This is a genomic window from Pseudomonas sp. HN8-3 (genome assembly GCF_020790195.1).
Classification (GTDB): Bacteria; Pseudomonadota; Gammaproteobacteria; order Pseudomonadales; family Pseudomonadaceae; genus Aquipseudomonas; species Aquipseudomonas synxantha_A.
Genome location: NZ_CP086206.1, coordinates 2,281,594 through 2,512,279 on the forward strand (window position 1 = coordinate 2,281,594; position 230,686 = coordinate 2,512,279).

At 62.1% G+C, this 230,686-nt stretch carries 169 protein-coding genes and 1 pseudogene (2 of these 170 running past the window's edge); 75 read left to right on the forward strand and 95 right to left on the reverse strand.

Annotated elements, in window-relative coordinates; translation table 11 throughout:
- Positions 1–120: the beginning of an efflux RND transporter periplasmic adaptor subunit gene (locus LJX92_RS10250; protein WP_228309699.1), read on the reverse strand. Its footprint begins 996 nt before the window's first position; the window shows 120 of its 1,116 coding nt (coding positions 1–120); its start codon is at positions 118–120; the stop codon falls past the left edge of the window.
- Positions 121–182: 62 nt separating this feature from the next.
- Positions 183–1,400 (reverse strand): MFS transporter, encoded by a 1,218-nt coding sequence (locus LJX92_RS10255; RefSeq protein WP_228309700.1) that lies wholly within the window; start codon positions 1,398–1,400, stop codon positions 183–185.
- A gap of 264 nt (positions 1,401–1,664) precedes the next feature.
- Here LJX92_RS10255 and LJX92_RS10260 point away from each other — a divergent pair, with 264 nt between their 5' ends.
- Positions 1,665–2,774 carry a P1 family peptidase gene (locus LJX92_RS10260; RefSeq protein ID WP_032876639.1) on the forward strand — a complete coding sequence of 370 codons (1,110 nt, stop codon included), beginning with the start codon at positions 1,665–1,667 and terminating at the stop codon, positions 2,772–2,774.
- On the opposite strand, the gene LJX92_RS10265 is transcribed toward LJX92_RS10260, so the two are convergent.
- Positions 2,765–3,565, reverse strand: coding sequence for a helix-turn-helix transcriptional regulator (locus LJX92_RS10265; RefSeq protein WP_032876637.1), 801 nt, complete (start codon positions 3,563–3,565; stop codon positions 2,765–2,767). The genes LJX92_RS10260 and LJX92_RS10265 overlap by 10 nt on opposite strands.
- A 103-nt stretch (positions 3,566–3,668) precedes the next feature.
- On the opposite strand from LJX92_RS10265, the gene LJX92_RS10270 reads away from it, so the two are divergent.
- On the forward strand, positions 3,669–4,484 hold the full coding sequence (locus LJX92_RS10270) for a carbon-nitrogen hydrolase family protein (RefSeq protein WP_228309701.1): 816 nt from the start codon (positions 3,669–3,671) through the stop codon (positions 4,482–4,484).
- A gap of 63 nt (positions 4,485–4,547) precedes the next feature.
- Positions 4,548–5,648: a polyamine ABC transporter substrate-binding protein gene (locus tag LJX92_RS10275; protein WP_228309702.1), complete on the forward strand. Its 1,101-nt coding sequence runs from the start codon at positions 4,548–4,550 to the stop codon at positions 5,646–5,648.
- Here the strand turns inward: LJX92_RS10275 and LJX92_RS10280 are convergent.
- Positions 5,632–6,654 (reverse strand): alpha/beta hydrolase, encoded by a 1,023-nt coding sequence (locus LJX92_RS10280; RefSeq protein ID WP_032876631.1) that lies wholly within the window; start codon positions 6,652–6,654, stop codon positions 5,632–5,634. The two genes, LJX92_RS10275 and LJX92_RS10280, sit on opposite strands and share 17 nt — an antisense overlap.
- 229 nt (positions 6,655–6,883) lie before the next feature.
- Between LJX92_RS10280 and LJX92_RS10285 the strand changes: the two genes are divergently transcribed.
- Positions 6,884–9,067: a PAS domain S-box protein gene (locus LJX92_RS10285; protein ID WP_228309703.1), complete on the forward strand. Its 2,184-nt coding sequence runs from the start codon at positions 6,884–6,886 to the stop codon at positions 9,065–9,067.
- A complete protein-coding gene (locus LJX92_RS10290; RefSeq protein WP_103735325.1) occupies positions 9,064–9,426 on the forward strand; it encodes a response regulator in 363 nt (120 codons plus the stop codon). The genes LJX92_RS10285 and LJX92_RS10290 overlap by 4 nt, the downstream gene beginning before the upstream one ends.
- Here the strand turns inward: LJX92_RS10290 and LJX92_RS10295 are convergent.
- A complete protein-coding gene (locus LJX92_RS10295) occupies positions 9,423–10,211 on the reverse strand; it encodes an AraC family transcriptional regulator (protein ID WP_228309704.1) in 789 nt (262 codons plus the stop codon). The genes LJX92_RS10290 and LJX92_RS10295 overlap by 4 nt on opposite strands.
- A 146-nt stretch (positions 10,212–10,357) precedes the next feature.
- Here LJX92_RS10295 and LJX92_RS10300 point away from each other — a divergent pair, with 146 nt between their 5' ends.
- The 7 genes and pseudogenes from LJX92_RS10300 (at position 10,358) to LJX92_RS10330 (ending at position 17,386) form a co-directional block, all read left to right on the forward strand.
- Entirely contained in the window at positions 10,358–10,546 is a 189-nt protein-coding gene (locus LJX92_RS10300) for a DUF1656 domain-containing protein (protein WP_032876622.1), read from the forward strand.
- Between the two features lie 12 nt (positions 10,547–10,558).
- Positions 10,559–11,467 carry an HlyD family secretion protein gene (locus tag LJX92_RS10305; protein ID WP_032876619.1) on the forward strand — a complete coding sequence of 303 codons (909 nt, stop codon included), beginning with the start codon at positions 10,559–10,561 and terminating at the stop codon, positions 11,465–11,467.
- Complete coding sequence (locus LJX92_RS10310) at positions 11,467–13,422, forward strand: FUSC family protein (RefSeq protein ID WP_228309900.1); 1,956 nt, start codon at positions 11,467–11,469, stop codon at positions 13,420–13,422. Before LJX92_RS10305 ends, LJX92_RS10310 begins: the two co-directional genes overlap by 1 nt.
- A 61-nt stretch (positions 13,423–13,483) precedes the next feature.
- On the forward strand, positions 13,484–14,389 hold the full coding sequence (gene gcvA / locus LJX92_RS10315; RefSeq protein WP_032876613.1) for a transcriptional regulator GcvA: 906 nt from the start codon (positions 13,484–13,486) through the stop codon (positions 14,387–14,389).
- Between the two features lie 75 nt (positions 14,390–14,464).
- Positions 14,465–15,292 carry a DMT family transporter gene (locus tag LJX92_RS10320; RefSeq protein WP_032876610.1) on the forward strand — a complete coding sequence of 276 codons (828 nt, stop codon included), beginning with the start codon at positions 14,465–14,467 and terminating at the stop codon, positions 15,290–15,292.
- 29 nt (positions 15,293–15,321) lie between these two features.
- Positions 15,322–15,530 (forward strand): annotated as a pseudogene (locus tag LJX92_RS10325) (SDR family NAD(P)-dependent oxidoreductase); the annotation flags it as partial.
- Positions 15,531–15,877: 347 nt separating this feature from the next.
- Positions 15,878–17,386: a sensor domain-containing diguanylate cyclase gene (locus tag LJX92_RS10330; protein WP_228309705.1), complete on the forward strand. Its 1,509-nt coding sequence runs from the start codon at positions 15,878–15,880 to the stop codon at positions 17,384–17,386.
- Positions 17,387–17,401: 15 nt separating this feature from the next.
- Here the strand turns inward: LJX92_RS10330 and LJX92_RS10335 are convergent, their stop codons facing one another.
- The 3 genes from LJX92_RS10335 to LJX92_RS10345 form a co-directional block, all read right to left on the reverse strand.
- Complete coding sequence (locus LJX92_RS10335) at positions 17,402–17,551, reverse strand: hypothetical protein (RefSeq protein ID WP_177464527.1); 150 nt, start codon at positions 17,549–17,551, stop codon at positions 17,402–17,404.
- 177 nt (positions 17,552–17,728) lie between these two features.
- Entirely contained in the window at positions 17,729–18,178 is a 450-nt protein-coding gene (locus LJX92_RS10340) for an N-acetyltransferase (protein ID WP_103735320.1), read from the reverse strand.
- Positions 18,175–18,624: a helix-turn-helix domain-containing protein gene (locus LJX92_RS10345; protein ID WP_034119103.1), complete on the reverse strand. Its 450-nt coding sequence runs from the start codon at positions 18,622–18,624 to the stop codon at positions 18,175–18,177. The genes LJX92_RS10340 and LJX92_RS10345 overlap by 4 nt, the downstream gene beginning before the upstream one ends.
- 81 nt (positions 18,625–18,705) lie before the next feature.
- Here LJX92_RS10345 and LJX92_RS10350 point away from each other — a divergent pair, with 81 nt between their 5' ends.
- Positions 18,706–19,200, forward strand: a complete 495-nt coding sequence (locus LJX92_RS10350) for a DUF2938 domain-containing protein (RefSeq protein WP_228309706.1) — start codon at positions 18,706–18,708, stop codon at positions 19,198–19,200.
- A 6-nt stretch (positions 19,201–19,206) separates the two neighbouring features.
- On the opposite strand, the gene LJX92_RS10355 is transcribed toward LJX92_RS10350, so the two are convergent.
- The gene (locus tag LJX92_RS10355; protein ID WP_032876592.1) at positions 19,207–19,659 is read right to left on the reverse strand and encodes a GNAT family N-acetyltransferase; all 453 of its coding nucleotides are present in this window, start codon (positions 19,657–19,659) and stop codon (positions 19,207–19,209) included.
- Positions 19,660–19,964: 305 nt separating this feature from the next.
- Between LJX92_RS10355 and LJX92_RS10360 the strand changes: the two genes are divergently transcribed.
- On the forward strand, positions 19,965–20,822 hold the full coding sequence (locus LJX92_RS10360; RefSeq protein ID WP_032876588.1) for an SDR family oxidoreductase: 858 nt from the start codon (positions 19,965–19,967) through the stop codon (positions 20,820–20,822).
- A 678-nt stretch (positions 20,823–21,500) separates the two neighbouring features.
- Here the strand turns inward: LJX92_RS10360 and LJX92_RS10365 are convergent.
- The 6 genes from LJX92_RS10365 to LJX92_RS10390 all read right to left on the reverse strand — a co-directional run bounded on the left by LJX92_RS10365 (position 21,501) and on the right by LJX92_RS10390 (position 24,028).
- On the reverse strand, positions 21,501–21,740 hold the full coding sequence (locus LJX92_RS10365; protein ID WP_005787380.1) for a hypothetical protein: 240 nt from the start codon (positions 21,738–21,740) through the stop codon (positions 21,501–21,503).
- Positions 21,737–21,994 carry a DUF6555 family protein gene (locus LJX92_RS10370; protein WP_005787382.1) on the reverse strand — a complete coding sequence of 86 codons (258 nt, stop codon included), beginning with the start codon at positions 21,992–21,994 and terminating at the stop codon, positions 21,737–21,739. The genes LJX92_RS10365 and LJX92_RS10370 overlap by 4 nt, the downstream gene beginning before the upstream one ends.
- Before the next feature lie 99 nt (positions 21,995–22,093).
- The gene (locus LJX92_RS10375) at positions 22,094–22,375 is read right to left on the reverse strand and encodes a hypothetical protein (RefSeq protein ID WP_228309707.1); all 282 of its coding nucleotides are present in this window, start codon (positions 22,373–22,375) and stop codon (positions 22,094–22,096) included.
- Between the two features lie 98 nt (positions 22,376–22,473).
- Positions 22,474–23,238, reverse strand: coding sequence for an OBAP family protein (locus LJX92_RS10380; protein ID WP_228309708.1), 765 nt, complete (start codon positions 23,236–23,238; stop codon positions 22,474–22,476).
- Between the two features lie 232 nt (positions 23,239–23,470).
- Positions 23,471–23,749: a hypothetical protein gene (locus LJX92_RS10385; protein WP_032876579.1), complete on the reverse strand. Its 279-nt coding sequence runs from the start codon at positions 23,747–23,749 to the stop codon at positions 23,471–23,473.
- Positions 23,750–23,773: 24 nt separating this feature from the next.
- A complete protein-coding gene (locus LJX92_RS10390) occupies positions 23,774–24,028 on the reverse strand; it encodes a hypothetical protein (RefSeq protein ID WP_005787385.1) in 255 nt (84 codons plus the stop codon).
- 184 nt (positions 24,029–24,212) lie between these two features.
- Between LJX92_RS10390 and LJX92_RS10395 the strand changes: the two genes are divergently transcribed.
- Positions 24,213–24,362 (forward strand): hypothetical protein, encoded by a 150-nt coding sequence (locus LJX92_RS10395; protein ID WP_005787387.1) that lies wholly within the window; start codon positions 24,213–24,215, stop codon positions 24,360–24,362.
- A 118-nt stretch (positions 24,363–24,480) separates the two neighbouring features.
- Here LJX92_RS10395 and LJX92_RS10400 read toward each other — a convergent pair whose 3' ends face one another.
- From LJX92_RS10400 to LJX92_RS10415, 4 genes are all read right to left on the reverse strand, one after another.
- Positions 24,481–25,821 carry a c-type cytochrome gene (locus LJX92_RS10400; protein WP_228309709.1) on the reverse strand — a complete coding sequence of 447 codons (1,341 nt, stop codon included), beginning with the start codon at positions 25,819–25,821 and terminating at the stop codon, positions 24,481–24,483.
- A 16-nt stretch (positions 25,822–25,837) separates the two neighbouring features.
- Positions 25,838–28,072, reverse strand: a complete 2,235-nt coding sequence (locus LJX92_RS10405) for a xanthine dehydrogenase family protein molybdopterin-binding subunit (RefSeq protein WP_228309710.1) — start codon at positions 28,070–28,072, stop codon at positions 25,838–25,840.
- The gene (locus LJX92_RS10410; protein ID WP_032876571.1) at positions 28,072–28,530 is read right to left on the reverse strand and encodes a (2Fe-2S)-binding protein; all 459 of its coding nucleotides are present in this window, start codon (positions 28,528–28,530) and stop codon (positions 28,072–28,074) included. The genes LJX92_RS10405 and LJX92_RS10410 overlap by 1 nt, the downstream gene beginning before the upstream one ends.
- Positions 28,531–28,719: 189 nt before the next feature.
- Complete coding sequence (locus tag LJX92_RS10415; protein ID WP_228309711.1) at positions 28,720–29,661, reverse strand: LysR family transcriptional regulator; 942 nt, start codon at positions 29,659–29,661, stop codon at positions 28,720–28,722.
- A 109-nt stretch (positions 29,662–29,770) separates the two neighbouring features.
- Between LJX92_RS10415 and LJX92_RS10420 the strand changes: the two genes are divergently transcribed.
- Together LJX92_RS10420 and LJX92_RS10425 are read left to right on the forward strand one after the other, a co-directional pair.
- The gene (locus tag LJX92_RS10420; protein ID WP_032876565.1) at positions 29,771–31,270 is read left to right on the forward strand and encodes a CoA-acylating methylmalonate-semialdehyde dehydrogenase; all 1,500 of its coding nucleotides are present in this window, start codon (positions 29,771–29,773) and stop codon (positions 31,268–31,270) included.
- A 245-nt stretch (positions 31,271–31,515) separates the two neighbouring features.
- Positions 31,516–32,292 carry an ABC transporter substrate-binding protein gene (locus tag LJX92_RS10425; RefSeq protein WP_032876562.1) on the forward strand — a complete coding sequence of 259 codons (777 nt, stop codon included), beginning with the start codon at positions 31,516–31,518 and terminating at the stop codon, positions 32,290–32,292.
- Between the two features lie 73 nt (positions 32,293–32,365).
- Here the strand turns inward: LJX92_RS10425 and LJX92_RS10430 are convergent, their stop codons facing one another.
- From LJX92_RS10430 to LJX92_RS10440, 3 genes are read right to left on the reverse strand one after another with little or no spacing between them, the layout of a single operon-like run.
- The gene (locus tag LJX92_RS10430; RefSeq protein WP_228309712.1) at positions 32,366–32,992 is read right to left on the reverse strand and encodes a helix-turn-helix transcriptional regulator; all 627 of its coding nucleotides are present in this window, start codon (positions 32,990–32,992) and stop codon (positions 32,366–32,368) included.
- The gene (locus tag LJX92_RS10435) at positions 32,992–34,125 is read right to left on the reverse strand and encodes an NAD(P)/FAD-dependent oxidoreductase (protein ID WP_223018780.1); all 1,134 of its coding nucleotides are present in this window, start codon (positions 34,123–34,125) and stop codon (positions 32,992–32,994) included. Before LJX92_RS10435 ends, LJX92_RS10430 begins: the two co-directional genes overlap by 1 nt.
- A gap of 13 nt (positions 34,126–34,138) precedes the next feature.
- Positions 34,139–35,086 carry an ornithine cyclodeaminase family protein gene (locus LJX92_RS10440; protein WP_228309713.1) on the reverse strand — a complete coding sequence of 316 codons (948 nt, stop codon included), beginning with the start codon at positions 35,084–35,086 and terminating at the stop codon, positions 34,139–34,141.
- A gap of 437 nt (positions 35,087–35,523) precedes the next feature.
- Between LJX92_RS10440 and LJX92_RS10445 the strand changes: the two genes are divergently transcribed.
- Positions 35,524–38,016 carry a hypothetical protein gene (locus LJX92_RS10445; protein WP_228309714.1) on the forward strand — a complete coding sequence of 831 codons (2,493 nt, stop codon included), beginning with the start codon at positions 35,524–35,526 and terminating at the stop codon, positions 38,014–38,016.
- A gap of 75 nt (positions 38,017–38,091) precedes the next feature.
- Here LJX92_RS10445 and LJX92_RS10450 read toward each other — a convergent pair whose 3' ends face one another.
- The 4 genes from LJX92_RS10450 to xylA form a co-directional block, all read right to left on the reverse strand.
- Complete coding sequence (locus tag LJX92_RS10450; RefSeq protein ID WP_032876554.1) at positions 38,092–39,228, reverse strand: sugar ABC transporter permease; 1,137 nt, start codon at positions 39,226–39,228, stop codon at positions 38,092–38,094.
- Entirely contained in the window at positions 39,229–40,785 is a 1,557-nt protein-coding gene (gene xylG, locus LJX92_RS10455) for a D-xylose ABC transporter ATP-binding protein (protein WP_228309715.1), read from the reverse strand.
- Positions 40,782–41,783, reverse strand: a complete 1,002-nt coding sequence (gene xylF, locus LJX92_RS10460; protein ID WP_223018777.1) for a D-xylose ABC transporter substrate-binding protein — start codon at positions 41,781–41,783, stop codon at positions 40,782–40,784. Before xylF ends, xylG begins: the two co-directional genes overlap by 4 nt.
- A gap of 88 nt (positions 41,784–41,871) precedes the next feature.
- Positions 41,872–43,188 carry a xylose isomerase gene (gene xylA, locus LJX92_RS10465; protein WP_228309716.1) on the reverse strand — a complete coding sequence of 439 codons (1,317 nt, stop codon included), beginning with the start codon at positions 43,186–43,188 and terminating at the stop codon, positions 41,872–41,874.
- A 140-nt stretch (positions 43,189–43,328) separates the two neighbouring features.
- On the opposite strand from xylA, the gene LJX92_RS10470 reads away from it, so the two are divergent.
- Positions 43,329–44,534: a XylR family transcriptional regulator gene (locus LJX92_RS10470; protein ID WP_081883272.1), complete on the forward strand. Its 1,206-nt coding sequence runs from the start codon at positions 43,329–43,331 to the stop codon at positions 44,532–44,534.
- Here the strand turns inward: LJX92_RS10470 and LJX92_RS10475 are convergent.
- From LJX92_RS10475 to LJX92_RS10540, 14 genes are read right to left on the reverse strand one after another with little or no spacing between them, the layout of a single operon-like run.
- Positions 44,422–45,849, reverse strand: coding sequence for an isochorismate synthase (locus LJX92_RS10475; protein WP_228309717.1), 1,428 nt, complete (start codon positions 45,847–45,849; stop codon positions 44,422–44,424). The genes LJX92_RS10470 and LJX92_RS10475 overlap by 113 nt on opposite strands.
- Positions 45,846–46,154, reverse strand: coding sequence for an isochorismate lyase (locus LJX92_RS10480; RefSeq protein WP_005787433.1), 309 nt, complete (start codon positions 46,152–46,154; stop codon positions 45,846–45,848). The genes LJX92_RS10475 and LJX92_RS10480 overlap by 4 nt, the downstream gene beginning before the upstream one ends.
- Positions 46,151–46,897: a thioesterase II family protein gene (locus tag LJX92_RS10485; RefSeq protein ID WP_032876541.1), complete on the reverse strand. Its 747-nt coding sequence runs from the start codon at positions 46,895–46,897 to the stop codon at positions 46,151–46,153. Before LJX92_RS10485 ends, LJX92_RS10480 begins: the two co-directional genes overlap by 4 nt.
- The gene (locus LJX92_RS10490; protein WP_032876538.1) at positions 46,894–48,492 is read right to left on the reverse strand and encodes a (2,3-dihydroxybenzoyl)adenylate synthase; all 1,599 of its coding nucleotides are present in this window, start codon (positions 48,490–48,492) and stop codon (positions 46,894–46,896) included. Before LJX92_RS10490 ends, LJX92_RS10485 begins: the two co-directional genes overlap by 4 nt.
- Positions 48,485–49,204 carry a VOC family protein gene (locus LJX92_RS10495; protein WP_032876535.1) on the reverse strand — a complete coding sequence of 240 codons (720 nt, stop codon included), beginning with the start codon at positions 49,202–49,204 and terminating at the stop codon, positions 48,485–48,487. The genes LJX92_RS10490 and LJX92_RS10495 overlap by 8 nt, the downstream gene beginning before the upstream one ends.
- Positions 49,201–50,340 (reverse strand): Gfo/Idh/MocA family oxidoreductase, encoded by a 1,140-nt coding sequence (locus tag LJX92_RS10500; protein ID WP_078821034.1) that lies wholly within the window; start codon positions 50,338–50,340, stop codon positions 49,201–49,203. The genes LJX92_RS10495 and LJX92_RS10500 overlap by 4 nt, the downstream gene beginning before the upstream one ends.
- Complete coding sequence (locus LJX92_RS10505) at positions 50,337–51,515, reverse strand: cytochrome P450 (protein ID WP_148854107.1); 1,179 nt, start codon at positions 51,513–51,515, stop codon at positions 50,337–50,339. The genes LJX92_RS10500 and LJX92_RS10505 overlap by 4 nt, the downstream gene beginning before the upstream one ends.
- Positions 51,512–53,188, reverse strand: a complete 1,677-nt coding sequence (locus LJX92_RS10510) for a class I SAM-dependent methyltransferase (protein ID WP_228309718.1) — start codon at positions 53,186–53,188, stop codon at positions 51,512–51,514. The genes LJX92_RS10505 and LJX92_RS10510 overlap by 4 nt, the downstream gene beginning before the upstream one ends.
- 2 nt (positions 53,189–53,190) lie before the next feature.
- Complete coding sequence (locus LJX92_RS10515) at positions 53,191–54,219, reverse strand: class I SAM-dependent methyltransferase (RefSeq protein WP_228309719.1); 1,029 nt, start codon at positions 54,217–54,219, stop codon at positions 53,191–53,193.
- Positions 54,216–55,319 carry a saccharopine dehydrogenase NADP-binding domain-containing protein gene (locus tag LJX92_RS10520; protein ID WP_228309720.1) on the reverse strand — a complete coding sequence of 368 codons (1,104 nt, stop codon included), beginning with the start codon at positions 55,317–55,319 and terminating at the stop codon, positions 54,216–54,218. The genes LJX92_RS10515 and LJX92_RS10520 overlap by 4 nt, the downstream gene beginning before the upstream one ends.
- Positions 55,313–57,058: an ABC transporter ATP-binding protein gene (locus LJX92_RS10525; RefSeq protein WP_228309721.1), complete on the reverse strand. Its 1,746-nt coding sequence runs from the start codon at positions 57,056–57,058 to the stop codon at positions 55,313–55,315. Before LJX92_RS10525 ends, LJX92_RS10520 begins: the two co-directional genes overlap by 7 nt.
- Entirely contained in the window at positions 57,055–58,794 is a 1,740-nt protein-coding gene (locus LJX92_RS10530; RefSeq protein ID WP_216091180.1) for an ABC transporter ATP-binding protein, read from the reverse strand. The genes LJX92_RS10525 and LJX92_RS10530 overlap by 4 nt, the downstream gene beginning before the upstream one ends.
- A complete protein-coding gene (locus LJX92_RS10535) occupies positions 58,791–64,244 on the reverse strand; it encodes a non-ribosomal peptide synthetase (RefSeq protein WP_228309722.1) in 5,454 nt (1,817 codons plus the stop codon). Before LJX92_RS10535 ends, LJX92_RS10530 begins: the two co-directional genes overlap by 4 nt.
- Before the next feature lie 38 nt (positions 64,245–64,282).
- A complete protein-coding gene (locus LJX92_RS10540; protein WP_228309723.1) occupies positions 64,283–70,693 on the reverse strand; it encodes a non-ribosomal peptide synthetase in 6,411 nt (2,136 codons plus the stop codon).
- Positions 70,694–70,993: 300 nt separating this feature from the next.
- Here LJX92_RS10540 and LJX92_RS10545 point away from each other — a divergent pair, with 300 nt between their 5' ends.
- From LJX92_RS10545 to LJX92_RS10555, 3 genes are read left to right on the forward strand one after another with little or no spacing between them, the layout of a single operon-like run.
- Positions 70,994–71,878 (forward strand): ABC transporter ATP-binding protein, encoded by an 885-nt coding sequence (locus LJX92_RS10545; RefSeq protein ID WP_032876507.1) that lies wholly within the window; start codon positions 70,994–70,996, stop codon positions 71,876–71,878.
- The gene (locus tag LJX92_RS10550; RefSeq protein WP_228309724.1) at positions 71,875–74,937 is read left to right on the forward strand and encodes a hypothetical protein; all 3,063 of its coding nucleotides are present in this window, start codon (positions 71,875–71,877) and stop codon (positions 74,935–74,937) included. Before LJX92_RS10545 ends, LJX92_RS10550 begins: the two co-directional genes overlap by 4 nt.
- A gap of 33 nt (positions 74,938–74,970) precedes the next feature.
- Positions 74,971–77,118 carry a TonB-dependent receptor gene (locus tag LJX92_RS10555; protein ID WP_228309725.1) on the forward strand — a complete coding sequence of 716 codons (2,148 nt, stop codon included), beginning with the start codon at positions 74,971–74,973 and terminating at the stop codon, positions 77,116–77,118.
- A gap of 611 nt (positions 77,119–77,729) precedes the next feature.
- On the opposite strand, the gene LJX92_RS10560 is transcribed toward LJX92_RS10555, so the two are convergent.
- Positions 77,730–79,778 carry a TonB-dependent receptor gene (locus LJX92_RS10560; protein WP_228309726.1) on the reverse strand — a complete coding sequence of 683 codons (2,049 nt, stop codon included), beginning with the start codon at positions 79,776–79,778 and terminating at the stop codon, positions 77,730–77,732.
- Between the two features lie 238 nt (positions 79,779–80,016).
- Here LJX92_RS10560 and LJX92_RS10565 point away from each other — a divergent pair, with 238 nt between their 5' ends.
- Positions 80,017–81,000, forward strand: a complete 984-nt coding sequence (locus LJX92_RS10565; protein ID WP_228309727.1) for a helix-turn-helix domain-containing protein — start codon at positions 80,017–80,019, stop codon at positions 80,998–81,000.
- Here LJX92_RS10565 and LJX92_RS10570 read toward each other — a convergent pair whose 3' ends face one another.
- The 3 genes from LJX92_RS10570 to LJX92_RS10580 form a co-directional block, all read right to left on the reverse strand.
- On the reverse strand, positions 81,001–82,245 hold the full coding sequence (locus tag LJX92_RS10570) for a carbohydrate porin (RefSeq protein ID WP_122733382.1): 1,245 nt from the start codon (positions 82,243–82,245) through the stop codon (positions 81,001–81,003).
- 54 nt (positions 82,246–82,299) lie between these two features.
- Complete coding sequence (locus LJX92_RS10575) at positions 82,300–84,708, reverse strand: glucose/quinate/shikimate family membrane-bound PQQ-dependent dehydrogenase (protein ID WP_228309728.1); 2,409 nt, start codon at positions 84,706–84,708, stop codon at positions 82,300–82,302.
- Between the two features lie 114 nt (positions 84,709–84,822).
- Entirely contained in the window at positions 84,823–85,698 is an 876-nt protein-coding gene (locus LJX92_RS10580; protein ID WP_005787467.1) for a bestrophin family protein, read from the reverse strand.
- Positions 85,699–86,029: 331 nt separating this feature from the next.
- Between LJX92_RS10580 and LJX92_RS10585 the strand changes: the two genes are divergently transcribed.
- Together LJX92_RS10585 and LJX92_RS10590 are read left to right on the forward strand one after the other, a co-directional pair.
- Positions 86,030–86,881 (forward strand): hypothetical protein, encoded by an 852-nt coding sequence (locus LJX92_RS10585; RefSeq protein WP_228309729.1) that lies wholly within the window; start codon positions 86,030–86,032, stop codon positions 86,879–86,881.
- Positions 86,882–86,883: 2 nt separating this feature from the next.
- Complete coding sequence (locus tag LJX92_RS10590) at positions 86,884–87,912, forward strand: GGDEF domain-containing protein (RefSeq protein WP_032876486.1); 1,029 nt, start codon at positions 86,884–86,886, stop codon at positions 87,910–87,912.
- 15 nt (positions 87,913–87,927) lie between these two features.
- Here LJX92_RS10590 and LJX92_RS10595 read toward each other — a convergent pair whose 3' ends face one another.
- Positions 87,928–88,227: an ArsR/SmtB family transcription factor gene (locus LJX92_RS10595; RefSeq protein ID WP_050549300.1), complete on the reverse strand. Its 300-nt coding sequence runs from the start codon at positions 88,225–88,227 to the stop codon at positions 87,928–87,930.
- A gap of 91 nt (positions 88,228–88,318) precedes the next feature.
- Here LJX92_RS10595 and LJX92_RS10600 point away from each other — a divergent pair, with 91 nt between their 5' ends.
- From LJX92_RS10600 to LJX92_RS10610, 3 genes are all read left to right on the forward strand, one after another.
- Positions 88,319–89,410, forward strand: coding sequence for an NADH:flavin oxidoreductase/NADH oxidase (locus tag LJX92_RS10600; RefSeq protein WP_032876480.1), 1,092 nt, complete (start codon positions 88,319–88,321; stop codon positions 89,408–89,410).
- 204 nt (positions 89,411–89,614) lie between these two features.
- The gene (locus tag LJX92_RS10605) at positions 89,615–91,750 is read left to right on the forward strand and encodes a TonB-dependent siderophore receptor (RefSeq protein WP_228309730.1); all 2,136 of its coding nucleotides are present in this window, start codon (positions 89,615–89,617) and stop codon (positions 91,748–91,750) included.
- 240 nt (positions 91,751–91,990) lie between these two features.
- A complete protein-coding gene (locus LJX92_RS10610; RefSeq protein WP_078821049.1) occupies positions 91,991–92,590 on the forward strand; it encodes a hypothetical protein in 600 nt (199 codons plus the stop codon).
- 16 nt (positions 92,591–92,606) lie between these two features.
- Here LJX92_RS10610 and LJX92_RS10615 read toward each other — a convergent pair whose 3' ends face one another.
- On the reverse strand, positions 92,607–93,329 hold the full coding sequence (locus LJX92_RS10615; protein ID WP_005787481.1) for a FadR/GntR family transcriptional regulator: 723 nt from the start codon (positions 93,327–93,329) through the stop codon (positions 92,607–92,609).
- A gap of 48 nt (positions 93,330–93,377) precedes the next feature.
- Positions 93,378–95,114 (reverse strand): IlvD/Edd family dehydratase, encoded by a 1,737-nt coding sequence (locus LJX92_RS10620; protein WP_005787482.1) that lies wholly within the window; start codon positions 95,112–95,114, stop codon positions 93,378–93,380.
- A gap of 191 nt (positions 95,115–95,305) precedes the next feature.
- Here LJX92_RS10620 and LJX92_RS10625 point away from each other — a divergent pair, with 191 nt between their 5' ends.
- The 13 genes from LJX92_RS10625 to LJX92_RS10685 all read left to right on the forward strand — a co-directional run bounded on the left by LJX92_RS10625 (position 95,306) and on the right by LJX92_RS10685 (position 111,253).
- The gene (locus tag LJX92_RS10625) at positions 95,306–96,628 is read left to right on the forward strand and encodes an MFS transporter (protein ID WP_078821050.1); all 1,323 of its coding nucleotides are present in this window, start codon (positions 95,306–95,308) and stop codon (positions 96,626–96,628) included.
- A 16-nt stretch (positions 96,629–96,644) separates the two neighbouring features.
- On the forward strand, positions 96,645–97,637 hold the full coding sequence (gene araD1, locus LJX92_RS10630; protein ID WP_228309731.1) for an AraD1 family protein: 993 nt from the start codon (positions 96,645–96,647) through the stop codon (positions 97,635–97,637).
- 10 nt (positions 97,638–97,647) lie between these two features.
- A complete protein-coding gene (locus LJX92_RS10635) occupies positions 97,648–99,228 on the forward strand; it encodes an aldehyde dehydrogenase (NADP(+)) (RefSeq protein ID WP_228309732.1) in 1,581 nt (526 codons plus the stop codon).
- A 16-nt stretch (positions 99,229–99,244) separates the two neighbouring features.
- A complete protein-coding gene (locus LJX92_RS10640) occupies positions 99,245–100,108 on the forward strand; it encodes an SMP-30/gluconolactonase/LRE family protein (protein ID WP_228309733.1) in 864 nt (287 codons plus the stop codon).
- Positions 100,109–100,145: 37 nt separating this feature from the next.
- Complete coding sequence (locus LJX92_RS10645) at positions 100,146–101,132, forward strand: substrate-binding domain-containing protein (protein ID WP_108240717.1); 987 nt, start codon at positions 100,146–100,148, stop codon at positions 101,130–101,132.
- A complete protein-coding gene (gene araG, locus LJX92_RS10650) occupies positions 101,129–102,631 on the forward strand; it encodes an L-arabinose ABC transporter ATP-binding protein AraG (RefSeq protein WP_228309734.1) in 1,503 nt (500 codons plus the stop codon). The genes LJX92_RS10645 and araG overlap by 4 nt, the downstream gene beginning before the upstream one ends.
- Before the next feature lie 9 nt (positions 102,632–102,640).
- A complete protein-coding gene (gene araH, locus LJX92_RS10655; RefSeq protein ID WP_005787495.1) occupies positions 102,641–103,609 on the forward strand; it encodes an L-arabinose ABC transporter permease AraH in 969 nt (322 codons plus the stop codon).
- Positions 103,610–104,283: 674 nt separating this feature from the next.
- Positions 104,284–105,204 carry a substrate-binding domain-containing protein gene (locus tag LJX92_RS10660; RefSeq protein WP_032876455.1) on the forward strand — a complete coding sequence of 307 codons (921 nt, stop codon included), beginning with the start codon at positions 104,284–104,286 and terminating at the stop codon, positions 105,202–105,204.
- Positions 105,205–105,266: 62 nt separating this feature from the next.
- Positions 105,267–106,775 (forward strand): sugar ABC transporter ATP-binding protein, encoded by a 1,509-nt coding sequence (locus LJX92_RS10665; protein WP_103735357.1) that lies wholly within the window; start codon positions 105,267–105,269, stop codon positions 106,773–106,775.
- Entirely contained in the window at positions 106,741–107,733 is a 993-nt protein-coding gene (locus LJX92_RS10670; RefSeq protein ID WP_078821149.1) for an ABC transporter permease, read from the forward strand. The genes LJX92_RS10665 and LJX92_RS10670 overlap by 35 nt, the downstream gene beginning before the upstream one ends.
- A gap of 27 nt (positions 107,734–107,760) precedes the next feature.
- Positions 107,761–108,852: an alcohol dehydrogenase catalytic domain-containing protein gene (locus LJX92_RS10675; RefSeq protein ID WP_032876446.1), complete on the forward strand. Its 1,092-nt coding sequence runs from the start codon at positions 107,761–107,763 to the stop codon at positions 108,850–108,852.
- Positions 108,853–108,856: 4 nt separating this feature from the next.
- Positions 108,857–110,389, forward strand: coding sequence for an FGGY-family carbohydrate kinase (locus LJX92_RS10680; protein ID WP_148854169.1), 1,533 nt, complete (start codon positions 108,857–108,859; stop codon positions 110,387–110,389).
- A gap of 138 nt (positions 110,390–110,527) precedes the next feature.
- On the forward strand, positions 110,528–111,253 hold the full coding sequence (locus LJX92_RS10685; RefSeq protein ID WP_228309735.1) for an SDR family oxidoreductase: 726 nt from the start codon (positions 110,528–110,530) through the stop codon (positions 111,251–111,253).
- Here the strand turns inward: LJX92_RS10685 and LJX92_RS10690 are convergent.
- The 14 genes from LJX92_RS10690 to LJX92_RS10755 all read right to left on the reverse strand — a co-directional run bounded on the left by LJX92_RS10690 (position 111,250) and on the right by LJX92_RS10755 (position 127,034).
- Positions 111,250–112,254: a LacI family DNA-binding transcriptional regulator gene (locus tag LJX92_RS10690; protein WP_032876438.1), complete on the reverse strand. Its 1,005-nt coding sequence runs from the start codon at positions 112,252–112,254 to the stop codon at positions 111,250–111,252. The genes LJX92_RS10685 and LJX92_RS10690 overlap by 4 nt on opposite strands.
- Positions 112,255–112,312: 58 nt before the next feature.
- Positions 112,313–113,176: a LysR family transcriptional regulator gene (locus LJX92_RS10695; RefSeq protein ID WP_005787511.1), complete on the reverse strand. Its 864-nt coding sequence runs from the start codon at positions 113,174–113,176 to the stop codon at positions 112,313–112,315.
- Positions 113,177–113,267: 91 nt separating this feature from the next.
- Entirely contained in the window at positions 113,268–114,671 is a 1,404-nt protein-coding gene (locus tag LJX92_RS10700) for an amidase (RefSeq protein WP_228309736.1), read from the reverse strand.
- The gene (locus tag LJX92_RS10705; RefSeq protein ID WP_223018648.1) at positions 114,668–115,936 is read right to left on the reverse strand and encodes a Zn-dependent hydrolase; all 1,269 of its coding nucleotides are present in this window, start codon (positions 115,934–115,936) and stop codon (positions 114,668–114,670) included. The genes LJX92_RS10700 and LJX92_RS10705 overlap by 4 nt, the downstream gene beginning before the upstream one ends.
- Positions 115,937–115,949: 13 nt before the next feature.
- Entirely contained in the window at positions 115,950–116,645 is a 696-nt protein-coding gene (locus LJX92_RS10710; protein ID WP_005787517.1) for an ABC transporter ATP-binding protein, read from the reverse strand.
- The gene (locus tag LJX92_RS10715; protein ID WP_148854173.1) at positions 116,645–117,394 is read right to left on the reverse strand and encodes an ABC transporter ATP-binding protein; all 750 of its coding nucleotides are present in this window, start codon (positions 117,392–117,394) and stop codon (positions 116,645–116,647) included. Before LJX92_RS10715 ends, LJX92_RS10710 begins: the two co-directional genes overlap by 1 nt.
- Entirely contained in the window at positions 117,391–118,401 is a 1,011-nt protein-coding gene (locus LJX92_RS10720) for a branched-chain amino acid ABC transporter permease (protein WP_148854174.1), read from the reverse strand. The genes LJX92_RS10715 and LJX92_RS10720 overlap by 4 nt, the downstream gene beginning before the upstream one ends.
- A gap of 1 nt (position 118,402) precedes the next feature.
- Positions 118,403–119,263, reverse strand: a complete 861-nt coding sequence (locus tag LJX92_RS10725; RefSeq protein ID WP_032876425.1) for a branched-chain amino acid ABC transporter permease — start codon at positions 119,261–119,263, stop codon at positions 118,403–118,405.
- A gap of 57 nt (positions 119,264–119,320) precedes the next feature.
- Positions 119,321–120,523 carry an ABC transporter substrate-binding protein gene (locus tag LJX92_RS10730; protein WP_148854175.1) on the reverse strand — a complete coding sequence of 401 codons (1,203 nt, stop codon included), beginning with the start codon at positions 120,521–120,523 and terminating at the stop codon, positions 119,321–119,323.
- 220 nt (positions 120,524–120,743) lie between these two features.
- Positions 120,744–121,511, reverse strand: coding sequence for a FadR/GntR family transcriptional regulator (locus LJX92_RS10735; protein ID WP_005787529.1), 768 nt, complete (start codon positions 121,509–121,511; stop codon positions 120,744–120,746).
- Positions 121,512–121,619: 108 nt separating this feature from the next.
- On the reverse strand, positions 121,620–122,375 hold the full coding sequence (locus LJX92_RS10740) for an alpha/beta hydrolase (protein WP_148854176.1): 756 nt from the start codon (positions 122,373–122,375) through the stop codon (positions 121,620–121,622).
- Positions 122,376–122,481: 106 nt separating this feature from the next.
- A complete protein-coding gene (locus LJX92_RS10745; protein WP_228309737.1) occupies positions 122,482–123,894 on the reverse strand; it encodes an efflux transporter outer membrane subunit in 1,413 nt (470 codons plus the stop codon).
- On the reverse strand, positions 123,887–125,860 hold the full coding sequence (locus LJX92_RS10750; protein ID WP_228309738.1) for a MacB family efflux pump subunit: 1,974 nt from the start codon (positions 125,858–125,860) through the stop codon (positions 123,887–123,889). The genes LJX92_RS10745 and LJX92_RS10750 overlap by 8 nt, the downstream gene beginning before the upstream one ends.
- Before the next feature lies 1 nt (position 125,861).
- The gene (locus LJX92_RS10755) at positions 125,862–127,034 is read right to left on the reverse strand and encodes an efflux RND transporter periplasmic adaptor subunit (RefSeq protein ID WP_032876409.1); all 1,173 of its coding nucleotides are present in this window, start codon (positions 127,032–127,034) and stop codon (positions 125,862–125,864) included.
- 256 nt (positions 127,035–127,290) lie between these two features.
- Between LJX92_RS10755 and LJX92_RS10760 the strand changes: the two genes are divergently transcribed.
- The 4 genes from LJX92_RS10760 to LJX92_RS10775 all read left to right on the forward strand — a co-directional run bounded on the left by LJX92_RS10760 (position 127,291) and on the right by LJX92_RS10775 (position 131,408).
- Positions 127,291–127,773, forward strand: a complete 483-nt coding sequence (locus LJX92_RS10760) for a sigma-70 family RNA polymerase sigma factor (protein ID WP_323134839.1) — start codon at positions 127,291–127,293, stop codon at positions 127,771–127,773.
- A 119-nt stretch (positions 127,774–127,892) separates the two neighbouring features.
- Positions 127,893–129,230: a lysine N(6)-hydroxylase/L-ornithine N(5)-oxygenase family protein gene (locus LJX92_RS10765; protein ID WP_032876406.1), complete on the forward strand. Its 1,338-nt coding sequence runs from the start codon at positions 127,893–127,895 to the stop codon at positions 129,228–129,230.
- 79 nt (positions 129,231–129,309) lie between these two features.
- Positions 129,310–130,530 (forward strand): putative DNA modification/repair radical SAM protein, encoded by a 1,221-nt coding sequence (locus LJX92_RS10770; protein ID WP_005787541.1) that lies wholly within the window; start codon positions 129,310–129,312, stop codon positions 130,528–130,530.
- On the forward strand, positions 130,527–131,408 hold the full coding sequence (locus LJX92_RS10775) for a TIGR03915 family putative DNA repair protein (protein ID WP_228309739.1): 882 nt from the start codon (positions 130,527–130,529) through the stop codon (positions 131,406–131,408). The genes LJX92_RS10770 and LJX92_RS10775 overlap by 4 nt, the downstream gene beginning before the upstream one ends.
- A gap of 66 nt (positions 131,409–131,474) precedes the next feature.
- On the opposite strand, the gene LJX92_RS10780 is transcribed toward LJX92_RS10775, so the two are convergent.
- From LJX92_RS10780 to LJX92_RS10815, 8 genes are all read right to left on the reverse strand, one after another.
- Entirely contained in the window at positions 131,475–131,972 is a 498-nt protein-coding gene (locus LJX92_RS10780; protein WP_005787545.1) for an Lrp/AsnC family transcriptional regulator, read from the reverse strand.
- Between the two features lie 4 nt (positions 131,973–131,976).
- Positions 131,977–132,807, reverse strand: coding sequence for an ABC transporter ATP-binding protein (locus tag LJX92_RS10785; RefSeq protein ID WP_032876400.1), 831 nt, complete (start codon positions 132,805–132,807; stop codon positions 131,977–131,979).
- Between the two features lie 3 nt (positions 132,808–132,810).
- The gene (locus LJX92_RS10790) at positions 132,811–133,524 is read right to left on the reverse strand and encodes an ABC transporter permease (RefSeq protein ID WP_228309740.1); all 714 of its coding nucleotides are present in this window, start codon (positions 133,522–133,524) and stop codon (positions 132,811–132,813) included.
- Positions 133,521–134,222 carry an ABC transporter permease gene (locus LJX92_RS10795; RefSeq protein WP_032876394.1) on the reverse strand — a complete coding sequence of 234 codons (702 nt, stop codon included), beginning with the start codon at positions 134,220–134,222 and terminating at the stop codon, positions 133,521–133,523. Before LJX92_RS10795 ends, LJX92_RS10790 begins: the two co-directional genes overlap by 4 nt.
- A 175-nt stretch (positions 134,223–134,397) precedes the next feature.
- Positions 134,398–135,177 carry an ABC transporter substrate-binding protein gene (locus tag LJX92_RS10800; RefSeq protein ID WP_005787553.1) on the reverse strand — a complete coding sequence of 260 codons (780 nt, stop codon included), beginning with the start codon at positions 135,175–135,177 and terminating at the stop codon, positions 134,398–134,400.
- Positions 135,178–135,403: 226 nt separating this feature from the next.
- Positions 135,404–136,450, reverse strand: coding sequence for an ornithine cyclodeaminase (locus LJX92_RS10805; protein WP_078821073.1), 1,047 nt, complete (start codon positions 136,448–136,450; stop codon positions 135,404–135,406).
- 11 nt (positions 136,451–136,461) lie between these two features.
- The gene (ctlX, locus tag LJX92_RS10810; protein WP_228309741.1) at positions 136,462–137,388 is read right to left on the reverse strand and encodes a citrulline utilization hydrolase CtlX; all 927 of its coding nucleotides are present in this window, start codon (positions 137,386–137,388) and stop codon (positions 136,462–136,464) included.
- 184 nt (positions 137,389–137,572) lie between these two features.
- Entirely contained in the window at positions 137,573–138,145 is a 573-nt protein-coding gene (locus LJX92_RS10815; RefSeq protein WP_005787559.1) for a LuxR C-terminal-related transcriptional regulator, read from the reverse strand.
- A gap of 130 nt (positions 138,146–138,275) precedes the next feature.
- On the opposite strand from LJX92_RS10815, the gene LJX92_RS10820 reads away from it, so the two are divergent.
- The 7 genes from LJX92_RS10820 (at position 138,276) to LJX92_RS10850 (ending at position 145,181) form a co-directional block, all read left to right on the forward strand.
- Positions 138,276–139,454 (forward strand): acetyl-CoA acetyltransferase, encoded by a 1,179-nt coding sequence (locus LJX92_RS10820; protein ID WP_228309742.1) that lies wholly within the window; start codon positions 138,276–138,278, stop codon positions 139,452–139,454.
- Positions 139,455–139,457: 3 nt separating this feature from the next.
- Entirely contained in the window at positions 139,458–140,987 is a 1,530-nt protein-coding gene (locus LJX92_RS10825) for a class I adenylate-forming enzyme family protein (protein ID WP_223018652.1), read from the forward strand.
- A gap of 33 nt (positions 140,988–141,020) precedes the next feature.
- A complete protein-coding gene (locus LJX92_RS10830) occupies positions 141,021–142,361 on the forward strand; it encodes an MFS transporter (protein ID WP_032876377.1) in 1,341 nt (446 codons plus the stop codon).
- Between the two features lie 173 nt (positions 142,362–142,534).
- Entirely contained in the window at positions 142,535–143,011 is a 477-nt protein-coding gene (locus LJX92_RS10835) for a YbjN domain-containing protein (protein ID WP_032876374.1), read from the forward strand.
- A gap of 87 nt (positions 143,012–143,098) precedes the next feature.
- The gene (locus LJX92_RS10840; RefSeq protein ID WP_148854184.1) at positions 143,099–143,653 is read left to right on the forward strand and encodes a histidine phosphatase family protein; all 555 of its coding nucleotides are present in this window, start codon (positions 143,099–143,101) and stop codon (positions 143,651–143,653) included.
- Between the two features lie 45 nt (positions 143,654–143,698).
- The gene (gene cobF, locus LJX92_RS10845) at positions 143,699–144,454 is read left to right on the forward strand and encodes a precorrin-6A synthase (deacetylating) (protein WP_005787570.1); all 756 of its coding nucleotides are present in this window, start codon (positions 143,699–143,701) and stop codon (positions 144,452–144,454) included.
- 10 nt (positions 144,455–144,464) lie between these two features.
- Positions 144,465–145,181 (forward strand): alpha/beta hydrolase, encoded by a 717-nt coding sequence (locus tag LJX92_RS10850; protein ID WP_228309743.1) that lies wholly within the window; start codon positions 144,465–144,467, stop codon positions 145,179–145,181.
- A 28-nt stretch (positions 145,182–145,209) separates the two neighbouring features.
- On the opposite strand, the gene LJX92_RS10855 is transcribed toward LJX92_RS10850, so the two are convergent.
- Together LJX92_RS10855 and LJX92_RS10860 are read right to left on the reverse strand one after the other, a co-directional pair.
- Positions 145,210–145,764, reverse strand: a complete 555-nt coding sequence (locus LJX92_RS10855) for a hypothetical protein (protein ID WP_216091206.1) — start codon at positions 145,762–145,764, stop codon at positions 145,210–145,212.
- A 72-nt stretch (positions 145,765–145,836) separates the two neighbouring features.
- A complete protein-coding gene (locus LJX92_RS10860; protein WP_005787577.1) occupies positions 145,837–147,645 on the reverse strand; it encodes a monovalent cation:proton antiporter-2 (CPA2) family protein in 1,809 nt (602 codons plus the stop codon).
- A 321-nt stretch (positions 147,646–147,966) separates the two neighbouring features.
- On the opposite strand from LJX92_RS10860, the gene LJX92_RS10865 reads away from it, so the two are divergent.
- From LJX92_RS10865 to LJX92_RS10875, 3 genes are all read left to right on the forward strand, one after another.
- Entirely contained in the window at positions 147,967–159,357 is an 11,391-nt protein-coding gene (locus tag LJX92_RS10865; RefSeq protein ID WP_228309744.1) for an autotransporter-associated beta strand repeat-containing protein, read from the forward strand.
- A gap of 260 nt (positions 159,358–159,617) precedes the next feature.
- Positions 159,618–161,171 (forward strand): DUF726 domain-containing protein, encoded by a 1,554-nt coding sequence (locus LJX92_RS10870; RefSeq protein ID WP_228309745.1) that lies wholly within the window; start codon positions 159,618–159,620, stop codon positions 161,169–161,171.
- Between the two features lie 41 nt (positions 161,172–161,212).
- Positions 161,213–162,532, forward strand: a complete 1,320-nt coding sequence (locus tag LJX92_RS10875; RefSeq protein WP_005787588.1) for an Nramp family divalent metal transporter — start codon at positions 161,213–161,215, stop codon at positions 162,530–162,532.
- On the opposite strand, the gene LJX92_RS10880 is transcribed toward LJX92_RS10875, so the two are convergent.
- Entirely contained in the window at positions 162,489–163,466 is a 978-nt protein-coding gene (locus LJX92_RS10880; protein ID WP_032876356.1) for a LysR family transcriptional regulator, read from the reverse strand. The two genes, LJX92_RS10875 and LJX92_RS10880, sit on opposite strands and share 44 nt — an antisense overlap.
- A gap of 117 nt (positions 163,467–163,583) precedes the next feature.
- On the opposite strand from LJX92_RS10880, the gene LJX92_RS10885 reads away from it, so the two are divergent.
- The 6 genes from LJX92_RS10885 to LJX92_RS10910 all read left to right on the forward strand — a co-directional run bounded on the left by LJX92_RS10885 (position 163,584) and on the right by LJX92_RS10910 (position 166,916).
- A complete protein-coding gene (locus LJX92_RS10885) occupies positions 163,584–164,072 on the forward strand; it encodes a DMT family transporter (protein ID WP_032876355.1) in 489 nt (162 codons plus the stop codon).
- 4 nt (positions 164,073–164,076) lie between these two features.
- Positions 164,077–164,532: a DMT family transporter gene (locus LJX92_RS10890; RefSeq protein WP_032876352.1), complete on the forward strand. Its 456-nt coding sequence runs from the start codon at positions 164,077–164,079 to the stop codon at positions 164,530–164,532.
- A gap of 89 nt (positions 164,533–164,621) precedes the next feature.
- Positions 164,622–164,792 (forward strand): metallothionein, encoded by a 171-nt coding sequence (locus tag LJX92_RS10895; RefSeq protein ID WP_032803483.1) that lies wholly within the window; start codon positions 164,622–164,624, stop codon positions 164,790–164,792.
- Positions 164,793–164,908: 116 nt separating this feature from the next.
- Positions 164,909–165,685, forward strand: a complete 777-nt coding sequence (locus LJX92_RS10900) for an AraC family transcriptional regulator (protein WP_078821087.1) — start codon at positions 164,909–164,911, stop codon at positions 165,683–165,685.
- A 69-nt stretch (positions 165,686–165,754) separates the two neighbouring features.
- Entirely contained in the window at positions 165,755–165,928 is a 174-nt protein-coding gene (locus LJX92_RS10905) for a DUF1427 family protein (protein ID WP_005787598.1), read from the forward strand.
- 28 nt (positions 165,929–165,956) lie between these two features.
- Positions 165,957–166,916, forward strand: a complete 960-nt coding sequence (locus tag LJX92_RS10910; RefSeq protein ID WP_032876348.1) for a quinone oxidoreductase family protein — start codon at positions 165,957–165,959, stop codon at positions 166,914–166,916.
- Positions 166,917–166,963: 47 nt separating this feature from the next.
- Here the strand turns inward: LJX92_RS10910 and LJX92_RS10915 are convergent, their stop codons facing one another.
- Positions 166,964–167,995, reverse strand: coding sequence for a purine-nucleoside phosphorylase (locus LJX92_RS10915; RefSeq protein WP_228309746.1), 1,032 nt, complete (start codon positions 167,993–167,995; stop codon positions 166,964–166,966).
- Between the two features lie 14 nt (positions 167,996–168,009).
- Positions 168,010–168,960: a nucleoside-specific channel-forming protein Tsx gene (locus tag LJX92_RS10920; RefSeq protein ID WP_005787604.1), complete on the reverse strand. Its 951-nt coding sequence runs from the start codon at positions 168,958–168,960 to the stop codon at positions 168,010–168,012.
- 208 nt (positions 168,961–169,168) lie between these two features.
- On the opposite strand from LJX92_RS10920, the gene LJX92_RS10925 reads away from it, so the two are divergent.
- On the forward strand, positions 169,169–169,969 hold the full coding sequence (locus tag LJX92_RS10925) for an aminoglycoside phosphotransferase family protein (RefSeq protein ID WP_005787606.1): 801 nt from the start codon (positions 169,169–169,171) through the stop codon (positions 169,967–169,969).
- Here the strand turns inward: LJX92_RS10925 and LJX92_RS10930 are convergent.
- Positions 169,963–170,910: a helix-turn-helix domain-containing protein gene (locus tag LJX92_RS10930; RefSeq protein ID WP_228309747.1), complete on the reverse strand. Its 948-nt coding sequence runs from the start codon at positions 170,908–170,910 to the stop codon at positions 169,963–169,965. The two genes, LJX92_RS10925 and LJX92_RS10930, sit on opposite strands and share 7 nt — an antisense overlap.
- Positions 170,911–171,152: 242 nt before the next feature.
- Between LJX92_RS10930 and LJX92_RS10935 the strand changes: the two genes are divergently transcribed.
- The gene (locus tag LJX92_RS10935; RefSeq protein ID WP_032876342.1) at positions 171,153–171,926 is read left to right on the forward strand and encodes an L-iditol 2-dehydrogenase; all 774 of its coding nucleotides are present in this window, start codon (positions 171,153–171,155) and stop codon (positions 171,924–171,926) included.
- Positions 171,927–172,052: 126 nt separating this feature from the next.
- Entirely contained in the window at positions 172,053–172,760 is a 708-nt protein-coding gene (locus LJX92_RS10940; protein WP_228309748.1) for a nicotinamidase, read from the forward strand.
- Here LJX92_RS10940 and LJX92_RS10945 read toward each other — a convergent pair.
- Genes LJX92_RS10945 through LJX92_RS10975 form a run of 7 tightly spaced genes read right to left on the reverse strand, consistent with a single transcriptional unit; the run spans position 172,705 to position 179,144 of the window.
- Complete coding sequence (locus LJX92_RS10945; RefSeq protein ID WP_032876340.1) at positions 172,705–173,736, reverse strand: ABC transporter substrate-binding protein; 1,032 nt, start codon at positions 173,734–173,736, stop codon at positions 172,705–172,707. The two genes, LJX92_RS10940 and LJX92_RS10945, sit on opposite strands and share 56 nt — an antisense overlap.
- A gap of 14 nt (positions 173,737–173,750) precedes the next feature.
- Positions 173,751–174,848 (reverse strand): NAD(P)/FAD-dependent oxidoreductase, encoded by a 1,098-nt coding sequence (locus LJX92_RS10950; RefSeq protein WP_078821092.1) that lies wholly within the window; start codon positions 174,846–174,848, stop codon positions 173,751–173,753.
- Complete coding sequence (locus tag LJX92_RS10955) at positions 174,845–176,188, reverse strand: NAD(P)/FAD-dependent oxidoreductase (RefSeq protein ID WP_103735383.1); 1,344 nt, start codon at positions 176,186–176,188, stop codon at positions 174,845–174,847. The genes LJX92_RS10950 and LJX92_RS10955 overlap by 4 nt, the downstream gene beginning before the upstream one ends.
- Positions 176,185–176,475, reverse strand: a complete 291-nt coding sequence (locus LJX92_RS10960) for a (2Fe-2S)-binding protein (protein ID WP_005787618.1) — start codon at positions 176,473–176,475, stop codon at positions 176,185–176,187. The genes LJX92_RS10955 and LJX92_RS10960 overlap by 4 nt, the downstream gene beginning before the upstream one ends.
- Positions 176,475–177,269 carry an ABC transporter permease gene (locus tag LJX92_RS10965; RefSeq protein ID WP_005787620.1) on the reverse strand — a complete coding sequence of 265 codons (795 nt, stop codon included), beginning with the start codon at positions 177,267–177,269 and terminating at the stop codon, positions 176,475–176,477. Before LJX92_RS10965 ends, LJX92_RS10960 begins: the two co-directional genes overlap by 1 nt.
- 4 nt (positions 177,270–177,273) lie before the next feature.
- Entirely contained in the window at positions 177,274–178,119 is an 846-nt protein-coding gene (locus tag LJX92_RS10970) for an ABC transporter permease (RefSeq protein ID WP_228309749.1), read from the reverse strand.
- Complete coding sequence (locus tag LJX92_RS10975; RefSeq protein WP_078821097.1) at positions 178,116–179,144, reverse strand: ABC transporter ATP-binding protein; 1,029 nt, start codon at positions 179,142–179,144, stop codon at positions 178,116–178,118. Before LJX92_RS10975 ends, LJX92_RS10970 begins: the two co-directional genes overlap by 4 nt.
- Before the next feature lie 225 nt (positions 179,145–179,369).
- On the opposite strand from LJX92_RS10975, the gene LJX92_RS10980 reads away from it, so the two are divergent.
- Together LJX92_RS10980 and LJX92_RS10985 are read left to right on the forward strand one after the other, a co-directional pair.
- Entirely contained in the window at positions 179,370–180,218 is an 849-nt protein-coding gene (locus LJX92_RS10980) for an IclR family transcriptional regulator (protein WP_032876330.1), read from the forward strand.
- Positions 180,219–180,302: 84 nt separating this feature from the next.
- A complete protein-coding gene (locus LJX92_RS10985; RefSeq protein WP_078821098.1) occupies positions 180,303–181,658 on the forward strand; it encodes an MATE family efflux transporter in 1,356 nt (451 codons plus the stop codon).
- Here LJX92_RS10985 and LJX92_RS10990 read toward each other — a convergent pair.
- Positions 181,642–182,229 (reverse strand): TetR/AcrR family transcriptional regulator, encoded by a 588-nt coding sequence (locus LJX92_RS10990; RefSeq protein ID WP_032876325.1) that lies wholly within the window; start codon positions 182,227–182,229, stop codon positions 181,642–181,644. The two genes, LJX92_RS10985 and LJX92_RS10990, sit on opposite strands and share 17 nt — an antisense overlap.
- 131 nt (positions 182,230–182,360) lie before the next feature.
- Here LJX92_RS10990 and LJX92_RS10995 point away from each other — a divergent pair, with 131 nt between their 5' ends.
- Complete coding sequence (locus tag LJX92_RS10995; RefSeq protein WP_228309750.1) at positions 182,361–183,533, forward strand: MFS transporter; 1,173 nt, start codon at positions 182,361–182,363, stop codon at positions 183,531–183,533.
- A 12-nt stretch (positions 183,534–183,545) separates the two neighbouring features.
- Here LJX92_RS10995 and LJX92_RS11000 read toward each other — a convergent pair whose 3' ends face one another.
- The 3 genes from LJX92_RS11000 to LJX92_RS11010 form a co-directional block, all read right to left on the reverse strand.
- On the reverse strand, positions 183,546–184,550 hold the full coding sequence (locus LJX92_RS11000) for a family 2 encapsulin nanocompartment cargo protein terpene cyclase (RefSeq protein ID WP_103735388.1): 1,005 nt from the start codon (positions 184,548–184,550) through the stop codon (positions 183,546–183,548).
- A gap of 227 nt (positions 184,551–184,777) precedes the next feature.
- Positions 184,778–185,137 (reverse strand): type II toxin-antitoxin system HicB family antitoxin, encoded by a 360-nt coding sequence (locus LJX92_RS11005; protein ID WP_103735389.1) that lies wholly within the window; start codon positions 185,135–185,137, stop codon positions 184,778–184,780.
- Positions 185,134–185,385 (reverse strand): type II toxin-antitoxin system HicA family toxin, encoded by a 252-nt coding sequence (locus LJX92_RS11010; protein ID WP_032876316.1) that lies wholly within the window; start codon positions 185,383–185,385, stop codon positions 185,134–185,136. Before LJX92_RS11010 ends, LJX92_RS11005 begins: the two co-directional genes overlap by 4 nt.
- Positions 185,386–185,595: 210 nt before the next feature.
- Here LJX92_RS11010 and LJX92_RS11015 point away from each other — a divergent pair, with 210 nt between their 5' ends.
- Positions 185,596–199,641 (forward strand): non-ribosomal peptide synthase/polyketide synthase, encoded by a 14,046-nt coding sequence (locus tag LJX92_RS11015; RefSeq protein ID WP_228309751.1) that lies wholly within the window; start codon positions 185,596–185,598, stop codon positions 199,639–199,641.
- A gap of 3 nt (positions 199,642–199,644) precedes the next feature.
- Entirely contained in the window at positions 199,645–211,494 is an 11,850-nt protein-coding gene (locus LJX92_RS11020) for a non-ribosomal peptide synthetase (RefSeq protein ID WP_228309752.1), read from the forward strand.
- Between the two features lie 175 nt (positions 211,495–211,669).
- Here the strand turns inward: LJX92_RS11020 and LJX92_RS11025 are convergent, their stop codons facing one another.
- Together LJX92_RS11025 and LJX92_RS11030 are read right to left on the reverse strand one after the other, a co-directional pair.
- Complete coding sequence (locus LJX92_RS11025; protein ID WP_148854202.1) at positions 211,670–214,117, reverse strand: TonB-dependent siderophore receptor; 2,448 nt, start codon at positions 214,115–214,117, stop codon at positions 211,670–211,672.
- 117 nt (positions 214,118–214,234) lie between these two features.
- Positions 214,235–215,887 (reverse strand): cyclic peptide export ABC transporter, encoded by a 1,653-nt coding sequence (locus LJX92_RS11030; RefSeq protein ID WP_228309753.1) that lies wholly within the window; start codon positions 215,885–215,887, stop codon positions 214,235–214,237.
- Between the two features lie 202 nt (positions 215,888–216,089).
- Between LJX92_RS11030 and LJX92_RS11035 the strand changes: the two genes are divergently transcribed.
- On the forward strand, positions 216,090–216,917 hold the full coding sequence (locus LJX92_RS11035) for a formyltransferase family protein (protein WP_005787640.1): 828 nt from the start codon (positions 216,090–216,092) through the stop codon (positions 216,915–216,917).
- A gap of 121 nt (positions 216,918–217,038) precedes the next feature.
- Here LJX92_RS11035 and LJX92_RS11040 read toward each other — a convergent pair whose 3' ends face one another.
- From LJX92_RS11040 to pvdM, 3 genes are read right to left on the reverse strand one after another with little or no spacing between them, the layout of a single operon-like run.
- Positions 217,039–217,911, reverse strand: coding sequence for a formylglycine-generating enzyme family protein (locus tag LJX92_RS11040; RefSeq protein WP_228309754.1), 873 nt, complete (start codon positions 217,909–217,911; stop codon positions 217,039–217,041).
- A 28-nt stretch (positions 217,912–217,939) separates the two neighbouring features.
- A complete protein-coding gene (locus LJX92_RS11045) occupies positions 217,940–219,208 on the reverse strand; it encodes an aminotransferase class V-fold PLP-dependent enzyme (RefSeq protein ID WP_228309755.1) in 1,269 nt (422 codons plus the stop codon).
- A gap of 18 nt (positions 219,209–219,226) precedes the next feature.
- The gene (gene pvdM / locus LJX92_RS11050) at positions 219,227–220,576 is read right to left on the reverse strand and encodes a pyoverdine-tailoring dipeptidase-like protein PvdM (protein ID WP_223018668.1); all 1,350 of its coding nucleotides are present in this window, start codon (positions 220,574–220,576) and stop codon (positions 219,227–219,229) included.
- A 142-nt stretch (positions 220,577–220,718) separates the two neighbouring features.
- Between pvdM and LJX92_RS11055 the strand changes: the two genes are divergently transcribed.
- Positions 220,719–222,347: a PvdJ/PvdD/PvdP-like protein gene (locus tag LJX92_RS11055; RefSeq protein ID WP_228309756.1), complete on the forward strand. Its 1,629-nt coding sequence runs from the start codon at positions 220,719–220,721 to the stop codon at positions 222,345–222,347.
- Between the two features lie 74 nt (positions 222,348–222,421).
- On the forward strand, positions 222,422–223,774 hold the full coding sequence (locus tag LJX92_RS11060; RefSeq protein ID WP_228309757.1) for a Fic family protein: 1,353 nt from the start codon (positions 222,422–222,424) through the stop codon (positions 223,772–223,774).
- 6 nt (positions 223,775–223,780) lie between these two features.
- Here the strand turns inward: LJX92_RS11060 and LJX92_RS11065 are convergent, their stop codons facing one another.
- The gene (locus LJX92_RS11065; protein ID WP_223018670.1) at positions 223,781–224,323 is read right to left on the reverse strand and encodes an acyl-CoA thioesterase; all 543 of its coding nucleotides are present in this window, start codon (positions 224,321–224,323) and stop codon (positions 223,781–223,783) included.
- Between the two features lie 109 nt (positions 224,324–224,432).
- On the opposite strand from LJX92_RS11065, the gene LJX92_RS11070 reads away from it, so the two are divergent.
- Positions 224,433–225,392, forward strand: a complete 960-nt coding sequence (locus tag LJX92_RS11070; protein WP_032876281.1) for a GlxA family transcriptional regulator — start codon at positions 224,433–224,435, stop codon at positions 225,390–225,392.
- Between the two features lie 128 nt (positions 225,393–225,520).
- Here the strand turns inward: LJX92_RS11070 and LJX92_RS11075 are convergent, their stop codons facing one another.
- Both LJX92_RS11075 and LJX92_RS11080 read right to left on the reverse strand, forming a co-directional pair.
- Positions 225,521–225,868, reverse strand: a complete 348-nt coding sequence (locus LJX92_RS11075; protein ID WP_228309758.1) for a hypothetical protein — start codon at positions 225,866–225,868, stop codon at positions 225,521–225,523.
- Between the two features lie 145 nt (positions 225,869–226,013).
- Positions 226,014–226,736, reverse strand: a complete 723-nt coding sequence (locus LJX92_RS11080; protein WP_005787654.1) for a pirin family protein — start codon at positions 226,734–226,736, stop codon at positions 226,014–226,016.
- A gap of 181 nt (positions 226,737–226,917) precedes the next feature.
- Here LJX92_RS11080 and LJX92_RS11085 point away from each other — a divergent pair, with 181 nt between their 5' ends.
- Positions 226,918–227,868, forward strand: coding sequence for a GlxA family transcriptional regulator (locus tag LJX92_RS11085; protein ID WP_228309759.1), 951 nt, complete (start codon positions 226,918–226,920; stop codon positions 227,866–227,868).
- Positions 227,869–227,963: 95 nt separating this feature from the next.
- Positions 227,964–229,469: a winged helix-turn-helix domain-containing protein gene (locus LJX92_RS11090; protein ID WP_228309760.1), complete on the forward strand. Its 1,506-nt coding sequence runs from the start codon at positions 227,964–227,966 to the stop codon at positions 229,467–229,469.
- Here the strand turns inward: LJX92_RS11090 and LJX92_RS11095 are convergent.
- Positions 229,416–230,686 carry the 3' portion of an ATP-binding protein gene (locus tag LJX92_RS11095; protein WP_228309761.1) on the reverse strand. 1,501 nt of this gene lie beyond the right edge of the window, so the window shows 1,271 of its 2,772 coding nt (coding positions 1,502–2,772); the start codon falls outside the window, past its right edge — the gene reads right to left on this strand; the stop codon is at positions 229,416–229,418. The two genes, LJX92_RS11090 and LJX92_RS11095, sit on opposite strands and share 54 nt — an antisense overlap.

Sequence of the window (230,686 nt, forward strand, 5' to 3'; positions counted from 1 at the left end):
AGCCGTTCCGGCCGTCGTTTGGGTAGGTTGCGCAGAGGTGGACTGCCGGTACAAGCCGACGGCGCCGCCAATGGCGAGCACCGCAGCAATCGTGACGCACACTTTAAGTTTTTTATGCATGATTCCGGTACTGACGTAAGGCAAAAAATTAAGAGCCCTGATGGCTCAACGGTGACGAGCGCTCAACTGGACTGTTGATGCGCATGAGGGAGTCGGACCCGTGCAGCGAGAATCGCCAGCACGGCACCGAGCCCCAGAAAAAAGACCAAGGCGGCGACCACGCTCGGGGCAAGCCCCATCGAATCCACCAGTAGCCCAAGCGGAATAGGCACAGCGTTGAACAGGTAGATGGTCATATAGAAATACGCCACCAACTTGGCGTGGCAGTTGGCGGGAGCCAGCTGATTGATCAGCCGCGCACTGCCGACAAAAATGGCCCCGTAGGCATAGCCGCCGATTACCAGGGCCAACGCGGCGAGCGTCAGCGAATGGACCGAGAAGGCCGTCAGCAGGAGCAGGAAGGCCGCACACTGGGCGAGCAGCCCAGAACGCAATGCACGCGCTGCATCCAGGCGTTTGCAATACAGCTGGCTGGCCCCGGCGATCAACAGGTACACCGCCATGCTGTAGCCAAACATGCCGCGGTCACTCAAGCCCAGTTGCTGTTCGGCAGCGCCGGGGCCAATCACGAAGACGCAGGCCGTGAACGACCAGCTGAAAAACACCGACCACGCGCACAAGTGGAAGGGCCGACCAATACCCCGCAGGCCTTCACGTAACGACGCTTGTGCAGTGTGAGCGGCGGTGTGGGCCTGGAGGGCGTGGCGGGGCCAGAGCGCCAGTACGCCGAGGGCGGCGACAGCGACCAGGGCCATGATCGACCAGAAGGGCAGGCTGGCCGGGTACAGGTTCAGTTGCAGTGCCACGCCGCTGAGCACTGGGCCGAAAGCCAACCCCAGGATCATTGCCAAGGTGGCCAGCGTCGCCGCCAACTTGCCGTTGTCGAGCGGACCGAACCGCACCAGCGTCACGTTCACCGCGGTGGTCATGATCCCTGCGCCAAGCCCCGAGATGGCGCGGGCCGCACATAGGGCCCACAACGAATCGCATTCGGCGCACAACCAGGCGCCGATCAGCACCAGTGCAATGGCTGGGAGCAGCAAAAAACGCTGGTCTTTGACATGGCCGGCGATGCGCGCCAGGGTCATCAAAGCCAGCAAAACACCGGCACCGTAGGCGCCGAATATAAACGTCAGGTCCACAGCGTTGATCTGCAGGTGTTCTTGGTAAAAAGGGTACAGCGGCGTGGGTGCGCTGCTGTTCATGAGCGCTGCGGTCAGTGACAGCGCGAGAAAAAACATCAAGCCTTTTGAGCCGTGTTTAGTGATATCGACGGACATGAGTCTCCCAGCCCAGCGCTCAGGGCTTTTGCCGAGTGAATGTTTGCAAGCGGGATGTGAATGCGGTTTAGAGGGCTTTGCCCATTGGCAAATGATACGGACCGGTGCGATTGGCACCATGCCCGAAACCCCAGGCTTCATTTGCCATCGTCCAAAGCGGGGCCGACCTAACTCATCGGGGGTAACAACTGTGGGTTATCGTCAACGGCTGGCCGACTACCTAGACTTGAGCCAATTCTTCACGGGCTTATCGAGAGTAAAAACATGCGCTTACGAGACCTGGGCATCACCATTGGCACGGGCACACCCGGGGCGTTCAACGCCATCACCGACGTGCCCGGCGTTCGCGTCGGCCATCACACCCTCAATGCCGAAAGCACCGACGGCTCGATGCATACCGGTGTGACCATCATCGAGCCGCGGCCGGTCGCAGCTCATCTGGCGCCGTGTTTCGCCGGCGTTCACGTGCTCAACGGCAACGGCGACGCCACCGGTCTGGAGTGGATTCGCGAAGCAGGCTTGCTGACCACACCCATTGCCTACACCAATACCCACAGCGTCGGCGTGGTACGTGATGCACTGGTGGCCGCCGAACGTGAAATGGGCAAGCAACACACCTATTGGTGCATGCCGGTGGTGCTGGAAACCTACGATGGCATTTTGAGCGATATCTGGGACCAGCACGTCACCGCCGAGCATGTGCACGCCGCATTGGCGGATGCACACAGCGGCCCGGTGCAGGAAGGCTGCGTGGGCGGCGGTAACGGGATGATCTGCCATGAATTCAAAGGTGGGATTGGTACGTCGTCTCGCGTGCTGAGCGCCGAAGAGGGCGGCTGGACCGTGGGCGCACTGGTGCAGGCCAACTACGGCGTACGCAGCGCCTTGCGCGTGGCGGGTTACCCGGTGGGCAGCGTATTGCAGGACACGCCTTCGCCTTATGACGGGCCGGTGAACGTCGGCGTGCCTGGCATGGGGTCTATCGTGATCACCATCGCCACCGACGCGCCCTTGCTGCCCCATCAATGCACACGCCTGGCACAGCGTGCGAGTATCGGTTTGGCGCGGGTCGGTGGCGGCACCGAAGACGACAGCGGCGACATCTTCATCGCGTTCTCTGTAGGCAATACCGGCTTGCCGGTTGCTAATCTCGGGCAACCCGGCCCGCCGACCACGGCCTTACAGATGGTCAATAACGACTACATCTCCGCGTTGTTTGTGGCCGCTGCGGACGCCGTCGAGGAAGCAATTCTCAATGCTCTGTTGGCCGCCAACGACCTGCAGGGCCGTGGCCGACAAGCACTGGCGCTCAAACCTGAACAATTGCTGGCGGCGATGACGAAGGTGGGTTGGACGGCTGCTGTTCACTCCTGAGCCTGAAGGAACAATAGGAACAGCTCGGACTGGGATTTGATCCCCAGCTTGTTGTACATGTGCTTGCGATGCACCTTGACCGTTTCGGCAGAGATCGCCAGCTTGCGGGCGATCTCTTTGTTCGAGCAGCCACTGAGCATCAACTGCGCTACCTCGGCTTCACGGCTCGACAACGCCGAGCTGATCTGCAGCGTCGGTGACAGCAGGCGCTCTTGCCAGTCCGTTGACGGCTCTGCTGACGGCGCGCTGTTCGAAGCCTGTTCAAACACGCAGCGCTGACGCATCAGGCCGGCCACCCAGGGCTGGATCAACCGCAGCAGTGCCAGTTGCTCCTGGCTGAAGCGGCAACGGCTGCCCAACGACAGGCTCAGAGTGCGCTGGGGATCGAGTTGCACATTGAGATGTATCTCATCGGCGACCACGTTCAGGCGGAAGTAGCGCTGGTAATAATCGGTCTGCTCAAAACACTCGGGGGCAACGTCGTCCAGTTGAAACAGCCCACTTCGCGGTGATTCGCGATTGGCCAGGTAAAACGGATCGAGCAGGTAAAGCCCCTTGAGGTAGTCCTGGAACAGCGAGTCGGTGCCGCCTTCCTCCGTAGGCGATTCAGCCAGTACCAGTGGCCTGCCAGGGTTGAAGATCAGTACCACCCAGCTGTCCACCGGCACATAGCGCCCGAGCAAACGCGTCATGGATACCCAGAAGTGCGGTTGGTCGAGGTTTTCGATCAGCCGCCCGACCGCGTCATGCCAGGCCACATCCTGCAAGGTCAGATTGGTTTGACTACCCATTGCGGGGTACCCCATTGAAGTGATTTTTTCCCATTGCGCTGCACCCCATACTCATTTGAAGGCCCGGGTAAATTCGGGTTTCCACTTTGCCCAAGGACCTGCCATGAACATCGAACTCTTGCAGTTAGCCGGCCGCGACGGTGATACCGCTTATAACCTGGGACGCACCTTGGAGACCATCGCCAACTGCAACGCGGATACCGACTTGCTGGTATTTCCGGAAACCCATTTGATGGGCTTCGTCGGTGGCGAACAACTGGCCAAGGTCGCCGAGCCTCTGGACGGCCCGACGCTGCAAACCGTGCAGCAGGCGGTGCGCCAACGCAATGTGTCGGTTGTGATTGGCTTGGTCGAACGTGATGCGGACGCCTATTACAACACCTCGGTATTGATCACACCCGAGGGTATTGCCCTGCGCTATCGCAAAACCCATCTGTGGCCCTCCGAGCGCGCCGACATCACGCCAGGCGATCGCTTCGTCACTACGCTGTGGAACGGCGTGCGTGTCGGCCTGCTGATCTGCTACGACATCGAGCTGCCGGAAACGGCGCGGGCGCTGGGGCAATTGGGTGCCGAATTGATCATCGTCACCAACGGCAACATGGACCCCTACGGCCCGGTGCATCGCACCGCGATCATGGCCAGGGCCCAGGAAAACCAGGTGTTCTGCGTGATGGTCAACCGCGCGGGGCAGGGCGATGACGGTCTGGTATTTGCTGGCGGCAGCACGGTGGTCGACCCGTTTGGTCGCGTGCCGTACGAAGCCGGGCGCGAAGAAACCCGTCATGCGTTCGGTCTGGACCTTGCTCAAATCAAGGCGGCTCGCAGGGATTATCACTACCTCAATGATCGTCGGTTGCTGCTGCAAGGCGAGGCTGTCGAGCATCCCAATGGCCGCCGTGAACTGCTTATTCGCTGACTGCGTTTGTACCCTCCATAACAATAATCAGCTGGTGCGCAGGTGCCGGCCCAGGAGTTCGTGATGATCGCTATTCGATGCATGCAATGGGGGCTGGCTGCCGTTATCAGCGGCGCAATGGCATGCGCTCAGGCGGCGGAGCCGAAGGTCAATATCTATAACTGGTATGACTTCATCGCGCCCACTACGCTGAAGGATTTCCAGGCGCAGACCGGCATTCAATCGGCCTACGACGTGTTCGACAACAGCGAGGTCATGCAAAGCAAACTTATGGCCGGGCGTAGCGGCTATGACGTGGTAGTCGCTACCGGCGACCTGTTGCCGAACCTGATCAAGGCCGGTGTACTCAAGGAACTGGATCGCTCGCAACTGACCAACCTGTCACATCTGGATCCGGATATCCTGGCCAAGGTCAGCAGCAACGACCCCGGTAATCGTTTTGCCGTGCCTTATCTGTGGGGCACCACCGGCATTGGTTACGACGTCGCCAAAGTCCACGCGCTCCTGGGTGACAACGCACCGGTAGATTCCTGGGACCTGATTTTCAAAGAAGAAAACCTCGCCAGGCTGGGCGAGTGCGGCGTGGCGATGCTGGATGCGCCCGCTGAAATCATCCCGATCGCCTTGCACTATCTGGGGTTGCCCTATAACAGCCAGAACCCGGAAGACTACCTCAAGGCCCAGGCCCTGCTGTTGAAACTGCGCCCGCACATTCGCTACTTCGACTCCTCGCGCTTTATCACCGATCTGGCCAATGGCGATATCTGCGCTGTCGTCGGCTGGGCGGGCGGCGTAATGGACGCTCGCAAAGCGGCCGATGCCGCCGGCAATGGTCGCCGGATCCAGTACAGCATCCCCAAGGAAGGCGCGCCGATCTGGGTGGAAAACCTGGTACTGCTCAACGATGCACCGAATCCCCAGCAGGGCCTGGCGTTCATCGACTACATGCTGCGCCCGCCGGTGATTGCCGCGTCGTCCAATTACCTCAGCTATGCCAATGCCAACAAGGACGCCAAAGGGCTGGTTGATGCGAAGGTGCGCGATAATCCTGGGGTTTATCCTTCCAAGGCAGTGCTGGATACGCTATTTGCGCTGGAGCCGCTGCCCTTGAAACTGGAGCGCGTGCGTACGCGGGTCTGGAGCAAGGTCAAGAGTGGGACCTGAGCTTGCGTAGCCAGGTGCTTATGGCTTCAACGAGTTCGACCTTGCATTCCACCGGCAACCAATGCCCGCCGGGTAGGCTCGCCACGGTGAGATCTACGCAGGCCGCTCGCATTGGATCGCCCAGATGATTACCTTTGATGGTGTTCATCTGATCGTAATCGCCGTTCACAAACAACACTGGCAATGACAAGAGGCCGCCATTGCACGCCCGGTGTGCATACTCAATGTTGGCATCGTCGTTTAAATACCACGCGCAGGGAGCGCGGAAACCATGCGCCTGGAAACTGCGCACCAATTGCGCGAAGTCTGCCTGCGGCCAGAGTGCAAGGTCTGGCTGGGTGAGGGGGGCCCGGTGCGCTTGGCCGAACCGCCCGCCCTTGCGGGTCACTTCGGCATTCGCTGCAATCTTGCCGATATTCGCCGGGTCGCCTCGGCGATAAATCGACGCCAGCGATGCGGCTTTATCCGCATCAAGGTCAGCGACAGCGCACGCAAAGTGTGTGTTGTAGTAGCGGTAATAATCCCATTGACCGTCCGGATACGTGTCCGCCGGGTAGATCGAGCGGTCAACCAGTGGGACGAGCGTTGGCAGCGCGTTAGTGGTGGGGAAGTACGGGACCGAAATCAATACAACACCGCAGCTGCGCTGAGGCTCATGAGCGACCAGTTCACCCGCCACGACGCTGCCCCAATCGTGGCCTACCCAAATGGCGGGCCTGCCACCGAGATGGTCGTGAAGCTCTGCCATGTCGGCCACGATGTTTTCAAGGGTGTACGCCTGCGTGGGCGCGGGTGCAGAAGAACGACCATAACCGCGCATGTCGGGTGCAACGCAGTGCCAGCCTTGTGCCGCGAATGCTTGGATCTGTGCGCGCCAGATCAGGCTGAGCTCCGGCCAACCGTGCAGGAACAGCATCAATGGCCCATCGGCCGGTCCCATCTCTACATAGTGCGTCGTATGGCGCGGTGTATTGAGAACACGCGAGGTCAGCTTGGAAGTGGACACAGTCTCTCCTCATGCTACGTCGGCTGATAAACTCGAAGCGGCAACACTATACTGAGCGGTAGGCTTCATGTTTCGTTCCCATTCGGCGCTTCCAGCGCCCGAGGCAAAGTCTTGCGTGTGAATGAAATTTATCCAAGGTGGAATGCTTTTTCAGTACATACACTCAGGGAAGAGCGAAAGGCGGCAATAGCAGTCGCGTTTTTCAATACAGGTGCATTGAGGATCAAGTATGTTGAATGTTGACCAGCCCCCCACAACCACACGCGAACCCAGTGAATACGAGAGCCTGGTCGCGATGGGGACTCACTTGCTCGATGTGATTCCGGGGGCAATTTACCTCTGTGACCGCGACGGGTGGCTCGTCAGGTTCAACAGCGAAGCGGTTAGTTTGTGGGGACGAACACCAGCCCTCGGTAAGCATGGCGACCGCTATTGCGGCTCATATCGACTTTATACGACAGACGGCGCTCCATTGGCGGTCGACGAATGTCCGATGGCGTCGACGCTCAACGCTGGCCTGTGTGCGCGTAACCAGGAAGTCTTGATCGAGCGCCCTGACGGATCTCGCTTCGTAGCGCTCATGAATATCCGCACGCTTAGCGATCGCCATGGACGAATCCAGGGCGCGATCAATTGCTTTCAGGACGTCTCGGCGCACCACGCAATAGCCGAGGAGCTGCGACGCAAAAGTTCCGACCTCGAAGACTTTTTCGAAAACAGCGCCGTGGGCCTGCATATTGTCAGCGGCGAAGGCATTATCCTGCGCGCCAATAAAGCCGAGTTATCGCTGCTGGGCTATTGCGCGGACGAATACATCGGCCGTCACATCACTGAATTTCATGTGGATGAACCGGTCATCGGCGACATCCTCCATAAACTCGGCAGCGGCGATTGCCTGAACAGTTACCCGGCGCGCCTGCGGGCCAAGGACGGCAGCATCAGGCACGTAGCGATTACCTCGAATGGGCGATTCGAAGACGGCAAGTTCTTCAACACACGTTGCTTCACGATTGACGTGACCCGCGTGCACGACGCCGAAACCGGGCGCCAGGAGAGCGATGACCGGCTGGCGGCGACCTACGAGGCGGCGACCATCGGCATTGCCGAGGCTGGCGAGGACGGTCGCCTGCTGCGGGTCAACGATGCCCTTTGCACCATGCTCGGGCGCCCTCGTGAGCAATTGCTGGCGATGACCTTCCTGGACTACACCCACCCAGACAGTGTCGAGCAGGACGCGGCGTTATACGCACGACAGGTGGCGGGTGAACTGGACAACTACGTGTTGCGCAAACGCGCGTTCAAGCTCGATGGCCAGGCGCTTTATCTGGATGTTCATAGCTCGTCGGTCAGGGCGCCGGATGGCCGATTCCGCTATGGTGTGCGGGTCATTCAGGACGTCACGCTGGCCCGAAAAATGGAAAACCGGGTGCGTGAAAGCGAACGGCACATGCGCGATCTGCTCGAGGCGCTGCCGGCAGCGGTCTACACCACCGACGCCGAAGGGCGTATCACTTTTTATAATCGTGCGGCCGTCGAGTTGTCGGGGCGCACGCCGCAACTGGGCGACCTGTGGTGTGTCACCTGGAAACTATTTAACACCGACGGCTCTTTTCTGCCTCACGACCAATGCCCGATGGCCGTGGCACTCAAGGAAAACCGCGCCATACGCGGCGTCGAGGCCGTCGCCGAGCGTCCGGATGGCACCCGCGTGTCTTTCACGCCGTATCCGACCCCGCTGCACGATGCCGATGGCAATCTGATCGGCGCGATCAACATGCTTGTGGATATCACCGAGCGAAAGCAGGCCGAAGACCGACAAAAGAACTTGATCGATGAACTCAATCATCGGGTCAAGAACACCCTGGCCACGGTCCAGTCCCTGGCGTCCCAGACCGCGCGTAACGCGCAGGATGCCAGGGACGGCTACACCCGGTTCGAAGCCCGATTGCTCGCCTTGTCGCGTGCCCATGACCTGCTGACGAAGCGGCATTGGGGCCTTACGCCGCTGGGAGTGCTGGCCCAGGAAGTGTTGGTGCCGGTGTTTGGCCATGATTCCGGTCGCGTGGTGATTGCCGGTGATGCCATCGAGGTCGACACCCGCGTCGCCCTGAACCTGACCATGACACTTAACGAACTGGCGATCAACGCCCTCAAATACGGAGCGATGTCCACCGACACCGGGACACTCTCGGTGAGCTGGAGCGTGCGACCCCAGCCCAGCGGCGCGCTGCTCACCGTGGACTGGCGCGAACAAGGCGGGCCTTCGGTCTCCACGCCGGAGCGCGAAGGCTTGGGTTCGCGGTTGATGAAGCGCTGTATCGAGCGTGATCTAGGCGGTTCGTTCGAACTTGACTTCGCCCCTGAGGGCGTTCACTGCCGCTTCTCGTTTATGCTCGCTGAGAACCAGACATGACCACGTTCCCAGGCACCAGAGTGCTCCTGGTTGAAGACGAGGGCACCATCGCCATGTTGATCGAGGAAATGCTCGAAGACCTGGAGTGCACCGTAGTCGCCTCCGTGGCCCAACTCGCCAAGGCGATACACGTGGCAGGGGTGGTGGATGTCAACTTGGCGATCCTCGACGTGAACCTGGCTGGAGAATACGTCTTCCCAGTGGCGCGGATTCTGCGCGCACGCCACATTCCGTTTTTGTTCAGTACGGGCTACGGCGGCAGTGGCCTGCCGGAAGAGTTCAGGGGCTGTCCGGTGTTGCATAAGCCATTTGCGGAAAAGGATCTGCGGTTGAAAATTGCGCTGACGCTGGAGTCTTAGGTAAGACCCACGGTGTTGCGCAGGTAACGGGCCGGTGAGGTGCCCAGGGTTTTACGAAACATCGTGATGAACGAGCTGACTGACTCATAGCCGAGCGCTTCAGCGGTTCTCTGCACTGATTGCCCTTCGGCCAGGCTTTGCAGGGCGACGATGATCTGCCATTGCTTGCGCCATTGTCCGAAGGTCAGGCCGGTTTCGGCTTTTACCAGGCGGGCCAGCGAGCGTTCGCTCATGGCCACGTGGCGTGCCCAGTTTGCCATGGTGGCGCGGTTGGCGGGATCCTGCGCCAGGGCCCGGGCGATGGTGCGCAGCGGGTTTGAGGCGGGTAGAGGCAGGTAGAGTTGTTCGGTGGGGGCCAGTTCAAGCGCTTCGAGCAGTACGCGGGCCAATCGAGCAGTGCGTGAATCGGCCGGGTAATCCTGAGCCTGGCCGCTCAGGTGCAGGATCAGCTCAAGGATCAATGGCGACAGCGCCAAGGTACAGCAGCGATCCGGCAGCGATGCAGCGCCGGGCTCCACGAACAGAAAACACACCTGCCCGTTGGCTGTCACGCGGTTGCTATGAGCGACGCCCCCCGGGATCCACACGCCGAACCCTGACGGCACCATCCACACGCCATCTTCCACCGTACACACAATGCCACCGCAACACGCCACCACCAGTTGCCCCTTGCGGTGCTTGTGTACGGCAGACTCGCTGTCGTTGCGCTGGGGTTCCAGCATCAGCGCTACGGCGGGCTGGGAAAGGGTGTCGTACTCAAACTGATCGACTTGGATCTGTGCCATGCAAGCTCATCCAGGGTTGTCCGGATTTGATTATATTTTGGCAGTGTACTCAATATCGGCAGTGGCAGTAATTCCCTAGCATCACCTACAAGCCTGCCTTCCTTGGGCGGGCGACTGCTAGAACCTTCCGAATCCCGGTGCTTGCCATGCTTAGCGAAATCTCGATTGCCAACCTCTACTTTCCGCCCTTGTTGATCTACCTGGGTGCGTCCCTCCTGGCCTACCGGCTGATCGAACGTCTGGCCGGTCGCTGGCTGGACCGAGCGTGGCACCCGGCGCTGGCGCGTTTTTTTGTCTCGCTCATCGTCGTGTCGACGATGGTCGTCCATTGCTGAGCGAGGCCGCGCATGTCTATCGTCAAACTGCTTAAAACTGCCGCCACCGTGGGGCTTGGCGTGCTGGCCCTGGTGTTTTGCCTGCAACTCTGGCGGGCATACGTGCTGGCGCCCTGGACGCGGGATGGGCGGGTGAGTGCACAGGTGATCCGCATTGCGCCCGAGGTGTCCGGCCAAATCGATCAGTTATGGGTCAGTGACAACCAATGGGTGGCAAAGGGTGCTTTGCTCTATCGGATTGATACGCGTGCTTATCGATTGACCCAGCAGCAGCGCGCAGCGCAATTCGCAGAAGCGCGGAGTGTGTTCGAGCAGCGCAGTGCGCAGTTCAAGCGGCGCGCGCAACTGGGCGGCGCCATCGCCCGGGAAGAGATCGACAACGCGGCGCGTGACTTGGCCGTGGCCCAAGCACGTTTGGACGCGGCACGCAGCCAGTTGGCCCAGGCCCAGCTCGACCTTGACCGCACGACTGTGCGTTCGCCAGTGGACGGCTACGTCACGCAACTGCGGTTGCAGCCCGGTGACTATGCGCAGGCGGGTGCTACCAACCTGTTCGTGGTCGACGCTCATAGTTTCTGGATCACGGGCTATTTTGAAGAGACCAAGCTGCCGGGTGTACTCATCGGCGCACCGGTGTCGATCAAGCTGATGGGCTTTGACCCGCTGCTGGAAGGCCACGTGGCAAGCCTGGGCAGAGGCATTGCCGACACCAATGAGTTGCGCAACGACAGCGGCTTGCCCCAGGTGAGCCCGACCTTCAGTTGGATTCGTCTGGCCCAGCGAGTGCCCGTGCGCATCGAGTTGGACAAGGTGCCGGACGGGGTAGAGTTGGCGGCGGGCATGACCGCCAGTGTCGAAGTGACGCAGCCGGGCGCCGCAGCGCGCTGGCGACTCACCCAATGGCTGCAGGCGTTCATGTGATGACTGGCCTGGCGACACGCTTTTTCGCGGCGATCCCTCGGCCCTGGACGTCCGCCACGCTTGCCTACGTGCTGCGCAGTATCCTGGCGGCAAGCCTGGCACTCTGGCTTGGTTTCCAACTGCATCTGGATTCGCCATTCTCGGGTGCGTCCACGGTGTTGTTGCTGGTGCAGCCCATCCAAGGGGCAGTGCGAGGCAAGGGTGTGTACCGGATGCTGGGCACCCTGGTCGGCATGGTCGCGGCCTTCGTGCTGATAGGGCTGTTCGCACAACAGATGCTGTTGTTCATACTGGGCGTCGGTATATGGCTGGGCCTGTGCGTCGGTGCAATGACGGTTTTGCGTCATTACCAGGCCACCGCGGCAGTGGTGGCGGGCTATACGGTGTGTTTGGCGCTGGGCCCTGCCATCGTCGCCCCGGAACAGGGCTTCGACCACATCATCACTCGTGGCACGGCGGTAGCGCTCGGCGTGCTCAGCTTGAGCCTGGTAGCGACGCTGTTCAGCGCCAAGACCATGGCGCATAAAGTTCGAAGCTCGCTGATCGACGCCTGTGCGCGCAGCGCCCGGCTGCTCGCGGCAAGCCTTGTGGGTGAAGAGCCTGCGCAGCTGGCGACGCAACGGCACCAGCTCGCGATCGATATCAGCAAGGTGGACGACCAGCTTGGGCTCGGCCGTGGCGAATCGTCGCTGATCCGCTCGCGGCAGCTGGCGATTCAGGCCGGCCTGGCGCATCTGCAGTCGGCTGTGCTCGACGTGCACCCGGACGACCCCGACCCCGCAATCGACCCCGCGTTGCGCGCCCGCATAAGCACAGGCTTGCAGCAACTGAGTGAATGCCTGGCGCAGGCTCGCTGCGACTTTCGCGCCGCGGCCGCGACACTGGAGCAACTGCGTCGCTGGGTGGATGATTGCGCCCACTCAAGCCCACACCTGCGGTTGCGCAGCGAACGCTTGGACGACCAATTGGCGGACTTGGGCGAGGCCCTGTTGAACTTCGCCAGCCTCGACCAGGCTCGCCGCGCGCCAGTACGCGCCGTGGGGTATCACCGCCATTACGCGGATGCGGCGCGAAACGGCATCCGGGCACTGCTCGCCATACTGAGTGCGGGTGCGATCTGGTATTTCAGCGGCTGGGATCAAGGGCCCACATTACTGGCGGTGCTGGGGCCGTACTGCACCCTGGTGGCGACGGCTGCCGCGCCAGCCCAAGGTATCAACGGTTTTATCCGCGGCACGCTCTACGCGATTGTGGCGGCGGCGCTGTGCAAATTCCTGTTGATGCCACAGATCAACGGCTTCCCTCTGTTGTTGCTGGTCATGGCGGGCTTCTGGTCATTCGGCATCCATGCCACGAGCCAGCCGCGCCATGCCCTGCAAGGGGTTGCCTACCTGATCGGCTTCAACACCCTGGTGAGCACCGGTATGACCGCCACCTACGATTTCGTCGGTTTCGCCAACCAGGCGCTGGCCTGGATCGTGGCGATGATTGTGTGCCTCCTGGCGTTTCAGATCCTGCCCAAAGATCCAGCCAGGCAGGTACGCGCATTGACACGTGCGCTGCACCGGCACACACGCCTGCTGCTACGCCAGGCAAATACAATCGATCATGCTCAATGGCAAGCGGAGCAACAACACCGGTTAGTTACGTTGAAGAGTTTGCTTGGCGCTGATCACCCGCACGCTGACCCGGCGGGCTACTTGTCGCTGCAACTGAGCAAGCAATTGAATCGGCTACAGCGCAAAGCCAGCGGTGTTGATCCGGCATCTCCCGTGGCCCGATGCGTGCAAAGCGGTGCGCGGCGGGTTGCACGATATGCCCATCATCCCGCGATCGGCGCCGCACAGGCGCGGCGCACATCCCGGTCGTTGAGCAGGCTTGGTGCGCCTCATCTGGCGAGCGGATATCAGCACTTGGCGCGGCTGCTGGAGCAATACGCGAACCTGGTGCTTTAGGGCTAACATGAGTCAATGCTCATGCTCAGCGCTTACTGCTAACTCGCCGGACACCCTATCTATGAGAGATCTGCCGCCCACCGCGACCTTGCGCGCCTTCGAAGCCGCCACTCGCCACCCGACCTTTACCGCGGCCGCGCAGGAGTTGCATGTTACTCAGAGCGCGGTCAGCCACCAGCTCAAACACCTGGAAGCGCTTTGGGGCCTGGCGTTGTTCGAGCGTGGCCAGTCGTTACGCCTGACCCCGGCGGGGGCTACCCTGGCGCCCATCGTGCGCGAATTCTTCATGAGCCTGGAGGCGACCCTGGCCGACCTGCGCGAGCAAAAGGGCAGGGTACGGCTCAAGGTCAGCACCACTTATTCCTTTGCCTTGAAATGGCTGCTGCCACGCTTGCCGAACCTCGCTCGCCAGCACCCCGAGCTGCTGGTTGCGCTGGACACCACGGACGACGTCATCCACTTTTCCGACGCCCAAGCGGATGTCGCGGTCCGGCTGGGCAAGGGGAATTACCCGGGCCTGTATTCGGAGTTTTTGTTCGGCGAGCAGGTGTTTCCCGTGGCCAGCCCCGAACTGTTGCGGCGCCTTGGCACCCCGGGCAGCCCCGCCCATTTATTGGACTTCCCGCTGCTGGCCCGCGATGGCGCCGAGCTGGCACCGAAATGGGAGGTCTGGTTTCAAGCGGTGGGGCTGGCTTTTACGCCGCTCAGGGAAAGCGTCAGGTTTGGCGACACCAACATGACCGTCGAGGCGGCCCTGCTCGGCCATGGCATCGCGTTGGTGCGCAGCGGGCATGTGGAGCAGGAAATCAGCGATGGCCGCCTGGTGCGCCTGTTCGATGTGCCGTTCCCGTCACCGCTTGCCTACTATTTTGTGTGCCCCAAGGGCATCGAAACCCAGCCGCATATCTTCAGCTTTCGTCAATGGCTGATGAGCGAGGCGCTGAAAGTACAACGGGCGGATCAATGAGGTATGAGTATCTGTTCATGCTGTGATGAGCAGACTTCGCTGTAAGCCGGGGCCTTGGCTTGCCTAAGATGGCGCATGCCTACTCATATCATCTTCCTGGTGCTGTTCGCCGCCCTGCTTCATGCCAGCTGGAACGCGCTATTGCGTGGTGGTGCCGACCGGCTATGGTCGATGACTGTCATGTGCATGGCCATTGCCTTCACCAGTCTCATCGCCGCTACGTTCATGGTGACGCCGGCGATTGAGAGCTGGGGCTATGGGGTGCTTTCGGCGTTGCTGCATGTCGGTTACAACCTGTTCCTGGTGCGCAGCTACCGGGTGGGCGACCTGGGGCAGATCTATCCGATTTCCCGGGGCTCGTCGCCGGCGCTGATCACCCTGGGGGCTGCGGTATTTGCCGGGGAACGCATTGCGCCCGTCGAGTTGCTGGGGATTGCACTGGTGTCAGGGGCGATTATTTCCCTGGCTTTCAGCGGGCGTCGGTTGTCGGTTCCCAGCCTGCCTTATGCGCTGGGAACGGGCTGTTTCATCGCGGCCTACAGCGTTGTCGACGGTATCGGCGCCAGGCTCTCCGGCGCGCCGCTGGCCTATACCGTATGGATGTGCGCGTTGTGGGGCGTGATGATGCCAGCGGTGTACATCGGCCTGCGCGATGCCCGCAGTTTATTAAGCCTGCGCCCCGGTACCTTGGCCGCGGTGGTCGGCGGGCTGGTGTCTTTGCTGGCCTATGCAATCGTGATCTACGCGATGAACGAAGCGCCGTTGGGCGCGGTATCGGCATTGCGCGAAACCAGCGTGTTGTTCGCGATGTTGATTGGCTACTTTTTTCTTGGCGAAACCCTTACCGCGCGCAGGGTCCTGGCGTGCGTGGTGATCGCCGGCGGCACCCTTATCATCGGCTGATACAGCCATCATCCAAGGAGGTATTTTCAATGGTTGACGTCTCGCAGGCACCGCTGATCCTGATCACCGGTGGCAGTCGCGGAGTGGGTGCCGCGACCGCCCGGCCATCGACCGCAGGTTCGGGCGCCTCGACGTACTGGTCAATAATACCGGCGTGCTGACGACTCAGTCGCGTCTGGAGGACCTGAGCCTGGAGCGCATGCAGCGCATCTTCGCGGTCAACGCCATCGGCCCGATGCCCGTGTGGTTAAAGGTGAGCACTGGTAGAACGGTGCCGGGCCCTGGAGGTTGCTTGCACTGGCCCTGAAGCATCGGTTGTTTCACTTGAGGCGAGTGTGGCAGAGGTTGAAGGCGCGATAGATGATCTTGAGCAGGCGCTGTTGAGTTTTCAGCAGGGTGGGGCGTGAGCCGTATGGTCTGGTTCAAGCCGAGGCGAGGCTGTTGGTGTAGGAAATTTCTGTGGGTGCTATTGCTGCAGTGCAAGCAGAGTGCTTGTATGCTTGCGCCCATAAACCGGTGGCCTCTGTAAGTGCCGACGTTCGAATGATGGCTGGACTGGAAACCGGACTTCCTTAAGGTGCTGACGTGAAGCGCGATACCCGCCTTGTGATGCTTTTGCTGTTGGTGATTGGTTGCTCCCTGACCTCGTTGACGATCTGGAAGGTTCTGTCTTCGCGTGAGCGCGCGCTGGCGGAAGTGGATGTGCATGGTTTGAACCTGACCCAGGCACTCAATACCTATACCGAAGGTATCGTCCGGCAAAGCGCGCTGTTGTTGCTGGGCCTGGTCGAGCGCCTCGAAACCGAAGGCAGTGGCCCGGCGCAAATCGAGCGTATCCATGCGTTGATCAACCGCCAGCAGCCGCTGATGCCGCAGCTCAGTGGCATCACGGTGTATGACCGTCAGGGCGGCTGGTTGATGTCCTCCAACCGGCGGATTCCAGAGGGGGCCAATAGCAGCGATCGCGCCTATTTCATTCATCATCGTGACGATCCGAGCCCCGAGCCGTTCATTGGCCCACCGGTTCAGAGCCGTGCCAATCAGGAATGGGTGGTTACCGTCAGCCGCCGATTCAATGATGCATCGGGCAATTTTGCCGGGGTGGTTGCGGTGACGCTGGGGGTGGAAAACTTTCTGCGCGTGTTCGGCAAGCTTGACGTTGGCCTGGAGGGTGCCATCGGCTTGTCCTACACCGACGGCACGTTGCTGGTGCGCTATCCCTTCCGTGAACAGGACATGGGGCGCAATTTTTCCAAGTCGCCTATCTATGCCAAGTATTTCGATCAGCCTTTTGGCACCACCGCGCATACCTCCAGCCTGGATGGTGTGGAGCGGTTGTATGCCTTTCGCAAAAGCGAAACGCTGCCGCTGATTACCACCGTCGCGCTGGGCAAGCATGAAGCCCTCGCGGCGTGGCGCATCGAGGCGGCACTGTCGGCAGTCGTGGTGGCGGGCTTGTTGGGGCTGACCGGGCTGATCGGCTGGTTCCTGATTCTGGATATTCGCCGGCGAACCGCGGCGGAAGAGGCGCTGCGCGTCGCCCAGCAACAGTTGCTCGATTCCAATCGTCAATTGGCGTTCCTGGCGATGAAGGACGCGTTGACCGGTTTGGCGAACCGCCGTTGTTTCGATGAAACACTGGCCCTGGAAGCACGCCGGGCGCAGCGTGAAGGTACGTCGCTGGCGTTGTTGATGATCGATATCGACCATTTCAAACGCTACAACGATGCCTTCGGTCACGTGGTCGGCGACACTTGCTTGCAGAGGGTCAGCAGGCTATTGGAACGATGCGCGCGACGACCGTCAGACCTGGTGGCGCGTTATGGCGGTGAGGAAATGGCGATCATCATGCCCGGCACCGACAGCCAAGGCGCGGCGGTGGTCGCGCAACGGATCCTTGAGTCGCTGCAGCACGAAAACATCACGCACCCAGGCAGCCCGTTCGGTTACGTCAGTGTGAGTATCGGCATTGCCGCGGGCACGGGTTTGCGTCTGGAACCGCCGCTCGGATTGATCGAGGCGGCTGATCAGGCGCTTTACTCGGCGAAGGCTGCGGGACGCAATGGATTTTCCCTGCACGCCACGGGGCATTGATTGTCTGCTCTAACCTCACATCCCCAGCGTCGGAATCATCACTTCACCACACTCCATGAGTTGGCCTGCCGTGACTTCCAACTGCGCAGTGGGCTTGGCCGCATAGCCAGCAATGAAGCCGGCGCTTAGCAGTAAAAGGCACAGGCAGGCTTTTCTCAGAATCATGCGCGTAGTTCTCAAATTAGGTCGCAAGGGAGATGCACAGATTGTGTATTCAAGAAAAGGTTCCTGAACAAGGCGTCACACCGTTAGCTGATCGCCAATAGGCAAGCGCCGAACACGCATGCCGGTGGCCGCCGCAAGGGCATTTCAACTCCTCGCCGATGCGCCGGGTTGGAGTCATCAGGGCAGTGGGTCAAATAATCCATCAGGCGCCCAGCCCATCACTGTTTCAAGGTGACCTGTGTGTTCGTCCCGTTGCTCTCTGAATACGGTAAAACCGTGCTTCTTGTAGAAGTGAAGGCTGGGAACATTCTGCGAATACACGCTCAGTTGAAGTGAGGTTCTGGCTGCCTGCGCGTCCTTGAGCAATTGTGTACCGATACCACTGCCCTGATGCTCAGGCGCGACAAACAGCGCCGCCAGGGTGTCTTCATATACGCAACTGAAGCCCAGCACTTTCCCGTCGGCTTCAAACACACGGGTCACGGCGCTGGGCAGGTAGACCTCGCGCATGGCGCCCAGTTGGTCATGCCAGAAGGCGGGGTCGATAAAGTGGTGGGCCAGGATGGACGCGTGCAGCCAAATATCCAGGACGGGTTCCAGGTCGGCAGGTTGAAAGTGGCGAATCATAGTGCCTCAGTGTTTGAGTGAGCAGGCCGAACCCTGGCGAGACCGGCGCTGCCGCGCTTGAAGGTTCCTGCTGCTGCGATGGTGAGTAGGCGGCGAAAAGTCGGGCATTGTGCGTGGTTGGGGGCAGGGCAGGCGGCCGCATGGCGCAAGCCCCGGCTCATCGCCTGCAGGTGTTTGACCGTGGCATCAATCTCGTCGGCCTTGGCCAGCAGTACCGCTCTATCCACATTGGCCTGGCCATTGGGTGACAGCATGGCGTGTATCTCGTCCAGCGACAGGCCACCCGCCTGCCCGAGGGCGATGACCGCCAACTGCTCAACGACCGCTGCTGCGAAATGACGGCGAGCACCGGGCGGGCTGGTCGATGTAATCAACCCCTTCTTTTCATAAAAACGCAGCGTATGGGCAGGAATGCCCGTGCGTTTGACGACCTCGGTGATATCCATTGGCAGACCATTGACTTGAAGTTGACTTCAACTTCTATGATGCCTGCGCAGGTCGAATGGGTCCATGACTAAGAGGTAGGTATGACAGCGTTGGAAGGGGTTGCACAGGTGGTGTTGTTGGGGGCAGGGGCTACCGTGGTGATGGATATGTGGATGCTGCTGATGAAGGTGCTTGGCTTTCCGACCCTGAATTTTGCGTTCGTTGGGCGTTGGGTCGGCCATGCGTGCCGGGGGCGATTTGCGCATTCAAGCATTGGGCAAGCGCTTCCCGTTCGAGGTGAAGTAGCCCTGGGTTGGATCGCGCATTACGTCACCGGAGTGGTGTTCGCGTGGGTGCTGGTGTGGATTGAAGGCGATGCCTGGTTGCTGGCGCCGACCTTTGTACCTGCACTGGCGTGGGGTGTTGTGACAGTGGCCGTTCCGCTGTTTGTGATACAGCCGGCCATGGGGGCCGGGTTTGCATCGTCCAGGACGCCGACGCCAGGCAAGAACCGACTGCGCAGCCTGATCAACCATGGCGTGTTTGGTGTGGGCCTTTACCTGGCGGCGTGGGTGATCGCCTGGGCCTGGGTCTGATGCAGATCAGCGCAGGAATTTGACGTACACGCACTCGGGGTCGTCTTCGTCGAGGTTCTCGATCTGCCCGCTGGGTATGAATCCGGCCTTTGTCATCAATGCCTGGGACGCGCGGTTGGAGGCGTTGGTGGAGGCGAACAACTTCGGCGTCTTGCAGGCCGCCTCGGCCGCCGCCAGCAGGCGCAGGGCCACACCCTGGCGCTGGTAGGTCGGTGATACCACCACAAGGGCAATAAAGCCGTGATCGAAAAAGTCGTGGGTGAGCACCAGGTACCCGGCGCACGTGTGGTCGCTGACTGCCACCAGGCATTGCTGGTTAACCACGGCATCGTGGATAAACACGCGGCGGTGGGCATGGGCAGCCGCGTAGGCGTCCAGTTCAACCAGGGCGTGTACGTCGTCGGGTTGGGCCTGGCGGATCAGCCACTCTGCGGCGGTGGGGGAGCGGTGTTCAGTCATGGGCGTTCTGGTTTTTTCTTCCACGTGGCGAGTGCCGGCTTCACGTTCATGTATGAGTCCCTAGCGCATAGGGATAGCACATTTTTATTACGCAACGGTAGGCGCGAGCTTGCTCGTGAAAAACTCTCAGGCGCCGTGTTCATTCAGAAAGTACACGTCAGCGTTGATGATTTTCGCGAACAAGCTCGCTCCTACAACAAAAAGGGAAATCTGTCGGCAACGGTTATCCGATTTTATGAAAATTGCTCTGAACTATCGCGCTCGGCACGCCCTCGCAACATTATCCATACACAGGAGGGAATCCGATGAACCACTACCCAACACCACCCTTCAATCCCCAGCAGCAGCCCGTTCCGGGCGACCAGCGCAAGATGGACCCGGTGCCGGATTGCGGTGAGCAAAGCTACAAAGGCTCGGGGCGCCTGGCCAACAAGATTGCGTTGATCACCGGCGCCGACAGCGGTATCGGGCGTGCGGTGGCGATTGCCTTTGCTCGCGAAGGCGCGGACGTCGCGGTGTCGTATCTGGACGAGCATGAGGACGCCAAGGAGACCGCTCGCTGGGTCGAAGCGGCAGGGCGCCAGTGCCTGTTGCTGCCCGGCGACCTGGGCGACGCGGCGCAGTGCACGGCGATCGTCAATGACACCGTCGAGAAATTCGGCCGTATCGATGTGCTGGTCAATAACGCTGCGTTCCAGATGACCTATAAATCCCTGGAAGATATTCCCGACGAGGATTGGGTGAAAACCTTCAACGTCAATATCACGGCGATGTTTCGCATCTGCAAGGCGGCGCTGCCGCATATGGCGCAAGGCAGTTCGATCATCAACACCTCGTCGGTCAATTCCGATATGCCCAACCCGACCCTGTTGCCCTATGCGGCCACCAAGGGTGCCATTGCCAACTTCACCGCCGGCCTGGCGCAGATGCTGGGCGAGCGTGGCATTCGGGTGAACAGCGTAGCGCCGGGGCCGATCTGGACGCCGTTGATCGTGTCGACCATGCCCGAGGAGTCGGTGAAGCATTTCGGTGGCAACACGCCACTGGGCCGCCCAGGCCAGCCGGTGGAAGTGGCGCCCATCTATGTGTTGCTGGCGTCGGATGAAGGCAGTTACATCTCTGGCGAGCGCTATGGCGTGACGGGGGGCAAGCCGATTCTTTGAACAGGCACATAACCCTGATTCAAGCAGCTCTAAAATGTGGGAGGGGGCTTGCCCCCGATAGCCATGGGTATCTACACAACTTCGTAGCAGCCACCAGTAACCACGATGCGAAGCGAGCCGCTCTTGATCTTGATCTGCTTTTGATCTTGATCTTAGGCGCCCCGTTAAACCACGCTGGCCGGAATTCGCCAGGGATTTGGGGGGTAAACCGGCAGGGATGCCGGTTTAGCCGCCCCGCGCCATGGATGGCGCGTGGCGGCGGCCCCCCAAATCCCTGGCGGATTACGGGCACACCGAGCCTAGGCGAGGTGCCGAGTGGTGGGGCAAGAGCGCTTTGGTTACTTTCGCGCTTTTCGAAAGTGACCCGCTGTAAAAGCGGAACCAATAGCAGCCGTGACTCAAATAACGGATATGTACTCGGTCAAAGTCCAGCATCCTGGTCGGCTCTTAGGCCGCCATCGGGGGCAAGCCCCCTCCCACAGGTCCGGCGTCACACCAAAGGTGTGTAGACACCCATGCCCCGATAGCGACAAACCAGTCCACGCTTTGTTGACTGACACGCCCCGGACGGGGCGTGTCTTTTTTGTAGGAGCAAGCTTGCTCGCGAAAGGCTCACAAGCGCCGCGTCCCTTCAGGTTTACGCATTATCGTTGACATTTTTCGCGAGCAAGCTCGCTCCTACGTTCTCATAGCCCGCCGTATACGCATCCACTCTCGATAAGCCGCAGTCCGCTGCGCATCCGCAAGCTTCTTCGCCTCGGTGAAGCGCGCCCAGGTTGTTGCATCGCCGCTGTAGTGTTCGATGATGTTATACGCCTGCGCATCCAGTCGATCCGCTTCGAAAAACATCTGGGTGTTCTGCGCAATCTCCTCATCCCACCTTTGACTGATTGTGTAATCCAGCACCTGACTGTTCATTGTGTGACACCCTCCGCCCACTGAATTTCTTCCGCCCCGCACCAGCGCACATCGGTAATGCCGTATTTTTCCGCCATCGGCTTGGACACGCGCTTGAGGTTGTTTTGACCGAACCTGGGGATGACCGCCACGCCGGCATCGCAACTGGCCCAGTGCCATGCTTCAGCATTGTTCATGCGTGCCGTACGCACGATAAAGGACCTCGGCTCGCCGTGAAGTTGATACTTGATGGTAAATAGCTCGTTGGTTTTCATGAGGCCTCCCTATGCTCATGAACTACAGATAATTGACGTCAAAAAAAATTCAAAGAACTTGTCGGGCAATTCGATGGGGGGCTGTCAGCGCTGCGGCAGTCAGTCATCCACGGTAAATTCTACCCACCCGGCTTTGTCAGCGGGCCGCTCTATCTCGGCGATTACACCGCCGACGGAGGTACCGTCTGGCAAGTTCACCATGACGAAATTGGGATGGCCGGGCCACTCCAGTGGAGTGTCAAAGTCCAGGCGAACCAGGGTTGGTTTACCACTACCTGTCAGATTTACGTCAACGTGTTCGTTGAGGCGTTCATCTGCTTGGGTTCCGAGGTGACGCGAAGCCGTGATGATGCTGGCGGGGCCTTGATAATCGAAAGACATGTTGCAATACCTCATGCAAAGGGCGGCGAATGCAGCCGTATTCTTGTGTGGCAAGCGCGGGTCAATGATTGTTCAATCCAGATGATCCGGCGGCGCCGTCAGTGCCGGTGAGGCGTTGCGGTAGGGTCGTCGATCTGGATGATCGTGCCGTGGCGCCAGGCATCCGCCCCGGGTGCAATGGCCGGTGGGGCTATATCGGCGCGAGAGCGCTTCTTCTCGGTGCTGTCGATACCCAGGCGTTGATCGCGCTCGGCGACCATCCTTGGATCAGCCTGGCCGTCAGCGGTAAACCCCATCATCAGTTGAGGCACACCCAATGGCAGGCGCTTGTGCAGGTCGGTATGCCAGGTGTGCCAGGTCTTGCCGTAGGTGTGCACCAGCTTTTCCATCAGCGCGTGCTCGGCCACCGCGGGAATGCCGGGTGCGACCAGCTGGCCGGACTTCACCTCATGCACATGGCTGTGCCACAAGGCTTTCTCCGGTGCCGGCAGGCTGTTGAACAACTGCTCGCTGATGATGTATTCCACGCCCATCAACTTGGCGTCCTTGCGGTTGCCGTCGTAAATCACGCACTGGATCACCTCCTCATTGAGGATGGAGCAGTAGTGGTGCGCTTCCATCTGCACGTCGGGGTGGCCGTTGTAGAAGTGAAAGCCGTCCAGGTAGGCATTGAGCGCGTCGATGGGCGGACGTGACTGCAGCAGGGCGGCACCGGTATCGAGTGCTCGCGTGCCTGGCGATTTGGCATCACCCGGCGCCACCACGTTTGAGGCTGAGTCGTTGCCCGCGCACGCTGTCAACGAGGCGACGCAAATTGCCAGGCACAGCGATGGCAGTGCAGGTTGCAGGCGGTGAATGTTCATCGGGGATTCCCTCCATGGGCAGTTGTCGAGAACATCTAGAAAGCCTGCCGAGGAGGGTGTTCAACCGGATAGGGGGGGCGCATGGTTTGCGACGATTTGTGGAACAAGCGTTCAGCGTACCGGGTCCTTTTTCACAAGCGTGCAGTTCGGCGCAAATGGCAGTCGCCACACCGGTTTACTGGTGCCTGACGGCAAGGACGGCATTCCGGCCGGGACCATCTGTAGCGAGTCCCTAGCCCTGGAGTTTGATGGTCACCAGCAGTTCATTGGCGTTGTTCTTGCCGGCATCAACGACAACGCCGTGATAGGTGCGGCCTTCGGTTTTGATCTGAACCGTATGGGCCTTCAATAGTTGTTCCGGCCACGGCGAGAGAATTTGCAGCGACACGCCCGCACCCGCTTCCATGACCTTCGCCATGCACTCGCAAGACAGGGGGTTCACGCCGAGCAGCGTGTCTTGAAGGTAGTCGATTTTGACGCGTTGCAAGGGGGTAGCAGCACCAGCGTGCATGGCAAGCCTCGTTGATTTTTGCGTTTACTCCACGGAGGAGAGGCGGGACGATTGTCGCGAAACTACCATGTCTTCCAGGATTTCCCGAACGAGCCGATTGATCCCTGGCTCGCCGTGATACTGGGCACGGTTGATGTTGGCGATGGTGAACTGGTTGGCATCGGGCGCGAGCACCGTCACCGACAGGCTGTTATCCGGATTGATCGTGCAGGAGACACGGCAGTTGCACAGCCGCCTCGCAAGCGCGCGCTGGATTTGCGCTTTGGTCAACGTGTCCATGGGGTCACCGGATAGCAGGCCTTAACGGATCAAGGGTAGCTCAAATTGGTCGTGCGTAAAGGCTAGCGAGTTGATGGCAAGCCACTCGTCAGTCGCTGAGGCTGCGCATTGAACATATGGGCGGTTGCGCCAGCCTGATACAGCATAGGCTGATGCATCACCCAAACATCGCTAGGGGAATCTCATGAAGAAGTTATATATGTGCCTGGGCTTGTGCAGTGTGTTCATGCTGCACGGTTGTTTTGACAGTTCCGATAACACCACCAAAGACAACACCAGCGGCAGCAAGTCTTCGGTGCAGATGCAGGAAGGCAAGGCGGACGAAAGCAAATAGAGGTCCCCGGGCCAAATGTGAGAGGGGGCCTGCTGCCGATATAGGTGTGTCAGTCTATGCAACTGTGACTGAACCACCGCAATCGGGAGCAAGTCCCCTCCCACGGTTCATACATCACTCAGCGCATATGCAGGATGATCGGGCTGCTGCTCGCCGGGTCAGTATGCCCGCGCAATTTGCTCACCGCTTTTGCATCGACCGCGCCACCGTTGTTGCCCCAGGTGCCACGCACGTAGCTCAGCACGTCGGCGATTTCCTGGTCGGACAGCTGCTCACGAAACGCCGGCATCCGGTAGGCGTCCGGCATCCCCGCCGCCACCACGCGCTGCGAGCCGTTGAGGGTGATGTTGATCGCCGAGGCGTTTTCCTTGGCCAGTGCCGACGTGGCGCCGGCCAGGGGCGGCATCCATTCGGGCTGGCCTTTGCCGTCGAGGCCGTGGCAGGAGGCGCAGCGGGTCGCATAAGTGTGGGCGCCGGGCGCATCCTGGTTTGCTGTCACCGCCTGATACTGCCAGGGGCTGCCATCACGCTGCGGGTCACCGGGCAGTGATTTGAGATAGCGGGCGATAGCGGCCAGGTCCTCGTCCTGCATGAACTGCGTGGAGTTGTTGAAGGCTTCGGTCATCGAGCCGTAGACCACGGCATGGGCATTGCGCCCCGTCTTGAGGAACTGCACGATCTGCGCTTCGCTCCAGCGGCCCAGCCCGGTGTTGGGGTCCTGGCGCAGGCTGGGTGCGTACCAGCCGTCAAGCAGCGCTCCAGCGAGGAACGGCGCGCCGGATTCGTCCAGGGCTTTCTCGTTGAAGGCCAGGCCACGCGGTGTGTGGCAACTGCCGCAGTGGCCTGGGCCCTGGACAATGTAGGCGCCACGGTTCCACAGCGCGTCCTGGTCGGGCTTGGCGGCGTAAGTGGCGGTGGGCGCAAACACGCCATTCCACAGGGCGATGGGCCAGCGCAGGTTGAGCGGCCAGGGAATATCGCTGGGGATATTCGGCTGGTTGGCCGGTTGCACGCCCTTCATGAAAAACGCATACAGCGCCTTCACATCGTCGTCGCTGAGCTTGACGTAAGACGGGTAGGGCATGGCCGGGTACAGCCGACGGCCGCCCGGTGCGACACCCTGGCGTACGGCGCGATCAAAGTCGGCCAGGCTATAGGCGCCGATGCCATGCTCGCGGTCGGGGGTGATGTTGGTGGCGTGGATCGCCCCCAGGGGCGTGGCCATTTCCAGGCCACCGGCGAAGGGCTGCTTGCCGGCCAGGCTGTGGCAAGCCACACAGTCACTCACCCGCGCGACGTATTCGCCGCGACTGACCAATGCAGGGTCGAAACTCGTGGCCTGTTGTTGTTCAAACGGCGAGGCGGGCTCGCGGGTGACGTACCAGGCCAGCAGGCCTGCGGCGACCAGGCAGGGCAGCGCCAGCCAGCCTGCGGTTCTTGCGAATCGGCGGTTGTTCATGGGCGTTCCCTGTGGGTTAACTGAAGGTGTGGCGGCTCAACGGCAAGCTGCGGATGCGCTGGCCGGTCAACTGTGCCACCGCATTGATCACCGCCGGTGCCACGGCGGGCAATGGCGGTTCACCGATGCCTCCCATCTTTTCGCCGCTCTCGACGATCTTCACGTGGACCTGCGCCATACGCGAGGGCGGCAGGATCGGATACAGGTCGTAGTTACGCGCCCGTGGCATACCGTCCACGTACACCGCTTCCTCCAGCAACGTTTGCGAGAGCCCCAGGGCTACCGCGCCGCTGACCTGGGCTTGAATGATCGCCGGGTTGACGATGCTGCCCGGGTCGATGGCCTCCCAGATATGGTGAACCTTGACCTGGCCGTTCTCGATCGACACTTCGGCGACTACCGCCGCGTGAGAGCCAAAGGGCGAAGCCATGGCCACCCCGCGTGCACGGCGCGTGCCGTCTTCGGCGGTGTAGGGGCCACGCTTCCAACCACCGGACAGCTCGCCCACCGCTTGCAGCAAGGTGGTCAGCCGCGGGTTGTCGCGCAGCAGGTGCAGGCGCAACTCATACGGGTCGTGGCCGCCCTTGTCCGCCAGCTCATCCAGGAATGATTCGTAGAAAAAATCGTTAAGGGAATTACCCACTGAACGCCAGTAGCCGAGCATGGGCGCGCCCTTGACGTAGATCTGCGCGATGCGCTTGTTGGGGATCGCATAACTCTTGCCCGACAGGCCTTCCAGGGCGGTGGGGTCGATCTGCTCGCCCTGTTTGCCACTGAGGGCTTCGGTAGGGCCTTCGGTGGCACTCACCGCTTCGATGGCCACCGGCAGGCCCTTGTCGTCCAGGGCGGCACGAAACTTCACCACGGCGAGCGGGCGCAACACATCGCGCAGGAACTCTTCTTCACGGCTCCAGATCAGCTTGATCGGGCGGCCGACGGCCTTGGCCAGCGCGATAGCCTGCGGGTACGGATTAGCCGAGTCATACAGGAAATGCCGACCAAAAAAGCCCCCCAGCAGCGGGGAGTGCAGGGTGATTTGCTCGGTGGCGAGGCCGGTGCGCTTGGCAATGTCGGCGCGGAACATATCCGGCGCCTGGTTGGGCAGCCACACCTCAAGCGTGCCGTCGGGGTTGAAGCGCGCCAAGGCAGAAGGCGGCTCCAGCTGGGCATGGTTGAGGTATTGGTTATGGTAGGTGGCTTCGAGCCGAGTCTTGGCGCCAGCCAGGGCGCCGGCGACATCGCCCTGGTTTTCGTCATCGCGGGCCGGGCCCTGCTGGGCGGCGAGGAAGTCGAGGTATTTGTCGCTGGAAAAATCCGCCGGCATCGCCCGTACGGTCGAGTCGGCAGAGGCTTCCTGCCATTCAACCTGGATGGCCTCCACCGCACGCTTGGCGTGCCACCAGCGTTCGGCCACCACCGCCACGGCGCCTGGCAAGGTATGAACCGAATGCACCCCCGGCATGACCTCGACCTGGGCCTGGTTGCGCAGGCTGCCCACGCTCATGCCCAGGCGCGGCGCGTGCTGGACGGCGGCGTGGAGCATGTTGTCGAGTTTAAGGTCGATGGTGTAAAGCGCCTTGCCGGTGGATTTGTCATAGGCATCCAGGCGTTTGACCGGCTTGCCGATCCAACGGAACTGGCTAGGGTCGCGCAGGGTGATGGTAGCGGGGTCGGGCACCGGCATATCGAGGGCACGACCGGCCAGTTCACCGTAGCCCACGGAGCGGCCGGAAGCGGCGTGTACCACGCGGCCAGGCTGGGTGGTCAGCTCGCTGAGCGGCACGCGCAGTTGCTCGGCGCCGGCCTGCATCAGCATGGCGCGGGCGAGGGCGCCGAGGCGGCGCATGGTCGGGTAGCTCATGCGCACCGACATGCTGCCGCCGGTGATGCGCAGGCCGTTTTCCATTACCACGTAGGCTTCACCCGGCGGGGCGGCTTCGACGATGAAGGTGGCGGGGTCGGCATCCAACTCTTCGCCGATGATCTGTGCCATGGCGGTGTGGGTGCCCTGGCCGCCTTCCATGAAGGGGCTGAGCAGGCGCACGCTACCGTCCGGGCGAATTTCCAGGAACGCCGGCACTTGGGTGCCGCGTTCAGCAGCGCCGGTGGCGGCCTGCACCCGCGACGAGCCCAGGGGCAAGCCAAAGCCGATGACCAGCGCACCTACGGCGGTACTGGCGAGAAAGCGCCGACGCGACAGGTTGATCGGCTCGTCCAATTTAACGCCGGGCAGGATCTCGGACATATTCATCAGGCGGTCTCCTTCCCGGCGGCCAGGCCATCCATGGCGGCATGGATGGCGTTGTAAGTGCCGCAGCGGCACAGGTTGACCATTGCCGCATCGATCTGCGCTTTCGACGGAGCGGGGGTGTGCTTGAGCAGCGCGGTGGCCGCCATCACTTGCCCGGACTGGCAGTAGCCGCACTGCGCCACCTGGTGCTCGACCCAGGCAGAGACCACGCGTTTGCCCACCTCGTCGGCCTCGATGGCTTCGATGGTGGTGATCTCGCGACCGACCACCCCGGCTACCGGCGTCACGCACGAGCGCACCACATTGCCGTCCACCAGCACCGAACAGGCGCCGCACTGGGCCAGGCCGCAGCCGTACTTGGTGCCGGTCAGGCCCAGGTTGTCGCGGATCACCCACAACAACGGCGTGTCTGCCTCGGCCTCGACTTGATAGGCCTTTTGGTTAATACGTAATTCCATGGCTGGCTCACCTGCTGATCATCGGTTGGTGCTGCAAAATTCTTATAGGAACGGTGCGACTGTACGTCGCCCATCGTCGAACTCTAGACCACCGCGCAACAGCTATCTATGCAATCGACTTCAAGTTCAGAGGATCAGGCAAGAATTCAACAGGATTGGGTCACTGTCCTCTGTAGGAGCGAGCCTTCATCAGCTGCCAGTGAATTGAAACCCGCCTGACAGTTTTTCCTTCAAATACCCCACCAGCACCGTCACGGACCTGGGCACATGGGGCGAGTAGGGCCGAATCAGATAAATTTCATCGGCAAACGCGCCCTTGAGCGTCCAGCCCTTCAACACCTGCACCAGCTTGCCGCTGGCCAGGGCGGCATGGGCGCTGAAGTCCGGCAGCAAGGCAACGCCCAAGTGATTGAGCGCCGCGTCGCGCAAGGCCTCGCTGTTGTTGGTTGAAAAGCTGCCGGCGATGGGCACGGTGATGCGCTCGATATTTTTGCTGCCGCGCTCGAAGGTCCAGGCCGGCTGGTCGCTGCCCCGTGGGTAGTAAAGGCAGTTGTGGGCGCCCAGGTCTGCCGGGGTTCGCGGTTCACCGTGGCGTTGCAGGTAGTCCCGGGTCGCCACCAGCACCGAGGTGGTATCGCACAGCTTCCACGCCACATGCGTCTCCGGCACCTGGAAACCGTGGCGCACCGCCAGGTCGTAGCCTTCGGCCGCCAGTGAGCTCAAGGCGTCGGACACGTCTAGCTGGATGCGCACTTGCGGGTACTGCTGCAAAAAACCGGAAAGGTGCGGCACCAGTTGTTGCCGGGCAAACGCCACGGGGGCGGTCAGGCGCACCAGGCCGCGAATTTCGCCGACGGAGTCGCGCACCGACGAGAAGCTGCGGGCAATCTGCGCATAGGCGCTGCGCACTTCGCGGGTCAAAGACAGCCCGGCTTCGGTCAATCGCACGCTGCGGGTGGTGCGGGTCACCAGGCGCGTACCGGTGGCTTTCTCCAGATCGGAGATGCGCTGGCTGACCGCCGATTTGCTCACCCCTAACCGTGCCGCGGCGGCGGTGTAGGTGCCTTGTTCTTCCAGCACCGACAGCCAGTGGATATGGGTCCACAGCCCTTCGATCTCAGCCTTTTCCATGAGTGTATTGTTCGCATAAAAGGACAATAAGTTCTGGATTCTGCTCTGGTTTGGAACAAATCGAAAGCCTATCGTGTGTCCCAACGCTACCCACCTGGGATCCATTGCCATGACCACGACCATCGAGCACTACATCAACGACCAGCGCGTGAGCCGCGATGATCGCTATCAGGACGTCTACAACCCGGCCACCGGTGACGTCACCGCGCGCGTGGCCCTGGCCAGCCGCCAGACCGTAGGCGAAGCCGTCGCTGCCGCCCAGGCTGCATTCGCCGGCTGGGCCGACACCCCGCCGATCCGCCGCGCCCGCGTGTTGTTTGAATACCTGCACCTGCTGCGTGAGCGCAAGGATGACTTGGCGCGCATCATTGTCGCCGAGCACGGCAAGGTCTTCACCGACGCCCAGGGCGAAGTCGACCGTGGCATCGACATTCTCGAATTTGCCTGCGGCATTCCCAACCTGCTCAAGGGCGAGCATTCCGACCAGGTCTCCCGTGGCATGGACAACTGGACCATGCGCCAGCCGCTGGGCGTGGTGGCCGGCGTGACGCCATTCAACTTCCCGGTGATGGTGCCGATGTGGATGTACCCGATCGCCATCGCGGCGGGCAACACCTTCATCCTCAAGCCAAGCCCCACCGACCCGAGCGCTTCGTTGTTCATGGCCGAGCTGCTGCGTGAAGCGGGCTTGCCCAAAGGCGTGTTCAACGTGGTGCAGGGCGACAAGGAATCGGTGGATGCGCTGATCGAACACCCGGACGTCAAGGCCGTGAGCTTTGTCGGTTCTACGCCGATTGCCCAGTACATCTATGAGAGCGGCGCCCGCAACGGCAAGCGCGTACAAGGCCTGGGCGGGGCGAAAAACCACATGGTGGTGATGCCCGACGCCGATATCGAGCGCACCGTCGATGCACTGATGGGCGCTGCCTACGGTAGCGCCGGCGAGCGCTGCATGGCCATTTCGGTGGCGGTGCTGGTGGGGGATGTGGGTGATAAGGTCATCGCCGCCTTGAGCGAGCGCGCCAAGACGCTGCGCATTACCGACGGCCGCGACTTGAAAGCCGAGATGGGCCCGATCGTTTCGCGGGCCGCCCTGGAGCGCATCAGCGGCTATATCGAGCAAGGCGTACAGGCTGGCGCGCAATTGCTACTCGACGGTCGTGACTACGTGCCAACCGAACCCGGCCTGGAAAACGGCTTCTGGCTTGGCGCCACGCTGTTCGACCACGTGACCCAAGACATGAGCATCTACCGCGAAGAAATCTTCGGCCCGGTGCTGGCCTGCGTGCGCGTCAACGATTTCGCCGAAGCGGTGAAGCTGGTCAACGACCACGAGTTTGGCAACGGCGTCAGCTGCTTCACCCGCGACGGCAACATCGCCCGCGAATTCGCCCGGCGCATTGAAGTGGGCATGGTTGGCATCAACGTGCCGATCCCTGTACCGATGGCCTGGCATGGTTTTGGCGGCTGGAAGAAGAGCCTGTTTGGCGACATGCATGCCTACGGCACTGAGGGGGTGCGTTTCTACACCAAGCAGAAGTCGATCATGCAGCGTTGGTCGGAGAGTATTGAACAGGGTGCGGAGTTTGCGATGCCGGTGTCGAAGTAAGGTCTCACGAGCACTGTAAGTCCAAGTGTGGGAGGGGGCTTGCTCCCGATAGCAGAGTGTCAGTCAGTCTCTATGTGACTGAAACACCGCTATCGGGAGCAAGCCCCCTCCCACATTTCGTACGCGTTTGTTCTGAATTGACGCGATGAGCATAAAAGTCCAGTATGGAATTATAAGTACAAAACAGCTGCTGTCCGTTTTTCTTCACTCTTGCCAAACCAACAACAACCCGCGAGAACCCGCTCATGAAGAAACGCCACCTTATTCCCGCCCTGGCCCTGAGTCTGTTCGCTGCCAGCCACCTGCTGGCCGCCGAGAAAACCCTGCGCATCGGCATCGAGGCCGCTTACCCACCGTTTGCGTCCAAGACCGGCGACGGCAAGATCGTCGGCTTCGACTACGACATCGGCAACGCCCTGTGCGCGCAAATGAAGGTCAAGTGCGTGTGGGTTGAAGGTGAGTTCGATGGTTTGATCCCGTCCCTCAAGGTCAAGAAAATCGACCTGGCGCTGTCGTCCATGACCATCAACGAGGACCGCAAGAAGTCGGTGGATTTCACCCACAAATACTACTTCACCTCCTCACGCCTGGTGATGAAGGACGGCGCAGTGGTGGATGACCAGTACGCCAGCCTCAAGGGCAAGAACGTCGGCGTACAGCGCGCCACCACCACCGACCGTTATGCCACCGAGGTGTTCGAACCCAAGGGCATCAACGTCAAGCGCTACAGCAATAACGAAGAGATCTACATGGACCTGGCCGCAGGGCGCCTGGACGCGATTTTTGCTGACACCATCCCCTTGAGTGACTTCCTCTCGATGCCACGCGGCCAGGGTTACGCGTTTGTGGGGCCGGAACTCAAGGATCCGAAATACGTGGGCGAGGGCGCGGGGATTGCGGTGCGCAAGGGCAATGGCGAGTTGGTCAGCGAATTGAATGCGGCCATCGACGGCATTCGTGCCAGTGGTGAATACCAGAAGATTTCACAGCAGTACTTCAAGGCTGATATCTACGGCGACTGATCCAGGGAAATACGCGGTCAATGTGGGAGCTGTCGAGTTCCCACAGGGGGGCGGCGCTGTCTTCAGAAAGGGCTCAACCCTTGAGTTCCTTCAAATGCTTGTAGACCGTCGCCCGCCCCATGCCCAGTACGTTGGCGACATAGTTGGACGCGCTCTTGCCCTTGAACGCGCCTTCGGCGTGTAACGCCAACACCAGTTCACGTTTGTGGTCGCGGGTCAGCAGGTTCAGGCTCAACTGACGCTCACGCAGCCAGCCATGCAGAAAGGTGTTGATGCGCTCCTGCCAATCATCGCGAAACAGCGCGTCTGGCTGGGCGATCAGCTTGCTCGGCGACAGGAACAGGTCCAGCGCGGCCTTGGCGTTTTCCAGCAGTGAGATATTCAGGTTGATGCACAGCACGGCCAGCCTGCGACCGTTGTGGTCGTGCAGCACGGTGCTCAGGCTGCGGATTTTCTGACCGTCCCAGTTAAGCTTCTCATAAGGCCCGATATTCACTTCACTGACGTCACCGTCGAGCATGTCCTCCAGCGACGAGTCGTCACCCAGGATGCGTTTGGACAGATTGTTGGCGATGTAATCGACGGTTTGCGTGCGCAGGTCATGCAGGACCACCTCCGCATGGGGAAAGAACAGCGTGGCGATCGCATCGGCAATCGCACGAAAGTTCTGCATGACGTTGTCGTGTTCAGCGGTGTTCATCAAAGGGGCTCCAGGCGGACGGGGGAGAGCATACCAGCGTCCAGCCCGAACTGTACGAGGTGCTCGGGCAGCGGCTCGCCGCGCACCAGTGCAGCGCTGGCCTGGCCCATGGCCGGTGAGGTCTGGATGCCATAACCGCCCTGTGCCGCCACCCAGAACAGCCCCGGTACCTGTGGGTCAAAACCGCTGAGCAAATCCCCATCGGCCACAAAACTGCGCAGGCCGGCCCAGGTGCGCGTCGGGCGGCGGATGGTCAGGGTGGTGGCTTCCTCGATCTGGTAGATGCCCATGGCGATATCCAGCTCTTCGGGTTGCACGTCCTGGGCCTGGACCGGGTCGGCGTTGGCCGGCGAGCCGAGGAACATGCCCGCGTCGGGCTTCATGTAGAAGGCTTCGTCAAGGGCCACCAGCATCGGCCAGTCATGGGCATCGACGCCGTCCGGGCCGGCGAAGATAAATGCGGAGCGACGTTTGGGTTGCAAACCGATGGAGGCCGCGCCTGCCAGGCCGCCGATATGGTCGGCCCAGGCGCCGGCAGCATTGATGATGACCGGCGCGGTGAAGGTCCCATCCTGGGTACGCACGTGCCACAGGCCGTCGATGTCGCGGCTCAAGCCCAGCACATGGCTGTCGGTGCGCACTTGGCCATTGTTGCGACGGATGCCGCGCAGGTAGCCCTGGTGCAGGGCGTCGGTATCGATGTCGCACGCCGTTGGGTCATAGATTGCGCCGTGGACTTTTTCCCGGCGCAGGATCGGCAAGCGTTTACAGGCCTCGTCGGCGCTCAAGCGTTCCACCTGTGCCACGGTGGCTTTGGCGCTCAGGTATTGACTATCGAGTTCGGCCGGGTCGCCGGTGAAATCGACGGTCATTTCGCCCCGCGGAGTGAGCAGTGGGTGTTCGCAGAAACCTGCTGGCGGCTGGTCGAAAAACGCCCGGCTGGCCAGGGTCAGCGCGCGCACTTGCGGGGTGCCGTATGCAGCGGTGTAGAGCGCCGCCGAGCGCCCCGTGGAGTGATAAGCCGGATGGTTTTCGCGCTCCAGCACCAGCACCTTGGCGTGCTGCGACAACCAGAAGCCGGTGGACGCGCCGGCAATGCCGCCGCCGATGATGATGAAGTCTGCGTGGTGCATGTGAATCTCCTGATTAGCGCTGGCGTTGGTACAGGGCATTGGCCAATGCAATATCTTCCAGGCCCAGGCCGATAGAGCGGAAAAACACATGGCGCTGAGGGTCCGGGCGCTGCGCCATATCGCTGAGCAGTTCGGGCAGGTCGCCGAGCACCGCACGTTTATCCCAGCCGTGCTGTTCGCTGGCAATCAGCATGTCGCCCGCCGCATCCGGGGTGGTCTGGCGATAATCGCAGTACACCTGCATCTGTTCGAGGCACACGGGAGGCACTTCGTGGGCACGCGGTGCGTTGGTGCTGATGGAGGTGATCAACGCGGGCTTGCTCAGGCGCATCGGGTCGATCACTGGGCCTGCCGATGAGGTGCAGAGCAGAATCACATCGGCATCTTGCAGCGCGGCATCGCAGCTGGCGGCGAGGCTCAGGCGCGGGTCCAGCGCGTTGAGTTGCGCGCGCGTTTCGGCGCTGGCACTGCCAAGGCTTGGGGAATACAGGCGGATGTGCTGCCAGTCACGCAGGTTTTGCACATAGCGCAGGTGTGCCTGGGCGACCTTGCCGCTGCCGATAATCGCCAGGCGCTGCGCCGACAGCGGCGCCAGCGCGTCGACTGCCAATGCGGTGGTGGCGGCCGTGCGTGCGGTGGTCAATTCAGCGGCATCGCACAACAGCAGCGGCTGGCCGCTGTGCATCGACATCAGCAGGGTCCACGCCGTCACCAGCGGGCCCTGTTCACGCACGATGTAGGGCGAGGTCTTGACGCCATACACGCCATCTTCTGCCAGCACTCCCAGGTAATTGATGAAATCTCCCGCGCCTTGGGGAAACTCCACCCACTGCTGCGCCGGCTGCACCGCCTGCCCGGCGGCGAGCTCGCGAAACAGCTTGCGCAGGATAGCGGGCACGTCGATTTGAGCCAGCAAGGTACGGGCCTGGGCCTGGTCGATGATGAGGGGGGGATTGGACATGGACGCCTCTGAATAAACTTATTTGTCCATTATGGACTTTTAGTTTGCGTTCGCAATAACCCATGGAAAAAATCAGATCAATGTGGGAGGGGCGGTGCGACGATTCGACTTGCCCCCGATGGCGGCGGGTCAGTCACAGATGTGCTTCTGACACTCCCTCATCGGGAGCAAGCCCCCTCCCACAGTTTTAACCATGGCGCGCCCAAAGGCGCCACTAACCAATGTGCAATATCGACAGTGAGCAATAGCGAAAACGGCATGTAACACGTGCCACGCTTATTGGAGGAACCTATTCGCTTGGAGGTGCGACTCATCTGACGGCTGATGTAGTTACGAGGGGCGCGCGATCTGTGTACGCAAACTCCACCAGCGCAGCCTGCCCCCTATGATGCAGTCAGGTGGGGTAATCGCAATTGTCTGAAAAAGGTACCTCATCAATGTTCTTGGATGATTTTTCTTCACTGAGCCCCGATTGCTATTTGCCCGGTGATCCCTCGTATTCAGAGATCACGGGCGCACTGGATTTCCCCAGCAACAATACAGCTGACCCTCTCAGCGAAACATCGAGCATTCTGGCCCGACCTCTGTCCCAAGAGGCGCTTTACACTACGATCATCCATGGACCTTTCACGAGCTCTTTGCGCAATACCCTGGAAGAACAGCTGCAGTGTATCGATGCGTATGCCCTCCGGGTTACCGCGCTGATCGATAGCATAGAACGGGGGAACGAAGGTGAGCGCAATATCCGGTTCCAACAGACTCGTCAGTTCCTGGAACCTGCAGGTTACTTTAGCGCCGGATTGTTGGCCGCTGGGTACGACCCCCATGAAAAAATCAGCGTGACATTCAACACTTACGTAGGGAAATGGACGCCGGAGGTAAAAACCAACACGGACACACGCACCTACTTTGCTTGGGAAATAGCAGCTGGCGCGCTAAAGCACGACCGGACATCGGAAGGTGGCCTGGTCAATTTCCGAACAACCCACATCGAGCCACAAGACCGCAGCAGGATCAGTGATCTGGAGGCGTTGGGAGCGCGACTCCAGGGCCATTGGGAAGCTGAGGTAGCCAAGCCAATGAGCGATGAGTCAGGGCCACTGGCCGAGCGCTCGGGCAAAGCGGATGTCTATGTGCTGCGCGGCACCTTGCAAAGCCTGTTAAACGATAAGACTGGCTTCGAAAAGTTAAGCGTTGAAACACAAGAGGCGATCCATCGAACGTTATATTGGAACGGCCAAGTCATTATTCCCAATCTCTATGGTTACCCATTGGCAGGCTATGCCTTTATTCCTGACTTGCCCTTTGATGGGAATGTCGAGCATCGACCCAATAAGGGGTTGATGATTGATTTGAAGAGCGGCAAGGCCAGTGAAATATCGGGCGATAGAGGGTTTTCCGAGTGGGCCAAAGAAAATCGCCATAGCATCGTCAGTCGATTCAATGCCAGCGACAGACAAGGCGGTAAAGACGCGCATTGGCCCAAAGCTGGCGAGGTACTTGATCATTACATTGCGGGCAATCTTGCTACCTATCCGGGGCGTCAAAACATAGTCAAAGACAAGGCTGTGCCGGTGTGGGAAACATTCAATTATACGAAGTCGCGAGGCAGTGATTATTTTTTGAAGCACGGTAGCCTCAGCTCCGGTATTGCCGCAGCGTACCAAGGGTTAAATGCCAATAATGCGGTGTGGAATGACCAGACACAGGTATTTGGCGCCTCGCAGCAACGATGGAAGGCAATAAAAGAAGTATGGGGCAGTACCTTTGGTTATGCGCCCGTCGTTGGCAATCTGGGCCAGATCGTTTTCGGAGTGCACGACTCCATTTATGGCATGACGGCTAATGATCGCGTGGCAGGCAATGCCGCAGCGGCCATTTCAGCTTTGCAGCTGGCGCACGAGCTGTCGCCAGTCGGGCCAGAGGCGCAGGAGCCGCCGCTCATACCGTTTAACGCCAGCGCCAATGATCGTTACCAATGGCACCCTGCAGTGCAGCCTAACGAAGTTGAACTGACGCGAATATCAAATGCTCCGGCCACTACGCCTTCCACCCCAGCGCCAACCTTTGCGGGAATGCGCGAGGTGGAGTTCAGGGGCAAGAAGTATTTTGTTGCTGACAAACCCGATGTGGCAGATGGTGAACATTACAAGTTGCGAGTACCCGACCCGCAAGCCCCCTCAAAATTGGCGTATAGCGGCATTGCCGCCAAGCCGGATGAGGCGGGAGTGTGGACAAGAATGGGCGTCCCGGGTGGCGGGCTGAAAGAATATTTTTCCCGTAAATACAGGCAGGCACGGGAAACGTTGGACGCCGTTGCTCAACAACATGCCGACATGGCGCTCCCCGTCAAGGAACACGAGGTCGAGCAGTTTACAAAGACGCTGGTTACACTTATGGGCGAGAGTAATGCGGGTGAGTTCGAATGGATTGAAACCTACACTCACGCGGATTCCGACTTTGTCAACGGGCCACTGAGAGCGGGTAAAACCACGCCTGAGCTTGAAGCGTTTCTCGGCGAGTTCAATCAATTGAACCCTTATGAAGGCAAAGCTTATCGCTCGGCTTTTGTAACGGATGAAGGCGCGAAAAGGCTTAAAGATGGTGTTGGGAAAGTGTTCCAGGACCCGGGGGTGCAATCTGCTTCGGCGACGGTGCGTAATTCTGCCGAATGGGAAGGATGGGCCAAAGGCGCGGCGAAGCAGCGAACCCATGCCACCCAGCAGGTGGTGTATGTATTTGATGAGTCAGTGCCGAAAATGAATATGTCGACGGACTTTTTGAAGGACCATGTTGCCATAGGTGCTGGAAAGGTTTTGCAGGAGCTGGCTTTCAAAGAGCAGGGCCAAAAGTTGTTTGTGTACCTCGCTTCGCCCTCCAAAATACCGAAGCATGTTTACAATCTATTTGATGGGAAGATCATTTACTGATTGCCTGAGCCCCTCAGTCGGCTGGATGGCGGCATGACTATGTGCGCCACGCCGCCGTTTTGAGGGACTGGCGAATCAGCGCCGTCCTGCCCGCGTACTCACATCCACCCACACCGCCACTACCAAAATGCTGCCCTTGACGATCATCTGCCAGTAACTGTCCACGTCGAGCATCGACATGCCGTTATCCAGGCTGGTAATCACCAATGCTCCGAGCAACGCGCCATACACCGTGCCCGAGCCACCGCGCATCGAGGTGCCGCCAATAAAACATGCGGCGATGGCGTCGAGTTCGCCCATGTTGCCCGCCGACGGTGACCCGGCGGCGAGGCGGGCGGTGTTGACCAGACCGGCGAGGGCGCACATCACGCCCATGATGCCGAAGATCCACAGTTTCACCGCTTGCACATTGATGCCCGACAGGCGCGTGGCTTCCATATTGCTGCCCACCGCATAGACGCGGCGGCCGAACACGGTCTGGCGAGTGACGTAGCTGAACACGCCGAGCAGCACCAGTAACAACAGCACCGGTACCGGAATGCCGTCGTAGCGGTTCAGCGTGGTGACAAACCCGGCGAGCACCGCACCGATCAGCACCACGCGCAATCCATCACGCACCGGCGAGTGCGCGGCCAAACCATGCAGCGCGCGGTTGCGCCGTTGTTTCCAGGTGAGGAATACCGTCAGGGCAAACAGCAACACCCCGAGCCCGATACCGACGGTGTGGGGCAAATACCCCTGGCCCACATACACCAGCGACGGCGACACCGGTGCAATGGTGGTGCCGCCGGTAATCCCCAGCAAAATCCCGCGAAACGCCAGCATCCCGCCCAGGCCGACGATAAACGAGGGGATGCGCAGATAGGCGGTCATGTAACCGTTGGCCAGGCCGATCATCAACCCGCACAGCGCCACCAGGCTGAGGTTGGCCAGCAGCGGTACGTGATAGACCACGTCCAGAATCGCCGCCAGCCCGCCCAACAGTCCGAGCAACGAACCTACCGACAAATCGATCTCGCCGCTGATAATCACCAGCACCATACCGCACGCCAATATGCCGGTGATCGACATCTGCCGCAGCAGGTTGGACAAGTTGCGCGGCGTGACGAAGCCGCCCTCGGTCTGCCAACTGAAAAACAGCCAGATGAACGCCACGGCGATCACCAGGGCGAGCATTTTGTAGCGGGTGAAAAGCTGTTTGACCTGATTCATCTACGCGGTCTTCCGATTATTAGGGTGTTGGCTGAGCGCAGCGGCGAGCACCTGTTCCTGGGTAAGCCCCTCGTTGATGAAGTCACCGCGCAGTTGGCCGTCGCCGATTACCAGCACGCGGTTGGATACGCCGAGCACTTCGGCCAGCTCCGAGGAAACCATGATGATCGACACACCTTCGGCCGCCAGCGCGCCCATCAGTTTGTAGATCTCATACTTGGCGCCCACATCCACCCCACGTGTGGGTTCGTCGAGGATCAGCACCTTGGGCTTGGCCATCAGCATTTTCGCGAGCACGGCCTTTTGCTGATTGCCGCCGGACAGGCTGGTGATCGGCAGCAACGGGCTGGCGGTCTTGAGGTGCATACGTGCGATTTGCTGGTCGATGCTGCCCAGTTCGGCCTCAGCGTCGATGCGGCTCAGGTGCGCATAGGTGTCGAGCACAGCCAGGGTGATGTTATGGCCGACGCCCAGGTCGGGAATGATGCCTTGGCGCTTGCGGTCTTCGGGCACCATGCACAACCCGGCGCGGATCGATTTGAGCGGTGTGCGCGTATCGACGATTTGGCCGTCCAGCCACACCTGCGCGCTGTAGCGTCCGGGGTAGGCGCCGAACAGTGCCGACACCAGTTCGGTGCGCCCGGCGCCCACGAGCCCTGCAATGCCGAGGATTTCGCCGCGCTTGAGCACAAACGAAATATCGTCGACGCGCTTGCGCTTGGGGTTGTCGACGTCGTAGCAGGTGACGTTGCGCGCTTCAAAAATCACCTCGCCCACTGCATGTGGCTCGGTGGGGTAGAGGTTGCTCATTTCGCGGCCGACCATCTGGGTGATGATCTGTGCAATGTCCATGTCCGCCATGGCGGTGGTCGCGATGTGCTTGCCGTCGCGGATCACTGCGATGGTGTCGCACACCGCCGCCACTTCATCGAGCTTGTGCGAGATATACACGCAGGCCACGCCCTTGGCCTTGAGGCCCTGGATGATGCCCAGCAGCACTTCGATTTCCGAGCGGGTCAGGGCTGAGGACGGCTCGTCAAGGATCAACAGGCGTGCTTGCTTGTTGAGGGCCTTGGCGATTTCCACCAGTTGCTGGTAGCCGCCGCCGTACTGCGACACTGGCAGCGCCACGTTTATGTCCGGCACCTGGAGTTCGCGCATCAAGGCTTCGGCCCGTTGCAGCATCGCCGGATAGTTCATGCGCCCGCCGGGCAGGGTCAGCTCGTGGCCCATGAAGATGTTTTCGGCCACCGACAGGTCGGGCACCAGGGTCAGTTCCTGGTGAATGATGACGATGCCGGCGGCCTCGGTTTCGCGAATGGACTGGGCCTTGAGCGGTTGCCCGTCCCAGAGGATTTCGCCCTCCCAGGTGCCGTAGGGGTAGACCGCCGACAGCACCTTCATCAAGGTGGATTTACCGGCACCGTTCTCACCGCACAGCCCGACGCACTCTCCCGGGCGTACCTTGATATCGATGCCATTGAGGGCGTTGATACCGCCAAAGCTTTTGACGATGCCGTTCATTTGCAGCAGATAGTCGGCGGCCATGGCGGTCATTGCCCGCCGATCTGCTCTTTGGTGTAGAACCCATCCTTCTCCAGTACGTCGATATTGGCTTTGGTCAGCGGCGTTGGGGTGAGCAGGATGGTGTCGACTTTCTTGCTGCCGTTGTCGTACTGCGAGCTGTAGGTCGGCTTTTCGCTGCGCGCCAGTTGCACCGAGAGCTTGGCGGCTTCGGTGGCGATCAGCTTGAGCGGCTTGTAGACGGTCATGGTCTGGGTGCCGTCGATCACACGCTTGATCGCCGCGAGGTCAGCGTCCTGGCCGGAGATCGGCACCTTGCCCGCCAGCTTCTGTGCGGCCAGGGCCTGGATCGCGCCGCCGGCGGTGGCGTCGTTGGAGGCAACGATGGCATCGATCTTGTTGTCATTACGGGTCAGGGCATTTTCGACAATGCTCAAGGCTTCGGTAGGGTTCCACTCCTTGACCCACTGCTGGCCGACAATCTTGATGTCGCCCTTGTCGATAGCCGGTTGCAGCACCTTCATCTGGCCTTCGCGCAGCACCTTGGCGTTGTTGTCCGTCGGTGCGCCGCCGAGCAGGAAGTAATTGCCCTTGGGCGCCGCTTGCAGCACGCCGTTGGCCTGCATCTCACCGACTTTTTCGTTATCAAACGAGATGTACGCGTCGATGTCTGCGTTGAGGATCAGGCGGTCGTAAGACACCACTTTGATCCCGGCCTTCTTGGCTTCGGCTACGGCGTTGGTCAGCACCGTGGCGTTGAACGGCACGATCACGATCACATCGACGCCACGGGAGATCAGGTTTTCGATTTGCGAGATTTGCTTTTGCTCGTTGGCATCAGCGGACTGCACGAAGACCTTGGCATCAAGTTTTTCCGCGGCGGCGACGAAGTAATCGCGGTCGCGGGACCAGCGCTCCAGGCGCAAGTCATCGATGGAAAACCCGATTTTCGGATGGGCCGGATCGGCCATCACCGGCAAGGCGAGCAGGGCCAGGGCAGTGGCGAGCAGGGTGCGTGTGAATGACTTCATGGTGGTGCGTCCTTTTATTGTTGTTGGAAAGACACTAGGTGAAGACTCTCATTGTGGCTAGGGAGCAAGCTCCCTCGCCACAGGACACTCAGGTGTAGATAAACCGATTCACAACCCCCTCAAGCATCTCCTGTCGACCACTCACGGCCTGCGGATTCAGTTCGTGGGCAAACGCATGTTCAGCCAATGATTCCAGGCTGAACTCACCTGCCAGCACCGCTTGGCCCAATGGCTGCTGCCACCCGGCGTAACGCTGGTCCCTGAATTGCTGCAACGTGTCGTTCTGCACCATCGCCGCCGCACGTTCCAGGGCCAGCGCCAGCACATCCATGGCTGCCACATGCCCGTGGAACAGGTCCACCTCGTCCAGGCTCTGGCGGCGCACCTTGGAATCGAAATTGTAGCCACCGTTCTTGAAGCCTCCCGCCTTGAGGATTTCATAGGTGGCCAGGGTCATTTCTTCGACGCTGTTGGGGAACTGGTCGGTGTCCCAGCCGTTCTGCGGGTCGCCGCGGTTGGCGTCGATGCTGCCGAAGATCCCGAGGGACACGGCCGTGGCAATTTCATGATGAAAACTGTGCCCGGCCAGCGTCGCGTGGTTGGCCTCGATGTTCACCTTGATTTCGTTCTCCAGGCCGTACTCATGCAGGAAGCCGAACACCGTAGCGCTGTCGTAATCGTACTGGTGCTTGGTAGGCTCCTGGGGTTTTGGCTCGATCAACAGGTCACCCGTAAAGCCGATCTTGTGCTTGTGCTCCACCACCATGCGCATAAACCGGCCGAGCTGCTCACGCTCACGCTTGAGGTCGGTGTTGAGCAGGGTTTCATAACCTTCACGGCCGCCCCACAACACATAGTTGGCGCCCTTGAGACGCAGCGTGGCATTCATCGCACTGAACACCTGCGCGGCGGCGAAGGCGAACACTTCCGGGTCGGGATTACTCGCTGCCCCGGCGGCAAAGCGCGGGTTGCTGAAGCAATTGGCGGTGCCCCACAGCAGCTTGATGCCGGTCTGTTCCTGATGGCGCTCCAGGTGATCGACCATCTGTGCGAAATGGTTGCGGTACTCCTTGAGCGAGCTGCCTTCCGGCGCTACGTCGGTGTCGTGAAAGCTGTAGTAGTCGATGCCCAATTTGGAGAAAAACTCAAAGGCCGCCTCCGCTTTGCCGATTGCCACCTCCATCGGATCGCCATTGCGCTGCCATGGGCGTTTGAACGTACCCATGCCAAACATATCCGCTCCCGGCCACACAAAGGTATGCCAGTAACAAGCGGCCATGCGCAGGTGCTCACGCATGGGTTTGCCGAGGATCAGCTTGTTGGCGTCGTAATGGCCAAAGGCGAGGGGGGATGCGCTGGCAGGGCCTTCGAAGCGAACCTTCTCGACACCGGGGAAGTACGGCATGGCGGTTTCCTTATTGTTCTGGGCGGTGTCTGGATACTAGCAACGGCGCCCTGGCCGCTGATTATGAAAATCACCAAGGTGTAGTGCGATTTTGCACAGCGAGGTCTAGTCTGCACCTACCGGCCCCAAGGACAAAAACAATGAAAACCCTACCGCCCGTGCACCGCATCGCCTTGCTCTTCAACGGCAGCAAAATCTACGACCGCGGCATCATCACCGGTATCGGCAATTACCTGAGCAGCACCCGCGCGTCCTGGGACTTGTTCCTGGAAGAGGATTTTCTCTGCCGTCTGCGCGGTATCGAGCGTTGGCAGGGAGACGGCATCATTGCCGACTTCGATGACCCGTTGATCGGCGAGGCGCTGGCCGGGAGTCGGATACCGGTGGTGGCGGTGGGGGGATCTTACGAGGATGTCAGCGCGTACCCCAAGGGCATTCCCTATGTTGCGACCGATAACCATGCCTTGATGAAGCTGGCCTACGAGCATTTGATCGAGGCCGGGCTGACGCGGTTTGCCTGTTTCAGCCTGCCCGAGGCCCAGGCCAATCGTTGGGCGCAGGAGCGTGAGAAAGCCTTTCGCGGCTTGGTGCAACGCGATGGCTTGCCGGTGGAGATCTATCGCGGCCTGGGCACCAGTGCGCCGTTGTGGGACAGCGCGGTGGAGCAGCAGATTGCCTGGCTGCACAGCCTGCCCAAGCCCATCGGTATTATCGCGGTCACCGATGCTCGTGCCCGGCAGTTGTTGCAAGCTTGCCTGACGGCGGGCATTGCGGTGCCGGAGGAGGTGGCGTTGATCGGGATCGACAACGACCCGCTGACCCGCACCCTCACGCGGGTGCCGCTGAGTTCGGTGATCCAGGGCACCGAGACCATGGGCCGTACTGCCGCGGCCTTGCTGCATCAGATGCTGCACGGCAAGCCCTGCACCGGCACGCAGGTGCTGGTGCCGCCGGACGCGATCAACGTGCAGGCCTCCAGCCTGCATCAGCCCTTGGGCAACCCTTATGTGATGCAGGCATTGCTGTTTATCCGTCAGTACGCGTGCCAGGGGATCAAGACCGACCAGGTCGCCGCCTATGTCGGGGTCTCACGCTCGTCATTGGAAGCGCACTTTCGCAAGGTGCGCGGGTGCAGCGTGCATGACGAAATCCTGCGCTTCAAACTCGCCGCCGCCGCCAAGGGCCTGGAGAACCAGGACCTGGCCATCGCCGACATCGCCGCCCGCTGCGGCTTCACCTCTGCGCAGTACTTGCATACGGTGTTTCGCCGCGAGTTTGGCTGTACGCCACGTCAGTATCAGCAGGGCATGCCAGTTGCAGCGCCTGTTGCATGCTTGCCAGCTTGATCTGGGTTTCTTCGTACTCATTGGCTGGCAGCGAGCCCTCGACAATCCCGCAGCCGGCAAACGCATGGCAGTGCCTGGGGGTGATCAGCGCCGAGCGCAGGGCCACGAGAAAATCGCCATTGCCCTCGGCGTCCAGCCAGCCCACTGGCGCGGCATACCAGCCGCGATCAAAGCCTTCGTGTTCACGGATAAAATCCAGCGCAGGCGTGCGCGGTAGGCCGCCGACCGCGGGGGTAGGGTGCAAGGCTTGGATACCGTCCAGCAGGCGCTTGCCGGTGTTGAGCCTCGCGGTGATGGGCGTGCTCAAATGCTGCACGGTGGCAAGTTTCAGCAAGTTGGGGTGCGGCGCGGCGTGCAGGTCGCTGACCTTGTCACCCAAGGCTTGGGTAATGGTCTGCACCACCAGTCGATGCTCGTGCTGCTCTTTCGGGTCGGCCAATAAACGTTTCCCCAGCGCCTGATCTTCATTGGGCTTTAACCCACGACGGGTGCTGCCTGCCAGGGCGTGGGTGGTGAGACGGCCCGCCTCGCAACTGAGCAACCGCTCGGGTGTGGCGCCCATGAAGCAGTGTTCGCCCCGGTGAATCGCGAACAAGTGCGAGGCGTTACGCCGAGCGTGCAGGCGGCCCATCACCGCGCCAGTGTCGAGCGCGGCGTCCAGGTGGTGGTCGATATGCCGCGCCAGCACCACCTTGCTCAAGTCACCCCGGGCGATGACGTTCAACGCGGTGTCGACCTTGGCCTGCCATTGATCCCGCGGCAGTGCGACGCGTTCCACTACATAGGGGGTAGGAGCAACGTGGGTGGCTGGGTTGAGCAGTTGTTCAAGGGCGGCCAGGCTTGCTTGCACCAAGGCCGCAGGATCGCTGCCGGGCTCGACCACGCGCTGGCAGCGTAGCCAGCGCCCGTGGCTGTCCTCGCTGAGCAACCAGTGGGCAAGGTGGAAACTGGCATCGGCAAACGGCGCCCAATGGGATGCGCAGGGCTGCTGCTCATCAAAGCGCATACCGCCCAGCAGCAAGGGCGGATGCGGGCCGTTCACCAGCGCATCGGCGCACAGTGCGAACCATTGGCGATCCACTTCGGCCATGCGCTGGGGCCCCCAGGCTTCGATCTGCCAGGTGCAGCCGAGGCCGAACAAACTCAAGTCCGGCGAGTGCGCACACCAGAAGAAACCCTGGCGATGGGCCTCGTACAGTGCCAGGGGCGCCAGCGTCGGCGCGGGGTAGGCGCTGACGGCAATAACGGGGCGCTGGTACGCCACCGCCCGTTGGTGCGCGGCCTGGAAGGTCTTGAGCAAATCGGCCGCGTTCATACGCACTGGCTCTTTTTCTGTAGCCAGAAGGCCGTCTGCTCGGCGATGTACCAGTGGATGATCTGGTTGAACAGGCCCTCGACAAACTCGCCATCCAGCCCGACCTCCTGCGCCCACTGCCGGCGCTGGGGCAACATCGCCGCAACGCGATCGGGTGCGGCAATGCTGGCCTGGTCGGGTTTGAATGCGGAGGCGGCCTTGACGTATTGCATGCGCAGGCCGAGGGCGTCGATGATCTGCTTGTCGAGGCTGTCGATGGCATGGCGAATGTCGTGAAGGCCAGTGCAGTGTTCCGGGGTTTTCATCGTGCGTCTCCCTGAAGGTAGGCGGTGCGCTGCAACAGGTGGTCGATCACCGGTCGCGGCTGATGCTTGAGGTAAAAGTGGTCGCCGTCGAACAGGCGGATGTCCGGGGTATGGCGGCTCAGGTCGGCCCAGGCGCGAGCCTGCTCCAGGCTGACTTCGGCGTCATCGCGGGCCAGCAGTACATCCAGCGGTGCCGTCAACGGCCGCAGGTTCGCGGGGCGCCAGGTTTCGATGGCCTGGTAGTCGCTGCGCAACGCCGGCAGAAACAGCGTGCGTAACTGCGGGTTGGCCCACAGGTCTGCGGCCTGGGCGTCCTGGCGCAGGATGTCGGCAATCAACGCGCTGTCGTCCTGGCGATGCAGGTCGCTGGAGGGTTGCCGGTGCGGCGGTGCGTGGGCCGAAACAAATACGTGGTCAGGGCCGACACCGCCGGCCTCCAGCAGCGTGCCGACGGCATAGGCAAGCGCCGCGCCCATGCTGTGGCCGAACAGCCACAGGGGCCGCGCAGGCAAGGTCAGCAACGCCTGGCTGATGTGCTCGGCGAGGGTCGCCAGGCATGGGATATGCGCTTCGTTGAAGCGCTCTTCGCGCCCGGGGTACTGCACTGCCAACAGGTCAATGTCACCCGGCAAATGCGCCAGCCACGGCCGAAAAAAGCTCGCGCTGCCACCGGCGTGGGGCAGGCACACCAGGCGTGCGCGGGGCTGTTGCCCCTCACGCAATACACGTAGCCACGGGCTCATAAGGCCAGCACCTGTTCCGCCAGGGCCTTGCGGTTGACCTTGCCCAGGCGCGTCAGCGGAAACTCGCGCAGCACCTGCAAGCGGTCTGGCAACTTGTAGGCCGCCAGCCCACGCTCGCGCAGCCAGGCGTTGATCGACGCCAGGTCCAATGGCGCGCCGTGGGCCAGTACGCAGGCGCAACTGCGCTCACCCAGCAACTCGTCGGCCAGCGCCACCAGCGCCACATCGCGGATCAGCGGATGGCCGAGCAGCAGGTTCTCGATCTCTTCCACCGGAATCTTTTCGCCGCCCCGGTTGATCACATCCTTGCTGCGCCCCTCGACGATCAAGTGCCCTTCGGGCAGGCGCCGTACCAGGTCGCCGCTGCGATAAAAGCCATCGGCGGTAAAGGCGCGCTGGTTGTGCTCGCGAGCGTTGTAGTAACCGCGAATGGTGTAGGGCCCGCGCACCAGCAATTCACCGACGGCGCCGGGAGCCACCGGCACATCGTCGGCATCGACGATACGGATCTCGTCTGCGCCGGTCAGCGGCAGGCCCTGGGTGTCGAAGACCAGCGCCTGCGGGTCATCCAGCCTGGTAAAACACAGCAATCCTTCGGCCATGCCGTACACCTGTTGCAGGCCACAGCCCAGGGTGGGGCGGATGCGTGCGGCGATCTCGGCCTTGAGGCGTGCGCCACCGACTTGCAGCCATTGCAGGCTGCTGAGGTCGTTGTCGGACCATTGCGCCACTTCCAGCCACAGCAACACCAATGGCGGAATCAACGCCGTGTGGGTAATGCGTTCGCGCTCGATCAGTTCGAAGGCGGTGTCGGGGCTTGGTTCCGGCGCCAGTACCAGGGTGGCGCCGACACTGAACACCCCGAGTGCGCCCGGCGAGGCCAGCGGGAAGTTATGTGCCACCGGCAGCGCCGCCAGGTAACGGGTGTGGCGGTCGAAACCGCAGGCTTGCGCCGCCAGCCGGGCATTGCACGCATAGTCGTCATGGGTGCGCGGGATCAGCTTGGGCAGGCCAGTGGTGCCGCCGGACAGCAATAGCACCGCCACATCGCGAGCGTCCGGCGCCGGGAACGGGTGAGGCGTGGCGACGCAGTCGGCCAGGGCCACGAATTCCTCGGCTGCGCCTACCACCCACACCTGTTGCAGGCTCGACACTTGGCTACGCAACGTGCGCGCCAGGGGCCGATAATCGAAGCCCAAGTGCTGGTCGATAATCACATAGGCCACCGCTTGGCTAAGGTGCGCCAAGTGGGCCAATTCATGTTCGCGGTGGGCCGGCAACGCAAACACCGGGATCGCTCCCAGGCGCAACAGAGCGAAGGTCAGGCTGAAAAACTCGGCGATATTGGGCAGTTGCACCAGCACTCGCTGGCCGGCGACCAGCCCGCGCGCGGCGAGGCCGGCGGCCAGGCGGTCGGCGTGTTGGTCCAGCTCGGCGTAGCTCCAGCGTCGGTTGCCGTCCACCAGCGCCTCTTGCTGCGGCGTACGCTGGGCTTGCTCACGCAGCAGTTGGCCCAGTGGCACGCCTTGCCAGTAGCCTTGCTCGCGGTAGCGGCGGATAAAATCTTCGGGCCAGTCTGTGAATCCATCAAGCATGGCTATCTCCATGTGCAGTCGGGCAGCTCAGCAATTGCGCACCGTGTAACGTCAATGGTTGCGCCAGGCCGGCGACTTGCACCGCCTGTACGCCGGTAAATTCGGCGGGTTGCAGGTGCAACATCGGGTCATCGCCCGCGAGCAGGTTGAGGGCGGTGCGGTCGGCGGGGCTTACGCCCAGGTGAATGGCCGCCAGCCCCGTGGCGCCGTTGGGATGGATCAGTCGCTGCGGGTGCTGGGAGGGTGAATAGGGCGTGACCAGAAACGGCAGGCGCTCATGTCGTGGGTAAACAAACCGAAAGCGCGTCTGGCTGCCGTCCGCACAGGTGCGTTGCCACTTCACCACACGGCCCATGGCCACGCCGCCGGCCGCCAGGTTTGTCAGACGGGGTGCCAGGGCCAGGTCATCGCAGAGCAGCGCGAGGTCGCAAAACCCCTCACCCTGGGCAGCCCAGCGCAACATGCGCCGCCCGGCGCCACGCCCGGCCAGGCAGTCGATGGGCCACTTGAACAACCAGGCATGACGCGGGGTGGTGAGCAGCTCGATGATCGGCCCGCGGCTGAACCAGATATGCGCATGTTGCGCGCGGGCCTCGGCGGTGGCGTAGATGACCTCGAAACCGGCGGCGCGAAAGTTCGCCACCGCCTGGTGCAGGTCGCGAACCCACAGCAGCACATGGCTGCAGGACGAACGGGATTGGGCAGTGTTCAAAAGGGCAGGGCTCCCACGAGTTGCGCGCTGGGGTCAGCGCCAGGCGGCTGTACGGCGTCGGCGCAGCGATGCAGTTCGGTCATCGGCAGCGCACGGGGAATCGGCGGTTCAATCAGTTCCGGCATGCCGATCAGGCTGTTCATTTCACGCCAGGCCATCGACACCTCGGTGGCCCACATGCCGCTGCGCAGGCGCTGCGCCGGTTCGGCGATGTCGGCGCACAGCGCATCCAGGGCGAGGCTGACCGCATCGGGCCAGAGCTGGTTGAACACCTGGTGATAGCTGGCGGGTATGTGCGGGTCGAGCACCACCATGCTCGGCCCGGCCAATCGTTCACTGCCTTTGCCTGCCATGATCAGGCGGTCGGTGTCGTCCCGTGGTGCGTGCAGGCGTGGGTTCCACAGCACCGGGCCGTGGGTGTCGCACAGGCTCAGCACGCCGCCTTCACAGCCGACTTCAAGGCGATGCAGCAGGAACGAGTGGTTATCCGGGTCTTGGGGGTGCACCTGGTTTTGTACGCGCAGGCTGATCGGCACGCCATTGAAGCTGGCGTTCAACCGCGTGAAGGGTTGCGCACCGACACTGGCGGCCGGCGCCGCAAATACCCAGGGCCGCAAACCACCGGCCAGGCGCCCGAGAATATCCAGCAACGGGTAGGCCACCTGGCTGTTACAGGCCGCGTCGATATAGGCCAGCCCTTGTTGCTCACGCAGGTACGCGGCTACCGCCAGAAAACGCCGGATCGCAAGGATATTCGGGTACAGCGTATTGACCGCATAGGCCGCCTGGCCCTGACGCGCCGCCTGCATGCACGCGGCGATTTCGCGGTGATGCACCGGGTGTTCCTGCAATACGTGAATGCCACGGCGCAAGAACTGCTGGGCCAGTTCGCTGCCCACGCCACCGGTGGCGCCGGAACGCACCACCACGCAGGCAATGTCGACGCTATCGGGCACCTGCTCGACGGCCTCGTACAGCGCCACCCCGTAGTGATCGGCGCAGGCCTTTGAATAGGCATTGCCACGCGACAGGATGCCGACCAATTCATAGCGCTCATGGGCACGAGCCAAGGCTTGCAGGTAGATGCGGCCGAACGCGGTGCCGGCGACGATCACGCGTGGACGAGCGCGGCTCATGACCAGGTCACCGGCAGGCAGTGGGCACCGCGAAAGAACGTCGCCGTTTTCCACTGCACCTGCCCGCAGCGTTGCAGGTTGGGCAGGCGTTCTACCAAGGCTTGCAACGCCTCTTGCAACTCCACCCGCGCCAGCGCCGAGCCGATGCAGTGATGCAGGCCGTGGCCGAAGCCGAAATGGCCGGCGGCATCGCGTTGCAGGTTGAGGGTTTGCGGGTCGGCAAAGCGCGCCGGGTCATGGTTGGCCGCACCGATGGACGCGAAAACGGCTTCGCCCTGGCGAACCAGGGTTTCACCTACCTGGATATCTTCGAGGGCGTAATGCACAAACATCGCCGCCGACGCCAGCGGGATATAGCGCAGCAGCTCTTCCACCGCCTGGGGAATCTGCTCGGGATGGGCCTTGAGTTGTTGCCACTGTGCGGGGTTGTCCAGCAACACCAGAATGAAATTGGGGATCTGCGAAGCACTGCCTTCGTAGCCGGCGACGAGGATGGCGATGCACAACAGCAGCAGTTGGTCTTCGCTCAGGCGCTCGCCTTGGTCATCGGCCTGGGCCAGGGCGGTCATGAAATCGTCCTGAGGCTGACGGCGCCGCTCGGCGACCAGGCCCTTGATGTACTCGGCCAGTTCACCCAAGTGCTGTTGGGTCAACGCGGCGTCTTCGGCGCGGGTCGACAGCAATGAGTCGTTCCATACCTTAAAGCGTTCACGGTCTTGCAGCGGTACGCCCAGCAGCTCGCAAATCAACGCCAGGGGCAACGGTAAGGCATAGTCGCTAACCAAGTCGGCGGGCGGGCCGGCGGCGAGCATACGGTCGATCAACTCATGGGCGTAGGCCCGGGCATGGGGGCGCAGTGCTTCGACGCGCCGCCGGGTAAACGCCTGGGCGGCGCGGGAGCGGATCCGCGTGAGTTGCGGCGGGTCCATCATCACGATGCCGCCGGCAATTCGCGGGAATGCTCGCGGGGCATCGTCGCGGCGAAATGCTTCGCTGCGGCTGAAGCGCCGGTCGCTCAGCACCAGGCGCACATCGTCATAGCGCGTGGCGAGCCAGGCGGGCGCGCCGATGGGCATCTGGATACGCAGCAGGCCCGGTGCTTGCTGGGCATGGCGGTAAGGCTCGGCGAGCTCCAGGTCGGTGAAGGCATTGAAAGGGTAGGCCAGCGGGGTCATGGCAAGTCCTTGGCGGTAGGCAGGTCGGGCAAACGGTCGAGCAGTTCCAGGTGCAGGTCTGGGTGTTCCAGGTGCGCGGCCAGCGCGGCGCGGCTCAAGCGTTGGCAGGGCACTTGGGCGACGAACACACGATGGCCGAGCGACGCCAGCGGGTGGTCGGCGGCGGGCAGGCTGCGATTGCCCTGGAACCCGGCGCGGGCCAGGGCGGTTTGCCATTGGTTGAGGTCCAGGAAGGTAGTGCTGCTCAGCGCGCGCTCATCGCTGGCCTGGTTGAGCATGAAAGCCTGGGAGGCCATCACCCAGAACTCCTCCTGGGTCGGCTCGCTGAACACCAGCCAGCCGCCGGGTTTTAGCAAGGCGAGCAGGGTGGCCAGGGAGCGCTCGGTGTCGCGGGCGGCATTCAGCACGCCCCCGGCGACGATCAGGTCCCAACTCTGGGTGCGATAGCCTTGGGCAGGGGCGGGGCGGTCGATATCAAACACCCCGTGGCGCACCCACGGCCAGGCGTGCAGACGCTCGGCGGCCTGTTCGCTGAAGTAGCGCGACACGTCGGTGCACAGATAGTCCACCGTGACCTTGGCCAGGGCCGGCACTACGGCCTGGGTGGTGGAACCGGTGCCGGCACCGACTTCCAGCACCCGCAAGGGCTCGGTGCCGCTCTGGCGCGCAGCCCAGGCGCCAATCCAGTGAGCCACGGCGCGATGCTGGTACTGCGCCGCCAGGCTTTCGCGGTACAACGCTGCCGCACGTTCGGTGCGGCCTTCGGGAAACAGCAGGTGCACCGCTGCGCACTCACCGCGCATCAACGCCGGCAACTGGCGAGCGTTGTCGCGCGCGTAATCGAGGGTGGCGCTGCCGCCGGTGTTGCGCGCCCAGTCCAGGCTCAACTGTGCCCAGATGCCCTCCAGGCTGGCGTCGCTCCAGGTGCTGGCGTCGAGGTTGGGATGCAGGTGGTCGCCTTGGCGGCGCAGCAAATCCTCGGCTTGGAGCACGTCGAGCCAGCGTGCGATGAGCGGGCGGTGGCCGGGGGCGATGCCGGCATTGGCGAGGCTGTGCGCCACATCGTTGAGCGGTGCGGGCAGCAGGCCGCACTGCTCCAGGCCATTGAGCATCGACAGCAAAGCGGCGTGGCTCAAGCGCTGGTTCAACTGTACGGCGTCGGTCAGTTGCGTGACGCTGAATTGCTGATCGACGGCGGCTGCGGTCGCGTCCAACTGATCGTCCACTGTCGCCGGTTCGCACGGCTGGGGCACCGCGAACAGCGTCGTGCCGTGCAGCGCCACCGCATTCACCTGGGGATGTTCCAGTGCCCGCTGGCACCAGCGCTGGTGCTCACGCTTGACGCTGACCAGGTCGCGCCCGTCATCAGTAAAACCCTCTACGTGGCAATCGAGCTGCGCCGCTGCCCGTTCCGCCAACTGCCAGTCGCCCGGTCGGGAGCTGATGAACAACAGTTGTTGCAGATGGCTCAGATCACTCAGGGCCAGGGCGGGAAAGTCCAGCAGACGCTCCAGTTGTTCGGCGCTCATCATTACCACCGCCGGACGCTGGCGTTCGAGCACTGCCAGCAAACGGGCCGGGGCCTGTTGATGCAGGCCCAGGTCGGTAAAGACCGGCAAGCGCCAGGGGTGCTTGCCGGCGGGCAGTTCGATCAGCAAGGTGTCGATATTCATGCTCAAACTCCTCTGGCCTGGAACAAGCGCTGCCCCGCAGCAGCGAGCGGTTCGCCCGCGTCAGGCCACACCTCCAGCAACTCAAAACCTGCAACCTGCAAGGCCTGGCGCCACGCGTCGACGGCCATGAAGGCTTCATCGCCAGCACGCAGCGGCGCATCGGCCGGCGGCGACAGCAACAGGTGCATGAAGGTCAGCATCGCCGGGTTGTCGGCGATGGATTCACTAAACAGCAAGGCGCCCCAATCGCGCAGGCTGGTGCGGATCTGGCCGAGGCAGTCGGGCAGGTCGCGGGCGTTGTGCAGTGCGTTGCCGGCAATCACCAGGTCTTGGCTGCGAGGCGCTATGCCCTGGTCGCTGAAGCGGCGATTGAGATCGAGCAGGCCGAACTGCATCCCCGGCTCAAGACGAAACTGACGCTGGGCCGCACTGGTGAACAGCGAGCTGATGTCGGTAAAGCGATAATCCTTCTCGCGTTCTTGCAGCGCCGTCAGCACCGTAGCGGTGGTGCAACCGGCGCCGCCGCCCAGCTCCAGCACCTGCAGCGGCCCGGCAGCGGCGCTGACTTGCCGCGCCCGGGCCCCCAAGGCTTGATTGATCGCCGCAGTGAAGTGGTTGTGCTGGTAGGTGCCCATCACCTTCACCGGGTCCCCGCCAAGCATCAGCAAGTGGGTGAGGGTGAACTGATCGCGCAGCAGGTCGGGCAGGCATTCGATCACTTGGGTATGCAGGCGCGCCATGCTCGCTGGAAAGCCCAATGCGGCATACAGGCGCGGCAGTTCACCCACTTGCGGGTCATCGGGGGGCACTTGCCAACCCAGGCGTTTACCTTCCTCGTGCAGCAGGCCGGCACGGGTCAACGCGGCCAGCCAGCGGCGTACCACCCAGGCATGACGGGCCGCCGTGCCCAGGGCCTGGTTGATGTGCTCGGCAGTGCGCCACGCCTGCAACGGCAACGCCTGGCTGTGCAATAACACCTGGGCCATCACGCCCAGGCTCAAGTGTTCCAGCTCGTTCAGGGCGTTGTTCATAGGCAACCTTCTTGGGCGACATGCAGTTGATCGAGCGGGCCGTGCAACAGGTTCAAGCTAAGAATCGCCGAGGTGCACAGCAGGCGCTCCAGGCTGGCGGCGGGCGGCAGGGCCTGGGCCGCTTCATGGCAGCCGGCGCTGATCTCACCCTCCACCACGCTGATCACCGTGATCACGGCCATGGCTGCGGTGAGCGCCGCATTGCCTGCGCCACTGAGCACCAGGCTGCGGGTCCGGACCTCGCTATCGTGCAGGCCCTCCAGTTGCAGCAGCAGGGTGACGAAGGGCGCCTGGCCGCTGAGATCCAGGCGGCTGGCTTCGCACAAGCGCTGCACCGCTTCTGCCCTTGGCAAGCCGTGAGCCTGGTCAAACGCCTTGAGCACGTAGCCGTCGGTGATCACGTTGAACCACTGGCCGACGTCCAGGTTCAGGTCCATGGCCAGACGTTCACCCTCAAGGTTCAGGTAGGGCAGCAGGTGAACCGAGCCGGGAAAGCACGGTACCGACACCTCGCGCCGGCGCCGCAGTGCGCGGCTGCGACGCCCGTGTTGCCAGGCCGCCAGCGGTTCGCTGCTACCGTCCACCGCGCCTTGCAAAAAGTCGTCGGCAGCCACGGCGGTGAAGTGATCGCGCAAGCCGAAATAGCTGGTCAGGCTGCGCACCTGGGTGAATTCCTGCTCGGCCAGCCAGCGCGGCAGCAGGCCGGTGAACCCCGGTTGCAGGCCTGCGCCCAATATCGCGCAGCGGCCACGCCATTGGGCGGGGTCGAGGTGCATATGACCGGCGGCGTCGACGTAATGGGCGTCGGCCTGCAACGCTGCCAGCGCGGCACGGTCCTGCACGCGCCACGAGGGGCCCGCGCAGTTGAGCAGCACATCGCAACCGCGGGCGAAGGTGGCCAAAGCCTCGGCACCGTTGAAGTCCACTTCGGCCCATTGCAAACGGGCTTGGGGCCATTGCTGCTGGAGAACCTGCACGCAGTGCGCGCCCTTGGCGGCATCGCGCCCACCCAGGCGCAGCTCGTTCACTCCCAGCGTCAACAACGCCTTGGCGCTGGCCAGCCCCACGTCGCCACTGGCGCCCAACACCCCGATCAGCATGGCTGCGCCTCGGCTTTCAAGCGCCAGCCGCCGGCGCGCTGGCGGTCATGCCAGAACCCGGCGTAGCGACCGTTTTGGGCAAGTAATTGTGCGTGCGTCCCCGATTCCACCAATCGGCCCTCATCCAGCACCAGTATCTGGTCGGCGGCCATGATGGTGGGCAGGCGATGGGCGATCACCAGCACTGTGGCGTTTTGCATCAAGGCGTGAATCGCCGTCTGCACGAAGGCTTCGTTGTGCGGGTCCAGGGCTGCCGTGGCTTCATCCAGCAGTACGATGGGCGCCCGCTTGAGCAGGGCCCGGGCCAGGGATACCCGTTGGCGTTCGCCGCCGGACAGCGCCGCGCCACCTTCGCCTACCGGGGTGTTCCAGCCCTGGGGCAGGCGCGCGACGATTTCATCCACACCGGCCAATCGCGCCGCTCCGGCCACTTGCTCGGCGCTGGCGTCCGGGTTGCCGACGCGAATGTTGGCCTCCAGGCTGTCGTCGAACAGGTAGACGTCCTGCATCACCAGAGATAACTGCGCCATCAGCGCTGCGTTGGACAGCTCGCGTACGTCTACACCGCCAACCCTGACGCTGCCCTCGCTGGCATCGAAAAAGCGCATCAACAAGCGGGTGACAGTGGTTTTGCCCGAGCCCGAAGCGCCGACAATCGCGGTCATCGAATGCGCCGGTGCGCTGAAGGTCAGGTTATGCAGCACCTTTGGTCCGCTGGGGTACCCGAAGCTGACCTTGTCGAAGGCCAGGGTGCCGGGTGCCGTCAGCGGTTGGCTCACCGCGGGTTCCGGCAGCGGCGGCTCGCGCAGGATGCCCACCAGTTGCTCCAGGTCGTTAGCGGCCATGCGTAACAGACCACTGCGCGCCGCCGCTTCGGCCAGCGGCCCGACAAAACGTGCCGCCAGCGCGAGCAAGGCGACCAACTGGATGGCGTCGATTTCGCCATGGGCGGCCAGGGCGATGCCCACGCCCACCAGCAACGCAAACGCCAGTTGTACGGTCAGGCCACCGGCCAGCAACTTGGGAAAGGTCTGCGACAGCATCGAGCCGCCCGCGTGTTTCTGCGCCAGGTTGGCGGCCTGCAACGGCGCGTAGCCGTCCTGGGTGCGACCAAAGGCGCGCAGCACTGGCTGGTAGCGGGCGAACTCGACCACGCGGTTACCGGCCAGAGTCGCGGCGGCTTCCACGCGCGCATCATTGCTGCCGATGGCGGCGGCCGACCAGTGATGGGTGAAGTAGATCAGCGGCGCGCACAATGCGGCGGTCAGGCCCAGGCGCCAGTCGAACACGAACAGGGTCAGCGCCACGGTAGCCGGCACTACCACGCCAGACACCACCGGCCCCAGGTAATGGGCAAACAAGCCGGTGACCATCAGCGTGCCGCTGGTGGCACTGCGCGACAGACGCCCGACCTTCTCGGAGTTGAACCAGCCCAGCGGCAGGCTGACCAGGTGCTGGCCAAGGCGGTCATGCAAGGTGGTCAACACCAGCAGCGCCAGGGCAAAGCCCTTCATGGCCTGCTGGTAATGGGCGATGCAGGTCAGCACCACCATCGCCGCCAGGCCAGCCAGCCAGAGGGACGCGCTGTGCAGGTCAGCGGCAAACAGCGCGTGCAGGATCGGCACCAGCAACGCCACGGCCAGCCCTTGCAACACGGCACTGGTCACCAGCCAGGCGAGGTAGCGGTACAGGCGTGCGGCGTGGGCCGGGCCCAATAAAGTCACGAGGCTGCGGATCACAAGGACATCTCCAGGTCGGGGGCGGTGGTTTCGGTGCCGGCGCGCCACAGGCGGGCATAGGTGCCGTTCGCTGCCAGCAATTGCTCGTGAGTACCGTTTTCCAGCACGCGGCCCTGGTCGAGCACCACGATCTGGTCGACGCCGCAGATACTCGCCAGACGGTGGGCAATCACCAGTACCGTGCGGCCGCGGGCCAGGGCAGAGAGGGCATCCTGGATCAGCGCTTCGGATTCGGGGTCGGCGTGGGAGGTGGCTTCATCGAGGATCAGCACCGGCGTATCGGCCAACAGCGTGCGAGCGATGGACAAGCGCTGGGCTTCACCGCCGGAAAAAATCGCGTCTTCGCCGATCACCGACTGATAGCCGCGGGGCAGGGCGCGGATGCGTTGATGAATCTGCGCGGAGCGTGCCGCGGCCTCGACGTCGGCATCGCTGGCCTCGGGGCGGCCCAGGCGCAGATTGTCGGCGACGGTGCCGTGCACCAGTTGCGCGTCTTGCAACACAAAGCCAACGTGTTGATACAGCTGGCGCGGGTCAATCTCGCGCACATCCACACCACCCACGCAGACCCGCCCGGCGTTGACGTCGTGAAAGCGCGGTACCAACTTGGCCAGGGTCGATTTGCCCGCGCCGGAGGCACCCACCAGCGCGGTGACGCTGCCGGCCGGGCAGTGCAGGTCGACGCCATTGAGGATCAGGTGCTCGGGGTCATAGCCGAACTGTACCTGTTCAAAGCGAATATCACTGCCCTGGGGCATCCTGCACACCTTGGGTGTGGGCAGTTCCTCAACCTCAAGCAGCGCCTCGATGCGGTCGGCGGCCGCGAGGGCAGTGCGCTGGGCGGTGAGGCTCTGGTTGATCACCAGCAACGACTGCGGAATCACCACGGCTACCAGGGTTTCGGCGAACAACTCCAGCGCTGTAATCCAGCCCTGGGCCAGCAACAGGCTGCCCACCCCCAGGCTCACCAACAGAATTACCGGCACGCTCAGGGCCATCGATGAAAACGCTTCCAGGCGCAGCAGCGGCCGCACCCAGCCAGCGTATTGCGTGCTGAACTGGTCGACCGCCTGCTGATAGCTGCGATGGGCCTGGCCCACCTGGCCGAACGCCTTGACCACGGCAATACCGTGGACAAACTCGACAATCGCCGCGCTGACCCGGGTCATGCTCTTGTCGAGCAACTGCATCTTGGCGCCGAAGCCGCGCATCATCAGGCTGTAGGCCACCGCGTAGATCGGCAGGGTCAGCACCGCCAGCAGCGCCAGGCGCCAGTTCAATGTGGCCAACCAGATCAGCCCTGCCAGCGGGGTGACTATCGCCGCCGTTACTTCCACTGCGTGATGGGCAACCAGGTGGTGCAGGTCTTCCAGGTCGTCCTGCACCACTTTGCGCACCGCGCCGGAGGTGGTGTCGGTGTACCAGCCCAGCGGCACGCGCCCCAGCTTGCGCACCATGGCTTCGCGCAAGCTCGATTGCAGGCGGTGGTCGGCCAGGTGGGTCAGCCACAGCGCGACGCCGCTGGCCATCCAGCCAAGGCTCAGGGCGACCACTACCAGCGCCGCCCACAGCCACAACGTGTGGCTGTGGGCATTGCCGGCCAGCAGCAAGCGGCCCAGTTCGGTCAGGCCGATAAAGGGCACCAGGTTGACCAGTGCGCCGACGGCGGCGAATACCACACCGAGGCGGATCAGGCGGTTGACCGGGCGTTTGAGGGTATCGAGTGCGGTGCTCATGAGTTTTTCCGAAGGGCCTCAAGCAGGTGCGCGGTGACGGTGTGCACGTGGGGTGGCTCGATGACGCTGAAATGGTTGCCCGGCACGTCGATCAGGTTGAATTGCCCCAGGCACGCGTCCTCCCAGAACGGCGCCGCCAGATGGCCGACGCCGCCGGTGATCCCGAACGATTGCTGCTCCAGACAGCGCAGGTAGGTCATGTTGCCGAGGAACGGCGGCGGATCGAACCGTGCCGCCCGCATACTGTGGCGGCATACGCGGAACAGCGTGGGCACCAGCTCCGGGCCGATGGGCACCCCGGCCTGGCCGGACGCCAGGCGCGCATACTCGGCCAGGCGTTCTTCCTGGCTGCGCGCCGACTGTTGCTGCACCGCCAATGCCAGCGCCTCCAGGCCCGGGTCGCCGCCCAAGGCAGCCATGGCCCCGGCGGGTACGCGGCGGTTGTCGCGGGCCATCAGCAGGTCGATGGCGCGGTACACGTCGTAGTCTTCGATATGCGCGCCGAACACGGTTTTCACCGGGTCCAGGTTGAGGTTGGGCACGAAGATCGCCTCATAGGCCAGCTCTTCGTCGGTGTCGATAAACATCGGGATACTGTCGATCAGGCTCAGGTCCACCACTTCCATGCCACGTTCCAGCAGGCGCCGGGCGACTTCGGTGGCGAGCAGGCCGCCCAGGCAGTAGCCGATCAACTGGAAGCGCTGATGGCCGTCGGCGATCAAGCGTTCGGTGTAGTCCTGGGCCACGCTTTCGATCAGGCGCTTGGGTTCCAGGGCCAGGTACTGCGCGGTGTCGGCCACCGCAAAACCGATCACCGGGCCGGCCTGCTGAGCGGCGAGTGAGCGGCCCAGGTGCTGGAAATAATCCAGGGTGCCGAGGGCCGCGTGGAACATCACCCGCACCGGGCCGACGTCGCCGCCGCCAAAGGGCACCACCAACGCGTTGCTGTTGGATGAACGCTGGGATTGGCCGGGATTGACCGCAGACGGTGCGCTTTCTCCATGGTTGAGCAGGCGCGCCAGTGCGCTGACAGTCGGCTCGTTGAGCATCTGCCGCAACAGGGTGTCGTAGCTCAGGCGTTGCGCCTGGGGCAGTTGTTCGCGCAACTGGCCAGCGACGCGGGCGAGGATCAGCGAATCGGCGCCTTTTTCGTAGAAGCTGTCGTCGGCGCCGATCTGCCCCAGGCCCAGGGCCTCGGCCCACACTTGGCACAGCTGCGCGGTAAGTGGGTCACTGGGTAACTGCTCGCTGCTGGCGGCTTGGGTATCCACGGCGGGGCGCCAGTTGGCCAGGGTCTTGCGGTCGACCTTTCCGTTGGCGGTCAAGGGCAGGCGGTCGAGTACTTGTACGTGCGCCGGCAGCATGTAGTCCGGCAGGCGTTGCGCGAGAGCGCGGCGCAGGCTGTCGACGCTCAGACGCTGGAACCCGGCCTTGAAGCGTGCGGCGAATACTTGCATACCCAGGGCCGCCAGCGGGTGGTCGGCGTGGGGCAGGGCCGGCAGGCTTTCGCCGCCGAATGCCTGGATACGCTCACGCCAGGTGTCGGCGCTGCACAAGCCGCTGCGGCCTTGGTCGTGATCGCCGCCTGACGGCGTCATCATGAAGCCCTGGGTCAGCAGAATCGGCGGCCATTCGCCGGTCGGCTCGCTGAACACCAGCCAGCCACCCGGGCTGAGCAGTTCGGTGATCTGGCCGAGGGCGTTGTCGATGTCCTTGACGCTGTTGAGCATGCCCGCGCACAGCACGATATCCACGCTGTTGCTGGCCAGGCCCTGGGGGCGGATGGGCTGATCGATGTCCAGCACGCCATAACGCACCCAGGCGTGGTCGGCAAAGCGTTGCCTGGCCGCCGGCAGGAAAAACGCGGTCATGTCGGTGAACAGGTAATCCACTTCGAGCCCATCGAGCAGGCTGATCACCGGCGCACTGGTAGCGCCGGTGCCCGCGCCGATTTCGAGGATGCGCAGCGGGCCGTCGCCTTCGTGGTGGGTAGCAAGGCGGTTGATCAGCGCAGCGATGCTGTGGTTGTTGTAGCGCGACACGGCATCCCCGCCATACAGCTGCAATGCCAGGTCTTGCTCGCCCTGAGGGAACAACAGGTCGAACGGGTTGACATCGCCGCGCAGCAGTTTTTGCAGTTGCCCGACGTGGTTGAGCTGGTAGTCGAGCAGCGTCTGGCTGCACAGCCCGGATGCGACCGCCTGTTCCACCCGGCCCCAGGCCAGCGCCGGGTTTGGCGCGCTGTCGAGCAGGCGATAGCGGGACTGTTCACGGTGCAACAGGCCCGCGTCACACAAGGCCGCGAGCCAGCGCCGCACCAGCCAGTGATGGCGGGGCTGCGCTTGCAGGGCCTGCAGGATGGTGGGTGCATCCGGTTCGGCCCACGCGCCGCTGAATAGATTGGCCTTGAGCATCACGTCCAGCATCGAACTCAACGCTGCGCCACTGAGGTCCGCCTGATAGTCGCGTACCTGTTGGGGGTCAAAGCTGCCGACCTGGCTGTCGGCGTAGCGCTGCACCGCCGTCAGCAACGGCGCGCCGGGTAGCGGTTCGGGTTCGGCCCGCGCAGGCGTGACGAAGCCCAGCAGTTCGTCGCTGAACAGGCTGACCGCGCTGTCCACGCCCGGGGTGGAGAGCAGTGCGGCGTCGATTTCGCCCAGTTCCACCCGATGTCCACGGATCTTGACCTGGCCGTCGTTACGGCCGAGGAACTCCAGTTCACCCCCCGGCAGATAGCGGCCACGGTCACCGGTGCGGTACAGGCGCTGACCGTCGAGCGGGTGTGCAAAGAAGCGTGCCTCAGTCAACGCCGGGTCGCCCAGGTAACCCTGGGCCAGGCCGACGCCGGTGATGTACAGGTCACCCGGCACCCAGGTCGGCACGTCGCGCCATTGGTTGTCCAGCACGCGAAAGCCCTGGTTGGCCAGCGGCAAGCCGTAGGGAATGCTGCGCCACGCGGGGTCAATTGCGCCGATGGGGTGCAGGTTGGACCAGATCGAAGCCTCGGTGGCGCCGCCCAGAGCCACCAGGGCCAGGCCCGGCAACAGCGCGTGCAGTTGCGGCGCCAGGTTCAGCGCGATCCAGTCACCCGACAACAACGCCAGGCGCAGGCTGTCCAGGGGGCGCGGCTCGGCTTGCAGGTAGTGGGCCAGCATCTGCAATTGCGCCGGTACCGAGTTCCACAGAGTCACCTGATGGCGCTGCACCAGCTCGGCCCAGTGCGACGGGTCGGCGCCGCGTGCCGGGTCGGGCAGCACCAGGGTGCCGCCCACCGCGAGGGGGCCGAACAGGTCATACACCGACAAATCGAAACTCAGTTGCGCCAGGCCCAACACGCGGTCGGCGGCGTTGACCGCAAAGCGCCGGTTGATGTCCTGCACGGTATTGAGCGCAGCGCGATGGCTGATCATCACGCCCTTGGGTTCACCGGTGGAGCCGGAGGTGTAGATCACATAAGCGAGATCGTCGGGGCTGCCGTGCGGTGCCGGGAAGTCCGAAGTGGTCGGCGCCAGTTGATCCACGGCATGCCAGTGCAGGCCCTCCGGCAGTGGCGTGTGGGGCAGGGCCTGGGACTGGCCGAGCACGTGGCGCACCTTGGCGCTGTGCAGCACGCGGTCGCGGCGGGCGGCCGGGGCATGGCTGTCCAGAGGCAGGTAGGCGGCGCCGGCCAGGAGCACGCCGTAGGCCGCCACCACTTGGTCACGGCCCTTGGGCATCAGGATCGCCACTGGTTCCTGGGCGCGGCAACCGGCGGCGCTGAGGGCAGCAGCGACTGCCAAGGCACGCTCCATCAGGGCGGCGTAGGTCAGGCTGCCGTGGGCATCGATCACTGCCAGGGCCTGCGGCTGTTCCCAGGCCATGCTCAGCAGGCTGTCATGCAGGCGGCCGGTGGGCAGCGGCGCGGCGGTGGCATTGGCGGCCAGGCGCTCACGTTGTTGCCAGGCCGGCAACGGCACTTGCATGGGGTGGTCCCAGGCGGCCGGGTCGAGGGCCAGTAACTGTAACTCGGCGACGAATGCCTGCTGCATGTCTTCGATCAGGCCGTCGGGGAACACGCCTTGGCGCACATCCCAGTGGATGTGCAAACCCTGCGCGTCGTCCATCACCTGGCAGTCGAGGGTCACCTGCGGAGTTTGGGTGATGCCGTGGCCGACCTGTCGCTGGCTGGCGGGAGGTGGTTCGATCGCCAGGCCGATAGCACTGGTGAACACCACCGGCATGGACGCCGCTTCACGCCCGCGCCGGCGACCGATTTCGCGCATCACCTGGATGCCGGAAAACAGCCGGTGCTCCAGGTCGGCAAACAGTTGATTGCCCAGTTGGCGTGCCTGGCTGGTGAAATCCTGGCCCTGGGGATCATTGACCTGCAACAGGCTGACCGAGGTGAAATCCCCCACCAGTTGACCCACTTGCGGATGCAGCGGCAAGCGGTTGAGCAGTGTCAGATTGAGGCTGAAGGTGGGTTGCTGGCTCCAGCGTTGCAAGGTGCCGACGTAGGCGCTGAGCACCACGATGGACGGGGTGAGGCCGAGGGCGCCGGCGGCGCTTTTCAAGGCTGCCCATGGTTGCGCGTCGAGTTGCGCGCAGTGGCGCTGGAAGCGTGGCACGCTGGTGTCTTCGCCGCTCAGGGGCGCCGGCAGTTGCGGGGCGGGGGGCAGTTCATCGATACGCGCCATCCAGTAGTCACGGTCGCGTTGGTGGCGGCTGCCTTCGAGCAGGCCCCGTTCGGCCAGCAGGTAGTCGCGAAAGGTGATGTCCAGGCTGGGCAAGCTGGCCTGGGGGTCGTGCAGTAGCTGTTCCAGTTCATTGAACAGCAGTTGCGCGCTGGCCCAGTCGGCGATCAATGAGTCCATGGAGAAGTGCAGGGTGTCGCCGCTGTCACTGCGGCTCAGGCGCAATTCGAACAGCGGCCAGATATCGGTAGGGTAGAGCTTCTGCTCCATGGCCTCACGTATCTGCTGCACGGCGTGCTGGTGCTGTTCACGAGTGGCGCCGCGCAGGTCGGCGACGTCCACCGGGTAATGGGCGACTTCGGCCAGCACGCGCTGGGAGCCTTCGCTGGCGATCACCGCGCGCAGCATGTCGTGCCGGGCAATCAGGCGGTTCCAGGCGTGTTCGACCTGCTGCAGGTCGAGGCTCGGCCAGCTCAGTTCGAGGTAACCGTGGCAGGCCACGTTGCCGTAGCCGAATGATGACTGGCGGCCGAGCAGGTAGGCGTTCTGCACATCGGTGAGCGGGAACGGCGCGTGGCGCTGTGCCGGGTCGGCCATTACCTGGGGCCGCTCCTGGGTTTGCAGCAGGTGCAGGATCTGCTGCTTGTGCTCGCGCAGTTGCGCCAGGCGCTCGGCGTCGAGCAGGCCCTGGGGCGCGCGGAATTTGAGTTGACCATCCTGGGGCCAGAGTTCGACGCCCAGGGACTTGAGTTCGCTTAACAGTTTGGCGGCGGGCATGGGGGCAGCTCCTGGGATAAGGGCAGGTTGCGCGGGCATCAGATGACGCCCTCTTCAACGGTGTGCGGGGTGGGTTGGCGCTCTACCGCGTGGGCCACTTCCATCAGGCTGGCGGCGCCGAACAACTGGCCCATGGGCAATTCCAGGCCAACACGGCTGCGCAGCATTTCGAGAAACCGCGTGGCCAGCAGGCTGTCGCCGCCCAGGCGGAAAAAATTGTCGTGGCGCGACACGCTGGGCACGTTGAGCAATTGCTGCCACAGCTCGGCGACCAGTTGCTCTGCGGCGCTCAGCGGGGCTTCATCCACGGCGCAGTGGGACCGGGCAGCTGCCGCCAACGGCGCAAGCAAGGCACGGCGATCCACCTTGCCATTGCTGCTCAGGGGAAGGCGTTCCAGCACCAGGATGTGTTCCGGGCGCATATAGGCGGGCAGGCATTGCACCAGATGCTTGGCCAGCACCTCGGCGCAAGTGCTGGCGGTGACAGCAGCCAGCAGGCGCTGATCCTCGACCAGCACCACGGCCCGGTTCACGCAGGGATGACGGGCCAGCGCGGCTTCGACTTCCCCCAGCTCGATACGATGGCCGTGAATCTTCACCTGGGTGTCGGCACGCCCGAGAAACTCCAGCAACCCGCCTGGGTGGTAGCGGCCCAGGTCGCCGGTGCGGTACCAACCCTCGACAAAGCGCTCGGCATTCAATTGCGGCGCATGGCGATAGCCGCGTGCGACGCCGGCGCCGCCAATCCACAACTCGCCCGTGACCCAGTCCGGGCAGTCGCGGCCAAGGGCGTCGACCACGCGGTAAGCCTGGTTCGCCAGCGGCACGCCGTAGGGGATCGAGCGCCAGCCCGGCAACAGTTGCCGTACCTCGTAATGGTTGGACCAGATCGCCGCTTCGGTGGCGCCGCCCAAGGCAATAAAGCGGCAATCCTGGGCTTGTTGGCGCAGGCGTTGCGGCAGGTCGAGGCCGATCCAGTCGCCCGACAGCAGGGCCACCTTCAGCGCCAGGGGTTGGCGCTCAAGGGCGTTGGCTTCCAGCAGCATGTCGAGCAGCGCCGGTACGCTGTTCCACAGGCTCACGCGGTGGTGTCGCAGGGCCTTGAGCCAGGCGCGGGCGTCGCGGCGCTGGTCTTCGTCGATCAACACCAGGGCCGCGCCCACCGAGAGCAGGCCGAACACGTCATACACCGACAGGTCGAAGTCCAGCGCCGACAGCGCCAGACTGCGGTCCGACGCGTCGATGCCGTAGCAGCGGTTGATCTCGGCCACGGTGTTCATGGCGGCGCGGTGGGTGATTTCCACGCCCTTGGGCTGGCCGGTGGAGCCGGAGGTGTAAATCACGTAGGCCAGTTGGTTGGCGCACACGGCCAGCGGTGCCGATAGCGGTTCGGCGCTTTGCGCCTGGGACGGCTTCAGATGCTTGACGCCTGGCAGCTGTGGGTCGTGCTCGGCGAGGATCAGGCTGACGCCGGCCTGTTGCAGAATGCGTTGGCAACGCTGCAACGGCTGGTCGACACCCACTGGCAGGTAGGCGGCGCCGGCGGCCAGCACGGCCAATACACTCGCGATCTGTTGCGGGCCCTTGGCCAGGGAGACCGCCACCAGGTCACCGGCTGTCACCCCTGCGTCCATCAGGCTACGGGCGATGCGCAACGCCCGTTCGGCCAGTTCGCCGTAGCTCAGGCTGTCATGCTCACCCCACAACAGCGCAGGGCGATGCGGGGCGTGGTGCGCGTGCTGGAAAAAGCCCTGATGCAAGGTCGGATCACCCGGCACGCCGGGGCCGGGAGCATTCAGGCGGGCGCGCAGTTGCGCCTGGGCCAGGGGCAGCAAGTCTGGCGGCGCGTCGTCCCAGGCGTGTTCGGCCAGCCAGTGGAGGCTGCGCAGGTAGGCGTCGAACATGGCTTCGACCAGCCCTTCGGGGAACAGGCCGACCACGCGGTCCCAGTTCAGGGCGATGCCGCCGTCGGCTTCCACCACCTGATGATCGAGCCATACCTGTGGGGTTTGGGTCAGGCCGAATACCTGCCGGGCGAACGGCCCGTCTACCGGTGCGGCGGTGCCATCCGGCACCCCCAGGGCACTGGTGAAGACCACCGGCATGTTGACCTGCTGTTCGCCGCGTTGCCGCGCCAGTTGACGCAGCAAGTTCACCGAACCGATGCAGCGGTGTTCCAGCGCATCGCCGAGTTGCTGCTGGGTGCGCCGTGCGCGGTCGATCCAGCGTTCGCCGACCTTGGGCGCATAGCCGAGCAGGGTCAGGGAGGTGAAATCGCCCATGACCTGATCGATCTGCGGATGCACCGGCCGGCGGTCAAACAGGGTCAGGTTGAGACTCAGGTCGGGGCGCGCACTCCAGCGCCCGAGGGTTTCGGCAAACGCGCAGAGCAGTACCGCCGAAGCAGTCAGGCCGTGTTGCTGGGCCTTGGCCAGGATCGCTTGCCAGGCATCGGCCTTGACCTGCCCCTGCAGGCGCTCGAAGCGCGGTTGGCCCACGTTGGCGGGGTCGGTTGCCAGGGGCAGTTGCGGGTGCGGCGGCAACGTGGGCAGGCGTTCCTGCCAGAACTGTTGCGCGGCGTGCAATTCGTCAGGTTCCACATGGGATTGCACTTGATAGTCGCGAAATGAAAGCTGCAGCGGTGCCAGGGCCAGCGTCGGCTCGCGGTACAACGCGTCGAGTTCGGCATAGAAACGCAGGATGCTCAGGGCATCAAGAATCAGGTTGTCCAGGCTGATCGCCAGCCGCGTGTGCCGGCCCTGGGTCACCGCCTGCACATCGAACAGCGGCCATTGGGCGGGATCGAACACGCGGTGGGCACAGTGTTCGCGCAGGTCTTCAAGGCAGGCGTAGCGCTGGCCGATCACGAAGGTGGGCACCTGGGGGAGGATGCGTGCCTGGCCTGTGTGGTCGAACACCGTGCGCAGCGTTTCGTGGCGTTCGATCAGGCGTGCCAATGCGTGTTGCAGGCGTGGCAGGTCGAGGTCTTCGACGTCGTATTCGCGGTAGAAGTGGCAGCTCACGCCGCCCAATACCAGGCTGGGGTCGCGGCCCAGCCAGTAGGCTTGCTGCACCTCGGTCATGGGGAAGGGCGCGTGACGTTGGTCGAGGTCCGGTACCACGGTGCGTTGTGTTTCGGCCTGGGCCTGTTGATGCAGGCCTGTGCAGAACTGCGCCAGCACCGGCTTGGCAAACACCTGGGCGATCCGTGCGCCCCCCAGCCCTTGTTCGGCCAGCAGGCGCACCAGGCGCGTGGCGCTCAGGGAGTCGCCACCGAGGGCAAAGAAGTTGTGCTCACGGCAGACCTCGCCACAGCCGAGCAATTGCTGCCAGGCGCGGGCCACCTGTTGTTCGATGGCTCCGCAGGGCGGCGACAGCTGGGCAGGGACGGCGCTGCTGTGGTCGGCCAGCCAGCCGTTGAGTGCGTTGCGATCCACCTTGCCATTGCTTGTCAGGGGCCACTGCGCGCAGCCGAGAATCAGGCTGGGAATCATATAGGCCGGCAGGCGCTCGGCCAGGTCCGGCAGCTCCAGCACTGTGGGCTGCTCCGGGCCATTTGCAAGGCGCACCGCCGCTGCCAGGTGCTGGCCGACCAGCAGCGCCACCGCCTGTTCGACGCCGGGGCACGCCAGCAGCGCCTGTTCTACTTCACCGGCTTCGATGCGGTAGCCATGCAATTTGAGTTGGAAGTCTGTGCGCCCCAGAAACTCGACCGTGCCGTCGGGGTGGTAGCGCGCACTGTCGCCGGTGCGGTACCAACGCAGGCCCTGGTACTGCACAAATCGTTCGGCGCTGCGTACCGGGTCGCCACGGTAACCCTCGGCCACCCCGGCGCCGCCGATCCACAGTTCACCGGCCACCCAATCCGGGCAGTCATGGCCATGCCGGTCGACGATGCGCAGGCTGACGTTATCCAGCGGCTTGCCGTAGGGCAGGCAATGCCAGTGCAGTGCCTGGCCGGGGGCGGCTTCGAACAGCGTCGAGTGAATCGCCGCTTCCGTTGCGCCGCCCAGGGCCATGAAGCGGCAACCGGGCGCCTGGGCCCACAGACGTGGCGCCAACTGCGGCGCGACCTTGTCACCACCGAGCAATACAGCGCGCAGGGGCAGTGGGGCGTCGGCGCAACCCAGCAACATGTCGAGCAGCGCCGGCACGCAATTGAGCACAGTGGCGCGGTGCTGCACGGCCAGTTCACGCCAGCGTGGGGCGTCGCGTTGCGCTTGGGGCTCGATCAGGATCACCGCAGCGCCGTTGGCCAGCGCGGCAAACAGGTCAAACACCGACAGGTCGAATTCCAGCGCGGAGAGCGCCAGGATTCGGTCTTCGCCATTGAGCTGCAAACGCCGTTGCAGGTCTTCCAGGGTGTTGGCTGCGGCCAGGTGGCTGACCTCCACGCCCTTGGGCTCACCGGTGGAACCGGAGGTATAAAGAACATAGGCCAGGTCGCTGATCGCACCGGGGCGCGGCGCCTGCAACGCGGTGTCGGTGTGCGGCAAGCGAGTGAGCAACAAGCGTGCGCCGGACGACTGGCAGATCTTGCGGCAACGCGCCTCGGGCTGGTCGGCGCCGATGGGCAGGTAGGTGGCGCTGCACGCCAGGATGCCCAGCACGGCGATCACCTGCTCGGGGCCTTTGGGCAGTTGCAACGCCACGATGTCACCGCGCTGCACGCCCTGGCCTTCGAGGTAGGCGGCGACTGCGAGGGCTCGCTCGGCCAGCTCGCCGTAGCTGATGATGTGGTTGCCGTGCAGCAGTGCGGGCCGGGCGGGCGTCAACTGCGCCAGGGTGAAAAAACCTTCGTGCAGGCGTGTCACCGGTAATGCTGTGCGCTGGCCTTGGGTGGCGCGGCGTACGTCAAGCTGGCTGGCGGGAAGCAGCGCCGGCACCGTCTGATCCCAGGCCGCAGCGTCATGGCACAGGCGCTGCAACAGGCCGGTATAGGCATCGAACAGGCCATCGAGCACGCCCTCGGCGAACAACCCTTCGCGGGCGTCGAGGTTGACCAGAATGCCGCCGTCCAGCTCGGTGACCTGGGCGTCCAGCCACACCTGCGGGCCCTGGGAAATGATCCAGGCCGGCTGGCCGAAACTCTCCTGCACGCCCTCGGCGAACAGTTCCCCCAGGCCCAGCGCGCTGGTGTACACCACCGGCGCCAGCACTTGCTCGCCGCGATGGCGGGACAGTTCACGCAACACCTCAAGGCCGGAAAACGCACTGTGTGCGGCATCACCATGAAAGCGTCGTTGCAGCGCCGTGGCTCGGGCGGCGAAGGTGCCGGTCATGCGGCCGTCCCAGGCCAGCAGGATCGAGGAGGTGAAGTCACCGACCAGGCGCTCGACATCGGTATGCAAAGGCACACGGTTGAACAGCGGCAGGTTGAGCAGCAGCTCAGGCGTCTCGCACCAGGCGCCAAGGGCTTCGCAAAACACCGCGGCCAGGGCCATGGCCGGGGTCAGGGCGTGCTCGCGGGCGTGGCGTTCGAACGCCTGGCGTTGGGACGCCGACAACCAGTGGTGACGGCGGCGCACCTGGCGCTCATCGCCCTGGCTCTTGATGGGCAAGCGTGGGGCGCCGGGCAAGGCGTCCAGGCGCTGCAACCAGTAGTCGCGGGCGTGTCGATGGCGCTCGCGGTGCTCGGGGCTGGCGTGCTCCAGGCGCAGGTCGGCCAGGTAACGGGGGAAGCTGTAATCCAGCGCGGGCAGCGGCTGTAGGCGGTACAACTGCACCAGGTCGCCGAGCAGGGTACGCAGGCTCAAGGCGTCGGCGGCGAGCATGTCGAGGTTCAGGTGCAGGCGCGTGCCCTGGGGCAACAGTGATAACTGGATGTCCAGCACCTGGCCGTGTTCCACGGCCAACTGGCGATGGGAAAGTTCGGCGCGCAAGACGTGCAGATGGTGTTGCCGCTGTTCGGCATCGGCCTGGCGCAGGTCATGCACTTTGAGTCCCGGCCATGGACTGCGGGGCAGGATCTGCTGGCGGCCATCGTCGAGGAATTGCGCCCGCAACATGGGGTGGCGGGCCAACAAGGCGTGCACGGCGGCTTCCAGGCGGGCCGGGTCGACGTCGTGACCGTCGAATTCGTTATAGAAGTGTGCAGCCACACCACCCAGTGCCTGGCCAGGGGCACGGCCGATCCAGTACGCATGTTGCATGGGGGCCAGTTCGAAGGGCTGGCCATCGTCGGCGCTGTGATTGACGGGCGCGGCAGGAGCCGGCGCGGTGTCGAGCAGGGCCAGCCAGGCGCACAGGCGCGGGTCGGCCACCAGCTCGGCGAAACGCGCGGCCAGACCCTGACGCCGCCATTGGCCTGCCAGGCGGATCAGGGTGACCGAATCCAGGCCCCATTCGATCAGGTTGGCCTCCAGAGGGATCTGCTCGGCAGGCTGTCCCAGGGCTTCGGACAGGGAACGGCGCAGCAGGGTTAGGGTTGAGGTGCTGGGAGTGGCCATGGCTCAACGTCTTCTCATCGCTAGGGCCCGGACCGGCGTTGGCCCAGGCGCTGAGGGGCAGGTAATTGCGTGGAAGGAGATGCTAGTCATTCTCATTGTCTCGACTACCCGGATCGAATCGTTTTTGCCCCGTATCCGTTTCCCTCGCGCGGTTTCGGGCGTGTGAGGGGTGGGGCATAACGCCGATCAGCGTGCGGGATACGGTTGGAAAATGACTTGAATCGGGTAGAGCCGCGCCGCCGCCCTTGACTACCGTCGCTCGCCGCCCTTTTGCAGGGCTTGTCCTTGAGGGAGTTGTGGATGTCAGTCGATTCGGGTTTGCAGGTGCGCGGTTTGTGCAAGCGCTACAACAATGGCGTTGAGGCGCTGCGCGGCGTTGACCTGAATGTGGGGCCGGGCATGTACGGTTTGCTCGGCCCCAATGGCGCGGGCAAAAGCAGCCTGATGCGCACCCTGGCGACCTTGCAGCAGCCGGACGCCGGCAGCATCCACCTGGATGGTGTGGATGTGTTGGCCGATGCCGAGCATTTGCGTCGTCGCCTGGGTTACTTGCCACAGCAGCTGGGGGCGTATCCGGGAGTGAGTGCACGGGATTTGCTTGATCGGTTTGCCTGGCTCAAGGGGCGTACCGACACTCGCCAGCGCCGCGAGGAAGTCGAGGGCTTGCTGGCCAAGGTCAACCTGCAGGAAGCCGCGCACCGGGCGTTGGCCACGTATTCGGGCGGCATGTTGCGTCGCTTCGGCATTGCCATGGCCCTGATCGGCTCGCCGCGCTTGCTGATCGTCGATGAGCCGACCGCCGGGCTCGACCCGGCCGAGCGCAACCGTTTTCACCGAGTGTTGGCGGATGTGGCGGCCGAGTCCATCGTGTTGCTCTCGACCCATATCGTTGAAGACGTCGAGAACCTGTGCAGCCGCCTGGCGGTGCTGGCCGCTGGGCAGATTATTGTCGAAGGGCGCCCGGCGGATTTGCTCGAGGCTGAGCAGGGCCGTTTATGGGAGGCGTCGTTCGGTCGTGGTGAGCCGCTGCCCGACGCCTTGCATGTGGCGGCGAGCCCCGACGGCAGCCGCGTGATCGTGCACGGCGAACGTCCGGCTGACCCGCGCTTCAGGCCCCACGCGCCGCGCCTGGAAGACATCTATTACCTGGCGCTGGCCCAGGCTGGCGAGGCAGTCGCGGCATGAATACCTTTGCTCTCTTGATGCGCGAGGCCTGGGTGCAAGTGCGCGCCGGACTGCGCAGCGGCATTCCACTCCTGGTGTTCCTGGGCCTCACCGGCTATTTGCTGATGTCCCTGACCAATGCCGACTATGTGCAGAAAATGGGCGCCAGCGACATCGCACGCAATGCGCCGAGCCTGATCTACCTGATGTCGTGCGGGTGCATGTTTTTCCTGTTTTTCGCCTGGGCCTGGGTGTTCGCCCAACCGGCACTGCGCGACCGCGAGGCGCAATTGGAAGAGGTGCTGCTGGCCTTGCCGCTGTCGCTGCCGGCGCTGCTGTGGGGGCGCTTTATCGGCGCGGCGCTGGTGGGTGGCTTGCTCGCCAGTTCGCTGATCGTGGGCTTTCTGGTCAGCCCGGTACTGGGCTGGCTCGGCTGGGTGCCGGCCGCGAGTATCGGTGCACCGATGTGGTCGGCGCTGGGGTTTGCCTGGGTTGCGTTGCTGTTGCCGGTCAGCACCGGGGTTGGGGCCTTGTATTACCTGCTGGCCTTGCGCAGTCGTGGCCTGGCGGCACCGTTTGGGTTGGCGACGGTGTTGATGCTGCTGTGGATGTTTGCCGTGGTGGTGCTCAAGGGGGGGCATATAAACCCGCTGTTGGCTGCCAGCCTGGACCCGTCGCTGTTCACCTTTGCCCAGGCCCAGGTCGAGACCTGGAGCGCCGCGCAGAAATCCCAATCGCTGTTGGCCTTGACCCCGGGGTTCTGGCTTAACCGGCTGTTGTGGTGTGTTGTGCCGCTGCTGTTATTGGCCGCTGTATTGGCGCGCACCACGCGCCAGGGCTTGATGGGCAAACGCAGCGGGGCAGTGCTGGCGGAGCCGCCGATGTTACTGGCAGGCGCAGTGACCTTGCCTGGCCCGCTGACCCATAGCCAATGGTCGCGCGCCCTGTGGTATGAGGCACGTTGGCAGGTACGCCAGCTGTTTGCCCGGCGCCTCTGGTGGGTGGCGCTCGGCTTGCTGTTGGTGATGGGTGTGCTCAGTGGCTTTGTCCACGGCGTGTGGCATGCGCGAGGACCGATGGTGCCCCGGGCGGACCTGACCCTGCCGTTGTTGTCGAGTGCGTTGTTCCTGGTGATGGCCTTTATGGTTGCGGCGCTGGTTGGGCTGGTGTGCCGACGCGATGACGTCGAAGGGTTTGGCGCTATGTTGCAGGCAACTGCGGCCCCGGCGTGGTTGCGATTGCTGGGGCGGGTGGCTTGTGTGCTGCTGGCGACCCTGACGCTTGCGCTGGTGCCGGGCCTGGCCAGCTTGCTGATCAGTGCGATTGCCGCGCCCGACAGCCTGGCGCCGGGCTTTGTGCTGGTGTATCAGGCGTTGGTGTTCGCGCCTCCATTGGTGGAGCTGGCGATGCTCACAGTGCTGGTGCATGCGCTGATCCGCCGATCCGGGCTGGCGTATGCCGCCTCGATGCTGCTGACGTTTTTCCTGGTACTCAACCATGAGTTGGGCCTGGTCACCTATCCGGCCTATGCCATGGCGATTCCTGCGCATGTGAGCGTGTCGCTGCTGACCGGCTGGGCGCCGTGGCTGGCGTTTCTGACGACCTTGGCCGGTTGGAAACTGGCCGGTTGCCTGGTCATGCTCGCGATCGCGGCACTGGCCTTGCCCCGTGGGCCGGAGCGTCGTCGATTGAGCGACGTGCGCCGCGGTTTGCTCGGCTTGCCCGGTGTGTTGCTGGCTCTGGGTGCTGTCGGCTTGCTTGGCAGCGGCGTGTTGTTGCAGCGGCATTTGGTGGAGCAGGGCGATTACCAGTCTGTCGCCGAGCAACGCGCCGAACGCGCCGACTGGGAACGGCGCTGGCTGCCCGGGGCGAGTGCCTGGCAGGTGGCGGGCGGGCAGTTGCAGGTGCAGGTCGATTCGGCCGCCCGGCAGGTGGTGGGCCAGTGGACGTTGGATGGGGTGCTCACTACCGGCCTCGATGCCGAGTTGCCACCGGGTATGCAGGTGACCGCGGTCAGCGTGATGGGGCGCCCCGTTGTGTTTGAACACGCCACCGAGCACCTGCGGGTGCCGTTGGAGGGGTGCGCAGCGAGCGGTTGTCAGGTGGTGTTGAACTGGACGGTGAGTGCTGACGGCTGGCCTGCCGAGGGTGAAGCATTCTGGCTTGGGCCTCAGGGTGTGTGGCTGCAAGCGCACCGTGTGGTGCCACGCTTGGGCCTGGACAGCGAGCGGTTGTTGCGTGCACCGGCCCAGCGCAGCGAAGCCGGGTTGCCGACAGCGGTGCCCCGGTTGCCGACGGGCGCTGCGGTGGCGGTGGATGCCGTTGCACCGGCCGGGCACTGGCAATGGCAGCTTGAGGTCGATGGCCAGGCCATTACCGGCAGCAGTGAGGGGCCGCTGGACTTTGCCTATGCCACGTCGGCTCAGAAGGATATCAGCCGCGAGAACACCGCCCGTGAAGTGCAGGAGGACCTGGACGCGATGAGCGCCTGTGTGGCGCGGCGCCTGGGCAGCCGTCCCAGCGTCGAACAACTGAGTCAGTGGCCTGTCGGCATGGGTGCCAGCCGTCTGAGTCATGGCCATTTACTGCTTGGCCAGTCACCCAATTGGGACGTGGCGCCGACAGGCGTCGGGCGCTGGACGCGCCGTGCCCATATCGCCGAACTGCTTGCCCGCCAATCGCTGGTCGAGGCGAGCAACCTGCGCCAAACCCCCGGCTACCTGTGGCTCAGCCAGGGTGTGGCAGGTGCGCTGGGCCTGCTGTGTGTGGAGGACATCGATGGTGCTGATGCCCGTGCAGCGCTGGTCAAGCTGATGGCCGACGACCTGACCCGTGCCCTGGGCAACGACGGTGAGCCCGTCGGCACCCTGGCCGATGCCCGCGAACAGGGGTGGGCCGCCAGTTATGCCGCACTGGTCAGCCTTGACTGGGTCGCCGGGCAAACTCCCGAACAGCTCACGGCGCTGACCGCCGATGTCCGTAACGGCCAGGGATGGCCAACTGCGATCCAGGGCCTGCTGGGCGCGCCCTCCGATCCTGTGATTGCCGCCGCGCTCAAGCGCTGGGGGCCTGTGCAATGAAGTTGAATCATCCCTGTCTTTTGGAGCTTTGCCATGTCATCTGAACTGTCTATCCAGCCGCTGCGTCGTCCTTTCGGTTGGCGCGCCAACGTATTGACCCAAGCCATGGCGCTGACCTTGTCCAGCCAGATGTGCACGGCCTATGCTGCTGACTATCAACCCGCCGCCAGTAGCGAGACCATCGAGCTGGCGCCGGTGACAGTCAGTGCGCGGTTGAACCAGGAAAGTGCCAAGGACATTCCATTCGGTCTCTCGGTGCTTGATGGGAAAACGCTTGAGACCCGGCGGTTACGCACCCTGGAAGATGCCTTGCGCACCACGCCGGGGGTGGATGTGAACTCCTGGGGCGGCGCCAACGACGCCAACGTGCGCATCCGCGGGGTCGGCTCGCTGAACCAGATGAGCATGGATGACGGCTCGGTGGTGCTGAACGTGGACGGCGTGCCGATGTCGGTGCGCAACGCGGCAATGGCCACCCTCGACGTGCAGCAAGTGGAAGTGCTCAAGGGGCCGCAAGGCACGTTGTTCGGACGTAACAGCGAGGCCGGCGCGATTAACATCACCACCCGCAAACCCACCCGTGAGCTGGAAGGCTATGTGCGCGGCGAAGTGGGCAACCAGGGCCAGTTCATGACCGAGGGCGCAGTGGGCGGGCCGCTGACCGAGTCCCTGGCCGGGCGACTTGCCGTGCGGCGCAGCGGCTTTGATAACTGGGTCGATGACCAGCAGGATGGCGACCCCCTGACCAAGCCCCGCGACCTGGCATTGCGCGGCAGCCTGTTGTGGGACAACGATGAAGGGACCAACGGCCTGCTGACCGTAGAGCGCCAGCGCGCCGATCATTATGCCGGCTCGGAGATCCTGCGCCCGTTCGGCAATCGCCCGAGTCTCGATTACACCCCGGGTACGTTCAATGGCAACAAGAAGACCAACGAGCGTTATTCCTTCGAGCTCAACCATGACCTGGCCCAGGCCCGGATCACCTCGATCAGCGCCTACACCAGCACCGACTTCAATGCGGTCAAGGGTTATGATCGCAACATCACCCAGGCGCTGTATGGTCAACCGTTTGAATACCTGATCGAAGACTCGGCCCACGAGCGGGTCTGGAGCCAGGACCTGCGCCTGGGTTCGCTGGCGGATGCCGAGGTGTTCTGGGTGACCGGGGTGAACCTGTCGCGCTCCGAGCGCAGCTTTGACTCCAACAACTTCACCAACGGCGCGAAGCAGTTGCGCGACTTCACCACCAACAGTTATGCCGCCTACGGCGAAGTCACCTTCCCGATTGCCGAAGACTGGAAACTCACTACTGGCCTGCGCCACACCTGGGACCGCAAGACCTACGGCGCCGACTACAGCGGTGGCGGCAAGCTGGTCAGCGACAGCCGACGCTTGCAGGACGATTACAACACCGGGCGCGTGGCCCTGAACTACGCGTGGACGCCGCAGACCAATGTGTATGCGGTGTTGTCGCGGGGCTATAAGTCGGCCGGGTTTAACGACTACGCCACCTCGATCAAGGACAGCGAGCCCTACAAGGCGGCCAAGGTGAACTCCGCCGAGGTCGGCTTCAAGCATGAAAGCGAAGGCGGCGCACTGAGCCTGGAAGGCGCGTTGTTCATTACGCGTGTGCAGGATGATCACTTGCTGGGTTATGACTTCACATCCCTGGCAGTCAGCGCAGTGAATGCTGATACCCGCAGCAAAGGCGCCGAGTTGTCGAGCACCTGGCATGTCACCGATGCACTGACCTTGGGCAGTGCCATCAGCTACACCAACGCGGTGGTCACCTCCGATGCGCCGGGTGTTTCCGGTGGTGATGTGGCCAAGGGCAGCCGCGTGCCGGATGTGCCGTTGTGGAGTGGAAACTTCAGTGTGGCCTGGAAGAAGCCTTTGGGTGAACTGCTGGGCTTGCCCGCGCCGCGCTTGAACACCTTGCTCAACTACCGCGTACAGAAAAACCGCCCGGCTGATCCGCAGAATCACTACGATCTCAAGGGCTATGCCAAGCTGGACTTGCACCTTGGAGTAGAGAGTGGGGGGTCGGAGGTATATCTGTGGGGCGATAACTTGTTGGATGCGCGGTATGACCTGTATGGCGCGTATTCCACTGATACGGTGCTGACCGGGATGCCGGGGCGCGGGCGTTCGGCGGGGGTGGGGTATAGCTATCAATTCTGAGGCAGCCACTGGGTGCAATGTGGGAGGGGCTTGCTCCCGCTGGCGACCTGACAGCCTATAGCTATCTAACTGATGCCCTACGATCCAAATGTGGGAGGGGGCTTGCCCCCGATGGCGACCTGACAGTTGACCAGGATGTTGGATCAGACCGAGTACATATCCGTTATTTAGGTAACGGCTGCTATTGGTTCCGCTTTTACAGCGGGTCACTTTGAAAAGCGCAAAGTAACCAAACGCTCTTGCCCCACCACTCGGCACCTCGCTTAGGCTCGGTGTGCCCGTAATCCGCCATGGATTTGGGGGGCCGCCGCCACGCGCCATCCATGGCGCGGGGCGGCTAAACCGGCATCCCTGCCGGTTTACCCCCCAAATCCCTGTCGAATTCCGGCCAGCGTGGTTTAACGGGGCGCCTGAGATCAAAAGCAGATCAAGATCAAGATCAAGAGCGGCTCGCTGCGCATCGTGGTTACCGTCGGCTGCTACACAGCTGTGTAGATACCCATGCCCCGATGGGGGAGTGTCAGTCAGGACATTTGTGACTGATCCACCGCCATCGGGAGCAAGCCCCCTCCCACATTTGAACTCAGGACAGCCGGCCGAATCGCGTCGGTTCAGAACTGGTAGGTGTAGCCCACGCCTAACGTACGCCGACGCGACGGCCCACCATAGGCCACCGGGTCGCTGTAGAAACCATAGGTGTCATACGTCTGGTTCAACAGATTGTCGGCAAACGCATACACCTCGCCAAACTTGCTCTCCAGCCCCGCCCGCAGGTCGAGTTTCTCGTAGTTGTCCAGGTTGAAGTGGTTCTGCGGGTCTGCCGTGCGTTCACCCACCAGGTGGTAGTTGAGGCTGGTGTTGAGGTTGGTCTGGCCAAGGCTGGCGAAGTTGCCCAGGGGGTGTTTCCAGCTGGCGTTGACGTTGCCGCTCCAGCGGGGCACGTCCGGGGTACGGTTGCCGGCGGCGACGTCGCCAGCCTGGATGCCTTGCACGCCGCTGGTGATCTTGGCATCGAGGTAGGTCGCGCTGGCGGCTAGGGTCAGACCGTAGTCGAAGCGCCAGCTACCTTCCAGTTCGGCGCCGCGGGTGCGGGTGTCGGCGTTGAAGGCGTTGGTGGCGAAGGTCGCCGCGTCGTAGCCAAGCAAGTGATCATCGTGCACGCGGGTGTAGAACAGCGCGCCGTTGAGGCTGCCGCGACGGTCGTCGGTCTCGCTCTTGAACCCCAGTTCGGCGGCCCTGCTGACGGCGGCCTTGTAGGGTTCGCTGTCGCTGACCTGGGAGGCATAATCATTGAACCCGCCGGATTTATACCCTCTTGCCAATTGCACGTAGACGTTGGTCTGTGGGGTGATCGCATAACTCAGGGCGACGCGGCCGGTGCCGTAGTGGTCGGTGAGTGCGCGCGAGTCGTCCACGGCGCTCGAACCTGCGAAGTATTGGCCGTCGTAGGTCTTGCGGTCCCAGGAATGGCGGTAGCCGGTGGTGAGTTTCAGGCGTTCGGTGAGCGGGACAGTCACTTCGCCGTAGCCTGCGTAGGTGGTGGTAGTGAAGTCGCGGAACTTGGCGCCGGAGGTGCCGTAGGTGTTGCGTGGGGTGTCGTAGCTGCGTTCATTGCGGCTAGCGGCGACGCCGGCGACCCAGAACACGTCGGAATCGGGCAATGAGCCCAGGTGTATATCCTGGCTCCAGCTGCGCTCGAAGGATTTGTCCACCACCCAGAACTCACCGGGCGTGCCATAGAGGGCGCCCATCAGCTTGCTGTCGTAGGCGATCAAGCCGGTGAAGTCGGCAGTGCCAGTGGCGGTGGTGGAGGTCAGCCGACTGTTGGCGAAGTCGTGGTCGACCTTGATCGTGTAGCGCTCGGTGGTCTTTTCGTTGTCGTCGAACAGGCCAGGCGTCAGGTCCAGGCTCGGGTGGCTGCCGTAGGGGCGCAGTACCAGGGAATTGGTGGCGCGTTCGGTCTGCTGGCGTTCGGCGCTGAACAGCACGTGGGTGTCATCGTTGAGGTCCCACAACAAGCTGGCGCGATAGGCTTCGTTGCGCGGTTTGGTAATGGGGTTATGGGTCTGGTCGTTGTCGATCCAGCTGTCGTAGCCGGCACGTCGCACCGCCAGGCGGCCGCTGAGGCTGTCACTGAGCGGTCCGCCAATGGCGCCTTCGGTGAGGAACTGGCCTTTCTGGCCGACTTCACCACGCACATAACCTTCGAGTTCCCGGCTGGGTTGGCGGGTGGTGATATTCACGGCACCGGCCTGGCCGATTGCGCCGGACAGTGTGCCCTGCGGCCCCTTGAGCACTTCGATGCGGTCGACGTCGAGGGTGCCGAACCCCAGGCTGCGCGACGACACAGGTACGCCGTCGATATTGAATGCGACCGAACTGTCGTCCATGGACATCTGGTAAAGCGAACCGACACCGCGGATCAACACGTTGAAGTCGTTGGGCCCGCCGGAAGAATTGACGCTGACCCCTGAGGTATTGCGCAGTGCGCTTTCCAGGGTATCGAGGCGTTGGGTACGCAGTTGTTCGCCATCGACCACACTGACGCTGATCGGTACTTCCTTGGAATCTTCCTGGGCCAAGCGCGCCGTTACCGTGGAGGCGGGCAGTTGCAGAGGTTCGCCGAGGGTGGCGGCGAAGGCGGTAGGGGTCAGTGTCAAAGCAATCGCTATTGTTATACTATTACGTTTGTAGCAAGATTGACGGGTAGCCGCCGTGTTGCATCGTGCAGACATGATGGGACCTTGACTGAGAGTTCTGATCGGCGTGCGTTGCTCAGGGGCAGCAGCAATCTGGCTTGGCACGTGCGGTGCGCCAAATGCTAATAATTATCAATTGCAGAGTTCTACCCCGATGTGGTCTGATTCGAGCCGTATCCGGTCAGCCAGGAGATTTACGATGTCAGCCGTTCAGGGAGGCGCAGGAGAACCGATGCCGGTCTCGCGAATCATTACGGGAGGGTTTGGTAGCGATCTGGGGCCGGGAGCGCATTGCCGGGTCACGCGTATGACCCTGCAGGAGGGCCTGGACATCGTTCGTTGGCAGAGCACCTTTGAGCAGCCGGTAGAGTTGCCCTTGCAAGACGACAGCGAGTGCATTCACTTCAGCTTCACCAACCTGTTAAAGGGCAAGGCCGCGTGCAGCTTTCGCGATGGGCGCCGGCAACGTCGCTATGTGATTGATGAAGGCGCGGGCAGCATCAGCTTTGGCCGTTGCCGCCATGGCCTATATCATCAGCACGGCGAGATCGACAACATCACCGTCATGATTCGCCCCGAGTTGCTGGCCCAGTGGGAATTGAAGCTCGACCCGCTGCTGAACAAGGCATTGGCCTGCGAACATTGCTTCCTCGACGGCCATCGCAGCGGTGAAATGAGTGCTACCGCGCACATGCTCGGCCTGGCCATGGACCACGGCGCCAGCCTGCCATCGGCCCCGCCGCGCAGCAGCCTGTGGCTGTACGGGCAAAGTGTCACGCTGGTCAGTCTGTTCCTCGAAGCGCGCCAGGATGGCGAATGCACCTGCCGCGTCAGCCACACCGACCGCCAGCGCCTGGTGCGGGCCCGCGATCGTTTGCTGGAAGATCTGGGCAAGGCGCCAAGCCTGTCGGAGTTGGCCCGTGAGTCCGGCTTGAGCCAGCCCAAGCTCACCCGCGGGTTTCGCCAGCTGTTCTCCAACAGCGTCTATGGCGTGTTCCAGCAGACGCGCATGATCCAGGCGCGCAGCCGCTTGATGAGCGGCAATGAATCGGTGATGCGCATCGCCTCGGACCTCGGTTATGCCAACGCCAGCCATTTCGCCACTGCGTTCCGCAAGCAGTTCGGGATCAATCCGTCGATGTTGAAAAATGGCGGGCGCGGCAGAGCCCTGGATGTCGGCTGACTAGAAGGTCGCTTTCACCTGCAGTCCCAGCACCAGCGCGTTGTCGATGTTCTGTGCGGAAAACGCCCCCGGCTCGATGATGTATTGCACGTCCGGGCGCAAGGTCAGCCACGGTGTGGCCTGGTAGCCGTAGCTGAGTTCGATCAGCTGTTCAGCGTTGTCCAGATTGGCGTAGGCCGCATCCGCATTATCCCGGCTGCGCGGGTTGGGCACTGCACGGCCATAACCGAGGGCGACGGTATCCCGTGGGCGACTGTCGAACGGTTTGTACAGCACCAGCCCCGCGCCATACCACTTGGTGAACGGCGAAGCCGCTTCGCTGGCCGCAGAGTATTGGCCGAAGGCGTGCAAGCTGCGGCCTTGGGAGGATTGGGAGGCCCACACCGCCTGGTCGATCAACAGGTAGTGACCGCCGCGCCCGCTGACGTCCTTGTTGCTGCCAATGCGTTTTACATCGGAACTGTCGTAGTAATAACCGAGCTTGTATTCACCCGGCAGGCTGCCCGCGTGCTTGTAGATCAGCTCGATGGGCACCACGGTGCCGGTGGTGTGCTTGGGCCCCAGGTGCCAGGCGCGGCTGGAGTTGCCATTGCTGGAAGGGTCGACGTTGAACGCCGCCACCCGCAGTTGCCAGTTTGGCGAAAAGTCATATTTCACCCGCGCGCCCAGGTGCGCATTCGGGTAATTGGCCCAGCCACTGCCGCCCGACATGTTCAGCGGATGCCCGCAGAATCCGGCGTTCATGAAATTGCACAAAATGCCGCTGTCCAGGCCGCCGAGGTCATTGCCCATGGCCATGTAGCCGAGCTTGACGTTGAGTGCGGGGGTGAACAGCGTGCGCTCGTAGCTCAACTCGGTGAGGCGCGTGTAGAGGCCGCCGTAGTTTTCCTGGATCGGCAGGCGGTTGCCCACCAGGTCTTCGGAAGCGCTGTTGCCGCGCCGGTCGTTGATGGTCAGCTGGATGCGGTCGCCGTTGTTGAAACCGTAAAGCTTGCCCAGGTCGAACTGCACGCCGAGCTTGAGGTTTTGCGAATAGCGGGCCGAGCGATGCTGGCCGCCGTGGGCGTTGTAAGCGGTTTCGCCGCTGTAGTCGCCGGTAAAGCGGATGCCTTGTGCGTCGAGCTCACGGCGCAGGCCGCCCCAGTCGCCGGTCAGGGTGGTGTCGTCGGCTTGAACGGGCAGGGCAGCAGTCAACGCCAGGCCGAGCACCAGGCGCCCAAGGGAGGTATGAGAAGTAGGGTTCATGCGGAGTTCCAAACGCAAAGCGCGGTGCGGGAGCACCGCGCGAACAGAGAGGGGTTACGGCAGGGCGTAGGCGATCACGTAGTCGCCGCGGTCGGTGGACTGGCGCGCGCCGCCGGCGGTGACGACGATGTACTGCTTGCCGGTTTTTGGCGACACGTAGGTCATCGGGCCACCCTGGCTGCCGACCGGCAAACGAGCTTTCCAGATTTCGTCACCGTTGCCACTGTTGAAGGCGCGCAGGTAGAAGTCCTGGGTGCCGGCGATAAAGATCAGGCCGCCTTGGGTGGACAGCGTGCCGCCCAGTGTCGGCAGGCCGACTTTGATTGGCAGGTGCATGCGGATGCCCAGGGGGCCGGTGTCTTCAACCGTGCCCACCGGTACTTGCCAGGCAACTTTTTGCGTCTTCATGTCGATAGCGGTCAAGGTGCCGAATGGCGGTGCCTGGCAGGGAATGCCGGCCACCGACAGGAAGCGGTTCTTGTTGACCGCGTAAGGCGTGCCCTTGAGCGGCACGGCGCCCATACCGGTGTTCAGTGCTTCACCACCGGAAGAGGCCTGGGCCTTGTTTTGCGACGGCACCATTTGGATCCACAGCCCCAGGCGCATGTCGTTGACGAAGATAAAACCGTGTACCGGATCGGTGGAGATGCTGCCCCAGTTCATGCCGCCGAGCGAACCCGGAAAGCTCAGGGATTTATCGGTGCCCGGCGCGGTGTACAGGCCGTCGTAGCGCATGCCTTTGAAGTCGATACGGCACAGCAACTGGTCGTACGGCGTAGCACCCCACATGTCCGATTCGGTCAGGGTCTGCGCGCCAATCTGCGGCATACCCACCGATTTTGGCTGGGTCGGGGAGTATGGTTCGTTGGGAATGTTCGCGGCCTTGACCGGCACTTCCTGCACGTCGGTCAGCGGTTTGCCGGTGGCGCGGTCGAGCACGTAGATCTGCCCGGCCTTGGTGCCGATCACCACGGCCGGTACTGCCTTGTCGCTGCCTGGCGGGGTGAAGTCGATCAGGCTCGGCTGCATCGGCAGGTCGAAGTCCCAGAGGTCATTGTGGACGGTCTGGTAGACCCACTTTTCGGCACCGGTGGACGCGTCGAGCGCCAGCACGGAGGCGCCATATTTGTGGTTCAGCTGGGTGCGTTCCACGCCGTAAATGTCGGTGGAGGAGCTGCCCATCGGCAGGAAAACGGTGTTCATCAGCGGGTCGTAGGACATCGGCGCCCAGCTGTTCGGCGTGCTGCGCACATAGGTGCTGCCCGCGGCCGGCGCTTGCTTGTCTTCAGGGTTGCCTGGGTCGAACGCCCAACGCATCTGGCCGCTGATCACATCAAAACCACGGATCACGCCGCCTGGCATATCGGTCTGCACGTTGTCGGCGACACGGCCACCGACAACGACGGTGGTGCCGGCGATCAAAGGCGCCGAGGACAGTTGGTAGTAGCTGTCCGGCACATTACCCAGGCCGGCTTTCAAGTCCACTTGGCCATGGGTGCCGAAGTCTTCGCAGAACTTGCCGGTGTCGGCATCCACGGCGATCAGGCGCGCATCAATGGTGTTGGTCAGCAGGCGACGCTGGCACTGCGCACCGGCAGGCACGCTGGCGGCAATGATCGGCGAGCTGTTGGGCTGGGTCGGCTGGGCAATCGGCGCAGTGGCGTCGAAGTAGGCCATGCCACGGCAACGCTGCCACACCGCTGACTGGGCGTTGACCTCGTTCTTCCACAGCTCTTTGCCGGTGTCGGCGTCCAGAGCGATCAAGTTGTTGTGCGGGGTGCAGATGAAGACTTTGTTGCCGATCTGCAAGGGCGTCAGCTGGTCTTCGGCGCCGTTGCCGTCGCTGATGGCCACGTCACCGGTGTGGTAGGTCCAGGCGACTTTGAGTTTGTCGATGTTGTCGCGATTGATCTGGTCCAGCGCGGCGAAGCGGCTGCCGCCCTCGGTGTTGCCGTAGTGCGCCCAGTCTTTCTGTGCATCGGCTTCGGCTACCGGGGTGATGCCAGGGCCGGCACCGGTCGGCGCCACGCTTGGGTGAGCGACGAACATATTGCCTGCCGCCACCGCCACGCCGACTGCCAACAAAGCCGCGACCGCATAAGCGCCGCGCGCCGGTTTGCCGGCCAGCAATGGATACACCAGCGCCACGACCACGCCGATCACCGCGAACATGAACAGCCGCGAGAACAGCGGCCAGTACACCAGGCCCACGTCGGCCACTGCCCATACGGCCGTACCGACGAGGAACGCGGCAAACCACCACGCCCCGGCAGGCTTGCGCCGAGCGATCAGCAGCCCGGAGACGGCCATGGCCACGCCACCTGCCAGGAAGTACCAGGAACCTCCCAGGCTGACCAGTTTGGCGCCGCCCACGGCAAGCGCAAGGCCGAGCAGGGCGATGACAACGCCCAGGCCCAGGAGTAGAAATCTAGAGACGCCAGCGGCGCGCGATGCTCGTTTCATGTCGAATAGACTCGAGTGAGAGAGGGCAAAGACGCGATTTTAGCAAGATAAGTAACCGGTTAGTACATTGTGCCTCGTAATAGTCTTTTACAACTACGGCGACGATGCCTTGGCTCAGGCCAACGCATCGCGCTGCATCGATTGCAGGTTCTTCTCAATGGTTTCGCAAATCGCCTCCATCTGGATCTGATGCTCGCTGGAGTGAAACGGGCTTTGCAGGTCGGTGCCGATACGCTCGATGGCCAGCAGCATAAAGCCCACTACCGTGGAAGCCAGCGGGGTAAACCAGCCGAGGGATTCCACCAGGCCCACCGGTACGATCAGGCAGAACAGCGAGATAAACAGCCGCGGGAAATACACGTAGGGGTAGGGCAATGGTGTATTGGCGATGCGCTCCATGCCGCCTTGGGCATTGGACAGGTCGACCAGGGTCGACTCCAGCCGCGCCAGGCGAATACTGTCCAGGTGGCCGGCTTTGTATTCCTTGGCCAGCAACGCCGCTGACCCGGTCAGGATGTCATTGGCAAAATTGTTGGTCGCGCCATTGCGGGCAAATTCCTCGGCGGGGATAAACGCTCGCACTTCATCCGGGCAGGGTTCGCCCTTGAGGTGGGCGGCCAGGCAATTCACATACGCCACATGGCGGCGCAGCAATGTGGATTTGATCGGATTCACTTCGCCGTCGGGGTCATCCAGCAGCGTCAGCACCTGGCGCGCAAAGCTGCGTGAATTGTTGACCATCGCCCCCCATAACGTGCGCGCTTCCCACCAGCGGTTATAGGCGCTGCTGTTGCGAAAACTGATCAACACCACCAGCGCCGAACCCAGCAATGTCAGTGGCATCAGCGGCAGGTTGATCTTGGTGGTCAGAAACAACATGAAGTCCACGGTTACTGCCACATCCCACAGCAATAGCCAGAACAGGGCCCAGCCCACATAGCCCATGGTCTTGATGATCAGGCGGTATTTCTTCAGGACGGCAGCTTTCAAACGAGAACCTCGCGGCGGGCGGTTGGCAACAATGCTCTGTTACGACGCCACGCAAGGGAGAAAGGTTCGCCGGTTGCTGAATCGATTCGTCGACCAGTCACTAGCTTCGGAGGATGTAACGAGAAGTTACGCGCAGGTGTGCGCAGAGGGTCCACTTGAATCTGGAACAACTTTGGTACTGATGACGTCTTGTCCGGCAATCGCTGTACATTGCGTTCGAGGCAAAAAGCCATTAACCGTAGGGTTTACCACGTGATTTGTTTTGGGGCCGGGCTGCAGGGATTTCGTAGCTGAGATCAGTGGAATCAAGTTGGATGATCAGGGCTCTTTCATGCATGTCAGTTCGTTGAAGTCGGCTATGTGTAATACCGCGCAAGCGCTCGAACGTCATAAGGATTTTGAATCGTGCCTGAGAGCGCATTACCACGTGCTGCTCGTGCCCTATTCCCGAAGACCGTTTTTCTACAAGAGTGCACTTAAATACAGCCGTTTGATGGTGTCGTTTGCCTTATTGAGTGAATACTTCGCCACACCCTTACCGTTATTGTCGGAAGTTAAGACCCTGTGTGTGACGCGAAGGTATTGTTCAAAAAACAGCCTGGAATCAATGTTCCTGTTATTGCGGGCGCTGGGCTTCATGGACGTCGCGCCGCACCCCGAAGACAGTCGCTTCAGGGTCTACGCGCCGTCGGATGAGGCCTGTCGCGAAGCGCGTTTGATGTTGACCTCGCTCACCGAGTCATTGGCGCGGCTTTACCCTGAGCGGGCGATTTTCCGGCAAATGCGCGAGTTGGATGACCGGGGCTTCCTGTCCCTTTATTTCAAGGGCTTTGCCATTATCCTCGACGCCGATCTCACGGTGGATGTACTGCTTCCCGAGTGTTACTGGTTGGTGAAACGAGACGCCGGGCATCTGTTGATGTTGGCGATTTATAACGATGCCTTCGCGCCGGAAAATGATCGGGCCACGTTCCGGTCATCGTCTTATCTGGCCTTGGCCAAGCAACTTTCCGTGTCCAAGACTCACATTATTCGAATGGTCCAGGAGGGCGTCGAGAAGGGGTATTTCAAAGCTCACTCCAAGACCCGGCTGGAAGTGCTGCCGCCTTTTGTCAGTCTGGTAAAACGCTTTATGGCCTTTTCTTTTGCGCTGGGCCTGCATGCTATTGAGATGGGAGCGTAAGGATGCCTGCTAACTTGAAGTTAAGGCCCAGGATGCGCAGGTTGTTGTCGCCTGCGGTGACCCAAGCGGAATGGATCGGGATCATTGCCTGGGTCGGTATCTGGCTGATTCATCCAGCCATGCAGTTCGACCTGTCCATGTTGGGTGTCACCATTGGCCTGTTGCTGGTATGCCGGTTTCACTCCAAAACCGCCAACTTTCTACTGTGGCGGATGCTGGGAGTGGCCTATATCGTGATGTTGTCCGTGGGGTTTGCCTATGTCATTGGCCTTAATCAGGAGTTGCGTATCTACGGCTTGCCCCTGGCCGTCACCCTGGTGGTCGGCAGCGCTATCTTGTTTATCAGTGTTCAGGATTATCTGGTCGGCGCCCTGTTGGTCTGGTTCATATTATGGTCGCCGATGCAGGCCGATATATATGCAGGAACACAGGCTTATCTGCTGATATTTTGCGCATCTTCGGTCTCCATCGGTTTCATCCTGAGTTATTCGTATTTGAAGAACCTGCGTTCGGTGTTGTTGGTGGAAAGCGAGTTTCGCGCCTTGGCCGAAACCGATTACTTGACCTCGATCCTTAACCGTCGCGCTTTTATGCAAAGCTTCGAACAGTTGCTCGACAGCGGCCAGGCTGGCTACTTCATCATGTTGGATATCGACAGCTTCAAGGCAAAAAATGATCTGTACGGTCACGATGTCGGTGACAAGATCCTGCGGGCCATGGCCGTGTGCCTGAAAAACGCCAAAGGCAGCCACAGCTTTGGAAGAATCGGCGGGGAAGAGTTCGGCGTGTTGTTGCAGGACGATGACCCGGTCTTCGCCCGTGAGTTCGTGCTGGGTTTGTTGCAGGCCATACGCTCAAGTGTTGCCGCGCCTCACAACTACACCTGCAGTGCGGGCATGGCACGCTTCGCGCCAGGTGACGAGTTATCGGCGGTGCTCAAGATGGCGGACAAAAATCTTTACGGCGCCAAACGCAATGGCAAGGACTGCGTTCACCTTAATGGCGTGTTGCTGCAGCCTGTTGCGTCCTGAGGGGCAAAACGCCCGCTAGGATTGCGCAAGAACACTCGCCAGCAACCCGGGAAAGCGGCTCTCAAGCTCTTCACGGCGCAACGAATTCATATGGGTGGTGCCCACATTGCGCGTGTGTACCAGGCCCGCATCACGTAACACCCTGAAGTGGTGGGACATGCTGGACTTGGGCCGCCCGCCATCCAGTTCACCACAGCTGGCTTCGGCCACGCCGGCCAGGCAGCGCACGATGTCCAGGCGCACGGGGTCGCTGAGGGCGTACAGCACGCGCTCAAGCGTCAATTCTTGCAGGGTAGGGTGTTTGAAGGCTCGCATGGGGCGGATCATAACAGGGGGGTAGCGTTCAATACCATAGTTCGATTACCATCGAACTATCGAATCACACACGCTTCTCTCGGAGTATCTGATGTCCGCATTGTTCGAACCGTTCAAACTCAAAGACGTTACCTTGCGCAATCGCATTGCCATCCCGCCGATGTGCCAATACATGGCCGACGACGGCATGGTCAACGACTGGCACCATGTGCACCTGGCCGGCATGGCCCGGGGCGGTGCCGGCCTGCTGGTAGTCGAGGCCACAGCAGTCGCACCGGAGGGGCGTATCACCCCAGGCTGCGCCGGTATCTGGAGCGATGCCCATGCCCAGGCGTTCGTGCCGATGGTCAAGGCCATCAAGGCCGCAGGTTCGGTACCGGGCATCCAGATCGCCCACGCGGGCCGCAAAGCCAGCGCCAACCGCCCATGGGAGGGCGATGACCACATCCCGGCTTCCGATGCCCGCAGCTGGGAAACCATCGCGCCGTCGGCCATTGCATTCGGCGCCAATTTGCCCAACGTGCCGCGTGCCATGACCCTGGAAGACATCGCCCGCGTCCAGCAAGACTTCGTCGATGCCGCCCGTCGCGCCCGCGATGCCGGTTTTGAATGGATCGAACTGCACTTCGCCCACGGTTACCTGGGCCAAAGCTTTTTCTCCGAGCACTCCAACCAGCGCACCGATGCCTACGGCGGCAGCTTCGATAACCGCAGCCGTTTTCTCCTGGAAACCCTGGCCGCCGTACGCGAAGTCTGGCCGGAAAACCTGCCACTGACCGCACGCTTTGGCGTGATCGAATATGACGGCCGCGACGAGCAGACGCTTACCGAATCCATCGAGTTGGCGCGCCGCTTCAAGGCCGGTGGCCTGGATCTGTTGAGCGTCAGTGTCGGTTTCACGATTCCTGACACCAACATCCCGTGGGGTCCGGCGTTCATGGGGCCAATTGCTGAACGTGTACGTCGTGAAGCCGGTATCCCGGTGACATCGGCGTGGGGCTTTGGTACTCCGCAACTGGCCGAAGGCGCGCTGCAGGCCGGTCATCTGGACTTGGTTTCGGTAGGGCGTGCGCATTTGGCCGATCCGCACTGGGCGTACTTTGCCGCCAAGGAGTTGGGCGTGGACAAGTCCTCCTGGACCTTGCCGGCGCCTTACGCACATTGGTTGGAACGCTACCGTTGAGGCCAGCCAGCCGGTGATATGAGCCACTCGATTGAGTGGCTTTTTTTCGCCCGTGGTTTTTGCAGTACCCGCTCGATACAACGCCGATACTGGAAAAATAACAAATGAGAATTGATATCAAACGAGAATATGCTGAGATATGATGCGCGGCGAATTATTGGCAGGTTTGCCGCCCCATCTGGCTCATTCACTAGGTTTACATCCATGCGTCGTACCCTGATTTCAATCTGTGTGCTCCAGGCGTTTTCCCCTTTGACCTGGGCAGAGGATGCCCCTGCTGAAAAAGCCAGTATCGAGCTGCAAGCCACCAATGTGACTGCTACTGCAGATTTCGAATCGGCGCAGGGCCCGGTTCAGGGCTACCACGCCACCCGTTCAGCCAGTGCGACACGCACCGACACCTCGATTCATGAAACCCCACAGTCCATCAGCGTTGTCTCCAAAGACGTGGTCGAGGATATCGGCGCAACCCGCCTGCAAGATGCCCTCGACTACGCCGGCGGCGTCGGCCGCGCCAACAACTTTGGCGGCCAGGGCCTGACCACCTTCACCGTACGTGGCTTCACCACCGGTGAGTTCTACCGCAATGGGTTCCCGATCAACCGGGGCTACCCGAACATGCCGGATGCCAACACCATCGAACGCCTTGAGGTGTTGCGCGGCCCCGCAACCATGCTCTACGGCCGTGGCGACCCCGGTGGTACGTTCAACGTGGTGTCCAAGCAACCCTTGGCCGAACGCACCGTCACCCTGGGCAGCCAGGTGAATGACCAGGGCATGAAGCGCGGCACCCTGGATGCCTCCGGCCCTCTGGACGAAGAGGGCCGTCTGGCGTATCGCCTCAACGTGGTGGGCGAGGGTGGCGATACCTTCCGCGATCATGTCGAGACCGAGCGCTACGGCGTGACGCCGGTGATCACCTGGCAGGCCACCGATGCCACCAAGGTGACCTTCGAAGGCGACTTCATGCGCAACAACCACCCGCTGGACCGTGGCCTGACGCGTTTCCCCAACCAGCGCGGCACGCCATCGCGCGATACGTTCTGGGGCGACAAGGATGCCGGCAAGCTGCACAACGACAACAACATGGCCCAGTTGCGTTTCGAGCACGCGCTCAACGACAACTGGACCCTGGGCGGCGGTTTCCAATGGTTGGACGGCAGCTTGAAAGGTAACGCCATTGAAGCCAATGGACCGAGCAGCCTGGGCGCCGATGGCCGTACCCTGCAACGCAACTTCAACTACCGCAAGCTGGAATGGACCGACAAGGATTACCAGCTCAACCTGACGGGCCACTTCTCCACGGGCGGGTTCGAGCACACCTTGCTCACCGGTATCGAGTACGAGGATTACGACTACAAGTCGATCATCCAGCGTTCCAGTGCGGCCCTGGGCACTTACCCGATCGACATCTTCAATCCGGTGTACGGCCAAACGCGCCCGGCGCTGACTCGCACGCCCACCCACGATAAAGAAAACCTCAAGACCTACGCTGCCTTCGTGCAGGACCAGGTGGCACTGACCGAGCGTCTGAAAGTCTTGGCAGGTGCGCGTTTCGAGCGTTTTGAACATGACTACCAAAGTTATGTGGCGGGAGTAAAACCGTGGACCGCCGCCGACAACGCCGTCACGCCGCGTGTGGGCGTGATCTACGACCTCACCGACACCGTCGCGGTCTATGCCGACGCCGCCCGTTCGTTCAAGCCCAACACCGGCGCCAGCCGCGAAGGCGGTGGTTTCGCGCCGGAGAAAGGCAAGTCCTACGAGATGGGCATCAAGTGGGAGGCGCTTGATCGTCAACTGAGCGTCGACGCGGCGGTCTACCAGATCGAAAAGAAAAACGTGCTGGCCACCGACCCTTTGGACAATACCCTGAGTGTCGCGACCGGCCAGGTACGCAGCCGCGGATTTGACCTCAACGTGGCGGGCAACCTCACACCCGAGTGGCGTGTGATCGGCGGCTACGCCTACGTGGACGCCGAAGTCACCCGCGACACCACCCTGCACGCCGGCACCCGCTTGATGAACATCCCGCGCAACAGCTTCAGCCTGCTCAACGTCTACGAGTTCCAGGACGGCGCACTCAAAGGGCTGGGCCTGGGTGCCGGTGGTAAGTACGTCGACCAGCGCGCCGGCCAGACCGCCAATACGGCCTTCTCGATGGACGCCTACACCGTGGTCGACCTGCTGGGTTACTACAAGGTCAACGAGCAGGTGCGCCTGAACCTGGACGTGAAAAACCTGTTCAACCGCGAGTATGAGGAAGGCGCGTTCGGCAATATCTACGCTTACCCAGGCGCACCGCGCACCGTGCAGGTCGGAATCTCCTACACCCTATAAGGCTATACACAGTACTCAATGTGGGAGGGGGCTTGCTCCCGATAGCGGTGAGTCAGTCTCAATGTTTTTGACTGATACACCACTATCGGGAGCAAGCCCCCTCCCACATTTGCAGCTGCGTTACTGTCAGGTTTGACAGTAGACAGTGAAGGGCGATGGAGGGATGTTTGCCGTTAACGTGTCAGCGTAGTGGTCGGCGCTTATTATTTTTCCAAGCCACGCTTAATAGGGATATTAAAAATGGAACAGGAACTCATAAATGAAGTTGAAGAACTGATTAAAAAAACCAACGATGCGGAGCGTCTGTTCACCCGGTACGCCACCAAGTGCTACACGTCAGCCTTGCAAAAATACGCCAAGGAAATCAGCGAGACCTCATACACGTATCTGTTGGCCGAGCTTGCCGAAAGTTCGTTGAGCTCCGAAATCCTCGGCCGGCCAGGTGCCAATATCAGCCTGGTCAGGATCGAGATAGAGGAGGTTATGCTCGAAGCCGACGTGATCAAGAAATTGAAACGGGCCGAAACCCACTATCTGGAAACGTTGGAATCGGTGCGTAAGTTCGAAGACCTTAAACGCTTTGAAAAGATGCAGGACACGTCCGATATCGTGCGCTCGATAAAACTGGGTGTGTCACGTTTCAATATCCTGTTTGTCATCCTGCTGATCGGCGGCTTGACGTGGGCGGCGATCAATCTGCCTAAAGAAGCCCTGGCGCTTATATCTGCCGCTATCGGCGGGGCTATCACCCACTTGTTGTCCGAGCGCCAGGCGGTGCTGGCGCTGAAAAAAGAGGGCGATAACACCTGCCCCAGAGCCAACAATAACAATCAGGAGTGAGTGCGACGGGGTGGGGTTACAACGGCGTCAATACATTCATCACCGTATCCAGCGCCACCCGCGTGTCATCCAGTTGTACCAGCGAGGCATGCCTTGCGCCCAGCGCATCGCGGTTCTGGATCGCGGTGAGGATTGCCTTGTGCCGGGGCAGGCTCAGGCCCTGGATATCCGGGCGGCGGTTGGTGATATTGATCGACTCGCGCAGCGGCAACGAGAGCATGTTGCACATATAGGCGAGCAGGTCGTTGCGGGTGGCGTCGGCAATCGCGCGGTGGAAGTCCAGGTCGGCCTGCAACAGATCCTCATGGGTCTTGGCGGTTTCCATGCCCTGGTAGGCTTGTTCGATGATGGCGATGTCTTCATCGGTGGCGGTGGTCGCGGCCATGGCAGCGATTTCCGGTTCGAGGATGCGGCGCACCCCGGCCAGCGTATTGAAGAACTCACTGTGGGGCGTGGACTGCATCAACCAGGACAGCACATCCGGGTCGAGCAGGTGCCATTTCAAGCGTGGCCGTACCACCGCACCCACCCGTGGCTTGGAATACACCAGGCCCTTGGCGCTGAGCACCCGCGTCGCCTCGCGCAACACTGAACGGCTGACCTGGTATTCCTCGCACAGCGTGGCTTCCATGGGCAACCGTTCTTCGGGCTTGAAGCGACCGGAAACGATGTGCATGCCCAGGTCCTGAACGATCTGGGCATGCTGGCTCTTGCGCGGCTTGGGCGGCTGGTGATCCATAACGACGGGCAGGCTCTGGCTTGAATTCGCCGCATCATAGCATCCCAATTAGTGGGAATGCCGTGGGACTTCCGCTCCGCGGCAGCCCACCAGGAAGTCAAAGTCGCAGCCCTGGTCGGCTTGCAGCACATGGTCGATGTACAGTTGGCGATAGCCACCGACGATCAGCTTTTGCGGTGGCGCCAGATCAGCCATGCGCGCCGCCAGCTCGGCGTCGGGGATGTCCAGGTGCAGGCGGCCATTGGCGCAGTCGAGTTCAATCCAGTCACCTTCCTTCACGGCCGCCAATGGCCCGCCGGCAGCGGCTTCCGGTGCCACGTGCAAGACCACCGTGCCGTAGGCGGTGCCGCTCATGCGCGCATCGGAAATGCGCACCATGTCAGTCACGCCCTGGGCCAGCAGTTTGGCCGGCAGTCCCATGTTGCCGACCTCGGCCATGCCTGGGTAACCCTTGGGGCCGCAGTTCTTCATGACCAGGATCGAGTTGGCGTCCACGTCCAGCTCCGGATCGTTGATGCGCGCCTTGTACATGTCGAAGTTTTCGAACACCACCGCACGGCCACGGTGTTGCATCAGTTCGGCGCTGGCGGCAGACGGCTTGAGCACCGCACCCAACGGCGCCAGATTGCCGCGCAGCACGCAGATGCCGCCGTCGGCGCGAATTGGGTTGTCGAGGGTGCGGATCACTTCGTCCTGGCCGTAGATCGGCGAGTCCTTGGTGTTCTCGCCCAGGGACTTGCCGTTGACGGTCAAGGCGTTCGGGTGGGGGATCAGGTTGGCCTCACCCAGGCGACGCAACACGGCAGGCAGGCCGCCAGCGTAGTAGAACTCTTCCATCAGGAAGCGCCCTGAGGGTTGCAGGTCGACGATGGTCGGCATGCCGCGCCCGATGCGGGTCCAGTCATCGAGGTCCAGCTCCACGCCGATGCGCCCGGCGATGGCTTTAAGGTGAATCACCGCGTTGGTCGAACCGCCGATGGCCGCGTTCACGCGAATCGCGTTTTCAAACGCTTCTTTGGTGAGGATCTTCGACAGCTTCAAGTCTTCGCGCACCATCTCGACCGCACGCATACCGGACATGTGCGCCAGCACATAACGCCGCGCATCCACCGCTGGGATCGCCGCGTTGTGGGGCAGGGACGTGCCCAGTGCCTCGGCCATGCACGCCATGGTCGAGGCGGTGCCCATGGTGTTGCAGGTGCCTGCCGAGCGCGACATGCCGCCTTCGGCCGCGAGGAAGTCATCCAGGGTGATGGTGCCAGCCTTGACCTGTTCGCTGAGCTGCCACACCACCGTGCCCGAGCCGATGTCCTGGCCCTTGTGTTTACCATTGAGCATCGGCCCGCCGGTGACCACGATAGCCGGCACGTCGCAACTGGCGGCGCCCATCAGCAGCGCCGGGGTGGTTTTGTCGCAGCCGGTCAGCAGCACCACACCGTCAATCGGGTTACCGCGAATCGCTTCTTCCACATCCATGCTTGCCAGGTTGCGGGTCAGCATCGCGGTAGGGCGCAGGTTGGATTCGCCGTTGGAGAACACCGGGAACTCCACCGGGAAGCCACCGGCCTCGATCACGCCGCGCTTGACGTGCTCGGCGATCTGGCGGAAATGCGCGTTGCACGGGGTCAGCTCCGACCAGGTGTTACAGATGCCGATGATCGGCTTGCCATGGAACTGGTGGTCGGCAATGCCCTGGTTCTTCATCCAGCTGCGGTACATGAAGCCGTTTTTGTCGGCGGTACCAAACCACTGGGCGGAGCGTAGGCCGGGCTTTTTGTCAGGCATGATCGATTCTCTTATTGTATGACTATATGTTCTATGCGTGCTTAAACATAAGCGCAAAATCGCTGCTTTGGAAGTGTTGTTTTGTAAATAGTCCTACTATATAGTCTTTCTCAACTGAGGTATGACCCTGGCGGATTTCGCGAGAGGCGTCCCCCGAGCTTCTATAAAAACAACAATCGGAGATCGACCCCATGAGCCAGGAATTGCGGCTTATTCGGCGCATCACGCTGAAACTGATTCCCTTCCTGATCCTGCTGTACCTGATCGCCTACGTGGACCGTTCCGCCGTAGGGTTCGCCAAGCTGCACATGGGCGCCGACGTTGGTATCGGTGATGCTGCCTATGGCCTGGGCGCCGGGCTGTTCTTCATCGGCTACTTCCTGTTCGAGATCCCCAGCAACCTGATGCTCGACCGCTTCGGCGCGCGGCGCTGGTTTGCGCGCATCATGATTACCTGGGGCGCCATCACCATCGGCATGGCCTTTGTGCAGGGGCCGCACAGTTTCTATGTGATGCGCTTTCTGCTGGGCGCGGCGGAAGCCGGGTTCTTCCCCGGCGTGCTGTACTACATCACCCAGTGGTTCCCGGTGCGCCATCGCGGCAAGATCCTTGGGCTGTTCATTCTCTCCCAACCCATTGCAATGATGATCACCGGGCCCGTGTCCGGTGGTTTGCTCGGCATGGACGGCATTCTTGGCCTGCACGGTTGGCAGTGGCTGTTTATCGTGATCGGCACCCCGGCGATCCTGCTGACCTGGCCGGTGCTGCGCTACCTGCCGGACGGTCCCAGGCAGGTCAGCTGGATGAGCGAGCAAGAGAAAACCTGGCTTACCGGCGAGCTGGAAAAAGACCTGCAAGCCTACGGCCAGACCCGTCACGGCAACCCGCTGCATGCGCTCAAAGACAAACGCGTGCTGTTGCTGGCGCTGTTCTACCTGCCGGTGACCCTGAGCATCTACGGCCTGGGCCTGTGGTTGCCGACCCTGATCAAGCAGTTCGGTGGCAGTGACCTCACCACCGGCTTCATCTCGGCCGTGCCGTATATCTTCGGCATCATCGGCCTGCTGATCATCCCGCGCAGTTCCGATCGATTGAACGACCGCTATGGCCATCTCGCCGTGCTCTATGTGCTCGGCGCCATTGGCCTGTTCTGCAGTGCCTGGCTGAGTGTGCCGGTGCTGCAGATGGCCGCGCTGTGCCTGGCAGCTTTCGCGATGTTTTCCTGCACGGCGGTGTTCTGGACTTTGCCGGGACGTTTTTTTGCCGGTGCCAGCGCGGCGGCCGGCATCGCCTTGATCAACTCGGTGGGCAACCTTGGCGGCTATATCGGCCCGTTCGTGATCGGGGCGCTCAAGGAGTACACCGGCAACCTCGCCTCGGGCCTGTATTTCCTATCCGGCGTGATGCTGTTCGGGTTGCTGCTGACCCTCGTGGTCTACCGCTTGCTGGAGCGCAAGCACGTACTGCCCGTCGATCAATTTGCCGCCAGCGCCCGTGGCGCCACACGTACTTAAATCCAGGAGAACCTGCATGCGTTTAGTTCAGTTCGAGTTGAGCAACGGTGAGCGCCGCGTCGGCGTGGTGGAAGGCAACACCCTGCGGGAAGTGCAGGGCGCATACAGCGTGCGCGAATTGGCCCTGGCCGCCATCGAAGCCGGGGTCAAATTGCAGCAACAGGTACAGAGCCTGGGCCTGGGCGCCAGTCATGACTACGCGGCGCTGCTGGCCGAACTTAAAATCCTGCCACCGCTGGACCACCCGGACCCGGCCCATATGCTGATCAGCGGCACCGGTCTGACCCACCTGGGCAGTGCCTCGGCCCGCGACAAGATGCACCAGCAGGCCGGTGATGACAGCGCGATGACCGACACCATGCGCATCTTCAAATGGGGCGTGGAGGGCGGCAAACCCGCTGCCGGCCAGGCCGGTGTGCAGCCGGAGTGGTTCTACAAGGGCGACGGCAGCATTGTCGTGCGTCCAGGCGCCGCCTTCCCGGTGCCGCCGTTTGCCGAAGACGCCGGCGAAGAGCCGGAAATCGGCGGCCTGTATGTGATCGGTCACGACCGCAAGCCTTATCGCCTGGGCTTCGCGGTGGGCAACGAGTTCTCCGACCATGTGATGGAACGCAAGAACTACCTGTACCTGGCCCATTCCAAACTGCGCAGTTGCAGCTATGGCCCGGAGCTGCGCGTGGGCGAGTTGCCCGCGCATCTGGCCGGTACCAGCCGCATCCTGCGTAACGGCGAGGTGATCTGGCAAAGCGAATTTCTCAGCGGCGAAGCCAACATGTGCCACAGCCTGGAAAATCTTGAATACCACCACTTCAAATACAGTCAGTTTCTCAAACCGGGCGATGTGCATATTCACTTCTTCGGCACCGCTACCCTGTCATTCGCCGACGGTATACGTACTCAACCGGGCGATGTGTTCCAGATCAGCCAGGCTGAGTTCGGCGCGCCATTGATCAACGGCATCGGCACGGTCGACGCGGTATTCGAACCCGGCCACGTCATCACCCTTTAAGGAGACCTACATGACCCAGTTCCTCGGCCACAACTACATCGGCGGCCAGCGCAGCGCCAACGGCAGCGTCAAGCTGCAGAGTATCGATGCCACCACCGGCGAAGCCTTGCCCCAGGATTTCTACCAGGCCACCCCGCAAGAGGTGGATGCCGCCGCCAAAGCCGCAGCGGCCGCTTACCCGGCCTACCGCGCCTTGAGCGCCGCACGGCGTGCGCGGTTTCTGGACGCGGTGGCCGATGAGCTGGACGCGCTGGGCGATGATTTCGTCGAGTTGGTCTGCCGCGAAACTGCGTTGCCTGCTGCCCGTATCAAAGGCGAGCGCGGGCGTACCAGTGGCCAGATGCGCTTGTTCGCCACCGTGCTGCGCCGTGGTGATTTCTACGGGGCGCGTATCGACAAAGCCCTGCCGGACCGCCAGCCGTTGCCGCGTCCGGACCTGCGCCAATACCGTATCGGCCTGGGCCCGGTGGCAGTGTTCGGTGCCAGCAACTTCCCCCTGGCGTTTTCTACCGCCGGTGGCGACACCGCCGCTGCGCTGGCCGCCGGTTGCCCGGTGGTGTTCAAGGCGCACAGCGGGCACATGGCGACCGCCGAGCGCGTGGCCGATGCGATCATTCGCGCCGCCGAGGCCAGCGAGATGCCGGCGGGCGTGTTCAACATGATCTTCGGCGGCGGTGTCGGTGAAGCGCTGGTCAAGCACCCGGCAATCCAGGCGGTGGGCTTTACCGGTTCGCTCAAGGGTGGTCGTGCCCTGTGCGATATGGCGGCCGCACGCCCGCAACCGATCCCGGTATTTGCCGAAATGTCGAGCATCAACCCGGTCATCGTGCTGCCCCAGGCCCTGCAAACGCGTGCCGAGAGCGTCGCCCGCGACCTGACTGCCTCGGTGGTACAAGGCTGCGGCCAGTTCTGCACCAACCCCGGACTGGTGATTGGCATCGCTTCGCCTGCGTTCACCGCGTTCACGCAACAGGTCGCGCAATTGATCGGTGAGCAACCGGCGCAAACCATGCTCAACACCGGCACCCTGGACAGCTACGGCAAGGGCCTGGAAAAACTCCTGTCTCACCCGGGCATCCAGCATCTGGCAGGCAGCGCGCAAGCGGGCAACCAGGCTCAACCGCAACTGTTCAAGGCGGATGTACGCTTGCTGATCGACGGCGACGAAGTGCTGCAGGAAGAAGTGTTCGGCCCCACCACGGTGTTTGTCGAGGTCGTCGACCAGGCTCAACTCAGCGCCGCCCTGCATGGGCTGCACGGCCAGTTGACCGCCACGATCATCGGCGAACCGGCTGACCTGCAACAGTTCGCCGAGTTGACGCCGCTGCTGGAGCAGAAGGTCGGGCGCATCCTGCTCAACGGTTACCCCACGGGGGTGGAAGTCTGCGATTCGATGGTGCACGGCGGGCCGTATCCGGCGACCTCCGACGCCCGCGGCACCTCGGTCGGCACCCTGGCCATCGACCGTTTCCTGCGGCCCGTGTGCTTCCAGAATTACCCTGATAGCCTGCTGCCCGACGCGTTGAAAAACGCCAACCCGTTGCGTATCCAGCGCTTGGTGGATGGCGCACCGTCTCGAGAATCGCTGTAAGTCATCAGGAGGCTTCATGTCGTTGAGCGCAGTCACCCCACACCGTGCCCGGTTGGGCGAAGGGCCGTTCTGGGATGTTCGATCCCAGGCGCTTTACTGGGTGGATATCGCCGCCAAACAGGCACTGCGCTGGATGGACGGGCAGTTGCAGGTGTGGCAGTTGCCCGAGCATGTCTCGGCGTTCATTCCGTGTGAAAGCGGCGATGCGCTGGTGACCTTGAGCAGCGGTGTGTATCGCCTCGACCTGGCTACCCAGGCGCTGACCCTGCTGTGCGTGGCCGACCCGCAACCGGGCAACCGTGGCAACGAAGCGCGCTGCGATGCCCAGGGCCGGCTGTGGCTGGGCACCATGCAGAACAATATCGGTGAGCAGGGCGAAGACCTGCCCATCACCCGGCGCTCCGGTGGCCTGTTCCGTGTCGATGCCGATGCGCGGGTCACGCCGTTGCTGACCGGGCTGGGCATTCCCAACACGTTGCTTTGGAACGAGGAGGGTAGCCAGGTGCATTTCGGCGACAGCATGGACGGCACGCTGTATCAGCATTCGATCCAGTCCGACGGCCAGCTCGACCCCGCCCAGGTATGGTTTGCACCCCATGAGCGCGGTGGGCCGGACGGCTCGGCCATGGACAGCGAGGGCTACATCTGGAACGCCCGTTGGGACGGCAGTTGCCTGCTGCGCCTGACGCCCGCAGGTGAGGTCGATCGCATCATCGAGCTGCCGGTCAGTCGTCCCACCAGTTGCGTGTTCGGTGGGCCCGACCTCACTACCTTGTATATCACCAGTGCCGCGAGTCCCTTGGATCACCCTTTGGACGGTGCGCTGTTGGCCATTGAAGTCGATATCCCTGGCAAGCCTTGCCATCGTTTCGCCGGTTAAACCCAAGACTCAAAAACAACAACAAGAGGTGTCGTTCATGAAAAAGGTTCTACGCGTTCTGGCTGCCGCTGTTGCGTTAAGCAGCCTCAGCAGCATCGTATCCGCTGAAGAAGTGAAGATCGGCTTCCTGGTCAAGCAGGCCGAAGAGCCGTGGTTCCAGACTGAATGGGCTTTCGCCGAAAAAGCCGGCAAGGAGCATGGCTTCACCGTGATCAAGATCGCCGTGCCCGACGGCGAGAAAACCCTCTCGGCCATCGACAGCCTCGCCGCCAACGGTGCCAAGGGCTTTGTGATCTGCCCACCGGACGTGTCCCTGGGCCCGGCCATTGTCGCCAAGGCCAAGGTCAATGGCCTGAAAGTCATGGCCGTGGATGACCGCTTTGTCGATGCCAAGGGCAACTTCATGGAAGACGTGCCGTACCTGGGCATGGCCGCGTTTGAAGTGGGCCAGAAACAAGGAGCCGCCATGGCCGCCGAAGCGAAAAAACGCGGCTGGGACTGGAAGGACACCTATGCGGTGATCAATACCTTCAACGAGCTCGATACCGGTAAAAAGCGCACTGACGGCTCGATCAAATCCCTGGAAGAAGCCGGCATCCCCAAGGATCACATCCTCACCGCTGCCCTCAAGACTCTTGACGTGCCTGGCAGCATGGACGCCACCAACTCGGCCCTGGTCAAGCTGCCCGGCGGCGCTAAAAACCTGATCATCGGCGGCATGAACGACAACACCGTGCTCGGCGGCGTGCGCGCCACTGAAAGCGCCGGCTTCAAGGCCGCCAACGTGATCGGCATCGGCATTAATGGCACCGACGCCATCGGCGAATTGAAGAAAGCCGACAGCGGTTTCTTCGGCTCCATGCTGCCGAGCCCGCACATCGAGGGCTATAACACCGCACTGATGATGTACGAGTGGGTCACCAAAGGCACTGAACCACCGAAGTACACCGCCATGGACGAAGTCACCCTGATCACCCGCGAGAACTTCAAGGAAGAGTTGACCAAAATCGGGTTGTGGAAATGACCGCTGCGGCCCTGCGTTTTGACGCTATCGGCAAAACCTTTCCCGGGGTCAAGGCGCTGGACGGCATCAGCTTCACCGCCCACGCCGGGCAGGTGCATGCCCTGATGGGCGAGAACGGTGCGGGCAAGTCGACGCTGCTGAAAATCCTCGGCGGCGCCTACATTCCCAGCAGCGGCAGCGTGCAGATCGGCGCGCAGGTCATGGCGTTCAAGAGCGCTGCCGACAGCATCGCCAACGGTGTCGCGGTGATCCACCAGGAACTGCACCTGGTGCCGGAAATGAGCGTGGCCGAGAACCTGTTCCTCGGGCACTTGCCGACGCGTTTCGGTGTGGTCAACCGCGGCGTGCTGCGCCAGCAGGCGCTGGCATGTCTCAAGGGCCTGGCCGATGAGATCGACCCCGACGAGAAGCTCGGGCGCCTGTCTTTGGGCCAGCGCCAACTGGTGGAAATCGCCAAGGCGTTGTCCCGCGGTGCCAACGTGATCGCCTTCGATGAGCCCACCAGCAGTTTGTCGGCGCGGGAGATCGACCGGCTGATGGCAATCATTGCGCGCCTGCGCGACGAGGGCAAAGTGGTGCTCTACGTGTCGCACCGCATGGAAGAAGTGTTCCGTATCTGCGACGCGGTGACGGTGTTCAAGGACGGTCGCTACGTGCGCACGTTCGAGGACATGAGCACGCTGACCCACGACCAGTTGGTGACCTGCATGGTCGGTCGCGATATCCAGGACATCTACGACTACCGCCCGCGCGAGCACGGCGAAGTGGCGCTCAAGGTGGACGGCCTGCTCGGCCCGGGCCTGCGCGAGCCGATCAGCTTTGAGGTGCGCAAGGGCGAGGTCCTTGGCTTGTTCGGGCTGGTGGGGGCAGGGCGCACCGAGCTGTTTCGCCTGCTCAGTGGTTTAGAGCGCGCCAGCGCCGGCAGCCTGCAGCTGTGCGGGCAAGCCCTGCAATTGCGCTCACCCCGCGACGCCATCGCCGCCGGTATCTTGCTGTGCCCGGAGGATCGCAAAAAGGAAGGCATCATCCCGCTGGGCAGCGTCGCCGAAAACATCAACATCAGTGCCCGGGATGCGCACTCCACCTTTGGCTGGCTGTTGCGCGAAGGCTGGGAGAAAGCTAACGCCGACCGGCAGATCCAGGCGATGCGGGTCAAAACCCCGAACGCGGCGCAGAAGATCCTGTACCTCTCCGGCGGCAACCAGCAGAAAGCCATTCTCGGCCGCTGGCTGTCGATGCCGATGAAGGTCCTGCTGCTGGACGAGCCCACCCGCGGTATCGACATCGGTGCCAAGTCGGAGATTTACCAGATCATCCATAACCTGGCGGCCAGCGGCATAGCGGTGATCGTGGTGTCCAGCGACCTGATGGAGGTGATGGGCATTTCCGACCGCATCCTGGTGCTGTGCGAAGGCGCCATGCGCGGCGAACAACTGCGCGAGCACGCGACTGAATCCAACCTGCTGCAGCTGGCCTTGCCGCGCGGCCTGGCGAACTGAGAGAAGACCATGACTATTCAAAACAACGCGCTGCCTTCGGCACGCAAACCCCTCGATATGCGCGCATTGCTCGACAACTGGGCGATGCTGTTGGCGGCGGTGGGCATCTTCGTGCTGTGCGCGCTGCTGATCGATAACTTCCTCTCGCCGCTGAATATGCGTGGGCTGGGCTTGGCGATATCCACGGTGGGCATTGCTGCGTGCACCATGCTGTTTTGCCTGGCGTCGGGGCACTTCGACTTGTCGGTGGGCTCGGTGATCGCTTGTGCCGGTGTGGTGGCGGCGATTGTGATGCGCGATACCGACAGCGTGATGCTGGGCATCGGCGCTGCATTGTTGATGGGCCTGATGGTGGGGCTGATCAACGGCATCGTGATCGCCAAGCTGCGCGTCAATGCCTTGATCACCACCCTGGCGACCATGCAGATCGTGCGCGGCCTGGCGTACATCTTCGCCGACGGCAAAGCGGTGGGTGTGTCGCAGGAACAGTTCTTTGTGTTCGGCAACGGCCAGTTGTTCGGTGTGCCGGTGCCGATCCTGATCACCATCGTGTGCTTTCTGTTTTTTGGTTGGCTGCTCAACTACACCACTTACGGGCGCAACACCATGGCCATCGGCGGCAACCCGGAAGCTGCGTTGTTGGCGGGGGTGAACGTTGATCGCACCAAGATATTGATCTTCGCCGTGCACGGCCTGATCGGTGCCCTGGCCGGGGTGATCCTGGCGTCGCGCATGACCTCGGGCCAGCCGATGATCGGCCAGGGCTTCGAGCTGACAGTGATCTCTGCGTGCGTGCTGGGCGGCGTATCGCTGAGCGGCGGCATCGGCATGATTCGCCATGTGATTGCCGGGGTGCTGATCCTGGCGATCATCGAGAACGCGATGAACCTGAAGAACATCGACACGTTTTACCAGTACGTGATTCGCGGCTCGATCCTGCTTTTGGCCGTTGTTATTGACCGTATGAAACAACGTTGATTCAAGCCTTCGGGAGATCAAATATGGAAGGGCGGTGCGACGATTCGACTTGCTCGCGAAGGCGGCCTCAGGGTCGACCAGGATGTTGGATCAGACTGAGTACATATCCGTTATTGGGGTAACGGCCGCTATGGGTTCCGCCCTTACGGCGGCTCACTTTTGAACAGCGCAAAAGTAAGCAAAACGCTCTTGCCCCACCACTCGGCACCTCGCTTAGGCTCGGTGTGCCCGTAATTCGCCAGTGATTTGGGGGGCCGCCGCCACGCGCCATCCATGGCGCGGGGCGGCTAAACCGGCATCCCTGCCGGTTTACCCCCCAAATCCCTGTCGAATTCCGGCCAGCGTGGTTTAACGGGGCGCCTGAGATCAAGATCAAAAGCAGATCAAGATCAAGATCGGCTCGCTTCGCATCGTAGTTACCTTCGGCTGCTACAACCTACAAAATTGTGTAGATACCTGTGCTCCCACATGTTCACCGAGCACGGCCGATCCAGACGGGTGGGTGGGTGCCAAGGCCGTTACGAAATCAAGCTTGCCCTTGCCTGAACAAATCCACTGCCACGCTTCAAGCGACCAACGGGGGCTTGCGTCACCTCTGTTTAATTGTTAGCTTCTGGCAAAATGTTAACGATAACATTTGCTCTAACAATAAAAACAAAACAGAGACTCACGCCATGAAAATGCTCCCAAAAACCCTGTGTTTACTGGCTGTCGGCATCACCTTCGGTACTCAAGCCTTTGCCGCCACACCGCCCGCGCCCATTCGTATCGGCGCCTCCTTCCAGGAAATCAACAACCCCTATTTCGTCACCATGAAAAACGCTCTGGAAGAAGCCGGCGCGACCATCGGTGCCAAGCTGATCATCACCGACGCCCGCCACGACGTGTCCAAGCAGGTCAGTGACGTCGAAGACATGCTGCAAAAAGGCATCGATATCCTGCTGATCAACCCTACCGATTCGGTCGGCGTGCAGTCCGCCGTCAAGTCGGCCCACGCCGCAGGCGTCGTGGTGGTGGCGGTGGATGCCCAGGCGGACGGCCCGCTGGATTCGTTCGTGGGCTCGAAGAACTTCGACGCGGGCTTCCAGGCGTGTGAATACCTGGCGAAGACCATCGGTGGCAAAGGCAATATCGCCATCCTCGACGGCATCGCCGTGGTGCCGATTCTCGAACGTGTGCGCGGTTGCAAAGAGGCGGTGGCCAAGCACCCGGACGTCAAGATCGTCAGCATCCAGAACGGCAAGCAGGAGCGTGACCAGGCGCTGACCGTGACCGAAAACATGCTGCAGGCCCAGCCGACCCTCAAGGGTATTTTCAGCGTGAATGACAACGGCTCCCTCGGTGCGCTCTCGGCCATCGAAGCCAGCGGCATGGACGTGAAACTGGTGAGCGTCGACGGTGCGCCGGAAGCGATCAAGGCGATCCAGAAACCCGGCAGCCATTTCATCGCCACCTCGGCCCAGTACCCCCGCGACCAGATCCGCCTCGCCCTGGGCATTGCCCTGGCCAAAAAGTGGGGCTCTCAAGTCCCGGCCAGCGTGCCGGTGGACATCACCTTGATCGACCAGGCCAAGGCCAGGGACTTCAGCTGGTAAACCCCCAGGCCCCACGCAAACCGTGGGGCCCAGGTCTTCCTTCTGAGCGCGAGGTCGGCGGTATGAGCAGTCTTCTGAAGCTGGAAAACATCTGTAAGCGTTACCCGGGGGTCCAGGCCCTCAAGTCCATCAACCTGCAAGTGGAGCGTGGCGAAATCCATGCCTTGCTGGGGGAAAATGGCGCGGGCAAATCCACCCTGATGAAGATCCTCGGCGGCGTCGAGCATCAGGACGAAGGGCAGATCCTCATCGACGGCCAGGCGCAGCAGTTCGCTACTTACCGCGATGCCATCGCCGCCGGTATCGGCATCGTGTTCCAGGAGTTCAGCCTGATTCCCTACCTCACGGCGGTGGAAAACATCTTCCTCGGCCATGAGTTGAGCAACCGCTTCGGCCTGTTGCGCAAACGTGAGATGGCCGAGGCGGCGCAGGCGTTGTTTCAGCGTTTGGGGGTGAGTATCGACCTGTATTGCGCGGTCAAGCACCTGAGCGTGGCCGAGCAGCAGTTCGTCGAAATCGCCAAGGCCCTGGCCCTGGACGCACGCCTGCTGGTACTCGATGAACCCACCGCGACGCTGACGCCCAGCGAAGCCGAGTTGCTGTTCGAGATCATGCGCGAACTCAAGCGCCAGGGCGTGGCGGTGATTTTTATCTCGCACCACCTGGAAGAGATTTTCCAGGTCTGTGACCGCATCAGCGTGCTGCGCGACGGCGGCAATGTGGGCGTCACCGACGTGGCCGACAGCGATATCGACCGCCTGGTGGAGATGATGGTGGGGCGCCGCCTGGAGTGCAGTTTCCCGCCCAAGCCCACTTGCGAGCGCGGCCCGCTGTTGCTGGAGGTCAAAGACATCCAGCTGGTGCGCAATGGCCCACACAACAGCTTCCAACTGCACAAGGGCGAAATCCTGGGCTTTGCCGGACTGGTCGGCTCGGGCCGTACCGAATTGGCCCTGGGCATGATGGGGGCGCTGCCGTCGGTGAGCAAAGAGGTGTGGCTGCGCGGCGAAAAAATCAGCCTTGACGACCCAGCCCAAGCCTTGGCGCACGGCATCGGCCTGCTGCCGGAAAGTCGCAAGAGCGAAGGGCTGATCACCGATTTCAGCATTCGCGAAAACATCTCCCTGAACAACCTGCCCAAATATCAGAACGCCTCGGGCCTGATCGACAAGGCCAAGGAGTGCGCCAGCGTCGAAGCGCTGATGCGCCAGCTGTCGATCAAGGCGCCCAGCGGCGAAAGTCGCGTGCTTAACCTCAGCGGCGGCAATCAGCAAAAAGTCGTGATCGCGCGCTGGATCAACCACCACTGCGAGGTGCTGGTGTTCGACGAGCCCACCCGCGGCATCGACGTCGGCGCCAAGGCGCAGATCTACGCGCTGATGCGCAGCCTCACCGAACAAGGCTACGCAATCATTATGATTTCCTCCGAATTGCCCGAAGTCATCGGCATGTGCGACCGCGTCGCCGTGTTCCACAAGGGCGCGATCGTCAAGGTCCTGGAAGCGTCCGCCGTCAATCCTCAAGAGGTCATGCGCCATGCAACAGGGGGCTCAAGTGAATACGTCCATTAACACCGCAAACACCGGCCGCTTGCGCCTGAATGTGGCACGGCTGCTGCGCTCACCGGCGTTCTATCCCTTCGTCGGGCTGGTGGTGGTGACCCTGGTGATGATCCTTGCCAGCGACACCTTCCTCACCGCCAGCAACCTTTCCAATATCGCTCGCCAGGTATCGATCAACGCGATCATCGCGGTGGGCATGACCTGCGTGATTCTTACCGGTGGCATCGACTTGTCGGTGGGGCCGGTGATGGCGTTATCCGGCACGCTCACGGCCGGTTTGATGGTGGCCGGCGTGCCGCCCGGCCTGGCGATTGGCGCCGGGTTGCTGGTAGGCGTGGCGTTCGGCATCGGCAACGGGCTGTTCGTGGCTTACCTGCACATGCCACCGATCATCGTCACGCTGGCGACCATGGGCATCGCCCGTGGGTTCGGGCTGATGTACACCGACGGCTACCCGATTTCCGGGCTGCCGGAGTGGTTCGCCTTTTTCGGGCGCGGCAGCGTGTTCGGTATGCAGGTGCCGATCCTGATCATGTTGCTCACTTACCTGGCCGCCTATGTGTTGCTGCAACACACGCGTATAGGCCGCTACATCTACGCCATCGGCGGCAATGAAGAAGCGGTGCGTTTGTCCGGGGTGCGTGCGGCGCGCTTCAAGCTGCTGGTGTACGGCATCAGTGGCCTGACCGCGGCGATAGCCGGGCTGGTGCTCACCTCGCGGCTGATGAGCGGCCAGCCCAATGCCGGTGTGTCGTTCGAGCTTGATGCGATTGCCGCCGTGGTACTCGGCGGTGCATCGATCGCCGGCGGGCGCGGGGTGATCGTCGGCACCTTGCTCGGCGCCATGCTGCTGGGCGTGTTGAACAACGGCTTGAACATGCTTGGCGTATCGCCTTACGTACAGAGCGTGATCAAGGGCGGGATCATTTTGCTGGCGATCTTTATCAGCCGTCAGCGCCATCGATAAATACCTCATCACACAGGACCCAACACCATGGACAAGCACACCCACATGCAAGCCGTCGTCTGCCACGGCCCGAAAGACTACCGCCTGGAACGCATCGGCAAACCCCAGGCCCGCGCCAATGAGTTAGTGATTCGCATCGCTGCCTGCGGTATCTGCGCCAGTGATTGCAAGTGCCACTCCGGCGCTGCGATGTTCTGGGGCGGTGACAACCCCTGGGTCAAGGCGCCGGTGGTGCCGGGGCATGAATTTTTCGGCTACGTGGTGGAGGCGGGCGAGGGCGCCGAGGAACACTTCGAGGTCAAGGTCGGTGACAAGGTCATCGCCGAACAGATCGTGCCGTGCGGCAAGTGCCGTTTCTGCAAATCGGGCAAATACTGGATGTGCGAAGTGCACAATATTTTCGGCTTCCAGCGTGAAGTGGCCGAAGGCGGCATGGCCCAGTACATGCGTATTCCCAAGACTGCCATCGTGCACAAGATCCCTGAGGCGGTGTCCCTGGAAGACTCGGCCCTGGTGGAGCCCATGGCCTGCTCGATCCACACCGTGAACCGCGGCGACATCCAGCTCGATGACGTGGTGGTGATTGCCGGTGCGGGCACCCTTGGCCTGTGCATGGTCCAGGTCGCCGCGTTGAAAACCCCGAAAAAGCTGGTGGTGATCGACATGGTCGACGCGCGCCTGGAACTGGCCAAGCAATTCGGCGCCGATGTGGTGATCAATCCCGCCCGTGACAACGCCCGCGAGATCATCAATGGCCTCACCGACAACTATGGTTGCGATGTCTACATCGAAACCACCGGCGTCCCGGCCGGCGTCACCCAGGGCCTGGACCTGATCCGCAAGCTTGGGCGGTTTGTGGAGTTCAGCGTGTTTGGCGCCGAGACCAGCGTGGACTGGTCGATCATCGGCGACCGCAAGGAACTCGACGTACGCGGCGCGCACCTGGGGCCGTATTGCTACCCGATTGCCATCGACTTGTTCGAGCGTGGCCTGGTCACGTCCAAAGGCATCGTCACCCACGATTTCCCGCTGGACGACTGGGCCGAAGCGTTCGAACTGGCGAACTCGACCAAGTCGATCAAGGTGCTGTTGAAACCGGTGCTGCCCGCCCATGAGTAACAACATGAACTACGTCATGGGTGTCGACATCGGCACCCAGAGCACCAAGGCGCTGCTGGTGGATGCCCAAGGCACGATCATTGCCCAGCACAGCCAGGGCTATCGCGTGGATACCCCCAAAGTGCGCTGGGCCGAGCAATGGCCGCAGGTGTGGCTGGACGCTGTGCAAGCCTGCGTTGCCCAGTGCATGGCCAAGGCTGGCGTGCCGGCGGGGCAGGTCAAGGCGCTGTGCATCAGCAGCCTGTACGGCGGCTCGGGGATTGCCGTGGATGCGCAGATGACACCGTTGCACCCGTGCCTGATCTGGATGGACCGCCGCGCTGGCGAGCAGGTCGAGTGGGTGCGTGAGCATGTGGATCTGGAGCGGCTGTTCGCGGTCACCGGTAACTCGGTGGACAGCTACTACGGTTTCACCAAAATGCTCTGGCTCAAGCAGCATCAACCGCAAGTGTGGGCGAACACTCGCTACTTGCTGCCGCCCAACAGCTACATCAACTGGTGCCTGACCGGTGAGTTGGCGGTGGACCACAGCAGCGCCGGCAATATCGGCGGTATCTACGATGTGGCGGCGCGCAACTGGTCAGGCGAGATGCTGGATGCGCTGGGTATCGCGCGGTCGATGATGCCCGAGCGCTTGGTGTATTCCGGTGAGGTGGTGGGTGGTTTGCTCGCAGACTGGGCCACTCGCCTGGGCTTGCAGGCGGGCACGCCCATCCTGGCCGGTGGCGTGGACGCGGCCATGGCGACCCTGGCCGCAGGCGTCACCCAGCCGGGTAATCATGTGGCGATGATCGGCACCAGCATGTGCTGGGGTTACCTCAACCAGCAAGTGGATGCGCACCACGGCCTGGTGAGCATGCCGCATGTCTATAACGGCCACCGCGACCTGTACATCTTCGGCGGTGCGATCACCGCCGGAGCGTCGGTCAGCTGGTTTCGCGAGCAGTTCTGCCAGGCCGAAGAGCAGCAGGCCCAGACAACCGGGCAAGACAGCCTGGTGCTGCTGGAGCAGAGTGCCAGGAAGATCCCGGCGGGCAGTGAAGGCGTGGTGTTCCTGCCGTACCTGATGGGCGAGCGCAGCCCGGTATGGGACGACCGCGCCAGCGGCAGTTTTGTCGGGCTGAACCTGTATCACAGCCGCATTCACCTGTACCGCGCGGTGCTGGAGGGTGTGAGTTTTGCCCTGCGCCACAATATCGAAGCGGGCACCCAGGGCGCGCATTCCCTTGACCCGCGTTTGATCGTGGTGGGTGGGGCGAGCCATTCGGATTTGTGGATGCAGATCATTGCCGATGTCACCCGCTACCCGGTGTACACCATTGTCCAGGAGGTTGAAGCGGCTCTGGGCGCGGCGTTGCTGGCGGCGCATACGGTGGGGTTGGTCAGTGATGAGGCGATGGACACAGGCTGGGTGCAACTGGAGCAACGGGCGCAGCCCAAGCGCGAGAATGTCATGGCCTATGACCGGGCGTTTACCGAGTACCTGAAGCTGTATCCGGCCCTGAAACCGATCATGCACAACCTGCAAGCTACCTGACTCAACACGGTTAAAAATGTGGGAGGGGGCTTGCTCCCGATGGCGGTGTATCAGTCAGCTTATCTGTAGCTGACACACCGCCATCGGGAGCAAGCCCCCTCCCACAGTCAATCTTCATTGTTCTTGAGATTTTTATCTATGAACGCAGTCTTCAACTTCACCCACCAGCGCATCCTCGTCACCGGCGCCAGCAGTGGTATCGGTCGCGAAATCGCGCTCCAGCTGATCAACAGCGGCGCCGAAGTCTTTGCCCTTGGCCGCGACGCCCAAGCCTTGGCCGCACTGGGCTGCCACTCCCTGTGTGTGGACATTGCCGACAGCACTGCCCTCGATAAAGCGCTGCAAGACCTGCCACCCCTGCACGGCCTGGTCAACTGCGCCGGCATCTCGCGCCTGGAGCCCGCCGCCGCGATCAGCGCCGAGGCTTTCGACCAGGTAATGAACGTTAACGCCCGTGCCGCCGCCCAGGTGGCCAGCCGTGTCGCGGCCAAGATGATCGCGGCAAACATTACCGGCAGTATCGTCAACGTCTCCAGCCAGGCGTCGTTGGTGGCGCTGGACGATCATCTCGGTTACTGCGCCTCCAAGGCCGCCCTGGATGCGATCACCCGCGTGCAATGCGCTGAATGGGGCCGCTTTGGTATTCGGGTAAACAGCGTCAACCCCACGGTGACGCTTACGCCGATGGCAACCATGGCCTGGTCCGAGCCGGCCAAGCGCGATCCGGCATTGGCGGCAATTCCCCTGGGGCGTTTTGCGCAACCCTCGGAAGTGGCGTTGCCGGTGCTGTTCCTGCTCAGCGATGCCGCCAGCATGATCAGCGGCGTCAGCCTGCCCATCGACGGCGGTTACACCAGCCGCTAGCCGTTTTCCAACTGGCCGGCGATGACCACCTTGTCCCGCGGCTTGTACGGATCTTCCAGGCGATCGAGCAGCAAACGTACCGCGCTGCTGCCAGCCAGTGACGCGTCGTGGGCCACGCAGGCGATCGGCACGCCAAAGATATCGGCGAAGGGCAGGCGGTCGATGCCGCAGATGGTCAGGCTGTCATGGGGGATGTTGTGCATGCGCAGTGCGCGCAGGGCGCCGAGGGTGATCAACTGGTTAAAACCCATGATCGCGTCCGGCGCCGAATGTTCGGCGAGGTAGTCCAGGGTGTGCAGGTAGGATGGCATCAGCGTGTAGTCGCCCGCCTGCACTTCAACGTGCACCTGGGGATGCTCGGCCAGCACTTCGCGCAAGCCTTTGAGGCGCTCCACGGTGATGCGCGAGTGCTCGGGGCCGGTCAGCACCAGCAGGCGCTTGAGGTGCGGCGTCTGGCGCAACAAGTAGTGCGCGGCCTGGATGCCGCTGTGGTAGTTGTCGAGCACCACGCGGCTGAACGGGCTGTCGTGGATCGTGCGATCCAGCAGCACCACAGGGGTCTTGCCGTTACCCAGGCGTTCCAGGTAGTCGGGCTGGTAGCTGGGCTCATCGGAGACCGGCGACAGGATGATCCCCGCCACGCGGTAACCCAGCAGCGTATCGACCGCCTTGCTTTCCAGTTCTTCCAGTTCGTCGGTGTCCACCAGCATGATGGTGTAGCCGTGTTGTTTCGCCTCGCGGGAAATGGCCTTGATCATTTCGCTGTAGAACGGGTTGTCCACCGAGGCGGTGATCACGCCGATGATCAGGCTTTCACTGCGCTTGAGCCCGCGCGCGAAGGCGTTGGGCACGTAGTCGAGTTCGCGTGCCACTTCGAGGATGCGCGCCAGGGTGGCGGGTTTTACCAGGTCAGGTTTGCTCAGCGCCCGGGACACGGTGATGGTGGTCATGCCGACCCGTTTGGCAATGTCGCTGATGGTGACGGACTTTTTCTTGTTCATCGGTAAGGCTGCGAGAGAACACATCAGCAGGCTAGCATGTGTGCAGGCCCAGTGTGATTCAAATCAGCGGGTCCCAGCGTTGCGACCAGTCACCTTCAGCCTTGACCACCTCGCGCAGCAACGCCAGCGCCTGCTGCAACACCGCCGAATCCCGCGCCCGCGAATACACCAGATAAGTCGGGAAACTGAACTCCGGCGCCTTGGGCACGCGCTGCATCACGCCACTGTCCAGATAGCTTTGCACCACCCGCGTGCGGAAATACCCGGCGCCGCCGTTTTCCAGGATGTACTGCAGCGCCAATGGGCCCAGGTTGAAACTCACGGCGGCACGTGCGCGGTCGGGCAGGGCGGCGTCATGCTGCTGGCGGAAACCCTGGCCCCAGTCGATATACACATAGGGCTCGGGTTTGCTCGCCAATTGCACCAGGATCAGTTTTTCTTCCAGCACTTGCTCTACCTGCAAACCTGGCCAGTACTGCGGCTGAAACACCAGCGCGGCATCGAGCACGCCCAACTCCAGTTGACGCAACAGGTACTCGCCCTCGCGAATTTCGGTACGCAGTGCATGTCCGGGAATATGCTCGCGCAGCGCCTTGGCCCAACCGAGCATCAGCGGGTTGCACAGGCTGACCTCACCGCCGATATGCAGCACATTGCGATAGCCATCGGGTAACGGCAGGTCACGGCGCGCCGCTTCCCAGGTTTGCAGCAGCTGGTTGGCGTACACCACAAAGGCCTCGCCATCGGCGGTCAGGCGTGCACCGGCACGGTTGCGGATAAACAGCGTGCTGCCCAACTGGCTCTCCAGGTTCTTGACCCGGGCGGTGATGGCGGTCTGGGTGACGTGCAGTTTCTCCGCCGCTGCGGCGAGGCTGCCGCAGCGGGTGATTTCGAGGAAGGTGCGTGCCAGTTCGATGTCCATGAAGCCCCCCGGAAGAAGAATGGAGGGCATTGTAGTGGAATGCGGTAAAAACTGTGGGAGGGGGCATGCCTCCCACAGTTTCGATTGAATCTCAGCTCAGGGTTTCAGGTGCTTGCAAATGCTCGGTAGGGCAGGCTTTTGCATAGGCATGACACACCCTCAACACCTGCTCATCGGCAAACCGAGCAGCCACCACATGCAACCCCACCGGCAAACCATTGGCGGCCAACCCACACGGCACCGACGCAGCCGGTTGCTGGGTGAGGTTGAAGGGGTAGCTGAACGGCGTCCATTCCATCCACTCGTTCATCCCCGAACCCGGCGGTACGTTGTGCCCGGCTTTGAACGCGGTAATCGGAATCATCGGCGACACCAGCACGTCGTAGTGCTCATGGAACGCCGCCATGCGCGCGACCAGTGCGGCGCGCGCTTCCAGGGCGGCGTTGAAGTCGTCCAGGCTCAGACGCTCGCCCCGTTGCGCAATACGCAGCAGCCCCGGGTCCAGCAGTTGCTTTTGCGCGTCGCTCATGGAGCCGGTCAGGCGTGCAGCGCCGGCGGCCCACAGGGTGCTGAACACCTCAAGCGGGTCGCTGAAACCCGGGTCGATCTGCTCGACATGGGCGCCCAATTGCACCAGGCGCTCCACCGCCTGGGCGACGACCTTGGCGACTTGCGGGTCGACATCCACATAGCCGAATGTCGGGCTATAAGCCACGCGCAAGCCCTTCAGATCCGCCCCTGGGGTGAGCCAGGGCGTGGTCCTTGGCGCCCCGATCAGGCCATCGCGCACATCCATTTGTGCCACGGTCTGTAGCATCAGCACGCTGTCTTCCACCGTGCGGGTCATGGGCCCCAGGTGCGACAGGATGGTCATGGAGCTGGCCGGCCACTGCGGCACATAACCGAAGGTCGGCTTGATCCCGAACGTGCCGGTGAACGCACACGGGATGCGAATCGAACCGCCCGCATCGCTGCCCTGGTGCAACACGCCCAGGTTCAACGCCGCCGCCGCGCCCGCGCCACCCGACGAGCCGCCCGCGGTGGTGCGTGTATCCCACGGGTTGCGGGTGATGCCGTACAGTGGGTTGTCGGTGACGCCTTTCCAGCCGAACTCGGGGGTGGTGGTCTTGCCCAACAACACCGCGCCGGCCTTGCGCATGAAGTGCGAGAAGGGCGCGTCCACATTCCAAGGCCCCTCGGCGGATGAGGTGCGCGAGCCCTTGCGGGTGGGCATGCCGAGGGTCAGCGTGAGGTCTTTTATCGACGCTGGTACGCCATCCAGGGCGCCGCAAGGGGCACCTTTTAACCAACGTTGCTCCGAGGCCCGCGCCGCGTTCAATGCACCCTCAGGATCGACATGGCAGTAGGCGTTCACCACCGGGTTGTAGCGTTCGATGCGCAGTAACGCATCTTCGGTGACCTCTACCGGTGACAAGCTCTTGTCGCGATAATGCTTGAGCAGTTGCACCGCCGTCAGTTGGCCGATCTCACTCATGCTTGAACTCCCTGAGCCGCGTTGACCATGGCCCGCAGCAACACCGCGCAGCCAGCCGCCAGATCATCCGGCGCGGCGTTTTCGATTTCGTTATGGCTGATGCCGCCTTCGCACGGCACGAAGATCATCCCGGCGGGGCCCAGTTCGGCGACGAAGATCGCGTCATGCCCGGCGCCGCTGACGATGTCCATATGGCTCAAGCCCAAGGCTCTCGCGCCATCGCGCACGGCATTGACGCAGTCCGGGTGGAAGTCCAGCGGCGGGAAGTCGGCGGTGGGCGTCAGTTCAAAGGTCAAGCCGTGTCGGGCGGCCGTGGTTTCGATCACTGCGCGTACTTCATCGACCATGGCTTGCAGTTTGTCCCCATGCAGGTGACGCAAGTCGATGGTCATCTGCACCTGGCCGGGAATCACATTGCGCGAACCCGGGTGCAGGTTCAGGCAACCAACGGTGCCGCAGGCATGGGGCTGTTGTTGATGGGCGATACGGTTGACCGCGCTGACCACCTCGGCGGCGCCGACCAGGGCGTCCTTGCGCAGGTGCATCGGTGTGGGGCCGGCGTGGGCTTCGACGCCGGTGAGGGTCAGGTCGAACCATTTCTGGCCCAGGCAGCCCATGACCACGCCGATAGTGGTGGCCTGGTCTTCCAGTACCGGGCCTTGCTCTATATGGGCTTCGAAGTAGGCGCCGACCGGATGGCCCAGAACCGCACGGGAACCGGCATAGCCAATGCGCTGTAATTCGGCACCTACCGACAGGCCCTGGTCGTCGCGTTTGTCGAGGGTGTCCTGCAAGTCGAACTTCCCGGCAAACACCCCGGAACCCATCATGCATGGTGGGAAGCGCGAGCCTTCTTCGTTGGTCCACACCACCACTTCAATCGGCGCCTGGGTCTGGATCTGCAAGTCATTCAAGGTACGGATCACTTCCAGCCCGGCCATCACCCCGTAGCAGCCGTCGAACTTGCCGCCGGTGGGTTGGGTGTCGATGTGGCTGCCGGTCATCACCGGGGGCAGGGCGGGGTTGCGTCCGGCACGACGCGCAAAGATATTGCCGATGGCGTCGACAGTGACGCTGCACCCAGCCGCTTCGCACCACTGCACAAACAGGTCGCGGGCCTGGCGGTCCAGATCGGTGAGGGCCAGGCGACACACGCCACCCTTGGCCGTGGCGCCGAGTCGGGCCAGGTCCATCAGCGATTGCCACAGGCGGTCACGGTTGATCAGCGGGGCGTTGCTCGGGAGCGGTTGCGCAACACTATTCATCAGAGATCTCCAGTCAGGCACTCAAGGCCAGATAACGGTTCTTGATCGACGGGTCGGCACGGAAGTCAGCGGCGCTGCCTTCGTACACCACGCGGCCCTGTTCGAGTACGTAATGGCGGTCGGCGAGTTTGTCGCAGACCATCAGGTTCTGCTCCACCAGCAGCACCGGCAGGCCGTCGTCCTTGACCTTGCGCAGGATCTTCACCAGCTCGTCGACAATCACCGGGGCCAAGCCCTCGGTGGGTTCGTCGAGGATCAGCAGCTTGGGGTCGTTGAGCAGGGCGCGGGCGATGGCAAGCATTTGCTGTTCGCCGCCGGATAGCGCATGGCCGGCGTTTTTGCGCCGTTCCTTGAGGCGCGGGAACATGGCGTATACGTCGTCCAGTTGCCATCGGCTGCTTTTGCGCACGGCGATGCGCAGGTTTTCCTCGACGCTGAGCAGGCGGAAAATCCCGCGGTTCTCCGGCACCAGCGCTAAGCCCTGGCGTGCAATTTCAAAGATTTTCTGCCCCACCAGCGCCTGGCCATTGAAGTGAATCTGGCCCTGACGCGGGCAAATGATGCCGAGGATGCTGCGCAGGGTGGTGGTCTTGCCGGCGCCATTGCGACCCAGCAGGGTCACCAGTTCGCCAGGGTTGACGGTCAATGACACGCCCTCCAGCACATGGCTCTTGTCGTAGTAGGAATGGATATTCTCGACGATTAGCATCAGGCAGCCTCCCCAAGGTATGCAGTACGCACACGTTCATCGGCACGAACGAAATCCGGCGTGCCTTCCACCAGGATCTGCCCATGGCTCATCACCGTGATGCGTTGGCTGATGGACATGACAATGCTCATGTTGTGTTCGATCAACAGCACCGTGTGGTCGCGGCCAAGGTCGCTGATCAATTGGGTCATGATCGGGATATCGTCGATGCCCATGCCCGAGGTCGGTTCGTCGAGCATCAACAGTTTGGGTTTGGAGCAGATCGACATGCCCACCTCCAGCACCCTTTGCTGGCCGTGGGACAACTCGCCGGCCAGGGTGTCGGCGCGGGCAGTGAGTTGCAGGCGCTCAAGGACCTGGTCGGCCATCTCCAGGTGTTCGCGCTTGCTGTCCACTCGGCGCCAGAAGTTCAAGGCACGGGCGCCATCGCGGCCCTGGGCGGCCAGGCGCAGGTTTTCGCGCACGCTGAGGTTCTGGAACAGGCTGGTGAGCTGGAACGAACGCGCCATGCCCAGGCCGACGCGGGCATGGGCGGGCTTGCGCATCAGGTTGTTGCCGTCGAAATGGATCGCTCCGGCAGTGGCCTGGCGCTCACCTGTCAGGCAATGAAACAGGCTGGTCTTGCCAGCGCCATTGGGGCCGATAATGGTGTGGATAGTGCCGGCCTCGACCTTGAGGTTGACGCCATTGACCGCATGGAACGCGCCATAGGCCAGTTCCAGGTGTTGGGTTTCCAGCAGGATGCTCATAGCCCTTGCTCCTTGGCGACGACCGCGCTTTTGCGCGTGCCGCGCACCTTCTCGAACAGCGAGGCGAGGCCGCCCCACAAACCGCCGCGCATGAAGATCACCACCAGGATCAGGATCACCCCCAGCAGCATCAGCCAGCGCGGCCACAGGTCGGAGAGGAAATCCCCCAGCAGCACAATGGAGCCGGCGCCCAGCAATGAGCCGAACAACGAGCCAGTGCCGCCGACGATGGTCATGATCAGAATGTTCTCGGACATCGCCAGGTCAATATTGGACAGTGGCACAAAGTGCAGCAGCATGGCGTAGAGCGCCCCGGCAATCCCGGTGACCGCCCCGGACAGCACGAACACCAGGATCTTGAAGTGCCGCGTGTCGTAGCCGATGGCCGAGGCCCGGGTTTCGTTTTCACGGATCGCCATCAGCGTGCTGCCGAACGGCGAAGCGATCACCCGGCGAGCGCCGATAAAGATCAGCAGGAACAGCACCGCGACAAATCCATAGAAGGCACGGGCATCGGCCAAGGACAACAGCACGGTTTCACCCACACGGATTTCCGGGCGCGGCACGCTGAGCAGGCCGTTGTCGCCGCCGGTCCAGTCGCTCAGGGTGTAGGCGACGAAATAGGCCATCTGGCTGAACGCCAGCGTGAGCATCACGAAGTAAATGCCGGTGCGCCGAATCGCCAGGGCGCCCACCAGCAATGCCAGGAAACCGCCGGCGATGGCGGCACCCAGCAGTGCGGTGAACAACCCCAGTTGCAGGTGGATCATCAGCAACGCCGCGCAGTAGGCGCCGGCCCCGAAGAAGATGCCTTGGCCGAATGACAGCAAGCCGGTGTAGCCCAGCAACAGGTTGCAAGCCAGGGCGGCCATGGCAAAGATCAGGATCTCGGTGGCCAGGGTTGCCGAGGGCAGTATCAACGGCAGGCCGATCAGCACCGCCAATACCCACAGCAGCATCGCTTTGGATTGGGTTTTGGCAAACGGCAGGGGGTTTTTCTCGCTCATGTCAGGCTCTCCCGAACAGGCCGTAGGGGCGCACCAGAATCACCACGGCCATCGCGCCGTAGATCATCAGGCTCGCACCCTGGGGCCAGAGTGTGGTCATCAGGCTTTGCACGACGCCTACCAGCAAACCGCCGACCAGCGCGCCGCTGAACGAGCCCATGCCGCCGATCACCACCACCACGAACGCCACCCCGAGAATCTCCGGGCCGACAAAGGGCTGGGCGCCGCGCAACGGCGCGAACAACACCCCGGCGACACCGGCCAGGGCCACGCCGAGGGCGAAGGTCATGGAGAACAGGCGGAAAATATTGGTGCCCAGCAATGACACGGTTTCAGTGCTCTCACTGCCGGCGCGCACCAGGGCGCCGAAGCGCGTGCGTTCCAGCAGCAGCCACAGGCCCAGGCCGACGAGCCCGGAAAACACGATGAGAAACAGGCGGTAGTAGGGATAGACAAAATCCCCCACCACCAGCACGCCGCGCAGCAACTCCGGTACGGCGACACTTTTGCCCACCGGGCCCCAGATCATCACGCTGGCTTCCTGGATAATCAGCGCGATCCCCAGGGTTACCAGAATCTGGAACATGTGCGGCAAGTGGTAGATCCGCTGGATCAGCACACGCTCGATCACCCAGGCCAGCGCAGCCACCACCAGCGGCGCGACGAGCAGCGCCAGCCAGAAGCTGCCGGTGAGGCTCACGGCGGTGTAGCAGATGTAGGCGCCCAGCAGGAAAAACGCGCCGTGGGCGAAGTTGACGAAGTTGAGCAGGCCGAAAATGATCGTCAGCCCGACCGCGATCAGGAAGTAGATCATCCCCAGCCCAAGGCCGTTGAGAATCTGGAACAGGTACAAATTGAGCATGCAGGAACCCTCTGCAGGCGGCCGCTTGCGCGGCCCTGCGCGACAAAAAGTAAGCAGTCAGCCGAGCGTGCAGCCCGTCGCCTCGACCGGTGGGAACGATTGGCCGGCGCTGAGCACCTTGGCCAGGTCGTCCTTGTCGGCCATGTCGCCGCTGGCCTTGCCGACCAGCAGGTAGTAATCCTTGATCACCTGATGGTCGCCGGCGCGGATCGACTCCTTGCCGGTCGGGCCTTCATAGCTCAAGCCTTGCATGGCCTTGGCCACGGTTGCGCCGTCGAAGCTGCCGGTGGCGATGACGGTGTCGAGCATGACCTTGGTGCTGATGTAGTCGGCGGCCAGCGGGTAGGTGGGGTTGATGCCGTATTTGGCCTGGGTCAGCTTGACCAGTTCGCGGTTGAGTGGCGTATCGACCTGATGCCAGTACTGCGCGCCGAGGTACACACCTTCGAGCACATCGCTGCCCAGTTCCTGGAATTGATCAAGGCCGGCCGACCATACCAGCAGCACCTTCATGCGTTCCTTGATGCCGAAGTTCACCGCCTGGCGCAGGGTGTTGGACGACTGGCTGCCGAAGTTGAGCAGTACCAGCACGTCGGGCCGGGTGGAAATGGCGTTGGTCAGGTAGCCGGAGAATTCCTGCTCCTGCAGCGAGTGGTAGCTGTTGCCGACGTGTTCCAGGCCGTGCTCCTTCAGCACGTTCTTTGCGCCTTCGAGCAAGGCTTCGCCGAACACGTATTGCGGCGTGATGGTGTACCAGCGTTTGGCGTCCGGCAGCAGTTTGATCAGCGGCACCATGGTTTCGCGGATCGCGCCGTAGGTGGGCACTGACCAGCGGAAGGTCGCCTTGTTGCAATCCTTGCCGGTGACTTCATCGGCACCCACCGGGGTCATGAACACGCCGCCGACTTTATCGACTTCCTTGGCCACCGCCAGGGCGGAAGACGACAGTGTGCAGCCCTGGAAGAACCGTGCGCCGTCCTGCGCGATTGCCTCCTGCACCTTGCGCACCGCTTTGCCGGCGTTGCCTTCGGTGTCGATAACCTTGTAGGTGAGCGGGCGGCCGAGGATCTCGGCATGCTGTTGCACGGCCAGGCGCGAACCCATGTCGGCAAATTTGCCATAGCTGGCAAACGCGCCAGACATGGACTTGAGGCCGTAAAAGGTAAAAGGCTCGGCGGCGAAGGCCGAACGCACGCTCAGCGGCAAGCTGAGGGCGGCGGCTGCGGTGAGGCTGGCTTTCAATAACGTACGACGCTGCATGGGGTGACTCCCTGGTTTAGTTATTGGCAGGAGCGGCAAGGGCGATACGGTGGTGCACGGGCCTGTGGGCAGGCTTGTTATTGGGTAACTCGGTTCAACAGATGGACACGGTCAAATGTGGGAGCTGGCTTGCCTGCGATGCGGGCGCCTCGGTGTTACAGGGGGACCGAGCCGATACCATCGCAGGCAAGCCAGCTCCCACATTGATTGGGTTTTGTTCCTAACGGTGATCAAACTCCAGAAGGAAGTGCGGGCTGACCTGGCCTTCCAGCGCAGTCATATGGTGTTCGGCATCGCACATATGCTCATGCATCAAACTGCGCACGGCGCTTTCATCCCCGGCACGAAAGGCGATCAGCAGTTGTTTGTGATAGTCGAGGTTGGCCGCGTCGAACTGCTTGCGCTTGGGCTTGTAGGCTTTCTTCAGTACCACCAGGTCGCGCAGCAGGTCGTTGAGAAACTGCGCCATAAAACTCAGCAGCGGGTTGGGGCACGCCCGGGCCAGCAGGTTGTGGAACTCCAGTTCCGCCAGGCGCTGTTCGCGCTGGCCGGCTTCGCTGTCTTCGGGGGCGCTGCAAAAATCCACATTGGCTTGCAGGGCCTGATAGTCGTCTTCGCTCAAGCGCCCGAGCACCGATAGCGCCAGTTCCACTTCGATGACCTTGCGCAACTGATACACCTGCTCGCCATCCAGATGCTGGAAGTGCAGGTAGTTGCGCAAGGCGCGGCTGGCAGGTTCAGTGCCGGCCTGGTTCAGATAAGCCCCGCCACTGGGGCCGGTGCGCGTATTGACCAACCCTTCGACTTCCAATGCCTTGAGCGCTTCGCGTGCCGAGCCCTTGGAGCACTGGAAGCTCTCCATCAGCTCGCGTTCGGTGGGCAAGCGGTCGCCGGGCTTCAAGGCATCGGTGACGATGGAGCGCTTGACCGACTCGACAATCACATCGGACAGCTTCTGGCGTTTGCGGCGTAGCGGGCGAGTCAGCATGGGTTCGATTTATCGTATTAATGCGGATAAATAGCACTTAATAACGATTGCATCGGAGCGTCAACGCAGCGTGTCGTTTTCGATGGCAACAGGTCGCAAATGCGCCGGTTACTCCCAGGCACCCAGGTCAAGGCAGCGCGCGGAGGCTGGCGGCTGTTTGCCATAGGCGAGGAAATCCCCCAGCCAGCGGGTGACACAGCCGTCGGCGCCCGACTGCTTGGACTCCTTGAGCAATAACTGCTCGACGCCCACAGCGATAGGATCGCCCGGCGCCGCATTAATCAGCACCATGCGTGCGATGCGCTCGGGAAACAGCGTGCCGTAGCGGCTGCCAAGACGGGTCGCGGCGGCGCTGCCCAGGTAGTGCAGGCGCGCTTCGCCGAGCTGCCCGCGCACATATTCCATGTCCAGCGCCGCCTGCTCGACCGCGTTTGACTGGCGCAGGTCGCGGGTGCTCAGTTCGATCACGTCATAACGGTCCACCAGCGTGCGATAAGCGCGGGTGGCGAGCGACTCCCAGTGGCTGGCCAGGTGCAGCACGAAAGGCGCGTTGGCGGGCTGGGGCGGTTCGCCGGCCTGGATGAACACCACGCCCTCGCGGTTGAGCGGTTGCCTTGCGCCCACACGCGTCACGCTCAGGCGTATACGACCGCGCCCGGGAGCAGCGTGGTCCCGTGGCACACTGACCAGGCCGCATTGGGTGCGCCCGACCACCTCAGGGTCCAGGCGCGCAGTGGTAGTGAGGGGGCAATCCAACAGCCAGTCGATTGCAGTGGGCACGATCAAGGGCTCAGCGCGCACTGCGTTTGCTATAAGCCAGCAGCTTATGCAGACCAGGCTTTTTACAAGAACGCTGGGTGTCATCACGAGGTCCCGGGCAGCCGTATGTAACAGCTTTTTTACCAAGGACCTGGGGGTGGAGAATGTAAGGCTAAGAAACAGTTTGTGTAAGAAATACCGATTTTGCTTATCAGCTATCGGTCTTCCATCCACCCCCTAATGCCTTGTACAGCGCGATACTGGCTTGCAGCCGCGACAGGCGCAGTTGCACGTTCAGGTCCTGGGCGGCATAGAGGGTGCGTTGGGTTTCCAGCACCGTAAGCAGGTCTTCGGCGCCGGCCTCGTAGCGGCTTTGCGCAATCTCAAAGGCCGTTTGCGCCTGCTGCAGTTCTTCGGTTTGCCATTGGCGTTGCTGGTCCAGGCGAGTCAGGCTGCTGAGGGCTTTTTCCACATCGGCAAAGCCGTTGATGATCGCCCCGCGGTAGGTCTGCAGCAGTTCATCCTGGCGCGCACGGGCTTTATCGCGCTCGGCACTCAGCCGACCGTTGTTGAAGATCGGTGCGATCAGGCCCGAGGTCAGGGTGTAGAACGGGCTGAGCAGAACATCTTCAGCCTTGTACGCACCCGAGCCGAGGGTTGCGCCCAATGTCACCGTGGGCAGCATGGCCGCACGGGCCACTGTGACGTCGGCATTGGCCGCCGCCAGCTGTGCCTCGGCCTGGGCGATGTCAGGGCGGCGACGCAACAACTGGCTAGGCACACCGGGGCCGATATTCGGCCAGGTCAGTGCCTGGAACGGCTCGCTGCCCAGCGCCAGGGCCTGTACGGGCTGGCCGAGCAAGGCGGCGAGGGTGATGCGCGATTCTTCGGCCGATTGCTGGATCAGCGGCAGTTGCCGTTGCTGGCCGGCCACCAGGCTCTTCTGTTGTGCCAACTCCAGGCCCGTGGCGGAACCGGCATCGTAGCGGGTTTGCACCAGGTCCAGCACATTGCGCGCATTGGCCAGGTTCAGCTCGGCGATCTGCAGGCGCTGGTGCGCGGCCAGGGTTTGCGCATAGCGGTCGGCGACATTGCTGAGCAAGGTCAACTCCACGTTGGCCTGATCGAACTCACTGGCGTGCAGGCTATGCACAGCGCTGTCTCGCGCAGCGGCGCGGCCACCCCAGAAGTCGATTTCGTAGCTGGCCGTGAGGTTGGCGTCATAGTTATTGACCGTCTTGTTGCTCTCGGTGGCGTCCAGATCCGAGTTGCCGCTGCCGCGCAACAGTCTTTGACGGCTGGCGCTGAGGTTGAACTTCACCTCGGGCAGTAACGGTGCGCCGGCAATCACCGCTGTCGCCTGGGCCTGCCGCACCCGCGCCATGGCCGCAGCCACATCAAAGCTGTCACGGCGGGCCTGATCGATCAGGCGGTTCAGCACAGGGCTGCCAAACTGCGTCCACCAACGCTGGTTGGTGGCCTGGTCGGCGTCGCGCTCGGCATATTGCCAGACGGCGGGCGCGGCAATGCTGCTGTCGAGGGCAGGCGAAGTGCCGGCACAGGCATTGAGCAACAGGCACAGGCTGAGTGTCGACAGGTGCGGTGCGATGGATCGTTTATTCACTGGTCAATGCCTTAACCGGATCGAGCCGGGCAGCTTTACGGGCCGGCATAAAGCCGAATACGACGCCGGTGACCAGCGCACAGCCAAACGCGCCGAACACCGCCACCAGGGAAAACTGCACCGCCACTTCGGCCAGCACCAGCACGCCGCCCACCAGCAATGCCAGGGCGATTCCGAACAGACCGCCGACCACCGAGAGCATCACCGCCTCGGTGAGGAATTGGCGCAGGATGTCGCGCTGGCGCGCCCCGGTGGCCATGCGGATGCCGATTTCGCGGGTGCGTTCGCGCACGGTCATCAACATGATATTCATCACGCCGATACCGCCCACCAGCAGGGAAATCGCGGCAATCGAGCCGAGCATCAGCGACAGGGTGTTTTGCGTGCGCGCCTCGGCCTGGATCATTGCTGCGTCGTTGGTCAGGTGGAAGTCGCGTTTGCCACCGTGCAGCCTTTGCATAAGCTGGCTGATGGCTTGCTCGGCCTCTTGCACCTTGCGCGCATCGGCGGCGGCAATGACGACGTATTCGGGGTTATAGGTGCCGAACAGGCGCACGCTGGCGGCGGTGTAGGGGATGGCCACACGGTCGTCGCTGTCCTGCATGCCGGAGCTGGAGCCTTTTTCCGCCAACACGCCAATCACCTGGAAGGGCACGTTTTCGATCAGGATGTATTGGCCGATGGGGTCCAGCTGGCCTTTGAACAGCTTTTCGCGCACGCGATGACCGATCACCGCCACCGTGGCCCCGGCGCGCTCGTCGGCTTCGGTAAAGTAGCTACCTTCGGCCACAGGCCAGTTGAAGATGTCCGGGAAGTTGGTGTCGTTACCGCCCACATAGGCCATGTAGTCGACGTTGCCGAAGCGCACACCGGCGTAGGTGCCGTTCACCGGCATGATGCGTTTGACCTGGGGCAATGTAGCCAATGCGGCCACATCATTGAGGGTCACGATACCGGGTGGCGTGCGCGGGTTAGGCGAAAAGCCGCTCAGGTAGATGATGTTGGAGCCGAAGGCCGCCATCTGCGCCATGACCTGGCGCTTGCTGCCTTCGCCCACCGCCAACATCACCACCACCGACGCCACGCCGATGATGATCCCCAGCAGCGTCAATGCGGTGCGAAAGCGGTTGATCCACATCACCCGCCAGGCCGCCTGCACCGCGTCCAGCAGCTCGGCTTTCCAGGCACCATTGTGTTCGGCGCCGTCGGCCAGGCGCTGGCGCAGGTCCACGGCTTGCAATGCGTCGCTGCCGGCCGTGACGGGCACGTGGGGGGGGCTCAACGCCGAATCGCTGATGATCAGGCCGTCGCTGATCTCGATGATGCGGTTGGCGTGCGCCGCGACTTCGCGGTCGTGGGTAATCAGGATAACCACGTGGCCCTGGCTCGCCAATTCATCCAGCAGCACCATCACCTCGGCACCGCTGTGGCTGTCGAGGGCACCGGTGGGTTCATCGGCAAGGATGATATGCCCGCCGTTCATCAACGCACGGGCAATCGAGACGCGCTGCTGCTGACCACCGGAGAGCTGGTGCGGGCGGTTGTTGGTGCGATCGGCCAGGCCCAGGCGGGTCAGCAGAGCCTTGGCGCGGGCATGGCGTTCGGCAGCGCCGATGCCGGCATAGATCGCCGGCATCTCGACGTTTTCCTGGGCCGAGCCGGACGGGATCAGGTGGTAGCCCTGGAACACGAAACCAAAGGCTTCGCGGCGCAGCCAGGCCAGTGCGTCGCTGTCCAGGTGCGCGACGTTTTCCCCGGCGAACAGGTAGTCGCCCACGGTGGGGCGGTCGAGGCAACCGAGGATGTTCATCAGTGTGGATTTGCCGGAGCCCGAGGCGCCGACGATGGCAACGAACTCTCCTGCATGGATCGACAGGTCGATCCCGCGCAATACGTCGACCTGCGGGCTGTCGCCGCCGCCGTAGGATTTGCGGATGTTCTTGAGTTCGATCAGTGGCGTGGTCACGTCAACCCCCGCTGCTGCTGGCGGGGCCGATCAACAGGTGATCGCCTTCGTCCAGGCCATCCAACACTTCAACTCGCAGGCGGTCACTGATACCCAGCTGTACTTCTCGCTTCTGGATGGCACCGTTTTTGGTCACGACCCGCGCGATCTGCTTGTCGGTGCCTTGGCTGCCGAGCAGCGCTGCGACCGGGATGGTGAGAGCGTCCTTGACCTGGCTGGCTACGAAAAACACCTGGGTGGTCATTTCGGCCATCAGTGCATTGTCAGTGTTGTCCACATCCAGCAGTACGGTGTACAGCACTACGCGGCCACTACCGGTTTTGCTCGTGCTACTGGGGCTGCCGCTGCCCTGGCTGGTTTCATTCAGCGGCTTGGGCGGTATCGGCAGGATCTGGCGCACGGTGCTGCTCCAGCGCCGGTTGCCGCCGGCGAGGGTAGTGAAATAGGCGCTCATGCCCGGTTTGACGTGGCCGATATCGGCTTCGGACACTTCGGCCCATACGGTCATTGGTGACAATTTGGCGATGCGCAGGATCAACGGCGTTTGTTGTTGGGCGTTGAGGGTTTGGCCGACTCGCGCATCTACCGCCACCACGGTGCCGCTCATGGGCGCGTAAATCCGCGTATAGCCCAGTTCGGCCTCGTCACTGCGCAGGCTGGCCTGGGCTTGGCGGATCTGTGCCTGGAACATATCGACACGGGCTTGGGTGGCACTCAGTTCGGCTTTGGCGGTTTGCACATCTTCTTCGCGGGTGGCGTTGCCTGCAACCAAGCGTTGCTGGCGCTGGTATTTCTGGCGTGCGAGTTCGTGCTGGGCTTTCTGTTCCTGCAACTGCGCCTTGAGGTTTTCAATGGAATAGCGGCTGGCGTCGAGCTTGGCCTGTTGCGTGGCGGGATCGATTTCCACCAGCAGATCGCCTTCCTTGACTTGATCACCAGCCTCCACATGGATTTTGCGAATCTGTCCGGACGCCTGGGCACCCACGTCCACATAACGGCGCGGTTGCAGGGTGCCCAGTGACGTAACGCTATTTTCAATGTCGCCGCGGGTTACGGTGACCGTGGGTAGGCTGTCGCGGCCCGACGGCAGCACTTGCCAGGCAGCCACCACAAGGATGGGGAGCAGGCACGCCAGCACAAGCAGGGCGCGTCGGGCAGGTCGAGGGCGTTTCATGTCTTGGTTCCAGCCAGGAGGTGTTGGCCGCAGGAGCGGGGAGTTGACAGTTATACGAGAAAAATACTCGGGAATTTAGGTTGTTACACATGTGGTAACAGCTCGTGCGACGAAAAAAAATGCACCGTTGGTGCAAGACTCCTTTAAAAGTAGATGAGAATTACTATAAATTGCACGCACTCAAACTGCCATCATCGATGGGCTCGCTCCTACACGGGCTGGCATCGTTAGCACCACGGCCATGGGGCCAGGAGTCATGTTGGAAAACTACTATCGCGAGCTGGTGTGTTTCCTGAACGCCAAGCTGGGCAACCGTCAGGTGGCCGAAGATGTGGTGCATGACGCTTATGTTCGGGTGCTGGAGCGTTCCAGCGACATCCCGATCGAACAGCCCCGCGCCTTCCTGTACCGCACGGCCTTGAACCTGGTGATCGACGGCCACCGGCGCAACGCCTTGCGTCAGTCCGAGCCTCTTGAGGTGCTGGACAGCGAAGAACGCTTCGCCCCCTGTTCACCCCACACCAGTCATGACCACAACCAGCGCCTGGAGATGCTTGAGCGCGCCCTGGCCGAGTTGCCGGCGGCGTGTCGCGACAGTTTCCTGCTGCGCAAGCTCGAGGGCCTGTCCCATGTGCAAATCGCCGAGCGCCTGGGGATTTCCCGCAGCCTGGTGGAAAAACACATCGTCAACGCCATGAAGCATTGCCGGGTGCGTATGCGTGAGTGGGAAGCGCACTGATCGCCAGTTGGTTAAATTTTATTTCACTGTCCTCGTTTCCTATCAACACACGGCCTGTTGTTCAGGCCATGAAGGTATTCCCGCCCCACCGCCAAGGGGCTTATCCAGAGGACACTGGAATGACACAGGCAATTGCTTCGCCCGCGGTTCACGACCTGATCGGTATCGGCTTCGGCCCTTCGAACCTGGCGCTGGCCATCGCCCTGCAGGAGCGTGAAAAGGCCCAGGGCAAGCTGGACGTGCTGTTTCTCGACAAACAGGCCGACTACCGCTGGCACGGCAATACGCTGGTGACCCAAAGTGAGCTGCAGATCTCTTTCCTCAAGGACCTGGTGACCCTGCGCAACCCCACGAGCCCGTACTCCTTCGTCAATTACCTCAAGGCTCACGATCGCCTGGTGGACTTCATCAACCTGGGCACCTTCTACCCCTGCCGTATGGAGTACAACGACTACCTGCGCTGGGTGGCCGGGCAGTTCCAGGCCCAGGCCAACTACGGTGAGGAAGTGCTGGCCATCGAACCGATCCTGCATCAGCAGCAGGTGGAGGCCTTGCGCGTCATTTCCCGCGATGCCCAGGGCGAGCAGCATGTGCGTACCACCCGCTCGGTGGTGGTCAGCGCCGGCGGCACTGCGCGCATCCCCGAAGCGTTCAAGGCGCTCAAGGGTGACAGCCGCGTGTTCCATCATTCCCAGTATCTGGAGCGCATGGCGAGCCAGCCTTGCGTGGATGGCAAGGCCATGCGCATCGCGGTGATCGGCGGCGGCCAGAGCGCGGCCGAAGCCTTTATCGACCTCAATGACAGCTTCCCGTCGGTGCAGGTCGATATGATCCTGCGCGGCTCGGCGCTCAAGCCGGCCGATGACAGCCCGTTCGTCAACGAAGTGTTCTCGCCGGCGTTTACCGACCTGGTGTTCCAGCAAGTGGGGGCCGAACGCGAGCGTTTGGTCGCCGAGTACCAGAACACCAACTATTCGGTGGTGGACCTGGACCTGATCGAGCGCATCTACGGGATTTTCTACCGTCAGAAAGTTTCCGGCATCGCCCGCCAGGCGTTCCGCACCATGACCGTGGTGGAGAAGGCCACGCCCGGGCCGCTGGGTATCGAACTGGTATTGCGCAACAACGCCACGGGCGAAACCAGCGTCAACCACTACGACGCCGTGATCCTCGCCACCGGCTATGAGCGCCAGATGCACCGCGAACTGTTGGCGCCGCTGCAAGCCTACATGGGCGACTTCGAAGTGGCCCGCGACTACCGCATCGTCACCGACGAGCGCTGCAAGGCGGGTATCTACATCCAGGGCTTCAGCCAGGCCAGCCATGGCTTGAGCGATACCTTGCTGTCGGTGCTGCCGATTCGGGCCGATGAGATTGCGGCGTCGTTGTATGAGAACGATCGAAACCGTGACAAGGGCCGTTCGGTGCAGGACCTGCTCCTGGCAACCGCCAGCTGATCTGCCCCTCCTACAGACGGCACTTGTGACAACGTGCGGCTATTGGTACTGTACAAAAAACCAGTATCGGTAGCCCGTCATGCAGTTGATCGAAAAACTCAGCATCCTCGCCGACGCCGCCAAGTACGACGCGTCGTGCGCCAGCAGCGGCGCGCCCAAGCGCAGCTCCGAGGGCAAGGCGGGGTTGGGTTCCACCGACGGCATGGGCATCTGCCACAGCTACACGCCCGATGGCCGTTGCGTGTCGCTGCTCAAGGTGTTGCTTACCAACTTCTGCCTTTACGACTGCCAGTATTGCGTCAACCGCCGTTCCAGCGACGTGCCCCGTGCGCGTTTCAGCCCGGAAGAGGTGGTCACCCTGACCCTGGATTTCTACAAGCGCAATTGCGTCAGCGGGCTGTTTCTCAGCTCCGGCATCATCCGTTCGTCGGACTACACAATGGAGCAATTGGTGCGGGTCGCCAAACTGCTGCGCGAAGAGCATGACTTTCGCGGCTATATCCACCTCAAGACCATTCCCGATGCGGATCCTGCATTGATTGCCGAGGCTGGTCGTTATGCCGATCGCCTGAGCGTGAATATCGAACTGCCCACCGAGGCCAGCCTGCAGACCCTGGCGCCGGAGAAGCAGATTGTGTCGATCAAGCAGGCGATGCAGACCATCTACACCGGCGAGCAGACGGTGTTCAACGAGCCTCGCGCCCCGCGTTTCGCCCCGGCCGGGCAGAGCACGCAGATGATCGTAGGTGCCGACGACACCGATGACAGCACCATCCTCCACGGTGCCGAGGCGTTGTATGGCAATTTCAAGCTGCGCCGCGTGTACTACTCGGCGTTCAGTCCCATCCCCAACAGCCCGAAAAGCGTGCCCCTGGCCGCGCCGCCGTTGATGCGCGAGCACCGCTTGTACCAGGCCGACTTCCTGCTGCGCAGCTACGGTTTCAGCGCCAGGGAGCTGTTTGCCGGCCCCGGCCACCTGGCCCTGGATATCGACCCCAAGCTGGCCTGGGCCCTGGAGCATCGCGAAGTGTTCCCCCTGGACCTGAACCGCGCAGAGCCCACCCTGATTGCGCGCATCCCCGGTATTGGCCTGCGCACCACCCAACGCCTGGTGGACCTGCGCCGCGAGCGCAAGATCCGCTTCGAAGACCTGGCGCGCATGCGCTGCGTACTGGCCAAGGCCAAACCGTTCTTCATCACCAGTGACTACCACCCGCAACAGGCCGACAGCACCAGCGTGTTGCTGCGCGAGCAATTGCGCGACCGTCCGCAGCCGCAACAGATGGGGCTGTGGGGATGATCAGTCTGGAATGCGACAACCTGTTCAGCACCTGGCGCGAACAGGCGCGCTGGCTGCTCAGCCATCAGGTCGACCCCAGCCAGGTGAGCTGGGGCGAGGCACAAGCAGCTGACCTGTTCGCTACCGATGAGCCGATCCCGCCAGGGTTGGGGCCCTTCCAGGCACGGATTCCCAAGGCGCTGTTGGAGTTGCTGGAGTCTGCCGCCTGTTATCACGGTGATCAACGCTGGAGCCTGCTGTATGAAGTGCTGTGGCGGGTCAGCCACGGTGATCGCACTGCGATGCTGGCGGGGGACAAGCTGGGCAGCGAGTTGCAGCGACGCATCAAGCAAGTCAGCCGCGAGTCCCATCACCTGCATGCGTTTGTGCGCTTTATTGCCCTGCCGGCTGAGGCGGGGCCCGAACTTCCTGAATACGTGGCCTGGCATGAACCGGCCCACGACATTCTCAAAAGTGCCAGCCAGCATTTTGTCGGGCGCATGGGCCGTCATCGCTGGATGATCGCCACGCCCCTGGACGGGGTGTATTACGACGGCGAGCAATTGATTCATCAGCGCCAGTGCCCCGAGGCCTGGCAGCAACTGGCACAGAATGTTGAAGATCCCCACAGCGCCATGTGGCTGACCTACTACAGTCACATCTTCAACCCGGCGCGGCTGAATCCCAAGGTGATGGAAGGGCACTTGCCCAGCCGCTTCTGGAAGAATTTGCCGGAGGGCAAGTTGATCCCGGGGCTGATCAGCGAGGCGCGTACGGGCAAGCAGAAGGATGGGCAGGCGAAGCTGGTGGGGGCCAAGCCAGGCAAAAGAATTGCAAACCCGGTCAATGTGGGAGCTGGCTTGCCTGCGATAGCGGTCGACCAGTCAGATGTGAGGTGACTGATGCACCGCATCGCAGGCAAGCCAGCTCCCACATTTGGTTTTCGCAGCCTGGGGGAGTGGGTATCAGGCCAGTTCGGTCGCAGTGTTCTTGACTACTGCCAACTCTGGATGGGCCACCAACTTATCAATGTGCAACTCATCATTGTTCAACCAGATCTCGGTCAGCACCCGGTAATGCTCCATATCCCGGCAGCGCATACGCAGGCTGTAGTCGAACGGCCCGCTGATCAACTGGCATTCGAACACCTGCGGGCAGGCTTTGACGCAGGCTTCGAAGGCCTTTTGCGCCGAGCGCCCGCTCTGGTTGGACAAGGCCACCAGCACCAGCAGCGACAGCCCTGGTGAGACCATCTGCACATCGATGATCGCCCCATACCCACGGATCACCCCGCGTCGCTCCAACTTGCGCACCCGCTCCAGGCATGGCCTGGGGGTCAGGTGCACCAGCGACGAGAGTTTTTCATAGGTGATGCGCCCCTGGTGCCTGAGCACATCGATGATCGCCTCGTCGATGCGATCCAGCGCAGGGGAGGAGTGGGGTCCGTTGGCCTTGGTATCCATGAGTTCACTTCAAACGGTTGGAAAGAAATTGCTGCAAGCGTTCGCTGTTGGGGTGGTCGAGGATCTCGGCGCCGCCGTGTTCCTCGACTCGGCCCTGATGCAGGAACAGCACTTGGCTTGACACCTGGCGGGCAAAGCCCATTTCGTGGGTGACCATCAGCATGGTACGGCCTTCCTCGGCCAACGTCTGTATGACTTTGAGCACTTCGCCTACAAGTTCCGGGTCGAGGGCTGAGGTCGGTTCGTCGAACAGGATAATCTCCGGCTCCATCGCCAATGCCCGCGCAATCGCCACGCGTTGCTGCTGGCCACCCGAGAGGAACGCCGGGTATTGATCCGCCACGCGGCCTGGCAAGCCGACTTTGTCCAGGTACAGGCGCGCACGTTTTTCCGCCTCGGCGGCGCTCACATTCAGCACCCGGCGCGGGGCCATGGTGATGTTTTCCAGCACCGTCATGTGACTCCACAGGTTGAAGTGCTGGAACACCATGGCCAGGCGCGTGCGCAGGTTTTGCAGTTGTGCCTGGTGCGGCGCGCGGGTGCCGGCGCGGCCTTGTTGCATTTCGATGCTGATGCCGTCAAGGGTGATGACCCCGGCGTCCGGCTGTTCAAGGAAGTTGATGCAACGCAGCATGGTGCTTTTACCCGAGCCGCTGGCGCCGATCAGACTGATCACATCGCCTTGACGGGCATTGAGGGACACACCTTTGAGCACTTCGTGTTCGCCGTAGCGTTTGTGAATGCCTTCGACTTGAAGCTTGATGGCGGCAGTTGCAGTTTCGACAACCGGTACATCCACCGGATAAACGGCCAGGGCCTGCGCGGACTGATTCATGGGTTAGCCTCGGGTAGGAACAAGAAAACGCATCCAGCGACGTTCGGCCAGCCGAAACAGGCCCACCAGTGCAAAGGACAGCAGCATGTAGAGCAGGGCGGCGATACCAAACGCCTGAAAGGTCAGGAAGGTTTCGGCATTCGCATCGCGGGCGACCTTGAGGATGTCGGCAACGGTGGCGGTAAACGCCAGTGACGTGGCGTGCAGCATCAGGATCATTTCATTGCTGTAGGCCGGCAATGCGCGGCGCAATGCGGCGGGTACCACCACGAACAGATTCAGCCGCCAGCCGTGCAGGCCATAGGCGCGTGCCGCTTCGATTTCGCCGTGGGGAATATTGCGGATCGCCCCGGCGAAGATTTCCACGGTGTAGGCACAGGTGTTGAGCACAAACGCCAACAAGGTGCAGTTCAGCGCATTGCGGAAAAACTGGTTGAGCAGGGCGTTGTCCTGCACCACCTCCAGGCTGTACAGCCCGGTGTAGCAAATCAGCAACTGGATATACAGCGGCGTGCCGCGGAACAGGTAGGTGTAGACCTCCACCGGCCAGCGCAGCCAGACGTGCTGCGAAACCCGCGCCAGTGCCAGGGGGATCGACAGGCAAAAACCGAGCACCACCGAGATGATGAACAGCCACAAGGTCATGGCGACGCCGGACAAGCCGCTGCCATCGCTGAACAGGTAGGCCAGGCCGTATTGCTGGAACAGTTCGATCATCGCGCCATCCCCTTGATGCCCAGGTTATAGCGCCGTTCGAGGCGCTTGAAGATGCGGTTGGAGAGGGTAGTGATCAGCAGGTACACCAGGCCCGCGAGGATCAGGAAGTACAGTGGCTCGCTGGTGGACTTGCCGGCGTTTTGTGCGGCCTTGACCAGGTCTGACAGGCCGATGATCGACACCAGCGCCGTGGACTTGAGCAGCACCAGCCAGTTATTGCCCAGGCCCGGCAGGGCAAAACGCATCAGTTGTGGGAACAGCACCAGGTGGAAGCGCTGCCAGCGGCTCAGGCCATAAGCCGTCGCGGCTTCCAACTGGCCCACCGGTACGCTGAGGATCGCGCCACGGAAGTTCTCGGTGAAATACGCGCCGTAGATAAATCCCAGGGTGACCACCCCGGCGGTGAACGGGTCGATTTCAAAGTACTCCCAGCCGAACACTTCAGTCAGGTCGTTGAGCCACAGTTGCAGGCTATAGAAGATCAGCAGTATCAACACCAGGTCCGGCACGCTGCGGATCAGCGTGGTGTAGAGCGTGGCCGGTACGCGCAGCCATCTGGCGCTGGATAGCTTGGCGCCGGCGGCGACCAGGCCCAGGGTTAGGCTCAGGGCCAGGGCGAGGAAGGCCAGCTTGAGCGTCATCCAGGCACCCTGGGCCAGCATCGGGCCGTAGCCTTGCAGGTTGAGGAGTTCGTTCATGGGAAGATCTCTAAAAGGCACACACACCATCTTTGTGGGGAACCGATTTGTGTGGGAGGGGGGGCTTGCTCCCGATAGCGGTGGTTCAGTCAATATTTTCAATGACTGACCACTGCTATCGGGAGCAAGCCCCCCTCCCACAAAAGCTGCATCCACAGGGAGGTCGATGGCTTAGTTATTCGTTGTAGATATCTTGATCGCCGAAGTATTTCTTCTGGATCTGCGCGTAAGTGCCATCGGCCTGGACGGCGGCGATGCCTTTATTGATCAGCTCACGCAGTGCCTGGTCGTTCTTGCGCAGGCCCATGGCGATGTCCAGCGGCAGGGTCGGGTCCTTGAAGGCCGGGCCGGTCTTGAAGTCGGCGCCTTCGGGCTTGGACAGGAAGTTGAGCTGGGCTTCGAGTTTGTCGGTCAGGGTGGCGTCGAGGCGCCCGTTTTGCAGGTCGGCGTAGTTCTGCTCTTGAGACTGGTACGCCTTGATCTGCGCACCCAGCCTGGCCAGGTGCGCTCGGGCGTAGGCTTCCTGCAGCGAGCCTTGCAGCACGCCGACCTGCTTGCCCTTGAGCGATTCCGGGGTATCGCCGAAGTCGGCGCCTTTGCGCGTGATCACCGAGGTGGGGCTGAGGAACAGGCGATCGGTAAAGTCGATGACTTTTTCGCGAGCCGGGGTCACGGCCATGGAGGACATGATGGCGTCGAACTTGCGCGCACGCAGGGCCGGGATCATGCCGTCGAATTCATTGTGCACCCAGGTGCATTTCACTTCGAGCTTGGCGCAGATGGCGTTGCCCAGTTCAATATCGAAGCCTTGCAGGCTGCCGTCGGCGGCCACGGATTCGAAGGGTGGGTATTCGGGGAACACGCCAAAACGGATTTCTTTCCAGTCCTGGGCGTGGGCGGCGGTGGCGCACAGAGGCAACAGCAACGCAGCGAAGAGTGATCGCAGTGGAGTCATGTGGAGGTCCCTATATTTTGTAATTGATGTCAGGGCAGTGAATAACTGGGAGCAGAGAATGCTTCATGATGGTGCGTTTTTTGTGTCGTTTACCCCCTGCACAAAGCGCAAATTGCGCTGTTAAAACCGACAATGCAGCGCAATCGGCTGTTGCACCCGCCGAATCGGCTTTTAACCCAGCAAAGTCCGGCCTGCCCTCGACGCAAAGCGGCAGGCCAGAGCGGTCTCAGGCGCGCTTTTTGTGCTGTGCGACCGGTTGCCGGGCCAGGCGGGCAAACAGGTCTTTGGGGTCAGCCAGGTCGGGTACCAGTTCCAGCTCGCTGCCCACGTCCAACGCCTTGGCGACGTCCAGTACATAACGCAGGGCCGAGTAGTCTTCGATGGCAAAACCCACCGAGTCGAACAGGGTGATCTGGCGCGCATTCTCGCGGCCGGGCTTCTGGCCGTTGATCACTTGCCACAACTCGGTCACCGGCGAATCCTCAGGCATGTGCTGGATCTCACCTTCGATGCGGCTTTGCGGTTCGTACTCCACGATCACCCGGGCACGTTCGACGATGCGCCGGTCCAGCTCGGTCTTGCCCGGGCAATCGCCACCCACGGCATTGAGGTGCATACCCGGTTCGATCATCTCGTCGGTGAGGATGGTTGCATAAGCCTTGTCGGCAGTGACGGTGGTGACGATATCCGCGCCTTTGACCGCGTCGGCCACGCTGTCAGCCAGGATCACCTTGATCGCCGGGAACGCCTTGAGGTTGGCGGCGAGTTTGGCGGTGGCCTTGGCGTCGATATCGAACAGGCGAATTTCGTTAATGCCAAGCATGGCGTGGAAGGCCAGGGCCTGGAATTCGCTTTGGCAGCCGTTGCCGATCAACGCCATGCTGCGGCTGTTGTCGCGCGCCAGGTAGCGGGCGACCAGGGCCGAGGTGGCAGCGGTGCGGATGGCGGTAGTCAGGGTCATTTCCGCCAGCAGCACGGGTTTGCCGGTATCCACATCGCCCAAGGCGCCAAAGGCCATCACGGTCAGCATACCGGCCAGGGTGTTTTTCGGGTGGCCGTTGACGTATTTGAACGCATACAGCGAGGCGTCCGAGACGGGCATCAACTCGATCACGCCATCCGGTGAATGGTTGGCCAGGCGTGCGCATTTCTCGAAGTCCTGCCAGCGCAGGTAGTCGGCACGGATGTACTCGGCCATCTCGGTGATGCAGGTTTGCAAACCTTTTTGCGAAACCAGGTAGCTGAGGTCGTTGACGTCGATATAACGGGTCATGGCAAGACTCCTTATTGAAATGAGGGGCGGATCGGCAGATGCACTTCGGCCAACATGCAACGGGCACTGCCGCCGCCGATGCGTTCGATGTTGTCGATATTCACCACCACTGGTCGCGTATGGCGCTCCACCTGCTGGCGCTGCGCCGGTTGCAACGCGCGCCAGGCGCTGGCAGACATCACCAGCAATGGCTGGCCGTCACGGTCGTGGACTTCGAGCATGTTGCCGGCGAAGGCCTCCAACTGGTCGAAGTCGAGGGCGAGGATGTCCTTGCCGGTGTCGCGCAGTGAGCGTTCCAGGGCCAGGCGCTCGCGCTCGTCGGGCAGGGCTTGCAGGCACACCACTGCGAGGTCGCGACCGACGCTCATCATCACGTTGCTGTGGTAGATCGGTGCGTGGTGGCGGTCCAGGGCGTGGAACACGCAAAGTTGGTAGTCCAGACGTTCGGCAAACTGGCGCAGCGCCGCGTGATGGGTGCGCCCGGAGTGGCAGGCGTAGCTGATGCGGTGCTGGCGGTCGAGCACCATGCTGCCGGTGCCTTCGAGGAAGATGTCCTGTTGTTCCAGGTGGCTGAGGTCGATGGTGGTGTTGATCGCAAAGCGCTGCTCCAGAACTTGCAGCACGCCTTTGTTGCGCTCCAGCCGTCGGTTCTGGCCTTGCATGGGGTAGAGCACCAGGCTGCCGTCGGCGTGGCTGCTCCACCAATTATTGGGAAAGATCGAGTCCGGGGTGTGAGGGGCCGGAGTGTCCTGCACCACCAGCACCTCCACGCCGTGGCTGCGCAGGGTGTCGACATAGCCGTCGAATTCTTTCAGCGCTTTGTGCTGTGCACTGAGCGGGTCCGGCGGCGGGCGTTGAAAACGGTTGTTGATCGCGGTATCCGGGTTGAAGGCAAAGCGCGCCGGGCGAATCATCAGGACGGTGTTGGTGGTTTGCATGGGGGCACGGGTCCATGGGGGATCTTGTGACGCTATTTTGTGCCATAGGGTGGGAGGATCCCGGCTGAAACAGCGGGGCGGCTCAGCCGGGAAAGCTGAAAAGGTGGATAAGGCAGCTGAATCGGCTGCCGGATTGAAATGTGCTCAGATGTAGGGGGGCAACCTGCTCAATAGCCGTTACCTGTCACGCCACCATAATGATCTTCGATACCAGCTCCACCACGGTCTTGGCCTGTAATTTCTTCATCAACCGCGCCCGGTGCACTTCCACCGTGCGGTGGGAAATCGCCAGGCGCAGGGCGATTTCCTTGGACTTGAAACCATTGACGATGTGCATGGCGATTTCCCGCTCCCGCGGCGTGAGGTCGCCAGTGCCCTGATGCAGACGGTCCAGGCGTTCGAAGTGCCAGATCATCAGCTTGAACGGGTCTTTGGGGGTGAGGGTGTAGCCGTGGGACTTGGCCCAGAACACTTCGCCATTGTGGTGCTGCATGAAGCGCTCATCGGAATAAAAGCCGTTGTCGCTGTCGAGCAGCCAGTCATGGCTGCGCTTGCCGATGGCATGGTAGTCGGCCTGGGACGGGTAGATCAGCAGGGTCAACTGATTGACCAGTGCCTGGCGTGTATAGCCGAACAGCTTCAGGAAGGCATCGTTGCAGTCGAGTATTACCCGGTCGCTGGTGACGATCTGCGGGGCAGGGGACAGCTTGAACGCCAGGCGTTCGAGGTCGGGAAATTGCTGTGCAAGCGCGTTCATGGGGCATCCTGCCTCGTTGTTCAATGCCCTGGTGCGCTACTTACCCATGTAAGTAGTTACACGAATTGGCGCGGGACCAGGGGTGGGTCATTGTAAGTAAAGTCCGGATCAAGAACAGAAGAAATTGATTATGCCTGCTGATTGCGTCTCCATTGTTGCCGCTGGTCACTCCCGCTTTGGTCGCCTGGAAGGCACCACGCTGGAAGACCTGATCGTCCAGGTTACCCGTGAAGCCTTGAGTGACGCTGCGATTGATGCGTCGCAAATCGACGCGCTGTTCCTGGGGCATTTCAACTCTGGGCTGGTGCCCGACGGCTTTGCCGCCTCGTTGCTGTTGCAGGCCGACCCCGGGCTGCGCTTCAAACCTGCCACCCGCTGCGAAAACGCCTGCGCTTCGGGTTCGGCGGCGATCCAGGCGGGAGTCAATGCGATTCTCTCCGGCAGCGCCGAGTTGGTGCTGGTGGTGGGCGCCGAAAAGATGACTCACACCAGCACCGCCGCGGTCACCCAAGCCCTGGCCGGCGCCGGCTATCAGAACGACTCGGCCGAAGCCGGCCTGAGTTTCCCGCAATTGTTCGGCCGCGCCGCCCGCCAATACGCCGAGCGCTACCACTGTCCGCTGGGCTCGATGGCGGCCATCGCCACCAAAAACCACTCCAATGCCATGGCTAACCCGCTGGCGCAGATGCATCGGGAGATGAATTTCGAGCACTGCAACAACGTGTCCCAGAGCAACCCGTTCGTGGCCGACTCCCTGCGCCTGACGGACTGCTCGCTGATCAGCGACGGCGCCGCTGCGATCATCCTGGCGTCACCCAAACGTGCGCGAGCGTTTCGCCGCGAGGTGCAGATCCGGGCGATGACCCAGGTCAATGACACCTTGCCCATCGCCCAGCGCGACATCCTCGCCTTTGAAGGCCCGCAACGAGCGATCCATGCAGCGCTGCGCACAGCGAATGTGACCCTGGCAGACCTGAGTTTCGCCGAGGTGCACGACTGTTTCACCATTGCCGAGCTGCTGATCTACGAAGCCATGGGCCTGGCGCCCAAAGGCGAAGGGCATCGCGTGCTCGACAGCGGCGTGGTGCGTGCCGGCGGGCGCTTGCCGGTCAACCTTTCCGGCGGGCTCAAGGCCAAGGGGCATCCGGTCGGTGCAACGGGGGTGTCCATGCATGCCTTGGCGTTCCGGCAATTGACCGGGGAACCGATTGGCCTGGCGGTGCCCAACCCGGAGTTCGGCCTGGTGTTCAACATGGGCGGCATGGCGGTGGCCAACTACGCATCGGTCCTGCAGGCACGCCGGAGCTGAGCCATGAACATTGCCAACTGGCTGCACGACACCCAGCGTCGGGCCCCGCAACGCCCGGCGCTGTTCAACGGCACCACCCAAGTGGCCGACTACGCCACCTTCGCCGCCCACGTGCGCCAACGCGCCGCGCACCTGGTGGACCAGCACGGCCTGGTGCCGGGGGACGCGGTGGCGCTGCTGATGAAAAACAGCTGCGACTATCTGGAATTGCTCTATGCCATCTGGTGGATGGGCGCCGTGGCAGTGCCGATCAATGCCAAACTGCACCCCAGCGAAGCGGCGTGGATTGCCGATAACGCCGAGGCACGCTTGATCTTTACCGATGGCGGCCGGGTGTTTTCATCACGGGATTTGCCCCCGCGCTGCAAGGAGCTGGACGGCCACCTCTTACCTCTCAACACTGGCTGGCCGACCCTGGAGCAACCGGTGCCACGCCACGACCAGGACCTCGCCTGGCTGTTCTATACCTCCGGCACGACAGGGCGCTCCAAGGGTGTGATGCTGTCCCACGGCAACCTGGTCGCCATGTCGCTGTGCTACGCCACAGATGTCGATGCGGTCAGCGCCGACGATGCCGCGGTGTATGCCGCGCCGATGTCCCACGGTGCTGGCCTGTATAACTTTATCCATGTGCGTTGCGGTGCACGCCACGTGGTGCCGGCCTCCCATGGCTTCGACGCCGCCGAGCTGTTCGGGCTGGCCGAGCAGGTGGGCAATGTGTCGCTGTTTGCCGCGCCGACCATGGTCAAGCGCATGGTCGAGCAGGCACGGCGCCAGGATTATCACGGCGCTGGCATCAAGACCATCGTGTATGGCGGCGGCCCGATGTACCTGGCCGATCTGCGTGAAGCCGCCGACACCTTCGGGCCGCGCCTGGTGCAGATCTACGGTCAGGGCGAGAGCCCGATGACTATCAGCGTGTTGCCCCGTGCAGTGATTGCCGATCGCCAACGCCCCGACTGGGCCAGCCTGGCCGCTTCGGTGGGCCACGCGCAGTCCTGTGTGGAAATCCGTATTCTCGATACTGCGCACCAGCCTTTGCCCACCGGTGAGCGCGGCGAAATCGCGGTGCGTGGCGCCACCGTGATGCAAGGCTACTGGCGCAACCCGCAAGCCACTGGCCAAACCTTGGTGGACGGCTGGCTGCTGACCGGTGATATCGGCTATCTAGACGCAGCCGGCTATCTGACCCTGACGGATCGCTCCAAGGACGTGATCATCAGCGGCGGCAGCAACGTCTACCCGCGTGAAGTCGAGGAAGTGCTGGCCCAGCATCCGCAGGTGTTTGAGGTGTGCGTGGTGGGCGAGCCGGACGCTCAGTGGGGGGAGTCGGTGGTGGCGTTTGTGGTGACGCGCAGCGGCCAGCCCCTGGATGAGGGTGAACTCACCGCCTGGTTCCTGACGCGCATGGCCTCGTTCAAGAAACCGAAAAAATATGTATGGCGCAGCGACTTGCCCAAGAACAGCTACGGCAAGATTCTCAAGACCGACTTGCGGCAGTGGTTGAAAGCAGCGAGTATCGCCGCGCTTTGACATGGATCGATAATCAGACAAGGAGTCCCCACGATGGGCAATCCCGCACAAGACACTGTCCGCAAGCGCCGCCGAGCGTTTCTGGGCGCCACCTCGGGCCACTTGATCGAGTGGTACGACTACGGCGTCTATGGGTTTCTCGCGGTCTATATCGGCCAGGCGTTCTTCGTCTCCGATGACCCCACCACCAGCCTGCTGGCCAGCTTCGCCGCGTTTGCCCTGAGCTTCTTTATCCGCCCTCTGGGTGGGCTGTTCTTCGGCCCGCTGGCAGACAAGATCGGCCGGCGCAAAACCCTGATCATGGCGCTGGTGATGATGACCGGTTCCACGGTGATGCTGGGGTTGTTGCCGACCTACGCCAGCCTGGGCATCGCCGCGCCGATCCTGCTGATCCTGGTGCGCTGCGTGCAGGGCTTCTCGGCGGGCGGCGAAATCGGCACGGTCACCAGCTTTATCTCCGAATACGCAGGGCCCGGTCGCCGCGGCTTCGCCACCTGCTGGTTGATGGTCACCGCTGTGCTCGGCCTGTTGCTGGGCGGCGCCGTGGCCAATGGCATGACCTGGGTGCTGGGCGCCGAGGTCATGCAGGAATGGGCCTGGCGCGTACCGTTCCTGATCGCTGCGCCCCTGGGCTTTATCTCCATGTACATCCGCCTCAAGCTTGAAGACAGCCCCGAGTTTTTAGCCCTGCAACGCGCCGGGCAAACCTCGCGGGCGCCGCTGCGGGAGGTCTGGCAGTGGAAGCGCGCGATTGCCCTGGTGTTCTTTATCATCACCTTGCACAGCTCGATCTTCTACCTGGTGCTGACCTTCGCCTCGACCTACATGGCCAAGATCCTCAAGTTCGACAGCGGCACCACCTTGCTCTACGTGTTCGTTGCCAGTTTCTCGGCCGCCTTCGTGATGCCGTTTGGCGGGGCATTTACCGATAAATACGGGCGCAAGCCGTTCCTGATGGTGATCGGCACGTTGGCGACCCTGGCGATGTTCTGGCTGTTCAAGTCGGCACCCACCGCGACCCCGGCGTCGTTCTTCGCACCGTTGATGGCGGTGGCGATTCTGTTCGGGCTGTATGCGTCGTCGACCTACGCGTTGATGAGTGAGCTGCTGCCGACGCGGATTCGCTCCACCGGCATTGCAGTGGCATACAACGTGCCGGTGGCGGTGTTTGGCGGCAGTGCGCCGTTGATTTCCACCTGGTTGATCAAGGTGACCGGGGACATTACTTCGCCGTGGTACTTCTACGTGGCCACCGGGGTGGTGTCGCTGGTGGCATTGGTGGTGTTGCGCAAGGAGGATTTTGTCGCCAGCGGTCATTCGGCGCTTGTGCCCGCCGATGTGGGAGGGGACTTGCTCCCGAAGACGGCCTCATAGTCGACGCTTATCCAACTGATGCAGCACGATCCAAAAAAGGTGGCCAGCCGTTGTTGTGATGAGAATGGGTCATTTCCAATGAATTGACCCAAGGTTTTGGCGATGAGCTATACCTTAATCGGTTCGATGCTCCCACACCGCCTTAATCAATGATCAACAAGGAAGAGACCACTATGAGCGATGTTCAACTGATCACCAGCGTATCCATTCAAAGCCTCACCGAGCTGTTGCAGGAAGCCGGGTATCGGGTCAACCAGTCTGAGCAGAACGGCGTTGTGCAATTGCTCAGCGCCAGTCAGGGCATCGGTTTTGCCGTGCGCTTTGGCAACCCGGCGGCCGAGCAGGGCAGTTATGTGGACTTTACCTACAGCTGCGCCCTGCGGGTGCAGGGTGAATTGCCCGAGGGCCTGGCTCAGGTGTGGAATGCCTCGCGGCGCTTTGCGCGGTTGTCGGTGCAGGGTGAGTTTCTGTTGATGGAGATGGACGTGGTGGTGGCCGGTGTCGGCGCTTCGCATCTGCGTAGCCAGTTGGAACTGTGGGACCGCCTGTTGCAGGAATTTATCGTCTACCTGCGCGAATACAGCCAGCAAGCCGCGCAGTTGCAGGCTCAGGCCGCAGCCGCTCCGCTCAGTGAGAGTGCATCCGCCTGATTAAATGTGGGAGGGGGCAAGCCCCTCCCACAGGTACATCGTTCACACTGGGGGTGCAGTAACATACCGAAAACAGAGTGAAGTGCGATGCTCGCCACCCGTTTGACCCTGATCTGCCACGCCATCACCCCCCTGCAAAAACATGGGCGTTTTCCCGACGATGAGTCCGTCTCGATGGACTGGCAAAGTGCTGCTTGCTCCCTGGCCGGACGCTACAAAAAACAGCCACGCCTGCTCTGCGGCCCCGAAGCCAGGGCCCGCCAGACAGCCGGCTTGTTCGGCGCCCACGCCGAGGTTGAAGTGGCGTTGCGCGATGTTGATCTCGGTTTATGGAAAGGCCAGGACATCAGCCAACTCGATAGCCAGGAATTAAAGGCCTGGAGCGCCGACAGCACCCGCGCACCCCATGGCGGCGAGTCGGTGGATCAGCTCTGTGCGCGTGTGGGCCAATGGCTCGCATCGCTCGAAACCCACCCCGGCCATACAGTCGCCGTGACCCACCCGTTCGTGATTCGCGCCGCGATACTCTCCGTCATGCAGTTCCCGGTCTCGATGTTCTATCGGATCGACGTCGAGCCCCTGTCGGCCACTGAGTTGCGCTTCAATGGCGTGTGGCGCCTGCGCCTGGAAACTCACGCCTGACGTGCAGATCATGGCAAAATCAACGCCCCGCACTGAGAGCACCCCATGAAACGCATCCTGATCATCGGCATTGGCGCCGGCAACCCTGACTACATCACGATGCAGGCCGTGAAGGCGCTGAACCGTACCGACGTGTTCTTCCTGATGGACAAGGGCCAGAGCAAGGACAAGCTGATCGACCTGCGCCGTGAGATCTGCCAGACCTACATCACCGAGCCCGGCTACCGTTTTGTCGAGGCCGATTGCCCTGAGCGCGTACGCGGTGACATCGACTACACCACCGCCGTGCAGGACCTTAACCGCGATAAGCAGCACACCTTCGAGCGCATGATCAACGAAGAAATGGCTGACGGTGAAGTGGGGGCGTTCCTGGCCTGGGGGGATCCTGCGCTGTACGACAGCACCATTCGTATCTTGCAGGCGATCCTGGCCAGTGGCCGGTGCGTGTTCGAGTTCGAGGTGATCCCCGGCATCACCAGCGTGCAGGCGCTGGCGGCCCAGCATAAGGTGCCGTTGAACCGTATCGGCAAGTCCGTCGAAATCACCACGGGACGTCGCCTGGCGGCGGGGCAGGCCAGTGATGCCGATACCCTGGTGGTGATGCTCGACGCAGAAGATTCCTACCGCAGCGTGGCGGATCAGGACCTGGATATTTACTGGGGCGCCTACCTGGGCACGCCTGACGAAATCCTGATCAGCGGTAAAGTGGCCCACGTGGCGCAAGAGATCGAACGGGTACGCAAGGCGGCGCGCCTGGAAAACGGCTGGATCATGGACACCTATTTGTTGCGCAAACCCTGAGGTAAATCCGATGCTCAAACAGCTTGCCCTCGCATTGGCCCTGGTGGCCGGCGCCGTTCATGCCGACACCGGCTTGCACACCGACTTGCCGTTGTCCTACCTGGAACAAACCCAGAGCGATGCGCGCAACCAGCCGCTGGTGATCTTCCTGCATGGTTTTGGCAGCAACGAGGAAGGCCTGTTTGGTATCAAGGACGCGTTGCCATCCACCTGGACCTACCTGTCGGTGCGTGCGCCGCTGCCGGTGGAACCGCACGGTTATCGTTGGTTTACCAAGACTGATGAGCCTGAGTACAACGGCGAGACCGATGAGCTGTTCAGCAGCGCCCGACTGATCAAGGACTTTGTGGTCAAGGCCACGGCCAAGTACCACACCCAAAGCGATCGGGTATTCCTGGTGGGGTTCAGCCAAGGCGCGATCATGTCTTACGAGGTGGCCTTGCGTGAACCCGAGTTGGTACGCGGTATCGCCGCGCTCAGTGGCAGCGTGCTACCGGTACTCAGGTCTGCGCTGAAGCCTGATGCGTCCATGGGCAAACTGGCGATTTTTATCGGCCATGGCACTCTGGACCAGGCGCTGCCCTTCAGCTCGGCCACGCAGGCAGATAAGGTGCTGGTGGGGTTGGGGCTCAAGCCGGAGTTTCATGAATACCCGGGGATGAATCACACGATCAGCGAAGCGGAAGTGCAGGACTTGAAAGCCTGGCTAGAGAAAAGCTTGAAGTGAAATGCAGTAAAAAATGTGGGAGGGGCGGTTACTTGCCGCCCGTAATCTGCTTCACCAATGCCGCATGCCCCTTCACATCATCGGCCCGGGAAATCGCCTGGATCACTAGCAGATGGTTGCCGGAACCACCCAGGAACGTGGAGTTCAAGGTCTTGCCGCCGCCCTGGGTAGCGCTGCTGTCAACCTGGCGCAGGCCCAGGCCCTTGTAAGTGAGTTTCTTCTCGCCCAGCTTCTTGAAGTCGGGCAGGGCGGCGCTCTGGTCCTTGACGAAATCGGCCACGGCACCATCAAGGAACTGCGGGTCGTTATCCTTGATGGTTGCCCCATCGTTGCGCACGGTTTCAGCGACGATCACCACACTTTTCGTTGTCGAGTTGGCATACAGCGTGCCCTGGGTATCGGCGGTGCCGTCCTCAGCCTTGCCGGAAGGCAGGGCGTCAGCGCTGTAAGCCTTGGGCAGGTTGAAGGTGAACTTGCCACCCAGGGTGGAGATTTTTTGCGTGGTTGGCTTGGCGGCAGCGAACACGCTGCCGGCGGTAAGCGCGAGGGCCAGCAGCACTGCGGTCTTGGTGAACGTGGCCATGTGGCGCTCCAGGGATGAACGAAATTGCGGCGTATTCTGTCAGAAAATTCGCAATTTCGTTCATTCTCCATGTCACACCTTGTCGGACTCTTCCTCAAGTCTGTCCATCTCAAACAAGCGCGCCAGTTCCGTACGGGCTTCCTGAGCGGTTTGCATGACTTTGGCTGCATCGTCGTACACCGCGTGTTGCGCGGCGAGCACTTGCTGGTCGTGGGTCTTGAAGCGGTTGATGCGCGCGTCGGCCTGAGCCTGGCTCAAGCCAAGGCCGACCAGAGTGCGGCGGCTCATTTCCAGGCTGGAGTAGAAGGTTTCGCGCACCGGTGAAGCGTCCAGGTCCACCAGGCGGTGTACGTGCTGGCGGTTACGGGCACGGGCAATGATCTTCATGTGCGGGTAGAGGCTGCGCACCAGAGCGGCAGTCTTGATGTTGATCTCCGGATCGTCCATGGCAATGACGAAGAATTCGGCCTGATCGACCTTGGCTGCGTGGAGGATTTCCGGGCGCTGGGGGTCGCCGTAGAACACCGGCATACCGCCAAAACTGCGGGTCAGCTCGATGGTTTCCACGGAGGTGTCGAGGGCGATAAACGAAATGTTCTGCGCCCGCAGGATCCGCGCCACGATCTGACCCATCCGCCCCATGCCGGCAATGACCACGCGGGGCGCATCGCTTTCGATGGCGCGGTATTCCTCGGGCACTTCCACTGGCTTGACCTTGGGTTTGAACAGCTTCGGACACACCAGCAGCAACAGCGGGGTCAAGGCCATGGACAGGGTGATGGTCAGCACCAGCACATCGTAAAGGTGTGGTTCGAACAGGCCTTGGTCGCGGCCGATCTTGAACACCACGAAGGCGAATTCACCCCCGGCTGCCAGCACCACGCCGAGGCGCAAGGCGCTTTCGCGATTGAGATCGCCGACCATGCGGCCAACGGCGTATAGCAGGGGCAGTTTCAACCCGATCAACAGCAGGGTCAGGCCGATCACCACCAGCGGCGTACTGAGCAGCAGGCTGAGGTTGGCGCCCATGCCCACGCTGATAAAGAACAGCCCCAGCAGCAGGCCCTTGAAGGGTTCGATCTGGGATTCCAGTTCGTGGCGGTATTCCGAATCTGCCAGCAGCAGGCCGGCGAGGAACGCCCCCAGGGCCATGGACACGCCCACCAGCTCCATCAGCCAGGCGGTGCCGATCACCACCAGCAGCGCGGTGGCGGTGGATACTTCGCGCAGACCGGTTTTGGCGACGATGCGAAACACCGGACGCAATAGGTAGCGCCCGCCGATGATCACCACGGCGATGCTGCCCAGTACCTGCAAGCCATGGCGCAGGCCCTCGGCTTCGGTGGTTGGGTGACTGCCACCGGCCAGCAAGGGTACGAGGGCGATCAGCGGGATGGCCGCGATGTCCTGAAACAGCAGGATGGCGAAAGCCAGACGCCCGTGGGGCTGGTTAAGCTCCTTGCGCTCGGCCAGGCTTTGCAGGCCAAACGCGGTGGAGGACAGCGCCAGGCCCAGGCCCAGCACGATGGCACTGTTCCATGGCTGGCCAAACAGCCACAGCGCCACCGCGCCCATGACCAACCCAGTGAGCAGCACCTGGGCCAGGCCGACACCGAACACGGCCTTGCGCATCACCCACAGGCGTTTGGGCGACAGCTCCAGGCCGATGATGAACAACAGCAGCACCACACCCAATTCAGAGAACTGCGCCACGCTTTGCGGGTTGCCGATCAGGCCGAGTACCGACGGGCCGATGATCACACCGGCAAACAGATAGCCCAGCACCGCACCTAGTTGCAGGCGCTTGGCCAGGGGCACGGTGAGCACGGCAGCGAGCAGGAACACTACGGCCGCTTGTAACAGGTTGCCTTCATGGGGCATTGCGAACTCCATTGTTTACTTGAATCAACGGCTAACCGCAGAGGGAAATAGGGCGCTATTAGAACGCTTTTTCACATTTTGAAACTTGTATTTTTGTCGCGACAGTCAATGGATGTTGGTTGTTACCCCATTCGATCACGGGTTTTACGAAAGTATTAATACCATTTAATTCAATGACTTTTCCTTGGCTCTACTAACGTTTCGACAAACTGGATTGTTAGTCAACACGGTCAGGTATTTCGAATTCGATGCGTGTGGAAGGTTAAACCCGGGCTTTTTACGCATTCATGGACGAAACGCTTGCACCACAAGGAGTAGAACGTGGATAGAAGACTTGCGACTGCCGCTGTACCTCGTATTTCTGCGCTTTCTCTTGCTATCCGCCTGGGCGTGGCCGGTTTGGTCATGGGCTTGGCGAGCCCGGATGTGTTCGCTGCCTGTACCCCGGCAAGTCCTGCAGCCGGCGCGACGGTGACCTGTACGGGCGTGCCGTCATTGCCATTGTTCCTCAACACCTTCAGCAGCGCGGTCAACGACCTGACAGTCAACGTCAGCCCCGGAGCGCAACTCAATGCGACGCTGGGCGGCAAAGCGTTGACCCTGACGGGTAACAACGCGACGTTGAATAACTCCGGCACCATTGACCCGGCACTCCTGGGATTGGTTTCAGTGCTGAGCGGTGGCGTAGTGATCGGCAACACGGCAGCCAGCGCGTTGAACATCACCAACACCGCCACCGGCATCATGCGCGGTACCGGTGCGCTGCTGGGGCTCAACCTGGCCTCGCTCGATGGCATGGCCCTGAACGCCACCAACGGTGCAGGCGGCATCACCACCATCGTCAACAACGGCACCATCGGCTCTTCGTCCTTGCTCGGCCTGACCCTGTTCACTTCCGACACCCCAGTGGTGGCGGTGCAAGGCGGCGGGCAAGTCAACATGACCAACAACGGCACCCTGACCGGGCGCGTGGCGTTCGAAAGCTCCACCGCTGGTAACACTTTCCTCAACACCGGGACTATATCCGGCGGTGTGTCGATGGGGGCCGGTAGCACCAACACCTTCACCGCTGTCACCGGTTCAAGCGTAACGAACGGCGGCGGCATCGGCGCGAGCCTGGGCGGACTGCTCGGTGTGAACCTGACATTCGCGCCCACCGGCCAAGTGGATGGTGGCGCGCTGGGCAGCAACACCTTGATCTTGCAGAACACCACGGGTGTCGGCGGCGGTATCACGGGGACTGGCACAGCGTCGAGCGCCAACTATGTCAACTTCAACAACCTGACCATCAACAGCGGCACCTGGACCCTGCAAGGGCCTTTGGTCAGCGGCAGCACGACCCTCAATGGCGGCATTTCGCAGTTCAATAACAACACCACCTTCGGCACTGGTGTGTTGACCGTCAACGGCGGGACCATCGAGGCCACCGGCAATGGCTTGACCCTGTCCAATTTGCTGACCCTGGGCACTGGCGGCTTGACGGTGCAGGGTGCCTCGACCGGGCTGACCCTCAGCGGCGTGCTCTCGGGCGCGGGCGGCTTGACCAAGGCCGGTACCGGGCAACTGATCCTCAGCGGCGCCAATACTTACACAGGTGCGACGAACCTGGCCGGCGGTTCGGTGCAACTGGGCAATAACCTGGCCTTGAGCAGCAGCGCAGTGACGGTCAGTGCAGCCACCACCTTGCAGGCCCCCGGTACTGTCAGCCTGGGTAATGCGCTGACCCTGAACGGCAACCTGACCACCGACGTCGCCGGCGCGCTGAACTTGGGCGGTGCGATTTCCGGCGCCAGTGGGATCACCCACAGCGGTGCGGGCAGCTTGACCCTCAATGGCGTCAACAGCGGCTACAGCGGCACCACCAGCCTGGGCGCCGGCACACTGGTGTTGGGCAATAACACCGCATTGGGCAGCGGTGGCTTGAGTGTGACGGGTGCCGCAAACCTTGATGCTGGCGGTGCGTCGTTACTCACCAACAACGTGGCGCTGGGCGCCAACCTGACGCTGACCGGCACCAACCCGCTGACGTTGGGCGGGGTGATGTCCGGCGCCGGCAGCTTGATCAAAACCGGTGCGGGCCTGTTGACCTTGACCGGCAACAATACGCGCACCGGGATTACTGCGCTGAATGCCGGTGGGCTGGTGGTAGGTTCCGCTACCGCGTTGGGTTCCGGAGCATTAAATGCGGCGGCGGGCACGACCCTGGACGCCAGCACGGCCGTCACCTTGACCAATGCGGTCAACCTGGCGGGCAACCTGGGCATCGGCGGCACCGCCGATCTGACCCTGAGCGGTGGCATCAATGGTGCCGGTAGCCTGACCAAAGCCGGCGCGGCCAACCTGATTCTCAGTGGCGCCAATGGCTTCCTGGGTGGCACCACCTTGAATGCAGGCACACTGACCGTCGGCAGCAACTCGGCGCTAGGCCTTGGCGACCTGACTGTCGGCGGCGCGGCGACTCTGGACAGCAGCGCGGCGGTTGCGCTGAGCAATGGCATTGTCCTCAATGCCGGGCTGACCGTTGGCGGCACCAATGCGCTGACCCTGGGCAATACGATCAGCGGCGCGGGCCCGCTGATCAAGGACGGCCTGGCCAATCTGACCCTCAACGGCACCAACACCTTCAGCGGTGGCGCCACCCTCAATGCCGGTACCTTGACCCTGGGCACATCGGGCGCGCTGGGCAGCGGCGCCTTGACGGTCGGCGGCGCAGCCACCCTGGACAATAGCGCGGCCTTCGGGATCGGCAACGACATTGCACTGAATGCCGACTTGAGCCTCGCGGGCAATAACGACCTGGCGCTGAACGGCGTGATCAGCGGCGCGGGTGCGCTGATCAAAAATGGCCTGGCCGATCTGGCGCTGTCGGGCAGCAACACCTTCACTGGCGTCGTGGATATCCTGTCTGGCAGCGTCACGCTGTTGAGCGCCGATGCCCTGGCGGGCAGTTCCGGCGCCAACGTGGCAGCCGGTGCGGCGCTGAACCTGAATGTCGATTCCAGCCTGGCCGGCCTCAGCGGCACGGGCGACGTGGCGGTGGGCGGTGGTTTCAATCTCACCGTAGGCGGCCTGAGCACCAGCAGTACCTTTGACGGTAGCCTCAGTGGCGCGGGTGGCTTGATCAAGGTTGGCACCGGCACGCTGGACCTCACCGGGATCAACGGCATCAGTGGTAACACGGCAATCAACGCAGGCACCTTGAACCTCACCGGTTCCCTGGGCAGTGCGGTGGTTGACGTGAATAGTGGCGGCACGCTGACCGGCAGCGGTTCGCTGTTGGGTGCGGTGAATATCAACAACGGCGGGCACTTGGCCCTGGGTAGCGGCGCGACCTTATCCGCCGGCAGCTTGAACATGAGCGCCGGCGGCAATCTGGATGTGGCCCTCGGTGCACCTTCGCTGACTTCGTTGCTGAATGTCGGTGGCAATGTGAACCTGGCCGGTAACATGAACGTCAGCGATGCCGGTGGTTTCGGTGCCGGTGTGTATCGGTTGATCAACTACACCGGCAGCCTGGCCGGCGCATTGAACGTCAACAGCGTGCCGTTGGGCTATGGCCTGGGTGACCTGTTGGTACAAACCTCGGTGGGCAGCCAGGTCAATCTGGTGGTGTCGGCACCGAACATCCGTTTCTGGGACGGCAGCAACACCGTGCCCAACGGCAGTGTTGACGGTGGCAGCGGCACCTGGACGGCGGGCGGCACCAACTGGACCTCGTCCGACGGCATTCTCAACCAGACCTGGGGCGGCGGTTTTGCGGTGTTCCAGGGCGCGGCGGGTACCGTCAGCGTGGAGGGTGCGCAGACCCTTACTGGCATGCAATTCGTCACCGATGGCTACAATCTGGTCAGTGGCACCGGGGGGCAATTGAGCACCGGCAGTGGCAACTTCGCGGTGCGTGTCGACCCGCTGGCAACCGCGACCATTGGCGTCGATATCACCGGGGCAGGTGCCCTGAATAAACTCGATACCGGCACACTGGTACTCGGTGGCGCCAACAGCTACACCGGTGGCACCTTGCTCAATGGCGGTACGTTGGTGGTCGGCAGTAACACCGCGCTGGGCACTGGCGCCCTGACCGCTGCGGCGGGCACCACGCTGGACAGCAATACCGCGGCAGCGCTTGGCAATGACGTCACCCTCAACGGCGACCTGAACCTGGCGGGCAGCAACGCGTTGGCGCTCAACGGCGTGATTGGCGGCACGGGCGGCTTGATCAAAAATGGCGCGGCCACTGTGACCCTGGGTGGCAGCAATACCTTCCTTGGCCCGGTGGCCTTGAATGCGGGTGGTCTGGTGCTGGCGGCCAATAGCGCGTTGGGCGCTGGCGTGCTCAATGCGGCAGGCGGTACAACCCTGGATGCAAGCACTGCGCTGAGCGTCAACAATGCAATCAACCTGGCGGGCAATCTGGGCATCGGCGGCACCGCCGACCTGGCCCTGACGGGGGCGATCAATGGCGCCGGCAGCCTGACTAAAGATGGCGCTGCCAACCTTACCCTGACGGGTGCCAATGCCTTTCTCGGCGGTACCACACTGAACGCCGGGACGCTGACCCTGGGCAATGCGGCGGCGCTGGGGCTGGGCAATCTGATCGTTGGTGGCGCCGCAACCCTGGATAACAATGCAGCCTTGACCATCGGTAACAACGCCGTCCTGAACGCGGCGCTGACCGTAGCCGGCAGCAATGACCTGACCCTGGGTGGCCTGCTCAGTGGCACTGGCGAGCTGGTCAAGAACGGCGCCGCCGACCTGACGCTCAACGGCGTCAACACTTATCAAGGCGGTACCACCCTCAATGCGGGCACCTTGACCCTCGGTACGGCAGCGGCGCTGGGTACCGGCGCCTTGACGGTCGGCGGTGCGGCCACCTTGGCCAACAGCACACCGCTGGTGCTGGCCAACGCGGTCAACCTCAATGCAGGCCTGACAGTGGGTGGTCTCAATAACAACTTGACTCTCGCAGGTGTGCTGACAGGCAGTGGTGACCTGATCAAAACCGGCACGGCTGATTTGAGCCTGACTGGCAACAACACCTTCAACGGCTTGTTCGATGTGCAATCGGGCAGCCTTACCACCGTGGGCAATGGGGCATTGGGTGTCGGTGCCGGCGTCAATCTGGCGGGCGGTACCTCCCTGAACCTGGGCGGTACCGCCAGCCTGGGCGCGCTCACCGGCACAGGGCTGGCGACAGTCGGGGCGGGCAGCACGTTGAGCGTTGGCGGTAATAACCTCGACAGCACGTTCGACGGCGTATTGGCCGGGCTCGGCAACTTTGCCAAGGACGGCACGGGCGCCCTGACCCTCGGTGGCCTCAGCGCGCTCACCGGCGATACGCTGGTCAATGGTGGCAGCCTGCTCGTCAACGGCTCATTGGCCAGCGCCAATGTGAGCGTGGGCAGCGGCGCAACCCTGGGCGGTACCGGTACCTTGCTGGGCAATGTGGTCATCGCCGATGGCGGCCACCTGGCGGTCAACTCGGGCGCTACCCTGACCACCGGCTCGTTGTTGCTCAATGCCAACTCCAACCTGGATGCCGGCCTTGGCGCGCCATCCACCGGCGGTACGGCACTGGTACAAGTCAACGGCAACCTGACCCTGGACGGTACGCTCAACGTGAGTGACATCGGCGGCTTCGGCACCGGTATCTATCGCCTGATCGACTACACCGGCGGCCTGACCAACAACGGCCTGCAACTGGGCAGCCTGCCGGTGAATATCCCGGCCGCTGACCTGGACCTGCAAACCGCCATCGGCAACCAGGTCAACCTGTTGGTCAACGGCAGTACCAACGTGCAGTTCTGGGACGGCAGTCAAGTCACCGGCAACGGTGCCATCGAAGGCGGCAGCGGCACCTGGAGCGCAGGCACCGGCAACTGGACCGGCGTCAACGGCGCATTCAATACAACCTGGGCGCCGAACAGCTTTGCGGTATTCCAGGGCACAGCGGGCACCGTCACCGTTGACGGCGCGCAAGCTATCACTGGGTTGCAGTTCGTCACGGATGGCTACAACCTGGCGGGTGGCACGGCGGGGGCCTTGACCCTGTTCAATGGCACCGGCGGCAACACCGCCGTGCGGGTCGACCCTGGCGTCACCGCGACCCTGGGCGTCACGCTCAATGGCGGCGGTACCCTGGCCAAGCTGGACACCGGCACCCTGGTACTCAACGGGGCCAACAGCTACACCGGTGGCACCGAGCTCAATGGCGGCACGCTGGTGGTCGGCAATGACAGTGCCCTGGGCAGTGGCGTGTTGACCACCGCCAATGGCACCACTTTGGACAGCAACGCTGCGGTCAACCTGGCCAACAATGTGAACGTCAACGGTACGTTGACTGTTGGCGGCAGCAACGCCTTGACCCTGGCCGGCACCGTGGCAGGCACCGGCAGCCTGATCAAAAATGGCATCGCCAACCTGACCCTCAGTGGTAACAACACCTACGCCGGGCCAACCGCACTCAACGCCGGCGCCTTGATCCTGGGCTCCAATAGCGCACTGGGCAGTGGCGCGTTGAACGCGGCAGCCGGTACCAGCCTCGACAGCAGCACCGCGGTGGCTTTGGCCAATACCCTGAACCTGGCCGGTAACCTGGACATTCTGGGAACTGCCGACCTGAGCTTGAACGGTGTGGTCAGTGGTGCCGGCGGCCTGACCAAAACCGGTGCGGGCAACCTGACCCTTAATGGCGCCAATGCCTATCTCGGTGGCACCCAACTGAACGCGGGGTCGTTGACCCTGGGCAACGCATCGGCCCTGGGCAGCGGTGCCCTGGCAGTCAATGGCGTCGCGACCCTGGATACCAGCGCTGCACTGGCCCTGGCCAATATCACCAGCCTGAATGCTGCGCTGACAGTCGGCGGCAGCAATGATCTGAGCCTTGATGGCGTAGTTGATGGCAGCGGTTCCCTGACCAAGGCCGGCGGCGCCAACCTGACGCTCAACGGCGCCAACAGCTACAGCGGTGGCACAACCCTCAATGCCGGTACATTGACCTTGGGCAACGCCACGGCTCTGGGGTCGGGCGCCTTGACCGTCGGCGGGGCGGCGACCCTGGCCAACAGCACGCCGCTGGTGCTGGCCAACGCGGTCAATCTTAATGGCGACCTGACCGTCGCAGGCAGCAATAACCTGACCCTGGCCGGGGTACTGGCCGGCAATGCGGCGCTGATCAAAAATGGCGCGGCGGACCTGTTGCTCACTGGCAATAACAGCTTCAGCGGCCCGCTGACTGTGGCCGGCGGCAGCGTGACTACGTTGGGTAACGGCGCACTGGGCAGCACTTCCGGCGTTACTGTCGGCAGCGGCGCCAGCCTCAACCTGGGCGGCAATGCCAGCCTCAACACGCTGGCCGGCAACGGCACGGTGCAGGTGGCGGGCGGTAGCACGCTGGCGGTGGGCGGCAGCAACCTGGACAACACCTTTGGCGGTTCGCTGGGCGGCACCGGTGGCCTGGATAAAAACGGCAGCGGTGTGCTCAACCTGAGCGGCACCAATGGCATCAGCGGCGCCGCCAACGTCAACGGTGGCACCTTGAATGTCACAGGCTCGCTGGCCAGTGCCACGGTGGCGGTCAACAACGGCGCGACCCTGACCGGCAGCGGTGCTCTTGGTGGTGCCGTGACTGTCGCCGACGGCGGCCATATCGGCCTGAAAACCGGCAGCACGCTGTCGGTGGGCTCGCTGGTGCTGGGCGGCAACTCCAATCTGGATGTCGGTCTAGGCACCCCAGTTGTGGGCGGCGGCACCGGGCTGCTGAATGTCGGCGGCGACCTGACCCTGGACGGCAACCTCAACGTCACCGATATCGGCGGCTTTGGCAGCGGCGTCTATAACCTCATCAACTACGGCGGGGCGCTTACCGACAACGGGTTGACCCTCGGCATACTGCCGGGCAGCGTGGTGCCGGGCGATCTGCAAGTGCAGACCGCCATCAGCAACAAGGTCAACCTGCTGGTGACTGCACCTAACACTACTGTGCAGTTCTGGGATGGCAATAACCTGATCGGCAACGCTGCCATCGACGGTGGTAACGGTACCTGGGGCGCCGGTAATACCAACTGGACCAATGTCGACGGCACGCTCAACCAAGGCTGGACCAATAGTTTCGCAGTGTTCCAGGGCGCAGCCGGCAATGTGACGGTGGACGGCACGCAAAACATCACCGGCATGCAGTTTGTCACCGATGGCTATAACCTGGCCTCCGGCACGGCGGGTGTGCTTAACCTGGTCAATGGCGGCACCGGCAATACCGCGGTGCGCGTCGATCCGAACGTGACCGCGACCCTGGGCGTCACGCTCAATGGTGCCGGTACCCTGGCTAAGCTCGACAGCGGCACCCTGGTGCTCAACGGCGCCAATGGCTACACCGGCGGCACTGCGCTCAACGGCGGCACTCTGGTGGTCGGCAACAACAGTGCCCTGGGCACCGGCGTACTGACCGCCGCGGCGGGCACCACCCTGGACAGCAACGCGGCAGTGAGCCTGGCCAATGCAGCGGTACTCAACGGCACCCTGGCGATTGGCGGCAGCAACGCGTTGACCCTCAATGGTGGCATCAGCGGCAGCGGCAGCCTGGTGAAAAACGGCGCTGCAACCTTGACCCTCAATGGCACCAACAGCTACAGCGGCGGCACTGGCCTCAACGCCGGTCAACTGGTGCTGGGCAACAACGCTGCCCTGGGCAGCGGTGCCCTGACTGTCGGCGGCGCTGCGCAACTGGATGGTGGCACTGACTTGCAACTGGCCAATGCCGTCAATCTGGGCGGCCCGCTGACCCTGGCCGGCAGCCATGACCTGGCCCTCAACGGCGTCGTCAGCGGCACCGGCAGCCTGGTGAAAAACGGCAGTGGCGCCTTGCTGCTGGCGGGTGCCAACACCTACGGCGGCGGCACCACGCTCAACGGTGGCACCACCACCGGCAACACCAACAGCCTGCAAGGCGCCATCGCCAACAATGCGGCATTGACCTTTGAGCAAGCCACCGACGGCACCTACACCGGCAACCTCACCGGCACCGGCGTACTGAACAAAACCGGCACCGGCGCGTTGCTGCTGACCGGTAACAACAGCTTTACCGGCACTACCAACGTCAACACCGGCAGCCTGTTGGTCAACGGCACCTTGAACAGCGCTGCGGTGCAAGTTGCCGGCGGCGCGACCCTGGGTGGCAGCGGCACCTTGGGCGGTGTGGTGAGCATGGCGGACGGTTCGGTGCTCAAGGCGGGCTCGACGTCCCCACTGTCGGTGGGCTCGCTGGCCTTGTCGTCGGGCACCACGCTGGACTTCGCCCTCGGCGCACCGGGTGCTTCGAGCACTGCGGTGAATGTCGCTGGCAACCTGACCCTGGACGGAACGCTCAACGTCAGTGATGCCGGCGGCTTCGGTCTGGGCGTGTATCAACTGTTCCGCTATGGCGGCAGCTTGGTCGATAACGGCCTTACCTTTGGCACCTTGCCCGTCGCCTTGGGCAACGTGAGCCTGCAAACCGCGCTGGCCAACCAGCTCAACCTGGTGGTGCAAAATGCCCCAGGGCAGATCCAGTTCTGGAACGGCGGCACCACCAACCCCGACGGCACCATCACCGGTGGCAGCGGCACCTGGGGCCCGGGCACCAACTGGACCGACCCCACCGGTACCCAAGGGCAGGCGTCCACCAACCAGTTCGCGGTATTTGGCGGGCAGGGCGGCACCGTGACGGTTGTCGGTAACCAAGGCTTTACCGGCCTGCAATTCCTTGACGCCGGTTACACCCTGACGGCCGGCGCTGGGGGCAGCTTGAGCCCGACCAATTCGGCGGATGGCAGCCTGGCTGCGGTGCGGGTCAACTCCGGCGTGACCGCCCAGATCGATGCACCGCTGGTAGGAACCGGTGGGATCAACAAGTTGGATTCCGGCACGTTGCTGCTGACCGGCGCCAATACCTACACCGGCGGCACTACGGTCAGTGGCGGTACGCTGGTGGGCAATACCACCAGCCTGCAAGGCAGCATCCTCGACAACGCCAGTCTGGTATTTGCCCAAAGCAGTAATGGCCAATTCAACGGCACCTTGAGCGGCACCGGTGCGGTGGTCAAGCAAGGCACCGGCGCGCTGTTGCTGACCGGCAACCAGCCGTTCAGCGGTACCGTAGCGGTGCAAGAGGGCGTGCTGCAGGTGGGTAATGCGGCCAACCCAGGCGCGGTGCTCGGCGGTCAGGTCACCGTGGCCAGCGGTGCGGGCCTGACCGGCAACGGCAGTGTCGGTTCGCTGGTCAACAACGGCTCAGTGACGCCTGACGGCGGCAAGTTGACCGTGGCCGGCAACTTCACCAACGCCAGCACGGGCGCGCTGAACCTGGTGATCACCCCATCCACCACCGGCTCCCTGGCCGTGGGCGGCACTGCCAACCTGGGCGGCACCTTGAATGTGATCAACCTGGCACCGTATGCCGGCGCGACCACCTACACCCTGCTGACTGCGGGCGCGGTCAACGGCACCTTTGCCACCACCAACCTGGAGAACCTGGCGTTCCTGACTACCGCGTTGAACTACAGCCCAACCCAGGTGGCACTGGCGGTCAGCCGCAACAACGTCAGCTATGCCAGTGTGGCGGCTACCGCTAACCAGCGCGGCGTGGCGGCGGCCTTGGGCAGCGGCGCAGCCGTCGGTGGCGTGGCGGTGCAGAACGCGTTGCTCAATTCTGACGTGGCAGGAGCGCGTGCAGCCTTCGACAGCTTGTCTGGCGAGATCCACGCCAGCACTGCCAGCGCGATGCTCGAAGATTCGCGTTACGTACGTGACGCGGTCAACGAGCGTATGCGCCAACCCGGTTGCTACCGCGAGGACGACCCACGCAATGCCCTGGCGCCGAGCGAAAACCGTCTGACCAGTGCCGGTTGCCACGGCGAGATGGTCGGTTGGATGCGCGTACTCGGCACCTGGGGCCATATGGGCGGTGACAGCAATACCGCCAAGCTGGACCGCAATCTCAGCGGCTTCCTGCTCGGCACCGACAAGCAAGTGGACGACGCCTGGCGCGTCGGTGTGGCCGCCGGCTACACCCGCAGTGATCTGGATGCCAAGCGCCGTAATTCCAGTGCCGATGTGGACAGCTACCACTTGATGGCCTACACCGCCTACCAGCAGGAAGCCTTCGCCGCACGCATGGGCGTGGCGTACAGCTGGCATGACATCGAAAGCAAACGCAACGTGGCGGTCGGCGGTGAGGGCCAACGCCTGAAAGCCGACTACAAGGCACGCAGTGCCCAGGTGTTCGGTGAAGTCGGCTACACCATCCAAACCGCCAGCGTGGCCCTGGAACCGTTCGCCGGCCTGGCCTACGTCAACTACGACAGCGATACGATCAAGGAAAAAGGCGGCTCGGCAGCCCTGCGTGGCGATGCCGACCAGAGTATTACCTACTCGACCTTGGGCGTACGCATCGGCCAGACCCTTACCTTGGGCAACGGCTCGAAAATCACCCCACGGGGCAGCATCGGCTGGCGCCATGCCTTCGGCGATACCAAACCTGATGCCGACCTGAGCTTCATTAATGGCGGTGGCTCGTTCAGCACCCAGGGCGTACCGATTGCCAAGGACAGCGCGGTGGTGGAGGCGGGCCTGGACTACCAGATCAGCCAGAACGGCAAGCTGGGCCTGGGCTACTCGGGTCAACTCTCGCGCAACGACAAGGACCATGCAGTGACGGTGAGTTTCTCCCTCGGTTTTTGATCAAGGCCGAGTTTTTTCAACCGCCCGAAAGGGCGGTTTTTTTTTGAAGTAATACTGGTTCCTGAATGCACAGAGTTTATTGCTCACCCGCCAGGCTGAAGAATGTACACACAATTTCTTCCGGAGCGCGGCTGGTGTGGCGTGCTCGACTCGGGTTATTCCCGTTGTCCTGAACGTGGCTAACGCCCGTCAGGATTCACCTTCCTTGCGGGCACTGTTTGTTACTATCGCCATCCCTTGCCAACAGGAGTCACCGGCCCATGCAACACCAGTGGGATGAAATGCACCGCACCCGCAAGCCCACATTCGTTCTATGTGGCGAGCCTCAGGGGGATGTGCTCAATCTCTATGTTCACGGTTATTCGGCCTTCTTCAACCGCCAGCAACTGGGCAATTTCAAGGCACAACTGGCGGGTATCGAAGGCTCGACCAACCTGATGCTGTTCTGGCCGGCGGGGCACTTTCTGGAAAACCTGTTTGCGCCGTTCAAGGATGTAATCGCTTCGATGCTCGGCGGTGGTGGCCTGGGCGCAGCGACGGTGGGCGTCGGTAGGGCGATTGCCTATTTTCTTGACCATTACAAAAGTGTCGAGGCGCGGGTCGATGAAGTGGCCAGGACCTTGTTGCCTGAACTGGCCGGCTACCTGCACGACGAGGCGCTGCCGGTGCGGCGCATCAACCTGATCGGTCATTCCCTGGGCGCACGTATTCTGGTCAAGAGTCTGTTGGCCAGCCCCGATATCGCCCGCGAGCTGCCGTTGAATAACCTGTTGCTGATGGGCGGGGCGATCTGTACGTCAAGCCCTTGGGATGACGTGTCGGCGCCGCTCAAGGGCCGGCTGATCAACTGCCATTCCAGCAAGGACTGGGCGCTGGCCTTGAAGCCGGATAGCGAGCGCTGCATCGGCCGTTATGCGATTGACGTTACGCCTGCACTCAAGACCAAGGTCACCAATGTGCATCTGGCCAGCTTCGATCATGCCGCTTATTGGCCGCAATTGAAGACGGTGGTGCAGTACACCGACTTGCTGCAGGAGCGCCGTGGCCTGATCCGTGCCGACCTGCGCAGCAGCGAAGTGCGCTTTGCCGAAGAAGATGCCGAACTGTTCCCGGCGCTGGTGCAGGCGCGTCCTGAAGAGCTGAAGTTCCTCGCCGAGCTGATGGCGCAAAAGCGCAGTGCCTCGATCGACGCCAGTGTGCGTGAACCGCTGAAACTGGCCATCGAGTTGCAGCGCATGGGCGGTGACAGCTTCATGAACCTGGCCCGTGGTCACGGGGTGAGCTATCGCCAGATTGCCGAGGAGGTGGCGCAACGCCTGGGCATCAAGTTCGACGAGCCACTTCAAAGCGTGGCGCTGGCGGATATCGAAGCGCAGGTCGCTGAAAAACTGATCGAGCAGTACAAGGACAAACTCAGCCGCACCGACCGTCAGGCGTTCGACGCCGAACTCAAGGCCGCCGCGCAAAAAGAGCAGGGGTTGTTCACCCGCTTCGACGTGGGTCGTTCGGCCACCACAGCCTTGAGCGGTACCGCGCTGGCCGGGCTGACCGGGTTTATCCTGCGTCGGGGTGCAGCCACGGCGATTCCGGTGGTGGGCCAGGCGCTGGCTGCGGCGATGTTGCTGGTCAGCGGCGTGCGAGCGTTTTCCGGCCCGGCGTATTCGATCACCACCTTGGCGGTATTGGTGGTCGGTGTGATTCGTCAGCGCATGGAGCGCGAGGCGCTGAACCAGGAGCTGGACCTGGTTGTGCAAGTGGTAGAGGCCTTTGATTTGCCGCGAGATACAGTGATGCGCACAGTCGCGTCCGACTGATAAGCTGCTGCCCAAGCCTAGTGTATTGTCTGGAATTGCGCGTGAAATTCAACCTGCCGAAAATCGCTACCGCTCCGTTCTGCCCGCCGGAAGTGGCCGGCTCTGTTGCCGTTGACCCCAAGGCGTCCTTTTTCAAACGCATGTTGATGTTCGCCGGCCCCGGCTTGTTGATCTCCATTGGCTACATGGACCCGGGCAATTGGGCGACCGCCATTGAAGCCGGTTCACGCTACGGCTACAGCCTGTTATTTGTGGTGCTGCTGGCCAGCCTTGCGGGGATGGCGGTGCAGTGCCTGTGCTCACGGCTGGGCATCGCCACCGGCAAGGACCTGGCGCAGCTGTGCCGCGAGCGTTACAGCAAGCGCTCCTCACGTACCCAGTGGCTGCTGGCGGAAATCTCCATCATCGCCACCGATCTTGCCGAAGTGCTCGGTTGCGCCCTGGCGTTTCACCTGCTGCTTGGCGTGTCGCTGACCACCGGCATTGTCATCACTGCCTTCGACACGCTGTTGATCCTGGCCCTGCAAAACCGCGGCTTCCGCCGCCTTGAAGCGATCATGCTGGCGCTGGTGGCGACCATCGGCGTGTGTTTCTTTATCGAACTGGTGCTGATCAAACCCTACTGGCCCGACGTGCTCAGCGGTTTCACGCCTTCACTGTCGGCGATCAGCGACGCGGCGCCGTTGTACCTGGCGATCGGCATCCTTGGCGCCACGGTCATGCCCCATAACCTCTACCTGCACACCTCCATCGTGCAGACGCGCCTGATCGGCAAGGACCTGGCGAGCAAGCAGGACGCGGTCAAGCTGGCGCGTATCGACACCATCGGTTCCCTGGCTCTGGCACTGTTGGTCAACGCAGCGATCCTGGTGCTGGCCGCTGCGGCGTTCTACAAGACGGGCCATACCGATGTGGTGGAAATCCAGGACGCCTATCACCTGCTCGACCCACTGGTAGGTGGCGCCTTCGCCAGCATCCTGTTCGGTATAGCGTTGCTGGCGTCTGGGCAGAGTTCGACCTTTACCGGCACCATTGCCGGGCAAGTGATCATGGAGGGCTACCTGAACCTGCGCATACCCTGCTGGCAACGCCGCCTGATCACTCGCGGACTGGCGTTGATCCCGGCGTTCCTTGGGGTATGGCTGATGGGCGACGATGCCATCGGCAAGCTGCTGATTCTCAGCCAGGTGGTACTCAGCCTGCAGTTGCCGTTCGCGCTGTATCCACTGATTCGCATGACCGGTGACAAGCAGTTGATGGGGCCTTTCGTCAATCGACTGCCCACGCGGCTGTTGGCGTGGTTCCTGTTCGCGGTGATCAGTGGGGCGAATGCGTGGTTGATTGGGCAGTGGTTGTTTTGATCTGCCGATCCCAATACGGCACCGTCCCAAAACACTCCACGAAATAGTCGATCACCGTACGCACTTTCAACGACAATCTCCGGCTGCCCGGCCACAGTGCGGCAATCTGCTGGGGCTCCAGGGTGGTCGCCACTTCATATTCAGTCAGCACAGCCTGCAAACTGCCGGCGCGCAGGCTTTCGCCAATCAGCCAGGACGGAAACACCACCAGGCCCAGGCCCTGTTCGGCGGCGTGGGTCAGGGTGTCGGCGTGGTTGCCGGTGATCGGGCCCTTGACGCTGTAGGAGGTCCAGTCACTTTGGCCGCGCCGGAAGAACCAGCGTTGCTGGCCCGTGATGCCTTTGTAGGCCAGGCAGTGGTGGTCGACCAGTTCGTCGGGGTGGCGCGGCGTGCCGTGTTGCGCCAGGTAGGCGGGGCTTGCGGCGATGCGAAAGCGCTGGGGCGCGAAGATGCGTGCCTGCATACCCGAATCATTGAGCACGCCAATGCGAAACAGCAGGTCGGTGCCGTCTTGCAGTGGGTCGACGAAGGTATCGGTTTGCTGGATATCCAGTTGCAGCTTCGGGTAACGCCGGCACAGTTGCCCCAACCACGGTGAAAGGTGGCGCTGGCCGAATACCATCGGCGCATTGATACGCACCAGTCCGCTGGGCTCACTGTCTTGTTCCTGCAGGGCTTGGTTCGCCGTTTCCAGCTGCTCCAATACCAGCCGCGCGTGACGCCCCAGCAGGCGCCCGGCTTCGGTGGGGCTTACGGCGCGGGTGTGGCGGTACAGCAATTGCTGGCCGAGGGCCTGTTCCATCAGTTGAATCTGCCGCGAAATGGAGGAGGGTGCCAGGCTTTCTCGGCGGGCCACTTCGGAAAAACTGCCATGGTCGAGCACGGCGACGAACAGGCGCAGCGCCTTGAAACTCAGCTCATTCAAACCCTGCATCATCTCTCCTGGCTGTGCGTGTTGCGCAAAGGTGTTGTTTGCATGCTCCCATTTATCGCACAGGACGGCCACCGGATAATGCGCGCCATGTTTTCTTTGTTGATGCGCAGGTGATTTATGCAGGCACGTTCTATCGAAGGTGTGGCGCAGGCCAGACCTAACAAAAATTTTCTGCGGTTGCTGTTGTTGCCGTTGGTGATCCTGGCGGGCATGGGCCTGTCGGTGGAGGCTGGCCTGCTCGGGCCGTTGGGCGCGCAGGTCGGGCATTTGTGGGCGACCTTGAGCATCTTTGGCGTCGGCACCGCGATTCTCCTTCTACTGCTGCTGTTCAGCGGCCCGCAGAAGGGCCCGGCATTTACCCAACTGCCGCGCTGGCAGTTGATTGGTGGGTTCCTGGGGCCGATGTATGTGGTGGTGCTGACCCTAGCCACGCCCCACATCGGTATCGCCATGACCATGATTGCGATCCTGTCCGGCCAGGTGGGCAAGAGTGTATTGATCGACCACTTCGGTTGGTTCGGCACGGCGCGCAAGCGCGTCAATGGCGAACGCTGGATTGCGCTGGCGTTGATTGTGGCGGCATTGGTCCTGATTGCACGAGGGTAAGACGATGAATCTGATTCTGTTATTGGTGGTGGTGATTGCAGCAGGGGCGGTGTTGAGTGTGCAGGCCGCGATCAATGGGCGCCTGGGCCAGACGGTTGGGGTATTGCGCAGCAGCCTGCTGACTTTTGCCGTTGGTGCACTCACCACGGCGTTGTTGATATTTTTCTTCGAGCCGGCTCAGGCCGTCAGCCTGCTGGACGTGCCGAAATGGCAATTGACCGGCGCCTTGTTCGGTGTGGTGTACATGCTGGTGATGGTCGGCGCGGTGCCGGTGGTTGGCACGGCTGTCGCCACGGTGGCGGTGATTGTCGGGCAGTTGGGCATGGGCATGCTGATCGACAACTTTGGCTGGTTGGGTAACCCGGCGATCGAATTGTCGGGCAGCCGCATCGTGGCGATGCTGTGCCTGGCGCTGGCACTGGTGTTCATGTACCGCAGCAATACCCGGGCGGCCGACTGACGGCGCTGAACCTTGGCGCTCTGCGTGGAGTCACTGCTTAAGGTGTGGCGTTCGCTGCACCGGGACGACCATGAAGAAGGAGTCTGACCATGCCAGATAAAACCTGTGCTTGCCCACACTGCAAATGCGTACTGGGTGCCGATGCGATCATGAAGGACGGTAAAGGTTATTGCTGCCAGGGCTGTGCCGAGCACCATGCCCACGGTGAGCCTTGCGCCGCCGCGACCGGCTGTGAGTGCGCCAAGTCGGCCCGCACCTGACGTGATCTACCTGCAGGCTCGGACAACCCGGGCCTGCCGGGTGAGTAAAAACAGTTCGCTTGTCGGCGGCCAGTCTTTACCATGGTCGCCTTTCCCTTGATTGACATATACCCGCCATGGCCCTGGCCGCGCCCCCCGACCTCAGTGATCAAGCCGTCCCAGTGCAGCCCCTGGCACGCACGTACCCGCGTGGGTTGTATGTGGAACCCCATCGCCATGAATGGGGCCAGTTGCTCTATGCGATGAGCGGCGTGATGTGGGTCGAGACGCCCCGTGAAGCCCTGATAGTTGCGCCGCAGCGCGCCGTGTGGTTGCCGCCGGGAGTCGAACACGGCATCCGTGTTGTCTCCGACTTGCAGATGCGCAACATCTACCTGCGCCCGGCGTTGGCGGCGACGCTGGACAGTCAGGTGCAGGTGATTGAGGTGGGCCGGTTATTGCGTGAATTGATCGTGACGTTAGTGGAGCAGGTCGATCACGCCGATGCCGGCTACTACGAGGCGCTCGTTGGCCTGGCCCTGTTGGAGCTGCAACGGGCACGCCGCTCGCAAATCCGTATCGTCATGCCGGTGGCGACTGATCGTCGGCTAAGCAGTGTATGCCGGGCGGTCATGGCTGCGCCGTCCCTGGACATCCCTTTCGAGCAGCACGCCGAAACTGTCGGTGCCAGCGTGCGCACCCTGGCGCGGTTGTTCCAGAACCACCTGGGCATGGGCTTCGCGCAGTGGCGGCGCCAAGTGCAGTTGGCGACGGCGGCGGCGGAACTGATCCAGGGCCGGTCGGTGAGCGGCATTGCTCGTGCCCTGGGGTATTCGCCCAGCAGTTTCAGCGACATGTTCCGCCGTGAACTGGGTGTATCGCCTTCGCAGTACGCGGGTTGGCCGAAATCCTGAAGCACTTGGCCGATGCCGAAGCCAGTCGCACCTTAAGCTGAGCCCATCAATCAACCGGGCGTAGTCACCATGAACTATCTGATTTCCTTGGCCATCGGCCTGTTTGTCGGCGTGATCTACGGCGCGCTGGGCTTTCGTTCGCCCGCACCGCCGGCCATTGCTCTGGTGGGGCTGATGGGCATGCTGCTCGGCGAACAGTTGTGGCCCATGGGGCGGCAGTTGGTCAGCGGTTGGTTGTCCTGATCCTTTTCTTCTTCGACGGATGCCTTTAATGAAAGCACTACAATTTAGCGCCAGTGGCGACCTCGCCGACCTGCGCCTGGTCGATGTTGCCACGCCCGTACCGTCTGCCGATGAAGTGCTGGTCCAGGTCAAAGCCGCCGGTCTGAACCCCAGCGATGTGAAAAACGTACTCGGCCGGTTTCCCTACACCACGCTGCCGCGCATTCCCGGGCGTGATTTTGCCGGGGTGGTGGTCGAAGGTCCGCCAGCCTTGCTCGGTCAGGAAGTCTGGGGCACCGGTCGCGACCTGGGCTTTTTTGCTGACGGCTCCCATGCCCAATACCTTCGGGTATTGGCCACAGGCGTGGTGCCCAAGCCCGGTCACTTGAGCTTCACCCAGGCCGCGAGCCTTGGCGTGCCGTATACCACGGCCTGGGATGCGCTGGAACGCAGTGGTGTGGGCAAGGGCACGCGGTTGCTGGTGATCGGCGCCAATGGTGCTGTTGGCAGCGCGGCGTTGGCACTGGCGAAGCTTCGTGGTGCGCAGGTGCTGGCAGCGGTGCGTCGCCCTGATCAGGTGGATGTCTTACAGGCGCAAGGCGTGGAGGCGATTGCCCTGGGCCAACCGCAGGAACTGGGCGTACAAGTGCACGCCGTGTTCAAGGGCGGCGCCGAGGTGATCTTCGATACCAGCGGTTTCTGGCTGCCCGCTGCAGTGGCGGGGTTGGCGCCTTTCGGCCGTATCGCAATCATTGCCGCGCCGGTCGACGGCCACGTGCAACTGCCGGCTCTGGCGCTGTATCGCAAGGGGGGGACGGTGGTAGGCGTCAACTCTTTGCTCTATAGCTGTGAGCAATGTGCGGTGATGTTAGGGGCGTTCGGGCGGTTCTTTGATGAGGGGTTGTTGCCGTTGCCCACCGGCCTGCGCGAAGTGGCGTTGGCTGATGGAGTTGAGTGTTATGAGCAAGTGAACAGCGGCAGCCCGGACAAATTCATCCTGCTGCCGTGACATCGCCTCAAATGTGGGAGGGGGTAAGCCCCTCCCACTTCAGATCTTTACTCGGCCTCGGGTACGCCTTTTTCCCACGCCGACCACTGCTTCACAATCGCCTGCACCAGCGGGTTGCCCGTGCGGTACAGGTTTTCCAGTGCCGGTACAAAGCCACCCTGGTCCGCATACTTGAGCAAGTTGTCGACCTCGCTGTAACCCGGATAAGGCCGATCAAAATCGGAGCCTGCGCGCACTACGGCCAGGCGCTGGATATCCACCAGACCTTCACGGCTGGCGCGTAGCAGGGCTTCATAAGTGGAGTTGTCCTCCTGCTGGGTGGTGCAGTATTCGCCTTTATTGTCGGTGAGCAACTTGGTCCAGACTTCGGCGCGTTCGCTCAGGCGGGTGCCGGAAAACCAGGTATTGCCCGCCAGCGTGTCGCAGCGCGTGACTTGCGGCGGCTGGTTGGCCGGGGCGTCGGGATAGTGCTTGCGCCAGGCGGCGGATTCTTTGCTCTCGGTCAGCTCCACCTTGTGCGACAAGGCAAACGCCTTGGCTTGCAGCTTGGGGTTGAGCTCGAATACTTCGGTCTTGTAGTCCAGCGGTGGCTTTTCGTTGGGCCCCTTGGTGTTGATGCCGATATAACCGGTCGGCCAGTCCTTGGGCGCATCCCGTGAATCCAGCTCCCACTGGGTGCCGAACTCCACCAGGTAATGGGCCCAGGCGGCGGTGCCGATGGTGCCGTGCTTGGGGCTGATACCGGCGATACCGGCGATCAGGAAATAGCTCTGGCGCAGGTCGAATTTGGGCGACAAGGCCAGGGCCAGGGTCGATGCAGCGGCGTTGGTCTGGCCCATGCCGGTTACCAGCAGGCACACGTCCTGGGTGTTGCAGCGAATCACTGGGTACTCGGCAGACAGCCCCGGCACGCGTACTTCCTGCTTGAGTTCCAGGCGGTCGATCCAGGTTTGCGCCTCGGGGGCGAACATGGTGATCAACATCACCTTGGGCTTGATCGGTGCGGGGTTATCCGCCAGCACTACGTGGGGCAGCAGAGCGAGGCCGACGGCCAGCGAGATACGAGTCAGTGCGTTCATGTACAGCTCCTTGATCAGAATTGGTAACCCACGCCGGCGTAGTAACCCCAGCCATCAGAGCGGGCGCGGAAGTTGCCTTCGCCGAAATTCAACTCGCTGCCGTCTTCCCAGTTGCCACCGTTGTGAAAGTAACGACCCACCAGGGTAAAGCGCAGGTGGGTGAACGCGTACAGCAACACGTTGGTAGCCACCAGGGAATTGGCGGTGCGCGCCGGGTTGTCCTTGTGCAGGTCCGAGCCGAAGTCGTAGTTGGTAAAGCCGATATAGGTCAGCGAAGCACCGTTGTCGAACTTGCCGATGGGCACGATGTACTTCATCTGCGCGCGGTAGCCATCCCAGGAATATTCATTGCTGGCGCCGTAGTTTTCCCACTGGTAGCGGCCATAAAAGTTGGCCGACAGGTTGACCCGCGAGTGGGTGTCGATATCGGTGCCCAGGCCGCTGTACAGGGTGTTGGCGCGGTTTTCCTTATGACTGCCGTGATCGTAAATCCAGTCGAAGGCCACATACCACTCCTTGAACGGGCCGATTGCCAGGCTGCGCCCTGCGAGGTAGTCGATGGAGATCCGCGGTTCATGCTCCATGAATACCGGCGAGCCATGGTCCCATACACCTTTGTCATTACTGTTACCGATGGTGAGGATCTTCGGCACGTCGATATAGCCGTACAGCTCAAAGGGCCCCTTGCGCCCGAAGTACTCGTACTCCAGGTAGACGTCATCCTGCGGCTTGGGGCCGAAGCTGATGTCTTTGCTGCCGATCAGCGTCAGGTCCTGGTTGAACCACTCCGACAGGTAAACACCTTTTTTCGCCGGTGGGCTGGCCTCAGGGCTTAGGGTTTCGCCCTGGGCTGAATCATCGACGGGCTTTTGCTGCGCCAAAATGGGGCCACTGAGTACTCCCGTAACGGCGGCCAGTAGCAGGGAAACACCAAGGCAAGCACGAGGCTTAGAGGTGGGATGCATTGAAAGTCCTTATTCGTACGCGGTTTAACCCGATTCGTCGGGTAGGGCTGAACTTGGCTGCCAAGTTCGTTCCGCAAACGTTTGCACAGGCTGTACCAACTTGTGCCAATGGCTTGAACTGTTTGGAAAAAACGCGAATTAGCCGACGCTTTGGTCAGAAAACCTGCGGGTTACATGTCATCCTGTGCCCACCCACTGGAGCACTCATATGTTCGATCACTATCTGCGCGCCTGGAGCTTGAGTGCCGATGGCGAGCCTATCGTTACGCCTGGCAGTCACCTTTTGCCGGTGCGCTGGCAAGGCATGGCGGCGATGTTGAAAATTGCCCATACCTCGGAAGAAAAGCTTGGCGGTCGTTTGTTGAGTTGGTGGGCAGGCGACGGCGCGGCTCAGGTGTTTGCCCATGACCACACCGCAGTATTGATGGAGCGCGCCACTGGGCCAGGTTCCTTGATGCGCATGGCCCTCAATGGCCAGGACGACGAAGCCAGCCAGATCGCCTGCGCTACCGTGGCCCGACTGCATGCGCCCCGCGCATCGCCGCCCGAGGGTTTGCTTGGACTGGATGAATGGTTCAATGCCTTGTGGAACGCCGCCGAGCGCGAAGGTGGCGTGCTACGCGATTGCGCGGCGATGGCCCGTACCTTGTTGGCGGCGCAACAGGATAGGGTGGTGCTGCACGGAGATATCCATCACAACAATATTCTCGACTTCGGCCCTCGGGGTTGGCTGGCGATTGATCCAAAACGGGTGGTGGGTGAGCGCGGCTACGATTACGTCAACCTGATCTGCAATCCGGATTTGCCTACTGCTAGCGACCCGCAGCGTTTCAGCCGCCAGGTCGAGGTGATTACGCAGGCGGCGGGGCTGTCGCGCACGCGTCTGCTGCAATGGGTGGTGGCTCACGCTGGGCTGTCCGCCGCCTGGTTTCTGGAAGATCAGGAACGCGAGCGCGCCGAGGCTGAGTTGCGGGTGGCTTGCCTGGCGCAACAGGCACTGGGTCAATAGGTGAGCTTGGCGCGTGGTGGTTGATTGGCGATGGAGTTGAATAAATGCAATGCAGTCTGCCGCCGGTATTCGCTCGGCGTCTGATGCATTTCGATGCGAAAATGGCGGTTGAAATTGGACAGGTTGGCGTAGCCCACTTCAAAGCAGATATCCGCCACCGACATCTGGCTTTGCAACAACAACCGGCAGGCACGTTGCACGCGGAACTTGCGCATCAGGTCGATAAAACCGTGGCCGGTGTTGCGCTTGAAAAAACGCGAGAAGCCCGGCTCGCTCATCTCCAATTGCCGCGCAATGTCCGATAGGCGCACGTCGCCGGTCAGTTCGCGCATCAGGTAATCAAAGGCTTTGTTGATGCGATCGGCACTGCGCGCATCCAGGGTGGGTGCGTAGTACGGGCTGGCCAGGGTCTTGGCCTGTGTGGGCGAGGCGTTCTTCAGGGTGTCGAGCAGCTGCAGGAACAGGGTCAGGCGTTGCAGGCCATGGGCGCTGCCGATGGCCTCCATCAGCCGTGCCGCACTCGTTGCTGCTTCGCCGCTGAATTCAAGGCCGCATCGCGCCCGTTCAAACAACGGTTGTAGATCGCCGAGCTCAGGCAGGGTGGTGCGCAGGGCGAGGAGGGCGGCGCCGTCGAACTGCAGCACCACGTCGCGGCCGCTCAGGTATTCGCCCGGCGCCAGGTCGCCGATCCAGTCGTGGGGCAGGTCAGGACCGATCAACGCGACATGACCGGCGCTGAACGCACCAATATAGTCGCCCGCCACCAGCTTGCCGCTGCCCTGGCGGATCAGGTGAATCTCGAACTCGGGGTGGTGGTTCCAGCGCGCCAGCTCATAGGGATAGTCATGTTCGAACCAGCGAAAACCATGCTCCGGTTCGGGCAGGATCACTTCAAGCTCCGCAGGGCGGTGCTCGAACGGGCTGGCGCGGCTGATGGGCATGGTGCTGCCTCTTGTCGTTGTGCAATGGACTCAAAATACGCGCACCGGCAATCAGTGTGCTACCCCGGCTTTGCCTTGCACTGGTACTTTTTTGATCCTGGGCTTGAGGTCAAAAAAGTATCAGCCGCGCAGTCGCCAGTCGTTTGTGAGGGCCAGGCCGAGCTGCTGTAATCGAAGCACGCCCACAAAAACAACAGGTGCAATGTGCCGGCGACCCGAACTCATTTTTACAGGACACCGCGATGAAACGACTCGAAGGTAAAAGCGCGTTGATCACCGGATCGGCGCGGGGTATCGGCCGCGCATTTGCCCAGGCCTATATTGCTGAAGGCGCTACCGTTGCCATTGCCGACATCAACCTGCAACGCGCCCAGGCCACCGCCGCCGAATTGGGCCCCCAGGCTTACGCCGTGGCGATGGACGTCACCGATCAAGCTTGCATCGACGCCGCCATCGCCGCGGTCGTGGCCCATGCCGGCAAGCTGGATATCCTGATCAACAATGCTGCGCTGTTCGACCTGGCACCTATTATCGACATTACCCGCGACAGCTTTGAGCGGCTGTTCTCGATCAACGTCGCCGGCACCCTGTTCACGCTACAAGCCGCGGCCCGGCAGATGATCAGCCAGGGCCATGGCGGCAAGATCATCAACATGGCCAGCCAGGCCGGACGACGGGGTGAGCCGTTGGTAGCCGTCTATTGTGCGACCAAGGCGGCGGTGATCAGCCTGACGCAATCGGCGGGGTTGAACCTGATCAAGCAGGGCATCAACGTCAATGCCATCGCTCCGGGCGTAGTGGACGGCGAGCACTGGGACGCCGTTGATGCGCTGTTTGCCAGGCATGAGGGGCTGGCACCTGGCGAGAAGAAAAAGCGGGTAGGGGATGAGGTACCGTTCGGGCGCATGGGCACGGCGCAAGATCTGACCGGAATGGCGATCTTCCTGGCGTCGAAGGAAGCCGATTATGTGGTGGCCCAGACCTACAACGTGGATGGCGGCAACTGGATGAACTGAAGCCATGCACCGTTAAAAACTAGGAGGGTCGGTGCGACGATTCGACTTGTACCCATGGCGGTGTTGCCAGCCATCTATAAAGTGACTGACACTCCGTCACCTGGGGCCAGCCACCGGAGAATCACGATGACCCTTGCGAAAACCGCCATCGCTTCATTCGACGTCGACGCGCAGAAAAGCTTCACGCCTTTGTGCCCCAACGAGTTGCCGGTGGTCGGTGGCGACCGCATTGGCGCCGAACTCAACTACATGGCCAGTCTCGCCGGTCATCGCATCGGCAGCAAGGACGCCCACACCCCGCACGCCCCTTGGGTGGTCGCGCAGCACAGCCAGATGTTGCAGCCCACTGGCCTTGCCCACGCCGATGTCACCTGGGTCAGCCACTGCGTGCCGGGTACCGAAGGCTTCACGTTGCTCGACGAACTGCCAGCGCCTTATGACTATGACTACTTCATCTGGAAGGGCGTCGAACCCGACCTGCACCCTTATGGCGCCTGCTACCATGACCTGCATGACAAACTGTCCACCGGCGTCATCGAATACCTCAAGGCCCGAGGGGTGGTGCGTGTGATCGTCGGCGGCCTGGCTTTGGACTACTGCGTCAAGACCACTGCGTTGCAGTTGCTCAAGGCCGGATTGCAAGTGGTCCTGCACCTGCCGGCGTGCCGCAGCATCAGCGAGGAGGGGGGTGTACAGGCGGTCAATGAGTTGCTCAAGGCGGGTGCTGTCATCAGTAGCACCCGCGATGAACTGGCCGCGATTGCGCAGCGCTCAAGCCTCAACGCTCAATCGAGCGACTCCACCGCGCATTCCATTCCGGCCTCGCCTGGTTAACCTGGTCCCAGTCAATTGAAATCGCCGTCTGCAAGTAACCTTGCATGGCTTCCACCCGTGCCCGGGTCTTTTCGGTGGTGGGCGTCGTCGGGTTCGAAGGGATCTGGTCGCCGTCCTCCAGCGCCGGCGCCTGGGCCTCGGCGGTCAGCAAGAACGCTGCGAGTTTCTGCGCCAGTTCCGGCTGGTCATTGCGGGCGATCACGCATTCGGCCACGTTGAGAACCACCGCGCCTTCCTTGGGCTGCGCATATTCCATGGGTATGCCCAACAGCTTCTGCGTGGCGACCTGGGTCGGCGTCAGGGGGAAGAGTGCGGCTTCGTCGGTTTGCACCATCTCGGAGATCTTCGCGGAGCTGGCGATGTATTCCAGTACGTTGGGGCCGACGCTCGTAGGCCAGGCTTTGAAGCCCGGTTCTACATTGGTTTCATCGCCACCCTGGATGCGGTTGAACATCAGGAAACCGTGCAGGCCAAAGGTGGAGGAGGCCAGGGACTGGAACACCACTTTGTCCTTGAAACGCGGGTCGGCCAGGTCCATCCACGAGGTGGGTGCGGACCAGCCCTTGTCCTTGAACATCTTGGCGTTGTAACCCAGGCCGGTGACGCCCAGTGTTACGGCCACGGCTTCGTCCTTGATTCTGGCCTTGGCCGGGATCTGCTCCAGGGTCGGGCTTGGCGCGAGCTTGTCGCACAGGCCCATGGAGATCGCGCGGTACATGATGCCGTCGTCGAGGAACATGACGTGCATCTGCGGGTTGGCCTTGTTGGCCTGGACCTTGGCAAGGATGTCCGAGGAGGTGCCGGGTACGATCACCACCTTGACGTTGTTGGCTTTCTCGAAGGCGGGCAGCACCTTGTCGGCGTACACCCGTTCCATGGTACCGCCGTTCATGCCCAGATACAGCGTGGGGGCGGCATGGGCGGTGCCGGTGAGCAAGGCGAGGGACAAGCAGGATAAAGCGATGCGTGAGTGCATGGATGTTTTTCCTCTCAGGCTTGGAAACGACGGATGGAAAACGCTTCGATGGGTTGGCGGCTGGCCCCTGCGCAGACAATCTCTGCCAGGGCTTCGCCGACTGCGGGGCCGAGCTGGAACCCGGCGCCGGCGAAGCCGAAACCGTGGAGCAGGCCAGGTTGGGTGCTGCTGGGGCCGATCACCGGTTCGTGATCGGGCAAGTAACCTTCGGTGCCGCTCCAGGTCCGGATCGCCTGGGCACCCTTGAGAAATGGATAGAGTTCGCTGGCATTGCGCAGAATTTCCAGCAGCGCGGCCTGACCTGGCCTGGCTTGCTGTGGGCCGAGGGCAAAGCCGCGACCGCCGCCGAGGATGCAGTTGCCCCTGGCGACTTGCCGCGCATAGATCCCTCCGCCCTCGACACCGGTACTGACAGTCATCACCACCGGCAGTGGTTCGGTGACCAGCATCGCCGGGTGCGCCGAGGTAATCGGTACCGGCTCGTCAAACTGTGCAGCGACACTGCCGGCCCAGGCACCGGCGCAGTTGAGCAGCCAGGGGGCTTGCAGATGCAAGCCATTGGCACAGTGCACCTGGAACTGTTGGCTGTTGTGCTCGATGCCGATCACTTCGGCTTGCTCGTACACCTCGGCGCCGTGGCGTAGGGCGGCACGGGCGAAGGCAGGGGCCACTAGTCGCGGGTTGGCATGTCCGTCTTCCGGGCACAAGGAGGCACCCACTGCCACGTCGCCCACCCAGGGGAAACGCCCGCGCAACTCAGTGCGATCCAACAGCTGCAAGCCCAGGTCGAAGCCACGGGTTTGTTCGGCATACGCATGCAACGCAGCAAAATCTGCCGGGCTGCGCGCCAGCTTCAAATGCCCGCAGCGCACGTACTCGCCACTAATGCCAATCAAGCCTGGCAAGTCGGCCCACAGTTGATGGGCGCGCTGGGACAACGGTAACTGATGCAAGGGCCGGCCCTGGCGGCGCACGCCGCCATAATTGACGCCGCTGGAGTGCGAGCCACAAAAATCCCGTTCCACCAGCGCCACCCGCTGGCCTTTTCGCGCGAGTGTCAAAGCTGCCGAAGCGCCGACGATGCCGCCGCCCAGGACGATGACGTCGATCATGGTTGCCCCTCCACGCCAAACGGCAGCGGCTTGATCGGCGCTTGGCCTCGCAGGCGTCCGACTTGTTCGATGCCACGCCCGCTGCGCTGGGCGACAATTTCCGCCGTCGCCAACCCGCACATCCGTCCCTGGCAGCGGCCCATGCCAATGCGGCAATGGGCTTTGACCCGATTTATTTCCCAGTGACCCTCATCCACTACTGCCCGCACTTCACCGACGCTGACCTCTTCGCAGCGGCACAGAATCAGTTCGTCGGGGGCTTGCACAGCCCATTGTTCGGGGAAAGGGAACGCGGTTTCCAGGCCCTGACGAAAGCCCTGGATCCTCGCCAACTGCTTCTGCAGCGTATCCTGGCGGTGCTGATCGACCGTAATGCCGGCATCCTCCAGCAGCGCCAAAGCCGCATATTCGCCAGCCATCTGCGCCGCATCCGCGCCCATGATCCCTGCGCCATCGCCAGCCAGATACACCGCCTCGACGCTGCTGCGCCCAGCGCAGTCCCGCTGCGGCAACCAGGCGCGGTTGAGATTATTCCAGGCAAAGTCACAGCCGAGTAAATCCGCTAGTTGCGTTTCGCTGCGCAGGGCATGCGCGAAGGCCACCGCATCGCATTCCAGCGTCTGTTCGCCCCAGCGAATGCCGTGGACCCGTTGCTCTCCATCGATCTGCGACAGTGTTGCGCCCTGATGCACGGCAATCCCATGGGTCGTCAGCCAAGCACGGTAATACAAACCCTTTGCCAGGGTCGCCGGTTGCCTGAGCAGCGCCGGTAATGCGCGACATTGGGCACTGAACGGCGCACTGTCGAGCACGGCCAACACCTTGGCGCCCGCCTGGGCATATTGATAAGCGACGAGATAGAGCAGTGGTCCGGAACCACAAAACACTACGCGTTCGCCAATTGCGCAGCCCTGGTACTTCAAGGCGATTTGCGCCGCGCCCAGGCTGTAGACGCCCGGCAAGGTCCAGCCCGGCACCGGCAGGATGCGGTCGGTGGCGCCGGTGGCGACAATGATGCGCGAATACTCAACGCTGTCGATGCGACCGCTGGTGAGCAGGTCGAGACGGTTGTCCTCGGCGTTCCATACCAGGGTTTGCGGCCGGTAGTCGATCAACGGCGCAAGCTCGTCCATGATGCGATGCACGGTCTGCGCCTTGCTCGCTTCAAAGCCGTAGAGTTGTTTGGCCGAGCGCTGGAAGTTTGCCGGTTGGCGCCGATATATCTGCCCGCCGCCGCGCAGGTTCTCATCGATCAAGCAGGGTTTTATGCCGTGATCGAGCAGCGTACGTGCGGCAGCGATGCCCGCTGGGCCTGCGCCTACAATTGCCACGGGCTTCATGGCTGCCGTCCTGGATCGCGGCTGATCGCGTGACCTTCTTCGAGCAACGTCGAGCAGGCCCGTACGCGTCGCCCATCGGCAAGCCGTACCCAACAATCCTGACACGCACCCATCAGGCAAAAACCGGCGCGGCGTTCGGCGCTGAAATCGCTGCCGCGCAGATGGTCGGCGCAGGTCAGCATGGCAGTCAGCAAGGTATCGCCGAGCAGCCCGGTGGCCGGCTGCCCATCAAGGGTGAACGCCAGGGCTGGGCGCTGGGTTTCGGTCAGCCGCTTGAACAGCGCCATCAATGTTTCCCCACCAGTACACGGTCCAGGCCGTAGACCCGATCGAGCAGAATCATGGTCGCTGCGGTGAGTGCGATCACCAGCGCCGATACCGCCGCCATCATTGGATCGATGGACTCAGTGGCATACACGTACATGCGCACCGGCAGGGTTTGTGTGGCAGGTGAACTGACGAAGATTGACAGGGTCACCTCATCGAAACTGTTGATGAACGCCAGCAACCAACCACCGGCCACCCCAGGCAAAATCATCGGCAAGGTGATTTGCCGGAACAACGTAAAGCGCCCGGCTCCGAGGGATTCGGCGGCCTGCTCGGCACTGCGATCAATCCCGATCGCTGCCGCCAGCACCAGGCGCAGTACATAGGGAGTGATGATCACCACGTGCGCCAGCATCAGCCAGGTAAAGCTGCCATTAACGCCCATCAACGCAAACAGGCGCAGCATCGCCACGCCCAGCACCAGGTGCGGGATGATGATCGGCGACAGAAACAGTGCACTGAAAAAGTTACGCCCGGGGAACGTATAGCGACTGATCGCCAAAGCCGCCGGTACCGCGATCAAGGTCGCCAGGGACGCGGCGGTAAACGCCAGGATCAGGCTGTTATAGAAGGCCTGGATGAAGTCGGCGCGTTCGAATACGGCGCGAAACCAGCGCAGGGAAAAGCCCGACGTGGGCAGGCTCAAGGTGTTTTCCGGGGTGAACGCCACCAGGCACACCACCACCAGCGGCGCCATCATGAACAGCACCACCAAACCATGGAAACCGAGGGCCAAAGGACCGTTTCTGGACATGCGCTTAAACCCCCAGGGACTTTTTATAGCGGCTTTCGACCATTCGGTTCCAGCTCAGCATGATCAGTAGATTGACCAACAGCAGCACCACCGCGATGGTCGCGCCCATGGGCCAGTTGAGTTCCGAGAGGTATTGGTCATACACCACAGTGGCGACCATTTTCAGACGTCGCCCGCCCAGCAGCCCTGGGATTGCGAATGAACTGGCGGCCAGGCCGAACACGATCAAGGTGCCGGACAGCACACCGGGCATCACTTGCGGCAACACGATCTTGCGCATCACCGTGGCCTGGCTTGCGCCCAGAGAAAGCGCCGCTTGTTCCGCCGAGGGGTCGAGCTTTTGCAGGGAGGTCCATACCGGGATGATCATGAACGGCAGCATCACGTGCACCAGCGCGATGATCACGGCGAACGGCGTATACAGCAGCTTCACCGGGCGCCCGCCGATGGCCTGGATCACTTGGTTGACCAGGCCATCGGCGCCGAGCAGCAAGCTCCAGCCAAACGCGCGTACCACCACGGAAATCAGAAGCGGTGTGAGGATCAGGATCAGGAAGACCGACCGCCACGGCGTACCCATGCGGCTGAGGATGTACGCCTCCGGTACCCCGATCAGCACGCACAGCAACGTTACCAGCGCACTGATCCAGAAGGTGCGCCAGAAGATCTCGTAGAAATAGGCATCGCTCAACAATGCCAGGTAGTGGTCCAGGGTCCACTGATCGGCCTTTACACCCACCTGGTAATCGAACACGTTGAAGGACAGTACCAGCGTCAAGGCCAATGGCAAGATCAGTAACCCGCCAAACAGCACCAATGCCGGTAACGAGAGCAGGTAGCCGCGCCTCATGGGTGCACCTCATCGGCCGCCAGTACCCGCAGCAAATCCGCTTGCCATTGCAGGCCCACTGCCGCGCCGTTGCAAAGCGGTGCGCTGCCATCGTTGCCGCGCACCACGGTAATTTCGCCAAGGGGGGTATGGATGCGATACAGCCATTGGCTGCCGAAAAAGTAGCGGTCGAGCACCTGGCCTTGCACGCGGCCTGAACCTGCTTGTACCAATTGGATCTTTTCCGGACGCAGGCTCAGGGTCAGTTGGCCAGCGCCGCCCTGGTGACGCACTTGGGGGACACCGAGCGCGTCGTAGTCGCCGGCCAGCAGGTTGGCCTTGCCGACAAAGTCAGAGATGAAGCGCGTGCGCGGGTGTTCATAGAGTTTGTACGGCGCGTCGATCTGGGTCACGCGCCCGGCCTGCATCACGACCACGCGATCGCTGATGGAGAGCGCTTCGCCCTGGTCATGGGTGACCATTAAGGTGGTGATGCCCACCGCACATTGAATGCGGCGGATCTCGAACTGCATCTCTTCACGCAGGTTGGCGTCAAGGTTGGACAACGGTTCATCCAACAGCAGAACCGGTGGCTCGATCACCAATGCACGGGCCAGCGCGACGCGTTGGCGTTGGCCGCCGGAGAGTTCCCGAGGGTAGCGTTCGGCATGGGGGGCCAGACGCACCAGTTCGAGTACGGTCTTGACGAGGCTTGCGATCTTGGTGGCCGGTACCTTGCGCATCTTCAAGCCGAAGGCGACGTTGTCGCGCACGCTCATATGGGGAAACAGCGCATAACTTTGGAACACCACGCCCAGGCCACGACTGGCAGGCTTGGCGCGGGTGATGTCGCGACCATCGAGCAGGATCTGGCCGCTGCTCACCTCGACAAAGCCGGCGATCATTTGCAGGGTGGTGGTCTTGCCGCAGCCCGAAGGACCAAGCAGGGAAACGAATTCACCTTTTTCCACCGCGAGGTCGGTGGCAACTACTGCATCAACGGCGCCGTAGCGTTTACTCAAGGCGTTGAGTTGGAGAAATGCCATGTCTGCGTTCCACCTTTTATTCCGCCGCGCCGAAGCGCGCTTTTTTGTTTTGGGCAGATGCGAAAAGAGTGTTGCCGGTGCGTTGACGCTCGATCTTGAGTCGGCTGCCAGTTGTTGTTCGTTTCGCCCCTGTGGACGCAGATTAGAGCGAAGACTAGGATGGGCGGAAGATGGAATTTCATTCAGCGGACTACTATTTTAAGATTTATTCACTGAGCAGAATTTATGTTGATATCGAGTGATACAGATTCCATTCAGCGGAATAGTAGCGGCAAGGAAGTCGGTGCTGGTGGCGTATCCCGCGTGTTTGCCTTACTACGCGCTCTGGGTGAAGTGCCCGAGGGAGGCGAACGTGTCACCCAGCTCGCCCACCGAGTTGGCCTCTCCCAGCCCACCACTCACCGCTTGCTACGCAGCCTGATGGATGAAGGCATGGTCGAGCAGGATGCGCGCAGTAAACGCTATCGCCTGAGCCTGGAGTTCTTTGCGTTGGCGGCCAATGCCGGCAAGACTGGCAACCTGCGCGATCTGGTGCGCCCAAGCCTGTTGCGCCTGAGTGCATCGTTGGGAGATTCGCTGTTCCTGCTGGCTCGCAGCGGCTTCGACGCCATTTGCCTGGACCGCAGCGAAGGCCCGTATCCGATTCGTACCTTCACCGGTGATATCGGCGGGCGCGTAGCCCTGGGGGTAGGGCAGGGCAGCCTGGCAATTCTGGCCTTTCTGCCGCAGGAAGAGCGCGAGACGGTCATCCGCTACAACCTGCCACGGCTCAAGGATTTTCATTTGTATGACGAAGTGCTGCTGCGCTCCGAAGTTGAGAACGTTCGCAATTTGGGCTACGCGGCACGCAACACCGGGGTGCTGGAAGGTATGGCGGGGTTGGCAGTGCCGATCCTCAACCGCGAGGGGCATGCGGTCGCAGCGTTGAGTGTGGCGACCATCAGTGACCGCCTGGGGCCAAGCCGATTGCCGATGGTGGTGGAGTTGCTCAAGCGCGAAGCTGCAGCAATCGGGCCACGCATCAACCCGTTCGACCCTACGTTGCGCAGGCCGTCGCAGACGTTTGGTGGATGAGTGATCTTTGCTAAAACGCATTAGCATTGGATCCACTTACGGTATAACCCTGCGACGCTTTCGTTATTCGAGGTCCCATTTTTCATGCTGACCCCTTTGCAACGCCCGCTGTGGCAGATCTATCTGATCTTTCTGGCACCGATGGTGCTGTCCAATTTTCTGCAAAGCTTTTCCGGCACCCTCAACGGTATCTATGTCGGGCAAATGCTCGGCACCCAGGCTTTGGCGGCGGTGTCGGGGATGTTCCCCATCGTGTTTTTCTTTATCGCCCTGGTGATCGGCCTGGGGGCGGGCGCCTCAGTGTTGATCGGCCAGGCGTGGGGTGCCCAGGAGACGGGGCTGGTCAAGGTGATTACCGGCGCCACCCTGACGTTGGGCGCCCTGGTGGGCCTGATTGCCGCGGTGCTGGGCAGCCTGTTTGCGCGCCCGGCCTTGCAGGCATTGGGTACGCCGCTGGATGTGCTCGACGATGCGGTGGGCTATGCCCAGATGATGATGTTGATCATGCCGCTGTTGCTGGTGTTCATCCTCTATACCCAGTTGCTGCGTGGGGTGAGCGACACGATTTCGCCGTTGCTGGCGTTAATGGTTTCGACCCTGGTGGGCTTGCTGCTGACGCCAGCGCTGATTCGCGGCTGGATCGGCCTGCCGCCCCTTGGCATCCAGAGTGCGGTTTACGCAGGTTTGGTGGCTAACGCCTTGGCGATGCTGTTCCTGGTCCTGCGCCTGCGGCATAAAAACCATGTGATGGCACCGGATCGCGAGCTGCTCGCGGCTTTACGCCTGGACCGCGTCATCCTCGGTAAAGTGCTGCGCATCGGCCTGCCGACAGGCTTGCAGATGGTGGTGTTGTCGTTGTCGGAATTGGTCATCCTGGCCCTGGTCAATAGCCACGGCTCCCAGGCCACGGCGGCTTATGGCGCGGTGACGCAGATCGTCAACTACGTCCAGTTCCCGGCGCTGTCGATTGCCATCACCGCCTCGATCCTCGGTGCCCAGGCGATCGGCGCCGGGCGCCTGGAGCGCATCGGGCCGATCCTGCGCACGGGGTTGGTGATCAACCTGTGCCTGACCGGGGGCCTGATTGTGCTCGGTTATGGGTTGTCGCACTGGTTGCTGGGGCTGTTCATCACTGACGACAGCGCCCGGATCAGAGCCGAACACCTGCTGCACATCATGCTCTGGAGCATCCTGGTGTTCGGCTTCCAGGCGGTGATCGGCGGCATCATGCGCGCCAGCGGCGTGGTGCTGATGCCGGTGGCAATCTCGATTTTCTGCGTGCTTTGCGTGGAGCTGCCGATGGCTTATCTGTTCAACGCACACTTCGGGCTGGAGGGGGTGTGGATGGCGTTCCCGGTGACCTACCTGGCAATGCTGGTATTGCAGACCGCGTATTACCGGCTGGTATGGCGGCATAAGCAGATCAAGCGGTTGGTTTGAGGCTGAGCCCGCGCAGTAACACCTCCAGGCCCTGCAAGCCTTCCTCCAGCCGCGCGCTCGGGTGTGCATCCCGGGCGATCCACAACGCCGTGTTGACCAGGCTGCCGTTGATCAACTGCGCCAGTGCCTGGCTGGGTGCCGGCTCCACCCATCCGGCTTGCATCAGGGCCTCCAAGAGTTGGCGCAACGACTCAACGCAGTGGTGTTGTGAGCCGGTATCCCCCAGCACCGCTGGCGCATCCTGCAACACAATGCGCTGGATTTCCGGATCCTGGGCCATGCGCAGATAAGCTCGGCAGCGTTCGCAAAACCCGCTCCAGGGCTCTATGGCCTGCGCGCTGATGCGTTGCAAGTGCTCGTCCATCTCGCTGTCGAGCTGGGCGACTACGGCTGCCAGCAAGCCTTTTTTGTCACCAAAGTGATGGTACAACGCACCGCGCGTCAGCCCGGCTTGAGCGGTAAAGTCATCCATCGAGGTATGGGCATAGCCTTGGGTGGCGAATGCCCGGCGCGCACTTGCGATCAGGCGGGCGCGAGTCTCTTCGATCATTTCGGCACGGGCTCGGCTCATGGAAGTCTCATTGGTTGGTGATTGACATACGGTGCGTATGCGAAGCATGATCCATCACATACGCACCGTATGTATTCTGCCCGCATCGTTTCAGATAGCAAGGCCGCGGCTTGAGCAAGAGGTTACGCAGGATGGCAAACCCTTACGCCGAATTATTCCAGGTCCCAGGCGCCCGAGCCTTTGTGCTCGCAGGCATGTTGGCGCGCATGCCAATCTCGATGACCGGTATCGGCCTGATCACCATGCTCGCCCAAGTCCATGGCGGTTATGGGCTGGCGGGGTCGGTGGCGGCGGTGTTTGCCCTGGCCACGGCGTTTTGTGCGCCGCAAGTGTCGCGTTGGGTGGACCGCTACGGCCAGGGCAAGGTCCTGCCGATAGCCGCACTGATCGGCGGCGGGGCGCTATTGATGTTGTTGCTGTGTACGCGTTTGCAGGCACCAAGCTGGACGCTGTTCCTGTTTGCTGCGCTGGCCGGCTGCATGCCCAATATGTCCGCCATGGTGCGGGCGCGCTGGACCGAGTTGTACCGCGGCCAGCCCAGGCTGCAAACCGCGTTTGCTCTGGAGTCGGTGCTGGATGAGGTGTGCTTTATTATCGGCCCACCCATTTCTGTGGGCCTGAGCGTAGTGCTGTTCCCCGAAGCCGGCCCTTTGGTGGCGGCATTGTTACTAGCGGTGGGCGTCACCACCTTTGTAATGCAGCGGCAAACCGAGCCACCCATACACGAGCACCACGGCGCGCATGGCCGCTGGCTGATCGCTTCCCCTGCGGTTTTGATTCTGATGACCTTGCTGCTGGCCATGGGCGTGATCGTCGGCGTGGTGGACGTGGTCAGTGTGGCGTTCGCCCAGCATCAGGGCCAGCCGGCGGCGGCGAGTGTTGTGCTGTCGGTGTACGCCATCGGTTCGTGCCTGGCCGGGCTGGCTTTCGGTGCCCTCAAGCTCAAGGCGCCGTTGCCGCGTCAGTTCCTGTTCTGCGGTGTGGCCACGGCGTTGACTACCTTGCCCTTGTTGCTGGTGAGCAACATCCCCGGCCTGGCCGTCGCCATATTTATCTCCGGCCTGTTCTTTGCGCCCACCTTGATCGTGTCGATGGCCATGGTCGAGCAGATCGTTGCGCCCAGCCGTCTTACCGAAGGCATGACCTGGTTGATCACCGGGCTGAGCATCGGCGTTGCTATCGGCGCCGCCAGCTCTGGTTGGATGATCGATCATTTCGGCGCTGCCAGTGGGTTCCGGGTGGCGTTGGCGGCGGGGGCGGTGGTGTTGTTGGCCGCATGGTTGGGGTATCGGCGGTTGGGCTGAGTGCCGGCTTGTTCACACTTGATAGCGACCGCTGTGTCGATGCCACTCGTAATTGCCGCCCAGCCAGGCTTTTACCCCGCCGAGGAAGCGCTTGAGCGTGGGGGAGGCCTGTTTGAGCAGCCTTCTTTCCTTGGCTTCATATCTACGTATAAGCGTGTTGTGAAGATCGGCTGTCAACCACAAGGCTTGCTGTAATGAACAACCTTGTTCGTTTGCCAGCAGCAATGGCAGGTTGAAATCACCGATGCCAGGCTCTTGCTCTTTGGATGCGGAATACAAGTCATTGACGAGCATGGTCAAACTTGCAGCTAGGGCGATCACTTCGCGTACAGGCGCAGAAAAATAAGTATCGGCACCCAGTTCATAGCCGCCGACAATATCAATGAGGGCCATGCAAGGTAAAAAGCTGTTGACTTGACGATGTGCCAAATATTCCCAGACTTGAGGCAGGCTGTGTTCGATGCGCCATGAAGCTTCCGCATTCATGGTCACGAACATCGCAATGGTCTCCGACTGAACGCGAGCTTTCTGCGAGGGTGTCGCATAGCGATCCAGGTGGTTCATATATCCCCGCAATCCACGTAAAACCGGATCATCGTTGAGCGCACGTTTGAGCGCGAGGTCGTGGGATGGAATCAGATATGCCCTGTCCAGGGCGGCCAGGGCCAGTGACAAGCGTGCGCCCAGGAGCTTGGGGTTGGCGCCACTTCGCTCATCATCACAATAGTGATCGTCTACCGCGAACAGCGCCGCCATGCATTTTGCAGACAGTAGCAAGCGTTGAACGTCGTCGGTGTCGGCGTGACACAGCATTACGAAACGCCCGAAGTTCGAGGCCCTTACGTGATCCAACTGCCCCTCGAAAATACCGATTCGATTGATCCACGCCATTAACAGCGCATTGATACGGTTGCCGAGCGCTTCGTCCAGTCGTATCGGTAATGGACATTCAAGCGCAGGTATTTCCAGGCCGGTTGAGTTTTTTTGTGGGGGAGGCGGCGGGCTGATGTCGTTCATAGCAAGACTCCGGGTGTCTATGCCATTGGACGTTACTGCGGACCAAGGATCAGGAAGGGCGTTGATTTCAATTTAGAAGTCCGGGTGGAAAAACACAATGGACCCTTTAGTTCTGATTGGAGTCAACGAACTCTAATGCCCGAATAAGACCATTTGGGATGACTCGCGTCGTCACTTCGCCACACGCATCGAACGAGCCCTGTGGCGATGTTGCCTGACTGGCCAATTCAAACCGCCGCTAGACCGTCGTCGTGCTGTTGCAGAAACTCATTCAGCGCTTGGCGCGTAAGGTCGTTCAACGTCACCTTTTTACGCATTGCGGCCAGAGCGGCTGCCAGATGCAGTTCATGCCCAACGCGTACGTTGAACGAGCCCTTGCATGGCTTCTCAGGTGATTGCCCCAGGGTCTGGCAGGTAGCCAGATAATCGTCCACGGCTTCGCGAAAGGCTGCGTCCAGTTCTGCGACGGTTTTGCCTTCGTAGCTCACTAATGCCTTGATGAATAAAATCTTGCCGAACAGGCAGTTGTCTTCGAGGCTGGCCTCGATAGAGCCGATGTAGCCTTTATGTTTGAGCTGGTTGTTCACTGAATCAGTTCTCCTGATTTCAATTGTTCGATGATCTGGCGCCGAATGTAATGTTTCAGTTCGTTGCCCGGGTGAGGCTTGTGCAACGTGATCATTGCACTGGGGTCGCCGATATCGAACTTGACGCGGCTTCCAGCCCCTTCAATCAGTGTGTATCCGAGTCGGCGTAACAGCGTGACGAGCTCGGGCCAGGTAAATGCCATGTGCTCATTGAGCAATTTGGCGAGCAGCTTTTCATTTTTGGACACGACGTTCCTTGCGTGTAACTAAATGTAGTTGCAAAAAGTGGTGTTCGTCAATGCTAGCTCGGGGGCGTGTGCCTTTCCCGGAATTGATGTAACCCTTGATGACAGCTCGCTCGATGCCACCCATCCCCCCGCTAATTTTTCCCTTCCCGGTTCGTTTTATAGGGACGACGTGCCTTTGTGCTTCCCGCCTATTGCCCCGGATTCGAAGAAATGAATGCTGAAGACTCCTTGAAACTTGCTCGCCGGTTTATCGGGCTGCCCCTGGAAAAACGCCAACTGTTCCTGCAAGCCCTGCAGAAAGAGGGCGTGGATTTTTCCAGGTTTCCGATACCGGCAGGGGTGGAGGTTGAGGATCGCCAGGCGCTTTCCTACGCGCAGCAGCGCATGTGGTTTCTCTGGCAATTGGAACCGGCCAGTGGCGCCTACAATTTACCTGGCGCGGTGCGCTTGACCGGCGCGCTGAGCCTACCTGCGATGGAGCAGGCGTTCGCCAGCCTGGTGGCGCGTCACGAAACCCTGCGCACCGTGTTCCAGCGACAGGCCGACGAGCGCTTGGCGCAGGTGGCGGTAGAACCGGCGGTGAATGTCGAGCAGTTGGACGTCAGCGCCTTGCCAGCCGCCGAGCGCGAGCAGGCCGTCAGCGACGCCGCTACCCGCCAGTCCCTGTTGCCGTTCGACCTGGAGCACGGCCCGCTGCTGCGTGTGCAACTGCTCAAACTCGCCGATCAAGAGCACGTGCTGCTGCTGACCCTGCATCACATCGTCTCTGATGGTTGGTCGATGAACGTGCTGATCGACGAGTTCATTCGTTGCTATGACGCCCATGAGCGCAACGAAGAACCGCAATTGCCGGCGCTGCCGATCCAGTACAGCGACTATGCCCTGTGGCAACGGCGCTGGCTGGAAGCGGGGGAGCAGGCGCGCCAGTTGGAATACTGGCAGGCGCGCCTGGGCGACGAGCATCCGGTACTGGAACTGCCCACCGACCACCCACGCCCGGCGATGCCCAGCCATCAAGGCACGCGGTATAACTTCGCGATTGATCCGGCATTGGCGGTACAACTGCGCAGTTGCGCGCAAAAACACAACGTCACTTTGTTCATGCTGCTGCTGGGCGCGTTCAATGTGCTGCTGCATCGCTATACGGGCCAGGGTGATATCCGCGTCGGCGTGCCGATTGCCAATCGCAACCGCACTGAAGTCGAAGGGCTGATCGGTTTCTTCGTCAATACCCAGGTGTTGCGCACCGAACTGAGCGGGCAAACCCGCGTGACCGAGCTGTTGCAAGGCATCAAGGAACACGCCCTGGGTGCCCAGGCCCATCAGGAATTGCCCTTCGAGCGCCTGGTAGAAGCGCTGAAAATCGAGCGCAACCTGAGTCACACGCCGCTGTTCCAGGTGATGTACAACCACCAGCCGGTCGTCGCCGACATCGCTTCGGTCAGTACCGCGTCCGGCCTTGAGCTGGCCCTGGTGGAATGGCAAGGCCGCACCACGCAGTTCGACCTGACCCTGGACACCTATGAAAAATCCGGCACCCTGCACGCCGCGCTGACCTACGCCAATGACCTGTTTGACGCGCCGACCATCGACCGCATGGCCCAACACTGGATCAGCCTGTTGCAGGCGATGGTGTTGGATGGCGAACAGCGTATCGGCGAATTGTCGATGCTTGATGCCCAAGAACAGCACCGGCTGGTTCACACCTGGAACCAGACTGCCGAGCCATACCCAACCGAACGCGCAATTCATCACCTGATCGAAGACCAGGTTCAGCGCACCCCGGATGCACCGGCACTGGTATTCGGTACAACCACCTTGACCTACGCCCAGCTCGACAGCCGGGCCAACCAGCTGGCCCACGCCTTGTGCGAGCAGGGCGTAGGCCCCGACGTGCTGGTGGGGATCTGTGTCGAGCGTTCCGTCGAAATGGTCATCGGCTTGCTGGCGATTCTCAAGGCCGGTGGCGCCTACGTGCCCCTCGACCCCGAGTATCCCCAGGAACGCCTGGCCTACATGATCGAAGACAGCGGCATTCGGTTGCTGCTCAGCCAGCAAAGCCTGCTGGCCGCGCTGCCCGCTGCCGGTATCCAGGTGATTGCCCTGGATCAGCCGGCGCTGTGGCTCGACGGCTACAGCCACACAGCGCCCGCCGTCGCTATTGATGCACTCAATCTCGCCTATGTGATCTACACCTCCGGCTCCACCGGCAAGCCCAAGGGCGCCGGCAACAGCCATCGAGCGCTGGTCAACCGCTTGAGCTGGATGCAGCAGGCGTACGGTCTGGATGCCGCGGATGCGGTGTTGCAGAAAACCCCGTTCAGCTTCGACGTGTCGGTGTGGGAATTCTTCTGGCCGCTGATGACCGGTGCGCGCCTGGTGGTTGCGGCGCCTGGGGAGCACCGTGAACCGGCGCGCCTGATCGAAACCATCGGCCGGTACGCCATCACCACGTTGCACTTCGTGCCGTCGATGTTGCAGGTGTTTATCCATGAGCCGGGCGTTCAAACGTGTGCGAGCCTCACGCGAATCGTGTGCAGTGGCGAAGCCTTGCCCCTGGATGCGCAACGGCAGGTGTTCGCCAGGCTGCCCGATGTGGCGCTGTACAACCTCTATGGCCCGACCGAAGCGGCCATCGACGTCACCCACTGGACCTGCATCGACGAAGGCGCCGACAGCGTACCCATCGGCCGCCCGATCGCCAACCTCGCCACCTATGTGCTCGACGCCCAACTCAACCCGGTGCCTGACGGTGTAGCTGGCGAGCTGTACCTGGGCGGTACTGGCCTGGCGCGCAGTTATCATCGGCGCCCGGCGTTGACCGCCGAACGTTTTGTGCCAAGCCCGTTCGTGACGGGTGAGCGGCTGTATCGTACCGGTGACCGTGTGCGCCAGCGCGCCGATGGTGTGATCGAATACCTCGGCCGTCTCGATCACCAAGTCAAGTTGCGCGGCTTGCGTATCGAACTGGGCGAAATCGAAACCCGCCTGATGCAGCACCCGCAAGTGCGCGAAGCGGTGGTGTTGGTGCAAGGTGGCAAACAATTGGTCGCGTACCTGGTGTGTGAAGGCGAGGAGCCGACCGACCTCAAGGCCTGGCTGCTCGGCAGCCTGCCGGAATATATGGTGCCGACCCACTTCCTCACCCTGGCCAAGCTGCCGGTGACCGCCAACGGCAAGCTTGACCGCAAGGCATTGCCACTGCCGGATGCAGCGCTGCAACAGGCGTTTATCGCCCCACAAGGCGACCTGCAAACAGCCCTGGCGGCGATCTGGAGCGATGTGCTCGGCGTTGAACAGGTCGGCCAGGACGATAACTTCTTCGAGCTGGGTGGCGACTCGATCATTTCTATCCAGGTGGTCAGCCGCGCCCGCCGGGCCGGTATCCGACTCAGCCCCCGGGACCTGTTCCAGTACCAAAGCATCCGTAGCCTTTCACGGGTGGCCAGCTTCGACCAAGTCAGCCTGATCGACCAGGGCCCGCTCAGTGGCGAGGTGATTCTGACCCCAGTGCAACAGCACTTTTTCGCCCAGGCGATCCCGGCACATCATCACTGGAACCAGTCGTTGCTGCTGACCCCGCGAGAGGCGTTGCAGCCCGCGCAGCTGGAAGCGGCCTTGAACCAGCTGATCCAGCATCACGACGTCTTGCGCCTGCGTTTTGTGCAGCAGGCGGATGGCTGGCATCAGAGCCATGCGGCGCCCCTCGCCGAGCCGCTGCTGTGGCAGTCCCACGCCAACATCGACGCCGAGTTGGCAGCGCTTTGTGATGAAGCCCAGCGCAGCCTCGACCTCGAACAAGGCCCGCTGATACGCGCCGCATTGGTGAGCATGGCCGATGGCAGCCAACGCTTGCTGCTGGTGATCCACCACCTGGTCGTCGATGGTGTGTCCTGGCGCATCCTGCTCGAAGACCTGCAACAGGCTTACCGCGAACAGTCGCTGCCGGCGAAAACCAGCGCGTACCAGCATTGGGCGCAGCAACTTCACGACCACGCGCAAACCCTCGACGAACAACTGCCGTACTGGCAGGCGCAATCGGTCGACACCGATCTACCTTGCGACCACCCCGAGGGCGGCCTGCAAAACCGGCTGGGCACCAAACTGGAAACCCGCCTCGACGCCGAGCAGACCCGCCGGTTGCTGCAAGACGCACCGGCGGCCTATCGCACCCAGGTCAACGACCTGCTGCTGACGGCCCTGGCGCGGGTGATCAGCCGCTGGAGCGAACAACCCGCTGCGCTGATCCAGCTCGAAGGCCATGGCCGCGAAGACCTGTTCGACGACATCGACCTGAGCCGCACCGTCGGCTGGTTTACCAGCCTGTTCCCGGTGCGTCTGCGCGCCGAAGGCGAGTTGTCCGATGCGATCAAATCGGTCAAGGAGCAACTGCGCGCCGTGCCCGACAAGGGCCTGGGTTACGGTCTGCTGCGTTACCTGGGGTCGCCGCAGGCCCGCGAAAGCCTGGCGAACCTCGCCGCACCGCGCATTACGTTCAACTACCTGGGCCAGTTCGACCGTCAGTTCAATGAGTCGGCACTCTTCGTACCGGCCAGTGAAGGCAGCGGCCAAGCCCAGGATCCCGAGGCACCGCTGGCCAACTGGTTGACAGTGGAAGGGCAGGTGTATGGCGGTGAGTTGGCGCTGCAATGGGGCTTCAGTCGTGAGATGTTTGACGTGTCGAGCGTCCAGCGTCTGGCGGATGAATACACCGCTGAACTCAAGGCGTTGATCGAACATTGCTGTGCTGCTCCGGCAGGGCAGGTGACCCCGTCGGATTTTCCGTTGGCACGTCTTACTCAGCAGCAACTGGATGCATTGCCCGTGGCGGGGTCGGCCATTGCCGATCTTCACCCGCTGTCGCCGATGCAGCAGGGCATGTTGTTCCACACGTTGCTTGCGCCCGAGGCCCAGTCTTATATCAACCAGTTGCGGCTCGACATCGAAGGGCTCGACCTATTGGCCTTCGGGCGTGCGTGGCAGGCCGCGCTGGACCGCCATGACACCCTGCGCAGCAGCTTCCACTGGTTGGGAATGGACAGTGCTCACCAGTTGATCCAGCACCAGGTTGACCTGCAACTGCAAGTGATTGAAGACCCGTATGCCGACTTCGACGCCCTGGCCCAGGCTGAACGTGAGCGCGGTTTCGCACTGAATGCCGCGCCGCTGTTTCGCCTGACCCTGGTGCGCGGTGCGGGCGCGGCCTGGCACCTGATTTTTACCAGCCACCACATTCTCATGGATGGCTGGAGCAACGCGCAGTTGCTTGGCGAAGTCATTGCTCACTACGCAGGCCAGGCTGTGCCCGCACCACTGGGGCAATGGCGCGATTATTTGGGCTGGTTGCAACAGCAAGGCTCTGGCGAAGCGTTCTGGAAAGCCGCACTGGCAGCATTGCCGGCGCCGACCTTGCTGGCCCAGGCACTGCGCAAGCCGGTGGACGGGATCGGCATGGCGGACCATCACGTGGCGCTGGACAGCGACGTTACCCGACGTCTCGGCGAGTTTGCGCGCCAGCACAAAGTGACCCTCAATACCGTGTTGCAAGGCGCCTGGAGCCTGCTGTTGCAGCGCTACACAGGCCAGGATTGCGTGGCCTTCGGCGCCACCGTGGCCGGGCGTTCCGCGCCACTGCCAGGGATCGAGCAGCAACTGGGCCTGTTCATCAATACCTTGCCGATCATCAGTGCAGCCTCGCCAGCCCAGTCGGTCGCAAGCTGGCTCGGCGAGTTGCAAGCGCTCAACCTCAGCCTGCGCGACCATGAGCATGTACCGCTCTACGATATCCAGGCTTGGGCCGGCCATCACGGCGCGGTGTTCGATACCTTGCTGGTGTTCGAAAACTTCCCGGTTGCCGAGGCGCTCAAGCAAGGCGCGCCGGCTGGCCTGACCTTCGGCCGCCTGCACAACCATGAACAAACGCACTACCCATTGACCCTGGGCATTGAGCTGGGGGCCAACCTGCGCCTGGAGTTCAGCTACGACCGTTCGCTGTTCAGCGAGCCGCAAGTCGCCCGCCTGAGCGCCAACCTTCAACACCTGCTGGCGCAATTGCTCGCAGATGCCCATGTACCCCTTGGTAACCTGCGCCTTCTCGACGCCACCGCACAGCAGAATATGCTCGCTCTCAGCCGGTCAGCTGCGGCTGCCCAGGGTAACGAGCGCGTGCATCAACGCATCGCTGCCCAAGCCCAGGCCACCCCAGACGCCATGGCTGTACTGGCCGGTGGCGAAGGCTTGACGTACGCCGAGCTAAACCAGCGGGCCAATCGTCTGGCCCATCGCCTATTGGAGCTTGGTGTCGGTCCCGGACAACGGGTGGGCCTGGCTTCGCGTCGTGGCCCACAGTTGATTGTCAGCCTGTTGGCGGTACTCAAAAGTGGCGCGGCCTACGTACCGCTGGACCCGAAATACCCCGTCGAGCGCCTGGCCTACATGCTCGCCGACAGCCGACTCAACCTGCTGCTCAGCGAAGTGGGCTTGCTCGTGGATCTGCCATTGCCCCAAGGACTGGCACGTGTGGATTTCACCGCCTGCGGTGACGAGCTGGCCGGCTACCCGACGACCAACGTGCCCAACCCTGCTGCCGCTGCTGATCTGGCATATGTGATCTACACCTCGGGCTCCACCGGTCAGCCCAAAGGTGTGGCCATCGATCATGCCGCCCTCGGTCAATTCTGCGACAGTGCCACGCTGTACAGCCGCTTGAGTGCCGAGGATCGCGTCTTGCAGTTTGCGACCTTCAGTTTCGACGGTTTTGTCGAGCAGTGCTTCCCGCCCTTGTGTGTGGGTGCAGCGTTGATCATGCGCAGTGATGAGCTGTGGGACGCCGGGCAACTGGCGCGGGAGATCGTCGAGCAAGGCGTAACCCTGGCCGACTTGCCGGCGGCCTACTGGTATCTGTTGGCGCAGGAATGTGCAGTGCACTGCCGCTCCCTGGGCAAGCTGCGCCAGGTGCATGTGGGCGGTGAAGCCATGGCGGTGGAGGGTGTACGTGCCTGGCATGCCGCAGGGCTTGGTCATGTGCGCCTGGTCAATACCTACGGGCCGACCGAAGCCACGGTGGTGTCCAGCGTGCATGACTGCCAGTTGACCGATGCCAACGACGCGTACGGCGTACCGATTGGGCAGGCGATTGCGGGGCGTGCGCTGTATGTGCTCGACAGCGGTTTCGAACTGCTGAGCACCGACGGTGTGGGCGAGTTATGCATCGGCGCCGAGGCGGGCTTGGCCCAGTGCTACTTCGATCGCCCGGCGCTCACTGCCGAGCGCTTCTTGCCGGACCCATTTTCCGCCACGCCCGGTGCGCGGCTTTATCGCAGTGGCGACCTGGCCCGGTACAACGCGGCGGGGGCGCTGGAATACGTGGGGCGTATCGACCATCAGGTGAAGATTCGCGGCCTTCGTATCGAAATGGGCGAGATCGAAGCCAGCCTGCAAGCCTTGCCCGACGTGCGTGAAGCGGCAGTGATTGCCCAGCCGAGCGCGATCGGCATGCAGTTGGTGGCGTATGTGGTACCCGCCGACGATCAGCAGTTGGAAACGCAGGCACTGGCCACTCGCTTGCGTCAGGCGTTACCGGATTACATGGTGCCGGGACATTGGGTGGTACTCGATGCCTTGCCGCTTAACAACAATGGCAAGCTCGACCGCCGGGCGCTGCCGGCACCGGATCTGAGCCAGGCGTGCGCCGTGTACGTGGCACCTCAGAGCCCTTTGCAGGTGCAGTTGGCAGCGATCTGGCAAGCGGTGCTGCACGTGGAGCGGGTTGGCCTGGACGACCACTTCTTCGAGCGCGGCGGTCACTCGTTGCTGGCGACTCAGGTGATCTCACGGGTGCGTCACGACCTCAAGCTGGACGTGCCGTTGCGGGCCCTGTTCGAACAGCCGACGCTGGCAGCCTTCGCGGCGGCTTGCGCAGGCTTGACGGCCGATACGGCGCCAGCGCTCCAAGTACTTGGACGTGAGCAGCCGCTGGCGTTGTCCTTTGCTCAGGAGCGTCAATGGTTCCTGTGGCAATTGGACCCGGCCAGCGCGGCTTACCATGTACCGACTGCATTGCACGTGCGCGGTCAACTCGACAGTGCGGCACTTGCACGCGCCGTCCAGGCCCTGGTGCAGCGTCATGAGCCGCTGCGCACTACGTTTGTGGAGGCGGGCGAGCACACCTTGCAAGTCGTCCACCCCAGTCTGACCGTGCCGATTGAGCAGCAAGCGATCGACGCCGATGCCATCGAGCACGCCGTCAGCGAAGAAATCCAGCGCCCGTTCGACCTGCTTGACGGCCCATTGATGCGCGTCAAGTTGCTGGTCGTCGCGCCTGAGCACCACGTGCTGGTCATTACCCAGCACCACATCATCTCTGATGGCTGGTCGATGCAGGTCATGATCGACGAGTTGGTAGCGCTGTACCAAGGTGACGCGGACTTGCCGGCCTTGCCGATCCAGTACGCCGACTATGCCCGTTGGCAGCGTGATTGGATGGCGGCAGGGGAGCAACAACGCCAGCTCGATTACTGGTGCGCCCGTCTGGGTAACGAACATCCGCTGCTGGACTTGCCGCTGGACCATCCGCGCCCAGCGGTGCAGAGCTATCGCGGCGCACGCCGGCAGATCCATCTTGACCGCGTGATGCTGGCTGAGCTCAAAGCCTTGGCCGAACGCCAGGACGTGACCTTGTTCATGCTCCTGCTGGCCTCGTTCCAGACCTTGCTGCACCGCTACAGCGGCCAGTCGCAGGTTCGCGTCGGCGTGCCGATCGCCAACCGTAATCGTCTCGAAACCGAGCGGCTGATGGGCTTCTTCGTCAATACCCAAGTGCTGCAGGCGCAGTTGCACGGGCAGATGCCTTTCGAGCAGTTGCTGGGCCAAGTCAAACTGCGCGCTTTAGAAGCCCAGGCCCATCAGGACCTGCCGTTCGAGCAACTTGTGCAGGTGTTGCAGCCGGAGCGCAGCCTGAGCCATAACCCACTATTCCAGGTGATGTTCAATCATCAAAGCAGCCTGCGTTCGGGTTCAGTGCAACTGTCTGGCCTGGTGTTGCAGCCAATGGACTGGGCGGGTCACAGCACGCAGTTCGACCTGAACCTGGAAACCGAGGAATCGGCCGACGGCCTCTGGGCGTCCCTGACCTACGCCACCGACTTGTTTGACGCTGCAACGGTGGAGCGTCTGGCCGAGCATTGGCAAAACTTGCTGCGCGCGGTCGTGCACGATGCCTCCCAGCCCTTGGATGAACTGGCGATGCTGAGCACGTCGCAATGGCAACAAATGGTGCACGACTGGAACCGCAGCGACACCCCATACCCACACGAACACTGCGTACACCAGCTGTTTGAGGCCCAGGCCGTGGCGCAACCCGACGCCATCGCGCTGCACTTCGACGAGGAGCGCCTGAGCTACGGTGAACTCAACCGCCGCGCCAATCGCCTGGCCCATCGTTTGATCGCCATGGGCGTCGGCCCGGACGTGCTGGTGGCAGTGCACGTGGAGCGCTCCCTGGACATGGTGGTCGGCTTGCTCGCGACTCTCAAGGCCGGTGGCGCCTATGTCCCACTCGACCCGCAATTCCCGGCAGAGCGCCTGGCGTTCATGCTCGAAGACAGCCGCGCCCGGGTGCTGCTGACCCAGGCGCACCTGCAAGGGCGCCTGGTGCAGCCGCAAGGCGTGCAGGTGCTGATGGTCGAGGATGTCGGCACGCAGGCATATAACCCGCAGGTTGGCGTTACACCGCAAAATCTGGCCTACGTCATCTACACCTCCGGCTCCACCGGCAAGCCTAAAGGGGTGATGGTAGGCCACCAGGCGCTGTGCAGCTTTACCAGCGGTATGGCCGGCACCTTGGATATTGGCCGGCAGACGCGGCTGTTGTCGCTGACGACCTTCTCGTTCGATATCTTCGCCCTGGAGCTGTACGTGCCGCTGAGTATGGGCGGCACAGTGCTACTGAGCGCCCAGGACATGGCCCTCGACCCTGAGGCGATTCTCGAACTGGCCCAGCGTCAGGCCGCGAGTGTGCTGCAGGCCACGCCATCGAGCTGGCGCATGTTGCTCGATAGCCCGCGCGCCCATTTACTGAGTGGCATAACCTGTCTGTGCGGTGGTGAAGCGCTGCCAGCCGACTTGGCCCAGCGCCTGCTCGAGCTGCAAGGTACCGTATGGAACCTCTATGGCCCGACGGAAACTACCATCTGGTCAGCGGCTCATCGTCTGCACCAAGCGCAGCCTTTCGTTGGACGGCCGATTGCCAATACCGGGTTGTTTATCCTCAATCCCGGCCTCACTCCATGCCCGCAAGGCGCGTCTGGCGAGCTGCTGATCGGCGGTGTCGGCCTGGCGCGCGGTTACCACAGGCAGCCGGCCCTCACTGCCGAACGCTTCGTGCCCAACCCGTTTGGGGCGCCGGGCGAACGCCTGTACCGCACCGGTGACCTGGCACGCTACCGGGCCGACGGCGTGGTGGAGTACATCGGGCGCGTCGACCATCAGGTCAAGGTCCGTGGCTTCCGGATCGAGCTGGGTGAAATCGAAGCCTGTCTGCGTGAGCACGACGGTGTACGCGAAGCGGTGGTGCTGGCCGATAACGACCGCCTGATCGCCTATCTGGTCAGCTCCGCACCGCAGCCACAGCAGGCGTACAAAGCCGCGCTGCGCGAGCGCCTGCCGGATTACATGGTGCCTGCGCACTGGATGTTCCTCGATAGCCTGCCCTTGACCCCCAACGGCAAGCTCGACCGCAAGGCGCTGCCCAAGCCGGAGGTTGGCGATTCACTCAAAGGCCATATAGCACCGGTAACCCTGCGCGAGCAGCAGGTGGCGGCCATCTGGGCCGAAGTGCTGGAGGTGCCGCAGGTCGGCCTCGACGACCACTTCTTCGAGCTGGGTGGCCATTCATTGCTGGCTACGCGTGTGGTGTCGCGGGTTCGCCAGGCCCTGACACTGGAAGTTGCGCTCAAGACCTTGTTCGAACACCCGCTGCTGAGTGATTTCGTTCGGGCCTTGGGCGAGGAGTGCGCTCCTGCGCCAGCGTTGCTCAAGGCCGACCGCACGCAGCCTTTGCCGCTGTCCTACGCTCAGGAGCGCCAATGGTTCCTCTGGCAACTGGACCCGACCGGCGCCGCGTACCACATCCCCAGCGCCTTGCGTTTGCAAGGGCCGTTGGACCTGAGTGCACTGCAACGCAGCTTCGACAGCCTGCTGGCACGCCATGAAAGCTTGCGCACGCATTTTCAGCAACAGGCCACCGGTGCGTTGCAGGTCATTGAGGCCGTTGGCTGCGTCGATATCGACCGGGTCGATAGTGATTACGCTAGCCTCAAGGCGCGGGTCGCCGAAGTGGTCGCCCACCCGTTCGACCTGCTGCGCGGGCCACTGCTGCGGGTCAAGTTGCTGCGTCTGGCCGACGATGATCATGTGCTGGTGCTGGTGCAGCACCACATCGTCTCCGATGGTTGGTCGATGCAACTGATGGTTGAGGAGTTGGTGCAGTTGTATGCCGCCTTCAGCCAGGGTCAAACCCCAAGCCTGCCGATGCTGCCGATCCAGTACGCCGACTATGCCGTATGGCAACGCGACTGGATGGCCGCGGGCGAGCAGGCACGTCAACTGGCCTACTGGCGCGAGCATTTGGGCGGCGAGCAACCGGTGCTGGAATTGCCGTTCGATCACCCGCGCCCGGCTCAGCCAAGCCATCGCGGCGCCCGCTTGGGCATCGAGTTGGCCCCCGAGCTGTTGGACGGCTTGCGCAGCCTGGCACGCAGCGCGGGTGTGACGCTGCCGATGGTGCTGCTGGCGTCTTACCAGGCCTTGTTGCATCGCTACAGCGGCCAGGAGGACGTGCGCGTCGGCGTGCCGATTGCCAACCGCAACCGTCTCGAAACCGAGGGTTTGATTGGCTTCTTCGTCAACACCCAAGTGCTCAAGGCCGATATTCATGGCCAGATGAGCGTGGAGCAATTGCTGCACCAGGTACGCCAGCGCTCTTTGGAGGCTCAGGCGCACCAGGACCTGCCCTTCGAGCAGTTGGTGCAGGCTTTGCAACCGGAGCGCAGCCTGAGCCTGAGCCCGTTGTTCCAAGTAGTGTTCAACCACCGTGTAAGCGGTGCCGACAGCCACCTGAGTCGCCTGACCGACCTGCACGTGGAGGTCCTGGATCTGGATGAGGGCGTGGCCCAGTTCGACCTGGCGCTGGATGTGGAAGAAAACCCGACCGTGCTGCGCGCCTCCCTGAGTTACGCCACTGACCTGTTCGCTGTGGCGACCATCGAGCGGATGGCCGGGCATTGGCAGAACCTGTTGCGGGCAATGGTGGCCGACCAACAACAGGCTATCGGCCAATTGAAGCTGCTGGGCCAGGATGAGCAACAGCACATCCTTGAGCTGTGGAACCAGACCGACGCCGGTTTCTGCGCCGAGCGTCTTGTCCACGAGTTGGTAGCCGACCGTGCCCGGGAAACCCCGGATGCGGTGGCGGTTAAGTTCGATGCGCAAACCCTGAGCTACGCCGAACTGGATCGCCAGGCCAACCGTCTGGCTCATGCCCTGATTGCCCGTGGCGTCGGCCCGGAAGTGCGCGTGGCGATTGCCATGCCGCGCAGCGCCGAGATCATGGTGGCGTTCCTGGCGGTGATGAAAGCCGGTGGCGTGTATGTGCCGCTGGATATCGAGTACCCGCGTGATCGCTTGCTCTACATGATGCAGGACAGCCGTGCGCAACTGCTGCTGACCCATAGCCGTGCGTTGCAACAACTGCCGATCCCCGAGGGGCTCACCACCCTGGCGATCGATCGTAGCGAAGAATGGACCGGTTACAGTGATACGGCACTAGACGTGGCACCAGACGTGGCGCTGGATGGCGACAACCTCGCCTACGTGATCTACACCTCCGGTTCCACCGGCCTGCCCAAGGGCGTGGCGGTGTCTCACGGGCCGTTGGTGGCGCACATTATCGCCACCGGCGAGCGCTATGAAACCTCGCCGGCCGATTGCGAACTGCACTTTATGTCGTTCGCCTTCGACGGCTCCCACGAAGGCTGGATGCACCCGTTGATCAACGGCGCCAGCGTGTTGATCCGTGATGACAGCCTGTGGTTGCCGGAATACACCTATGAGCAGATGCACCGCCATAACGTGACCATGGCGGTCTTCCCGCCGGTGTACCTGCAACAGTTGGCCGAACATGCCGAACGCGACGGCAACCCACCGGCGGTGCGGGTGTATTGCTTCGGCGGTGATGCCGTCGCTCAAGCCAGCTATGACCTGGCATGGCGTGCACTCAAACCAACGTATTTGTTCAACGGCTATGGCCCGACCGAAACCGTGGTTACGCCGTTGCTGTGGAAAGCGCGCAAGGGTGACCCATGCGGCGCTGTCTACGCACCCATCGGCACCTTGCTCGGCAACCGCAGCGGTTACGTCCTGGATTCGCAACTCAATCTGCAACCCATCGGCGTGGCAGGCGAGTTGTACCTGGGCGGCGAGGGCGTGGCCCGGGGTTACCTGGAGCGCCCGGCACTGACTGCCGAGCGTTTCGTGCCGGACCCGTTCGGCAAACCGGGCAGCCGTGTGTACCGCAGCGGCGACCTGACCCGTGGGCGTCCGGATGGGGTGGTGGACTACCTGGGGCGTGTTGACCATCAGGTGAAGATCCGCGGTTTCCGTATCGAGTTGGGTGAAATCGAAGCGCGTTTGCGCGAGCAGGTCAGCGTCGGTGAAACCGTGGTGGTCGCCCAGGAGGGGCCGACCGGCAAGCAGTTGGTGGCCTATGTAGTGCCGGCAGATGTCAGCCTGGCAGACCCCGCCGAGTTTCGCGATGCCCTGCGGCGAGCCTTGAAAGCCGACCTGCCGGACTACATGGTGCCCAGCCACTTCGTATTCCTGGCGCAAATGCCGCTGACCCCCAACGGCAAGCTCGACCGCAAGGGGTTGCCATTGCCGGATGCGAGCCAGATGCAGCAACAGTACGTGGCCCCGCAAACCGAGCTTGAACAACAGATCGCTGCGATCTGGGCCGACATCCTGCACCTGCCGCAAGTGGGCCTGAACGACAACTTCTTTGAAGTCGGCGGCCATTCCTTGCTGGCGATCCAGATCACCTCCCGGGTGCAAGCCGAATTGGGCCTTGACGTGCCGCTGATGGAACTGTTCCAGACCGATTCGCTGCGTGCCTACGTGCAGGCGGCAGCCACTTTCCGCGCCGGCAGCGTGGAAGATTTTGATGACCTGCGTGACTTTTTGAGCGAACTAGAGGCGATTTGAACCATGCTTTCCAATCCTAATATCGACTTGGTGTCGCGCTTTCTTCGCTTGCCTCTGGAGCAGCGCCAGCAGTTTTACCAGCGCCTGCAAAGCCGGGGCATGAGTTTCGCTCAACTGCCGATTGCCTCGATCCGCGAGGACGGCCAACATCTGCCGCTGTCCTACGCTCAAGAGCGCCAGTGGTTCCTTTGGCAACTGGATCCGGACAGCACCGCCTATCACATCCCCGGGGCCCTGCGTTTGCACGGGCACTTGGACCTGGCGGCATTGCAGCGCAGTTTCGACAGCCTGCTGGCCCGGCATGAGAGCTTGCGCACACAACTGGTCGAGGACGGCGAACGCCTCTGGCAAGCGGTGATGCCCCAGGCGCGGGTGCAGATCCACCAGGCGCGTATCGACGAGGCACAGTTGATGGCGCGGGTGGAAGCCGAAGTCGCACGGCCGTTCGATTTGCACCAGGCGCCGTTGTTGCGCGTGACGCTGCTGCAACTGGCCGAAGATGAACATGTGCTGGTGATGGTGCAGCACCACATCGTCTCCGATGGTTGGTCGATGCAAGTGATGGTCGAAGAGCTGGTGCAGTTCTACGCCGCTCACAGTCAGGGCCATGATTTGCAACTGCCTGAGCTGCCGATCCAGTACGCCGACTACGCCTTGTGGCAACGAGGCTGGATGGAGGCCGGAGAGCAGGCGCGCCAGCTGGCCTATTGGCAGGCCCTGCTGGGCGGCGAGCAGCCGGTGCTTGAGCTACCGCTGGACCGCCCGCGTCCGGCGCAGCAAAGCCATCGCGGTGCAAGCGTGCAGGTGCATCTGCCACCGGCTCTGGTGGCCGGTCTCAAGCGCCTGGCGCAGCAGGAGGGTGTGACGGCGTTCATGCTGTTGCTGGCGTCGTTCCAAGCCCTGTTGTATCGCTACAGCGGGCAGTCGGACATTCGTATTGGCGTGCCGAATGCCAATCGAAACCGTGTCGAAACCGAGCGGCTGATCGGCTTCTTCGTCAATACGCAGGTGCTCAAGGCTGACCTCGACGGGCAGATGAGCTTTGCCGAACTGCTGCAACAAACCAAGCGTCGCGCCCTGGAGGCCCAGGCCCATCAGGATCTGCCGTTCGAACAACTGGTGGTGGCGTTGCAGCCCGAACGCAGCTTGAGCCACAACCCATTGTTCCAGGTGATGTTCAACCACCAGACCGATGCCCAGGGCGGCCGCGAAGGCCAGCAGTTACCGGGCCTGCGTGTGGTGGAACTGGAGTGGGACAGCCCGACCACCCATTTCGATCTGAGCCTGGATACCCATGAATCCGCCGAGGGCCTCTGGGCTGCGCTGACCTATGCCACTGACTTGTTCGACGCCGCTACCGTCGAGCGCTTGGCGCAGCACTGGCAGCACGTGTTGCAGGCGGTGGTGAACGCACCGCGCAGCCGTCTCTGCGAGCTGCCGATGCTGAGTGCCGTGGAGCAACAGGTGATGCTCCAGGATTGGAATGCTCCGGCGTGTGCCACCACCCTGCACGCGGTGCACCGGCTGTTTGAAGCCCAGGCCGACCGGCAGCCGGGCCGCCAGGCCCTGGCCCTGAATGACCAGGCCCTCAGCTATGGCGAACTGAATCGCCAGGCCAACCGCCTGGCGCATTACCTGCTGGCCCAGGGCATCGGCGCTGATGGGCGGGTGGGGATCTGCGTCGAGCGCTCCTTTGCCATGGTGGTCAGCTTGCTGGCGGTGCTCAAGACGGGCGCAGCCTATGTGCCGTTGGACCCTGAGTACCCGCGCGAACGCCTGGTGCATATGCTTGAGGACAGCGGCGTCGGGCTGGTGTTGACTCAATCCCACCTGCGCGGGCGCCTGCCGTTGCCGGCTCATGTGTCGTCCGTGGATATTGATCTGGCCCCATTGGCGCAGTGCTCCGAGGACAATCTACCGACTGATGTCGAGCCCCAGAGCCTGGCGTACGTGATCTACACCTCCGGCTCCACCGGCAAGCCCAAGGGGGTTGCCATCAGCCATGCTGCCCTGAGTGAGTTCGTTGGCATCGCGGCGGATTACTCGCAACTGGTTGCCCAAGACCGGGTGTTGCAGTTTGCCACCCTGAACTTCGACGGTTTTGTCGAGCAGTTGTACCCGGCCCTGACCCTCGGTGCCACCGTAGTACTGCGCGGCCCGCAACTGTGGGACGGTGCCGAGCTGTATCGGCAGATCATCGCCCAGGGCATCACCTTGGCCGACTTGCCCACGGCCTACTGGAAGCTGTTCCTGCAAGACTGCCTGGCAGCGGGCCCGAGGTCTTATGGTGCCTTGCGCCAGATCCATATCGGCGGCGAAGCCATGCCGTTGGATGGCCCACTCCTGTGGCAGCGCGCAGGGCTTAGCCATGTGCGCTTGCTCAACACCTACGGGCCTACCGAGGCCACTGTGGTCTCCAGTGTGCTGGACTGCACCGACGCGAGCGCCGTCAGCGCCGCCGGTGCCAGCCCGATTGGCCGGGCGCTGCCAGGGCGTGGTCTGTATGTGCTGGACCGCGACCTGAACTTGCTGGCGCTGGGCGCAGTCGGTGAACTCTATATCGCCAGCGCCAGTGGCTTGGCCCGCGCTTATTTACAACGGCCGGGCCTGACTGCCGAACGTTTCGTCGCGGACCCGTTCGGCGCGGCAGGCGAGCGCCTGTACCGCACGGGCGACCTGGCGCGTTATCGCGCCGACGGCGTGGTGGAGTATGTCGGGCGGGTCGACCACCAGGTCAAGATCCGTGGTTTCCGCATTGAACTGGGTGAGATTGAAAGCGTACTGCTGGCTCAGGACAGTGTGCGTGAAGCCTTGTTGCTGGCGGCTGACAACCAACTGGTGGCCTACCTGGTGCCGGCGCAGACGCTGTCTGAAACCGAGCGCGCGGAGGCTGGCGAACAACTGATGCTGACCTTGCGTGAACACCTGCCGGACTACATGGTGCCAGCGCACCTGATCTTCCTCGACCACATGCCTTTGAACCCCAACGGCAAGCTGGACCGCCAGGCGCTGCCAAAACCCGAAGCCGCCGCCATGCAACGGGACTGGCTGGCGCCGGTCACGCCGTTGCAGCAACAGGTGGCAGCGATCTGGGCGGATGTCCTCGGCACCGAGCACGTGGGCCTGAACCAGCACTTTTTCGAACTGGGCGGCCATTCGCTGTTGGCGATGCAGGTGGTATCACGGATACGCCAGACCCTGAGCCTGGAAGTGCCGCTCAAGGCCGTGTTCGAACACCCACGCCTGGAGGCATTTGTCACCGCCTTGCAGGCCCAGGACAGCCCGATGCCGACGGCGCCACCTCTGCTGCCGGCGGGCCGCGAGCAGCCGTTGCCGTTGTCTTATGCCCAGGAGCGTCAATGGTTTCTGTGGCAACTGGAGCCCCAGAGTGCGGCGTATCACATCCCCAGTGCATTACGCTTGAAAGGGCAGTTGGATCTAGGCGCGCTTCAGCACAGTTTCGATAGCTTGCTGGCGCGCCATGAAAGCTTGCGCACCCATATTCGCCAGGATCACGACGGCGCGGTGCAAGTGATTGAACCGCAGGTGGCCTTGCCGATCACCCAGGCTGATGTCGATGAGGCCCAGCTTCAGGCCCGGGTAGAAGCGTTGATTGCCCAGCCGTTCGACCTGCAGCAGGGCCCGTTGCTACGCGTGACGTTGCTGCGCCTGGCCGCCGACGAGCATGTGTTGGTGCTGGTGCAGCATCATATCGTCTCCGATGGTTGGTCAATGCAGTTAGTGGTCGAGGAGTTGGTGCAGTTGTATGCCGGTTACAGCCAAGGCCAGGATGTGCCGCTACCGGTGTTGCCGATCCAGTACGCCGATTATGCCGTATGGCAGCGTAACTGGATGGACGCCGGCGAGAAGCAACGTCAACTGGCCTACTGGCGTGAGCTGTTGGGCGGTGAGCAGAGCGTGCTGGAGTTGCCGTTCGACCACCAGCGCCCGGCGGTGCAGAGCCACCGTGGCGCGCGCCTGGCCTTCGAGCTGGCGCCCGAACTCACCCAGGGTCTCAAGGTGTTGGCGCAAGAGCAGGGCGTGACCCTGTTCATGTTGCTGCTGGCATCGTTCCAGACTTTGTTGCACCGCTACAGCGGCCAGGAAGAAATACGCGTCGGTGTGCCGATTGCCAACCGCCATCGCAGCGAGACCGAGCGGCTGATCGGCTTTTTCGTCAACACTCAGGTGCTCAAGGCGGATGTGCATGGGCAGATGAGCGTCGAGCAGTTGTTGCAGCACGTTCGACAACGCGCGGTCGAGGCCCAGGCCCACCAGGACTTGCCGTTCGAACAACTGGTGGAAGCTCTGCAACCTGAGCGTAGTCTGAGTCATAACCCGTTGTTTCAGGTCATGTTCAACCACCAGACCGATGTCGGCCAGGTCCAGGTTCAGCGCCAATTGCCAGCGTTGCAGGTGCAAGGGCTGGAGTGGGAAAGCAAGACCGCTCATTTCGACCTGGACCTGGATATCCAGGAGTCTACCGAAGGCATATGGGCCACCCTGGGTTATGCCCAGGACCTGTTCGAAGCTGGCACTGTGCAACGCATGGCGCGCCACTGGCAGAACCTGCTGCAGGGGATGGTTGCCAACCCGCGGCAGCAGCTCAGTCAGTTGAGCTTGCTGGACGCGGCCGAACAACAACAGATCCTGCAACTCTGGAACCGCACGGATTCTGGCTTCTCGGCCGAGCGCTGGGTGCACGAATTGTTTGCCGATCGCGCCCGGGAAAACCCGACGGCGGTGGCGGTGAAGTTCGACGCACAAACCCTGAGCTACGGCGAACTGGATCGCCAGGCCAACCGTCTGGCTCATGCCCTGATTGCCCGTGGCGTCGGCCCGGAAGTGCGCGTGGCCATTGCCATGCCGCGCAGTGCCGAAATCATGGTGGCGTTCCTGGCGGTGATGAAAGCCGGTGGCGTGTATGTGCCGCTGGATATCGAGTACCCGCGTGATCGCTTGCTGTACATGATGCAGGACAGCCGCTCGAAATTGCTGCTGACTCATTCTGCAGTGCAGCAGCGGTTGCCGATCCCGGAGGGCCTGGAAGCCTTGGCGGTGGATCAGGTGCACGCCTGGTCAGGTTATAGCGAAACAGCACCGAATGTGGCGCTGGACGGCGACAACCTCGCCTACGTGATCTACACCTCCGGTTCCACCGGCCTGCCCAAGGGCGTGGCGGTGTCTCACGGGCCGTTGGTGGCGCACATTATCGCTACCGGCGAGCGCTATGAAACCTCGCCGGCCGATTGCGAACTGCACTTCATGTCGTTCGCCTTCGACGGCTCCCACGAAGGCTGGATGCACCCATTGATCAACGGCGCCAGCGTGTTGATCCGTGATGACAGCCTGTGGTTGCCCGAATACACCTATGAGCAGATGCACCGCCATAACGTGACCATGGCGGTCTTCCCGCCGGTGTACCTGCAACAGTTGGCCGAACATGCCGAGCGCGACGGCAACCCACCGGCGGTGCGGGTGTATTGCTTCGGCGGTGATGCCGTTGCTCAAGCCAGCTATGACCTGGCTTGGCGCGCGCTGAAACCCAAGTACCTGTTCAACGGCTATGGCCCGACCGAAACCGTGGTTACGCCGTTGCTGTGGAAAGCGCGCAAGGGCGACCCATGCGGTGCAGTCTACGCACCCATCGGCACCTTGCTCGGCAACCGCAGCGGTTACGTCCTGGATTCTCAACTCAATCTGCAACCCATCGGCGTGGCAGGCGAGTTGTACCTGGGCGGCGAGGGCGTGGCCCGGGGTTACCTGGAGCGCCCGGCACTGACTGCCGAGCGTTTCGTGCCGGACCCGTTCGGCAAACCGGGCAGCCGTGTGTACCGCAGCGGCGACCTGACCCGTGGGCGTCCGGATGGGGTGGTGGACTACCTGGGGCGTGTTGACCATCAGGTGAAGATCCGCGGTTTCCGTATCGAGTTGGGTGAAATCGAAGCGCGTTTGCGCGAGCAGGTCAGCGTCGGTGAAACCGTGGTGGTGGCTCAGGAGGGCCCGACCGGCAAGCAGCTGGTGGCCTATGTCGTGCCGCTGGACTCAACACTTCTGGACGACGCAGTCGCTCAATCAAACGGCCGCGAAACCTTACGTCGCGCGTTGAAATCCCGCTTGCCGGACTACATGGTGCCGACGCACTTGATGTTCCTCGAACGTATGCCGCTGACCCCTAACGGCAAGCTCGATCGCAAGGGCTTGCCGCTGCCGGATGTGAGCCAGATGCAGCAGGTGTATGTGGCACCTCAGAGCGAGTTGGAGCAGAAGATCGCCACCATCTGGGCCGACGTGCTGCGTCTGCCGCAAGTCGGCTTGCATGACAACTTCTTCGAACTGGGTGGCGACTCGATCATTTCGATCCAGGTGGTCAGCCGGGCTCGCCAGGCCGGGGTGCGCTTCACGCCCAAGGATCTGTTCCAGCATCAGACCGTGCAAAGCCTGGCGACCGTCGCCCGGGAAGGCGAGGGCACGGTGCAACTGGACCAGTCGGCACTGACCGGCGAGTTGCTGCTGCTGCCAGTGCAACAAGGCTTCTTTGCCGATGACATTCCCCAGCGTCACCACTGGAACCAGTCTGTGGTGCTGCAACCGCACCAGCCGTTGCAGGCGCCGCTGCTGGTGGCGGCACTGCAGGCGTTGATCGTGCATCACGATGCCTTGCGCAGCACTTTCGTCGAGGGGCCGCAAGGCTGGAGCGCAGCTTACCGCGGTCCCGATCAGCACCAGGCTGAACAGGTGTTGTGGCAAACCACCTTGAACAGCGTCGAGGAGCTGGACGCCCTGGGTGAAGAAGCCCAACGCAGCCTCGACCTGGCTATCGGACCGTTAGTGCGTGCTGTGTTGGCGCAGTTGGCCGATGGCTCCCAGCGTTTGTTGCTGGTGATCCATCACTTGGTGGTGGACGGTGTGTCGTGGCGCATCCTGCTTGAAGACCTGCAAAGCGCTTACCAGCAACTGGCGCAGGGCGCTCCTGTGGCGTTGCCCGCCAAGACCAGCGCCACCCGCGCCTGGGCCGCACGCTTGCAGATCTATGCCCGTAGCGCTGCGCTGCAACACCAACTGGCCTGGTGGCAGACGCAATTGCAAGGCAGCCCGGTCGGCTTGCCCGGCGCTGATCCACAGGCAAGCTTGAGCAATCAGCTGGCGCTGAGCGTGAGCACGCAGTTGGACGCCACGTATACGCGACGTTTGCTGCAAGACGCGCCGAGTGCCTACCGTACCCAGATCAACGACCTGCTGCTCACCGCCCTGGCGCGGGTGATTACACGCTGGAGCGGCGAGGCTTCGATGTTGATACGGCTGGAAGGCCACGGTCGTGAAGACCTGTTCGATGAGATCGACCTGACCCGCACGGTCGGTTGGTTTACCAGCCTTTACCCATTGCATTTGGTTCCGGCTGACTCCCTGGGTACTTCCCTGAAACACATCAAGGAGCAATTGCGCGCCGTGCCCGACAAGGGCCTGGGGTTTGGCGCATTGCGATACCTGGGCGATACCGAGGCGCAACTGGCGCTGGCGGCCTTGCCACGCCCACGTATTACCTTCAACTACCTGGGGCAGTTTGACGCCAGTTTTGACAATGGCGAACAGCCAGGGCTGTTCACACCGACCGGTGATGCCAGTGGTGCCGAGCAAAGCCAGCAGGCGCCTTTGGGCAACTGGCTGGAGATCAATGGCCAAGTCTTTGGCGGCGAGCTGAAATTGAACTGGAGCTTCAGCCAGGCGATGTTCGATGAGGCGACGGTGCAATGCCTGGCTGATGAATATGCAACTGAACTCAAGGCGCTGATCGACCACTGCTGTGAGTCGACGCACCAGGGCGTGACGCCGTCGGACTTCCCCCTGGCGCGGTTGTCCCAGGCACAGTTGGATGGCCTGGCGCTGAACGTGGCCGAGGTCGAAGACCTGTACCCGTTGTCACCGATGCAGCAAGGCATGTTGTTCCAATCGCTGTACGGCGAAGGCTCGGGTGACTACATCAACCAGATGCGCATTGATGTGCAGGGCCTGGACGTAGCGCGCTTCCACCAGGCATGGCAGGTGGCGGTGGAGCGTCATGAGATCCTGCGCAGCGGTGTTGTCTGGCAGGCGGAGCTTGAGCAGCCTTTGCAGGTGGTCTACAAGCAGGCGCACCTGCCGTTTGTGCAGTTGGATTGGCAAACGCGTGCAGACTGCAACCAGGCTCTTGATGACTTGGCCGAGTCGGCACGGGCCCAGGGCTTTGTGCTGGAGCAGGCGCCGTTGCTGAGCTTGACGGTGGTGCGCACGGGGGTATCGAGCTACCACCTGATCTACACCAATCACCATATCCTGATGGATGGCTGGAGTGGTTCGCAGCTGTTCGGTGAGGTGCTGCAACAGTATGCGGGTGAGGCGCTGCCCGCGCCGACCGGGCGTTATCGTGACTATATCGCCTGGCTGCAGGCGCAGGATAAAGCTGCCAGTCAAGCGTTCTGGAAAGACCAACTGGTCAACCTGCAAGAGCCTACGCGTCTGTCCCGTTCCGCACAGTCTGAGGCGGACGCGGTCCTGGCGGTCAATGGCGAACATCGCTTGAGCCTGGATGCCGCGCAAACCGAACAGCTTAGAACCTTTGCCCAGCGCCACAAGGTGACCCTCAATACCCTGGTGCAAGGCGCCTGGTTGTTGCTGTTGCATCACCACACCGGGCAAGCCACCGTAGCCTTCGGCGCCACGGTGGCAGGGCGTCCGGCGCAACTTCGCGGGATTGAACAGCAGGTCGGATTGTTCATTAACACGCTGCCCGTGGTGGCGACGCCGGATGCGCAGATGTCGGTCAGCCACTGGTTGCAGCAGCTCCAGCAGCAGAACGTTGGCTTGCGTGAGCAAGAACACACGCCGCTGTTCGAGATCCAGCGTTGGGCCGGGCTGGGCGGTGAAGCCCTGTTCGACAGTATCCTGGTGTTTGAAAATTATCCGGTGTCCGAGGCGCTGGAGCAGGGTGCACCGTCGGGGTTGCGGTTTGGTGCAGTGCACAGCCTGGAGCAGACCCACTATCCATTGACCGTGTTGTTGGCCCTCGGCGAGACACTGGGCCTGGAATTCAATTACGCCCGCCAGGCCTTCAGCACAACGCATATCCAGCGCTTGGCCGAGCACTTCCAGCAGTTGCTGCTGGCTCTGGCCACCGATGGCAGTCAACGTCTTGGCGCGTTGCCGTCTCTGGCGCAGGCCGAGCGTCAGTTGGTGGTGCAGGATTGGAATGCCACGGCGGTGGACTACCCGCTCGATCAAGCAGTACACCGCTTGATCGAGGCTCAGGTATTGCGCACGCCGGATGCGCAGGCGTTGGTGTTTGACGGGCAAACCCTGAGTTACAGCGCGTTGAACGCCCGGGCCAACCGGCTGGCGCACCGCTTGATGGCGGCCGGAGTCGGCCCGGATGTGCTGGTGGGCCTGGCGCTGGAGCGCTCGGTGGAAATGGTGGTCGGCCTGTTGGCGGTGCTCAAGGCCGGTGGCGCCTATGTGCCGCTGGACCCGGAATACCCCGGTGACCGCCTGGCCTACATGCTGCAAGACAGTGGCGTACAACTGCTGTTGACCCAGACCCACCTGCTGGCGCAACTGCCGGTTCCAGCGGGTGTGAGCACTCTGGTGCTGGAGCAGGGCGATGCCTGGTTGGAGGCGTTCGGCAGCCACAACCCGGATATTACCGTGCATGGCGAAAACCTCGCCTACGTGATCTACACCTCCGGTTCCACCGGCCAACCCAAGGGCGCCGGCAACCGCCATAACGCACTGACCAACCGCCTGTGCTGGATGCAGCAGGCCTATGGTCTGGACGCCCGCGACAGCGTATTGCAGAAAACCCCGTTCAGCTTTGACGTGTCGGTGTGGGAGTTCTTCTGGCCGTTGATGACCGGCGCCCGCCTAGTGGTGGCGGCGCCGGGGGATCATCGTGACCCTGCCAGGCTGGTGAGCCTGATCAACTCGCAGCAGATCACCACGCTGCATTTCGTGCCGTCCATGCTGCAAGCGTTCTTGCAAGACGCGGCAGTTGCTTCGTGCCAGAGCCTGCAACGCATCGTCTGCAGCGGTGAGGCATTGCCCGCGGACGCCCAGCAACAGGTGTTCGCCAAGTTACCCCACGCCGGGTTGTACAACCTGTACGGTCCCACCGAAGCGGCTATCGATGTGACCCACTGGACTTGTGTCGAGGAAGGCCGCGATGCCGTGCCGATTGGCCGACCGATTGCCAACCTGGGTTGCTACGTGTTGGATGACAATCTGGAGCCGGCACCGGTGGGCGTGTTGGGTGAATTGTACTTGGGCGGTATTGGCTTGGCGCGGGGTTACCATCGCCGCGCGGCACTCACCGCTGAGCGTTTTGTGACTGACCCGTTCGGTAGCGGCACACGTCTGTATCGCACCGGCGACCTGGCGCGTTATCGCGACGATGGCGTGATCGAATATGCCGGGCGCATGGACCATCAGGTCAAACTGCGTGGCCTGCGTATCGAGTTGGGAGAAATCGAAGCGCGCCTGCTGGAGCTCGACAGTATCCGCGAAGCCGCAGTGCTGGCGGTGGACGGCACGCACCTGGTGGGTTACCTGGTGCTGCAACAGCCGCTTGAGGATTGGAAAGCGGCGGTGGTTGCGTACCTGGCCGCGCAGTTGCCGGACTACATGGTCCCAGCGCAGTGGGTGGTGCTGACGCAGATGCCGCTGAGCCCGAACGGCAAGTTGGACCGTAAGGCACTGCCCAAGCCTGAGGCTCAGAGCGCTGAGCAACACCAGGCACCTGTCACCGAGATCGAGCAGCAGATCGCGGCGATCTGGCGCGAGGTTCTGGAAGTGGAGCGTGTGGGGCTTCGCGACAATTTCTTCGAACTCGGCGGCCATTCGCTGCGGGTGCTGATGCTCAAGGAGCGGATTCGCAAGGTCAGCGGCGTGAACCTGTCCGTCAGCCAATTGATGCTTAACCCCACCGTGGCGGGGCAGGTCAAGTGCTTGCAGGGCGATAGCCGAGCGTCGTTGATCGTCAAGCTTAACCAGCAGACGCAAGGCACGCCGTTGTTCATGTTCCACCCAAGCTTCGGCTCGGTGCATTGCTACACCGCGATTGCTCTGGCCCTGCGTGAGCAGCGCCCGGTGTACGGGGTAATGTGTCGCGCATTGGCTGAAGACGGCGCCGCGGTGCCGCATTGGCAGGTGATGGTCGAGGATTACACCGCGCAATTGTTGGCGGCCCAACCCCATGGCGCGTTCCGCCTGGCCGGCTGGTCGTTGGGCGGTAATCTGGCCATGGAAGTGGCCTACGGCCTGGAGCAAGCCGGCCGCGAGGTTGAGTTTGTAGGCTGGATCGACGCTGCGCCGCCGCAGTGGGTCAAACCCTACTGGGATGCTGTGGAGGTCGAGGACGACCTCGAAGTCTCAGCCAATGAGCGCCGTGCCGCCTTGTTGGGGGTGATGTTCCCCGAATTTGCCGAGTCCATCCAGGGTGCCTGGCAGCAATGCCGGCGGGATACCGAGGATGAAGCGCAGCAATGGCTGGGATTCGTGAGCTGGGCTGAACAGACCTTGGGCGAAGCATTTACTGCCGTCAAAGAGGAACTGCTGCGTGGCAATGAGGCGCAGATATCCTGGGACGTTGACCGGGCACTGAGTGAGCGCTTGCTGCAGGCTGACTTCAAGCCGATCAAGGCTCCCATCAGTTGCTGGTGGGCAGCCAAGAGCCGGGCAGGGCGATTCAAGGAAGTGATTGAGCAGCAGATGGCGACGGTGATCAGCCAGGGGCGTATCGAGCGCTCGGTGATGATTGAGACTGATCATGACGGCATCATCGACAGCGCGGTGTTCATCAGCAGTTTGGTGGATGCGATGAGGTAAGCCGCCGCTTTACGAGAAGCCCGGATCCTGTATCCGGGTTTTTTGTGGGTGAGCGGCATAGTCTTTTTGGCTGATGCCGATCAATGAAGCAGCCACAGACTATTTTCGTACGAAAAAAAAAACGCCCGGTGAGCGTTCAACTCTCACCGGGCGTGCGGTCGATCAAGGGGTGCGATCAGAAGTCCCAGCGGGTGCTGACCATCACGTTGCGTGGCTCGCCGTAGGCGGCTGAGTCATAGAAGCCCACGTTGCTGTAGTAGGACTTGTCGAAGATATTGTTGAAGTTGACGGTGGCCGAAAGGTTCTTGGTGACCTGGTAGCGGGTCATCAAGTCCACCAACCAGTAGGATTCCTGAGTGATGTCCTGGTTGGTCTCGGTCACGCCGTTCCAGATTGAATTCCAGCCCTTCGTCTGCCAGCGCAGGCCACCACCGATGGTGAACTGGTCCAGGCTGCCCTTGAGTTTGTAGGTGGTGTTCAGGTTGACCTGGTGCTCGGGTTCGAAAGTGGAGATTTTCTTGTCTTTGTTATCGCGCACGATCTTATGGGTGTAGCCGCCCTGGAGTTGCCAGCCTGGGCTCAACTCACCGGAGATCTCCGCTTCGTAGCCTTTGGTGACTGCCTTGGATCCCTTGAATGCATACTGAAAGCCGTCTGGGGCTGGGGTCTGGTTGTTGTAGGCATCGTCCGGGATAGCCCGATTGGTCTCGTGAACTTCAAAATACGCAATGCTGGTGTTCAGGCGACCCTCAAAGAATTCGCCCTTCAGCCCCAGCTCGTAGTTTTGCCCTTCATCCGGTTCCAGCAGCGTTTTGTTCCGATCTTTATAGGTGCTTTCCTGAGGTTGGAAAATATCGGTGTAGCTGGCGTACACCGAGAAGTTGTCGTTGAGGTCGTAGATTACACCGGCATAAGGAATGAACCGGCCGGTTTCCTTGTAGGACGGGTTGTTGCCGGTGACGTGATAATTGGCCACGCGCCCACCCAGGATCACGTTCAGGTCGTCTATCACGTTAAAGCGTGCGGTCAGGTAGTAACCGGTTTGGCGAATGGTGTCATCGATGTGCTGTTGGGCCGGGCCGTAGATCGGTTTGGCGATATGGCCGTTCCAGTTATAGAAATCGACCTTGTTGCCTCCTGGCCATTCCGGCGACCAGTAGCCCTTGCCTTGCCAGCGCGAGGTGCCGATGGACCCCCCCACCACCAGTTCATGTTCGCGACCAAACAGGCTGAACGGCCCGGTGGCGTAGAGATCGGCCGACGTGCTCTTGGTTTCGCCGGTGTATTTCTGCCCGTTGATCTCGGCGGTGCCATCGGCTTTCGGCTGGATGAACTGAATCGAAGCCAGGTCCGCATGGTAGCCGTTGATCTTGTGGTCGAGCTGGAACTTGGTCACCCAGCCGTCACCCAGGTCATGCTCGAGCATGGCGAACGCGGTACGGGTGTTCTGCTCCCAGGAACTCCACGTGGTGCCGTTGTTGTACGAGCGCGGCATCTTGTTGATGCTGCCGTTGGAGTTGACCAGTGGGAAGGACCCGGACCAGCTCGACCCCTGCGGAATGTTGTCCTGGTAATCGAAGCCCACCGTCAGCATGGTGTCCGGGGAGAGGTCGAATTCGGTGATGCCGTAGTAGGTTTCGGTCTTGCGCGAGTAGTGGTCCATGAAGGACTTTTTGTCTTGATACGCCGCCACGGCACGCCCACGGACATTGCCGCTGTCGGTCAACGGGCCGCTCACATCCACTTCGCTGCGGTAGTTGTCCCAGGAACCCGCGCCCAGTTGGACGTGGCCCTTGAATTCCGAGGTTGGCTTCTTGCGGACCAGGTTGATGGTCGCGCCCAGGGAGCCGGCACCGTTGAGCAGGCCTGTTGAGCCCTTGAGGACCTCGACACGGTCGTAGATCGCCATGTCGCTCAGGGTGTTGCCTGCGGAGTAACCGACGTTACGCACGGTGGACGGAATACCGTCGTACTGGAAGCTGTTGACCGAGAAGCCACGGGAATAGTAGTTGGTACGGTCGGAGTCATAGGCTGAAACCGTGATACCCGGCGTGTGGCGCATCACATCATCAACGTTGTTGAGGCCGAAGTCTTCGATGTGCTGGCGCGTGATCACCGTGATCGACTGTGGGGTTTGCCGTGGCGTCAGGGTCAGGCGGGTAGCCGTGGCAACGGTGCCCGGCGTGTAGGAACCGGAGTCTTCGGTGATATTGCCCAGGTAGTTGGCTGTCACCTGGGTCGGGCTCAGTTCCATTGAACCACCGCTGCTGGCGGCGGCAACGGTCAAGGTATTGCCATTGAGGCTATAGGTGGTCTGGCTGCCAGCCAGCAACGCGTCAATGGCCTGCTGCGGCTGCATCTTGCCCTTGACGGCGCGGCTGTTCTTGCCCTGTACGTCGCCTGGGCTGTACAGCACTTGCACATTGGTCTGGCGGCCAAATTCCTGCAGTGCGCTCCCCAGCGACTGTGCAGGAATATTCAGCTCGATCTCCTGGGCTTGCACATAACCTGCAATTGGCATCGACACAGCCAGCGCCAGGGTACTCGGCAAGAGGTTGATGTTCAGGGCCCGGCGCATGGATAGCGCTTTGCTCAGGGGGCTGAGACCGAGTCGTGCTGGCATGGATGCTTTCTCTTCTGTGTTTTAAGTGGGCAATTATAAGTGTTTATTGAGGCTGGTTCTCATTACCACTAGTGAGACGTTCCTACTTCGCAAAACCGGAAAAAATATTCCGATGCATCATGCAGGCTCCATTTCATGCACCACCTGGCCGGCGCGCAGGCGCACCAATTGGTCGGCAATGTCGAAATAACGGTCGTCATGGCTGATCACGATGATGGTCTTGCCCAGCCGTTTGAGGTCCGGCAGTAGCTCGGTGTAGAAGATGCGGCGAAAGGCCGGGTCCTGGTCGGCAGCCCATTCGTCGAACACCAGTACCGGGCGCTCCTCCAGCCAGGCATTGACCAGGGCCAGGCGTTTGCGCTGGCCGGTGGACAGGTCGGTGGTGCTGAACACACCATCCTTGACGCTGACCTTGTGCGCGATTTCCAGGCGTTCCAGGTATTTGGTCGCGCTGTCCAGGGACTGGGCTGCGCTGCCTTGTACCAAATCGTCGAACAGGTAGTAGTCAGAAAACACCGTAGTGAACAACTGCCGATAATCGTCGCGTTCAGGGGCGGTCACCGCTGTGCCGTTGAGCACAATCTCGCCGGCCTGAGGCGGATACAGGCCCAGCAGCAGCTTGATCAAGGTGGTCTTGCCGCTACCGTTTTCGCCGACGATAAATACGATATCGCCTTGCTTGATGCTGAGGTTGATCGGCCCCAGATGGAACGGCTGGCTGCCTTCTACCGCTGGTGGGCTGTAGCTGACGCCGCGCAGTTCAAGGCTGTTGACCAGCGGCTTTGGCGCTTCACTGTCGTCCATCAACAAGTGGGGCTCGGGCGAAGAAAAACGCTCCGACAGTTCGCTGATGCGCCCAAAGGCAATCTTGGCCTTGCCCACAACCGGCAAGTAACCCAGCAGGTGCTCCAGTGGACCCTTCATGTACAACAGCACCAGCACGAAACCAGTAATCACCGTAGGGTCAGGGTTGGGGTTGTACGCCTGCATCGCCAAAGCCAGGCCGATGACCACGAAGAACAGCATCGAGCCGAAGGTCTTGGCCAGAATATAAATATTGACCGAGCGCACCTGGATGTCGCTGATGCGGTCAGCGGTTTCCTGGATGCGATGGGTGTTCATGCGAAACCGCCGCGGGCGGTGCATGCGCAATTCCTTCGCGCCGGAGGCAATCGCATTGTAATAGCGCTGCAATTCATCCTCGTGGCTGCGGGCCAGGTCGAAGCCCTGGATGCCTTTGCCGCCGGCAATGAACTGCACGGCGCTACCGACAATGATCGCGACCACCATCATCAGAAACATCGGCACCGACAGGTAAGCCAGGTAACCGAGGCAACCCAGGGTGACGGTGGCGGCGATGGCCAGGGGTGTGAAGGCAAAGGAAAAATCGCTGATGGTGTCCACGTCGTGGGTCAGCACCGGGATCAGGCGGTGGGAGCGATACTGCTCGATCTGCCCGATCGGAGCTGACAGCACCTTTTCACCCAGATCCTTGCGCAGGGCGGCAATGATCCGTTGCCCGACATAGTTGGTGCCGATGTCGGAAATGATCGAACTGATAAGCGCCACCACGCACAAGGCGGCAAAGGTCAGGACCACGCCCTGTGTCATGCCGCCCTCGGAATGCAGAGCATTGTTGATGGTTGCCAGCAGCAGGGTGATGGCCAGGCCGCCGACCATGCCGAGGGCGACGGAGACCGTCACAATGGTGCGAAAGGGCCGGAGCAATGCGAGCAAACCTCTGAAGGCGCCGCGCTTGGGGTCGGTCATAAATACTTCCCGGGAAATGAAAAAGAGGGGGCTGGGCACACAGACCCTTACCCATGACAAACGAAGTGCCGGCGTGACTATTTAGCTCGCTGTGCCGGGCGGTGGCCGTGGGCGATAAATTGCCTGGGGCCTGGTTCGTTCTTGTTGTGTAGGCGCACGCGTATCGACGCTGTGCGTGGCCCTTTCAGCGAGAGCGAAACAAATGACGAAAAAGAACCTGGTGTATGTCTGGTCCCTGAGAAATGCCGCTGCCGACAAGGCCGGGCAGCCGGTGGCCTATAAGGACCACGAGCGCTACATGAAGTCGGTGCTGGAGTTTCTGGTGGGCTCGCTCAACGACACGCCGCTGGGCGAGGTCTACAACCTGGTGGGCGTGGTGTATGACGACGATGAGCAAAACCCGCGTGACCAGCAGTTGGTCGCGGACTATGGCTTCGCCTACAAGCCGGGCCGCCAGTGGTTGTACCCGGCGGATTTGCGCGTGCAGGGCAAGTTGGTCAATGACCTGCTGCTGAGCGTGCCGTCCACCTATCGCCGGCTGCCACGGGGCAGCGCCGAACATATCGCCGGCAAGCAGGATTTCGAGCGGCGCCTGCATGACACCCTGGTGGAGTTGAAGGCCGACATCGTGGTGCTTGACGGTTTGCTGGTTATCCTCGATGAACTGGTGCGTCCGGGCGCGCCGTTTGCCCGTCGCATCATGAACATTCATCCGGGCATCACCCGCATCGAATCGCCTTACGAGCGCCGTGGGGCCTATGCCACCTGGAATGCGTTGTACGGTGCGCGTGGGCAAGCGGTTGTAGATTGGGCGACCAGGCAGACCCAGCCGTGCGAGCCGCTGTACCTGACCGGTGCATCGTTCCACTACGTGGATAACGGTATCGACTCCGGTGAAGTGTTCCACGACGTGCTCAAGACGGAGATTTCGCCCGAGGACACCATCCTCGAACTGCGCTGGAACAACTTCAATAACAGCCTGTTCCCGGCGCTGCACGAGGGCTTGGAGCTGTTGGCCAAACAAGGCTGAGCACAATCTTGCTGATGCATGGGATCTAAATGTGGGAGGGGGCTTGCTCCCGATGAGGGCATGTCAGTCAATGCATGGGTGACTGACACACCGCTATCGGGAGCAAGCCCCCTCCCACAATTTAGAGCTCGCGCACGACCCGAAACCCAATCCAGTCCCCGCGCGTCTGCGGATAGATGTTGTTGCGGTTGCCCGAACGTGAAAACACCGGCGCCTCGCCCCAGTCATTGCCGCGAATCTGATAAGCCTCACAGTTCGGCTCCACCCACGCACTGCCATCAGTCGGTGCGCCGACGTAGTTCGGGTGCTCGCAATCGGCTACCCGCTCATACACATTGCCGTGCATGTCATACATCCCGAACGCATTCGGCGGGTAGCTGCCGACCGGCGACGAATAGCTATAGCCGTCCGCCGGGCCGTAGGTGTTGGCGTGCTTGGCGATGCTGTAGCCCTTGCCCTCGTCGAACGGAAAGGGGAACGGTCCGGTGGTACCGGCGCGCGCGGCGTATTCACGCTGGGCTTCGCTGACCATGTGGTACGTGTGTCCGGTCTTCTTCGACAACCAACTCACGTATTGCTTGATGTCGTCCATGTCCATGCACACTGCCGGCTGGCGTGGGCCCTGGGGGTAGCGCGGCTTGCTGGCGATACATTCGCGGCCGGGGCGGTCGTCGCCGTTGGCGATCTTCACGCCGGTCTGGCGCACGTAACTGTCCCATTCGCCGGCGGTGATGTGGAAACGGCTCATGGCGAACGGCTTGGCGAAGGTCACTTCATGCATCGGGCCTTCATCGGGCTCGCGCCCCACTTCATCGTCCGGGGTGCCCATGGTGAAGGTGCCGGCGGGCAGCACCACCATCTCGGGGCAGTCCTTGCAGTCCTTGAAGACCTTGCCCGGCTGCGGGGCGGCAGCATGGGCCAGGTTGGGCAGCAGGGCCCCACACAGGGCGGTGAGCGCCAGGGCGGTCAGGGGTTTGAGTCGGGATGGAGTCATGTGGGCATCTCGTTCAAAGGGAAAAAGGTCATAACCGCTGGCTCAGCAAGGTCATGAAGCGCTGGATCTCGGCCGAGTTGTTGAGCAGGCCGGGCGAGGTGCGAATCACCGGGCCGACGTCACGGTCTACCGCGTCCACCACCACGCGGTTTTTCATCAGGTGGGCCGCGACTGCATCGCTGTCCTGGCCCTTGACCCGAAAGAAGGTGAAGCCCGCCGACAGCTCGGGGCTGCGTGGTGTCACCAGTTCGATCTGCGAGTGAGCCAGCAACTGGTCTTTCAGTTCGGTATTGAGCGCATGGATGCGTGCCTGTACCGGCGCCTTGCCCAACTGCAGGTGCAACTTGAAGGCTTCGTCGGCGGCCCAGCGATGTTCGAAGGCGTGGTAGCCGCCGGGTGTCATGGTCGTGGCGAAGTCCTTGTCTTCCGAGAAGGTCGGTATCATCGGTGTGACGTATTTGTTTTCGGTCTCGCGGGCGCACACCAGGCCGGTGCCGCGCGGGCCGAACATCCACTTGTGGGTGCCTGATATAAAGAAGTCGCAGTGCATGTCCGGGAAGTCGAGGTTCTCGACGCCGAAGCCGTGCACGCCGTCGACCACATAGAGAATGCGGTCCGGCTCGTCGCGGTTGCGGTTGTGTTCGTCCACCAGCTTGCCGATCTCGCCGATGGGCAATTTCACGCCGCTGCCCGACTGCACCCACGTCATGCCCAATACGCGAGTGTTGGGGCGGATATTGCGCTGGATATTGCTCAGCACCTCATCGACCGATACCTGATTGGCGTTTTCGAACAGGCGTATTTTACGAACCTGGGTCTGCTCCTTGCGCACTCTGAAATCCAGGCTGAACTCGGTGGCATAGTGCTCGTGCACGGTGGTGAGGATTTCCTGGTCGGCGCGCACCTTGATCCCGCCGTAAATCATCGCCAGCCCTTCGGATGTGCTACCGGTGAGGGCGATCTGTGCGGGTTTGGCTTTCAAATAGCGGCCGGCCCACTCGCGTACCTGGCCTTCGCGCTTCCAGGTCTCCTGCAGGTCCCAGTCCATGGCCAGCCCGGGGTTGCGATCGATCTGCTGGCGGTAGCGTTCAATGGCTTCGCGCACCGGCTTGGGGTGCGAGGCCACCAGAAAGTTGGAAAAGTGCAGGTAGTCCGGGTCCTGGTTGAACAGCTGTTTGAGTCCCGTCCATGGGTCGTTTGTAGTGGCTGCCAGTGCCTCGGGCAGCAGTGCGGCGCCCAGTGGCAGGCTCGCGGCAAAGACGCCGGCCTGCTTGAGAAATGTACGGCGGTCGGTCATGGACTTACTTCGTGCTGGTTAGCGATTGGCCAATGGTTTGGCGGCTTTTTGTACCTGGTCCCACACCCGCAGGAAGTTGCCGCCCCACAGTTTGGCAATATCGGCTTCGGAGTAGCCGCGCTGGATCAATTCGGCGGTGACGTTGCGTACTTCGCCAACGTTCTCCCAGCCCTGCAAACCACCGCCGTCGTTGAAGTCCGAAGCGATGCCGACGTGATCAATGCCGATCTTGCGCACGGTGTAGTCGATGGCGTCTCCCAGGTCCTTGAGGGTGGCCTTGGGTTCTTCTTCAAGGATGGCGTACAGCGCGCCGGCATACTCGCCGAAGCGTTGCTCGGGCCAGGCGGCAATGATTGCATCGCCGGGCATCAAGGCCATGGCCAGGTTGGGCAGTGGTGGCAGGTCGAAGCGTGCGCGCAGGGTGTTGAGCTTGTCCTGGGTCGGCTGGCTCAAGGGGCGCAGGTACGCGGGGAAGCCCACCACCTGCACCACGCCGCCGCTGTTCTTGATCAGTTGCAGTTCTTTGTCGCTGAGGTTGCGCGGGATATCCACCGACGCCCGAGGCGCCGAGTGGGATGCCACCATCGGCGTGCGGCTCAACTGCGCGACTTGCTCCAGGGCCTTGGTCGACATTTGCGATACATCGATGATCACGCCCAGGTCATTCAGGCGATGCACCGCCTGCCGGCCGATCGGCGACAGGCCTTCAAGGGCGTCGGGCGAGTCATTGAAAAACGGCAGCGGGCGCGAAGAGTCGGACCAGGCGTTGTTGCCGATGTAGCTGAACCCGAACATGCGCATGCCGCGTGCAGCCCACAGGTCCAGCTGGTTGAGGTCGTTGCCCAGCGGGTAGGCGTTGAGCATGCTGATAAAGATCGCGAACTTGCCTTCGCCGTGCAGGCGCCGCATATCGTCCGGGGTGTAGGCGATGCCCACCTGGTTGGGAAAGTCGCGCACCATGCCGGAGATGATCTTGTAGCGCACCTCCTGTTCGTGGCGGGCCTCTTCGACAAAACCGTCGGTGGGCTTGTGCGGGGCGTTCGCGCCGTTCCAGATTTCCGGCCAGCCGAAGATCGTCAGCGCGGCGCCTGACAACCGGCCCCGCGCCGCCTTGGCCAGGTCGAACTGGCCGCTGCCATCCTTGTCGGCTTCATTGCCTGCCGTACCGAAATCCAGGGGCAGGGTGATGTGGCTGTCGAACGACAACAGGCGATCCTGCATTTCATTGGCCTGCTTGATCACCTCCAGCGGGTAGCCGGCGTTGCCCTTGAACCATTGGTCCCAGACCAGAAAACCGACCCCGGCGCCGATAGCCAGGGCCAACGGCAGGCCGATATACAACGCCTTTTTCGAACGTGATTTTGTCATTGCCATCTCAGTCAGTTGCGGCCTTTGCTATCAGGGAAGAACGAGCGCTGGCGGGGGAAATTTAGGCGGCGCTGGCGCGACGGTAAATTTCAGCGGGCTGCAAACGTTCTAGCTCTGATCAAGCCGTTTCCTAAGGTAGCCAATGACAATCTCTCGACGTGGGTTCATCGCAGGCCTGGCGCTGACCGGCGCGGCCGTGCCGGCGGCCTTTTATGCCCATCGCGAGCTGACGCGGGAAGAAGAATTCCCCATCACCCCCGGCGAAGCCACGGTGGACCTGGCCGACACTCAGGGCCAGCACCTGGCGAACACCCTGCGCGGCGTCTGGAGCCTGCGCCTGGCAGGGCGCGATGCCGGCCTTGCGGGTTTGCCGTTGCACGGCCTGGAGCTGCTGCTCGACATCGCCCCTCGTGGCCGGGGGCTGCGGGGTTACCTGGACACCGCCGAGAACCTGCGTGCCGACGGCGAGCCACGCTATCGAGTCTTGGGCGACCTGCTGACGGGCGAGGGAGCCGTGCTCTATTGGCGGTTGATCGACCGCGACTCAGTCGGCGGTGTGCCGACCTATGAGTTCAAGATGACCCTGGATGAAGTCTGGGCCGACTTCGGCAATGCCGGCAGCGCCACGCTCAGCGGGCAAATCCTCGACCTCGATCGCCCCCTGGCGTTGATCGAGCGCGACAATCGTTTCATCGCGCACAAACAGCTGTTCCCCGAGGCACGACAACGCATCGGTCTGAATCCCACGTTGCTGGCCTGGCTGGTTTCTCCCGAACATCGCCTGTTTCACCAACTGTGGCACGCCACGCGTGACCAGTGGCACAAGCTCTCCGAAGAAAAACGCGAGGCCCTGCGTGGCATCGGCTGGCAACCGGGGCCCCGTGGCCAGGAGCGCGATGCCCGCGGCAAACGCAAGGATCGCAATGGCTCGGGCATCGACTTCTTCTTCATGCACCGGCATATGCTCGGTACTGCGCGCTCCATGCAAGACCTGCCGTCGTGGCCGCAATTCCCCGCGCCGCAACCGGCGCTGGAGCGTGATCGCCTGGGCTTTGTGCGCTACTTCGACAACCACGACGGCTTCGCGCTGCCGCCCTGTTGGTCGGCGCCGGACGACGCCGACTACACCCAGTGGGTCAGTGATATCAAGGCGGCCGAGACCTACCACAGCAACTTCCAAGTCTGGGAATCCCAATACCGCGACCCGCGCTACCTGGCCAAGTTGACACTGGGCCAGTTGGGCTCGGAGATGGAGCTGGGCCTGCACGACTGGCTGCACATGCGCTGGGCCTCGGTGCCCCGCGACCCGTCCAACGGCGCACCTGTGCCGTTCGCCCGTGACCCAGCAGACTTCTCGGCACGCTGGTATGCGCCGGAGAATGACTTTCTTGGCGATCCGTTTTCATCCCACGTCAATCCGGTGTTCTGGCACTTCCACGGCTGGATCGATGACCGTATCGAAGACTGGTTCCGCGCCCACGAGCGTTTCAACCCGGGCGAAGTGCGTCGCCTTGAAGTCAACGGTGTGGCCTGGTTTGCGCCGGGGCGTTGGGTTGAAGTGGGCGACCCCTGGCTGGGCCCGGACACCCACGGTTGCAGCACCACGCCGGGCTTGCAGCAGGGTCGCTCGATGGAAATGGACCCGGAAATCATGAAACTGGCCCTGCGTATTACCTTCGGCGCCGATGAGGACCTGCTCAAGGGGTTGTTCAAACGCGTACCGCGGCGGCCTTGGTATGCGCGGCATTTGAAGGTCAAGCGCGAGACATGACTGCGCGGTAGACCTTGACACCTTCAGGTCCGTACGCAACGATCAACTCAATTTTAATAAATTGAGTTTCGGCCATGGCTAAGATCCAGAAACCGGTTGATTTCGAGGTGTTATTAAAACGCCACGGCCTGGAAATTTTCGAGCTGGCTCGCACTTTCAAGGCGATCGACGACAAAGGTAGGTATTTGCACTGGGATGAGTTTCGCCGTTATCCCGCACCGGGCCTCAACAAAGAGGCAGCGTGGGCCGCTATCAAAATGTCCCGTGCGTGTGCGAGCAAAACCTTGGAGCTGCGCAGTGAATGCGGCAGGCCTTTTTTCCTGTACACCACTGATTTTTGCGACGCGGTGATTCATGCCGTGGAGTCAGTCACGTCCAGGCTAGGAGGGGCGACTGCTTCCTCTCCTCAATACCGCGACAACACTCAGTATCTGGTCGATTCATTGATGATGGAGGAGGCAATCTCCAGTGCCCAGTTGGAAGGCGCTGCTACCACTCGCAAGATCGCCAAGGACATGTTGGCCAAGGAGCGCACGCCGCAGAATGACGATGAGCGGATGATCCTGAACAACTATCATCTGATGAAGCGGGCCAAATACAGCAAGGATGCAAACCTCTCTATCGCGCTGATCTGCGAGTTTCACGGCATCGCTACGGCGGGGATTGAAGAGGGCGACGCTCATCCTGGGCAGCTTAGAATCGCTGACGATATTTTTGTGGGCGGGGCTGCGGGAGAAGTCGTTCACCAACCTCCTCAGGCAGCGCTGCTACCGGACAGGCTCGAAGCGCTTTGCCGGTTTGCAAATGACCGACATGACGGCCAAGCCGGCAGGCATTTTATCCATCCCGTGGTGAAGGCGATCATCCTGCACTTCATGCTCGGTTATGAGCACCCATTCAGGGACGGCAACGGGCGCACTGCGCGGTGTTTATTTTACTGGTTCATGCTCAAAAGCGGTTACTGGCCCTTTGAGTACATCTCCATCAGCACACTGCTCAAGGAGGCACCCATGCAATATGGGCGCTCATATGTTCATACGGAAACCGACGCTTTTGATTTGACCTATTTCGTCATTTATCAATTAAGGGTTATCGAGCGCGCCATCAACGAATTCATGGCGTACTTTGAAAGCAAACGTAAAGAAGCCGTGGAACTGATGGGCTGGCTGGGTACGCTTGGATTGCAGGCTGAGCTGAATTACCGACAAGGGCATTTCTTGAAAAAAGTGCTCCACCAACCTGGGCGCATCTTTACGCCCAAGGAACTCACGCACGACTATGACATTTCGGAAAACACCGCACGCAAGGACCTGGAGAGGCTGGCCGGCATGAAGGTGCTGTTCAAAGTGCAGGAAGGCAAGAGTTTCTTGTACGTTGCCAGAGAGGATGGTCAAGCCAACTTGAAGAAGCTGAAGCCGAAAAGCTAGGGTTTTTCAATCTTGCTCCTCTGCCCGCAGTTGCGCACTCATCTGATCGCAACTGCGCGCCCAGTCGCTGAGCCATTGGGGCATAGGCGGCGAAGTCTCTTCCAGACCCAGTTCGCGCACGAAATCCGACGGCGGCACGTTGCCCTTGGCGCCGCGGAACACTCCACGGATCACCACCACGCCGATCACTCGGCCATGGCTGACGAAGCGGTGCTCCATCAGGCTCCACTTGTGGTCCCAGCCGAGCATTCGGGTGTGCACTTCAAATACCTCGAACAGTTTCAACTCGCGGCGAAACTTGCCCCAGGTATCGCCTACGATCGGCACTGCCTTGTGGCGCAGCGCCACGCGAAAGGCACCCGTGCGCAACACAAAATCCATGCGCGCCACATCTGCCAGGGTGAAATAACGACCATTGGTGACATGCCGGTTCAGATCCAGGTCCAACGGCCAAACCCTCATGCGCACCACCGTAGTGGCCAGGCCATGTACCGGTTTGCGCCAGGGGCGACGCAATAGCATGTGCAGTAATCGAAACCAGAGATTCATGAAAAGACGCCAGACAGTTGAACAATGACCGCACTGTAAAGGCGAGGAATCGGATAAGGTAGGTGCGCAAATGACTTATTTCATGCGAAAAGCGCAAACTGGTTTTTAAATGCACATTACCTTGCTTCTGGCTGACCGATGTTCCGCTGCCAATGCCACCCTCGCCATGGAAGTACTCAGTGCGGCCAACCTGTTTGCGGATAGCCCGTGCTTTGAGGTGGTGCTGGCTTCCCTCGATGGGCAGGCGGTGATGACATGGGGCGGCCAGCGCCTGGAGGTGGATTGCAGCGTGGCGCAGGTGGCCCGGACCGACCTGGTATTGATCCCAGGCTTTCTGTTTACCCTCAAGGAAGTCTTGCCGACGTTTGCCGCTTACGGCCCTTGGTTGCGTGAGCAGCACGGTCGTGGCGCAGTGCTGGCCTCGATGTGCACGGCCGCGTTTCTCTTGGCCGAGACGGGCCTGTTGCAGGGCTTGCGCGCCACCACCCATTGGGCGTTTACCGAGTTCTTCCGTCGTCGCTATGCCCAGGTCTGTCTGGATGAGGGGCAGATCCTCTGCGAAGAGAACCGCTTGATTACCTGCGGTGGCGCCACGGCGGCGATGGATTTGATGCTGCACCTGATCCGCCGCTTCGGCTCTGCGGAACTGGCTTATACCTGCGGCAAATATTTGCTGATCGATACCGGGCGCACCGAACAGTCGGTGTATGCCATGTGGTCATTGCCCAAAAGCCACGGGGATAGCGAGATTCTGCGCGTACAGCACTGGTTGGAGCAGCACTTTACCGAGTCATTGGTGATCGACGAGGTGGCCCGGCGCTTCGGCTTTGGCGTGCGTAATTTCAAGCGCCGCTTCAAGGACGCCACCGGTCATACGCCAATCGGCTACCTGCAAACCCTGCGTCTGGAACGGGCCAAGCAGATGCTTGAGTCAACGCGCATGACGCTCGACAGCATTACCTATGCCGTTGGCTATGAAGACAGCAATTCGTTTCGGCGCCTGTTTCAGCAGCGGGTGGGTATGTTGCCGGCGGCGTATCGCAAGAAATTCCTGGTCGTCCAGGGCTGACTCAAATGTGGAAGGGGCGGTGCGACGATTCGACTTCCCCCGGAGGCGACCTGGCAGCCGAGCAAATCGCAGACGAAAAAAAACCGGCTGATCAGGCCGGTTTGGGGGCTCCCGCAAACAGCGCGGGGTTATACGTGGGAGCTCAGCAGACGCTCGGCACCACCTTCGGCCAGGCCACGTTCCTGCAAGCGCTCGGCACCACCTTCGGCCAAGCCACGTTCCTGCAAGCGGTCAGCACCACCTTCGGCCAGACCACGTTCCTGCAAGCGGTCAGCACCACCTTCGGCCAGACCACGTTCCTGCAAGCGGTCAGCACCGCCTTCGGCCAGACCGCGTTCCTGCAAGCGATCCGCGCCGCCTTCGGCAACACGGGTTTCTATCAGCCGGTCGGCACCGCCTTCAGCGACTACCGGGTGGGCAAAAGCGTTTGCAGCGAGTACCGAGAAAGCGAGGCTAAGCAGGATTTGGCGTTTCATGATGGTGTGCTCCGAGTGCTTTAGTTGGGTGCCGTTTGGCATGGGTTTGATGTTACGCGCTGCATGTTTTAAGAGAACTTCATTGCGCTGATGGTGACTATCGATGCCAGCGATGGTCCCGCTTACGGGGCCATCACCGTGACCGTCATGGCATCTGCGGCAGTTCGTTGGGGCGCAGGTCAAACACCAGCACTTCGGCGTCCTCGCCATGGCTCAGGCGGATCTGGCGCTCGTCCCGCACTCGCACACCGTCGCCTTCCTGCAAGCGCTGACCATTGAGTTCAACGCTGCCGCGTGCCACATGGACGTAGGCGTAGCGATCCGGTGCCAGCTCCAGGCGGGTACTTTCGTCAGCGTCGAACAGCCCGGCATACACCCGCGCGTCCTGACGCACTTTCAGCGAACCGTTGGCGCCGTCCGGCGAGATGATCAACTGCAAGCGCCCACGTTTTTGCGCTTCACTGAAGTGCTCCTGCTGATAGCGTGGCTTGGCGCCGGCTTCGTTGGGCACGATCCAGATTTGCAGGAAATGCACACCAAGGCGCTGGCTGTGGTTGAACTCGCTGTGGGCCACGCCGCTGCCGGCGCTCATCAGTTGCACATCGCCGGGGCGAATCACCGAACCAGTGCCCAGGGTGTCCTTGTGCTCCAGTGCGCCTTCAAGCACATAGGAGAAGATCTCCATGTCGCGGTGGGGGTGCTGGCCGAAGCCTTTACCCGCGGCGACACGGTCATCATTGATCACCAGCAGGTCGGAAAACCCCTGCTCCTTAGGGTTCCAGTAGTTGGCGAAAGAGAAGGTGTGGAACGACTTCAACCAACCGTGATTGGCGGCGCCGCGTTCGGAAGCTTTGCGAAGGGTCAGCATGGTCCAGTCCTCAAGTGAGCGCAGGCTGCGAGATGCAGGGCGCTTGCGTTGAGAAGAAGGTTAATGGTTAACAAAAGATTGATTAAGAAGGTGGAAATAGAATTACTGTCAACTTCAGGTTGACAGTAAAAGTCGTGCCATAATGCCCGCCGCACTCCTTCTCGATGGACATTTCCCGCTTATGAAAACCGTGGCCATGGCGCTGTTCCCGGACTTCCTGCTGCTCGACATGGCCGGGCCGCTTGAAGTGTTTTCGATTGCCAACCGCTACCTGCCGGCGGCCGATCACTACCAGATCCTGACCATTGGCACGGAGCCTGGTCCGTTGCGGGCATCCAATGGTGTGGTGGTCCAGACCGATCTACTGTTGGAACAGGCTCAGGCGGCTTATGACCTGCTGCTGGTGCCGGGTGGCCCAGGTGCCTATAACGAATGCCATCCCGCGTTGCTGCCTTGGCTGAAGGCCGCCGCGCCGCGTGCCCGGCGTTTCGGCTCGATCTGCACCGGGGCCTTTGTGCTCGGCCATGCAGGCCTGCTTGACGCGCGCCGCGTGACGACCCACTGGCACTACACAGAGCGCTTGATCAAGGCCTTTCCCGGCGCCATCGTCGAGACCGATCGCATTTACTTGCAGGACGGGCGCCTGATTACCTCCGGCGGCGTCACTGCGGGTATCGACCTGGCCCTGTCGGTGGTTGCCCAGGACCATGGCAAGCAAGTGGCGGTGGATGTGGCCAAAGTCTTGCTGGTGGTGATGAAGCGCCAGGGTGGCCAGGCCCAGTTCAGCCCCATGACGGCTGCGGTAGCGCCGCAGGAAACCGCGATCACCCGCGTGCAGAACCACGTGCTGGCGCATCTTGATCAGCCGTTTACCATCGAGTCCATGGCCGAACTGGCCGGCATGAGTGCACGCCATTTTGCGCGACTGTTCGCCAAGGACGTGCAGATGACGCCCATGGCGTTCTTGCAGGGCGCGCGCATCGACCGTGCCCGGCAACTGCTGGAAACCACCGACCTGCCGCTCAAGACCGTGGCGTTCCACGCAGGCTTTGGCAGCGTGCGGCATATGCGCTTTCTGTTCAGTGAAAAACTGGGCCTGAACCCGACCCAATACCGACAACAGTTCAGTTAACGACACAATGTCCGTCTGAGGCACTCGATTGTCCGTATCGCTCCCCGTGCCAGCATTGTCCTGTCATCGCTAGCTGGCAAGATAGGGCCGAGCCCATGGAAAAGGATGCGCAGGCACTCAAGCACGGGTGTTTCAGCGCAGTTACGGACATGCAAGATTCTGCGACGCTGAGCTTCGGCCCCTACACCTTTCATCGGCAACAGCGCCTGGTCAGCAAGTCTGGCTGGCCGGTGCCGTTGGGCGGGCGTGCGTTGGATATTCTTACGGTACTGCTGGAAGCGCCGGGGCAGTTCATCAGCAAGGCCACCTTGATCGAACGGGTCTGGCCCAACAGCGTCGTCGAAGACAATAACCTGCGCGTGCATATTGCCGCGTTGCGCCGGGCGCTGGACGGACGACGCCTGATCCTCAATCACCCCCAGCGTGGTTATTGCTTCATTGGCCCCGTGCAAGCCACTGTGCCGACGCTGCCGGCCGCGCATAACCTGGCTGCCCGGCTCAGCCCGGTGTTCGGTCGCGAAGAGCTGGTGAGCCTGCTGGCGCGGCGCTTGTCCGGGCAACGCTTGCTGACCCTCACCGGTGTGGCCGGCGTCGGCAAAAGTACGCTGGCCCTGGTCCTGGCCGAACGCGTGTTGTCGCGCTATCGCGACGGGGTGTGGTGGCTCGACCTGACCCAGATGCAAACCCTTGGCGAACTGCTTGCCAGCGTTGCCACGGTCATGCAGTTCAAGCCCACTGACAGCCTCGATGAGGTGTCTCTCCAGTTGGCCTCGCGCCAACTGCTACTGGTGCTCGACGGTGCCGACCTGTTGCTCGGCGCCTGTCGAAAGCTGGTGCGCACACTGCGCGAAAGAGCGCCCGAGGTGAGTATCCTGATCAGCAGCCGCGAACCCTTGCTGGCGCCCGGCGAGTGGGTGTTGCGTGTACCTGCGCTGGCACTGCCTTCACCGTCGGCGTGCCGCAGTGTCGAGCAGGCCATGGCGTGTGCCGCAGTGCAGCTGTTTGTCGCCCGCGCCCGCGCCAGCCAGCAGGATTTTGTATTGCGGCCGCAGGACCTGGCGCCGTTGCGCGATATTTGTCGACGCCTGGACGGTATCCCATTGGCCCTCGAACTGGCGGCCGCCCAGGTCGATGCGCTGGGCATCGGCGCAGTGCAGCAGCAGTTGCGCAGCGGCCTGCTGGGGCTGACGCGCGGTCGCCGCACAGCGGTAGAGCACCATCGCTCAATGACCGCGGCCCTGGATTGGAGCTACGAGCGTCTGAGCCTGCCGCAGTGCTGGCTGTTCTTGCAGTTGGCCTTGTTCAAGATGGCGGTGAGCTTGCCCACGTTGAGTGAGATGGTACGCGGTACCGAGCTTGAGCACGCCGACCTGTCCTATCTGTTGGCGCGTCTGGTCAATACCTCGCTGCTGGTCATCGAGCCTGGGCTTGGCCCGCGGCGCTACCGGTTGCTCAACTGCGTGCGCAGCTATGCTTTGGCACAATTGCGTGATCCGGACCAGGTGCAGCGGTTGCAGCAAGGTTATGGAGACTGCCTGGATGTGTGTTCAGGCCGGCCGTTTGTCTTGCAACTGGTCGAGCAGGCCGCGCACGCGCATTAAGTCCTGGGTGGCGAAGCCTTCGGTAAATTGCGCGTGGATCGGGCTCAGCAGGTTCCTGGCAGCCAGGCTGCGCCCTTGCTGTTGCCACAGTTGCGCCAGGGAGTGCGCACATCGCAGCTCCCAGGCGAGCGCGCCTTGCTGGCGCGCCAGGCCAAGGGCCTGGAGCAAGAGGGCTTCAGCGACGCGCATATCACCTTGACGCGCCAACTGTTCGGCACGCACCCGCAGGATTTCCGCGGCGCACCAGCCGGCAGCGCCACTGCGTGCCCTTTCGATGGCGGCCGCGTCGGCTTCACGGGAGCCGAGTGTGATCAAGGTATCCTCGATCAGTCCCAGACCCTGCAAATGGTTGTCATCCAGGATGCCGGCGTAATGCCCGGCCCAGGTCTGGAACAGTTGCACTGAATGCTTGTGGGATTGCTCCAGCAGCAGCGTTTGCAACGCGTGTGCGTCGTCTTCGGCGCCGTTGTAGCGGGCGATTACCACGCTGGCCAACGCCAGGGTGTAGCAAATCGATGTGCCGTGATTGATCTGCAGCGCCAGCTCCAGCGCCTGGCTGGCGGTGCGCCAGGCGCGCTCGGGAAAGCCTTGTAGCCACAGAATTCTCGCCAAGATGGTCAGGGACGCGACGTTTTGGTCGTACTGCACGCCCACGCCATGGGCGAAGCGGTTCACGTGGCCACTGTGGGTCATGCGCTGCAGCACCTGCTCGGCATGGTGACGAGCAAGCGGCTGATTGCCCATGTAGTGCTGGCCCAGCGCGCGCAAGCGTTGGACGCTGAGGTCCAGCAGCGGTTCGGTGCGCGGGTCGAGGCGCTCGAACTGTACGCTTTGCTCCAGCGCCTCGGCATAGCGTCCGGCACACAGGTTCACGGCCATATGGCCTGAGACCGCACGCAACTGGCCGGCCAGGTCCTGATTCATTTCGGCCAGGCGTGCGGCCCCCACGAAGGCTGCGACGGTCTGGGGCGCGGGGCCCAAGGCATGGTACGAAAGACTGCCCAAAGCCAACTGCAATTGCAGGGTCAATTGGGTGCAAGGGGTCTTGACCTGATCAATCAGCGCCAGCGCCTTGTGCACATAACCGCCATGCTCGCGCAGTAACGACAGCTCCTGCCACAGCGGCATCGCACTGACCGTCAGGCGAATGGCCAACAGGTGCTCGTTTTCCTCGGTAAAGCCCCAGTCGAGTGCGGCGCGCACGTCCTCGCGCAGCG

Excerpts from the sequence above, each read along its gene's own strand:
- LJX92_RS10255 (WP_228309700.1), bottom strand. The coding sequence starts at position 1,400 with ATGTCCGTCGATATCACTAAACACGGCTCAAAAGGCTTGATGTTTTTT.
- LJX92_RS10260 (WP_032876639.1), top strand. The coding sequence starts at position 1,665 with ATGCGCTTACGAGACCTGGGCATCACCATTGGCACGGGCACACCCGGG.
- LJX92_RS10265 (WP_032876637.1), bottom strand. The coding sequence starts at position 3,565 with ATGGGTAGTCAAACCAATCTGACCTTGCAGGATGTGGCCTGGCATGAC.
- LJX92_RS10270 (WP_228309701.1), top strand. The coding sequence starts at position 3,669 with ATGAACATCGAACTCTTGCAGTTAGCCGGCCGCGACGGTGATACCGCT.
- LJX92_RS10275 (WP_228309702.1), top strand. The coding sequence starts at position 4,548 with ATGATCGCTATTCGATGCATGCAATGGGGGCTGGCTGCCGTTATCAGC.
- LJX92_RS10285 (WP_228309703.1), top strand. The coding sequence starts at position 6,884 with ATGTTGAATGTTGACCAGCCCCCCACAACCACACGCGAACCCAGTGAA.
- LJX92_RS10290 (WP_103735325.1), top strand. The coding sequence starts at position 9,064 with ATGACCACGTTCCCAGGCACCAGAGTGCTCCTGGTTGAAGACGAGGGC.
- LJX92_RS10295 (WP_228309704.1), bottom strand. The coding sequence starts at position 10,211 with ATGGCACAGATCCAAGTCGATCAGTTTGAGTACGACACCCTTTCCCAG.
- LJX92_RS10300 (WP_032876622.1), top strand. The coding sequence starts at position 10,358 with ATGCTTAGCGAAATCTCGATTGCCAACCTCTACTTTCCGCCCTTGTTG.
- LJX92_RS10305 (WP_032876619.1), top strand. The coding sequence starts at position 10,559 with ATGTCTATCGTCAAACTGCTTAAAACTGCCGCCACCGTGGGGCTTGGC.
- LJX92_RS10310 (WP_228309900.1), top strand. The coding sequence starts at position 11,467 with ATGACTGGCCTGGCGACACGCTTTTTCGCGGCGATCCCTCGGCCCTGG.
- gcvA (WP_032876613.1), top strand. The coding sequence starts at position 13,484 with ATGAGAGATCTGCCGCCCACCGCGACCTTGCGCGCCTTCGAAGCCGCC.
- LJX92_RS10320 (WP_032876610.1), top strand. The coding sequence starts at position 14,465 with ATGCCTACTCATATCATCTTCCTGGTGCTGTTCGCCGCCCTGCTTCAT.
- LJX92_RS10335 (WP_177464527.1), bottom strand. The coding sequence starts at position 17,551 with ATGATTCTGAGAAAAGCCTGCCTGTGCCTTTTACTGCTAAGCGCCGGC.
- LJX92_RS10340 (WP_103735320.1), bottom strand. The coding sequence starts at position 18,178 with ATGATTCGCCACTTTCAACCTGCCGACCTGGAACCCGTCCTGGATATT.
- LJX92_RS10345 (WP_034119103.1), bottom strand. The coding sequence starts at position 18,624 with ATGGATATCACCGAGGTCGTCAAACGCACGGGCATTCCTGCCCATACG.
- LJX92_RS10350 (WP_228309706.1), top strand. The coding sequence starts at position 18,706 with ATGACAGCGTTGGAAGGGGTTGCACAGGTGGTGTTGTTGGGGGCAGGG.
- LJX92_RS10355 (WP_032876592.1), bottom strand. The coding sequence starts at position 19,659 with ATGACTGAACACCGCTCCCCCACCGCCGCAGAGTGGCTGATCCGCCAG.
- LJX92_RS10360 (WP_032876588.1), top strand. The coding sequence starts at position 19,965 with ATGAACCACTACCCAACACCACCCTTCAATCCCCAGCAGCAGCCCGTT.
- LJX92_RS10365 (WP_005787380.1), bottom strand. The coding sequence starts at position 21,740 with ATGAACAGTCAGGTGCTGGATTACACAATCAGTCAAAGGTGGGATGAG.
- LJX92_RS10370 (WP_005787382.1), bottom strand. The coding sequence starts at position 21,994 with ATGAAAACCAACGAGCTATTTACCATCAAGTATCAACTTCACGGCGAG.
- LJX92_RS10375 (WP_228309707.1), bottom strand. The coding sequence starts at position 22,375 with ATGTCTTTCGATTATCAAGGCCCCGCCAGCATCATCACGGCTTCGCGT.
- LJX92_RS10380 (WP_228309708.1), bottom strand. The coding sequence starts at position 23,238 with ATGAACATTCACCGCCTGCAACCTGCACTGCCATCGCTGTGCCTGGCA.
- LJX92_RS10385 (WP_032876579.1), bottom strand. The coding sequence starts at position 23,749 with ATGCACGCTGGTGCTGCTACCCCCTTGCAACGCGTCAAAATCGACTAC.
- LJX92_RS10390 (WP_005787385.1), bottom strand. The coding sequence starts at position 24,028 with ATGGACACGTTGACCAAAGCGCAAATCCAGCGCGCGCTTGCGAGGCGG.
- LJX92_RS10395 (WP_005787387.1), top strand. The coding sequence starts at position 24,213 with ATGAAGAAGTTATATATGTGCCTGGGCTTGTGCAGTGTGTTCATGCTG.
- LJX92_RS10400 (WP_228309709.1), bottom strand. The coding sequence starts at position 25,821 with ATGAACAACCGCCGATTCGCAAGAACCGCAGGCTGGCTGGCGCTGCCC.
- LJX92_RS10405 (WP_228309710.1), bottom strand. The coding sequence starts at position 28,072 with ATGAATATGTCCGAGATCCTGCCCGGCGTTAAATTGGACGAGCCGATC.
- LJX92_RS10410 (WP_032876571.1), bottom strand. The coding sequence starts at position 28,530 with ATGGAATTACGTATTAACCAAAAGGCCTATCAAGTCGAGGCCGAGGCA.
- LJX92_RS10415 (WP_228309711.1), bottom strand. The coding sequence starts at position 29,661 with ATGGAAAAGGCTGAGATCGAAGGGCTGTGGACCCATATCCACTGGCTG.
- LJX92_RS10420 (WP_032876565.1), top strand. The coding sequence starts at position 29,771 with ATGACCACGACCATCGAGCACTACATCAACGACCAGCGCGTGAGCCGC.
- LJX92_RS10425 (WP_032876562.1), top strand. The coding sequence starts at position 31,516 with ATGAAGAAACGCCACCTTATTCCCGCCCTGGCCCTGAGTCTGTTCGCT.
- LJX92_RS10430 (WP_228309712.1), bottom strand. The coding sequence starts at position 32,992 with ATGAACACCGCTGAACACGACAACGTCATGCAGAACTTTCGTGCGATT.
- LJX92_RS10435 (WP_223018780.1), bottom strand. The coding sequence starts at position 34,125 with ATGCACCACGCAGACTTCATCATCATCGGCGGCGGCATTGCCGGCGCG.
- LJX92_RS10440 (WP_228309713.1), bottom strand. The coding sequence starts at position 35,086 with ATGTCCAATCCCCCCCTCATCATCGACCAGGCCCAGGCCCGTACCTTG.
- LJX92_RS10445 (WP_228309714.1), top strand. The coding sequence starts at position 35,524 with ATGTTCTTGGATGATTTTTCTTCACTGAGCCCCGATTGCTATTTGCCC.
- LJX92_RS10450 (WP_032876554.1), bottom strand. The coding sequence starts at position 39,228 with ATGAATCAGGTCAAACAGCTTTTCACCCGCTACAAAATGCTCGCCCTG.
- xylG (WP_228309715.1), bottom strand. The coding sequence starts at position 40,785 with ATGACCGCCATGGCCGCCGACTATCTGCTGCAAATGAACGGCATCGTC.
- xylF (WP_223018777.1), bottom strand. The coding sequence starts at position 41,783 with ATGAAGTCATTCACACGCACCCTGCTCGCCACTGCCCTGGCCCTGCTC.
- xylA (WP_228309716.1), bottom strand. The coding sequence starts at position 43,188 with ATGCCGTACTTCCCCGGTGTCGAGAAGGTTCGCTTCGAAGGCCCTGCC.
- LJX92_RS10470 (WP_081883272.1), top strand. The coding sequence starts at position 43,329 with ATGAAAACCCTACCGCCCGTGCACCGCATCGCCTTGCTCTTCAACGGC.
- LJX92_RS10475 (WP_228309717.1), bottom strand. The coding sequence starts at position 45,849 with ATGAACGCGGCCGATTTGCTCAAGACCTTCCAGGCCGCGCACCAACGG.
- LJX92_RS10480 (WP_005787433.1), bottom strand. The coding sequence starts at position 46,154 with ATGAAAACCCCGGAACACTGCACTGGCCTTCACGACATTCGCCATGCC.
- LJX92_RS10485 (WP_032876541.1), bottom strand. The coding sequence starts at position 46,897 with ATGAGCCCGTGGCTACGTGTATTGCGTGAGGGGCAACAGCCCCGCGCA.
- LJX92_RS10490 (WP_032876538.1), bottom strand. The coding sequence starts at position 48,492 with ATGCTTGATGGATTCACAGACTGGCCCGAAGATTTTATCCGCCGCTAC.
- LJX92_RS10500 (WP_078821034.1), bottom strand. The coding sequence starts at position 50,340 with ATGAGCCGCGCTCGTCCACGCGTGATCGTCGCCGGCACCGCGTTCGGC.
- LJX92_RS10505 (WP_148854107.1), bottom strand. The coding sequence starts at position 51,515 with ATGACCCCGCTGGCCTACCCTTTCAATGCCTTCACCGACCTGGAGCTC.
- LJX92_RS10510 (WP_228309718.1), bottom strand. The coding sequence starts at position 53,188 with ATGAATATCGACACCTTGCTGATCGAACTGCCCGCCGGCAAGCACCCC.
- LJX92_RS10515 (WP_228309719.1), bottom strand. The coding sequence starts at position 54,219 with ATGAACAACGCCCTGAACGAGCTGGAACACTTGAGCCTGGGCGTGATG.
- LJX92_RS10520 (WP_228309720.1), bottom strand. The coding sequence starts at position 55,319 with ATGCTGATCGGGGTGTTGGGCGCCAGTGGCGACGTGGGGCTGGCCAGC.
- LJX92_RS10530 (WP_216091180.1), bottom strand. The coding sequence starts at position 58,794 with ATGAGCACCGCACTCGATACCCTCAAACGCCCGGTCAACCGCCTGATC.
- LJX92_RS10535 (WP_228309722.1), bottom strand. The coding sequence starts at position 64,244 with ATGCCCGCCGCCAAACTGTTAAGCGAACTCAAGTCCCTGGGCGTCGAA.
- LJX92_RS10540 (WP_228309723.1), bottom strand. The coding sequence starts at position 70,693 with ATGGCCACTCCCAGCACCTCAACCCTAACCCTGCTGCGCCGTTCCCTG.
- LJX92_RS10545 (WP_032876507.1), top strand. The coding sequence starts at position 70,994 with ATGTCAGTCGATTCGGGTTTGCAGGTGCGCGGTTTGTGCAAGCGCTAC.
- LJX92_RS10550 (WP_228309724.1), top strand. The coding sequence starts at position 71,875 with ATGAATACCTTTGCTCTCTTGATGCGCGAGGCCTGGGTGCAAGTGCGC.
- LJX92_RS10555 (WP_228309725.1), top strand. The coding sequence starts at position 74,971 with ATGTCATCTGAACTGTCTATCCAGCCGCTGCGTCGTCCTTTCGGTTGG.
- LJX92_RS10565 (WP_228309727.1), top strand. The coding sequence starts at position 80,017 with ATGTCAGCCGTTCAGGGAGGCGCAGGAGAACCGATGCCGGTCTCGCGA.
- LJX92_RS10570 (WP_122733382.1), bottom strand. The coding sequence starts at position 82,245 with ATGAACCCTACTTCTCATACCTCCCTTGGGCGCCTGGTGCTCGGCCTG.
- LJX92_RS10575 (WP_228309728.1), bottom strand. The coding sequence starts at position 84,708 with ATGAAACGAGCATCGCGCGCCGCTGGCGTCTCTAGATTTCTACTCCTG.
- LJX92_RS10585 (WP_228309729.1), top strand. The coding sequence starts at position 86,030 with ATGCATGTCAGTTCGTTGAAGTCGGCTATGTGTAATACCGCGCAAGCG.
- LJX92_RS10590 (WP_032876486.1), top strand. The coding sequence starts at position 86,884 with ATGCCTGCTAACTTGAAGTTAAGGCCCAGGATGCGCAGGTTGTTGTCG.
- LJX92_RS10595 (WP_050549300.1), bottom strand. The coding sequence starts at position 88,227 with ATGCGAGCCTTCAAACACCCTACCCTGCAAGAATTGACGCTTGAGCGC.
- LJX92_RS10600 (WP_032876480.1), top strand. The coding sequence starts at position 88,319 with ATGTCCGCATTGTTCGAACCGTTCAAACTCAAAGACGTTACCTTGCGC.
- LJX92_RS10605 (WP_228309730.1), top strand. The coding sequence starts at position 89,615 with ATGCGTCGTACCCTGATTTCAATCTGTGTGCTCCAGGCGTTTTCCCCT.
- LJX92_RS10610 (WP_078821049.1), top strand. The coding sequence starts at position 91,991 with ATGGAACAGGAACTCATAAATGAAGTTGAAGAACTGATTAAAAAAACC.
- LJX92_RS10615 (WP_005787481.1), bottom strand. The coding sequence starts at position 93,329 with ATGGATCACCAGCCGCCCAAGCCGCGCAAGAGCCAGCATGCCCAGATC.
- LJX92_RS10620 (WP_005787482.1), bottom strand. The coding sequence starts at position 95,114 with ATGCCTGACAAAAAGCCCGGCCTACGCTCCGCCCAGTGGTTTGGTACC.
- LJX92_RS10625 (WP_078821050.1), top strand. The coding sequence starts at position 95,306 with ATGAGCCAGGAATTGCGGCTTATTCGGCGCATCACGCTGAAACTGATT.
- araD1 (WP_228309731.1), top strand. The coding sequence starts at position 96,645 with ATGCGTTTAGTTCAGTTCGAGTTGAGCAACGGTGAGCGCCGCGTCGGC.
- LJX92_RS10635 (WP_228309732.1), top strand. The coding sequence starts at position 97,648 with ATGACCCAGTTCCTCGGCCACAACTACATCGGCGGCCAGCGCAGCGCC.
- LJX92_RS10640 (WP_228309733.1), top strand. The coding sequence starts at position 99,245 with ATGTCGTTGAGCGCAGTCACCCCACACCGTGCCCGGTTGGGCGAAGGG.
- LJX92_RS10645 (WP_108240717.1), top strand. The coding sequence starts at position 100,146 with ATGAAAAAGGTTCTACGCGTTCTGGCTGCCGCTGTTGCGTTAAGCAGC.
- araG (WP_228309734.1), top strand. The coding sequence starts at position 101,129 with ATGACCGCTGCGGCCCTGCGTTTTGACGCTATCGGCAAAACCTTTCCC.
- araH (WP_005787495.1), top strand. The coding sequence starts at position 102,641 with ATGACTATTCAAAACAACGCGCTGCCTTCGGCACGCAAACCCCTCGAT.
- LJX92_RS10660 (WP_032876455.1), top strand. The coding sequence starts at position 104,284 with ATGAAAATGCTCCCAAAAACCCTGTGTTTACTGGCTGTCGGCATCACC.
- LJX92_RS10665 (WP_103735357.1), top strand. The coding sequence starts at position 105,267 with ATGAGCAGTCTTCTGAAGCTGGAAAACATCTGTAAGCGTTACCCGGGG.
- LJX92_RS10670 (WP_078821149.1), top strand. The coding sequence starts at position 106,741 with ATGCAACAGGGGGCTCAAGTGAATACGTCCATTAACACCGCAAACACC.
- LJX92_RS10675 (WP_032876446.1), top strand. The coding sequence starts at position 107,761 with ATGGACAAGCACACCCACATGCAAGCCGTCGTCTGCCACGGCCCGAAA.
- LJX92_RS10680 (WP_148854169.1), top strand. The coding sequence starts at position 108,857 with ATGAACTACGTCATGGGTGTCGACATCGGCACCCAGAGCACCAAGGCG.
- LJX92_RS10685 (WP_228309735.1), top strand. The coding sequence starts at position 110,528 with ATGAACGCAGTCTTCAACTTCACCCACCAGCGCATCCTCGTCACCGGC.
- LJX92_RS10690 (WP_032876438.1), bottom strand. The coding sequence starts at position 112,254 with ATGAACAAGAAAAAGTCCGTCACCATCAGCGACATTGCCAAACGGGTC.
- LJX92_RS10695 (WP_005787511.1), bottom strand. The coding sequence starts at position 113,176 with ATGGACATCGAACTGGCACGCACCTTCCTCGAAATCACCCGCTGCGGC.
- LJX92_RS10700 (WP_228309736.1), bottom strand. The coding sequence starts at position 114,671 with ATGAGTGAGATCGGCCAACTGACGGCGGTGCAACTGCTCAAGCATTAT.
- LJX92_RS10705 (WP_223018648.1), bottom strand. The coding sequence starts at position 115,936 with ATGAATAGTGTTGCGCAACCGCTCCCGAGCAACGCCCCGCTGATCAAC.
- LJX92_RS10710 (WP_005787517.1), bottom strand. The coding sequence starts at position 116,645 with ATGCTAATCGTCGAGAATATCCATTCCTACTACGACAAGAGCCATGTG.
- LJX92_RS10715 (WP_148854173.1), bottom strand. The coding sequence starts at position 117,394 with ATGAGCATCCTGCTGGAAACCCAACACCTGGAACTGGCCTATGGCGCG.
- LJX92_RS10720 (WP_148854174.1), bottom strand. The coding sequence starts at position 118,401 with ATGAGCGAGAAAAACCCCCTGCCGTTTGCCAAAACCCAATCCAAAGCG.
- LJX92_RS10725 (WP_032876425.1), bottom strand. The coding sequence starts at position 119,263 with ATGCTCAATTTGTACCTGTTCCAGATTCTCAACGGCCTTGGGCTGGGG.
- LJX92_RS10730 (WP_148854175.1), bottom strand. The coding sequence starts at position 120,523 with ATGCAGCGTCGTACGTTATTGAAAGCCAGCCTCACCGCAGCCGCCGCC.
- LJX92_RS10735 (WP_005787529.1), bottom strand. The coding sequence starts at position 121,511 with ATGCTGACTCGCCCGCTACGCCGCAAACGCCAGAAGCTGTCCGATGTG.
- LJX92_RS10740 (WP_148854176.1), bottom strand. The coding sequence starts at position 122,375 with ATGACACCCAGCGTTCTTGTAAAAAGCCTGGTCTGCATAAGCTGCTGG.
- LJX92_RS10755 (WP_032876409.1), bottom strand. The coding sequence starts at position 127,034 with ATGAAACGCCCTCGACCTGCCCGACGCGCCCTGCTTGTGCTGGCGTGC.
- LJX92_RS10760 (WP_323134839.1), top strand. The coding sequence starts at position 127,291 with ATGTTGGAAAACTACTATCGCGAGCTGGTGTGTTTCCTGAACGCCAAG.
- LJX92_RS10765 (WP_032876406.1), top strand. The coding sequence starts at position 127,893 with ATGACACAGGCAATTGCTTCGCCCGCGGTTCACGACCTGATCGGTATC.
- LJX92_RS10770 (WP_005787541.1), top strand. The coding sequence starts at position 129,310 with ATGCAGTTGATCGAAAAACTCAGCATCCTCGCCGACGCCGCCAAGTAC.
- LJX92_RS10775 (WP_228309739.1), top strand. The coding sequence starts at position 130,527 with ATGATCAGTCTGGAATGCGACAACCTGTTCAGCACCTGGCGCGAACAG.
- LJX92_RS10780 (WP_005787545.1), bottom strand. The coding sequence starts at position 131,972 with ATGGATACCAAGGCCAACGGACCCCACTCCTCCCCTGCGCTGGATCGC.
- LJX92_RS10785 (WP_032876400.1), bottom strand. The coding sequence starts at position 132,807 with ATGAATCAGTCCGCGCAGGCCCTGGCCGTTTATCCGGTGGATGTACCG.
- LJX92_RS10790 (WP_228309740.1), bottom strand. The coding sequence starts at position 133,524 with ATGATCGAACTGTTCCAGCAATACGGCCTGGCCTACCTGTTCAGCGAT.
- LJX92_RS10795 (WP_032876394.1), bottom strand. The coding sequence starts at position 134,222 with ATGAACGAACTCCTCAACCTGCAAGGCTACGGCCCGATGCTGGCCCAG.
- LJX92_RS10800 (WP_005787553.1), bottom strand. The coding sequence starts at position 135,177 with ATGACTCCACTGCGATCACTCTTCGCTGCGTTGCTGTTGCCTCTGTGC.
- LJX92_RS10805 (WP_078821073.1), bottom strand. The coding sequence starts at position 136,450 with ATGACCCGTTATATCGACGTCAACGACCTCAGCTACCTGGTTTCGCAA.
- ctlX (WP_228309741.1), bottom strand. The coding sequence starts at position 137,388 with ATGCAAACCACCAACACCGTCCTGATGATTCGCCCGGCGCGCTTTGCC.
- LJX92_RS10815 (WP_005787559.1), bottom strand. The coding sequence starts at position 138,145 with ATGAACGCGCTTGCACAGCAATTTCCCGACCTCGAACGCCTGGCGTTC.
- LJX92_RS10820 (WP_228309742.1), top strand. The coding sequence starts at position 138,276 with ATGCCTGCTGATTGCGTCTCCATTGTTGCCGCTGGTCACTCCCGCTTT.
- LJX92_RS10825 (WP_223018652.1), top strand. The coding sequence starts at position 139,458 with ATGAACATTGCCAACTGGCTGCACGACACCCAGCGTCGGGCCCCGCAA.
- LJX92_RS10830 (WP_032876377.1), top strand. The coding sequence starts at position 141,021 with ATGGGCAATCCCGCACAAGACACTGTCCGCAAGCGCCGCCGAGCGTTT.
- LJX92_RS10835 (WP_032876374.1), top strand. The coding sequence starts at position 142,535 with ATGAGCGATGTTCAACTGATCACCAGCGTATCCATTCAAAGCCTCACC.
- LJX92_RS10840 (WP_148854184.1), top strand. The coding sequence starts at position 143,099 with ATGCTCGCCACCCGTTTGACCCTGATCTGCCACGCCATCACCCCCCTG.
- cobF (WP_005787570.1), top strand. The coding sequence starts at position 143,699 with ATGAAACGCATCCTGATCATCGGCATTGGCGCCGGCAACCCTGACTAC.
- LJX92_RS10850 (WP_228309743.1), top strand. The coding sequence starts at position 144,465 with ATGCTCAAACAGCTTGCCCTCGCATTGGCCCTGGTGGCCGGCGCCGTT.
- LJX92_RS10855 (WP_216091206.1), bottom strand. The coding sequence starts at position 145,764 with ATGGCCACGTTCACCAAGACCGCAGTGCTGCTGGCCCTCGCGCTTACC.
- LJX92_RS10860 (WP_005787577.1), bottom strand. The coding sequence starts at position 147,645 with ATGCCCCATGAAGGCAACCTGTTACAAGCGGCCGTAGTGTTCCTGCTC.
- LJX92_RS10870 (WP_228309745.1), top strand. The coding sequence starts at position 159,618 with ATGCAACACCAGTGGGATGAAATGCACCGCACCCGCAAGCCCACATTC.
- LJX92_RS10880 (WP_032876356.1), bottom strand. The coding sequence starts at position 163,466 with ATGCAGGGTTTGAATGAGCTGAGTTTCAAGGCGCTGCGCCTGTTCGTC.
- LJX92_RS10885 (WP_032876355.1), top strand. The coding sequence starts at position 163,584 with ATGCAGGCACGTTCTATCGAAGGTGTGGCGCAGGCCAGACCTAACAAA.
- LJX92_RS10890 (WP_032876352.1), top strand. The coding sequence starts at position 164,077 with ATGAATCTGATTCTGTTATTGGTGGTGGTGATTGCAGCAGGGGCGGTG.
- LJX92_RS10895 (WP_032803483.1), top strand. The coding sequence starts at position 164,622 with ATGCCAGATAAAACCTGTGCTTGCCCACACTGCAAATGCGTACTGGGT.
- LJX92_RS10900 (WP_078821087.1), top strand. The coding sequence starts at position 164,909 with ATGGCCCTGGCCGCGCCCCCCGACCTCAGTGATCAAGCCGTCCCAGTG.
- LJX92_RS10905 (WP_005787598.1), top strand. The coding sequence starts at position 165,755 with ATGAACTATCTGATTTCCTTGGCCATCGGCCTGTTTGTCGGCGTGATC.
- LJX92_RS10910 (WP_032876348.1), top strand. The coding sequence starts at position 165,957 with ATGAAAGCACTACAATTTAGCGCCAGTGGCGACCTCGCCGACCTGCGC.
- LJX92_RS10915 (WP_228309746.1), bottom strand. The coding sequence starts at position 167,995 with ATGAACGCACTGACTCGTATCTCGCTGGCCGTCGGCCTCGCTCTGCTG.
- LJX92_RS10920 (WP_005787604.1), bottom strand. The coding sequence starts at position 168,960 with ATGCATCCCACCTCTAAGCCTCGTGCTTGCCTTGGTGTTTCCCTGCTA.
- LJX92_RS10925 (WP_005787606.1), top strand. The coding sequence starts at position 169,169 with ATGTTCGATCACTATCTGCGCGCCTGGAGCTTGAGTGCCGATGGCGAG.
- LJX92_RS10930 (WP_228309747.1), bottom strand. The coding sequence starts at position 170,910 with ATGCCCATCAGCCGCGCCAGCCCGTTCGAGCACCGCCCTGCGGAGCTT.
- LJX92_RS10935 (WP_032876342.1), top strand. The coding sequence starts at position 171,153 with ATGAAACGACTCGAAGGTAAAAGCGCGTTGATCACCGGATCGGCGCGG.
- LJX92_RS10940 (WP_228309748.1), top strand. The coding sequence starts at position 172,053 with ATGACCCTTGCGAAAACCGCCATCGCTTCATTCGACGTCGACGCGCAG.
- LJX92_RS10945 (WP_032876340.1), bottom strand. The coding sequence starts at position 173,736 with ATGCACTCACGCATCGCTTTATCCTGCTTGTCCCTCGCCTTGCTCACC.
- LJX92_RS10950 (WP_078821092.1), bottom strand. The coding sequence starts at position 174,848 with ATGATCGACGTCATCGTCCTGGGCGGCGGCATCGTCGGCGCTTCGGCA.
- LJX92_RS10955 (WP_103735383.1), bottom strand. The coding sequence starts at position 176,188 with ATGAAGCCCGTGGCAATTGTAGGCGCAGGCCCAGCGGGCATCGCTGCC.
- LJX92_RS10960 (WP_005787618.1), bottom strand. The coding sequence starts at position 176,475 with ATGGCGCTGTTCAAGCGGCTGACCGAAACCCAGCGCCCAGCCCTGGCG.
- LJX92_RS10965 (WP_005787620.1), bottom strand. The coding sequence starts at position 177,269 with ATGTCCAGAAACGGTCCTTTGGCCCTCGGTTTCCATGGTTTGGTGGTG.
- LJX92_RS10970 (WP_228309749.1), bottom strand. The coding sequence starts at position 178,119 with ATGAGGCGCGGCTACCTGCTCTCGTTACCGGCATTGGTGCTGTTTGGC.
- LJX92_RS10975 (WP_078821097.1), bottom strand. The coding sequence starts at position 179,144 with ATGGCATTTCTCCAACTCAACGCCTTGAGTAAACGCTACGGCGCCGTT.
- LJX92_RS10980 (WP_032876330.1), top strand. The coding sequence starts at position 179,370 with ATGTTGATATCGAGTGATACAGATTCCATTCAGCGGAATAGTAGCGGC.
- LJX92_RS10985 (WP_078821098.1), top strand. The coding sequence starts at position 180,303 with ATGCTGACCCCTTTGCAACGCCCGCTGTGGCAGATCTATCTGATCTTT.
- LJX92_RS10990 (WP_032876325.1), bottom strand. The coding sequence starts at position 182,229 with ATGAGCCGAGCCCGTGCCGAAATGATCGAAGAGACTCGCGCCCGCCTG.
- LJX92_RS10995 (WP_228309750.1), top strand. The coding sequence starts at position 182,361 with ATGGCAAACCCTTACGCCGAATTATTCCAGGTCCCAGGCGCCCGAGCC.
- LJX92_RS11000 (WP_103735388.1), bottom strand. The coding sequence starts at position 184,550 with ATGAACGACATCAGCCCGCCGCCTCCCCCACAAAAAAACTCAACCGGC.
- LJX92_RS11015 (WP_228309751.1), top strand. The coding sequence starts at position 185,596 with ATGAATGCTGAAGACTCCTTGAAACTTGCTCGCCGGTTTATCGGGCTG.
- LJX92_RS11020 (WP_228309752.1), top strand. The coding sequence starts at position 199,645 with ATGCTTTCCAATCCTAATATCGACTTGGTGTCGCGCTTTCTTCGCTTG.
- LJX92_RS11025 (WP_148854202.1), bottom strand. The coding sequence starts at position 214,117 with ATGCCAGCACGACTCGGTCTCAGCCCCCTGAGCAAAGCGCTATCCATG.
- LJX92_RS11030 (WP_228309753.1), bottom strand. The coding sequence starts at position 215,887 with ATGACCGACCCCAAGCGCGGCGCCTTCAGAGGTTTGCTCGCATTGCTC.
- LJX92_RS11035 (WP_005787640.1), top strand. The coding sequence starts at position 216,090 with ATGACGAAAAAGAACCTGGTGTATGTCTGGTCCCTGAGAAATGCCGCT.
- LJX92_RS11040 (WP_228309754.1), bottom strand. The coding sequence starts at position 217,911 with ATGACTCCATCCCGACTCAAACCCCTGACCGCCCTGGCGCTCACCGCC.
- LJX92_RS11045 (WP_228309755.1), bottom strand. The coding sequence starts at position 219,208 with ATGACCGACCGCCGTACATTTCTCAAGCAGGCCGGCGTCTTTGCCGCG.
- pvdM (WP_223018668.1), bottom strand. The coding sequence starts at position 220,576 with ATGACAAAATCACGTTCGAAAAAGGCGTTGTATATCGGCCTGCCGTTG.
- LJX92_RS11055 (WP_228309756.1), top strand. The coding sequence starts at position 220,719 with ATGACAATCTCTCGACGTGGGTTCATCGCAGGCCTGGCGCTGACCGGC.
- LJX92_RS11060 (WP_228309757.1), top strand. The coding sequence starts at position 222,422 with ATGGCTAAGATCCAGAAACCGGTTGATTTCGAGGTGTTATTAAAACGC.
- LJX92_RS11065 (WP_223018670.1), bottom strand. The coding sequence starts at position 224,323 with ATGAATCTCTGGTTTCGATTACTGCACATGCTATTGCGTCGCCCCTGG.
- LJX92_RS11070 (WP_032876281.1), top strand. The coding sequence starts at position 224,433 with ATGCACATTACCTTGCTTCTGGCTGACCGATGTTCCGCTGCCAATGCC.
- LJX92_RS11075 (WP_228309758.1), bottom strand. The coding sequence starts at position 225,868 with ATGAAACGCCAAATCCTGCTTAGCCTCGCTTTCTCGGTACTCGCTGCA.
- LJX92_RS11080 (WP_005787654.1), bottom strand. The coding sequence starts at position 226,736 with ATGCTGACCCTTCGCAAAGCTTCCGAACGCGGCGCCGCCAATCACGGT.
- LJX92_RS11085 (WP_228309759.1), top strand. The coding sequence starts at position 226,918 with ATGAAAACCGTGGCCATGGCGCTGTTCCCGGACTTCCTGCTGCTCGAC.
- LJX92_RS11090 (WP_228309760.1), top strand. The coding sequence starts at position 227,964 with ATGGAAAAGGATGCGCAGGCACTCAAGCACGGGTGTTTCAGCGCAGTT.